Raw genomic sequence first — 229,555 nt, 5'->3', positions numbered from 1 at the left:
CGCCGACGAGCTGTTCCTCGGCACGGTCGTGCCCCGGCACCTGGCGTTCTGGGCGAAGTCGGAATACTTCAAGGGCACCGGCGTGAAGGGTGCCTTCTCCAAGTTCGTGCTCACCGGCCTGGGGGCGATCCCCGTCGAGCGGGCCGGCGGCCGGGCCGCGCTGTCCGCCTTCGACGCGGCGATCCCGGCCCTGCGGGGCGGCGACCTGGTCGCCGTCTACCCGGAGGGGACCCGCTCGCCCGACGGGCGGCTCTACCGGGGGCGCACCGGCGCCGCCCGGCTGGCCGTAGCGGCCGGCGTGCCGATCATCCCGGTCGGCATGATCGGCACCGACAAGGCCCAGCCGATCGGCGCCCGGGTGCCCCGGCCGGGCAAGTCGAAGATCATCGTCCGGTTCGGCAAGCCACTGGACTTCACCGGCCGCCCCGACGACCGGACGTCGCTGCGCGAGATGACCGACGAGCTGATGAGCGAGATCCAGAAGCTCACCGGCCAGGAGTACGTCCCGCGCTACGCCCCGCCGCGCGCCAACGCGCCGGTCGCCGGCGAGCCCCCGGCCGGGGCCTGACCCGCCCGAGCGCCCAGGTCGCGCCGTGCCTACGGGCCGTTCCCAAGGGGCGGGTCGTTTCTCCGGGGCGGATTGAGTCCACGGGGTAGGTTGTCACGGCGCGTCGTTGCCGCGGCGGCGTTCCTGCGCCACGACCCGGTCGACGTCCGCGAGGCGGTCCAGCTGCTTCATCGTGCGGGCCATCCGGGCGTTCGCCGGGATCCGGTCCCGGTTGCGGTCCAGGAATGCCCAGTACCCCGCCGTGTACGGGCACGCGTCCGCGCCGAGACGCTTCCGCGGGTCGTACCGGCAGCCGCCGCAGTAGTCGCTCATCCGGTTGACGTACGCGCCGCCGGAGACGTACGGCTTGGTGGTCATCCGGCCCAGGTCGGCGTACTGGCTCATGCCGACCACGTTGGCGGTCATCACCCACTCGTAGCCGTCCACGAAGCGGGTGTGGAACCACTCCACCAGCTCGGCCGGGCGCCAGCCGCGTTGCAGGGCGTAGTTGCCGAGCACCATCAACCGGGGGATGTGGTGCACCCAGCCGTGGTCGCGCACCCCGGCCAGCACGTCCGACAGGCAGTGCGCCTGCACCGCGTCGGCGTCCAGCTCCTGAAACCAGCCGGGCACCGGGCGGCGGGCCGCGAGCGCGTTGCTGCGCTGCCAGCCGGCGTCGAAGTGCCAGTACAGGTGCCAGACGAAGTCCCGCCAGCCCAGGACCTGCCGCACGAAGCCCTCCACGCTGGCCAGCGGCGCGCCCTGGCTCCGGTACGCCTTCTCCGCGCCCCGGACCGCGTCGAGGGGGTCGAGCAGGCCGAGGTTGAACGAGGAGGAGAGCATGCTGTGCGCCAGCCACGGGTCGGTGGAGAGCATCGCGTCCTCGTACGGGCCGAAGGCCGGCAGCCGGTGCCGCAGGAAGTGGCGCAGCCGGGCCTGGGCCTCCTTCGTGGTGGCCGGGAAGCGCCGTGGCCCGTCCCGGCCGACGAACCGGATGCCCTCCCGCTCCCAGCGGTCGAGGTCGGCGCGGACCTCGGCGTCGATGTCGTCCTCCTTCGGCACCGGCGCGGCGGGGACGGCGAGCTTGCCGTCCTTCGGCGGCGGCTCCCGGTTCTCGACGTCCAGGCTCCACCGGCCGCCGACCGGCTCGTCGCCGTCGACCAGCACCCGGTGGTGCTCGCGGGCGAACCGGTAGAACGCCTCCATCCGCAGCGCGCCGCGCCGCCCGTCGGCCCACTCGGCGAAGTCGTCCAGGCTGGTGACGAAGCCGCGCGGCGGCAGCACGGTCACCCCGTCCCGCCGCCGGACGAACTCCAGGGCCCGGCGCGAGGTGGGATGACACACCTCGACCGGCTCGCGGACCTTGCGTAGCCCCTCCGCGTACGTCTCGGTGCGCAGGTAGGTGGCCTGCGCGCCGAGTTCGGCCGCGCGGTGGCGCAGCGCGGAGAGGATCAGGTGCGCCTTCTGCCGGTGGTAGACGCGGCGGCGGAAGACCGCCTTCGACTCGATCAGCAGGACCGGCTGGCGGCGGTCGTCGAGGAAGTGCGGCCCCAGCTGATCGGCGAAGAGCCAACGCCGCGGCATGCCCCGATTGTGGCCCGGGTCGGCCGCCGTCCGGCCCGGAAGCCGGAAAATCCGAGCACCCGAGACCACCGGCGCGGACCCGCCGCCCGCCGTCCGCTGGTCCGCCTCCCGCCGGTCGCCGTCCGCCGTCCGTCGCCCGGGCGACGGACAGCGCAGGATCCTGGACAGTTCTCGTACGGAGCGGACGACAACTGTCCAGGAATCCGGGCGCCGGCCGGGCGGGGCGCGTCACGTCGCGCTGGAGCCCACCTGTTCCGGGGTGATGATCTGCTCGCGCATCTCGTCGAGCAGCCGGGCGCTGTCGTCCACGGAGAGCTGGGTGAAGATCCCGGTGGTGAGGCTGCCGTGGTCGACCGAGGTGCAGACCACGACGGCGGTGGCGTCGAGCGCGCCGACGGCGCAGCGGGCGAACCGCCCCCGGACGTCGGTGTCGACCACCTGCGGATCGCCGAGCTGGTATCGCGGCTTGAGCCGGGTCAGTTCGTCGTCCGCGTCGCTCTCGGGGGTCAACCGGAAGCCGGTGCCGCCGAACACGACGACGGGCTTGCCGGCCGACGAGGCGTACACGCCGGCGAAGGTGTCCTCGGCCAGCAGGTGCGCCTCGCGCGTCTCGGCCTCGAGCTGGTTCGCGGTGGCCTTGCTGCGGGCGTCCTCGCGTAGCGACAGGTCGGCGATCTGCGCAGGCAGCGCCGCCTTCGCCGGATACTGCTCCCACATCGGCTTCACCCAGTACGCCGGGCAGCCGCAGCAGCAGGCGATGCTCAGCAGCAGCACCCACGGCCAGCGCCGCCGGCGTCGGCGGGGGGCCTTCGGCGCGGGCGGGGGAGGGGCGGGCCGGCGTTGTTGCGGAGGCGGTGGGGGCGGTGCCACCGGGCGAGCCGCAGGCGGGGGTGACACCTGTCGGGCCGGCGGAGGCGACACCTGCCGGGGCGGCGACACCTGCCGGGCGGGTGCCGGCGGCAGCGGCCGGGCCATGGGCGGTGGGGCGGACCGGGGGGTCGGCGGTGGGCTGACGGGTCGGGCCGCGGGCGACACGGGCCGGGCCGGCTGCGGCGGGGTCACCGGGTGGGACGCCGCCGGGGTGCCGCGACCGACGACGGGCGCCGAGCCGGCCGCCGGCCCCGGGTACTGCCGGGTGGGTGGCGTCGCGGGGTACGGCGTGGTCGGCGGCAGCGGGGGCAGTTCAGCGGCGTGCAGGTCCCAACTGCCGGTGTCCACGCCGGCCCACGGGTCCACCGGAACCTGGCTCTCCGGGGGCGGCAGCGGCCCGTGCCCGACCGGTGCGGGCGGGGTCGGGGGCGGCGAGGAAGGAGGCGGAGCGGGAGAGGGCGGAGGGGGAGGCGGACTGAACTCGGCGGACTCGCCCCAGCTCCGCTTGCGCGGGGCCGGGGGCGGGACCGACGCGGAACCGCTCCAGCGGGGCGCGGGCGGCTCGGCGGCGGCGGGGTCGACGGTCGTCCGGTCCGGGCGCGGGTCCAGCTTCGTCGCGTCCGGGCGCGCGGCGGGTTTCGGCGCGTCCGGGCCGGCGTCCAGCCTCGTGGCGTCCGGGCGCGCGTCGATCTTCGTCGGGTCCGGGGTGGGGGTCGGCCTGGTGGCTTCGGCGCGGTCCGGGACGGAAGCCGGCGAGGCCACACCGGCCCGGCCGAGCGCGGGCTGTCGTGGCGTGGGCTCGACCCGGGTGGGGTCGAGGCCGGACCGGGGCGGAAGGCCGGACCGCGGCGGCGGAGCGGAGCCGACCGGTCGGGGTGGGGCCACCGGCGCGGGAGGTGCCTCGTTGCCCAGGGCAGTCTCGGCCCGGGTGGGCTCGACCCGGGTGGGCTCCGGCCCCGGTGACGACGCGGACTCCGGCAGGGCGTCCGCGACCGGGACGGTCGCGTCGGCGGCCCCGCCGTCGGGGAGCGCGGTGGTCCTGGTCGCGTCGGGGGCCTGGTCAGCCGTGACGCCGGTCGCCTCCGGGTGGCCTCCCGTCGAACGGTCGCCGGCCGTCGCGGCTCCGCCGGCCGACGTGTCTCCGCTGGCCGGCGCGCGGTCGGCGGCCGACGTGCCTCCGCCGGCCGTCGTGTCGTCGGCCGCCGTCGGCCTGGTCGCCGCCGTTTCCCTGGTCGCCGGCTCGGCGGTAGGGATCTGCGCGGCGTCGGCCGGCCCGGCAGGCGTGGTGGCGGCCCGCTCAGCGCCGGCAGGCCCGGCGTCGGCTGGCGCGGCGTCGGCCGGCCTGGGCTGCTCGGCGTCGGCCCGCTCGGCAGGCTCTGCCTCGACAGGCCCGGTGCCGGCCGGTGCGGCGTCTGCAGGCTCGGCGGGGCCGTGCGGGGCCGGTGCGACGGGCGATGGTACGGGGGAGGGGGCCGTCTCTCCGGCGACCGCCGGGCCCTGGTCCTGGTCGACGGCCGGGGTGCCCCCGTCGGCCGGTCGATCTGCTCCCGGCTGCGGGTGCGGCATCGCGGCAATCTCCTCTCGCGCCGGTCCGAGGTTAGTACCGGCGTGCCACCGGCGGCGATCCGCCCACGTCCGGGGCGACCGTAGCCAGGCTCGCGGCACGCTTGCCCACGCTGCGCCCCGGGAGATCCGGCAGCGGTGACCGGGCCGGCCTCGGGATCGGACGTTCTTCCGGCTGGGGCCGGGCGGGCGCGGTGGGCGCGACGCGGCGGCCGGCGGGCGGACGCGTACCCTTGGGCATCATGAGCGTTCCGTCCACCACGCCGCGTCCCGCCGTGGAGCCGTCGATCTGGCCCCGTCTGGAGCCGCTGCTGCCCCAGGTGACCAAGCCCATCCAGTACGTCGGTGGCGAGCTGGGCGCGGTGGTCAAGGGCTGGGACGCGGCGGCCGTGCGCTGGGCGCTGATGTATCCCGACGCGTACGAGGTGGGCCTGCCCAACCAGGGCGTGCAGATCCTCTACGAGGTGCTCAACGAGCTGCCGGACGTGCTGGCCGAGCGGACGTACGCGGTCTGGCCCGACCTGGAGAAGCTGATGCGCGCCCACGGCGTGCCGCAGTTCACCGTCGACGCCCACCGCTCGGTGCGCGACTTCGACGTGTTCGGCGTCTCGTTCTCCACCGAGCTGGGCTACACCAACCTGCTCACCGCGATCGACCTGGCGGGCATTCCGCTGCTGGCGGCCGACCGCACCGACGCCGACCCGGTCATCGTGGCCGGCGGGCACGCCGCGTTCAACCCGGAGCCGATCGCCGACTTCGTCGACGCCGCCGTGCTCGGCGACGGCGAGGAGGCGGTCCTGGAGATCACGGCGATCGTCCGGGAGTGGAAGGCCGAGGGCTCCCCGGGCGGCCGGGACGAGCTGCTGCTGCGGCTGGCCCGCACGGAGAGCGTCTACGTGCCGCGCTTCTACGACGTGGACTACCTGCCCGACGGCCGGATCCAGCGGGTGGTGCCGAACCGGGCGGACGTGCCGTTCCGGGTGCACAAGCGCACGACGATGGACCTGGACGCCTGGCCGTACCCGAAGAAGCCCCTGGTCCCGTTGGCCGAGACGGTCCACGAGCGGTACGCGGTGGAGATCTTCCGGGGGTGCACCCGGGGCTGCCGGTTCTGCCAGGCCGGCATGATCACCCGGCCGGTGCGGGAGCGGTCCATCACGACGGTGGGGCAGATGGTGCAGCAGGGGCTGGAGTTCTCCGGCTTCCACGAGGTGGGCCTGCTGTCGCTGTCGTCGGCCGACCACTCGGAGATCGGCGACATGTGCTCGGGCCTGGCCGAGCAGTACGCCGGCACCAACGTGTCGCTGTCGCTGCCGTCGACGCGGGTGGACGCGTTCAACATCGACCTGGCGCAGGAGCTGTCGCGCAACGGCCGGCGCACCGGTCTGACCTTCGCCCCCGAGGGCGGGTCGGAGCGGATCCGCAAGGTCATCAACAAGATGGTGTCGAAGGAAGACCTGATCCGCACCGTCGTCACCGCGTACACCAACGGCTGGCGGCAGGTGAAGCTCTACTTCATGTGCGGCCTGCCCACCGAGACCGACGCCGACGTCCTGGAGATCGCGGACATGGCGCACGAGGTGATCCGGGCGGGCCGGGCCGCCACCGGCAGCAAGGACATCCGCTGCACGGTCTCGATCGGCGGGTTCGTGCCGAAGCCGCACACCCCGTTCCAGTGGGCGGCGATGGAGCGACCGGAGGTCATCGACCACCGGCTGCGGCTGCTCAAGCAGGCGATCAACGCCGACCGGTCGCTCGGCCGGGCGATCGGCTTCCGCTACCACGACGGCGAGCCGTCGCTGATCGAGGGACTGCTCAGCCGGGGCGACCGCCGGGTCGGCGCGGTCATCCGGCGGGTGTGGGAGAACGGTGGCCGGTTCGACGGCTGGAGCGAGCACTTCTCGTACCAGCGGTGGGTGGACGCCGCGGCCGAGGTGCTGCCGGCCTTCGGCGTGGACCTCGACTGGTACACCACCCGCCAGCGCGACGAGCTGGAGGTCCTGCCCTGGGACCACCTGGACTCGGGCTTGGACAAGGACTGGCTCTGGCAGGACTGGCAGGACGCCCTGTCCGAGTACGAGCAGGACGACTGCCGATGGACCCCGTGCTTCGACTGCGGCGTCTGCCCGTCGATGGACACCGAGATCCAGATCGGCCCCACGGGCAGGAAGCTGCTCCCACTGACCCCGGTCAACGGTGCCGGGCTGCGGATTCCCGCCCCCACCCCGCAGTGATCCCCCCGCGCGGGATGATCAACCGATCCGAGGAGCACGACGATCAGTAGGAAACCACAGCCGGAGGGCGGGCAGGCGCCGGTCGTCCAGCGCGTCCGCATCCGGTACGCCAAGCGTGGGCCGTTGCGGTTCACCTCGCACCGCGACTTCGCCCGCGCGTTCGAGCGGGCGCTGCGGCGGGCCGGGGTGCCGATCGCCTTCTCCCAGGGCTTCACCCCGCACCCCAAGATCTCGTACGCCAGCGCGGCCCCGACCGGGGTGGCCAGCGAGGCGGAGTACCTGGAGATCGGGCTGCGGGAGCCGGTCGACCCGGGGCAGCTCCGGGCGGCGCTGGACGCCGCGCTCTCGCCCGGGCTCGACGTCCTCGACGCGGTCGTCGCCGCCGGGGGCAGCCTGGCCGACCGGATCGAGGCGTCGTACTGGCGGATCGAGCTGCCGGAGGTGGAGCCGGCCGTGCTGGAGCGCGCCGTGGCCGCTTTCACGGCGGCGGGGGAGGTTCAGGTCGAGCGGATGACGAAGCAGGGGCGGCGCACCTTCGACGCCCGCGCGGCAGTCATGAAGATCGATGTGATCCGGTCCGTCGAGACGCCTTCCGGGGCACCGGGCGTGTCGTGTGCGATACTCGAACTGGTCGTCCGGCAGGTCACCCCGTCCGTGCGACCCGATGACGTCCTTTCCGGCCTGCGCGCGGTGGCCGACCTGGAGCCGCCGGTCTCCCCGAGGGTGATCCGGCTGGCGCAGGGCACGTTGACCGCACAGGGCGAGATCGTCGATCCGTTGGACGCGGATCGCGACGGGGCAGCCATCGTGTGAGCGTTGACCGACGGTCAGCGTTCTGGCAGGCAGACTTCGGCGGTCGCGCAGCTCGCGCGCCCGGCGGAAACACTTTTGCGGCGACCCTGCGTGGCAGCGCTCACCCGCGCCCGGGGCAGCCAGAACTGGAGAACGTCCATGCTCGAGAACGAGCCCGAGGGCGGCGAACGGACCGGTTCCCAGCCGGCCGGCGACACCGCTGACCGCACCACCGACACCGGCCGCGCCGGCGGTGACACCGTCACCGGCACGGCGGATCTCACCGCGGGCGGCCCCACCGCAGAGGGGGCGGCCCCGGCCGGCGGGCCCACCGCCGCGCAGGGCGAGGCCGCCGGGGATGCCGCCGCCGAGGCGCCGGCCCCGCCGCCCCGCAAGCGGGCCACCCGTCGGCGGGCCACCCCGCTGAACCAGCCGGAGCAGACCGAGGCTCCGGTGGAGGCGTCCACCTCCGCCGGCTCGGCCAGCGGGGAGGCCCCCCAGGCCGAGGTCCTCGCCCCGGTCGCCGGTGAGCTGGAGGAGGCGCCGAAGACGCCGCGGCGACGCCGGAAGGCCACCACCGCGAAGGCGACGGCGGAGCCGATCGTCGCCGCCGCCGCGGAGGAGGCCGGCGCGGAGGTCGTACCCCCGGTCAAGGTCACCCGGACCCGCCGCCGCAAGGCCGCCGCGCCCCCGGCGGAGGCCCCGGCCGCCGAGCCGGCCGAGGCCGCCGCGCCGGGCGAGCAGCCGACGGAGGCCGCGCCGACGCCGGCCGTGGTCGAGCCGCCGGCAGCCCAGCCGCCGTCCGCTGCCGCAGCCCAGCCGGATGCTGCCGCTGCCGGCGGTGCCGTGGACCAGCCGGCAGCCGGCGCGACCGAGGCCAGCCAGCCGGCCGCTTCCGGCCGGGCCGCCGCCGGGCGTGGCCGCCGCCGGTCCAGCGGCGCCGAGAACCGTTCCGGGGAGGTGCCGCCCGGGGTGGCCGTCTCCGGTGCCGTCGAACTGCCGGCCGGCACCGCCGAGGCTGCCGAGATCATCGAGCTGGCCGAGCCCGCCCAGGCCGCCGAGCCCGCGCAGGCCAGCCAGCCCGTCGAGGCCGCCGAGCCCGCCACGCCCAGCGAGCCGGTCGAGGCCGCCGAGCCGAGGACCCGCCGGCGGCGGGCCGTCCTCTCCGCGCCGACCGTCCTCTTCATGGCCCCGCAGCCGGACGAGCCGCCGGTCGCCCGCGTCGTGGTGTCGACCCCCGTCGAGCCGGAGCCGGTCGAGGAGCAGCCCGAGCCGGCCCGCCGGCGTCGCCGCGCCCGGCGCGAGGTCGAGCCGGTCGAGCAGGCCGAGGCACCGGAGGTCGAGGAGGAGCCGGCCGCCGAGGCGGAGGAGCCCGAGGCCGCCGAGGACGAGGAAGACGAGGAGAGCGCCGCCCGTCGGCGTCGCCGCCGGGGACGCCGGGGCCGGGGCCGGGGCAAGGGCGGCGCGGACGAGGCCGACGACGACGAGGCCGAGGAGGCCGCCCAGGCCGAGGAGCCCGAGGCCGAGGGCGACGAGGACGAGGGCGAGGGCGAGACCGACGAGGGCGGGGACGGGCTGACCCGTCGTCGGCGGCGTCGCCGCCGCCGGGGCGCCGGGGACACCGACGGGGGCGCCGACGACGGCGTGCCGACGGTCGTCAAGATCCGGGAGCCGCGCAAGGCCGTCGACGAGGTGCAGGGCGTCTCCGGCTCGACCCGGCTGGAGGCCAAGCGGCAGCGCCGCCGGGACGGCCGGGAGCAGCGCCGGACCCGCCCGCCGATCCTGAGCGAGTCCGAGTTCCTGGCCCGCCGGGAGGCGGTCGACCGGGTGATGGCCGTCCGCCAGCGCGGTGACCGCACCCAGATCGCCGTCCTGGAGGACGGCGTGCTGGTCGAGCACTACGTCACCCGCAACTCCTCCGGCACCATGGCCGGCAACGTCTACCTCGGCAAGGTGCAGAACGTCCTGCCGAGCATGGAGGCGGCCTTCGTCGACATCGGGCGCGGCCGCAACGCCGTCCTGTACGCGGGCGAGGTCAACTGGGACACCACCGGCCTGGAGGGGCGGGCCCGGTCGATCGAGCAGGCCCTGCGCTCCGGCGACTCGGTGCTGGTGCAGGTCACCAAGGACCCGATCGGGCACAAGGGCGCCCGGCTGACCAGCCACATCGCGCTCTCCGGCCGGCACCTGGTCTACGTGCCGAACGGCAACGCCTCGGGCATCAGCCGCAAGCTGCCGGACACCGAGCGTAAGCGGCTGCGCGACGCGCTCAAGAAGCTGGTCCCGGACGGCGCGGGCGTGATCGTCCGGACCGCCGCCGAGGGGGCGAGCGAGGACGAGCTGGCCCGCGACGTCAAGCGCCTGCAGGCCCAGTGGGAGGACATCCAGGCCAAGGCCGCCTCCGGCGGCGCCCCGGTGCTGCTCTACGAGGAGCCGGACCTGGTCATCCGGGTCGTGCGGGACCTGTTCAACGAGGACTTCCGCGAGCTGGTGATCGAGGGCGACGAGTCGTACGGGATGGTCGAGTCGTACCTGTCGCACGTCTCGCCGGACCTGGTCGACCGGGTGCGCCGGCACGCCGGCACGACCGACGTGTTCGCCACGTACCGGATCGACGAGCAGATCCTCAAGGGCCTGGACCGGAAGGTCTTCCTGCCCTCCGGCGGCTCGCTGGTGATCGACCGCACCGAGGCGATGACCGTCATCGACGTCAACACCGGCAAGTACACCGGCTCCGGCGGCAACCTGGAGGAGACGGTCACCCGGAACAACCTGGAGGCGGCCGAGGAGATCGTCCGCCAGCTCCGGTTGCGCGACATCGGCGGCATCGTCGTGATCGACTTCATCGACATGGTGCTGGAGTCGAACCGTGAGCTGGTGCTGCGCCGGCTCACGGAGTGCCTCGGCCGGGACCGCACGAAGCACCAGGTCACCGAGATCACCTCGCTCGGCCTGGTGCAGATGACCCGCAAGCGGATCGGCGCGGGGCTGCTGGAGGCGTTCAGCGAGCCCTGCGAGTGCTGCAAGGGGCGGGGCCTGATCATCCACACCGAGCCGGTGCCGGAGAAGCCCCGTTCGGGCGGCGGCGCGGGGGAGAAGGTCAAGGCGGTCGCCTCGGCGGCCCCCGCCGCCGCACCGGCCCCGGCCGAGTCGGTCGGGGGGGCGGCGTCGCGGCGTCGGGCGCGCAAGAGCGCGGCCCCGGAGCGCACGGTGGTCGAGGTGGTCGAGGCGCCGGCCGACGCCGACACCGAGGCCGACTACCACGACACGATGGGCTACGACCTGTCCCGGTACGAGGCGGACACCGCCGCCGCGCCGGCCGTGGCGGACAGCCAGCAGGGCGAGTCCGCCCGGCTGGCGGGTGCCGACGACCCGGACGCGCTCGGCGACGACGAGGGCGACGGCGACGGCGGCGACACCGGTGGCAGCCGGCGGCGCTCCCGCCGGGGCGGCACCCGGCGGCGTACCCGCCCGTGACCGGCTGACCGGCCGCGCGTTTCGCAGGGCCCCTGCCCGGGTGACAGCACCGGGGCGGGGGTCCTGTCGCGTGCCGGACCCCGGTTAGGATCGGCCACCCCCGGTCAGGAGAAGAAGAATGCGTCGTCTGCTCGCCCTCACCGTCGCCGCGGTCGTCCTGTCCGCCACGGCGGCCTGCTCCGCCGAGCGCTCCGGCTCCGACCCCGCCGACGGGCCGGGCGGCTCCTCCCCGGCGGCGGCCGGCGGGGCCACCCCGGGCGGCGGGGGCGCGGCACCCGGCGCGTCGGGCGGGCCGCCCGCCGCGAGCGGCGCGGCCGGGGGGAACGCCCCGGAGGTCTGCGCCGCCGCCCAGCAGGCCAGCGGCGCGGCGGTCCGCACGTACGTGGCGGAGCTGGGCCGGATGATCGGTGCGGTCGGCGCGAGCGACAGCGCCACGGCGGAGGCTGCCCGCAAGCGGGCGGAGGCGGCGTTGACCGGCTGGCGCACGGCGCTGCGGGAGCAGTCGACCCGGGCGACCGACCCGCAGCTGCGGACGCTCCTGGCCGACCTCGCCACCGAGGTGGGGATGCTCGGCACCGACGTGGACGCGATCGACGAGGAGGAGCTGGACGAGCTCCAGCAGCGCCTCGACCAGCTCTGCGCCCGCTGACCGGCTCCCCGCCGGCAGGCGGGACGGCGCACCCCGGTTTGGGTGTCGCCCCGCCGATGGCGTACGCTATCTTGCGGCGCACTTTGGTGTGCCGTGTTCCCGCGTGCCCGCGCCGCCGCGCTTCTGCTACCCGGCGAGCCGCCGAGGGAACGACCGCCAGCAGCCTCAACGACAGGGAGTCCGCCTCCGATGTACGCGATCGTCAAGACCGGCGGCAAGCAGTACAAGGTCGCCGAGGGCGACGTGATCGAGGTCGAGAAGCTCGCCGGTGCCCCCGGCGACGCGGTGAAGCTCACCGCGGTGCTCCTCGTCGACGGTGACGACCTGGTGACCGACGCGGCGAAGCTTGCCGAGGTCGCGGTGTCCGGCGAGATCGCCGCGCACACCAAGGGCCCGAAGATCAAGATCCACAAGTTCAAGAACAAGACCGGCTACCACAAGCGCCAGGGTCACCGCCAGCCGCTGACCCAGGTCAAGGTGACCGGCATCTCCAGCGGGAAGTAGGTCGTCCTCAGATGGCTCACAAAAAGGGTGCGTCCAGCTCGCGTAACGGCCGTGACTCCGCGGCCCAGCGGCTCGGCGTGAAGCGCTTCGGTGGTCAGGTGGTCAGCGCGGGTGAGATCCTCATCCGGCAGCGTGGCACCAAGTTCCACCCCGGTGACCTGGTCGGCCGTGGCGGCGACGACACGCTTTTCGCGCTGGCTGCCGGCTCGGTCCTGTTCGGCACCAAGCGCGGTCGCAAGACCGTCAGCATCGTGCCGCAGCAGTAGTTTCGACGCGTCGCGGGCCGCGGACCGGTTGGTCCCGGCCCGCTTCGCTTTTCTCGTACGTGCGGGGCGTCTCCCGCTGGAAGGATTGACGACGTGACGATGTTCGTGGACCGGGTCGTCCTGCACCTGCAGGCCGGCGACGGCGGGCACGGCTGTGTCTCGATCCACCGGGAGAAGTTCAAGCCGTTCGGCGGCCCGGACGGCGGCAACGGCGGGCACGGCGGCAGCGTGACGCTGGTCGTCGACCCGCAGGTGCACACCCTGCTCGACTTCCACTTCCACCCGCACGTCAAGGGCGAGAACGGCAAGGGCGGCGCGGGCTCGAACCGGGACGGCGCGAACGGGCGCGGCCTGGTGCTGAAGGTGCCCAACGGCACCGTCGTGCAGACCCCCGGCGGCGAGGTGCTGGCCGACATGGTCGGCGCCGGCACCACGTTCGAGGTGGCCCGGGGCGGCCGGGGCGGCCGGGGCAACGCCTCGCTGGCCAACGCCCGGCGCAAGGCGCCCGGCTTCGCCGAGCTGGGTGAGCCCGGCGAGCAGCTCGACGTGGTGCTGGAGCTCAAGAGCGTCGCCGACGTGGGCCTGGTCGGCTTCCCGTCGGCCGGCAAGTCGTCGCTGATCTCGGTCATCTCCGCCGCCAAGCCGAAGATCGCCGACTACCCCTTCACCACCCTCGTGCCGAACCTGGGCGTGGTCCGGGTCGACAACCACACCTTCACCGTCGCCGACGTGCCCGGGCTCATTCCCGGCGCGGCCACCGGCAAGGGGCTCGGGCTGGAGTTCCTCCGGCACGTCGAGCGCTGCGCGGTGCTGGTGCACGTGATCGACACGGCGACGCTGGAGCCGGGCCGGGACCCGCTGGCCGACATCGACGCCATCGAGTCGGAGCTGAGCCAGTACGGCGGGCTGGCCGACCGGCCCCGCCTCGTCGCCCTCAACAAGATCGACGTGCCGGACGGCCGGGACCTCGCCGAGATCGTCCGCGCCGACCTGGAGGCCCGTGGCCTGCGGGTGTTCGAGGTCTCCGCGGCGACCCGCGAGGGCCTCAAGGAGCTGATGTTCGCCATGGCGGAGCTGGTCGAGAAGGCCCGCGCCGCCGCCCCGCCGGCCGAGCCGACCCGGATCGTCATCCGTCCGAGGGCGGTCGACGACACCGGCTTCACCATCACCGCCGAGCCGGACGGCTCGTTCACCGTCCGGGGCGACCGGCCGGAGCGCTGGGTGCGGCAGACGAACTTCGACAACGACGAGGCCGTCGGCTACCTGGCCGACCGGCTGGCCCGCCTCGGCGTCGAGGACAAGCTGGCCAAGGCCGGGGCGAACCCGGGCGACCTGGTGCGGATCGGCGAGCGCGAGTTCGACTGGCAGCCCACCCTCTACGCGGGCGTCGACTTCGTCCCCGGCAACCGGGGCACCGACGTGCGGCTGGAGGAGAAGTCGAGCCGCCCCTCGGCCGCCGAGCGGCTCGCCGCGCGCAAGGCCCGCCGGGTGCGGCCCGCCGACGAGCTGGGGGCCGACGTCACCGACGACGAGCCGACCGCCGCCGAAGACCTCGCCGACGACCTCGACGACGAGCAGTGGGCGAGCGACGAGAAGTAGGCGGCGTCGGGGAGCGGCCCGGCGACGCGACGACGACCGCTCGTGGGGCCTCCGCCGGCGGGTCGCCCGCCGGAAACCTGCCGGAAATCCGCCGCGCCTAGCTTGACGGGATGCTGATCGAATCGCGGCCCACGACCGACCCGGAGATCGCCACCCTGGTCGTGGCGCAGCAGCGTGAGCTGCGCGAGGCCGACGGCGGGCTGGACGGGCAGGTGACCGTCACCCACGACGACATCCGCTACCTCGCCGTCGTCGACGCCGGCCGGGCCGTCGCGTGCGGCGGCATCCAGGAACTCGACCCGCGCACCGGCGAGCTGAAGCGGATGTACGTCCGGCCCGCCTTCCGGGGCCGGGGGATCGCCCGCCAGCTGCTGGCCGCCCTGGAGGACCTGGCCTTCCAGCAGGGGTACGCCGAGCTGCGGCTGGAGACCGGCAGCTACCTGCCGGCGGCCATCGGCCTCTACACCTCCTGCGGGTACGCCCCCATCCCCGTGTACGGCGAGTACGTCGACAACCCGTACAGCCGCTGCTTCGCCAAGCGACTCCCGGTGGCCGCTTGACGGCGCGGGCGCGCGCCGGCCGGGCGGGGTGGCCCGGTCAGGGGCGGTCGATCGGGTCGTCCAGCCGACCGCCCGTGCCCACCCGGTTGGACAGCAGCAGGCCCAGGGCGAGCATGCCGAGGCCGAGCAGCAGGTGCAGGAAGTCGTCCGCGCCGTTGAGCGGGATGAAGTTGGCCGCGCCGTGCTCGTTGCCGGCGAACCTGACGAACAGCCCGTAGAGGCAGAGCCCGAGGTAGAGCGCGCCGCCCCCGGCCAGGAAGAGCCGGGCCCCGGCGACGCTGCGGGCCAGGGCCAGTCCGGCCAGCCCGAAGACCAGGTGCAGGGCGTTGTGCAGGACCGAGACCTGGAACAGCCCCAGCAGCTCGGCGCCCGAGTGGTGCCCGGCGAAGGTCAGGTCGTCGTACCCGGTGGTGATGCCGGGGACGAAGCCGAGCACCCCGAGCAGGAGGAAGAGCGCGGCCACCGCGACGGCGGCCACCTGCACCCGGGCCCGTGGGCGCTGCCGGTCACGCGCCATCGATGTCACCTCCGTGGATCAGCAGCCCCCGACGATCCTCCATTGTGTGTGCGCGGCGACACGTTCCGCAGAGAAACCGGGAATCAGGTGTGGGCCGGTGGAGCGAGGGTAGGTCAAAAGACGCCGGCGGGATGAACGCTGGCGAATCCCCTGAATTGACTACCGCGACGGCTTTCCGAGCGGAAGGGACATCATGACCTACGATCTCTCACCCACGACGTCCACGTACGGGCAGGAGTCCAGCAACGGCCACGGCGTACGCGATCAGGCCCGCCAGGTGGGCTCGGAGGCCGCGCACGCGGGCGGCGCGGTCGCGCAGACCGCCCGGGAGCAGGGCCGCGAGGTCGTCGGCGAGGCCGCGCGGCAGGCCCGCAACCTCTACGGCGAGGCCCGTGACCAGCTCGCCGGGCAGGCCGGGGAGCAGCAGCGCCGGGCGGCCGGCGGGCTGCGCTCGCTGGCCGACGAGATGCGCGCGATGGCGCAGCACAGCGGCCAGTCCGGCCCGGTGACCGAGCTGGCCCACCAGGCCGCCGAGCGCGTCAACGGCGTGGCCGGCTGGCTGGAGGAGCGGCAGCCCGGCGACATCCTCACCGAGGTCAAGGACTACGCCCGCCGCAACCCGGGCACCTTCCTCGTCGGCGCCGCCGTGCTCGGCGTGCTCGCCGGCCGGCTGACCCGGGGCCTGTCCGCGGCGTCCGACGGCACCGGCGGCGGCTCGACCGGGGCGTACGACCCGGAGCGCACCGCCGTCATCCCGACGCCGCCGGCCCAGCGTGCCGTGCCGGACCAGATCCCCCCGGGCGGCTACCTCGACCCGACCCCCGAGGTCGGCCACACCGGCCAGGGTGCGGCCTACCCCGACCCGGGCACCACCACCGGCTACGCCGACCCGGCGGACGGCACCGGAACGCCGCTGCCCCCGGTGACCCAGACCGACCCGCTGCCGGGCGTGCCGTCCAGCGGCGCTTCCCGCCCGTGAGCCGTCGAGCCAGCCGAAGGGAGGAGACGGCATGACCGCGCCGACGCAGGACCCGGGACTGGACTCCGGGTACCACCCCGCGGGTGCCCCGCACACCGCGGACGAGGTCAGGAGCAGCTCGATCGGTGAGCTGCTGCGCCAGGTGAGCACCGACCTGTCCACGCTGATGCGCCAGGAGGTGGAGCTGGCCAAGGCCGAGATCCGCCAGGAGGGCAGGAAGGCGGGCAGGGCCGCCGGACTGTTCGGCGGCGCCGGCTTCGGCGGGTACATGGTGGCGCTGTTCCTGTCGATCGCGCTCTGGGCCGGGCTGTCCAACGTGCTGGACGCCGGCTGGGCCGCGTTGATCGTCGCCGTGCTCTGGGGCGCGATCGCCGCCGTCCTCTACTCCATGGCCAAGAAGCACGCCCAGCGCGTACGCGGCCTCAGGCAGACCAACGACAGCGTGCAGCGCATTCCCGACGCGCTCAAGCCCCACCCGGAGGGAGTCACCCGATGAGCACCGATCCCGACCAGATCCGCCGGGAGATCGAGGCCACCCGCAACAGCCTCAGCACCGACGTGGACGCCCTGGCGTACAAGGCCAGTCCCGGCCGCATCGTCGACGACCGCAAGCAGCGGGCGCGCAACGCGCTGCAGAATGTGAGGGACAAGGTCATGGGCACCGCTTCCGACTACGGCCACAGCACCGGACACGCCGCCCACGCGGTGGCCGACCGGGCGTCGTCGGCCGCGTCCACGGTGAGCGACAAGGCGCACTCGGCGGCCTCCACCGTCGGCGACGCCGCCCAGCGGGCCCCGCAGGTGTTGCGGGAGAAGTCCGAGGGCAACCCGCTGGCCGCCGGCCTGATCGCCTTCGGCGTCGGCATGCTGGTCTCCTCCCTGATCCCGGCGAGCCGCCGCGAGCAGCAGGTGGCCGCCCAGGTCAGGGAGCGGGCCGGCGCGCACGCCGGCGCGGTGAAGGAGAAGCTCGGCGAGGTCGCCGGCGAGCTGAGGGAGGAGCTGCGCGAGCCGGCGCAGCATGCGGGCGAGTCGGTGAAGGCCACCGCCCAGGACGCCGTGCACGCCGTTCGCGACGACACCCGGTCGGCCGCCCACGACGTGAAGGACCACGCGCAGCAGTCCCGCGACCAGGTACGGTACTGACCGAGGAGATCCCGCCGCCGCATCCGTCGGCGGCCCGGCCGTCCGGTCAGGAAGGGCCCCCTGGCAACAGAACGCGTCGACAGGGGGCCCTTCCTCGCGTCTCCGTCAGGCGGTGCGGCGCACGTCGGCGATGACGAGGCCGCTCGGCGGCAGGGCGGGCATCCGCCGCAGGTCGATCGCGAGGTCCTGCGGCGGGACCTCGTAGCGCATGGTCGTGGTCAGGTTGGTGACGGCCCGCTTCAACAGCTCGATGGTGATCCACTCGCCGGCGCAGCGGTGGCCGGTCAGGTGCTCGCCGCCGCCCTGCGGCACCAGCGCGTACGGGTCGCCGCGCCAGCCGGCGAAGCGCTCCGGACGGAACCGTTCCGGCTCGGGCCAGAGCGCCTCGTGGTGGTTGGTGCCGTACAGGTCGAGCAGCACCCGCCGGCCCTGCGGGAAGTGGTGCCCCTGCCAGTCGAAGGAGCGCCGCACCCGGGCGGCGGCGACGGGGAAGAACGGGTAGTAGCGGCGTACCTCCTGCACGAAGCACTCGGTGGCGTCGTCGTCGCCGCGCACCTGGTCGCGCCACTGCGGGTGGTCGTGCAGGGCGAGCGCGGCGAAGACCACGAAGCGGTCGACGGCGACGGTGGGTCGCAGCACGTTGAGCAGCTCCACGGCGGCGATCCGGCGGGGCAGCAGCTGCCCCCGGCCGTCCCGGTGCTCGGCGATCGCCCCCAGCGCGCTGCCCGGCGGGGCCGGCAGGGCGCCCACCCGGGCGCGTTCGACGACCTCCCCGAGCCACCGCTCGCTGCGGCGGCGGCCGACCCGGCCCCGCCAGTGCCGGGGGCCGAGCGCGGTGGGCCCCTCGATCATCGACCGCATCACGGCGGTGCGCCGGGCCACCTCGGTGTCGGCCAGCGGCACGCCGGCCCAGGCGCAGACGGCCCGGGTGAGCAGCGGGGCCACCTCGTCGTGCAGCACCACCCGGCCGGCGCGCTCCCAGGCCGGCACCCGGGCCCGCCACTCGTCGTCGAAGAGCTGGCCGAGCTGCCGGACCGCCGACGGCGTCATGATCGACATGAACATGGCCTTGCGGTCGTGGTGGGCCGCCCCGTCGAGGCCCTGCACCCCGCCCACGCCGGTGAGGGTCCGCTGCATCCGCTTCGGTGCCGCGCCCGCCCGGACGAAGCGCTCGGGGTCGTAGAAGATCGCCGCCGCCGGTCGGCCGCGCAGGCAGATGGTCGGTTCGAGCAGCAGCCTGGTCTGGAAGATGTCGGTGCCGTACCGGTCGCAGCGGTCGCCGATGAACCGGTAGCCCTCCCGCAGCAGGGCCAGCGTGCTGTCCGGGCTGCGGTCGGCCGGCATGCTGGCCATCGGACCCCTCCTGACGTTCCCCGCCCGGTGGCACCGCGCGGTGGGGGTTCGTCTACCCACGTCGCGGCGGCCGAATCCCCGCCGCCCCGGTTGAACCCGGTCGAGGTCGACGGCGCGGCGTCGGCCCGCGTGGCGGGTGCCGGCTGGCCCCTCCCAGGGCGTCGGGAACCTGGTTGGCTGGAGCGCACGGGCCGGCGACCGGTCGGTCCGGGGCGCTCGGGCCGCCGGTGGCGGGAGCGTCCGGGCAGTCACGACGGGGAGGACACATGCGGGAGAACGCGTCGCGATACTGGCGACAGCGGCGGGCGGTCGACGCGCTGGGCGCGGGCCGGGCCGGCGGCGGGGAGCCGGTGGGCCCGCTGCTCGCCCGGCCCCGCCGGGAGCAGCGCCCACCGCGCTGGTTCACCGTGCATCTCGGCTTCGCCGCCGCCGGGCCCGACCTGGCCCGCGAGCTGGCCGTGACGTACGCCGAGGGGCTGAGCGTGCTCCGCCCCGAGCTGGCCCTCGGGGCCGCCGCGCTGTCCCCGGCCGACGCCTGGCACCGGGCCGAGCGGCTGTTCTGCGGGGCGATCGGCCCCGACGGGGAGCGTTGCGCCGACGTGGCCGGTCACCCCGGCTTCCATCACGCCCCGGGCCCCGGCGGCCTCGGCTGGGGCGACGGCGACTGACGGGCGTTTCGGGCGGTTCGCGCGGTTAGGGCGGTTCGGGGCCGGGCCGTGACCGGCTGCCGCTCCCGGGGACGCACGTCGGCGTGCCGTCCCCGCGGGCGACAGGCGGTCGCGGCCCGGCGGCCCGGTTCAGTCCAGGTCGAACTCGCCGTCCTGGGCGCCGGCGACGAACGCGTCCCACTCGGCCTGGGTGAAGACGAGCACCGGGCCGTCCGGCTCGGCGGAGTTGCGCATGCCGATCAGGTCGTCGACGAAGGCCACCTCGACCGCGCCTTCCGAGGTGTCCCCCTCGGCCCGCTGCCAGACCGCCCGGGACAGGTCAAAGTCGCCCTTGGGGTGCTGACCCATTGTTGCTTCCTCCATCGCATGCCGTGACGGGAAACGAGTGTGGTTCCCCATCGGGCAGGATAAGCGGATGCCGAGCCTGAGCCGTGTAGAGGCGACCGCGCGTGGCGCGTTGATTACCGTCGAGTCCTACCACGTGGACCTCGACCTGACCGCAGGCGAGGAGCGGTTCCGCTCGCACGCCACCATCCGCTTCCGGGCGACCCCCGGCGCGGAGACCTTCGTCGAGGTGCTGCCCGCGCAACTGCTGGGGGCACGCCTGAACGGGCGGCCCCTCGACCCGGCGACGCTCGCCGGCAACCGGCTGCCGCTGACCGGCCTCGCCGAGGCCAACACGTTGGTCGTCGAGGCCGAGATGGCCTACTCGAACACCGGCGAGGGGCTGCACCGGTTCGTCGACCCCGCCGACGGCGAGACCTACCTCTACGCCATGTCCTTCCTGGACAACGCGCAGCGCATCTTCGCCGCCTTCGACCAGCCCGACCTGAAGGCACCGGTCCGGCTCGCCGTCACCGCCCCGCCGCAGTGGACGGTCGCCGCCAACGGCGCGCTGGCCGCGACGCCCCGGCCGGGGCGCTGGGAGTTCGCCCCCACGGCCCCGCTGGCGCCGTACCTCGTCACGCTGATCGCCGGGCCGTGGCACGTGCGCCGCGCCGAGCACGACGGCGTCCCGCTGGGCGTCTGGTGCCGGCGGTCCCTCGCCGCCCACCTGGACGCCGACGTCGAGGAGATCCTCACCGTCACCCGGCAGTGCCTGGACCGGTTCCACGAGCTGTTCGCCGAGCGCTACCCCTTCGGCAAGTACGACCAGGCGTTCGTGCCGGAGTTCAACGCCGGCGCGATGGAGAACCCGGGCCTGGTCACCTTCCGCGACGACCTCGTGTTCCGCTCGGCGGTCACCGACACCCAGCGCGAGCTGCGGGCCACCACCATCGCCCACGAGATGGCCCACATGTGGTTCGGCGATCTGGTCACCATGCGCTGGTGGGACGACCTGTGGCTCAACGAGTCGTTCGCGGAGTACCTGGGCACCCGGGTCACCGCCGAGGCGACCCGGTTCGCCGGGGCGTGGACGACGTTCGCGCTGCGCCGCAAGGGCTGGGGGTACGCGGCGGACCAGCGCCCCTCCACCCACCCCGTCGCGCCGGAGGAGGTCGCCGACGCTGCCCTGGCGCTGCTCAACTTCGACGGCATCTCGTACGCCAAGGGCGCCAGCGTGCTGCGCCAGCTCGTCGCCTGGCTCGGCGACGACGCGTTCCTGGCCGGGCTGAACGCCCACTTCGCGGCGCACCGGTTCGGCAACGCCACCCTCGCCGACCTGCTCGGCGCGCTCTCCACCGCCGCCGGGCGGGACCTGTCGGGCTGGGCCGAGCGCTGGCTGCGCCGGGCCCAGGTCAACACCCTGCGGGTCGACGTGACGCTCGACGCCGACGGCCGGTACGCGGACGCGGCGATCGTGCAGACCGCCCCGGCCGGCCACCCGGTGCTGCGCCCGCACCGCGTCGGCGTCGCCCGGTATGCCGCCGACGGCACCGTCACCCGCGACGAGGTCGACCTCGACCCGGATTCCGACGGCGGCCGGACGGTCCTCGCCGGGCTGCGCGGGCAGCCGGCCGCCCAGCTGCTGTTGCCCAACGCCGGTGACCTCACCTTCGCCAAGATCCGCCTCGACCCCGCCTCCGTCGACGCGGTGCCGCTGGTGCTGCCGACCCTGGCCGACCCGCTGGCCCGGGCCCTGCTGTGGGGCGAGGCGCTGGACGCGGCCACCGACGGCGAGCGGCCCGTCGCCGCCCTGGTGGAGCTGGTCGCCGCGGCCCTCCCCGGCGAGACCGAGGTGATCATCGTGGAGGACGTGCTGCGCACCGTCCGGCCGCTGGTCGACCGCTATCTCGACCCCCTCGCCCGGGACGCGGCGCTGCTCCGGCTCGCCGGTGCCGGCCAGCGCCTGCTCGCCGCCGCCGAGCCGGGCGGGTCGCGGCAGCTCGCCGCCGCCCGGGCCCTGATCGGGGCCAGCACCGACGCCGACCTGCTCGCCGGCTGGCTGGCCGGCGACGGCGTCCCCGCCGGGCTGGCCGTTGACGCCGAGCTGCGCTGGGCGCTGCTGGGCCGGCTCGTGGTGCTCGGCGCGGCAGGGGAGGCCGAGATCGCCGCCGAAAGGGCGGCCGACCCGAGCGCCACTGGCGCCGAGCGGGCCGCCCGGTGCCGGGCCGCGCTGCCCGACCCGGCCGCGAAGGCGGCGGCGTGGGAGATCGTGGTGCGCAACACCGAGCTGTCCAACCGGCTGGTCGAGGCCGCCGCGCAGGGGTTCTGGCATCCCGAGCAGGCCGAGCTGACCGGGCCGTACGTCGAGCGGTACTTCGCCGACATGCCGGCGGCGGCGCGGAGGCGTACCCCCTGGGTGGCCGACCAGGTCGCGGCCGACGCCTACCCCCGCTACGCCGTGGCGCAGCCCACCCGGGAGCTGGCCGCGGCACTGCTGGCTTGCGACGACGTCACGCCCGGCCTGCGCCGGGTGGTCACCGACGCCGACGACGACCTGCGCCGTGCCCTGGTGGCCCGCACCGCCGTGGCCGCCGCCTCGGCCTGATCCGCCGCGGCCCGGGGCCCGGAACGCCCCGATCCGTCCCGCTTTCGGTCTTCCCTCGGCCCCGGCCGCGCCCGCGGCCCGGGTCGGGGGAGGGGCCGAGAACCGGGCCGGGGGCGCCGCCGCGCGCTGCCCGCATACGATCTGCGGGTGCGGGAAGACATCCGGCGGGTCGGGATCATGGGCGGCACGTTCGACCCGATCCACCACGGTCACCTGGTCGCGGCCAGCGAGGTGGCCGACCGGTTCGGGCTGGACGAGGTCGTCTTCGTGCCGACCGGGCAGCCGTGGCAGAAGGCGGACCAGCCGGTCACCCCGGCCGAGGACCGCTACCTGATGACCGTCATCGCCACCGCGTCCAACCCCCGGTTCCAGGTCAGCCGGGTCGACATCGACCGGGGCGGGCCGACGTACACCGTCGACACGCTGCGCGACCTGCACGCCGAGTACGGGCCGAAGGTGCAGCTCTACTTCATCACCGGCGCGGACGCGCTGGAGCGGATCCTGTCCTGGAAGGATCTCGACGAGATCTTCGCGCTGGCCCACTTCATCGGCGTCACCCGCCCCGGGTTCGAGCTGACCGACAAGCACGTGCCCGCCGACACGGTGAGCCTGGTGCAGGTGCCCGCGATGGCCATCTCGTCGACGGACTGCCGCGCCCGGGTGGCCCGGGGCGAACCGGTCTGGTATCTGGTGCCCGACGGTGTGGTGCAGTACATCGCGAAACGGCGCCTCTATCAGCAGTGATCGCGCCGGATATGCGGTCGTTCGTCCCCGAAACCGGCCAGAACCGACAGGTCGTCACGCGGACGCGTGTGAGACGCTTGGAGGGTCGCACGGTTGATCGAAGGAGAACGGTGACAGTTTCCGAACGCGCTCACGAGCTGGCGATGGCCGCCGCCCAGGCCGCGGCCGACAAGAAGGCGCAGGACATCGTCATCATCGACGTGGGTGACCAGCTCGCCATCACCGACGCGTTCCTGCTCGCCGCCGCCCCCAACGAGCGTCAGGTGCTGGCCATCGTCGACGCCATCGAGGAGCGGCTGCTGGAGCTGCCGGAGAAGGCCAAGCCGGTCCGGCGCGAGGGCGAGCGGGGCGGGCGCTGGGTGCTGCTCGACTACGTCGACATGGTGGTCCACGTCCAGCACACCGAGGAGCGCGAGTTCTACGCCCTCGACCGGCTCTGGAAGGACTGCCCGCAGATCCCGTTCGTCGACCGGGACCTGGTCGAGGCCGACGCCGCCGCCGGCACCGCACCGGCCGAATGACCCGACTGATCGTCTGGCGGCACGGCAACACCGACTGGAACGCCGCGAGCCGGGTGCAGGGCCAGACGGACGTGCCGCTCAACGACCTCGGCCGCGAGCAGGCCGCCGCCGCCGCGCCCCTGCTCGCGGCGCTGCGCCCCGACGCGATCGTGGCCAGCGACCTGCGCCGCGCCGCCGACACGGCCGCCGCTCTCGCCGCGCTCACCGGCCTGCCGGTGCGCGCCGACGCCCGGCTGCGCGAGCGGCACTTCGGGCGGTGGCAGGGGCTGGAGCTTACCGAGGCGGAGCAGCGCTACCCCGACGAGCACGCCCGCTGGCGGGCCGGCGACCCCGACCCGGGCGCCGACATCGAGAGCCTCGACGACCTCGGCAAACGGGTCGGCGCGGCCCTGCAGGACGCGGCCGACGCCGCGCCCGGCGGGACGATCGTGGTCGCCACCCACGGCGGCGCGGCCCGGCAGGGCTGCGGGCACCTGCTCGGCTGGGACCACGCGGTGCTGCGGGCGATCGGTTCCCTGCGCAACTGCCACTGGACCGAGCTGCGCGACAGCGGCACGCGGGGCTGGCACCTGCGGGCGCACAACGTCGGCGTGCTGACCACCACGGCGGCGGCCGAGGCGGTCTGACCCGGCGGCGGCCGGGCCAGGTGGCCCCGGCGGTCCGGGCCCGGATCGGCTACGGTGCCGGAATGCCCGTCGCGGTCGTCACCGACTCCACCGCCTACCTCCCGCCCGAGCTCGTGCGCCAGCGCGGGCTCACCGTCGTGCCGCTGACCGTGGTGCTCAACGGCGCGGAGGGGCTGGAGGGCGTCGAGACGTTCCCCGACGACGCCACCCGGGCGCTCGGCGGCCGGCGGGTCTCGGTCAGCACCTCCCGGCCGGCACCGGAGCAGTTCGCGCGGACGTACCGCGACCTGCTCGACGCCGGTGCCGACGCGGTGGTCTCGGTGCACCTGTCCGCCGAGCTGTCCGGCACCGTCGAGGCCGCCCGGCTGGCCGCCGCGCAGGTCGGCGGCGACCGGGTCGCGGTCGTCGACAGCCGCTCCACCGGCATGGGCCTCGGCTTCCCGGCGCTCGCGGCCGCCGAGGCCGCCGCCGAGGGCGCCGACCTTCCGGGGGTACGCCGCGCGGCGGCCGCCGCGATCGACCGCACCACGATCTACTTCTACGTCGACACCCTGGAGTTCCTGCGCCGGGGCGGCCGGATCGGGGCCGCCGAGGCGCTGCTCGGCACCGCCCTGTCGGTCAAGCCGATCATGCACATGCCGGACGGGGCGATCGTGCTCAAGGACAAGGTGCGCACCGCCAGCCGGGGCGTGGCCCGCCTGGTCGACCTCGCCGTCGAGGCGGCCGGCGACGCCGACGTCGACCTCGCCGTGCACCACCTCGCCGCCCCGCAACGCGCCGAGCAGCTCCTCGCCGCGCTCACCGAGCGACTCGGCGGCCGGGTCCGTTCGACGTACGTCACGGAGGCCGGCGCGGTGGTCGCCGCGCACGCCGGCCCGGGGCTGGCCTGCGTCGTCGTGCACCGCCGTCCCGGCCTGGGCGGGCGGGGATCCGGCTCGGGTCCGGCCAGCTCGGGTCCGGTCGGTGCGGGTTCGGTCGATTCGGGGCCGGTCGGCTCGGGGCCTGACGGAGAAGTGGAGGCGCGCTGATGGGTGGCTCCTTCGTGGTGACGGGCGGGGGCCGGGGGATCGGCCGGGCGATCGTCGAGCGGCTGCTCGCCCCCGGTGACACGGTGGTGGTGCTGGAACGCGACCCGGCGACGACGGAGTGGACCCGGACGCACCACGCCGGGGACCGGGTGCGCGCCGTCGTCGGCGACGCCGGTGACGCGGACGACGCCGCCCGCGCGGCGGACCTCGCCGAACGCGCCGCACCGCTGGCCGGCTGGGTCAACAACGCGGCGGTGTTCCGTGACGGCGCGGCCGACTCCACCGACCCCGCCGAGCTGTACGAGCTGATCGGGCTCAACGTGCGGCCGGCCGTGGTCGGCGCCGCGACGGCCGTCCGCCGGTTCCGGGCCGCCGGGCGGGGTGGGGCGATCGTCAACGTCTCCTCCCACCAGGCCCGCCGGGCAGTCCCCGGCGCACTGCCGTACTCCGTGGCGAAGGCCGCCCTGGAGGGGCTGACCCGGGCGCTGGCCGTCGACCACGGCCGGCACGGCATCCGGACCAACGCCGTCGCGCTGGGCTCGGTGGTGACTGAGCGGCACGAGACGTTCCTCGCCGGCCTTCCGCCGGCCGAGGCGGCGCGGGTCGAGGCGGAACTCGGCCGGCTGCACCCGGTGGGCCGCATCGGCCGCCCGGACGAGGTGGCGGAGGCGGTGGCGTACCTGCTCTCGCCGCAGGCGAGCTTCGTCAACGGCGTCACCCTGCCGGTCGACGGCGGTCGGGCCGCGCTCGGCCTGGACCCCGAGGCCCACTGACCGCAGATCCCGTCGCCGAGCGCTGTCGCCTGCCGTCCCGATGGTAGGTCCGGCCCCTGGCCCCGGACCAGGTGGCGGGACCGTCGGTGCCGGGTGCTCTCCCTGCTGCGTAGGGAGCTGAGTCGAATACGACATCACCGACCACCCCCGTTCCCCCCGACTCGTCGATCAAGAGAAAAGCGTCAGGATTGATCTCGACGGTGACGCAAACTTCTTGATCACCGGGTGGCTGGGCGCGGCCTGCGGGGGGCCTTAGCACATGGTGGGCATGATCAGGCGGTTGTCCACAAGGGCCTTCGTTGTCCACAGGCGGCGGTCGGTGGACCCCGGAGGGGCCTCGTGCCGGCCTAACCTCGCGCCGTGTCAGACGACGAGGAGACGGTCGTGCGGCGGCGACTGCGATGGCTGGCGGGCGACCCGTCGCCGGCTACACCCGCGGTACGCCCGGCCGTGCCGGCGGAGCCGGTCGCGCCACCGGCGGTCGGGCGGCCCGAGGCGACCGGACCGCCGCCGGCACCGGGACCGACGGGTGGGCCTGCTGTGGGGCGGGCCGTCGTGGTGCCGCCGGAGGACCGGTGGCCGCTCGCCGACGGGCCGATGATCGAGCGGCCGGTGCCCTGGCCGGGGGAACGGCACCCCGGCTCGGGCCGACGGATCGCCCGCGCGTCGTCTCCCGTCCGGGACCCGCTCGGGGGTGACGCTCTGGGCCGGTCCGGCTCGTTCGGGGGCGACGCTCTGGGTCGGGCCGGCTCGTTCGGGGACGGTGGTCTGGGCCTGTCCGGCTCGGCCGGAGACGACGGTCTGGGGCGCGCCGGTTCACCCGGGGGCGATGGTCTTGGGCGCGACGGCCTGCTCGGCGGCGACGATTCGGGGCGTTCCGGTGAGTCGACCCTCGGCCCCGACGGCGAGCTGGCGTCCGCGTCGTGGTCGTCGCGGCTGCCGGGGCCCGGCGCGTTCGACCCCGGCCGGCGGGGTGTGCGGGCGCTGGCGGCGGTCGCCGTCGCGGTGGTGCTCGCCGCCGGCTTCTGGGCGTGGCGCTCCCGCCCGCAGGCCGAACCGGTCCGGGCCGAGCCGTCCGCCGCCGCCGGCTTCGACGCGACACCGGGGGCGGAAGCGCCGGTCGCCGCCCCGACGCCGGGCAGTGAGCTGGTGGTGGCCGTCGCCGGCAAAGTACGCCGCCCCGGGCTGGTCCGGGTGCCGGCGGGCGCGCGGGTCGGCGACGCGGTGCAGGCCGCCGGCGGCGCGTTGCCCGGCGTCGACGTGGCATTGCTCAACCCGGCCCGCAAAGTCGCCGACGGCGAGCTGATCCTGGTCGGTGTCACCGCCCCGCCGGGTCAGCCGGGTGCCGCCCCGGCCGCACCTGGGCAGCCGGCCGCCGGGGGTGCGGCGGCCCCGGCCGGGTTGATCAACCTGAACACGGCCACCCTCGCCCAGCTCGACACGCTGCCCGGGGTGGGACCGGTGCTGGCCCAGCGCATCCTCGACCACCGCGACCGCACCGGCGGGTTCCGTTCGGTGGGCGACCTGCGCCAGGTGGAGGGCATCGGCGACTCCCGGTACGAGCAGCTCAAGGAACTGGTGACGGTGTGAGCGGGAGCGCGGGGTCGCCGGCGGCGGATGCGTCGGCAGGCCACGGCGGCGCGGTCGTCACCGCACCCGGGGCTCTGCTGGCCGGGGTCGGGACAGCGGGCGATCCGCCGGCCGAGCGGCCCGCCGGTGTCGGGGACGGGCCCGACCTGCGGCTGGCCGGGCTGGCCGTGGCCGCCTGGCTGGCCGCGCTGGCGAGCCTGCACCTGAGCGCCCGGTCGGCGGCGCTGCTCGCCGCCGGGGCGGCCGGGCTGGCCGTGCTCGTCGCGGCGCATCTGCTCGGCCGGTTGGGACGCCCGGCGGACCCCGTCCGGCGGCACGGGTGGATCGCCGTGGCCGTGCTGCTCGGCGTGGTGTGCGGGGCGACGGCGACGGCCGCCCGGCTCGGCGTCCGGGACGCCCCCGCCGTCCGTGCGCTCGTCGACGACCGGGCCACTGTCACCGCCGACCTGGTCGTACGGGCCGATCCGCGCCCGCTCCGGGGCGTCGCGGGCCGCCCCGCGACCCTGCTGGTCCTGGCCGAGTCGGTCGCCCTGACCGGCCCCGACGGCGTGCGGGTCGCCGCGTCCCTGCGGGTCCTGCTGCTCGCCACCGACCCGGCGTGGCGGGCGTTGCTGCCCGGGCAACGGCTGACCGCCGAGGGGCGACTCGGCGCGCCGCGCGGCGGCGACCTGACCGCCGCGGTGCTCACCGTGCGCGGCCCGCCGACGCCGCACGGACCGCCCCCGTGGTCGCAGCGGGCCGCCGGCACCCTCCGGGCGGGTCTGCAACGCGTCTGCGAGCCGCTGCCCGACGAGCAGGGCGGGCTGCTGCCCGGCCTCGTGGTCGGCGACACCAGTCGACTGCTGCCGGCGGTGGAGGAGGACTTCCGCACGACGGGCATGACCCACCTGAACGCCGTCTCGGGCTCCAACGTGGCGATCGTCGTCGGCGCGGTGCTCCTGTTGGCCCGGTGGGCCAGGGCCGGTCCACGGGTGGCCGCCGGGCTGTGCGTACTGGCCCTGGTCGGTTTCGTCATCCTGGTCCGCCCCTCGCCGAGCGTGGTGCGCGCCGCCACCATGGGCGCGATCGGGTTGGCGGCGCTGGCCGCCGGCCGGCCCCGGGCCGCCCTGCCGGCGCTGGCGGCGGCGGTGGCAGCGCTGGTGTTGTTCGACCCGGAACTGGCCGGCGACCCGGGGTTCGCCCTGTCCGTGCTGGCCACGGCCGGGCTGTTGCTGCTCGCCCCCGGGTGGCGCGACGGGCTGCGCCGGCGGGGTGTGCCGCCCGGGTTCGCCGAGGCGCTGGCCGTGCCGGCCGCCGCGCAGCTCGCCTGCGGCCCGGTGGTCGCCGGGATCTCCGGCACGGTGAGCCTGGTGGCGGTCCCGGCGAACCTGCTGGCCGTCCCGGCGATCGCGCCCGCCACGGTGCTCGGCGTCGCGGCGGCGGTGCTGTCCCCGGTCTGGTCCCCCGGTGCGGAGCTGGCGGCGTGGCTGGCGAGCTGGCCGGCCTGGTGGCTGGTCACGGTCGCCCGGTACGGTGCCCGGCTGCCCGCCGGCACGCTGCCCTGGCCGGACGGGGTGCCGGGCGCGCTGCTGCTGGCCGGGCTGACCGTGGCGCTGCTGGTCGCCACCCGGCGGCCGGTGGTGCGCCGGCTGGTGGCGGTGGTCGCCGTCGCGGTGGTCGCCGGCACCCTGCCGGTCCGCCTCGTCGCCGGCGGCTGGCCGCCCGACCGCTGGGTGGCGGTGGCGTGCGCGGTGGGCCAGGGCGACGCGCTGGTGCTGCCGGTGGCCGTCGGCCGGGCGGTGGTGGTCGACGCCGGTCCGGACCCGGCGGCGGTGGACGGCTGCCTGCGGCGGCTCGGCGTACGGGAGGTGCCGCTGCTGCTGTTCAGCCACTTCCACGTCGACCACACCGGCGGGGTCGCCGGGGTGTTCCGGGGGCGCCGGGTCGCGGCGGTACGCACCCCGCAGTGGCCCGAGCCCGCCGCCGGGCGGGACCTGGTGCGGGCCGCCGCGGCGGCGGGCGGGGCGGTGCTGGCTCCGGCCCCGGCCGGGTGGGCGTACCGGGCCGGCGGGGTGGAACTGGTCGTGCTCGGGCCGCCGTATCCGCTGCGGGGCACCCGGTCCGATCCGAACAACAACTCGCTGGTGCTGCGGGCCACGGTCGCCGGGGTGCGGATCCTGCTCGCCGGGGACGCCGAGACGGAGGAGCAGCGGGCGCTGCTGGACCGGATGCCGCCCGGCGGCGTACGGGCCGACGTGCTGAAGGTCGCCCACCACGGGTCGGCGTACCAGGACCCGGCGTTCCTGGACGCCGTCCGGCCGAGCGTCGCGCTGGTGCCGGTCGGCGCCGGCAACTCGTACGGGCACCCGAACGCCGCCGTTCTCGCCCGGCTGGTGCGCGGCGGTGCCCGGGTGCTGCGCACCGACACCGACGGGGACGTGGCGGTAGTCCGCAGTGGTGGCGGCATGGCCGTGGTGGTCAGGGGCGTGCCGCCCGGACAACGCCCGTGAAACCCCAGGGCATTGGCGGCATTGATGGTATAGAGAGGTGAATGTCTAGATTTGCGTTGAGTGCGGGGTCTGGCGTCACGGGGCTCGACGAGCAGGCACGCGCGGCGGAGGGGACGTGCGAACATGGGCGGCGTGACCGCGCCCGACCTCGCCCCCATTCTGCTGGTCCTCGGCGACGAGGAGTTGCTCGCCACGCGCGCGGTGACCGAAGCGGTGGCCCGGGTCCGCGCCGTCGATGCGGGCGTGGACGTCCGGGAATACCAGGCCGGAGCACTGGCCGTCGGCGAGATCGCCGAGATGCTCAGCCCGTCGCTGTTCGGCGGCCGGCGGGTGCTGGTCCTGCGCTCCGGTCAGGACGCCCGCAAGGACCTGGTCGCCGCCCTGCTGGCGTACGCGAAGAACCCCGACCCCGAGGTCCACCTGGTGGTGCTGCACCTCGGGGCGGCCAAGGGCAAGGCGTTCGCGGACGGGCTGCGGGCGGCCGGCGCGACCGTGGTGCCGGCGGCGAAGCTCAAGGGGCACCGCGAGCGGGTGGCCTTCGTCCGCGACGAGGTGCGCCGGGCCGGCGGCAAATGCACCGACGACGCGGCGGAGGCGCTCATCGCGGCGGTCGGCACCGACCTGCGCGAGCTGGCCGCCGCCTGCTCCCAACTGGTCGCCGACACCGACGGCCGGATCGGTGCCGACACCGTGGCCCGCTACTACAAGGGGCGGGTGGAGGTGACCGGCTTCACCGTCGCGGACGCCACCATGGTCGGCGACGTCCCGGCGGCGCTGGAGGCGCTGCGCTGGGCGCTGCACGTCGGTGTCGACCCGGTCCCGATCGCCGACGCGCTGGCCGACGGCGTACGCACCGTCGCCCGGGTCGCAGCGGCGGGGCGGGGCGACCCGTACCAGCTGGCCAGCAGCCTCGGCATGCCGGCGTGGAAGGTCAAGAGCGCCCAGCAGCGGGCCCGGGGCTGGACGCCGGAGGGACTGGTGCGGGCGATGCAGGCGGCCGCCGAGTGCAACGCGGCGGTCAAGGGCGGCTCGGACGACCGGGCGTACGCCCTGGAGCGGGCGGTCTTCTCGGTCGCGGCGGCCCGGCAGGGCGGCGCCCGGTGAACCGGCCGGTCCGGGCGTCGTGGGCGACCGTGCCTACCGAGGAGGAGCGGTACCGTCCCCTCTACGCCCGGGCCCTCGGCCTGCGGTTCGTCAACCCCGGCGGAGTGCTCTGCTTCCTCTTCTTCGAGGGGGCCGTCTCGCTGGCCGCCCTGCTCGCCTTGGCCGAGCTGGTGACCTGGTGGGCGGTGCTCGTCCTGCCCGCCGCCGTGGCCGTGATGGTCAAACTCAACGACATGGTGGCCGAGCTGGTGGTCCGGACGGCCGCCCTGGTGCCCGAGCAGGAGCGGGACCGCTTCCGCCGGCAGTTGGAGCCGGTCGTCGGCCGCGCCTCGGTGCGGAGTGCGGCCGCCCCGTTCGGCGGTGCCGGTGTCCCGTTCGGGAACCCTGCTGCCTCAGCCCGGAACGTCGGTGCCACTGTGCCCGGTGCCGGTGGCCACGCCGGCGCGGCTGGTGCGGCCGGTGCACGGGGCCGGGTCGCCATCAGCAGCGTGCGGTCTGGCGGACCGCCCGTGGCTCCGGGCGTGGGCCCCGACGCTCTCGTCGACTCCGAATCGGTCGGCCCCGAGATCGTCGATCCCCGGTTCGTGGGCTCCGAGTTCGCCGACCCTCGGTTCGTCGGCTCCGAGTTCGCCGGGTTCGGCCCGGCGCCCTGGGTGGAGGAGACCCGACCCGACCGGTGACCCGACTCCCGGCCCGGGAAGCGGGATCCTTCGGGACGGGGCGATCCTTCGGGACGGGGCGATCCTCGCGGGGCCGGTGGCGGACTGAGGTGATCGACTCCATGTCGCCGACATGGTGGTATCAGCTCCGCCGGAAGGCCCCATGTCGCCGACATGGCAGTGCCCGCGTCGCCCGAAGCCCCGCGTCGCCGCCTACATGACGGCACTCGCGTCGCCGACGTGGCAGCGCCTGCGTTGCCGGAAGGCCCCGCGCCGGGCGGGCAGGCACGCGGAAAGCCGGAAGCCCCGGTGGTCCCGGGGCTTCCGGCTCAGGTCTGTGTTCGCCGCGTCAGGCGGAGAGCGAGACCACGCGCTTGGCGATCGCCGACTTGCGGTTGGCCGCCTGGTTGGAGTGGATCACGCCCTTGCTGACCGCCTTGTCCAGCTTGCGCGAGGCGTCCCGCATGAGAACGGCGGCCTTCTCGGCGTCACCGGCCTCAGCGGCCTCGTGGAACTTCCGGATGGCGGTCTTCAGCGACGACTTGACCGACTTGTTACGCAGCCGGCGCTTCTCGTTCTGCCGGTTGCGCTTGATCTGGGACTTGATGTTCGCCACGCGACAGCCTCGTCTTGATAGCTCGGGTTGGTCTGCTTGTGCGCGCGACGAGCATGCGTCATCGCTGCGCGAAGAGCCAGGTTACCAGGTCCGCCGGGACGAGCCAAAACAGCCCTTCGCGCCCCGCCGGCCGGGCCTCCACCGGACCGGTCACCGCAGGCCGGGCGCGGTAGGCCCGGCACCGCAGGCCGGGCACCGCCGGGCGACGCGGCCCAGCCCCGTGCGGCACCGAGCCTCACGCGGTCAGGCACCGAGCCTCACGCGGTCGGGCGGCGAGCCTCACACGGTCAGGCACCGAGCCTCACGCGGTCGGGCGGCGAGCCTCACGCCGCCTGACAGCGAGCGAGCCCCACGGCGTCAGGCGGCGAGGTCCCAGCCCTGTCGGGCGGCGAGCCAACCGAGGGCCTGCTCACCGCTCCAGCGCTGGTGAGCCCGCAGGTGCGGGGACGCGTCCGTCGGGCCGGAGGCCGCCGAGGTGAGCAGGTACCCCGAGAGCGCAGCGAGCGTCACGTCGAGGGCGTCCGTGGGTGCCCCGGCGGTCGCCGGGTGCCCCGCGAAGAGCGCATCGGCGTCCAGGCCGCTGGCGTGGGCGGTGATCAGCAGGCTGACCAGGTCGAACCAGGCCGGCCCGTGGCAGAGCCAGTTCCAGTCGCAGAACCAGGCCCGTCCGGCCGGGTCGACGAGCACGTTGTCCAGGCGCAGGTCGCCGTGGGCGAGCCCGCCGCGCGCGGCGTAGCCGGGGAGGCGGGACTCCAGCGCGACCAGGTCGGGCAGCCGCCGCCGCGCCCCGGGCGGCAGGTCCGGGGCCGGCTCCCGGCCGGCGGCCACCTCGCACCACCAGAGGATGTCCTCCCGGGCCAGGTCTGCCAGCCGGGGAAGGCCGAGCGCGACCAGTTCGGGCGGCGGGTCGGCCAGGGCCGCCGCCACCTCGGCATATCCGGCCAGGGTGGCGTCGAGGTCGGCGCGGGCCCAGGGCAGCGTGGGCGTCCGGCCGTCGATGGCATCCAGGCCGAGGGCGTACCAGCCGGCCGCCGAGACCGTCCAGCGCGGGCGGGGGACCGGCAGGCCGGCGGGGAGCCGGTCGAGCACGGCGGCCTCCCGGGCGTACCAGTCGACGAGGTGACGCTGCTCGGTCAGCGACGCCGCCTTGACGAACACGCGCCGGCCGTCGGCGCCCGCCACCAGGGCGGCGAAGCCCCGGGTGAACCCGGCACGGGCCACCTTCACCACCGACACGGGCGCGCCCAGCCGGGCGGTCACCGCCGCCCGCAGCCCCGCCGGCAGTTCCGCCCAGGAGGGGCGGTGGGCGGTCGCGTCGTACGACACCGGGGGGAGCGCGATCGGGGTCATCCGCCCATGCTGCCCCACCCCGCCCACTCCCGCCGTACCGTGTCGCCCGCCGGCGTCGGACGGCTCTGCCAGACTGCCAGACCATGAGGACCGACGACTTCTGGCAGTTGATCGACCAGGCCCGGGCCGGCGGGGGCGGCGCGGCCGGCGCGGTCGCCGCCCGGGCGGTCGCGCTGCTGGCCGAGCGCGACGCCGCCGACATCATCGGGTACGCGCGGCACCAGCGCCGGGTGATGGCGGCGTCCTACCGGGCCGAGCTCTGGGGCGCGGCCTACCTGATCAACGGCGGCGCGTCGGACGACGGGTTCGAATACTTCCGGGGCTGGCTGATGACCCAGGGGCGGCAGGTCTTCGCCCGTGCCGTGGCCGACCCGGACTCGCTGGCCGAGCTGCCGAAGATCCGTCAGGCGGCGCTCACCGGCGAGGAGTTCGAGGCGGAGGCGATGCTGACGGTCGCGGAGGAGGCGTACCGGAAGGCGACCGCCGCCGAGCTGCCGCCGGTGGAGGAGGTCCCCTACCCGGAGCTGGGCGAGTTCTGGGACTTCGACGACGAGGAGGAGGCCCGCCGCCAGTTGCCGAAGCTCGCCGCGTTGTTCGTCGAGGCCCCGCAGGAGTGAGCCGTGCTGCGCAGGAGTGGGCCGCGCTGCGCAGGAGTGAGCCCTGCCCACGGGAGTGAGCCGGGGCCGGCGGGGGTGAGCCGGAGTGACGGGCCGGGGCGGGGCCGGCGGCCCGGTGGGACGCCAGGAGGAGTGATCCGACCGCCCCAAGGGCGACGTGGGAGCATAGAGGGGGCTGGCGTCCGCGCCGGCCCGCTCACGTCAGCCGACCAGAACGGACCGCTGTGCCACCGACGCTCGATTCCGGCGCGAACGCTCCTGGTGCCACCGACCCGGCGCGCATCCGGAACTTCTGCATCATCGCCCACATCGACCACGGGAAGTCGACCCTGGCCGACCGGATGTTGCAGCTCACCGGCGTGGTCGACCCCCGGCAGATGCGCGCGCAATATCTGGACCGGATGGACATCGAGCGCGAGCGCGGCATCACCATCAAGAGCCAGGCCGTGCGGATGCCGTGGACGATCCGGGAGGGCGACCGGGCCGGCGAGCAGGCCGTCCTCAACATGATCGACACTCCGGGGCACGTCGACTTCACGTACGAGGTGTCCCGGTCGCTGGCCGCCTGTGAGGGCGCGCTGTTGCTGGTCGACGCCGCCCAGGGCATCGAAGCGCAGACCCTGGCGAACCTCTACCTGGCGCTCGAGAACGACCTCAAGATCATCCCGGTGCTCAACAAGATCGACCTGCCGGCCGCCCAGCCCGAGAAGTACGCCGAGGAGCTGGCCCACCTGATCGGCGGCGACCCGGCGGACTGCATCAGGGTCTCCGGCAAGACCGGCGACGGCGTGCCGTACCTGCTCGACGAGATCGTCCGGCAGTTCGTCCCGCCGGTCGGCGACGCCGCCGCGCCCGCCCGCGCGATGATCTTCGACTCGGTGTACGACGTCTACCGGGGCGTGGTCACCTACGTCCGGGTGATCGACGGCCGGATCAGCGCCCGGGACCGGATCAAGATGATGTCCACCGGCGCGGTCCACGAGCTGCTGGAGATCGGCGTCATCTCCCCGGAGATGGTGAAGGCCGACGCGCTCGGCGTCGGCGAGGTGGGTTACCTGATCACCGGCGTGAAGGACGTCCGCCAGTCCCGGGTCGGTGACACCGTCACCATCAACAGCCGGCCCGCGACCCAGGCCCTGGGCGGCTACAAGGACCCGAAGCCGATGGTCTACTCCGGCCTCTACCCGATCGACGGGTCCGACTACCCCAACCTGCGCGAGGCGCTGGACAAGCTCAAGCTCAACGACGCCGCGCTGGACTACGAGCCGGAGACCTCGGGCGCGCTCGGGTTCGGTTTCCGCTGCGGCTTCCTCGGCCTGCTGCACCTGGAGATCATCCGGGAGCGGCTGGAGCGGGAGTACAACCTCGACCTGATCTCCACCGCCCCGAACGTGGTCTACCGGGCCATCACCGAGGACGGCCAGGAGCTGGTGGTGACCAACCCGAGCGAGTACCCCACCGGCAAGATCGCCGAGGTGTACGAGCCGGTGGTGCGGGCCACCGTCCTGACCCCGAACGACTACGTCGGCGCGGTCATGGAGCTGTGCCAGGGCCGCCGGGGCAGCCTGCTCGGCATGGACTACCTCTCGGCCGACCGCGTCGAGCTGCGGTACACCCTGCCCCTGGCCGAGATCATCTTCGACTTCTTCGACCAGCTCAAGAGCCGCACCAAGGGGTACGCCTCCCTGGACTACGAGCCCTCCGGCGAGCAGGCGTCCGACCTGGTGAAGGTGGACATCCTGCTGCACGGCGAGCCGGTGGACGCCTTCAGCGCCATCGTGCACAAGGACAAGGCGTACAACTACGGCGTCACCATCGCCGCGAAGCTGCGCAACCTGATCCCGCGCCAGCAGTTCGAGGTGCCGATCCAGGCGGCCATCGGCAGCCGGGTGATCGCCCGGGAGACCATCCGGGCGATCCGCAAGGACGTGCTCGCCAAGTGCTACGGCGGTGACATCAGCCGCAAGCGCAAGCTGCTGGAGAAGCAGAAGGAGGGCAAGAAGCGGATGAAGATGGTGGGCCGGGTCGAGGTCCCCCAGGAGGCCTTCATCGCGGCCCTCTCGTCCGACTCCGGCGACGGCAAGGCCGCCGGCAAGAAGTGAGGGTGTCGTCGGTGGCGTGACACCGACCCGGCCGGGGCGCGACGCCCCGGCCGGGTTTGGAATTTCGGGCCCTCGGGAACTTAGCGGTCACGACAGCTACAACACACCGTTGTGACACTTCTTGAGGAGGAGGGCGACCGTGGAGCTCACCGTTTGGGGCATCATCACCGCCATCGTCGTTGGTCTCATCGTCGGCGCTCTGGGCCGCCTGGTCGTCCCGGGTCGGCAGAACATGCCGATCTGGCTGCACATGCTGATCGGCATCGGCGCGGCCCTGCTCGGCACCGTGCTCGCCCGGGCCATGGGCATCGCCACCGAGACCGCCGGTGTCGACTGGGGCGAGCTGCTGGTCCAGGTCGTGCTGGCCGCCATCGCCGTGGCCCTGGTCGCCGGTGTGGGCCGCCGCCGGAGCGTCACCCACCGGTAACGACACATCGCTGGCTCGACGGGCGCCCGACCATTCCGGTCGGGCGCCCGTTCACATTCCATTCGGCCCCCTGGCCTGCGGAGACGTGTCTCGTTGGCACCTTCCTGAACGCATGTCGCGATGACGGGTTTGAATTTCCGGCGGCCCGGGAACTTGATGGTCGCGACAGTGAACAAGCCTTTTAAGCTTTCTGAGGAGAACGACCATGACCGTTGTCGGAATCATTACCGCGCTCATCGTCGGTCTGATCGTGGGCGCTCTGGGCCGCCTGGTCGTCCCCGGTCGGCAGAACATGCCGATCTGGCTGCACATGCTCGTCGGCGTGGGTGCCGCCCTGCTCGGCACCGTGCTCGCCCGGGCCATGGGCATCGCCACCGAGACCGCCGGTGTGGACTGGGGCGAGCTGCTGGTCCAGGTCGTGGTCGCCGCCATTGCGGTGGCGATCGTGGCCGGCGTGGGCGGTCGCCGCAGCGTCACCCACCGGTAAGCATCCCGCAGCGCACGAACGGGCGTCCGGCCTCTGCGGCCGGGCGCCCGTTCGCGCGCGTACGCCCGGTTTTGCCCCGATGTCGGACTGCCCCTGGGTCTCTCGCCTGCGGTACGGTCGCCTCGCCCCCGCCTGCCCCCTGTCGTAAAGGAATTTTTCCTACTAGGGTGCGGCAGAGAAGGTTAGTGCCAGGACGGCGCGAGGGAGATGTGGCGTGAACAGGTGGAAACGGCTGGCCCCGGTCACCGCCGTGGTGGCGTCGGCCGCGATGGTGCTCGCCGGCTGCGGCGGCTCGGGCGACGACGAGGCCGCCGACAACAGCAAGCTGACCGTCTGGATGATGGGCGAGGGCAGCGAGGCGCAGACGGCGTTCCTCGACGGCGTCGAGGCCGAGTTCAAGAAGAAGCACCCCGACACCGACGTCGTCGTCCAGTACATCCCCTGGCTCGAGGCGCCGAAGAAGTTCCAGGCGGCCCTCGCCGGCGGCGAAGGCCCCGACGTGACCGAGCTCGGCAACACCGAGACGCAGGGCTGGGCCGCCCAGGAGGCGCTCGCCGACGTCACCGCCAAGTTCGCCGCCTGGCCCGAGGGCAAGGACATCCTGCCCGACCTCGTCCGCAACGCCCAGCTCGACGGCAAGCAGTACGGCGTGCCGTGGTACGCCGGCGTGCGCGCCCTGTACTACCGCACCGACTGGTTCGCCGAGGCCGGCGTCAAGCCGCCGACGAACTGGGACGAGCTGGTCGCCGCCGCCAAGGCCGTGCAGGCCAAGAAGCCGGGCACCTACGGCATCGCGCTGCCGGGCAACTCGGAGCTGCCCTTCTACTCCTTCCTCTGGGGCGCGGGCGGCGAGATCGCCACCCAGCAGGGCGACACCTGGAAGTCCGGCTACACCAGCCCGCAGGCGCAGCAGGCGGTCAAGTTCTGGACCGACCTCGTCACCGTGCACAAGGTCGCCCCGCCCGCCGCCGCCGGGTGGAACGAGATCGACGCCCGCACCCAGTTCGCCACCGGCAAGGCGGCGATGGCCTTCGCCGGTAGCTGGCAGGCCGGCGCCATCAAGAAGGACAACCCCGAGATCGAGAAGGTCTGGGGCACCTTCCCCATCCCCGGCCCGGACGGCAAGCCGGCCCCGGCCTTCGCCGGCGGCTCGGACATCGCCCTGTGGCAGGACAGCAAGAAGCAGGACCTCGCCTGGGACTACCTGACCGTGCTGCTGAGCAAGCAGAAGGACAAGGAGTTCGCCAGCAGCCTCGGCTTCTTCCCGGTCTACTCCGACCTCGTCGGCGGTGGCGAGTACGCCAACGACAAGATCATGGCCGCGTTCGCCACCTCGTTGCAGAACACCAGGCTGACCCCGCTCACCCCGAAGTGGGTCGAGGTCAGCCGCACCAAGACGGTGACCCAGGCTATGAACAGCTCGGTCATCAAGGGTCAGAAGACGGTCGAGCAGGCCACCGCCGACGCGGCCGCCGAGATGGAAAGCATCCTCAACGCGAAGTGACCACGCTGACCCAGGCGCCGGAGACGCCCGCCGCACGGGAGACCCCCGCGCGGCGGCGTCGCCGGGTCGACCGCCTGCCCTACCTGCTGCTCCTGCCCTGCCTGGCGATCATCGGCGTGCTGCTGCTGTGGCCGCTCGGCCAGGTCGTGGCGATGTCCTTCTTCCGGCTCGACAACGTCCGGCAACTGCGCGGCGACCGGGACTGGCCGTGGGTCGGGCTCGGCAACTACGCCGAGATCCTCGGCGACCCGTTCTTCCGTACGGTGCTGCGCAACACCGTGCTCTTCGCCGCAGCCAACGTCGTCCTCACGATGATCCTCGGCACGCTGGTCGGGCTGCTGCTCAACCGGCTCGGCCGGCGGATGGCCACCTTCGTCGCCAGCTGCGTGATGCTGGCCTGGGCCACCCCGGCGCTGACCGGCACCATCGTGTGGAAGTGGCTGTTCGACGACACCTCGGGCCTGGTGACCTGGCTGTTCAACGCCCTGCCCGACGGGCTGTCGAACGCGTTGTTCGGCCGCGCCGACTGGACCGGGTACGGCTGGTTCAACTCGCCGCTGATGTTCTTCTCGATCCTCACCCTCGTGGTGGTCTGGCACTCGTTCCCGTTCATCGCGGTGAGCGTGCTGGCGGGGCTGAAGAGCGTGCCGAGCGAGCTGCACGAGGCAGCCCGGGTCGACGGGGCCGGCCCGTGGAAGGTCTTCTGGAAGATCACCTTCCCGCTGCTGCGGCCCGTCTTCGGCATCCTCGTGGTGCTCTCCACGATCTGGGACTTCAAGGTGTTCACCCAGCAGTTCGTGCTGGCCGGCGGCACCCAGGACCGGCCGACGTTCATGCTGTCGATCTACTCGTACGCCGAGGCGTTCTCCCCGCCCCCCAAGTACGGCCTGGGCGCGGCGATCGCCGTCATCCTCACGCTGATCCTGCTGGTGGTGACCGGCCTCTACGTGCGGATGGTGCTCAAGCAGGAGGAGGACGCGTGAAGCGCGGCGCGGTGGTGAAGCGGGTCGCCCTCAACGGGGCGGGCCTGCTGGTGGCGCTCTTCGCGGCGTTCCCCGTCTACTGGATGATCGCGACGTCGCTCAAGCCCAACCGGGAGATCTTCTCGGCCACGCCCCGGCCGGTGCCGACCGCGCCGACGCTGGAGCACTACCGGGAGATCCTCACCGGCAACCTCATCCCCGGCGTCACGTTCCTGGACTTCTTCCTCAACTCCGTGCTCGTGGCGGTGTCGACCGTGGTGCTCAGCGGCCTGGTCGCGCTGCTCGCCGCGACGGCGGTGGCCCGGTTCCGGTTCAAGCTGCGCACCAGCTTCCTGATCATGCTGCTGGTGGTGCAGATGATCCCGCTGGAGGCCCTGGTCATCCCGCTGTTCCTGATGATCCAGCGGCTGGGCCTCTACAACACGCTGCCCAGCCTGGTCCTGACGTACCTCGGCTTCTCGCTGCCGTTCGCGGTCTGGATGCTGCGCGGCTTCGTGGCCGCCGTGCCCAAGGAGCTGGAGGAGGCCGCGGCGATCGACGGCGCGAGCCGCGCCCAGACCTTCCGCCGCGTCCTGTTCCCGCTGGTCGCGCCGGGCCTGGTGGCCACGAGCATCTTCTCCTTCATCACCGCCTGGAACGAGTTGATCTTCGCGCTGACCTTCGTCAACGACCAGGACCGCTACACCCTGCCCGTGGCGATGACGTTCTTCTTCGGCCGCGACGACACCGCCTGGGGGCCGGTGATGGCCGCCTCGACGCTGTTCACGCTGCCGGTGATCGTCTTCTTCCTGCTGGTGCAGCGCCGGATGGTCTCCGGCCTGGTGGCGGGCGCCGTCAAGGGCTGAGGCGCGCGGAGGGGCGGCGCCGGGCGGGGCATCGGCGGGCCGCGATGCCGCCGTAGGCTGTCGCCATGACGGGCAGGCTGGTGACGGTGAACCTCGGCGTGGTGACCGAGGCGGAGTGGGCGGGCGACGCGAGCGGCCGCAGCGGGATCGACAAGCGGCCGGTGGACGGGCCGGTGCTGCTGCGCGTCGACGGGGTGGCCGGCGACTTCATCGGCGAACGGGCCCACCACGGGGGCCCCGACCAGATCGTCTACGCGTACGCCGAGGAGGACGCCGCGTGGTGGGCGGCCGAGCTGGGCCGCGACATCCGGCCGGGTGCCTTCGGCGAGAACCTGACCACGTACGCGGTGGACGTGACCGGGGCGGTCGTCGGCGAGCGGTGGCAGATCGGGTCGGCCCTGCTGGAGGTCACCAAGCCGCGCACGCCGTGCCGGACGTTCGCCGGGTTCTGGGGCGTGCCGGATCTGATCAAGCGGTTCACGGTGCGCGCCGCCCCGGGGGCGTACCTGCGGGTGCTGCGGGAGGGCGAGGTCGGCGCGGGCGACCCGGTGGAGGTGGTAGAGCGGCCGGCGCACGGCGTGACCGTCGGCGAGGTGTTCCGGGCGAGCACCCTCGAACCGGAGCTGCTGCCCCGGCTGCTCGACGTCCCCGAGCTGCCCGAGCCGCTGCGGCGGAAGGTCGCGCGCCGGCTCGCCACGCCCGACGCCTGAGGGCCCCGGCGGCCCCGCCGCCGATCGCCGTGCCCAGGTGTTAACAAGGGCCCCCTGCTATGCGGAATGCGTCAACAGGGGGCCCTTCCTTACACCGTCAGCGGAGCCAGGGGATGCTGCGGTCGAGCAGGCCGCGCTCCTTGAGCTCCTTGCGCAGCGGGATCTCGTCGTCGATGTACCCGTTCCAGTTGATGCCCCAGTAGTTGGCGGTGTGGGTGCCCTCGCCGCAGAGCTGGCGCTGCACCGGCGTGCGGTTGGCCCACCACTCGCCGTCGGTGTCGATGTGCAGCTCGTCCAGCGGCCGGATCCACCGGTACGTGTAGCCGACGAAGAGCATCTTGCGGGTGATGTTCGACAGGTTCGTCGACCGGGAGTGCCACTGGCGGCGGTCGAAGATGAACGCGTCGCCCGGGTTCGCGGTGATCTCCACCGTGCCCTCCGGGTCCGGGTTGTGCACCGTCAGGTCCGCCGGGCGGGGCAGCGAGTTCCACAGGTGGCTGCCCGGGATCACCTTGGTCGCGCCGCGGCCGGTCTCCGACAGGTCGGAGAGCACGTACGCCACCTTCAGCGAGAACATCGGCCGGGGCAGGTTCGGGTCCATCGTCTCCGGGTCGGAGTTCTGCCGGTACCCGTCCTGGTGCCACCCCCAGTACGGCTTCTCCGGCTCCAGCGCCGGCGGGGTGACGTCGAGGTGGTTGTGGTGGGTGTAGATGTTCCAGCCGGCCAGCCCCCACATGTACGGGAAGGCGATCGGGTGGGTCAGCAGCTGGCCGAAGAGCTCGTCGCGCTCCAGGAAGCCCAGCAGGTGCAGGGTGCCGTCCTTGGTGGTGTTGCCCTTGGCCTTCTCCTCCGCGTACACGCGGTCGACGGCCTCCTCCAGGGCGGCCCGGTGGTCCTCCGTCAGCACGTTCCGCAGCAGGAGGAAGCCCTGCTCGTGGAACTCCTTGCGGTCGGTGTCGCTGATCGGTTCGTAGCCGGTCCGGCCGTCGTAATCGAACACCGCGTCGTACCCCTCCCCATGAGGTGAAACCATTTCTGGCACAGGACGCCGATGCTACTGCGCCCGCGCGCTCGGGTGCGGAGCGCGCCCGACGGTGCGGGGGAGCGGCCGGACAGTTGGCACCCGTCTGGGTACGGAGGGTGAGATCAGGCGCTTCTTCGGCGGCTTTCGCCGGATATGGAGGATTGTGCGGTAACCGTCGGTGTGGAGAATCGAGGCCGCTCAGGCGTCGGCGAAGACCTCGGCGAGCACCTCGCCGTCGTTCGCCGGGGCGTCGCCCACCCGGCTCCAGGTGCCGGCCTTCGCGGTCCACTCCAGGCCGGCGAAGCGTACCCGCTTCACGCCGTGGTCGGAGGCGTGCGAGACCAGCCAGTGCGCGTACCGCCAGCCGTCGCGCCGGTCGTCGGCCGGCACCGCGAGGCCGGTCAGCTCGGCCGGGGACGCCGCCTCCGGCAGCCCCCAATCAAGGCTCAGGCCCCGGGTCAGCGCGGCGGCGGCGGCCGCGCCCCGCATCACCGGCGTCGCGCCGACCGTGCAGGCCACCGCGCCGGTCGCCTCGCCGAGCAGCGCCCGGGTCAGCACCTCCGACTCGTCCGCCCACTTCTGGTACGCCTCGGGGAACGCCGAGCGCTGCACCTTCTGCGCCGCGTCGGTGACCCGCATCTTCTCCCAGCCGCGCACCCGCTTGAGCGCGGCGTAGAACTTCCGGGTCGCGTACCGGGGGTCGGCGATCTGCGCCTCGGTGCCCCAGCCCTGGCTCGGCCGCTGCTGGAACAGGCCCAGCGAGTCCCGGTCGCCGTCGGGGAGGTTGCGCAGCCCGGACTCCTGGTAGGCCGTCGCGAGGGCGACCACCACGGCCCGCTCGGGCATCTTCCGCTGGACGCCGATGGCGGCGATCGTGGCGGCGTTGGCCATCTGGTCGGCGTCCAGGCGCACCTGGCCGTCGGCCTGCACCGTGCAGGTGCGGCTGGTCAGGGACAGCGGCAGGCGTAGCTGCCCGCCGGCCTGCCGGACGACGAGCCAGATCCCCACCACGGCGATCACGGCGACGACGACACCGGTCGCGACGACTGCCCGACTTCGCACCCGCACCCCCTGTTCGACGGCGTCCGCCAAGAGTACGTCCCCGCCGCCGTCCGGCCCGTCCGACCGATTCGCTCCGTTCCGTGGCGGGTCGGCCGCGATGCGTGTCCGCCTTCCCCGCGCCCCGGCCCGGAAACCGTCGGCCGACCGGGAACCGCTCGGCCGGCCCGCCGGTCGACCGGCCGGCCCGGGAACCGGTCAGTCCGTCGGCACCCAGCTCGCGTCGCGCTTCTCCCGGAACGCCAGCACGCCCTCGCGCCCCTCGTCGGACAGGAAGAACCCGGTCGACAGGGCGGCCAGCTCGGCGACCCCGGCCCGCAGGTCGGCCGCCGGCGGGCGGCGCAGCAGCTCCTTGGCCCCGGCCAGCGCGTTCGGCGCCCCCCGCACCAGCGAGGCGCAGGCCCGCGCCACCGCCGCGTCCAGCGCGTCCGCCGGCACCGCCGAGGTGACCAGCCCGATCTCGGCGGCCCGCCGCCCGTCGAAGGTGTCGCCGGTGAGGTACAGCTCGGCGGCGGCCCGGGGCGCCAGCCGGGGCAGCACGGTCGCCGAGATCACCGCCGGGATCACCCCGATCCGCACCTCCGTGAACGCGAACGTCGCCTCCTGCGCGCAGATCGCCAGGTCGGCCGCCGCGATCAGGCCCAGCCCGCCGGCCCGCGCGGGCCCGGCGACCCGGGCCACCACCGGCTTCGGGCACTCCCAGACCGCCGCGAGCACGTCGCCGAGCATCCCGGCCGGGACCGTGCCGCTGGCGTACGCGGCGGCGGTCTCCTTCAGGTCGGCGCCGGAGCAGAAGACGGGGCCGGTGTGGTCGAGCACCACCACCCGGACCGCGTCGTCGGCCACGGCGGCGGCCAGCCCGGCCAGCAGCTCGGTCATCAGCGGCGTGGAGAGCGCGTTGCGGTTGTGCGGGCTGTCCAGGGTGAGGGTGGTCACCCCACGGGCCGTGGCGACCCGCACGAGCGCGGCGGTGGAGGTCATGCCGGGCACACTAGTGGCCATGCCCGGCGTCCTTCCAGAAGGCGAGCCCGTCCCGGCCGACGGCTCGCTGCCCGCCACCGCGACCCGCGCCGTCGGCGCGCGCGGCTTCGGCGTGTACGTGCACGTGCCGTTCTGCGCCAGCCGCTGCGGCTACTGCGACTTCAACACCTACACCGCCGACGAGCTGGGCGGCGGGGCGAGCCGCGAGGGGTACGCCGACACGGTGCTCACCGAGCTGGCGCTGGCCGCCCGGGTGCTCGGCGACGCCCCGCCGCCGCGGGTCGACACCGTGTTCGTCGGCGGCGGCACCCCCACCCTGCTGCCCGCCGACGACCTGGCCCGCATCCTCGACGGCATCGACCGCGCCTGGGGGCTGGCGGCCGACGCGGAGGTGACCACCGAGGCCAACCCCGAGTCGGTGACCCCGGAGTCGCTGAAGACCCTGCGGGCCGCCGGGTACACCCGGATCTCGCTGGGCATGCAGTCGGCCGCGCCGGGGGTGCTGGCGATCCTCGACCGCCGGCACCGCGCCGGCCGGGCCACCGAGGCCGCCCGGGAGGCCCGCGACGCCGGGTTCGACCACGTCAACCTCGACCTGATCTACGGTACGCCGGGGGAGAGCGCCGACGACTTCGCCGCGTCCCTGGCGCAGGTGGTGGCCGCCGGGGTGGACCACGTCAGCGCGTACGCCCTGATCGTGGAGGACGGCACCCGGCTGGCCGCGCGGATGCGGCGCGGCGAGCTGCCGTACCCCTCCGACGACGTGGCGGCGGACCGTTACCTGGCCGCGGAGGCCGCCCTCGACGCGGCCGGTTTCTCCTGGTACGAGGTGTCCAACTGGGCCCGCACGCCGGCCGGTCGGTGCCGGCACAACCTGCTCTACTGGAACGGCGGCGACTGGTGGGGCCTCGGGCCGGGGGCGCACAGCCACGTCGGCGGTGTGCGCTGGTGGAACGTCAAGCACCCGGCCGCGTACGCGAAGCGCCTGGCGGCGGGGGAGTCGCCCGGCCTGGCCCGGGAGGTGCTCACGCCCGACGAGGCCCACACGGAGGACGTCATGCTGCGGCTGCGGCTCGCCTCGGGGCTGCCGCTGGCCGTGCTGGACGACGCGGGCCGCGCCGGGGCCCGGCGGGCCCTCGCCGACGGCCTGCTCGACCCGGCCGGCTACGCGGCGGGCCGGGCGGTGCTCACGCTGCGCGGCCGGCTGCTGGCCGACGCGGTCGTGCGCGACCTGCTGCCCTGACGGGGGTGGCCCCGACCGGCCGGGGGAGCGGCCGGTCGGGGGTCACTTGATCAGGTTGACGGTCATCGGGTAGCGGTAGGGGCTGCCCTCGTTCGCCTTGATGCCGGCGACGATGCCGAAGATGATGCCGACGATCATGGCGCCGAACCCGATCAGGAGCCCCACCAGGATGCAGGTGAGGATCCAGCCGATCAGGGCGATGACCGACCAGAGGAGCTGGAAGTTCAGCGCCGCAACCGCGTGGGCGCGGACCGTCGGCGACTGGTTGCCCCGGGCGAGCAGGGCGATCAGCGGCGCGAGCCAGCCGAGCACGCCACCGCCGAGGAACATCCCCGCCGCGCCGCCGAAGTGGGCGACCAGGACCCAGGTCTTGTCCTCGTTGTTGGCGTAGCCGCCGGAGGGCGGGCCGTACGCGCCGCCGGTCGGATATCCGCCACCGGGCGGGGGGAAGCCGCCACCGGGTGGCGGGTAGCCGGCCGACGGCGGCTGGTCACCGGTGGGCGGCGGATAGCCACCGGGCGGGGGATAGCCGCCCGCCCCGGGGGCCCCGGACAGTGGTGCGGTGGGGGGCTCGTGCCCCGGCGAGCCGTACGGTGCCGACGGGTTCGGCTCCGGCGGGTAGCCGCCGGGGTCGCCCGATCCGGGAGGGCGAGGTGGTTCAGTCATGCACGTCACGGTAGGGGTTGCGGGCAAGCGGGCACCAGAGCGACACCGCCGCGAAGCGGCGGATGTTCGGCCCGCGCACGCAGGCGACGGCCCGCACCGGGCGGCCGTCGACCGGTCGGCGCGCGCCCGGCCGTGCTCCCGCGCGGCGGTCGCCGCACCCGCGGTCCGTCGTTGATCTTACCCAGCACGGGGCAGCCGACGTAGACTGGCACTCGTTACAGTCGAGTGCCAGGCGGCGACGCACCGGCGGAGCGCCGACCTGCGGTGCCGCCGCGCCGCCGGCCCGACATGCGACAGGAGGTGGCAGGGTGGGTCTGGACGACCGCAAGCTCGCCGTGCTCCGCGCGATCGTCGAGGACTACGTCGCCACCCAGGAGCCGGTCGGCAGCAAGGCGCTGGTCGAGCGGCACCAGCTCGGCGTCTCCCCCGCGACGGTGCGCAACGACATGGCGGTGCTGGAGGAGGAAGGCTACATCCGGCAGCCGCACACCAGCGCCGGACGGGTCCCCACCGACCGGGGCTACCGCCTCTTCGTCGACCGGCTGTCCCGCGTCAAGCCGCTCAGCCCGGCCGAGCGCCGGGCGATCGAGCGCTTCCTGGTGGGCGCGGTCGACCTCGACGACGTGGTGCACCGCACGGTGCGGCTGCTGGCGCAGCTCACCCGGCAGGTCGCCGTGGTGCAATATCCTTCGCTCGCCCGCTCCTCGGTGCGGCACCTGGAGCTGGTGCCGATCTCCACCACCCGGCTGATGCTGGTGATGATCGCCGACACCGGCCGGGTCGAGCAGCGGCTGGTCGAGCTGCCCGCGCCGGTGAGCGCCGACGACGTCACCGACCTGCGCCGGCTGGTCAACGAGAAGCTCGTCGGCAGCCGGCTGTCGGAGACCCCGCCGCTGGTGCAGGCGCTGGTCGAGGAGTCGAGCCCGCACCTGCGCGGCACCATGACCACGCTCTCCACCGTGCTGCTGGAGACGCTGGTCGAGCGGCACGAGGAGCGCATCGCCCTGGCCGGCACCGCCAACCTGACCCGGGGCGGCCTGCTCGACTTCCAGGGGTCCCTGCGGCCCATCCTGGAGGCGCTGGAGGAGGAGGTGGTGATGCTCAAGCTGATCGGCGAGGCCGAGTCGACCACCACCCGCGTGCTGATCGGCGACGAGAACGAGATCGACAACCTGCGGGCCGCCTCGGTGGTGAGCACCGGCTACGGCCCGGGGGCGACCGCGCTCGGCGGACTGGGCGTGGTCGGCCCCACCCGGATGGACTACCCCGGCACCATCGCCACGGTGCGGGCCGTGGCACGCTACGTGGGCGAGCTGCTGGCCCAGAACTGACCAGTCAGGGCCGACGGCCGGCTCCGGCCGACGACCGGCGCAACGCGACAAGAACATGAGGACACGGGACGCAGTGGCCAGGGACTACTACGGCATCCTCGGCGTGAGCCGGGAGGCCTCCGACGACGAGATCAAGCGCGCCTACCGCAAGCTGGCGCGGCAGTTCCACCCGGACGTCAATCCGGACCCGGAGGCACAGGAGAAGTTCAAGGACATCAACGCCGCGTACGAGGTCCTCTCGGACGACCGGAAACGGCAGATCGTCGACCTCGGCGGCGACCCCCTCGCCCCCGGGGGCGGTGGCATGGGCGGCCCGGGCGGGCCCGGCGGGGCCGGCCCGTTCGTCGGCTTCCAGGACATCATGGACGCCTTCTTCGGCGGCGCGGCCGGCGGCTCCCGGGGCCCGCGCCCGCGCACCCGGCCCGGCGCGGACGCGATCCTGCGCCTGGAGCTGGACCTGAACGAGACGGCGTTCGGCGTCGAGGCCCCCATCACCGTCGACACGGCGGTGCTCTGCACCACCTGCTCCGGGGCGGGCACGGCGGCCGGCACCCACCTGGCCACCTGCGAGGCGTGCGGCGGCCGGGGCGAGGTCCAGTCGGTGCAGCGCACCTTCCTCGGCCAGGTGGTCTCCGCCCGGCCGTGCACGGTCTGCCAGGGCTACGGCACCACCATCCCGCACCCCTGCCCGACCTGCACCGGCGACGGGCGGGTGCGCACCCGCCGCTCGCTGACCGTCAAGATCCCCGCCGGGGTCGAGGACGGCATGCGCATCCGGCTCGCCCAGCAGGGCGAGGTCGGCCCGGGCGGCGGCACCGCCGGCGACCTCTACGTCGAGATCCACGAGCGCCCGCACGACGTCTACTCCCGCAAGGGCGACGACCTGCACTGCCGGGTCACCGTCCCGATGACCGCCGCCGCGCTCGGCACCCGGCTGACGATCAAGACCCTCGACAGCGAGGAGACGGTCGACGTCAAGGCCGGCACCCAGCCGGGCAGCACCCTGCGGCTGCGCGCCCGGGGCGTGCCGCACCTGCGCGGCACCGGCCGGGGCGACCTCTACGTCCACCTCGACGTGCGCACCCCGACCAAGCTCGACGCCGACCAGGAGAAGATGCTGCGCGACTTCGCCAAGACCCGGGGCGAGGAGGTCGCCGAGCTGAGCAAGCAGGGCGGCTTCTTCTCCCGGATGCGCGACGCCTTCAACGGGCACGCCTGAGGTGTCGGCGCCGCTGTTCCTGGTCGACGCGCTGCCCACCGGCGACTCGCTGACCCTCGGCGGCCCGGAGGGGCACCACGCGGCCACCGTCCAGCGGCTGCGCACCGGCGAGGAGCTGCTGCTGGCCGACGGCCGGGGCGGCACCGCCGCCGCCGTGGTCACCGCCGTCGGCAGGGGCACCCTCGACCTGCGGGTCACCTCCCGGGGATACGTCGACGCGCCCGTCCCCCGGCTCGTCGTGGTGCAGGGCATCGCCAAGGGCGACCGGGGCGAGCTGGCCGTGCAGGCGATGACCGAGGTCGGCGTCGACGAGATCGTGCCCTGGGCGGCGGCCCGCTCGGTGGCGCAGTGGCGCGGCGACCGGGGCGTACGGGCCCGGGAGAAGTGGGCGGCGACGGCCCGGGAGGCGGCGAAGCAGGCCCGCCGGGCGTGGCTGCCGGTGGTGGCCGGCGCCCCCGACGAGTCCACGGCCACGGTGGCCCGCCGGATCGCGGGGGCCGCCGCCGCGTTCGTCCTGCACGAGGAGGCGCAGGAGCCGCTGACCGCCGCCAAGCTGCCCGATGCGGGCGAGATCGTGCTGGTCGTCGGCCCGGAGGGCGGCATCACCGACGCGGAGGTGACCGCGTTCACCCAGGCCGGCGCCCGCCCGGTGCGCCTCGGCCCGCACGTGCTGCGCACCTCCACGGCGGGCGTCGCCGCCCTCTGCGTCCTGGCCACCCGCCTGTCCCGCTGGTGACCCGCCTGTCCTGCCGGTGACCTGCCGCTCCGGTCAGGTGCGCAGGTAGGACGCGCCGTTGAGGTCGACGATCGTGCCGGAGGCCCACTCCGCCTCCGCCGACGCCAGCCAGTGGACCGCCGCCGCGATCTCCTCCGGGCGGGCCACCCGGCCGAACGGGCTCTGCGCCCGGATCGCCGCGCCGCCCTCACCGGCCAGGTGCTCCGTGGTCATGTCGGTCTCCACGAAGCCGGGGGCCACCGTCGCGACCGCGATGCCGTACGGGGCCAGGGCCACCGCGAGGGACTGGCCGAGCGCGTTGAGCCCCGCCTTGCTCGCCCCGTACGCCGGCTGCTCCGGCTCGCCCCGGAACGCGCCCCGCGACGAGACGTTGACGATCCGCCCGCCCCGCCCGCGCATGTGCTGGGCCGCGCACCAGGTCACGTTGGCCGCCCCGGTCAGGTTGGTCTCCAGCACCTGCCGCCAGCGCCGCTGCCAGTCGGCGTAGGACGCGCCGAAGACCGGGTGCGGGGCGTTCCGCTCGCCGTACACTCCGGCGTTGTTGACCAGCACGTCCAGCCCGCCGAGGCGGGCCGCCGCGTCGTCGACCATCACCCGTACCGCCTCGGGGTCGGCCAGGTCCGCGCGGACCACGACGTGGCCGTCGCCCGGCAGCTCCGCGCGCAGCCGCTCGGCCAGCTCCCCGGAGCCCCTGTGGTGGATCGCCACCCGGTCCCCGCCCGCCGCGAACCGCGCCGCCACCGCGCGCCCGATGCCCCGCGAGGCCCCCGTCACCAGCACCGCCCGTGAAGTCACGCGGCCATCATGCCCCAGCCGTCCGGCACCACTTACCATGCCCCGATGGGATCCGACTGCCTGTTCTGCCGCATCGTCGCCGGGGAGATCCCGGCCACCGTCGTCCGGGAGACCGACACCACCCTCGCCTTCCGCGACATCGACCCGAAGGCCCCGGTGCACGTGCTGGTCATCCCCAAGGAGCACTACGCCGACGTGGCGACCCTCGGCCAGGGCGACCCGGCGCTCGCCGGTGAGCTGCTGGCCACGGCCGCCGCCGTGGCCGAGGACGAGGGGCTGCTCGGCGACGGCTTCCGGCTGATGTTCAACACCGGGGCGTACGGCGGCCAGGAGGTCTTCCACGTGCACGCGCACGTGCTCGGCGGCGCGCCGCTGGGCCCGATGCTCTGCCGCTGAGGGGGCGGGCGCGTCCCGCGCGGGCGTCCGTCGCGGGCGCGTCCCGCGCCGAGGTGTTAGGAAGGGGCCCTTCCTATACGGAATGCGTTAGCAAGGGGCCCCTCCTTACACTGCGGGCGTGAGTGGAATCGACGAACGGCTCGGGCGGATGGTGCGGCGGGTCCAGGCCGAGGGGCGGGTGCCGGCGGTCGCGGCGGCCCTGCACCGGGCGGACCGCCCGCTCTGGACCTGCGAGGCCGGCGGCACCGGCAACGACACGGCGCTCGGCCCGCAGACGCTGTTCCGGATCGGCTCGGTCACCAAGACGTTCACCGCCGTGCTGGTCATGCAGTGCCGCGACGCCGGCCTGCTCGACCTCGACGACCCCGTCGGCGCGCACCTCGACGTGCCCGCACACGGCGAGCTGACCGTACGCCGGCTGCTGTCGCACACCTCCGGCCTGCAACGGGAGCCGCACGGCGACGTCTGGGACACCCTGCTCGCCCCCGGGGCGGACGAGCTGCTGGCCGACCTGGCCCGCGCCGAGCGGGTGCTGCCGCCGGCCCGCCGCTTCCACTACTCCAACCTCGGCATGGCCGTGCTCGGCCAGCTCGTCGCCCGGCTGCGCGGCGGCACCTGGGCCGAGGTGCTCGCCGACCGGGTGCTCACCCCGCTCGGCCTGACCGCCACCACCGACCGGCCGGGCCCGGCGGCGGCCACCGGGTTCCTCGTCGACGCGTACTCCGACGAGGCGCACCCCGAGCCGCCCACCGACTTCGCCGCGGTCGGCCCGGCCGGGCAGCTGTGGAGCACCGCCACCGACATGGCCCGCTGGGCGGCGTTCCTGGCCGACCCGGCGGCGCTCGACCCCACCGGCGCGGTGCTCGCCCCGGCGACGCTCGACGAGATGCGCTGGCCGCTGACCGTCACCGACGAGACGGTCTGGGGGGCCGGCTTCGGGCTGGGGCTGATCCTGCTGCCGCAGGGGGAACGGGTCGTGCACGTCGGCCACGACGGGGCGATGCCCGGCTTCCTCGCCGCCGTCTACGGCCGCCGGGGCGGCGACGGCACCCCCGGGGCGATGGGCGCGGCGGTGCTCGGGTCGTCCGGGACCGGCGTGCAGGTCATGGAGCTGCCGCACCGGCTGCTCGCCGCCGCCGTCGAGCACGACCCGGCCGACGTCGAGCCGTGGCGGCCGGGCCCGCCGGCCCCGGAGCACCTGCGCGGGATGCTGGGCCGCTGGTGGGGCGAGGGCTTCGAGTCCGTCTTCAGCTGGCACGACGGCACGCTGCAGGCCCGCAGCGCGGGAGACCCGGCGGGGAAGCCCCCGGCGGTCTTCGCCCCGCTGCCGGACCGGCCGGACGTGTTCCGCACCGTCTCCGGGCGGGAGGCCGGCGAGCTGCTGCGGCTGACCCGGGACGCGACCGGGGCGGTGGTCCGGCTGCACTGGGCGACGTACCGCTTCACCCGGGGGCAGGAGACCTTCGACGGGTACGACTTCCGGCGCTGACGCCCCGGCCAGGCCGGCAGGCCGGCGGCCGGGGGAAATGGGCGAGGTGCCGCCGCGCGGGAAACGTTACGATGGGGGTAACGTCCGATCGCCGCGCCAGCAGGGCCCGGCGCCGAGATCGAGAGCAGGTGCGCAGGGCCCCTCGGCCCGACCCATGACCGGCACCCCACCTCCCGGCCCGCCCCGGGTGCAGACCAGGATCACCGTCCCCGACTCGAAGATCATGGTCAACCTGCTGGGCGCGGGCGACGAGATCCTGCGACTCGTCGAGCGTTCGGTCGACAGCGACGTGCACGTCCGCGGCAACGAGATCACCATCACCGGTGCCCCGGCGGACAACGCCATCGCCGAGCGCCTCTTCAGCGAGCTGCTCGAACTGATCGAGAAAGGCGAGACCCTGACCACTGACGCCGTGCGGCGCACCGTCGGGATGCTGGAACAGGGCGGCACCGAGCGGCCCGCCGAGGTCCTGACGCTCAACATCCTCTCCCGGCGCGGGCGCACCATCCGCCCCAAGACGCTCGGGCAGAAGAAGTACGTCGACGCGATCGACGCGCACACCATCGTCTTCGGCATCGGCCCCGCCGGCACCGGCAAGACCTACCTGGCGATGGCGAAGGCCGTCCAGGCCCTCCAGGCCAAGCAGGTCAACCGGATCATCCTGACCCGGCCGGCGGTCGAGGCGGGGGAGCGGCTGGGCTTCCTGCCCGGCACGCTCAACGAGAAGATCGACCCCTACCTGCGCCCGCTCTACGACGCGCTGCACGACATGCTCGACCCGGAGACGATCCCGAAGCTGATGGCGGCCGGGACGATCGAGGTCGCGCCCCTGGCATACATGAGGGGACGGGCGCAGCCGTACGACGCGCGGGTCCTGACCCCGGAGGGGTTCCGGCCGTTCGGGTCGCTGCGGGTCGGTGACCTGGTCATCGGCTCGAACGGCACGCCCACGCCGGTGATCGGCGTCTACCCGCAGGGGCCGAAGCAGGTCTACCGGGTCACCACCCAGGACGGCGCGTCCACCCTCGCCTGCGGCGAGCACCTCTGGACCGTCGCCACGCCCGACGACAAGCGGCGCGGGCGTCGGCGCACCCTCGAAACCCAGGAGATGATCGGCAAGGAGTGGCGGGGCCACACCCGCCGGTACGAGCTGCCGGTCGTCGCGCCCGTGCAACTGGCGCCGCAGGACGTTCCGCTCGACCCGTACGCGCTCGGGCTGCTCCTCGGCGACGGCTCGATCTCGTGCCGCACGACGCCGGCCTTCTCCACCGCGGACCCGGAGCTGGCCGTCGCGCTCGACGAGGCGCTGCCCGGCATCGCCCTCGTCCGCAAGAGCGAGTACGACTACGTGCTCCGGCACGTCGACGGCCACCGGGGCGGGGTCATCGTCGCCAACCCGGTGACGGCCGTGCTGCGTGAACTGGGCCTGGCCGGGGCGACCTCGGGCACCAAGTTCGTGCCCGAGGTCTACAGGAACAACAGCCTCGACGTCCGGCTGGCCGTGCTCCAAGGGCTGCTGGACACCGACGGCGGGCCGGTCGTCCAGGCGGGGCGCACCTGCCGGGTGCAATACGCGACGACGTCGCCGCGGCTGCGGGACGACGTGGTCTACCTGGCCCAGTCGCTCGGCGGGGTGGCCACCTGGCGGGTCCGGGAGGCCGAGGGGCGTAAGCCCGGCCTGGCCAACGGCCGCCCGGTTCCCTACCGCGCCGACGCCTACGTCGTGGAGATCAGGCTTCCTGCCGGCGTCGCGCCGTTCCGCCTGTCGCGCAAGCGTGCGCTGTACGACGAGCATGGCGGTGGCCGGCCGATGCGGTTCATCGACTCGATCATTCCTGCCGGGGTGCAGGAGACGATGTGCATCCAGGTCGCGGCGGAGGACTCGCTGTACGTGACCGACGACTTCCTGGTCACGCACAACACCCTCAACGACGCGTTCATCATCCTCGACGAGGCGCAGAACACCACGCCCGAGCAGATGAAGATGTTCCTCACCCGGCTCGGCTTCGGTTCCAAGATCGTGGTCACCGGCGACGTCACCCAGGTGGACCTTCCCGGCGGGACGACCAGCGGCCTGCGGGTGGTCCGGGAGATCCTGGAGAACGTGGAGGACGTGCACTTCGCGCAGTTGTCCAGCTCCGACGTGGTGCGCCACCGGTTGGTCGGGGAGATCGTCGACGCGTACGCCCGCTGGGACGCCGAGCGGGAGAACCAGCAGGCGCAGGGCGTGCACGCCGTGCCGGGGCGCACCGCCCAGGGCGGCCGGGCCGGCCGGCGCCGACAGACCTAGGGAACCCAGTTGTCCATCGAGATCGCCAACGAGTCCGGTGTCGACGTCGACACCGACGCCGTGCTCGCCGTCGCCCGGCACGCCCTCGACGAGATGGGGGTCAACCCCCTCGCCGAGCTGTCCGTGCTGCTGGTCGACATCGACTACATGACCGAGCTGAACCACCGCTGGATGGGCGGCGACGGCCCGACCGACGTGCTCGCCTTCCCCATGGACGAGGGCAGCGTCGACCACGGGCCGGGCGAGTCCAGCTCGGCCGGCGGGGAGCCGGCGCTGCTGGGCGACATCGTGCTCTGCCCGGAGGTGGCGGCCAAGCAGGCCGCGACGGCCGGCCACTCCTCGGCCGACGAGCTGCACCTGCTCACCGTGCACGGGGTGCTGCACCTGCTCGGCTACGACCACGCCGAGCCGGAGGAGGAGCGGGAGATGTTCGAGCTCCAGGCCCGGCTGCTGGCCAGCTGGCGGTCGACCCGGTCCGCGTGATGCCCGCACAGGTGTCGGCGGCCGGCGCGGCGGCGGGCCTGCCCGACCTGCAACTGCTCGTCTTCGCGGCCGGGCTGGTGGTGCTCGCCGGCCTGATCGCGATGACCGAGGCGGCGCTGGCCGCCGTGTCACCGGCCCGGGCGGCCGAGCTGGCCCGCGACGGGGCCCGGGGCGCGCGCACGCTCCAGGCCGTCGCCGGTGACGTCGTCCGCCACCTCAACCTGCTGCTGCTTCTGCGGCTGCTGGCCGAGCTGACCGCCACCACGCTGGTCGCGCTGGTGGCGGTCGACACGTTCGGCGCGGGCTGGCGGGCGGCGCTGGTCACCGCCGGCGCGATGACCGTGATCAGCTTCGTGGTGGTCGGGGTCGGCCCGCGTACCCTCGGCCGGCAGCACGCGTACGCGGTCGGCCGGGCCGTCGCGCCGCTGGTGCGCTGGCTGGGCCGGGCGCTCAACCCGCTGGCGTCGCTGCTGATCCTGATCGGCAACGCGGTGACCCCGGGGCGCGGCTTCCGGGAGGGTCCGTTCGCCACCCAGGTGGAGCTGCGCGAGCTGGTCGACCTGGCCGAGCAGCGGGGCGTCGTCGAGCACGGCGAGCGGCAGATGATCCACTCGGTGTTCGCGCTCGGCGACACCATCGCCCGCGAGGTGATGGTGCCGCGCACCGAGATGGTGTGGATCGAGGAGAGCAAGACCCTCTCCCAGGCCCTCGCCCTGTTCCTGCGCTCCGGCTTCTCCCGCATCCCGGTGATCGGGGAGAGCGTCGACGACGTGCTCGGCGTGCTCTACCTCAAGGACCTGATCCGCCGCACCCAGGGCGGCGACCCGGCGGCGTCCCGGCTGCCGGTGTCGGAGCTGATGCGCCCGGCGACGTTCGTCCCGGAGTCCAAGCCGGTCGACGACCTGCTGTCGGAGATGCAGGCCGCGCGCAACCACCTGGTCATCGTCGTCGACGAGTACGGCGGCACCGGCGGCCTCGTCACGATCGAGGACATCCTGGAGGAGATCGTCGGCGAGATCACCGACGAGTACGATGTCGAACGCCCGCCGGTCGAACGGCTGGCGGACGGCGCGGTGCGGGTCACCGCCCGGCTGCCCGTCGAGACCCTCGGCGAGCTGTTCGACGTCGAGCTGCCCGCCGACGAGGTCGAGACGGTCGGCGGTCTGCTCGCCCAGGCCCTGGGCCGGGTCCCGATCCCCGGCGCGGAGGCCGAGGTGGCCGGGCTGCGCCTGGTCGCCGAGGGCACCACCGGCCGGCGCAACCGGATCGACACCGTGCTGGTGAGCCGGGTCGAGCCGACCGACCATCCCGACACCACCCCCGGGCGCGGCGAGCCCGCCGAGTCCCGGGGCACCCAGAACCGAGCCGAGGAGAGGCAACCCGCCGATGCCTGAGTCACCCGCCGCGCCCGCCGCCCTGCCCACCCCGTCCGCGCCGGTCGAGCTGAGCGCCGAGGACGGCAAGCTGGTCATCCTCGCCCGGGGGGCCCGGGGCCGGGTGGGCGCCGTGGAGGGAGCCGCGGTGCGCGACCAGGACGGCCGGACGTACGCGGCGGCGAGCGTGTCGCTGCCCTCGCTGACCCTCACCGCCCTCCAGCTCGCGGTGGCCTCCGCCGTGGCGGCCGGGGCGACGCGGCTGGAGGCCGCCGTCGTGGTGACCGAGGCGTCGACCCTGGACGGGGCGGGGCACGCCGCCGTCCGTGACCTCGCCGCCGACGCGCCGATCCACGTGGCCGCGCCGGACGGCACCGTCCTCGGCACGGTGGTCGAGTGAGCGACGTGCGGGGTGGCCGGGCGGGCGACGTCGGCGGCGGGGGAGCGCGCCCGTACCGGGCGGGGTTCGCCTGCTTCGTGGGCCGGCCGAACGCCGGCAAGTCGACGCTGACCAACGCCATCGTCGGCACGAAGATCGCGATCACCTCGAACAAGCCGCAGACCACCCGGCACGTCATCCGGGCCGTGCTGCACCGGCCGGAGTCGCAGCTCGTCCTGGTCGACACCCCCGGGCTGCACCGCCCCCGCACGCTGCTCGGCGAGCGGCTCAACGACCTGGTCCGCTCCACCTGGAGCGAGGTCGACGTGATCGGCCTGTGCATCCCGGCCGACGAGCCGGTCGGCCGGGGCGACCGGTTCATCACCGGGGAGCTGGCCGAGCTGAAGGCCACCGTGCTGGCGGTGGTGACCAAGACCGACCTGGTGGACAAGAAGCGGCTGGCCGAGCAACTGCTCGCGGTCAGCGAGCTGGGCGAGTTCGCCGCCGTGGTGCCGGTCAGCGCGGTCTCCGGGCACCAGCTCGACACGCTGGTCGACGTGATGACCGGCTACCTGCCCGAGTCGCCGCAGCTCTACCCGGACGACATGCTCACCGACGACCCGGAGCAGGTGCTGGTCGCCGAGCTGATCCGGGAGGCGGCCCTGGAGGGGGTCCGCGACGAGCTGCCGCACTCCATCGCCGTGGTGGTGGAGGAGATGATCCCCGAGGGCAACCTCATGAAGATCTACGCCGACGTGTACGTCGAGCGACCCAGCCAGAAGGCCATCGTGATCGGCCACCGGGCCAGCCGGCTCAAGGAGGTCGGCACCACCGCCCGCCGGCAGATCGAGGAGCTGCTCGGCACCCGCGTCTACCTGGACCTGCACGTCCGCGTGGCCAAGGACTGGCAACGCGACCCCAAACAACTCCGCAAACTGGGCTTCTAACCCCCACCCCACGCCCCGCCCCACGTGCCGGATCGGTGGGCCGGGGCGGTGTGGGTGCGGGTGGGGGCGTTGCCGGTTTCTGGCGGAAGAATGGCGTTTCTCACTTTCGGGGCGGCTCCCTGGGCGTTTTGCGGCGGTGGGCCGGAGGGTAGGAAGCCGTTGCCCCCTCTGCTCCCGACCGGAAGCCGGCTGATGCGAAACCGGTACCTGGACCTGCTCCGTGCCCTGGCGATCGTCCGTGTCGTCGTCTACCACGTGACCGGATGGGCCACGCTGACCCTGGTCTTCCCGGCCATGTCGGTGATGTTCGCGCTCGCCGGTTCGCTGATGGCGGCGTCGCTGGACCGGTCCGGCCCGCCGGCCGTAGGCCGGCGGCTGCGCCGCCTGTTGCCCTCGCTGTGGGTGCTGGCCGCGGTCTTCGTCCCTGCCATGCTGCTCACCGGGCTGCCGCTGACACCCAAGGTGCTGCTGTGGGCGTTCCCGGTCGCCGACCCGCCGGCCAACTACTGGGGGGCGCTGGCGCTCAGCGTGATCTGGTATCTGCGCGACTACCTGTGGTTCGTGTTCGCCTCGCCCGTCGCCCTGTGGCTGTTCCGGCGGGCCCCGTGGCCCACCCTGCTCGCCCCGTACGCGCTGCTGGCCACCATCGAGTTCGGACTGTTCCCCGCCGCGCCCACCGTGCTGCGGGAGTTCGGCCTCTACTTCGGCGCGTGGCTGCTCGGCTTCGCCCACCACGACGGCCTGCTGCGGCGTACGGCCAATCGGGTGCTGGTCCCGGCGGCGCTGGCCCTCGGCGTCGCCGGGGCGGCCTGGATCGCCACCCATCCCGGGCCGCGCGGGTACGACCTGAACGACATCCCGCTGGGCAACGCGTTGTGGTCGGCCGCGTTCATCCTCGTGGCGATCGGCCGGGCCCCGGCGTCGGCGGCCTGGGTGGACCGGTCCGCCGTGGCGGGCCGGGCGGTGACGGTGCTGAACCGGCGGGCGCTCACCGTCTACCTGTGGCACATGCCGTTCGTGGTGGCGCTCACCCCGCTGGTCGACGTGGTCGGCTGGTCCCATCAGGACCCGGTGGGCCTGGCGATCCGGGTGGTGCTGGTCTTCGCGCTGGTCGGCGCGGTCACCGCGGCGGTCGGCTGGGTCGAGGACGTCGCCGCCCGCCGGCCCCCGGAGCTGTTCCCCGGCGGCGCTCGCCCCGAACCGCGCACCCGAACCGGGGCCGGAGCGGGAGCCGGAACCGGGGCCGCCGCCGGCCGCCCCGTGCCGGCCGGCGCCAGCCCTGTGCCCGTCAGTCCCGCCCCGGCCGGCTACGACCGGGCGGTGCTGCCCGCGCCCCGCGCCCCCGAGGAGCACACCCTCAAGCTCAGCGCGCGGTGACCGTCACGTTGCCGCTGTCGGCGGCCACGTCGAGCAGCAGCGACGCGCCCGGGTCGTCGACGATGCCCAGCTCGGCCTCGCCGGAGTCGACGTCCGAGCGCACCCGGTACCGGCCGGCGGGCACGATGAGCTGCACGTCGCCGCTGGCGGCGTGCGCCCGCACCGAGGCCGGGACGGCCAGCTCGACGGTGACGCCGCCGGATTCGGCCTCGGCGTCCACCTGGCCGCCCAGGCGGCTGCCCGTGATGTCGCCCGACGAGGTGCGCAGGGTCGCCGGGCCGCGTACGTCGTCGACCTCGACGTTGCCGGAGCTGGCCTCGGCGCGCACCGCCCCGGTCGCCCGGGTGATCTCCAGGTTCCCCGAGTCGAGCCGGAAGTCCACCTCGCCGACCCGGCTCAGCGTCACGTTGCCCGACCCGGTCGCGCCGCTCACGGCGACGCCCTCCGGGGCGTTTACCTCGTAGGAGATCGTGCAGCGGGAGCCACAGCCGGTGTCGAGCACCAGCTCGTCGCCCCGGATCTCGTACCGGGCCTCGGGCTGGTCGCCGTGGTAGCGCAGCACCCGCTTGATCCGTACCTGGCCGGCGGGGCCGCCGCCGACGACCGTCACGTCGCCCGAGCCGGGCAGCACGGTGACCCGGGCGATCCGCGTCGACTCGACGTCGTCGAAGTCCAGCCGGCGCAGCGACAGGTTGTCGCACCCGGCGAGGAGGATCAGGGCGGCGACGGCCCCGACCGCGACGGCGCGGGCGGGGACGCCGCGGGTGGGGCGGGTGGGGTGGGCGGTCGGGTGCGAGGCCATGGCCGGCACGCTACGGCCGGTCCGGCCCGCCGCGCATCGGGGATCACCCGCCGGGCACCCCGATTCGACCCTGATTCCGTGGGCCGGGGGAGAATGATCGGATGGCCGGGTATCGCCGACAGCTCTACCGCGACGACGCGGTGGTCCTGCGCGTGCAGAAGCTCGGCGAGTCCGACCGGATCATCACCCTGCTGACCCGCCGGCACGGGCGGCTGCGCGCGGTGGCCCGGGGGGTCCGCCGCACCACCAGCAAGTTCGGTGCCCGGCTGGAGCCGTTCGGTCACGTCGACGTGCAGCTCGCCGGCGACCCGAAGGGCAACACCGGCAGTTCGCTGCACAGCGTCAGCCAGGTCGAGGGGATCGACCTGTACGGCAAGCGGTTCCTCGGCGACTATCCGCGCTACACGGCGGCCAGCGCGATCGCCGAGACCGCCGAGCGGCTCACCCCGGTCGAGCGGGAGCCGTCGCTGCGGCTGTTCCAGCTCACCCTCGGCGCGCTCAAGTCGCTCGCCCGGGGCGAGCACGCCACCACGCTGGTGCTCGACGCGTACCTGCTGCGGGGGATGGCCCTGGCGGGCTGGGCGCCCGCGCTGACGGCCTGCGCGGTCTGCGGCACCCCGGGGCGGCACCGGGCGTTCTCCGTGCCGGCCGGCGGCGCGGTCTGCCCGGACTGCCGACCCCCCGGCGCGGCCCACCCCGCCCCGGCGACCGTCGACCTGATGTCCGCGCTCACCACCGGCGACTGGGTGCTCGCCGACGCCACCGAGACCGGCGTACGCCGGGAGTGCAGCGGTCTGGTCGCGGCGCACCTGCAGTGGCACCTGGAGCGCGCGCTACGCTCGCTGCCGCTGGTCGACCGGGGCGGCCCGACGGCCGGCGGTGCCGCCGCCGTGGACAGGGGGAAGACCGAGTGATCCGATCGATGAGGGCCGGCCGGCGTGAGCCGGTGCCGCCGACTCCGCACCCGTCGGGCGCCCGGCCCCCGGCGCTGCCGGCCGACGCGCTGCCGAAGCACGTCGCGATCGTCATGGACGGCAACGGCCGGTGGGCCAAGGAGCGGGGGCTGCCCCGCACGAAGGGCCACGAGCAGGGCGAGCACAGCCTCTTCGACACCATCGAGGGCGCGATCGAGCTGGGCATCCCCTACCTGTCGGCGTACGCGTTCTCCACGGAGAACTGGCGGCGCTCCCCGGACGAGGTCCGGTTCCTGATGGGCTTCAACCGGGACGTCATCCGCCGCCGCCGCGACCAGCTCGTCGACCTGGGCGTGCGGGTCGTCTGGTCGGGCCGCGCCGGCCGGCTGTGGAAGAGCGTCATCTCCGAGTTGCAGACGGCCGAGGAGATGTCCCGGGGCAACTCGACGCTGACGCTGCAGTTCTGCGTCAACTACGGCGGGCAGGCCGAGATCGCCGACGCCGCCGCCGCGATCGCCCGCGACGTGGCGGCCGGCCGGCTCGACCCGGAGCGGGTCACCGAGAAGACCGTGGCGAAGTACCTCTACCACCCGGAGGTCCCCGACGTGGACCTCTTCCTCCGCCCGTCCGGCGAGGAGCGGATCTCCAACTTCCTGCTGTGGCAGACCGCGTACGCGGAGCTGGTGTTCCTCGACACCCTCTGGCCCGACTTCGACCGCCGCCACCTGTGGTACGCGTGCGAGCTGTACGCCCAGCGGGACCGCCGGTTCGGCGGGGCGCTGCCCAACCCGGTCGCCCCGCCGCAGCCCTGACCGGTCCGCAGCCCTGACCGGCCCGTAGGGACGCTTACCGGCGCGGCCGGTGGGGTATCACCTCCGGCAACGGACCCGACGGCGGAGGTGAACCCACATGATTCAGAAGCGGATTGCCCAGTGGGCGGTCATGGCGGTCGCCGTGCCGCTGGCGGCGGCCGGCGCGCGCCGGCTCAGCCACACGCTGGAGGCCCGGCGCGGCCCGACCGGCGTGACCCGGATGCTGACCAGGGGCGCCGACCTGCTGCGCCCGCAGAAGGCGAAGCGCCGCCGGTTCTTCTGACCCGACCGGTTCTCCCCGACCCGACCGCGCCGGTGCCGCCCCCGAAGCTTCGGGGGCGGCACCGGCGCGGTTGCGGCTCAGGCCTCCACTTCGGAGCGGCCCTCGGTGGCCCACAGGGTGTGGAACGAGCCGTCCCGGTCCACCCGGCGGTAGGTGTGCGCGCCGAAGTTGTCCCGCAGCCCCTGCAGCAGCGCGGCGGGCAGCCGCTCGGCGCGCAGCCCGTCGAAGTACGCCAGCGACGAGGAGAACGCCGGCGTCGGCACCCCGGCCCGGGCCGCGTCGACGACGACCCGCCGCCAGCTCGGCACGCCCGCGCTGACCGCCTCGGCGAAGTACGGCGCGACCAGCAGCGACGGCAGCTCCGGCTCGGCGTCGTACGCCTCCTTGATCCGGTCCAGGAAGCGGGCCCGGATGATGCAGCCGCCCCGCCAGATCGTGGCGGTGCCGCCCAGGTCGATGTCCCAGTCGTACTCGCTGCTGCCGGCGCGGATGTGGTCGAAGCCCTGCGCGTACGCGACGATCTTGCTGGCCAGCAGCGCGCGCCGCACGTCCTCGACGAAGGTGTCGCGGTCCTCGACCTGCCACTTCTCCCCGGCGTCGCCGAAGGCGCGGCGGGCGGCCTCGCGCTGGCCGGCGTGCCCGGACAGCGACCGGGCGAACGTCGCCTCGGCGATGCCGGTGATCGGGATGCCCAGGTCGAGCGCGCTCTGCACCGTCCAGCGGCCGGTGCCCTTCTGCTCGGCCTGGTCGAGCACCACGTCCACGAAGGCCCGGCCGGTCGCCGCGTCGGTGTGCCCGAGGACCTCGGCGGTGATCTCGATGAGGAACGACTCCAGCTCGCCGGTGTTCCACTCCCGGAAGATCTCCGCGATCTCCGCCGGGCTCGCCGACAGCCCCGCCCGCAGCAGGTCGTACGCCTCGGCGATGAGCTGCATGTCGGCGTACTCGATGCCGTTGTGGACCATCTTGACGAAGTGGCCGGCGCCGTCGGGGCCGATGTGCCGGCAGCACGAGGTGCCGTCCACCTGCGCGGCGATCTTCTCGAACATCGGGCCGAGCTTCGCGTACGACTCGGCGGAGCCGCCCGGCATGATGCTCGGCCCGAGCAGCGCGCCCTCCTCGCCGCCGGACACGCCGGTGCCGGAGAAGTGCAGCCCCTTGGCGCGCAGCGCCTCCTCCCGCCGCCGAGTGTCGGCGAAGTGGGCGTTGCCGCAGTCGACGATGATGTCGCCCTCGTCGAGCAGCGGCACCAGCTCGTCGATCACCGCGTCGGTCGGTGCGCCCGCCTTGACCATGATGATCACGGCGCGGGGGCGTTCCAGCGAGCCGACGAAGTCCGCCAGGGACTCGGACGGCACGAACGTCCCCTCGTCACCGTGCTCGGCGACCAGGCTGCGGGTCCGCTCCGGCGACCGGTTGTGCACCGCCACCGTGAACCCGTTCCGGGCCAGGTTGCGGGCCAGGTTCCGGCCCATCACCGCCAGCCCCGTCACGCCGATCTGCGCCGTCGCCTGTTGCGTCATCCGTACCCGCCACCTCTCGCGTCGCCTGTAGTGCTGCGACGGTATCGCGCCGCCCGCCGGGCCGGGACCGGTGGTCGACGCGGTGTCACAGTGTGGTGGCGTCCGCCCCGCCGTCGCCGCGCTGACCTGCGGGTCAGCCGATCAGCGGGCGGAACGTGCCCAGGGCGACGCTGACCGCCAGCGCCGCCCCGGCCAGCGCCGCCGCCCCGGCGACCAGCAGCCCGTCGGCGGGGCCGAACCGCTGCCGCCGGGCGACCGTGCGCGGCGTGGCCGCGTCGAAGCCCCGGGCGTCCATCGCCACCGCCAGCCGGGTGCCCCGCCGGATCGCGCCGACCAGCAGCGCGAACGCGGTCGAGACGAACAGCCGCAGCCGGGCCACCGGGTTACGGCCGGCGTCCACCCCGCGCGCCCGCCGGGCCATGCTGATCATCTGCCACTCCTGGCCGAGCAGCGGCACCAGCCGGAACGCCGCCAGCGCGCCGATTGCGAAGCGGGCCGGGGCCCTCGCGTTCTGCACCAGCGCGTCGGCCAGGTCGGTCGGGTCGGTGGTGGCGAAGACGATCACGCCGGGCAGCGCCACCGCGAGCATGCGCAGGGCCAGCCCGAGCGCGGTCAGCAGCACCCCGCTGGTGATCGCCACCGGCCCCGCCTCGACCAGCGTCCGGCCAGTGCGCTCGGCGGCGAACAGGACCAGGGTCACCACGATGCCGGCGGCGCTGAGCAGCAGCGGGGCGGCCCGGCGGGCGAGCACCCCGTACCGGATGCCGAACAGCGGCAGCACGGCCAGCTCGACGCCGATGGCGACGGCCGGCGCCACCGGGTCGAGGGTGGCGAGCAGGGTGAACGAGAAGACCAGCGCGGCGGCGACCTTCGCCACGGGGTTGCGCCGGGCCAACGGGGCGCCGGGCACGGCCACCGGAGAGATGCTGATCACGCCGCCACCGCCCGTCTGCGGCCGGTGCCGGTCACGCCGCCACCGCCGCCGGGTCGCGGGCCAGGGTGAGCCGCCGGTCGGCCAGGGCCGCCACGAAGTCCGCGTCGTGGGTGACGGCGACGACGCCGTGCCCGCCGTCGCGCAGCTCGGCGAACAGGTCCACCAGCTCCAGCCAGGTGCGCCGGTCCTGGCCGAAGGTGGGCTCGTCGCAGACCAGCAGGCGGGGCGCGGTGGCCAGGGCCGTCGCCACGCTCAGCCGCCGCGCCTCCCCACCCGAGAGGGTGTACGGGTTCGCGCGCGCCAGCCGGGCCAGGCGCAGCCGGTCCAGCAGCCCGTCGACGGTGGCCCGGACGGCGGCCTCGCCGTGGCCGGTGCGGCGCGGGCCGAGGGCCAGCTCGTCGTAGACCGTGCCGGTGACGAACTGGTGCTCCGGGTCCTGGAAGACCGACCCGATCCGGCGGGCCAGGGCGGGTGCCCGCCAGCGGTGCGGCGCGGTGGCGGCGTCCCGCCCGGCCAGCTCCCGGGTCGCCGCGACCCGCCCGGCCCCGGGCCGCAGCAGGCCGCCGAGCAGCAGCGCCAGCGTCGACTTGCCCGCACCGTTCGGGCCGAGGACGGCGAGCGCCTCGCCGGCGCGTACCGCCAGGTCGGTCGGGGCGAGGCGGGGCGGCAGGGCGGCCCCGTCGGCGGTGAGCAGCGCCTCGCCGGGGGCGGCGGTGGCCCGCCGGGGCGGCACCGTCCGGCCGGGCACCCAGACCCCCTCGGCGGCGAGCGCGTCGCCGTGTGCGGCGAAGACGGCCTCCGGCGGCCCGTCGGCGCGCACGCCGCCGCCCGGCTCCAGCACCACCACCCGGTCGACTAGCGGCAGCGCCTCGGCGACCCGGTGCTCGACCAGGACCAGCGTGGTGTCGGCGGTGACGGCGTCGGCCACGGCCCGGCGGACCAGCGCCGCCCCGGCCGGGTCGAGGTTGGCGGTCGGCTCGTCGAGCAGCAGCAGCCCCGGCCGCGGGGCGAGCGCCCCGGCCAGCGCGAGCCGCTGCTGCTCGCCGCCGGAGAGGGCGGCGGTCGGACGGTCCCGGTCGTACGGGAAGCCGACCCGGCGCAGCGCCTCGTCCACCCGGGGCCAGATCTCACCGGCGGGCACGCCCCGGTTCTCCAGCCCGAACGCGACGTCGTCGCCGCAGCGGGCCATCACGAGCTGGCTCTCCGGGTCCTGGAAGACGATGCCGACCCGGTCCCGGTCGGCGCGGGGATCGACGCCGTCGACCTCGACGGTGCCCTCCTGCTCGCCCGAGTCGTCGGACAGCAGCCCGGCCAGCGCGGCCAGCAGCGTGCTCTTGCCGGCCCCGGAGGGCCCCAGCAGCAGCACCCGCTCGCCGGCCTCGACGCTCAGGTCCACCCCGCGCACCGCCCAGGCCCGCCGCCCGGCGTGCCGCCACCCGAACCCCCGCAACACCACCCGTGCCGTCACCCGTCCCCCTTCCCGGTCGGCCTGTGGACGCTCCCGCTAGATCGGGGTGCGGGCGCGGGCGGCGGGGAAGCGGTCCAGGGCGCCCGTGGTGAGCAGGGCGCGCAGGAGGGCCCACGCGCCCCCGCCCGCGATGATCGTGGCGCTGACCACGGTGAGCAGGGCGTACGGGAGGCGGTAGCCGGTCAGGTCGTACTCGGCGTTCCACACGAGGAAGTCGAACAGGGCGGCGCCGACGCCGGTGAGCGCCCCGGCGAGCAGCGCGGTCGGCAGCCGGAAAGAGCGGTAGCGGAACGCGGCGAACGCCAGCTCCGCGCCGAGGCCCTGGACCATGCCCTGCGGGATCACCGTGCCGGCCCACTGGCTGCCCAGCAGGGCGGACAGGACGGCGGCGACGGTCTCGCAGTACAGGGCCGCGCCCGGCTTGCGGATCACCAGGCCGCCGAGCACGGCCGGCATCAGCCAGACGCCGTAGAGCAGGGTCTGCGCGGGCGGGAAGAACGCGAACGCCCCCTCGGTGGCGCTCCAGACCAGGCCCCAGGCCCAGAAGATGACGCCGAAGGCGACGGCGATCACCGAGGCGACCACGATGTCGATCGTGCGCCAGCGGTTGCTGTCGGTGTGGTTCATGGTGGCTCCCAGTCCTTGACGAACCAGGAGAAGACGCACGCCGCGCCCGGTGGCACCGGACGTCGACGCGGCTGGAGGTCGACCGAACTCCCTGCGCTGGCATTACCCAGATCAGGTTCGAGGGTCTGCGGGCGGTGCCCGCACTCTCAGCGCTGTGCGCTCCCCTGTCGGATGTGAAGTTGTCTCCCCGACGCTAACACCCGGGAAGATCACCGGGCAAAGTGATCTTTCCGCAGCTCACCAGGGAGGATCCCGGAACCCGGTCACCGCCGTTTCGGCGTCGTTCATCGACCCGGCCCGCTGGGCGCGATAGTGTCGCGCCGCCGAACCTCACCCGCCTCCAGGGAGCAGACCGTGGCGTCGACGACCGACAGCTCCGCGCCGCCCGTCGGCCCCGACGGACGGGCCCCGGCGACGGGGCAGGGCGGCGGGGACGGGCCGGACGTACCCCAGGGGGAGGCGGCGTCGGGCGGGCCGCGACGGTCGGTCGGCGGCCGGATCGGCTCGGTCGAGGTGCTGGCCGCGCTGCTGGTCCTGCTGATCGTGTTCCGCGCGCCGCTGACCGACGCGCTGTCCGCGCCCCGGCTGCAGACCTGGACGACGGTCTTCGTCTCGGTGCTCGTGCAGGCCGTGCCCTTCCTGGTCTTCGGGGTGCTGCTCTCGGCGGTGATCGCGGTCTTCGTGCCGCGCTCGTTCTGGGCCCGGGCGCTGCCCCGGCACCCGGCCCTCGCGGTGCCGGTGGCCAGCGCCGCCGGCGTGGTGCTGCCCGGCTGCGAGTGCGGCTCCGTGCCGATCGCCGGGTCGCTGATCCGGCGCGGCGTCACCCCGGCGGCGGCCCTGGCGTTCCTGCTCGCCGCCCCGGCGGTCAACCCGGTCGTGCTCGCCGCCACCGCCGTCGCCTTCCCCGGCGCACCGGAGATGGTGCTCGGCCGGGCGGTGGCCAGCCTGGTCGTCGCCATGGTCATGGGGTGGCTCTGGCTGCGGCTCGGCCGCGCCGACTGGATCCGGCTGCCGCGCCGGCCCGAGCTGGACGGGGCGTCGCGCGGCGCTGCCTTCTGGGCGGCCGTGCGGCACGACGTCGTGCACGCCGGGGGCTTCCTGGTCGTCGGCGCGATGGCCGCCGCCAGCATCAACGTGCTGGTGCCGGAGCGCTGGCTGCAGACCCTCGCCGACTCCCCGGTGCTGTCGGTGCTGGCCCTGGCCGTGCTCGCCGTGCTGCTGTCCATCTGCTCGGAGGCCGACGCCTTCGTCGCGGCGTCGCTGTCGCAGTTCTCCCTCACCTCCCGTCTCGTCTTCCTGGTGGTCGGTCCGATGGTCGATCTCAAGCTGATCTCCATGCAGGCCGGCGTCTTCGGCCGCCGGTTCGCGGTCCGGTTCGCCCCGGCGACGTTCGTGGTCGCCGTCGGCGTGGCCGGCCTCGCCGGGGCGGTGCTGCTGTGAACCGGCAGGCGCAGGCCGTCGTCCTGCTGCTGCTCGGCGGCGCGGTGGTCCGGGCCAGCGTCACCGACCTCTACCTGCGCTACGTCAAGGAGGGGCTGCGGCCGTTCCTGATCGCCGCCGGGCTCGTGCTGATCGCCGCCGCGGTCATGACCCTGTGGTACGACCTGCGCCCCGCGCCGCGCGGCGACGCACCCGCGTCCGGCGGCGACGGGCCCGCGTCCGGCTCCGGCTCCGGCGGGCAGCCGGAGGACGACGACGGGCACGGGCACGGCCACCACGGGCCGCGCGTCGGCTGGCTGCTCCTGCTGCCGGTGCTCGGGCTGCTGCTGGTCGCCCCGCCGGCCCTCGGCTCCTACGCGGTGGGCCAGGCCGGCACCGCGCTCGCCGGCCAGCAGCAGTCGGACTACCCGCCGCTGCCGCCGGGCGACCCGGCCCCGGTCACCGTCCTCGACTACGCCTCCCGGGCCCTGTTCGAGCGGGGCGCGTCGATCGGCGAGCGGCGGGTCCGGCTCACCGGGTTCATCGCGCCCGGCCCCGACGGGCAGCCCATCCTGGCCCGCATGGTGCTCTCCTGCTGCGCCGCCGACGGCCGCCCCGTCAAGCTGGGCATGACCGGCGACGTGCCCCTGGGCCTGCCGCCCGACACCTGGGTCGAGGTCACCGGCCGCTACAGCGACCGGGTCGGGCGGGACCCGGTCAACGACGCCGAGATCCCCTACCTCGCCGTGGAGTCCTGGCGGGAGGTGCCCGCCCCGAGAAACCCGTACGAGTGACCGGCCCCGGCCTGGGTAGGCTGCCGATCATGCGGGTCGACGCGCGAGGGCTGACGTTCGAGGTGCGCACGGGCGGGCCGGCCGACGGCGAGCCGGTGCTGCTGCTGCACGGTTTCCCCCAGCACAGCGGCGAGTGGGACGAGGTCACGCCGGCGCTGCACGCCGCTGGGCTGCGCACGTACGCGCTCGACCAGCGCGGCTACTCGCCCGACGCCCGGCCGGCGGAGGTCGAGGCGTACCGCATTCCCGAACTGGTCGCCGACGCGGCGGCGGTGCTCGACGCGCTGGGCGTCGACGCGGCCCACGTGGTGGGGCACGACTGGGGCGCGATCGTCGCCTGGGGGCTGGCCGCCGCCCACCCCCACCGGGTGCGCACCCTCACCGCCGTGTCGGTCCCGCACCCCGCCGCGATGGCCCACGCGCTGGCCACCGACACCGAGCAGAAGGCCCGCTCGTCGTACATCGCCCTGTTCCGCAAGCCCGGCAAGGCCGAGAAGGTGCTGCTGGCGTTCCGGGCCGTCGCCCTGCGCCGGCTGCTCGGCGGCATCGGCGACGCCGCCCGGGTCGCCCGGTACGCCGACCCGATGCGCGCCCCGGGCGCGCTGACCGCCGCCCTGAACTGGTACCGCGCGATGTCCGGGAAGGACCTCGCGGCGGTCGGGCCGGTGTCGGTGCCCACCACGTACGTGTGGAGCGACCGGGACACGGCGGTCGGCCGGGTCGCCGCCCGGGCCTGCGCCGCCCACGTCACCGGCGACTACCGCCCCGTCACGCTGGCCGGGGTGTCGCACTGGATCCCCGACGAGGCGCCCGGCCCGCTGGCCGAGGCGATCCTGGCCCGCACGGCCACGGCCCGATGACGCCGGCACCGGCCGCCCGGCCGCACACCCGCGCCTCGCTCGCCGCGCAGCTCACCGACCTGGGGGTACGCCCCGGCGCGGTGGTCCTCGTACACGCCGGGCTGAAGGCGCTCGGGTTCGTCTGCGGCGGCGCGCAGGCGGTGGTCCTCGCCCTGCGCGACGCGCTCGGCGAGCGGGGCACGGTCGTGGTGCCCACCCACACGCCGGAGAACAGCGACCCGGCCGAATGGACGAACCCGCCGGTGCCGGCGCAGTGGTGGCCGGTGATCCGGGCCGAGACGCCCGGCTTCGACCCGGCGGTCACCCCGAGCCGGTTCATGGGGGCGCTGGCCGAGACCGTCCGGGGCTGGCCGGGTGCCCGGCGCAGCGACCACCCGCAGGTCTCCTTCGCCGCCCTCGGGCCCGCCGCCGGGCGGATCGTGGCCGGGCACCCGCTGGCCGGGATGCTCGGCGAGGACTCCCCGCTGGGCCGGCTCTACGACGCCGACGCCGACGTGCTGCTGCTCGGCGTCGGCCACGACTCGAACACGTCGCTGCACCTGGCCGAATACCGGCAGCCCGCCCCGCCGAGGCGACGGGAGGGCGCGGCGGTGCGGACCCCGGACGGCGGCCGGCGCTGGGCGGGGTGGGACGACATCGTGCTCGACGAGAGCGACTTCCCCCGGCTCGGGGCGGCGCTGGAGGCGACCGGCGCGGTGCGGGTCGGCCCGGTCGGCGACGGGACGGGGCGGTTGATGCGCCAGCGGGCCGCGGTCGACTTCGCGGCCGACTGGCTGGCCCGCCACCGGGCAACGGTGGCCGGCGGCCGGACAAGGACCGACGGGACCGGCGAGACGCCGGACGGCAGCCGGGGGACGGAGGACGACGCATGACGATCAGCGCCGAGGACTACCTGGCGGTGGTGACGGAGACGATCGGCCGGGTATCGGCCAGCCAGCGGGAGGCGGTGGGCCGGGCGGCCGACCTGATCGCCGACGCGCTGCGCGCCGACGGGGTCGTCCACGCGTTCGGCACGGGCCACTCCGAGGCCCTCGCCATGGAGATCGCCGGCCGGGCCGGCGGCCTGGTGCCGACCAACCGGATCGCGCTGCGCGACGTGGTGCTGCGCGGCGGGGCCCCGGCCGACGTCCTGGGCCCGCTGCTGGAGCGGGATCCGGCGGTGGCCCACCGCCTCTACGAGCTGGCCCCGGTCCACCCGTCCGACGTGTTCGTGGTGGCCTCCAACTCCGGGGTCAACGGGGCGATCGTGGAGTTCGCGGCGCTGGTGACCGGGCGGGGGCACCGGCTGGTCGCCATCACGTCGGCGCAGCACTCGGCGCGGATGGCGTCCCGGCACCCGTCGGGGCGCAAGCTGGCCGACTTCGCCGACGTGGTGCTGGACAACGGCGCACCGTACGGCGACGCGACCCTGCCGCTGCCCGGCGGCGGCGCGGTCGGCGCGGTCTCCTCGATCACGGCGGCCCTGCTCGCGCAGCAGGTCACCGTCGAGGTGGTGGCCCGGCTGCTCGCGGCGGGGGAGCCGCCCCCGGTCTACCTGTCGGCCAACATCGCCGGCGGCGACGCGCACAACGACGCCCTGGAGGCCCGGTACGCGGGCCGGATCCGCCGGGGGGCGTGACCGCTTCCGATCGGGCCCGGCCGCGCCCCGCCGCCCCGCGCGGGCGCGGGCGTGAATGGGTTTCGTCGTCGATCCGATCGGGCAATGGCGATGCTGCCGGCGGGCCGCACCCGCCGGCAGTACCGTCGCCCCCGGAGGTAACGCGTGTCCAAGGAAACCGAGCGGCAGCGCTGGCAGCGCAACTTCGCCGACCTGCTCCAGGAGTTGCGGGTCGCGCAGACCGGTGTGCAGATCCTCTTCGCGTTCCTGCTGACGCTGCCGTTCAGCAACGGTTTCACCAGGACCAGCGACTTCCAGAAGGACGTCTACATCGTCGCGCTGCTGTCGGCCGCCGCCGCCACCGCGATGATCATCTCCCCGGTGGCCTTCCACCGGGCGCTGTTCCGGCAGGGCCGCAAGCCGGAACTGGTCCGCTTCGCCCACCGGATGGCCAGCGGCGGGCTCGCGTTCATGCTGGTCTCGATGGTCAGCGCGGTCCTGCTGATCACCGACTTCGTGCTGGACCGGGGCATCGCGTTCGTGCTCACCGCGGTCACCGCCGTGTGGTTCCTGACCTTCTGGGTCTTCCTGCCGTTCGCCCGCCGCAACTGGGGCGAGGACGACATCGACGACGACGATGACGACCCGCAGCCGCTGACGGGCGACTGACCGCGCCCACTGCGACCAGCGGCGACGCTGTCGGAAATCCGAAGTGCACGCGACGCTACCCCTGGGTAACAACCGGGGGTAGCGTCGCTCGTGAGTCGAGCACGTCGACGCATCCGGACCGAGGTTCGAGGAGGCAGCCGTGACCACGACGCAGAACAGCCGACCCGCGCCCGACCCGGCGGAGGGAGCCACGCCGGACGCCGGCCCGCAGCCGGTGCGGGGGAGCGCGGCGGCGGACGACGCCGGCCCGACGCCGGCCCAGGGAAGCACCGGGCCGCTGCCGGCGGAGGCCGGGCAGGTGTCCGAGAAGGAGGCCCGGCAGGTCGCCGAGGCGGCCCGAGAGTCGGCCTGGGACCGGCCCAGCTTCGGCAAGGAGCTGTTCCTCGGGCGGTTCCGGCTCGACCTGATCCACCCGTGGCCGCGCACCGATCCGGCCGAGGACGCCCGCGCCGAGGAGTTCCTGGGGCGGCTGCGCGCGTACCTGGCCGCCGAGGTCGACGGCGCGGCGATCGAGCGGGACGCCCGCATCCCCGACGAGGTGTTCCGGGGCCTGGCCCGGCTCGGCGCGTTCGGCATGAAGATCGACCGGAAGTACGGCGGGCTAGGGCTGAGCAACCTGCACTACTGCCGGGCGCTGATGCTGGCCGGCTCGGTCAGCCCGGCGATCGGCGCGCTGCTGTCGGCGCACCAGTCGATCGGCGTGCCGCAGCCGCTGAAGATGTTCGGCACCGACGAGCAGAAGCAGCGCTTCCTGCCCCGGCTCGCCGCCGGCGAGGTGTCGGCGTTCCTGCTCACCGAGCCCGACGTCGGCTCCGACCCGGCGCGGCTGGCGACCACCGCCGAGCCGACCGCCGACGGCACCGGCTACCGGCTCAACGGGGTGAAGCTCTGGGCCACCAACGGCACCGTGGCCACGCTGCTGGTGGTGATGGCCCGGGTGCCGGCGACGCAGGGGCGGCGCGGCGGGATCACCGCGTTCGTCGTCGACGGCGACGCCGAGGGCATCACCGTGGAGCGGCGCAACGAGTTCACCGGTCTGCGCGGCCTGGAGAACAGCCTCACCCGGTTCCACGACGTGTTCGTGCCGGCCGAGAACGTCATCGGCGGCGAGGGCAAGGGTCTCAAGATCGCCCTGACCACCCTCAACACGGGGCGGCTCTCGCTGCCGGCGATGTGCGTCGGCGCGGGCAAGTGGTCGCTGAACGTGGCCCGGGAGTGGGCCGCCGACCGCGTCCAGTGGGGCCGGCCGGTGGGCGAGCACGAGGCGGTCGCCCAGAAGCTCGCCTTCGTCGCCGCCACCACGTACGGCATGGAGACGATGCTCGACCTGTGCTGCCTGCTCGCCGACGACGACCGCAACGACATCCGGATCGAGGCGGCGCTGGTCAAGCTGTACGCCAGCGAGATGGCCTGGAAGATCGGCGACGAGCTGATCCAGATCCGGGGCGGGCGCGGCTACGAGATCGCCGACTCCCTGGCCGCTCGGGGCGAGCGCCCGGCGGCGGTCGAGCAGCTGCTGCGGGACCTGCGGATCAACCGTATCTTCGAGGGCTCCACCGAGATCATGCACCTGCTGATCGCCCGCGAGGCCGTCGACGCCCACCTGTCCGTGGCCGGCGACATCATCGACCCGGACGCCGGGCTCGGCCGCAAGGCGAAGGCCGGCGCGCGGGCGGGCGCGTTCTACGCGCGGTGGCTGCCGACCCTCGCCGTCGGCCGGGGGCAAACCCCGACGGCGTACGCGGAGTTCGGCCCGCTCGCCGGGCACCTGCGGCAGGTCGAGCGGTACAGCCGCAAGCTGGCCCGGTCGACGTTCTACGCGATGTCCCGCTGGCAGGGCAAGATGGAGCGCAAGCAGGCGTTCCTCGGCCGGGTGGTGGACATCGGCGCGGAGCTGTTCGCGATGAGCGCGGTCTGCGTCCGGGCGTACGCGGAGAAGGACGCCCGCCCGGAGAACGTCGAACTGGCCGACCTGTTCTGCCGCCAGGCCCGGCTACGGGTCGACGCCCTGTTCACCGCCCTGTGGGCCAACACCGACCCGGTCGACGTGGCCGCGGCGCGGCGGATCCTCGCCGGCCGGTACGCCGCCCTGGAGGACGGGGTGATCACGCCGCCGGCCGACCTGCCCTGGGTGGCCCGCTGGACGCCGGGCCCGTCCACCGCCGACGACGTCCGTCGCCGCATCCCGCCGGAGTGAGCCGCATCCCGCCGGAGTCGAGGGGGCCGGTCAGCGGGAAGCGATCGCCCAGGCCAGCACGGCCGCCAGGATGAGCCCGTTGAGCAGCGCCAGCACCAGGTACGCCTGCGGCGGGATCTTGCGGCGCCGCTTGACGAAGCTCACCAGCACGGCGGCGTACGCCAGCAGCAGCACGGCGACGACGATCAGGAAGTAGAGCACCGCCCCACCCTAGACGAGCGGCTCGGCGGCCGGCCGGCGGTCGGCCGCCGAGCAGGGCCGGGCGGCGGGCACGGCCGGGTAGCATGCGCGTATGAATCGAATGTCATCAATCAATAGGTGGGGCGCGGCGTATCGGCGCGCCGCCGGGGTGGTCGCGATCGCGCTGGCGGTCCTGGCAGGCGGTGTGGCGGTCGCGGCCGGGGCCGCCACCGCGGCGGCCACCGGCTGCCGGGTCGACTACAAGGTCACCAGCGAGTGGCAGGGCGGCTTCGGCGCGGACGTCGCCATCACGAACCTCGGCGACCCGGTCTCCGGCTGGACGCTCACCTGGTCCTTCGCCACCGGGCAGCGGGTCACCCAGGCGTGGAACGCCACCGTCACCCAGAGCGGGTCGGCGGTCAGTGCGAGGGACGCCGGCTACAACGGCGCCATCGGCACCAACGCCAGCGTCAGCTTCGGCTTCAACGGCGCGTGGACCACCGCCAACCCGGTGCCGACGGCGTTCTCGCTCAACGGGGTGCCGTGCACCGGCGCGCCGACCGCCACGCCGTGCGCGCCGCCGTCCACCCCGTCGTCGCCGTCGGCCACCCCGTCCCGTACGCCGACCCCGACGCCCTCCACGCAGGCCCCCGTCACCGTCTGGCTGGCCGGCGACTCCACGGTCGCCAACCCGTCCTCCAGCGGCGCCTGCCCCGTCGGCTGGGGCAACCAGTTCGGCCAGTACCTCAACGCCAACGCGACCGTGGTGAACAGCGCGGTCGGCGGGCGCAGCATCCAGACCTGGCTGTACGACCCGAACGTCACCACCACGAAGAACTCGGCCGGCGAGTGCGTGGTCAGCCCGGAGACGTACTCGACCCGCTGGCAGGCCATGCTGAACTCCGGCACCGGGATGAAGGCCGGCGACTACCTGTTCATCCAGTTCGGCATCAACGACGGCGACCCCAACTGCAACCGGCACGTCGGCTCCGCGCGGTACAAGCAACTGCTCGGCGTGATGGCCAACGCCGCCAAGCAGCGCGGCGCGCGCCCGGTCTTCCTCACGCCGGCCGCCGCGATCACCTGCTCGGGCAGCACCGCCGTCGGCAACCGGGGCTTCCTCACCGAGACGTTCGACGCGGGCGCGGCCAACAACGTGCCGGTCATCGACCTGCACAGGCTGAGCTACACGCTGTACAACCGGCTCGGGCTGTGCCCGAACAACGGCGACTACGGCTCGGGTGCGGTGGGCGCGTTCTTCTGCAACGACCACACGCACTTCGAGGCGGCGGGTGCCCGGCAGATCGCCGGCGTGGTCGCCACCGCGCTGCGCGACCAGCAGATCGGCCTGGCGGCCTACCTGCGTTGACGACGGCGGTCAGGAGAGCGCGCAGGCGGCGCCGTTGAGGGTGAACGCGGTCGGCCGGGTGTTCGCGCCGGGGGCGTCGGCCAGGAAGCCGAAGCTCACCGTCGTGCCGGCCGCGATCGTGCCGTTCCAGCTGGCGTTGGTCGCCCGCACGGTGCCGCCGCTCTGCGCGTAGCTCGCGTTCCACGCCTGGCTGATCCGCTGGCCGTCGGCGAACGTCCACTGCACCGTCCAGCCGTCGACCGGCGCGGTCCCGGTGTTGCGGACGGTGACCTCGCCCTGGAAGCCGCCCTGCCACTGGCCGGTGACCGCGTACCCGACGGAGCAGCCGGTCGTGCCAGCCGGCGGGGTGGTGGCGGGCGGGGTGGTGGTGCCGGGCGTCGGGGTGGTGGTGCCCAGCTTCGCGGCGACGATCGGGGCGAGCCGCGCCGCGATCGCCCGGTGTCCGGCGTCGTTCGGGTGCACCGAGTCGCTCAGCCCGTCGGCCGGCAGCCACCCGGTGGTGTCCACGTAGAACACGTTGCGGTCGCCGCCGCCGGTCACCGTCGTGACGGCGGCGGCGGTCTCCGCGGCGTACCGGCCGCTGAAGGTACGCAGCGCGAAGATCGCCGCGCGCGGGTACTTCCCCCGCACGGTACGGATGAACGTGGCGTACTGGCTCTGGAAGTCCGCGCCGCTCACCCCGTGGCCGCGGTCGTTGGTGCCCAGGTTGATCACGACGGCGTCGGCCTGGTAGCGGCTGAAGTCCCAGTTCGGGCTGGTGGCCGCGTATCCGGTCTTGAGGAACTGCGCGGCCACGCTGACGCAGCCGTCGGCGGTGGCCACCAGGCAGCCCCCGCCGTAGCCGAGCTGGGTGTGCTCGGTGCCGAGCTGCTCGCCGGTCAGCCAGCCGTACGCGGTCAGCGCCACGCGCGACGACGTGGTGCCCAGCGTGATGGAGTCGCCGACGAACTCGATCAGCCGGGGCCGCACCGGGGTCGGCAGGGTGGTCGCGCCCGCGTCGAGGGTCAGCCCCTGGAACACCGCGTCCCCGGTGTACGAGCCGCCGACCACCCGGTACGACACCAGCAGCGTGTGGTTGCCGGCGCGCAGCGGGGTGGGGGTCAGGTTGACGGTCCCGCTGACGTTGGTCAGGTACGTGAAGTCGGCCCCGTCGATGCTGTAGTACAGGTCGATGGTGCGGCGTTGCCGCAGCTTGACCGTGGTGCCGGTGAACCCGGTCCTCAGGTAGGCCCCGGCCCAGTTCGGCACGTACGCGGTGCTGTTGCTCTTGTCCCAGCGGCCGACGAACGCGATGTTCGGGTCGGTGGGCGAGCCGTCACCGGTCGCCGCCCGTGCCGGCGGCAGCCCCAGGAGCGTGGCGGCGAGCATCGCCACCACGCCGACGGCACCGGCCGCGACGATCGACCGCCTGCGAGACACGGACATGGGTCGCTCCCTCCCGGCACCCCGGCACCCGGCGCAGGGCAGGCACCCGAGGCAAACGTATCGATGCTTATCTAATCCCCTTCCCGTGGTGCGCACAACCGCGGCGGACGCGACGGTCGTGGCGGCGCTGGCGGGCTGGCCCGCGTGGTGGTCGCCCTGCGTCACGATCGTGGCTCCTTCGAGGTCCCCGGTCGGTCTGACTCTGCGTCACGGCCTTGCCGCACCCGACACGTCTCCTCGCTCCCTTTGCTCTGCACCCATCCACGCAACACTCGGCTTGAGCAGCCGGGATGCAAGATCGCGGACCATGTCGAGGGGCGGCGTGCGGTTGCGCTGCGTGACTGCTGCGCATGTGGGTGCAGAGCAAAGGGGGCGGAGGGGGTGCCGGCGTCGGGGCGGCGAGTCACGCGGCGTCACGTGCCGCCGGGGCGTCGGTGCGGCGGGCCGACGCCCGCCGGTCCGCCCGGCAGGCACGCCGGTCCACCCGACAGGCCCGGCAGGCCGGCGGGCCGCCCGGCGGGCCGGCAGACCCGACGCTTGCCGGTCCGCCCGGCAGGCCCGGCAGCCCGGTCAGCGGCCCGTGCGCAGGCCGAGTCGGCGCAGCTCCAGCGCCGCGAGCGCGTCGACGGTGGCGTCGTCGCCGCGCCGCCACGCCTCGGCCACGTCCGGGGCGATCCGGGCCAGCTTCCCCAGCGGCTGTCCGGCCAGCGCCCGCAGGGCCAGCAGGTCCCGGCCGGCGGGGGCGGTGGCCAGCGCCTTCGCCGAGGCGGCCCGACGCATCCAGCGCAGCCGCAGCGGCAGCCAGCCGAACAGCACCAGGCCGAGCGGGAAGACCAGCACGGCGATGCTGAGCGCCAGCGCGAGCTGGCCGACCAGCTCCTGCTGGTCGCGGCCCGCCTCGGCGACGGCCCGCGCCGCGTCGGCGGCCTTCGTGAACGGGGCGGTCAGCTCGTCGCCGACCAGCGGCACCCGGCCGACCTTGCCGCCGGCCTCGGCCAGGTTGTCGGCCAGGCCGCCGCCGGCCCCCTCCAGCTTCTGCCCGGGTACGGCGAGCTTCTGCACCAGGTCGTGCACCCAGAGGGCGAAGCGGATCGCGGCGTACACCCAGGCGAGGACGAGCAGGTCGGTGAGCAACTGACGGGCGGCGGTCGGGAAGCGATCGGCGTAGATTTTCACGCCGCACAGCGTGCCACGGCCGCCCCGGCTCGGCACGGGTCGGAATTGTCAGCCGGTGCAGGCCGGGCAGGTGCCGAAGATCTCCAGGGTGTGGCTGACGTCGGCGTACCCGTGCTGCGCCGCCACCCGCTCCGCCCAGGCCTCCACGGTCGGCCCCGCGACCTCGACCGTGCGGCCGCAGACCCGGCAGACCAGGTGGTGGTGGTGGCCCTCGCTGCACCGCCGGTAGAGGTGCTCGCCGCCCGGCGGGCGCATCACGTCGATCTCGCCCGCGTCGGCCAGCCCCTGCAGCGTGCGGTAGACGGTGGTCAGCCCCACCCGCTCGCCGCGCTCGCGGAGCATGGCGTGCAGGTCCTGCGCGCTGTGGAAGCCCTCCACCTCGCCCAGCAGCGCGCTCACCGCGGAGCGTTGCCGGGTGTTCCGGACGGCGGTGCCCTCGCTCATGATGCCTCCCCGGCGTGACTGACCGCGTCGGCCACGATGTGCGCGACGTGCTCGTCGACCAACGCGTACGCGATCTCGCGGCCACGCCGGGAGCCCCGGACCACGCCGGCCCCGCGCAGCACCCGCAGGTGCTGGGAGACCAGCGGCTGGGCGGCTCCGAGCTTCTCCACCAGCTCGTGCACGCACCGTTCACCCTGCGCCAGCTCGCTCACGATCGCCAGTCGGATGGGGGCCGAGAGCGCGCGCAGCAGCTCACCGGCGCCCTCGTAGGCCTCGTACCCTGATCCGCTGGTCACTGGATAACGGTAACCAATCCCGCCGACACGCCGGGGCGCAGGATCAACGAAGTACCACCTCGTGGGGTTCCGAAGCCGGCGTGCTGGCCTCCGCGCGCCGGCGGCGCAGTGCCCGCCAGGCCGCCGCGACGACCGCCACCGCGAGGAAGGAGGCGATCGCCAGCAGCACCACGGACGCCCCGGGCGCGGTGTCGGCGTTGGCGGCCACCCACACGCCGGAGCCGGCGGCGAACAGCCCGAGCGCCATGGCCGCCGTCATCGTGGCGCGGAACCCCCGGGTGACCTGCTGGGCGGTGGCCACCGGGACCACCATCAGCGCGCTGATCAGCAGCACCCCCACGGCCCGCATGGCGATCGTCACGGTGACCGCGGTGCCGACCGCCAGCAGCAGGTTCAGCGCCCGCACCGGCAGGCCGGCGACCCGGGCGTACTCCTCGTCGTGGCAGACCGCGAACAGCGCCGGGCGCAGCGCCAGCATGGTGACCAGGATCGCCGCCCCGAGCACCACGATGGTGGTCAGGTCCTGCGGCGAGATGGTGGTCAGCGACCCGAACAGGTAGGCGTTGAGGTTGGCGCTGGTGGCGTCGGAGAGCCCCACCAGCATCACCCCGCCGGCGATGCCGCCGTAGAACAGCAGCGCCAGCGCGAGGTCGCCGGAGGTGCGGCCCCGGGCCCGGACCAGCTCGATGGCGACCGCGCCGAGCGTCGCCACGACCACCGCCACCAGCACGGGGGAGCGGTTGAGCAGCAGCCCCGCGCCGACCCCGGTCAGCGCCACGTGCCCCACCCCGTCGCCGATCAGCGCCAGCCGGCGCTGCACCAGGTAGATGCCGAGCGCCGGAGCGGCCAGGCCGATGACCAGCGCGCCGATCAGGGCCCGCTGCATGTACGGGTACTGGAAAAGCTCCATGCTCAACTGCTCCACAGCCCTGCGGGCTCGTCGGGTGCGTGCGGGTGCACGTGGTCGTGGTCGGGGTCGGCGTGGTGCCCGGCCGGTTCGGGGACCGCCCCGTCGTGCGCGATCCCGCCCTGGTGCACCACCACGGCGCGGCTGATCAGCGGGCGCAGCGGCCCCAGCTCGTGGGCGACCAGCAGCACCGTCCCGCCGCCGTCGAGGAAGCCGCGCAGCGCCCCCGCGAACGCCTCCTGGCTGGCCGCGTCGACCCCGGCGGTCGGCTCGTCGAGGACCAGCAGCTCCGGCTCGCCGGCCAGCGCCCGGGCGATCAGGGTGCGCTGCTGCTGCCCGCCGGAGAGGGTGGCCACCGGGTCGCCGGCCCGGTCGGCCAGGCCCACCGACGCCAGCGCGGCGTCGACCGCCGCCCGGTCGGCCCGCCCCGGCGGGCGCAGCACGCCCCGGCGGGCCAGCCGGCCGGAGGCGACCACCTCGCGGACCGTGGCGGGGACCCCGCCGCCCGCGCCGAGCCGCTGCGGGACGTACCCGATGCGTTTCCACTGCCGGAACCGCCGCAGCGGGGTGCCGAACAGCGAGACGGACCCGGAGTGCAGCGGGACCAGCCCGAGCACCGCGCGGATCAGGGTGGACTTGCCGGAGCCGTTGGCGCCGAGAATGGCGACGACCTCGCCGGTGTCGACGGCGAGGGAGACGTCCCGCAGCACGGGGCGGCCGTCGTAGCCGACCACCCCGTGTGCGACGGTGATGACAGGTTCGGTCACGAGCAGCTCAACGCCGTCCTCAGGGTCTGCAGGTTGGTGCGCATCACCGAAAGGTAGTCCTGCCCGCCGCCGTCGGCCGACAGCCCCTCCAGCGGGTCGAGCACCGCCGTCTTCGCGCCGACCTCGCGGGCGATGGTCTCGGCGACCTTCGGGCTGACCAGGGTCTCGAAGAAGATCGTGGTCGCGCCGTGCTCCCGGGCCTCCTTCGCCACCTCGGCGAGGCGCTGCGGGGCGGGCTCGGTCTCCGGGGTGAGCCCGGTGATGCCGACCTGTTCGAGCTGGTAGCGCTCGGCCAGGTAGCCGAACGCGGTGTGGCTCACCACGATCTCCCGCCGCTGGCAGGTCTTCAGCCCGGCGGCGAAGTCGGCGTCCAGCTTCTCCAACTCGGCGCGCAGAGTCTTCGCCCGCGCGGTGTAGTCGGCGGCGTGCTCCGGGTCGGCCTTGCCGAGCCGCTCGGCGAACTGGTCGGCGACGCCGGCCAGCCGGGTCGGGTCGAGCCACAGGTGGGGGTCCTTGCCACCGTTGCCCTCCTCGTCGGCGTGCTCCTCCTGGCCCGCGCCCTCGCCCTCGTGGTCGTGCCCGCCCGCGCTCGCGGCCAGCAGTGGCTGCACCCCGGCCACGTCGAAGGCCCGGTCGCCGCCGCTCTGCGTGATCGCCTCGTCCACGGCCGGCTGGAAGCCCTTGAGGTAGATGACCAGCTCGGCCTGGTTGACCTCGCCGACCTGGCTCGGGGTGAGCTCCAGGTCGTGCGGCTCGGCGCCGGGCTTGGTCAGGTTGGTGACCCGGACCGCGTCGCCGCCGACCCGCTCGGCGACGAACTGCAGCGGGTAGAAGGCGGCGGCCACGTCGACCCGCTGCGGGTCGGCGCCGGTCGTGCCGTCGTCGGAGCAGGCGGTGGCGGCACCGAGCGCGACCAGGGCGGTCGCGGCGGCCAGGACACGTACGGTGGGGCGGCGGAGCATCATGCCCCCAACTCTCCGCGATAACGAAATTGATTGTCAAAAACGCATGCTTGCATGCGAGTGGCTCTTCTGCTAGTGCCGACTCCGCTGTTGGCGGCTGGGCGGCTCAGAGCAGCTTCGCCAACGCCACGGCCACCAGCAGGGTCAGCATCACCAGCCGGATCACCCGGGTCGCCGGGGACTGCACCGGCCAGGTGGTGACCAGCAGCGCCACCAGCGCGGCGGCGAGCACCAGCAGCAGCGCCCCGCCGAGCACCCCCGGGGCGAACAGCCCCACCAGCACCAGCACCAGGGCCGCCAGGAAGACCGTCGTCGGGTTCGCCCGGGCCAGCCGGAGCGGCAGGGAGCGCTGCGTACGCTGCATCCCACAGACTCTACGAGGAGGATCCCGGGTGCTGGTCACCAACCGGTTCGTGATCGACGAGGACGTCGCCCCCGCCTTCACCGAACGCGCGCACGCCGCCCTCGCCGCGCTCGCCGCCCGCCCCGGCTACCTGCGCGGGGAGCTGCTGCGGGCCCTGGACGACCCCCGCCACTGGTGCCTCGTCACCGAGTGGGAGTCCGTCGGGACGTACCGGCGGGCGCTCGGCGGGTTCGACGTGAAGGTGCACGCCACGCCGCTGCTGGCCGAGTCGCTGGACGAGCCGTCCGCGTACGAGACGCTGGCCGGCGCGGCACCCGGCGGCGCCGTGGAGGTCAACCCCAGTGATCGGGCCGCTGATCCGCTGCGCTGAGCCGCCGGGCACTACCCTGCACCTATGACCGCACCCGGACCGTCCGGTCCACCCCCGTACCCCGTGGCGCCCGGGCCCGACGGCCCGCCGGCCCCCGGCGTGCCGCCGACGCCCCCGGAGCCGCAGGTCCCCGCGCCCCCGGCCGGCCCCGGGGTGGTCCCGCCGTTCGCGGCGCCCCCCACCGAGGGGCGCGGCGCCCGCCTGTGGCTCGGCCTCGGCGCGGGGGCGCTCGCGGTGCTGATCTGCTGCGGTGGGGGCGGCACGGCCGTGGTGGGCCTCGCGGTCAGCAACGTGCAGGCCGTACGCGAGCAGGGCCGGTCGGTCACCGACGACTACTACCGGGGGCTGGCCGAGCGCAAGTACGACCAGTCGTACGACGCGCTCTGCGACGACGCGCAGCGGCGCGAGTCCCGGCAGGAGTTCGAGCGGCGGGTCGCCGCCGAGCCGCAGATCGACTCGTACCGGGTGGGTGACGTCGACACGGTCAACCTCACCGTGCCCGTCTCGGTCACCTTCAGCGGCGGTGACCGGGGCGACCAGGAGGTCACCCTCGCCCCCGACGAGCAGACCGGCGCCATGGAGGTCTGCGGGGTGAGCTGACCGCCGCCCCCGGTATTCTGTTGGGCTCGGGGTCCCCGCGGTCGTACCGTGGGTCCCGAACCGACCGTTCCGTCCACCGCGCGCCCCCGCCGACCGCCAGCCGGCGTAGGAGGAAACAACATGCCAGCCGACCGTATCGACGCCGTCGTCAGCCTCGCCAAGCGCCGAGGCTTCGTCTTCCCCTCCAGCGAGATCTACGGGGGCACCCGGTCGGCGTGGGACTACGGCCCGCTCGGCGTGGAGCTGAAGGAGAACGTCCGCCGGCAGTGGTGGCGGACCATGGTCCAGCAGCGCGACGACGTCGTCGGCCTGGACTCGGCGGTCATCCTGGCCCGCAAGGTCTGGGAGGCCAGCGGCCACATCGCCGAGTTCGTCGACCCGCTCACCGAGTGCCAGTCCTGCCACAAGCGGTTCCGCGCCGACCACCTGGAGGAGGCGTACGAGGCCAAGCACGGCAAGCCGCTGACCTCGCTGACGGAGCTGAACTGCCCCAACTGCGGCAACAAGGGCACCTTCACCGAGCCGAAGATGTTCAACGGCCTGATGAAGACCTACCTCGGCCCGGTGGAGAGCGACGAGGGCCTGCACTACCTGCGCCCCGAGACCGCCCAGGGCATCTTCGTCAACTACAAGAACGTCGAGACGGTCGCCCGCAAGAAGCCGCCGTTCGGCATCGCGCAGACCGGCAAGTCGTTCCGCAACGAGATCACCCCGGGCAACTTCATCTTCCGCACCCGCGAGTTCGAGCAGATGGAGATGGAGTTCTTCGTCGAGCCGGGCACCGACGAGCAGTGGCACGAGTACTGGCTGCAGGAGCGCTGGAACTGGTACCTCGACCTCGGCCTGTCGGAGGAGAACCTGCGCTTCTACGAGCACCCCAAGGAGAAGCTCTCCCACTACTCGAAGCGCACCGTCGACATCGAGTACAAGTTCCAGTTCGGCGGCAGCGAGTTCGCCGAGCTGGAGGGCATCGCCAACCGCACCGACTTCGACCTGTCCACGCACAGCAAGCACTCCGGCGTCGACCTGTCGTACTTCGACCAGGCCAAGGGCGAGCGCTGGATCCCGTACGTGATCGAGCCGGCCGCCGGCCTCACCCGCGCGGTGCTCGCGTTCCTGCTGGAGGCGTACGACGAGGACGAGGCCCCGAACACCAAGGGCGGGGTGGACAAGCGCACCGTCATGCGCTTCGACCCGCGCCTGGCCCCGGTGAAGGTGGCCGTGCTGCCGCTGTCGCGCAACGAGGCCCTCTCGCCGAAGGCCAAGCAGCTCGCCGCCGACCTGCGCAAGCGCTGGGTGGTGGAGTTCGACGACTCGCAGGCCATCGGCCGCCGCTACCGCCGCCAGGACGAGATCGGCACCCCGTTCTGCGTGACGGTCGACTTCGACACCCTCGACGACAACGCGGTGACGGTACGCAACCGGGACACCATGGCCCAGGAGCGCATCGGCCTGGACCAGGTGGAGCGCTACCTGATCGAGCGCCTCCCCGGCTGCTGACGGTGTAGGAGGGGCCCCGGCCATGCGGAAGGCGTCGGCAGGGGCCCCTCTTACACTTGCCGGGTGAGTGTGAGCGGAAGGCAGGGGAGCGGGCCCGGCGGCGGGCTGCGCATCGGGCGGCACGAGGTGTGGCCGCCGGTGGTGCTCGCCCCGATGGCCGGGATCACCAACGTCGGGTTCCGCCGGCTGTGCCGGGAGCAGGGCGGCGGCATCTACGTCTGCGAGATGATCACCACGGTCGCGCTGGTCGAGCGGAACCCGAAGACGCTGCGCATGATCGCCTTCGGCGACGACGAGCGGCCGCGCAGCCTCCAGCTCTACGGCACCGACCCGGAGATCACCGCCGCCGCCGTGCGGATCGTGGTGGAGAAGGATCTCGCCGACCACATCGACCTCAACTTCGGCTGCCCCGTCCCGAAGGTCACCCGGCGCGGCGGCGGATCTGCCCTGCCCTGGCGGCGGCGACTGTTCGCCCGCCTCGTCCGGGCCGCCGTGGACGCCGCGTCGCCCGCCGGGGTGCCGGTCACCGTGAAGATGCGCAAGGGCATCGACGACGACCACCTGACGTACGTCGAGGCGGGGCTCGCCGCCCAGGACGCGGGCGTCGCGGCGGTGGCCCTGCACGGGCGTACGGCCGCGCAGCGCTACTCGGGCACCGCCGACTGGGACGCCATCGCCACCCTCAAGCAGGCGCTCGACGTGCCGGTCCTCGGCAACGGCGACATCTGGGAGGCCGACGACGCGCTGCGGATGGTCGCCCACACCGGCGTCGACGGCGTGGTGATCGGGCGCGGCTGCCTGGGTCGGCCGTGGCTCTTCGCCGACCTGGAGGCCGCCTTCGAGGGCCGGCCCGAGCGGCGGCTGCCCACCCTCGGCGAGGTGGCGGCGACCATGCGCCGGCACGCCGAGCTGCTGGTCGACCAGTTCACGGCGGGCGCGCGCAACCCGGGCCGGGGCGAGCGGGACGGCTGCACGGACTTCCGCAAGCACGTGGCCTGGTATCTCAAGGGCTTCCCGGTCGGCAGCGAGCTGCGTCGCGAGCTGGCCATGATCGAGAGCCTGGCCCAGCTCGACGACCTGCTCGGCAAGCTCGACCCGGCCGAGCCGTTCCCGGTGGCGACGCTGGGTCAGCCGCGCGGCCGGACGAACTCGCCGGGCAAGGTCTTCCTGCCCGACGGGTGGCTGGCCAGCCGGGACGACGACACCGTGCCGGAGGGCGCCGAGCTGGCCGACTCCGGCGGCTGACGTTTGCAGGGGCCCCTGTGCAACAGAGGCGTTGACAAGGGGCCCTTCCTTACGACGAAGGGCCCGACCCCTGCCGGGGTCGGGCCCTTACGTGTGGTGCGTCAGGAGGCGTAGCCGCGGCTGGCGATCCAGTGCGCCAGGGCGTCGACGTCGATGCGGTAGCTGGCCTGGTCCGGGTTGGCCGAGTCGGCGATCGTCACGGTCTTCCCGCCCTCGGAGTAGCCGACGACGCTGATGTAGTGGCCGCCCTCGAAGGAGTGGCTGACGCCGTCGGTGTCGGTGGCGGTGCCGGCGATGTTGGCCACCACGGCCCGGCCGTCGTCGACCGCGCGGACGATGTCGGCGCGCAGCTTCTCGACGCGCTTACCGTCGACCTTGTCGGCCGGCATCTCCGTGCTGTGGTACGCCTTGCGGCCGGTCTCCTTGTTGAGCACGGGGGTGATGTCGTTGATGGAGTTGGTGCCGGCCTCGGTGGTGCCCATCTCCTTGGCCATGGTGTCCACGTCGATGTTCTTGCCCTGCACGCTCAGCGCGTTGCGCGCCGCCGCCGGGCCACAGTAGAAGAAGTTCGGCTGCGCCTCGTAACGCACGTCCAGCTGACGCTCACCCGCCGGCCGACGCTCCGCCTGCACCGACGCGGCGGCCCGCTCCGCGGGAGCGGCCTGCGCGGCCAGCGCCGGACCCGCGATCCCACCAGCGGTCGCAGCGATACCAGCAACGGTCAGAGCGGTACGACGAATCAGATCGGTACGCATAACAGCGTGCTCCTCTGCTCGGGGGAAAGACACGGCGCCACGGGGGAACGGCGGCACCGCGAGAAGACTGGGGGGACACACACCCGGCGGCCGGGGGGCCTGCTCGGGGCGTCCGGGAGATGTAACCACCCCGGCCCGTCCGCCATTCCCCGACCCGGCATCCGGGCTCACGGGGCGGGGCCGACCAGGGAACCGACCAGGCGGCAGAGCCCCGGTCGCATGCCAGATACAACGCCCCCACCCCCACGCCGATTCCGCCACCGCGGTGACCCGGGCCACGGGACGCGATGGTGCAAACCGTGCATCCCTCGCGTCAGGGCAGGTCGGCCGTGGGTGCGGTCGGCTGCGGTGCCGGGCGGGGGCCGGGGAGCCCGGTGGGGACCGTGGTCGGCCAGGGAATCTCGGGGGCGGGGTGGAACGTGATGCCGGCGGTGCGCCAGCGGGGGCCGTGCCCGGCGAGGCGACGGCGGAAGGACGCCCAGTCGTGCGTACGGCGGGGCGACCAGCCCAGCTCAGCGAGGGCGGGCAGCCGGGGCAGCAGCATGAACTCGATCTCGGCCAGCGAGGTCACCGACTCGGTCCACAGCGGGGCCTCCACGCCCAGCACCGCCTCGGCGGGCACGCCGCCCAGGTGCGTGCCCGGATCCCAGTCGTACGCCCGTTCCACGTCGATGAGGCCCGCCCAGTCGTGCCCGATCGGGGTGTCCGGGGCGTACTTCATGTCCAGGTATGCGCGGTTGCCGGGGGAGAGGATCACCCGCGCGCCGCGCCGGACCGCCTCGGCCGTCACGGGGTCGTCGCCCCCGGTGCCCCACCACTGCAGCACCCGACCGTCGGCGTGCCCGGCCGGGGCGATCTGGTGCCAGCCGACCACGGTCTTGCCGGTGGCGGCGACGATGCCCTGCGTCCGCGCGACGAAGCGGGCGTACGCGTCGGCCGGGACCTTGAACGCCTCGTCCCCGCCGATGTGCAGCCACGGCCCGGGGGTGAGCGCGGCGACCTCGCCGAGCACGTCGGCGACGAAGGCGTACGTGCGCTCGTCGCCCGGGTCGAGGTAGCTGAAGCCGACCTCGGTGCCCGTGTACGGCGGCGGCGCGATCCCGTCCGGCGCGAGCTGCGGGTACGCGGTCAGCGCCGCGTTGGTGTGGCCGGGCAGGTCGATCTCCGGGACGACGGTGACGTGCCGGCGGGCGGCGTAGGAGACGATGCGCCGGTAGTCGGCCCGGGTGTACGCCCCGCCGGGGCCGCCGCCCACCTGGGTCGCCCCGCCGACGGCGGCCAACCTCGGCCAGCCGTCGACGGCGATCCGCCAGCCCTGGTCGTCGGTGAGGTGCAGGTGCAGGTGGTTGAGCTTGTAGCGGGCCAGGTGGTCGATCACCCGCAGGACGTCGGCGACGCCGAAGAAGTGCCGCGCCACGTCGAGCATCGCGCCCCGGTAGGCAAACCGGGGCCGGTCGACGATCACCCCGCCGGGCACCGCCCAGCGGGCGGCCACCGGGGTGGGGCTCTCGACGGCGGGCGGCAGGAGCTGGCGCAGGGTCTGCACGCCGTGCAGGAGGCCGGCCGGGGTGGCGGCGGTGATGCGTACCGCGTCGGGGGTCACGTCGAGCCGGTAGCCCTCCGCGCCGAGCGCGGCGACCGGGCCGGGCGCGTCGCCGGGCGTGCCGGAGAGCTGGAGGGTCAGGCCCTCGGCGGGCGGCGTGGCGTCGGTCACCGGGAGCGGGTATCCGGTGGCCGGCCGCAGCAGGGCCGCGAGTTGCTCGGCGACGTCCCGGGCGGCCGGGTCGGGGCTGACCCGGACGGCCGCGTCGGCGGGGAGCGTGAAGTCGGCGGCCGGGTCGGGCTCGACCCGTTCCGGGGCGGGGACCACGTCGCCCAGCCGGACGGGGGCCGGCGGCGCGAGCCGGTCGACGGCGGCGCGGGCGGCGGCGTGGGCCAGGTCGGCGGCGGCCGGCCCGGGTGCGGTCGGGTCGACGGCCGGGCCGGTCTGGTCGAGCGGTCTGCGGCCGGGCTCGGCGGGGCGGGGCGCGGTGGGCGGCACGGTGCGGACTCCGGGGGGTGTATTTGCGAGGGATATGGCAAAGGTGAAGTTCGGCAGAACCGGTGCGGTCAAGAGTACGAGGGGAGCCGAGAAATGCGTGATCGTGCTCGTGGAAACGTTCCCAAAAACCGGTACGGACGCGGATAGTCGTGACGGCTGTGCCGATTGTCACCAAGTAGTCCCAGGTCATGCGATGTTCGCTTAGCCTTCGCCCACCGATCGGCGACGGCACCGGATTAGCGGTGGTCAGCCCTGGGGTATCAGCAAACTGAACCTTCGTTAAGTGTCAGTCCGGCGCGCGTGGGAGGCTCTGGTGGCAGCGCAAGAGACGGTCGATCACAAGTACGTCTACGACTTCGCCGAGGGCAACAAGGACCTCAAGGACCTGCTCGGCGGCAAGGGGGCGAACCTCGCCGAGATGACGAATCTCGGCCTGCCGGTGCCGCCCGGCTTCACCATCACCACCGAGGCCTGCAAGGCGTACCTCGCCACCGGACGGGAGCCGGACGGGCTCGCCGGCCAGATCGAGGCGCACCTGGAGTCGCTGGAGCGGGGGATGGGCCGCCGCCTCGGCGACCCGCACGACCCGCTGCTGGTCTCCGTACGCTCCGGGGCGAAGTTCTCCATGCCGGGCATGATGGAGACCGTCCTCAACGTCGGCCTCAACGACCGCAGCGTCGTCGGGCTCGCCGCCCAGGCGGGTGGCAACGAACGGTTCGCCTGGGACTCCTACCGCCGGCTGATCCAGATGTTCGGCAAGACCGTCTGCGAGGTGCCGGGCGAGGAGTTCGAACACGCGCTCGACGAGGCCAAGCGCGCCCGGGGCACCACCAGCGACCTCGACCTGGACGCCGACGACCTGCGGGGGCTGGTCGACGCGTACAAGAAGATCTTCCTCAAGCACACCGGGCGCGACTTCCCGCAGGAGCCCCGCGAGCAGCTCGACCTGGCCATCCGCGCGGTCTTCGAGTCGTGGAACGCCGAGCGCGCGGTGCTCTACCGCCGGCAGGAGCGCATCCCCGCCGACCTCGGCACCGCCGTCAACGTGGTGGCCATGGTCTTCGGCAACCTCGGCCCGGACTCCGGCACCGGCGTCGCCTTCACCCGCGACCCCGCCAGCGGCGCGCAGGGCATCTACGGCGACTACCTGGCCAACGCCCAGGGCGAGGACGTCGTCGCCGGCATCCGCAACACCGTGCCGCTGCAGGACCTGGAGCGCCTCGACAAGCGGTCCTACGACGAGCTGCTCGGCATCATGGCCCGGCTGGAGGGGCACTACCGGGACCTGTGCGACATCGAGTTCACCATCGAACGCGGCAAGCTCTGGATGCTCCAGACCCGGGTCGGCAAGCGCACCGCCGCGGCGGCGTTCGTCATCGCCGGCCAGCTCGTCGACGAGGGCCTGATCGACCTCGACGAGGCGCTGCACCGGGTCAACGGCGCACAGCTCGCCCAGCTCATGTTCCCCCGGTTTCAGCTCGACCACGACTTCGAGTCGGTCGCCAAGGGCGTCGGGGCGTCGCCGGGCGCGGCGTCCGGCAAGGTGGTCTTCACCTCCGCCCGCGCCGTCGAGCTGGCCGCCGAGGGCGAGGCGGTCATCCTCGTCCGCCGGGAGACCAACCCTGACGACCTCAACGGCATGATCGCCGCAAAGGGCATTCTCACCTCCCGCGGCGGTAAGACCAGCCATGCCGCCGTGGTCGCCCGGGGCATGGGCAAGACCTGCGTGTCCGGCGCCGACGAGATCGACGTCAACGTGCCGGCGAAGCGGTTCAGCGTCGCCGGACAGACCGTGAGCGAGGGCGACGTCGTCTCGATCGACGGCACCACCGGCAAGGTCTACCTCGGCGAGGTGCCGGTCATGCCGTCGGAGGTGGTGCGCTACTTCGAGGGCACGCTCGACCCCGACGAGGCCGACGACGCGCTGGTCAGGGCCGTACACCGGATCATGACCCACGCCGACGCGGCCCGGCGGCTGGCGGTACGCGCGAACGCCGACACGGGCGAGGACGCCGCCCGGGCCCGGCGCTTCGGCGCGCAGGGCATCGGCCTGTGCCGCACCGAGCACATGTTCCTCGGCGACCGGCGTGAGCTGGTCGAACGGCTGATCCTGACCCGCACCGACACCGAGCGCTCCGACGCCCTCGCCGCGCTGCTGCCGTTGCAGCGCGACGACTTCGTGGAGATCTTCCGCGAGATGGACGGCCTGCCGGTCACGGTGCGGCTGATCGACCCGCCGCTGCACGAGTTCCTGCCCCCGCTGGAGCAGCTCGCGGTCGACGTCGCCGTCGCCCAGGAACGCGGCGAGGACGTGGCCAAGGAGGAGGCGCTGCTCGCCGCCGTCCGGCGGATGCACGAGGAGAACCCGATGCTGGGCCTGCGCGGCGTGCGGCTCGGCCTGGTCATCCCCGGCCTGTTCGCCATGCAGGTGCGGGCGATCGCCGAGGCCGCCGTGCGGGTCACCCGCGAGGGCGGGTCGGCCTGCCCGGAGATCATGGTCCCGCTGGTCGGGGCGGTCCAGGAGTTGGAGACGGTGCGCGCCGAGGCCGAGAAGATCATCGCCGAGGTGGTCGGGGACAGCGGCGTCGAGGTGCTGATCGGCACGATGATCGAGGTGCCCCGGGCGGCGCTGACCGCCGGCCAGATCGCCGAGGCGGCGCAGTTCTTCTCCTTCGGCACCAACGACCTGACCCAGATGGGCTGGGGCTTCTCCCGCGACGACGTGGAGGGGGCCTTCTTCTGGCGCTACCTGGAGCTGGGCATCTTCGGCATCTCGCCGTTCGAGTCGATCGACCGCGACGGCGTGGGCCGGCTGGTGCGGATCGCCGCCGAGGAGGGCCGGGCGGCGCGGCCGGAGCTGAAGCTCGGTGTCTGCGGCGAGCACGGTGGCGACCCGGAGTCCGTCCACTTCTTCCACTCCGTCGGCCTGGATTATGTCTCCTGCTCGCCGTTCCGGGTGCCGGTGGCCCGGCTGGAGGCCGGTCGCGCGGCGGTCGAGACGGTCGGCTCCGACAGCCGCTGAGCGACGGAGCCGTCGCACCGCCGGCGCGGCGGGGCCCGGCCGCACGACGGGCCGGCGGTCGCCGCGTCCGGCGCCGGCCCCGGTGGGGAAGCCGCACGCATCACCCACCGGGGCCGGCGGGCTCAGATCGGCGGACGCCGCCAGCCGGTGGCGCGGGACGCGTTCGGGGTGCGCCCCGGCAGGGTCGCCATCGGGGTCCGCATGGCCAGCGGCGCGTGCGGGTCGGGCGCGGGCATGCTGACGGGCGCGCTGCGCTCCTGGTCGAAGGCCGAGCCCGTCCGGGCGGCCACCTCCCGGGCCTCCCGGTGCAGGGTCTCCAGGTCGGTGCGGGCCCCGGTGACCAGGGTCAGCAGCGCGTGCCGGCCGGCCGGGTAGGTCACCACGCAGCCCCGGGCGGTGAACACGACCGACTCCTGGAACTCGCCGTGTCGGACAGTGTCGGCGACCCGGTGGCCGAGGCCGAAGCTGGCCGCGGCCAGGGCCGCCAGGTGGGTGGCGTCGGTGGTCGGCAGGTCGCTGGAGATGAGCAGGCCGTCGGTGCCGGCGAGCACGCCCCCGGCGACCTCCGGCCGGCGCTGGCGCAGCCCCCGTAGTTCCGTTTCCAGCACCGTGTCAGCGTCCACGAGCGTCACTTCCCGTCGTCCGATTCATCTGGTTCGGATCTGATTCAGGTGTGCGGATCATCGGTAACGTTCTGCTCTGGGAACGCTACCGGTCGCCATGGTGGACCGCGACCCGTCACGGTCGGCGATTAGCCGACAACTCTCGACTGATCGGCTGTTGCGCGCCGCCGGGCGGGGACTCGTCGCGCGGGAGTCGTCGCCGCGCCGTCGGCAGCCCTCAGGCGTAGCCTGGGGGCTCTCGCGAAGGATGTCGTATCGCGCCGGTGGAGGGTGGAACCGCATGACCAGCGTCTGGGAGAGTCTCACCGTGGACGCGCGGGATCCGGCCCGGCTCGCCCGCTGGTGGGCCGAGGCGCTGGGCTACCGGGTGGTGGCCGAGCGGCCCGACGAGGTGGAGATCCGGCAGTCCGCCGACCGGCTCCCGGGCATCGTCTTCCTGCCGGTCTCCGGCGACAAGCAGGGCCGCAACCGCCTCCACCTCGACCTGCGCCCGGCCGACCAGGAGGCCGAGGTCGAGCGGCTGGTCGACATGGGCGCCCGGCACGTCGACGTCGGCCAGGGCGACGCCGACCGGACGGTGCTCGCCGACCCCGAGGGCAACGAGTTCTGCGTGCTGCGGCAGCGGGGATAGCCGGTGCGCGGGTGAGCGACCAGCACTCCGCCGGCGCGCGCTGGGTCGACGAGCCGGCCAAGGACACCGGCGCGGGCCGCTCGCCGTACGAGCGGGACCGGGCGCGGGTGCTGCACTCGGCCGCGTTCCGCCGGCTCGCCGCGAAGACCCAGGTGCACACCGCCGGCACCGACGACTTCCTGCGTACCCGGCTGACCCACTCGCTGGAGGTGGCGCAGATCGCCCGGGAGATGGGCGCCCGGCTGGGCTGCGACCCCGACGTGGTGGACACCGCCGGGCTGGCCCACGACCTCGGTCACCCGCCGTTCGGGCACAACGGCGAGGCCGCCCTGGACCAGCTCGCCGCGTCGTGCGGCGGCTTCGAGGGCAACGCACAGACGCTGCGGGTGCTCACCCGGCTGGAGGCCAAGGTGCTAGCCCCGGGCGGCGGGTCCGCCGGGCTCAACCTGACCCGGGCGTCGCTCGACGCCACCGCGAAGTACCCGTGGCCGCGCCGGCCGGCGGGCGGCAAGTTCGGGGTGTACGCCGACGACCGGCCGGTCTTCGACTGGCTGCGCGCCGGCGCCCCGGCCGAGGGGCGGCGCTGCCTGGAGGCCCAGGTGATGGACTGGGCCGACGACGTGGCGTACTCGGTGCACGACGTCGAGGACGGCGTCCACGGCGGGTACGTGGGCCTCGGCCCGCTGCTGGCCGACCCCGACGAGCGGGCCGCGCTCTGCGCCGACGTGGCCGCCACCTACTCCGGGGAGTCCCCGGCGGACCTGGGCGTCGTGCTGGTCGAGCTGCTCGCCGACCCGGTGCTCGCCCCCCTCGCCGGCTACGACGGCAGCCACCGGGCCCAAGCCGCGCTGAAGGCGACCACCAGCGTGCTCACCGGCCGGTTCGTCTCGACCGTGGTGGCCGCCACCCGGGAGCGCTGCGGGCCCGGCCCGCTGCGCCGGTACGCGGCCGACCTGGTGGTGCCGCGCCGGGTCCGCGCCGAGTGCGCGCTGCTCAAGGGGCTGGCGCTGCGCTACGTGATGCGCCGCCCCGGCGCGCGGTGCCGGTACGAGCGGCAGCGGCAGATCCTCGCCGAGCTGGTCTCCGCCCTGACCCGACGGGCCCCCGAGGCGCTGGACCCGGTCTTCGCCCCGCTGTGGCGGGACGCCCCGGACGACGCCGCCCGGCTGCGCGTGGTGATCGACCAGGTCGCCTCGCTCACCGACCCGGCCGCCGTCGCCTGGCACGAGCGGCTGCGGGCCGACTGAACGCCGAGGCCAGGGCCGCGAACGGGCCGGTGGGCGGCGGCGGACGGCCGGTGGGCAGCCGAGCGGACTTAGGCTAGCCTAAGCGCATGACGGAGCGCCCGAAGAAGGTCACCACCGCCCGGGTCCTGCGGACCTGGCGGCCCACCCCGCACGTGATCCGGCTGGTGCTCGGCGGGGAGGAGCTGACCGGCCTCCCGGTGGGCGAGCACACCGACCACTACGTGAAGCTGGTCTTCCCGCCGGACGGGGTGACCTATCCGGAGCCGGTCGACCTCGCGGCGATCCGCCGCCTGCCCGCCGAGCAGTGGCCGCGGCTGCGCGCGTACACGGTGCGGTCCTTCGACGCGGCGGCCGGCGAGCTGACCATCGACGTGGTGCACCACGGCGACGAGGGGGTGGCCGGCCCCTGGGCGGCCCGGCTGCGCCCCGGCGACCCGGTGCGGTTCGTCGGCCCCGGCGGGGCGTACGCGCCGAGCCCGGACGCCGACTGGCACCTGCTGGTGGGCGACGAGAGCGCGCTGCCGGCGATCGCCGCCGCCCTGGAACGGCTCCCGGCGGGCGCACCGGCGCGGGTCTTCCTGGAGGTGGCCGACGCCGCCGAGGAGCAGCCGCTGCCCAGCAAGGGCGACGTCGAGCTGACCTGGCTGCACCGGGCCGACCGGCCGGTCGGCGAGGCGCTGGTGGCGGCGGTGCGGGCGCTGGACTTCCCGCCCGGCACGGTGCACGCGTTCGTGCACGGCGAGGCGACCTTCGTCCGCGAGCTGCGCCGGCTGCTGCGCGTCGAGCGCGGCGTGCCCCGGGAGTGGCTGTCGATCTCCGGCTACTGGCGGCGGGGCATGGACGACGAGGGCTGGCGCTCGACGAAGCCCGACTGGAACCGGCAGGTCGAGGCCGACGAGGCCACCGCGCCCGCCTGACGCGGTGATCGGGACGGCGGGGGCGCCTCCGCCCGCCGTCCCCCCGACGCCGTGTGGGTCACCCCGGCAGGGCAGGATGTAGGGCCGAGGGGGTGGCGAATGGCTGGGCGGATCCGCGACGAGGACATCGCGCTGGTCCGGGAGCGCACCTCGATCGCCGAGGTCATCTCGGACACGGTGACGCTCCGGTCGGCCGGCGGCGGCAACCTCAAGGGGCTGTGCCCGTTCCACGACGAGAAGAGCCCCTCGTTCAACGTCTCGCCGGCCCGCAACGTCTGGTACTGCTTCGGCTGCGGGGCCGGCGGCGACGCGATCAAGTTCCTGATGGACGCCGACCACCTCAGCTTCGTCGAGTCCGTCGAGCGGCTCGCCGCCCGCGCCGGCATCCAGCTGCGGTACGTCGAGAACGACCAGGCCGCCCCGCGCGCCGCCCGCCCCCAGCAGGGGCAGCGGCAGCGCCTGGTGGCCGCGCACGCCGCCGCCGTCGAGTTCTACCAGGCGCAGCTCGGCACGGCCGGCGCCCGTCCGGCGCGGGAGTTCCTCGCCCAGCGGGGCTTCGACCGGGCCGCCGCCCAGCGCTACGCCTGCGGCTTCGCCCCGGACGCCTGGGACCTGCTCACCAAGCACCTGCGCCAGCAGGGCTTCACCCACGACGAGCTGGTCACGGCCGGCCTGTCCCGCCCGTCGCGCTCCGGCACCCTGATCGACCGGTTCCGCCGCCGGCTGATGTGGCCGATCCGGGACATCACGGGCGACCCGATCGGCTTCGGCGCCCGCAAGCTGTTCGACGACGACGACGGCCCGAAATACCTGAACACCCCCGAGACGCCGATCTACAAGAAGTCGCACGTCCTCTACGGCATCGACCAGGCCAAGCGGGAGATCGCCAAGCAGGGCAAGGTGGTCGTCGTCGAGGGCTACACCGACGTGATGGCCTGCCACCTGGCCGACGTCCCGACGGCGGTGGCGACCTGCGGCACGGCGTTCGGCGCGGACCACATCTCGGTGCTGCGCCGGCTGCTGCTGGACACCGACGACGTGGCCGGCGAGATCATCTTCACCTTCGACGGCGACGCCGCCGGGCAGAAGGCGGCGCTGCGCGCGTTCGACGACGACCAGCGCTTCGTCGGGCGTACCTTCATCGCGGTCAGCCCCGACAACATGGACCCGTGCGACCTGCGCCTGGCAAAGGGCGACCTGGCGGTGCGCGACCTGGTCGCCCGCCGCGAGCCGCTTGTCGACTTCGCGCTGCGCCACGTCATCAACCGGTACGACCTGGACACCGTCGACGGCCGGGTGGAGGCGATGCGCCGGGCCGCGCCGATCGTCGCGAAGATCAAGGACCGGGAGAAGCGCCCCGAGTACGTCCGCAAGCTCGCCGGTGACCTCGGCATGGAGATCGAGCCGGTGCAGCGGGCCGTGCTCGCCGCCGCCTCCGGCCAGCCCGCCGGGGCCGCGGCGGCGGCACCGGCGCGCGCCGCCCGGCCCGCGCCCGGCGCGGACAGCCCGATGTCGCTGGTCGAGCGGGAGGCGCTGAAGCTCGCCCTCCAGGAGCCGGTGCTGGCCGGGCCGATGTTCGACGCGGTCGAGGCGGCGGAATACCAGCACCCGGTGCACGTGGCCGTGCGGGAGGCGATCGCGGCGGCCGGCGGGGCCGCCGCCGCCACGCAGGGCGCGGTCTGGGTCGAGGCGGTCCGCGACGCCTGCGCCGACCTCGCCGCCCAGGCCCTGGTGGGCGAGCTGGCCGTGGAGCCGCTGCGCATCGACGGGGAGCCCGACCCCCGGTACGTCTCGGTGACCATCGCCCGGTTGCAGTGGGGCTCGGTGACCGGCCGGATCCGGGACCTCAAGTCGAAGATCCAGCGGATCAACCCGGTCAGCAACAAGGACGAGTACTTCGCGCTCTTCGGGGAGCTGCTGTCGCTGGAGCAGCACGCACGGGCGCTGCGCGAGCAGGCCGCGGGAGGGCTGTGATGGGGCTGTTCAGTCGCAAGCCGAAGCTGCCTGCGGCGGCCCGCCCGCCGCTGGCCGACGCCGAGCGGGTGCTGGCCTGGGCCGGCTCTGGCTCCGGCTCCGGCTCCGGTGAGGCTGCTGCCGCGGGCGAGGCCGGCGGTCCGGGCGTCGGCGTGCTGGTCGCCACCAACCTGGGGCTCTGGCTGCCGGGGCGGGACGCCCGGCTGGGCTGGCACGACGTCCTCAAGGCCGTCTGGTCGGGACGGGAGCTGACCGTCACCCCGGCCGAGCGGCTCGCCGAACGCGCCGGGTACGTGCTGGTGGCCGACGGCCCCGCCGAGACGTACCTCCTGCTCGAACCGGGTGAGCTGCCGCACCAGGTGCGGGCGCGGGTGACCCGTTCGGTGGCGTACACCCAGCACCACCCCGTGCCCGGCGGCGCCGGCCGGATCGCCGCCCGCCGCGTGCCCGGGGCGGACGGTCTGACCTGGACGGTCCGCTACGACCCGGGCACTCCCGCCGACGACGAGGCGGTGGTCGCCGAGACCGGCCGCCTGGTCGCCGCCGCCCGCGCCGCCACGGCCCCCACCGACCTCTAGGGCCCCGCCGACGAGGCGGCGACGCTCGTTCGGCGCGTGACGCAGCGCTACCGCCCGCCCGACCCCCACCACCCTTCCCCGCCCCTTTGCTCTGCACCCACGGACGCAGCGGGTTACGCAGCGCTGTCCGGGGTCGGCCGGCCCGCCCTGACGGACGCCGCAGATGCGCTGCTCAGGCCAGTGTTGCGCGGGTGGGTGCAGAGCAAAGGGGACAGGGGGTCTCTGGCGGGGCGGGCAGGTCGACACGCAGCGTGAGGCCCCGGCGCGGTCCCCTCGCCACGCCCGTGTTCACCCACGGTGAGGCGGCAGGTGGCGGGCCGTGTCCCTTCGGCGGCTGGTCGGCGGCCGACTGACGGTTCCGTCTGCACCTTTCCCAGATCAACTACTTGCTTTTGTTCGAACGGACGAAAGTTGTGGTCAGATCGGCCGAAGCTCTGGACAGCAGCCGCAGAACGCTTCTACTGTGTCGCACACAACACGTCGCGATTTCGTCGATGTGAACGACTCCGATGCGGAGGTGAGTTGCCGGTGCGAACGGTGGAGCCCCTGCACCTGCGGCTGTTGCGATTGCTCCGCGACGAGGGAGCTGTCTCCCGGGCGGAGCTGGGCGACCGGCTGGAGATGCCGCGTCCCCGGCTGCTCGCCGAGCTGGAGCGGCTGGTGGACCTCGGCTACGTCGCCGAGGCTGGCCTCGCGGCGTCGCGGGGCGGGCGCCGGTCGACCCTGGTCGAGCTCAACCCGCAGCTGCGCTTCGCGGCGGTCGACCTCGGCGCGAGCTCGATCGACGTCGAGGTGGTCAACGGGCGGCTGGAGCCGGTCGCCGCGTACGCGGAGCCGGCCGACATCCGCAACGGTCCGAAGGTGACCCTCCAGCGGGTGAACGAGCTGCTGCACAAGTTCCGGGTCGACGGGGCGTACGAGCGGCTGCACGCCGTGGGCATCGGCGTCCCCGGGCCCGTGAGCTTCCGCGACGGGGTGCCGGTCTCGCCGCCGATCATGCCCGGCTGGGACCGCTTCCCCGTCCGCGAGCTGCTGACCCGCGAGCACGGCTGCCCCGCGGTGGTCGACAACGACGTCAACATCATGGCGATCGGCGAGCGGCACGGCGGCGTCGCCCACTCGGTGGACGACTTCCTGTTCGTCAAGATCGGCACCGGTATCGGGTGCGGGATCTACCTCAGCGGCGAGGTCTACCGGGGCACCGACGGCTGCGCCGGGGACATCGGCCACATCCAGGTCGACACGCACGGGCCGACCTGCTCCTGCGGCAACGCCGGCTGCCTGGAGGCGCTGTTCAGCGGGGCCGCCCTGGCCCGCGACGCGAACGCCGCCGCGCGCAACGGCTCCTCGCCGGCCCTGGCCGAGCGACTGTCCACCCGGGGCACCGTCACGGCGGAGGACGTCGCCGAGGGCGCCATCGAGGGCGACGTGGTCTGCATCCAGCTCATCCGCGACGGCGGCCGGCGGGTCGGCGGCGTGCTGGCCGGGCTGGTCAGCTTCACCAACCCGTCGATGATCGTGATCGGTGGTGGGCTGGCCAGGCTGGGCCACATCCTGCTCGCCGAGATCCGCAGCGTGGTCTACCGCCGGTCGCTGCCGCTGGCCACCGGCAACCTGCCGGTCGTCCTGTCCGAGCTGGGCCCGCGCGCCGGGGTGGCCGGCGCCGCCGTGCTCGCCAGCGATGTGGCCTTCGGGGAGGCGTCATGAGCCAGGACGACAACGCGGCCCCGCTGGTCGAGGCCCCCGCCGACACCGTGGCCGGTGAGGTGGTGCTGCGGCTGACCGACGTGGTGAAGACCTTCCCCGGCGTACGGGCGCTGGGCGGGGTGCAGCTCGAGGTGCGGGCCGGCGAGGTGCACTGCCTGCTCGGCCAGAACGGCGCCGGCAAGTCCACCCTGATCAAGGTCCTCGCCGGGGTGCACCGCCCCGACTCGGGCCAGGTGCAGTGGCGGGGCCAGCCGGTCGAGTTCGCCAACCCGCAGGCCGCCATGCGCGCCGGCATCGCCACGATCTACCAGGAACTCGACCTCGTCGACGACCTGTCGGTCGCCGAGAACGCGTTCCTCGGCCACGAGCCGCGCCGGAGCGGTTTCATCCGCCGCGGCCACATGGCCCGCCGGACCCGCGAGATCCTGGGCCGGCTCGGCCACGGCGAGATCCCGCCGGGCCGGATGGTGCGGGCGCTGCCGGCGGCCGGCAAGCAGATCGTCAGCATGGCCCGGGCGCTCTCCCACGAGGCCCGACTGATCATCATGGACGAGCCGAGCGCGGTGCTGGCCCACGACGAGGTGGGCAACCTGTTCCGGATCATCCGTGAGCTGACCGCGCAGGGCATCGCCGTCATCTACATCTCCCACCGCATGGAGGAGATCCGCGAGATCGGCGACCGGGTGACCGTACTCAAGGACGGCCGGACCACGGCGGCGAACCTGCCGGCGCGCGACACCCCGACCAGCGAGCTGGTCGCGAAGATGACCGGCCGCAACATCGAGTACGTCTTCCCGGACCGTCCCGCCGACACCGGCGCCGGCGCGGAACTGCTCCAGGTCGACGGGCTGACCCGGGCCGGGGAGTTCGCCGACGTGTCGCTGCGCGTGCGGGCCGGCGAGATCGTCGGCATCGCGGGGCTGGTCGGCTCCGGCCGCTCCGAGCTGATGGAGACCATCTACGGCGCCCGCCGCGCGGACGCCGGCACGGTCCGGATGGGCGGGCACGCGCTGCGCCCGGGCAGCGTCGGCGCGGCGGTACGGGCCGGCATGGGGATGGCCCCCGAGGAGCGCAAGAGCCAGGCGCTGCTGCTCGGCGAGCCGATCTTCCGCAACGTCACGCTGGCCACGTTCGGCCGGTTCGCCCGCCTCGGCTTCACCGACGCCGGGCGGGAACGGGCCGAGGCGGAGGGGGTCGCCGACTCCCTGGAGCTGCGCCCCCGCGACGTGCGCCGGCCGGTGCGCACCCTCTCCGGCGGCAACCAGCAGAAGGTCGTGGTCGGGCGCTGGCTGCTCGGCGGCACGAAGCTGCTGCTGCTCGACGAGCCCACCCGCGGCGTCGACGTCGGCGCCCGGGCGGAGCTGTACCAGGTGATCCGGGGGCTGGCCGCCCAGGGCGTCGGGGTGCTGCTGGTCTCCAGCGAGGTGCCCGAGGTGCTCGGCCTGGCCGATCGGGTGCTGGTGATGCGCGAGGGCCGGATGGTGCGCGAGGCGCCCGCCGGTGAACTGGACGAAGACACGGTGCTCGACCTCGTCATGGCGGGGTCGCTGATGGAAGGCGCACCAGCATGACCGATAGCACACCCACCGCCACACCGGAGCGGCCGGCGGAGCTGCCGGCCCAGTCCCCGCCCGTGGACCCCGCCGCGACGGCGGCGGCCGCCAAGAGCCCCGGTCACCACGGGGCCGCCCCGGCCGCCGGCCGGCTCTCCTTCTGGCGCGGCGACAGCGGCGAGGGCGCCCGGCGCAACCTCGGCCTGATCGGCGTCCTCGTCGTGCTGGTCGTGATCGGCATCGCCACCCGCCCCGACCTGTACGGCAACTCGAGCTGGGTGTGGGACAACATCCTCACCATCCTCAAGCTCGCGTCCGTGGTCGGCGTGGTCACCGTCGGCATGACGTTCGTGATCATCGGCGGCGGGATCGACCTGTCGGTCGGCGCGATCGTGGCGCTGGCCGGGGTGTGGGCCACCACGCTGGCCACCCAGAGCTACGGCGCGGGCGGCATGATCTTCACGGCGCTCGCCGTCGGGCTGGGCGTCGGCCTGGTCAACGGCCTGCTCGTGTCGTACGGGAAGCTGGTGCCGTTCATCGCCACCCTGGCCATGATGGTGGCCGCCCGGGGCCTGGCCGCGGAGATCTCCGACAAGCAGACCCAGGTGTCGGGCAACAGTGTGATCAACGGGATCGCCAGCACCAGCCCGCTCGGCATCCCCCTGCTGGTCTACATCCTCGCCGCCGTGGTGATCGCCGGCTGGGTGCTGCTCAACCGGACGACGTTCGGCCGGCGCACCGTCGCCGTCGGAGGCAACCCGGAGGCGGCCCGGCTCGCCGGCATCAACGTGCGGCGGCACACCGTGCTGCTCTACGCGCTGTCCGGCCTCTGCTGCGGCATCGCCGCGATCATGCTGACCGCGCAGGCCAACTCCGCCCAGGCGGCGATGGCGAACCTCTACGAGCTGGACGCGATCGCCGCCGCGATCATCGGCGGCACGCTGCTCAGCGGCGGGCGGGGGACCATCGTCGGCTCCCTGCTCGGGGTGATCATCTTCTCCACCATCACCAACCTCTTCGCCATCAACGGCCTCTCCACCGAGGCCCAGAACATGGTCAAGGGCGGGATCATCGTGGCCGCCGTCCTGATCCAGCAGTTCCAGTTCCGCAGCTTCACCCAGTTCCTCGGCCGCAACCGCCTCACCACCACCTGATCCACCCGCACCACCACCCGAGGCACCACACCGCCCAGCACATCCGGCGACCGTCGCACCGACGGTGGCTCGGCGCACCACACCCTTCTTCCGCCCACCACCCTCTTCCAGGAGGTCGTCATGACCCAGCACAGTCGGGACCTGTCCCGTCGGCGGCTGCTGTTCGGCGGGGCCGCGCTCGGCGCGGGCGCGCTGCTCACCGCGTGCACCAGCAACGAGGCGGCGCCCACGGCGGCGCAGACCAAGGTGGCCGAGGCCGCCGCCGGCGGCAACAGCACCCCGGGCAAGCAGGTGACCATCGGCTTCTCCGCCCCGGCCGCCGACCACGGCTGGATCGCCGCCATCACCAACAACGCCAAGGCGCAGGCCGGCGCGTACTCCGACGTGAAGTTCACGTCGGTCGAGGCCGGCGCGGACGCGGCGGCCCAGCGCGCGGCGCTGTCCACCCTGGTCGCCCAGAAGCCGGACGTCATCGTGCTGCTGCCGCACGACGGCAAGGAGCTCAACGCCTTCGGCCTGGAGGCCATGAAGGCCGGCATCCCGGTGGTCAACCTGGACCGGGCCTTCCCGGACGCCCGGGCCTACCGGCTCCAGATCAAGGGCGACAACTACGGCATGGGGGTGGCCGCGGCCACCTTCATCATCGACCAGCTCAAGGCCAAGGGCGTCAGCAACCCGATCATCGGCGAGATCCCCGGCATCGACTCGCTGGAGCTGACCCAGGAGCGCTCGAAGGGCTTCGCGGACACGCTCGCCGCGAGCGGCTTCAAGGTGGCCAACCGGCGTCCGGCGGAGTTCACGGCGGACTCCGGCCAGCAGGCCGCCACCGGCCTGTTCCAGGCGCTGCCGAAGATCGACGCGATCTGGAACCACGACGACGACCAGGGCATCGGGGTGCTCGCCGCCGTCAACCAGGCCAACCGCAAGGAATTCTTCATGGTCGGCGGCGCCGGCTCGAAGAAGGCGATGGAGGACATCCAGGCCGACAACACGGTCCTGAAGGCCACCGTCACCTACAGCCCGTCGATGGCGTCCTCCGCGATCTCGCTCGCCCGGCTCATCGGCCAGGGCAAGGGCATGTCCGACCTGGTGGAGCTCCAGGTGCCCAAGGAGATCGTGCTGGCTTCCGAGACGATCACCAAGGAGAACGCGAGCAACTACCTCAAGCTCGGGTTCTGACACACGGGGGGAGACCCACCTTGTCCACTCACCACAGTCAACTGCGGGTCGGCATGGTCGGCTACGCGTTCATGGGCGCCGCGCACTCACAGGCGTGGCGCACCGTGAACCGGGTGTACGACCTGCCGGCGCAGGTGCGGATGGCGCTGGTCTGCGGCCGGGACACCGGAAAGGTGGCCGAGGCCGCCGACCGGCTCGGCTGGGAGGCGCACACCACGGATTGGCGTCGCCTCGTCGAGTCCGACGAGATCGACGTGGTCGACATCTGCACACCGGGGGACAGCCACGCCGAGATCGCGCTGGCCGCGCTGGCCGCCGGCAAGCACGTGCTCTGCGAGAAGCCGCTGGCCAACACGGTCGCCGAGGCCCGCGAGATGGCCGCCGCGGCGGTCGCCGCGCAGGCGGCGGGGGTCCGGTCCATGTGCGGCTTCACCTACCGCCGGGTCCCGGCGGTCACCCTGATGCGTCAGATGGTCGCCGAGGGAAGACTGGGCACCATCCGCCACGTCCGGGCGGCGTACCTCCAGGACTGGATCGTCGACCCGCAGTTCCCGCTGGTCTGGCGGTTGCAGAAGGACAAGGCGGGCTCCGGCGCGCTGGGTGACATCGGTGCGCACATCATCGACATGACCCAGTACGTCACGGGCCAGCGGATCACCGGGGTCAGCGCGATCACCGAGACGTTCGTCAAGCAGCGTCCGTTGCCGGCGGAGTACAGCGGCCTGGCCGCGCAGGCCGCCGGCAACGGGGTGGCCGACGGGCAGGGCCCGGACATGGGACCGGTCACCGTGGACGACGCGGCGGTCTTCGTGGCCCGGCTCGACGACGGCGCGCTGGCCACGTACGAGGCGAGCCGCTTCGCCACCGGTCGCAAGAACGCGCTGCGGGTGGAGATCAACGGCTCGCTGGGCACCCTGGTCTTCGACCTGGAACGCCTCAACGAGCTGGAGTTCTACGACGCGACGCGACCCGCCGCCGAGCAGGGCTTCACCCGCATCCTGGTGACGGAGGCCGAGCACCCGTACATGTCGGCGTGGTGGCCGCCGGGCCACATCATCGGCTACGAGCACAGCTTCACCCACCAGGCGCGCGATCTCGTGGAGGCGATCGCCACCGGCGTCGACCCCGCGCCGTCGTTCGTCGACGGGTTGCAGGTCCAGCTCGTGCTGGACGCGGTGACCCGCTCGGCGGAGCTGGGCTCCACGTGGACCCACGTGGAGCCGGCGTTGGAGGCGGTCGCCGCCTGACCGGACGGCGGTGCGGCCCCGTGCCGCACCGCCCGACCAGAGGCTTTCCGGACCGGCCGGCGAGGGACCCGCCGCGGTTGCGCCCCGCGGCGGGGTCGGGGTCGGCTCCGGAAGGCGTGCGACGGCGGGCATCCGCCCGGCGCGCACGACAGCACGACGGCACCTCCGGTGCGGCCGGACCGGGATTCCCCGGTCGCGCCGGAGGGCCGGGCACCACGCACCATGCACTGCGGGGGAGACAGGGACGGGACGCCGACCGACCCTGCCTGCCAGCCTCGTCCGCCGCCCGATCCGGCGAACCCACCCGGCACCGTTGTCGCCGCTTTCGGCGCCGGACGTGGGGAGTCGGGTCGGGCGGCCGGGCGGGGCGCATAATATCGACGTTGATCTATGCTGGAGCCACTGGCGGAAGGAGCACCATGCGTACGGGTGTCTGGCTGGTGGGGGCGCGCGGCTCGGTCGCGACCACCAGCATCGTCGGGGCGCTCGCCCTGCGGGCCGGGTTGACCGGCCCGACCGGCTGCGTCACCGAGCTGTCCGAGCTGCGGGGCCCTGCGTGGCCCTCGTTCGCCGACCTCGTGTTCGGCGGTCACGACGTGGCCGCCACCCCGCTGGCCAAGCGGGCCGAGGCCCTGGCCGACGCCGGGGTCGTCCCGGCCCGACTGGTCGCCGCGCTCGGCGAGGAACTGGCCGCCGTCGACGACGACGTGCGCCCCGCCCCGGTGGACGGGACCCAGGCCGACCGAGCCGCCGCCGTCGTCGCCGACCTCGCCGCGTTCCGCGAGCGGCACGGGCTGGACCGGGTGGTGGTGGTCAACGTCTCGGCCACCGAGCCGGCCGCCCGCCCGCACCCCGCGCACGCCGACCCCGACGCCCTCGCCGCCGCGCTCGCCGCCGGCGAGGAGGTGCTGCCGCCCAGCTCGCTGTACGCGTACGCGGCGTTCACCGCCGGCTGCCCCTACGTGGACTTCACCCCGTCGACCGGGGCCCGGCTGCCGGCCCTCGCGGCGCTGGCCGCCCGGCACGCCGTGCCGTACGCGGGGCACGACGGCAAGACCGGGGAGACCCTGCTCAAGTCGGTGCTCGCCCCGATGTTCGCGATGCGGCACCTCGCGGTGCGCTCCTGGTCCGGCACGAACCTGCTCGGCGGTGGCGACGGCGCGACCCTGGCCCAGCCGGAGGCCAACGCCGCCAAGGTCGCCAGCAAGCAGCGCGTCCTCGGCGAGATCCTCGGGTACGTCCCGCAGGGCGACACCCGCATCGACTACGTCGAGGAGCTGGGCGACTTCAAGACCGCCTGGGATCTGATCACCTTCGCCGGCTTCCTCGGTACCGGCATGCGGCTGGAGTTCACCTGGCACGGCTGCGACTCCGCGCTGGCCGCCCCGCTCGTGCTCGACCTGGCCCGGATCACCGCCGCCGCGCACGCCGCCGGCCGGCACGGGCCCCTGACCGACCTCGCGTTCTTCTTCAAGGACCCGCTCGGCCCCGCCGACTCCGTGCCGGAGGCGGGTGCGATCGCCGACCGGACCCCCAGCCACGCGCTGGGCGAGCAGTGGGCCCGACTGGCCGCGTTCGCCGCAGACCTGCACGCCGGGGCCGGCACACCGCCGGCCGGCGGTGCCGCGTGAGCACCCTCGCCGACTTGGCCGAGCTGGTCCGCGCCCCGGCCGGGCTCTCCGTGCCGGGCGACGTGCTGGCCGGCGCGGCGGCGGCCGGCGCGCTCGGTCGGCGTACGCCCGGCCTGGCCGCCGCGTCGGTGCTGCTGTACTGGGCCGGCATGGCCGCCAACGACTGGGCCGACCGGGGGCTCGACGCGGTCGAGCGCCCGGAGCGCCCCATCCCCAGCGGCCGGGTCAGTCCGCCCGCCGCGCTCGGTGTCGCCGCCGGCCTCACCGCCGCCGGGGTGGCCCTGGCCGCCGCGGCGGGCGGCCGGCGCGCCGCCGCCGTCGCCGTGCCGCTGGCCGCCGCCGTCTGGGCGTACGACCTGGCGGCCAAGAACACCGCCGCCGGCCCCGCCGTCATGGCGGCCTGCCGGGGGCTGGACGTGCTGCTCGGCGCGACCGGCGGCCGGCTGTCCCGGGCCGTGCCGGCGGCGGCCACCGTCGCCGCGCACACCTGGACGGTCACCGCCCTGTCCCGCCGCGAGGTCGGCGGGACCGACCGGGCCCTGCCCGGCGCGACCCTCGCCGGCACGGCCCTCGTCGCGGCGGCCGCCGTGGGCCCCCGGCCCGCCGCCGCCCCGGCGGCGCTCGCCGCCGGCTACCTCGCCCGCTACGGCGGGGCGCAGGTCCGGGTGCTCGCCGACGGTTCGGCCGGCCGGGTCCGGGCCGCCGTCGGCGCGGGCATCACCGGGCTGCCCGCGTTGCAGGGCGCGCTGACCGCCCGGGCCGGCGCGGGGCTGCTCGGCCTCGCGGTCGCCGCCGCCGCGCCGCTGGGCCGGCTGCTGGCCCGGAAGGTGTCCCCGACGTGACCGCCGAACTGCCGGCCGGCCCCGCCGCCGACCGACCCGCCGCCGACCGACCCGCCCCCGCCGACCGTCCCGCCGTCCCGGCCGGGCCCGGCTCGCTGCGGTTCGGCTACGGCACGAACGGCTTCGCCAACCACCGGCTCGACGACGCGCTCGCCGTCATCGCCGACCTCGGCTACCGGGGGGTGGCGCTCACCCTCGACCACGACCACCTCGACCCGTTCGCCCCCGACCTGGCCCGCCGCACGGCCGCCGTGGCCCGCCGCCTCGACGCGCTCGGGCTCGCCGTGGTGGTCGAGACGGGGGCCCGGTTCCTGCTCGACCCGTGGCACAAGCACGCGCCGACCCTGCTGCACGACGACCCGGCCCGCCGCGTCGAGTTCCTCCGCCGGGCCGTCGCCGTCGGCGCCGACCTGGGCGCCGAGGCGGTCTCCTTCTGGGCCGGGGTGCGCCCCGCCGACGTCGCGCCGGCCGTCGCCTGGGACCGCCTCGTGGCTGGCTGCGCCACCGTCTGCGCGGCGGCCGACGCCGCCGGGGTGCGGCTCGGCTTCGAGCCGGAGCCCGGGATGCTCGTCGAGGACATCGCCGACTGGCGGCGGCTGCACGACGCCCTGGGCCGCCCGGCGGCGTTCGGCCTCACCCTCGACATCGGACACTGCCGCTGCCTGGAGCCGGTCGACGTGCCCGACTGCGTCCGGTCCGTCGGCGCGCACCTGGTCAACGTGCAGATCGACGACATGCGCCGGGGCGTGCACGAGCACCTGGAGTTCGGCACCGGCGAGATCGACTTCCCGCCGGTGCTCGCCGCGCTCGCCGAGGTCGGCTACGCCGGGCTGGTCGCCGTGGAGTTGCCCCGGCACTCGCACGCCGCCCCGCAGGTGGCCGCCCGGTCGCTCGACTTCCTGCGCGCCGCCGCCGAGCGCGCCGTCGCCGCCGAGCATGCGGTCGCCGCCGAGCGCGCCGTCGCGAGCCGTGCCGCCGCCGCGCCCGGCACACCGTCCGACCACCCCGGCGGCGGCTGAGCACGTCCGCACCAGCTCGGAAGGGAGACCGGGATGACACCCGAACGACTACGCGCCGCCCTGCGGGGCGTACCGGACCCGGAGTGGCTGGACGCGGCGATCGAGCGCGTCGCGGCCGAACCGGCGACGGTCCCGCGGTTCTTCGCCGCCGCCGCCCGCCGCTGCGGCCGGGACCCGCTGCCCGACGCCCCCGGCTGGACGGCCGACGAGGCGGCGCGGGCGCTGCTGCTGGCGGCGCTGCCCGCCGACCACGCCGGCCACGCCGCCGACGTCTACCGGCACGGCGACGCCGCCGAGAAGCGGGCCGTGCTGCGGGCCCTGCCGCTGCTGCCGATCGGCGCGGAGTGCGAGCCGCTGCTGCACGACGCGATCCGCACCAACGACACCCGGCTGATCGCCGCCGCCCTCGGCCCGTACTCCCGGCACCTCGACGCGGACGCCTGGCGGCACGCCGTGCTCAAGTGCGTCTTCACCGGCGTGCCGCTGGCCGTGGTGCACGACCTCGACGCCCGCGCCGACGCCGGGCTGGCCGCCATGCTGGGCGGGTTCGCCGTCGAGCGACGCGCCGCCGGCCGGGACGTGCCGGCCGACGCCGCCGCCCTGCTCGACCGGCTCACCGCCACCGCGAGCCCCGCCGCGAGCCCGGTCGCGGACCCCGCCGTACCGTCCGACGCCCGGAAGGCGTGACCATGCGCATCTTCGACCCGCACATCCACATGACCTCCCGCACCACGGACGACTACGAGCGGATGGCCGCCGCCGGGGTCCGGGCGGTGGTCGAGCCGGCGTTCTGGCTGGGCCAGCCGCGCACCAGCCCGGACAGCTTCGCCGACTACTTCGACTCGATCATCGGGTGGGAGCCGTTCCGGGCCTCGCAGTTCGGCGTCCGGCACCACGCCACCATCGCGCTGAACCCAAAGGAGGCCAACGACCCCCGCTGCCGGCCGGTGCTCGACCTGCTGCCCCGCTACCTGGAGAAGGACGGCGTGGTGGCGGTCGGCGAGATCGGGTACGACTCGATGACGCCCGCCGAGGACGAGGCGTTCGCCGCCCAGCTCGCCCTGGCCGTCGCGCACGACCTGCCGGCCATGGTGCACACCCCGCACCGGGACAAGGCCCGGGGCGTGGAGCGCAGCCTCGCGGTGGTCGCCGAGTCCGGCATCGACCCGGGCCGGGTGGTGCTCGACCACCTCAACGAGGTGACCGCCGGCCTGGTCCGGGACTCCGGCTGCTGGCTGGGCTTCTCGATCTATCCCGACACCAAGATGTCGCCGCCGAGGATGGTGGAGCTGCTGCGGCTGTACGGCACCGAGCGGATGCTGGTCAACTCGGCCGCGGACTGGGGCCGGTCCGACCCGCTGCTGACCCGGGCCACGGGCGAGGCGATGCTGCTGGCCGGGTTCACCGCCGACGACGTCGACCGGGTGCTGTGGCGCAACCCGGTCGAGTTCTACGCCCAGTCCGGCCGGCTCGACCTGACCGGCGTCGATGACGCCGACGCCCCGGGCGGGGCCGGCGGGCAGCCGGGGGCGGGCGGCGCCGGCGGCACGTTCGCCGGCAACTCGATCCTGCGCGGCGGCAGCTGATGCGACTGCGCCACGGCGGCGGCGAGACCGTGCACCTCGGCTACTGCACCAACGTGCACCCGGCCGAGGACCTCGCCGGCATCCTCGCCCAACTGGACACCTACGCCGTGCCGGTGCGCCGTGCCCTCGACTCCGACCGCCTCGGGCTGGGGCTGTGGCTGGCCGCACCGGTGGCCGCCGCGCTCGCCGCCGACGAGGGCCTGCGCCGCCGGCTGCGCGCCGAGCTGACCGCGCGTGGGCTGGAGGTGGTGACGCTCAACGGCTTCCCGTACGCGGCGTTCCAGGCCCCGGTGGTCAAGCACGCCGTCTACCACCCGGACTGGACGACGCCCGAGCGGCTCGCGTACACCCTGGACCTGGCCCGGGTGCTGGCCGACCTGCTGCCCGACGACGCGGCCCGGGGCTCGGTCTCCACCTTGCCGCTGGCCTGGCGCACCCCGTGGGACGCCGACCGGGCCGACGCGGCGCGGCGGCGGCTCGACGCCCTGGCCGCCGGGCTGGCCGGCATCGAGCGCGACACCGGCCGCACGGTGCGGGTCGGCTTCGAGCCGGAGCCGGGCTGCGTGGTGGAGTCCACCGGCCAGGCCGCCGCCCTGCTCGCCGGCACCGACCCGGCGCGGCTCGGCGTCTGCCTGGACCTGGCCCACCTGGCCTGCGCGTGGGAGGAGCCGGCCGCCGCCCTGGGCCGGCTCGCCGCCGCCGGGCTGCCGGTGGTGAAGGTGCAGGTGTCCGCCGCGATCGAGGCCCCGGCCGGCGCGGTGCAGGCGCTGCGCCCGTGGGTGGAGCCGCGCTTCCTGCACCAGACCCGCGCGGCCGGCTGCGGCCACGCCGCCGACCCGGCCGACCAGGCGTACGCCGCCGACGACCTCGACGCGGCCCTGGCCGCGGCGTTGCCCGGCGCGTGGCGGGTGCACTACCACGTGCCGCTGCACGCCCCGCCCGAGCCGCCGCTGACCGCGACCGTGCCGGTGCTGCGCGCCGCGCTGGCCGCGCTGTTCGCCGGCCCGGTCGCCGGGTGCGACCACCTCGACGTCGAGACGTACACCTGGGGGGTGCTGCCGGCGGCGCGGCGGCCCCGCGACGCGGCCGAGCTGGCCGCCGGGATCGCCGCCGAACTGGCCTTCGCCCGCGACGAGCTGGTCGCCGTGGGTCTCACATCACTTGGGACGGGGGTGCTGCGGTGAGCAAGCGACTGGTGGTGCTGGACGTGGTGGGCCTGACCCCACGCCTGCTGGCCCACATGCCCCGGCTGCGGTCGGTGGCCGACGGCGGCTTCACCGCCCCGCTCGGCACGGTGCTGCCGGCGGTCACCTGCGCGGTGCAGTCCACGTTCCTCACCGGCGAGCCGCCGGCCGGGCACGGCATCGTCGGCAACGGCTGGTACTTCCGGGAGCTGGGCGAGGTGCTGCTCTGGCGGCAGCACAACGCCCTGGTCGGCGGGGAGAAGCTGTGGCAGGCCGCCCGGAAGGTCGAGCCGGGCTACACGGTGGCCAACGTGTGCTGGTGGTACGCCATGGGCGCGGACGTGGACTGGACGGTCACCCCCCGCCCGGTCTACTACGCCGACGGCCGCAAGGAGCCCGACTGCTACACCGACCCGCCCGAGCTGCACGACGCGCTGACCGCGAAGCTGGGCACGTTCCCGCTGTTCACGTACTGGGGGCCGGGGGCCGGGCTGCCGTCGTCGGCGTGGATCTGCCGGGCGGCCGAGCAGATCCTCGCCGACCACGCCCCCGACCTGACCCTCGTCTACGTCCCGCACCTCGACTACGACCTGCAACGGTTCGGGCCGTCCTCGCCGCAGGCCGCCGCCGCGGCGGCGGAGCTGGACAAGGTGCTCGGCCCGCTGATCGACGCCGCCCGCGCCAAGGGCGCCACGGTGGTGGCCCTGTCCGAGTACGGCATCACCGACGTGGCCTGCCCGGTGGACGTCAACCGGCTGCTGCGCGCCGAGGGGCTGCTGCGGGTCTACACCCAGGACGGCATGGAGTACCTGGACCCGTGGACGTCGCGGGCGTTCGCCGTGGCCGACCACCAGATCGCCCACGTGTACGTCCGCGACCCGGCCGACGTGCCGGCGGTGGCGAAGCTCTGCGCGGGGCTGCCCGGGGTGGCCGAGGTGCTCGACGCCGACGGCCAGGCCGCGTACGGCCTGGCGCACCCGCGCAGCGGCGAGCTGGTGCTGGTGGCCGAGCCGGACGCCTGGTTCACGTACTACTACTGGCTCGACGACGCCCGCGCCCCCGACTTCGCCCGGCTCGTGGAGATCCACCGCAAGCCCGGGTACGACCCCGCCGAGTTGTTCTTCGACCCGGCCGCCCCGGGCGCGGCGAAGCGCCGGGCCGCGACCGCGCTGGCCCGTAAGAAGTTGGGTATGCGGTATCTGATGAGCGTGGTGGGGCTGGACGCCGGTGCGCGGGCGGTGCGCGGGTCGCACGGCCGGCTGCCGGCCGACCCGGCCGACGGTCCGGTGCTGCTCTGCTCCGACCCCGGCCCGGCCCGCGACGCGGTGGCGGCGACCGAGGTGAAGGCGCTGCTGCTGGAGCTGGCCGGCCTGACCCGTCACGGGTGAACCGGCCTCGCCACTGAACAGGGAGACACAACATGACGGTGACGGCCGCGCCCAGCGACGCGAGCGGCCTGCGCACCCGGGTCGACACCGAGCTGGCCGCCTTCCTCGAGCGGCAGGCTCCCGACTGGCCCGACGGCGCACCCCGGGGCATCTTCGCCGCCCTGCACCGGTTCGTCCTGGCCGGCGGCAAGCGGCTGCGCCCGCAGTTCTGCTACTGGGGCTGGCGGGGTGCCGGCGGGGAGGACGACGGTGGGGAAGGCACCCCGATCCTGGTCGCCTCGGCGGCGCTGGAGCTGTTCCACGCCTTCGCGCTGATCCACGACGACATCCTCGACCACAGCGACCGGCGGCGGGGCGCGCCGTCGGTGCACCGCATCTTCGCCGACCTGCACACCCGCTCCGCGTGGCGGGGCGACCCGGAGGCGTACGGGCGCAACACCGCCCTGCTCTGCGGCGACCTCTGCGCCGCCTGGGCGGACCAGATGTTCCACGAGTGCGGGCTGCGCCGCGACGAGCTGCTGCGCGGGTACGCGGTGTTCGCGCTGATGCGCACCGAGGTGATCGCGGGGGAGTACCTGGACCTGGTCTCCGGCGTGGGCGACGGCTCGGTGGCCAGCGCGCTCACCGTGATCCGGCTCAAGGCGGCGCGGTACACGGTGACCCGGCCGTTGCAGATCGGCGCGGCCCTGGCCGGCGGGTCGCCGGAGCTGGCGGAGGCGCTGGCCGAGTTCGGCGACCCGGTCGGCGACGCCTTCCAGCTCCGCGACGACGTGCTGGGCGTCTTCGGCGACCCACAGGTCACCGGCAAGTCCGTCCTGGACGATCTGCGTGAGGGCAAGCCGACGGTGATGATGGCGTTGGCCCGGCAGTCGGCGGACCGGGCGCAGAGCGCCCGGCTGCGGGAGCTGTTCGGCAACGCCGACCTGGACGACGAGGGTGCCGCCGAGCTGCGGGCCATCATCGAGGCCACGGGTGCCCGGGACGAGATCGAGCGGATGATCCGGATGCGGGCCAAGGCGGGCCTGCGTGCCCTGGCCGACGCGCCGCTCGCCCCCGCGGCCCGGGAGGCGCTCGCCGGGCTGGCCGCCCGGACCATCACCCGCACGGTCTGACGCCACCGCCGGCCCGGTGGTGCGGGCCCGGTGGTGCGGGCCCGGTGGTGCGGGACCCGCCCGCCGCCGGGCCGGCGGTGCTGCTCGGCAGCCCGTTCCTGCGGGCCGGCGGCGGGCGCACATTTTCGAAACATCCTCGACACAACCGCGCAGATCGATTAATGTGAATGTGCTGCGAATCGGTTCGACGAGGTGTCTCCAGTGGGCGCGGTGCCCTCGTCGTCGGCTGCCGGCCGCAATCTCCGTCCCCGCGTGCCGACGGTCTCGTCCCTGCCGACGAGCCCAGCCCGCCGAGGAACGTCCACCGGTGTGCCGAAGGGACGTCCGTCGCGGTATCCGGCGCGACGACGCGCCCCACCACCGGCCAGAGAGGGCACCCCTGCATGTATAGAAGACTTCGTCACCACCGCCGAGCCGCCGGTCACCACGGCCCGGCCCGGAGCTGGCAGGCGGCGGGCACCGCCCTGCTCACGGTGGTCGCCGCGGCCACCGCCGTCGCCGTGTCGGCGGCGCCGGCCGCCGCGCACACCATCAACGCCAGCGACTTCCAGCAGGTCGAGCTGGCCCGCGGCGTCTCCGAGATGGGCGAGCCGATGTCGCTGGCCGTGCTGCCGGACCGGTCGGTGCTGCACACCGCCCGCAACGGCACGGTGCGGCGCACCGACGCCTCCGGCACCACCAAGGTCATCGGCACCATCCCCGTCTACACGCACGACGAGGACGGGATGCAGAGCCTCGGGGTCGACCCGAACTTCGCCACCAACCGGCACATCTACCTCTACTACGCCCCGCCGCTGTCCACCCCCGGCGGCGACGCGCCCGCCACCGGCACCAACTGGTCCGCCTGGCAGGGCGTCAACCGGCTGTCCCGCTTCACCCTGAACTCCGACTTCACCATCAACATGTCCAGCAAGGTCGACATCCTCGACATCGGCACCGACCGGGGCATCTGCTGCCACGTCGGCAGCGACATGGACTTCGACGCCGCCGGCAACCTCTACCTGTCCACCGGCGACGACAGCAACCCGTTCGACTCCGCCGGCTACTCGCCCTTGGACGAGCGCACCAACCGCAACCCGGCGTACGACGCGCAGCGCAGTGCCGGCAACACCAACGACCTGCGGGGCAAGCTCCTGCGGATCAAGGTGAACGCCGACGGCACGTACTCGATCCCGGCCGGCAACCTCTTCGCCCCCGGCACCGCGAAGACCCGCCCCGAGATCTACGCGATGGGCTTCCGCAACCCGTTCCGGATCAGCGTCGACAAGGCCACCGGCATCGTCTACGTCGGCGACTACGGGCCGGACGCCGGCAGCACCAACTCCAACCGGGGCCCCTCCGGCCAGGTCGAGTTCAACCGGGTCACCGGCCCCGGCAACTACGGCTGGCCGTACTGCACCGGCACCAACACCACCGCCGAGACCTACAACGAGTGGGACTTCGCCAGCAACTCCACCGGCCCCAAGTTCAACTGCACCGGCGGGCCGACCAACAACTCGTTCCGCAACACCGGCCTGAGCACCCTCCCGCCGGCCAAACCCTCCTGGATCAAGTACGGCGGCGACTCCGGCAGCCCGCCCGCGTTCGGCAGCGGCTCCGAGTCGCCGGCGGCCGGCCCGGTCTACCGGTACGACCCCAACAACCCCTCGGCGACGAAGTTCCCGCAGTCCTTCGACGGGCAGTTCTTCGCCACCGAGTTCGGCCGTGGCTGGATCAAGCCGATCCACCTGAACACCGACGGGTCGCCCGGCACCATCGACAGCTTCCCCTGGGTCGGCAAGCAGGTGATGGACTCCGCGTTCGGCCCCGACGGGGCGTACTACGTGCTCGACTACGGCACCGGCTACTACAACGGCGACGCCAACTCGGCGCTGTACCGCTTCGACTACGTCGGCGTCGGCAACCGGGCGCCGGCCGCCCGCGCCAGCGCCGACCGGACCTCCGGGCCGGCCCCGCTGACCGTGAACTTCTCCTCGGCCGGGTCCGCCGACCCGGAAGGTGGGGCGCTGACCTACTCGTGGGCGTTCGGCGACGGCACCACCTCCACGGCGGCCAACCCGGCGAAGACGTACACCACGGACGGGTCGTACACCGCGACGCTGACCGTGCGCGACCCGCAGGGCGCGACCGGTTCCAGCAGCGTCACGGTCAACGTCGGCAACACCGCCCCGACGGTCACCATCACCGGGCCGGCCAACGGCAGCCTGTTCTCCTTCGGTGACACCGTGCCGTTCAGCATCACCGTGACCGACCCCGAGGACGGCTCGATCGACTGCACCAAGGTCAAGATGACCTACGTGCTCGGCCACGACCAGCACGGTCACCAGATCGCCTCGCAGAACGGCTGCTCCGGCACCATCACCATCCCCGTCGACGGCGAGCACGACGACGCGGCGAACATCTTCGCCGTCTTCGACGCCGAGTACACCGACGCCGGCGGCCTGACCACGCACACCCAGCACATCCTGCAGCCCCGGCACCGGCAGGCCGAGCACTTCAAGACCTCGTCCGGCATCAGCACCTACGACAAGGCCACCGCCGAGGGCGGCAAGACCGTGGGCGACATCCAGAACGGGGAGTGGATCGCCTTCGAGCCGTACCGGATCGCGAACGTCACCTCGTTCACCGCCCGGGTCTCCTCGGCCGGCGCGGGCGGCACGCTCCAGATCCGCACCGGCTCGCCGACCGGCACCGTGCTCGGCTCGGCAACCGTCCCGGTGACCGGGTCGTGGGAGACCTTCACCACCGTCACCGGGTCGATCTCCAACCCGCCGACCGGCACCACCACGCTCTACCTCACCTTCGCCGGTGGCTCCGGGACGCTGTACGACGTCGACGCGTTCACCCTGAACACCGGCACCGTGACGCCGCCGACCGGCACCGGGCGGATCGTCGGGTTGGCCGGCAAGTGCCTGGACGTGCGCAACGGCTCGTCGACCGACGGCACGCAGGTGCAGCTGTTCACCTGCAACGGCGCCGCCGGCCAGCAGTGGACGGTGGGCACGGACAGCACGATCCGGTCGCTGGGCAAGTGCCTGGACGTCAACGGGGGCGCCTCGGCCGACGGGACGAAGGTCCAGCTCTGGTCGTGCAACGGCGGCAACGCCCAGCGGTGGGCGGCGCAGTCCGACGGGAGCCTGCGCAACACCCCGACGGGCAAGTGCCTGGACGTCTCGGGCAACAACTCCGCCGACGGCACGGTCGTGCACCTGTGGACCTGCAACGGCGGGGCCAACCAGAAGTGGACCCTGCCCTAAGGCACCTCTGCGGTCTCCCTGCGGTCCCCCGCCCCAGGCGGGGGACCGCACCGCCACCACACCCAGGAGAACGACATGCGAAGACTCCTCCGTCCCCTCCTCGGGGCGGCCACCGCCGCCCTGGCCGTGCTCGCCTGCACCACCCCGGCCACCCCGGCGTCGGCCGCCGACGCCCCGTACGACGTGCTGGTCTTCTCCAAGACCGCCGGGTTCCGGCACGACTCCATCGCCGTGGGCACCCAGGCCATCCGCGAGCTCGGCGCGGCCAACAGCTTCACCGTCACCGCCACCGAGGACGCCGCCCAGTTCACCACCGCCAACCTGGCCCGCTTCGAGGCGGTGATCTTCCTCAACACCACCGGCGACGTGCTCAACGACAGCCAGCAGGCGGCGTTCGAGTCGTACATCGGCGCCGGCGGCGGCTACGTCGGCGTGCACTCCGCCGCCGACACCGAATACAACTGGCCGTTCTACGGCAACCTCGTCGGCGCGTGGTTCGCCTCCCACCCGGCCATCCAGCAGGCCCGGGTAAAGGTGGAGGACCGGGCGCACGCCGCCACCGCGCACCTCGGCCAGACCTGGACCCGCACCGACGAGTGGTACGACTTCCGCACCAACGCCCGCTCCACCGCGCACGTACTGGCCAGCCTCGACGAGTCGTCGTACTCCGGCGGGGCGATGGGCGGGGACCACCCGCACGCCTGGTGCAAGACCTACAGCGGCGGCCGGTCCTTCTACACCGGCGGCGGCCACAGCCAGTCGTCGTACTCCGAGGCGGCGTTCCGGTCCCACCTGCTCGGCGGCATCCGGTACGCGGCCGGGCGCACGAAGGCCGACTGCCGGCCCGAGACCGGCTACACCGCCCTCTACAACGGCGCCACGACCGGCTGGAGCCAGGCGGGGCCGGGCGGCTTCACCAACACCGACGCCACCCTCAGCTCCTCCGGCGGCCTCGGCCTGTACTGGTACAGCGCGAAGCAGTTCACCAACTACTCGCTCAAGCTGGACTGGCGGATCCCCGGGGACGACAACTCCGGGGTCTTCGTCGGCTTCCCCGCCTCCAGCGACCCGAACTCGGCGATGACCAACGGGTACGAAGTGCAGATCGACGCCACCGACTCCGACGACCGCACCACCGGCTCGATCTACGGGGTCAAGTCCGCCGACCTGGCCGCCCGCGACGCCGCGCTCAACCCGCCGGGGGAGTGGAACACCTACGAGCTGCTGGTCGAGGGGGAGCGGCTCCAGGTCCTGCTCAACGGCGTGAAGATCAACGACTTCACCAACACCGACCCGGCCCGCTCGCTCGCCGGCTACGTCGGCATCCAGAACCACGGCACCGGCGACGACGTGTCGTTCCGCAACATCCGGATCAAGGAGCTGGGCGGCACGAACCCGCCGACGACCCGCACCGGGCGGATCGTCGGGCTGGCCGGCAAGTGCCTGGACGTGCGCAACGGCTCCTCGGCCGACGGCACCCAGATCCAGCTGTTCACCTGCAACGGCGCCGCCGGTCAGCAGTGGACGGTGGGCACGGACAGCACGCTGCGGTCGCTGGGCAAGTGCCTGGACGTCAACGGCGGCTCCTCGGCCGACGGGGCGAAGGTGCAGCTCTGGTCGTGCAACGGCGGTGGCGCCCAGCGGTGGGCGGCGCAGTCCGACGGGAGCCTGCGCAACACGCAGTCGGGCAAGTGCCTGGACGTCTCGGGCAACAGCTCGGCCGACGGCGCGGTCGTGCACCAGTGGAGCTGCCACGGCGGCACCAACCAGAAGTGGACCCTGCCCAGCTAGCCGGAGGTAAGGAAGGGCCCCCTGTTAACGCATTCTGTTGCACAGGGGGCCCTTCCTAACCGCCGCAGGCGGCCATAGAGTGAGCGGCGGCGACCGTACGCGGTTGCCGGTGACCCGGCGGGAGGCGCAACCCGCTGGGCCCAGGCGCTGCTCCGCGCCCACCGGCACCCCGCCCGGTCCGCCGTGCACCAGCCCGGCCCAGCCCGGTCACCCTCGCCCCGGTCACGCACACGGAATCCCCCATCACCACCACAGGGGAGTAGGACTCATGGCGCGACCCATCACGCTCTTCACCGGCCAGTGGGCCGATCTTCCGTTCGACGAGGTCTGCCGGCTCGCCTCCGAGTGGGGCTACGACGGGCTGGAGATCGCCTGCTGGGGCGACCACTTCGAGGTCGACAAGGCTCTCGCCGACGACTCGTACGTCGAACGGAAGCTCGCGACCCTGGCGAAGCACAACCTGAAGGTCTTCACGATCTCCAACCACCTGGTCGGCCAGGCCGTCTGCGACCACCCGATCGACGAGCGGCACCAGGGGATCCTGCCCGCCCGGATCTGGGGCGACGGCGAGCCGGAAGGGGTCCGCCAGCGGGCCGCCGAGGAGATCAAGGACACCGCGCGGGCGGCGGCGAAGCTGGGCGTGGACACCGTCGTCGGGTTCACCGGCTCGTCGATCTGGCACACCCTGGCGATGTTCCCGCCGGTGCCGCCGGAGATGATCGAGCGCGGCTACCAGGACTTCGCCGACCGGTGGAACCCGATCCTCGACGTCTTCGACGAGGTGGGGGTGCGCTTCGCCCACGAGGTCCACCCCAGCGAGATCGCCTACGACTACTACACCACCAAGCGCACGCTGGAGGCGATCGGTCACCGGCCCGCGTTCGGGCTGAACTGGGACCCGTCGCACTTCGTGTGGCAGGAGCTGGACCCGGTGAACTTCATCTTCGACTTCGCCGACCGGATCTACCACGTCGACTGCAAGGACGCGAAGGTGCGCACCGGCGACGGCCGGCGCGGCCGGCTGGCGTCCCACCTGCCCTGGGCCGACCTGCGCCGGGGCTGGGACTTCGTCTCGACCGGCCACGGTGACGTGCCGTGGGAGGACTCCTTCCGGGCGCTGAACGCCATCGGCTACTCCGGCCCGATCTCCATCGAGTGGGAGGACGCCGGGATGGACCGCCTCGTGGGGGCCCCCGAGGCGTTGCAGTTCGTCCGGCGGCTCGCCTTCGACGCCCCGTCGGCGGCCTTCGACGCGGCGTTCAGCAGCAAGGACTGACGCTGGGCAGCACCGAGGACTGAGCCGGCCGTGCCGGTCGGGCCCGCCCGGGTCCGGCCGGCCGCGCCGGTCAGGATGCGGCGTGGACGGCGGGGCCGACCGAGCTGTTCACGACGCGGCGTAGACGTCGTCGCTGGCCAGGCGGGCCGCGCCCACCACCCCGGCGGTGTCGTCCAGGTCGGACAGCACGATCGGCAGGTTGCCGGTGGCCAGCGGCGGAGACCGCCGGTAGACCACCGACCGGATCTCGGCGAGCATGGTCGGCCCGAGGCCGACGGCCGTCCCGCCGATGATCACGATGCCCGGGTTGACGAAGTTGACCAGCCCGACCAGGACGCGGCCGAGCCGCCGGGCCGCGTCGCGGACCAGCGTCTGCGCGGCGGGGTCGCCGGCCACCGTCGCCCGGCCCACGTCCGCCACGGTGAGCGCGCCGGCCTCGGCGAGCCGGGCGGCGAGCACCGGCGACCGCCCGTCCTCGACCGCCGCGAGCGCCTCCCGGACCAGGGCCTCGTCCGAGCAGTACGCCTCCAGGCAGCCCGTCTCGCCGCAGGCGCAGGTCGGGCCGTCGTCGCTCTGCCGCAGGTGCGCGATGCCGCCCGCGCCGCTGGTGGCGCCCCGGTGCAGCGCGCCGCCGAGCACCAGGCCGCAGCCGATGGCGGTGCCCAGCTTGACGTAGAGGAAGTCGTCGAAGGCACGGCCGGTGCCGGCGTGCTGCTCGCCGAGCGCCATCACGTTGGCGTCGTTGTCGACCAGCACCGGGCAGCCCAGCTCCGCGGCGAGCGCGTCGCGCACGCCGTACCCGTGCCAGCCGGGCAGGGCCGGCGGGGAGACCGGCGCCCCCTCGCGGAACGCGACCGGGGCGGGCAGGGCCACCCCGACCCCGGTGAGCCGGCCCAGGCCGAGGTTCGCGCGGACCTTGCCGAGCAGTTCGAGCGTACGGGCGATGGTCGCCTCCGGGCCGAGGCGGACGTCGACGGGCTCGCGGCGCCGGGCCAGGACGGACAGTTCGCCGTCGGTGACCGCGACGTCGATCTCCCGGGGGCCGATGGTGATCCCGGCGAAGCGGACCGCGCCGGCGATGCGCAGCAGCGACGAGCGGCGACCGCCCCGGGACGCGGCCGGGCCGGCGGTCTCCACCAGGCCCAGGGCGACCAGGCGGTCGACCTCCGCGACGAGCCGCGCCCGGCTGAGCCCCGCGGCGTCGCCGAGCTCGACCCGGGAGCGCGGGCCGTCGTCGCGGAGCAACCGCAGCAGCCGGGCCTGGTCGGCGTTGTCCGGGCCGTCGTACGTCATGTCGTGACCACCTCCGTCCGGAATCCTCCCCCGTCGTCCCCCGGCCGCGCCCGTCGAGGGCGACAACGAGTGCCAGGTCACCCCGGACGCGGGGCGGGGCCGCGCCCGGTCACCCCGGACGCGGCCCCCTCGGGTCGGCTCGGCTCAGCCGCGCAGGCCCGACATGTGCTTGTAGCTGATCTGGGCGTACTGGAGCGACCGGCCCGGGTCGGCGGTGCCGCCGGGCGCGTTGTCCTGCTCCCACATCGGGTTGTGGTAGCCCTTCGCGCCCATGTTGGCGAAGAAGCCTCCGTAGTCGATGTCGCCCTGGCCGAGCGGCGCGAACTCGTACCCGTTGGTGACGTTGGGGTTGCGCTTGCCGTCCTTGGCGTGGAACAGCGGGAAGCGCATGGTCCGGGCCTGGACGGTGGCCAGCGGGTCGAAGATGTCCGTGCGGGCCACGCCGTCCGGGTCGGTGTAGGTGTGCCAGCGGTGCTGGGCCACGTGCGCCCAGTAGATGTCCATCTCGAAGAAGACCCACTCGGGGTTGGTCTGCGCGAAGAAGTACTCCAGCTTCCGGATGCCGGAGGACCGGGTCGGCCGGCCCAGGTCGTCCAGCGGGCCGCTGTCGAGCAGGAAGTTGTACGCCGCGTCGTGGTTGTGGGTGTACAGCTTCAGCCCGCGCGAGGCGGCCATTTCGCCGAGGATGTTCCACCGCTCGGCGGCGGCGTCCCAGTCGGCCTTGTAGTTGCTGTTGGTCGGGTCGGAGCCGGTGCCGATGTGGCTCATGCCGAGCGTCGCGGCGATGTCGAGCTGCGCCTCGAACGCGGCGAGCGTGGTCGGGGTGAGCGTGCTCGGGATCGAGGCGTGGGTGCCGTTGGCCCGCAGCCCGTTGTCGTCGAGGATCTTGCGGATCTCGGCGGGGGTGATCTGCCGGCCCAGGATGGCGGTGCTCTGGTTGTAGCCGGCGAACTCGATCTCCTTGTAGCCGATCTCGGCGAGCCGGCCGAGGACCCGCTCGAAGCCGTACGGGACGCCGGTGGCGTCGGGGGCGGCGCTGATCCGGTCCCGGACGGAGTAGAGGATGATGCCGCGCTTGCCGGGCGGGACGAGGACGCCGTTGGCGGCGCTGGCCGACGAGACGAATCCGGTCGCCCCGCCGATGGCCGCCGCGCCGGCCACGCCGGCGACGGCGCCGAGCATCCGGCGGCGGCTCATTCCGTGCTGGTTGTCGCTCATGTCTGTGTTGCCTTCCTGAGGTCTGGTGATGGCGGCGCCGGGGGCGGGGTGGGATCAGGGGGTGACGCCGATGCCCTGACCGTTGAACTCGACCCAGTTGAGGTTGCCGAAGCCGCTGGCCGGGCCGCCGGGGACGGCGGTGAAGACCAGGTACAGCCGGCGGGTGCCGCCGGGGTCGGTGAAGGGGACGGTGGTGCTGGTGAACACCGTGTTGCCGGTGGTCGCGTTGACCGTGGCGGTGGTCAGCAGCGGGCCGGTGGGGGAGTCGAGCCGGAACTCGACGCCGAACCGGGGCTGCCCGGCGGTGGCGGCGCTGCCGCCGGAGGTGCGCAGCGTGACCGACTGCATGTTGGTCAGGTTCACCGTGCCGTTGATCGCGATCCAGTCGCCCGGGTCGAGGCTGCCGCGGTGCTGCCCGGCGCCGACGTCGGCCGTGTTGGCGACGGTGGTGCCGGACTGGTCGGCGGCGAACTCGACGTCCTGCTTCTTGGCCTGGATCACCTGCTGGTCGACCGTGGTCAGCGCCGGCTGGCCGTTGGCCCCGCCGTCGGTGTACGACGCGCTGATCACCCCGTAGATGTAGCCGCCGTGGGAGGCGTCGTCGGGGTCGGTGGGCAGCACGCCGGAGCAGCCGAACGCGTTGGCCCCACCGTGGCCGTGCTGGTCGTGACCGAGGACGAAGGTGACCTCGACCTTGCTGCAGTCGACCGGCCCGTCCTCCGGGTCGGTGACGGTCACCGTGTAGGGGATCGAGTCGCCCCACTGGAAGAAGCCGCCCTCGACGGGGGTGTTGACGGTCACCGTGGGCGCGGTGTTGCCGACGGTGATGGTGGTGTTCGCCGAGGCGGTCTTGCCGCTGGAGTCGGTCACCGTCAGCCGCGCCGTGTACACGCCGTTGGCGGTGTACGTGTGCGACGGGTTCGGGTCGATCGAGTCCGTGGTGCCGTTGCCGTCGAAGTCCCAGGCGAACGAGATGGAGTCGGCCGGGTCCGGGTCCTTCGAGCCGGCGCTGGAGAACGCCACGGTCAGCGGCGCGATGCCGTTGGTCGGGGTGGCGGTGAGCGTCGCGATCGGCGCCCGCAGCCCCTTGACGTAGCTGAACTTCAGCATGGCGGCGTCGGGGTTGATGTTGAAGAACCCGTCGCCGTACGTGAGCAGGTAGAGGTTGCCGTCCGCGCCCCAGCGCATGTCCATCGGGTTGTCGCACAGGAAGGGCTGCGTGGGGGTGGTGGGCGCCTGCCCGCAGTTCAACATGTTGTTGATCTTCAGGATGTCGCCGTTGGAGTCGAGCCGCACCTCCTTGAGGGTGTCGCGGGTGAACTCACCGAACACGATGGCGCCGTCGTAGTACGCGGGGAACTTCGTCTCCGACCTCAGCTCCGGGTCGTAGTCGTACTTCGCCGCGCCGTGCGGACCGACGCCACCGGTGCCCAGTTCGGGGAACAGCACCGGGCAGGTCTGCGTCGGAGTCGACAGGTACGACTCCGGGCAGGGGGTGGGGGCCTGGAACGAGTACCACAGCTCCGACTTCTCGACCGCCGGCAGCTCGGTCAGGCCCGTGTTGTGCCGCGAGGTGTTCCGCGGCGCCGCGCAGTCGAACGGCGCGACCGGCGAGATCGGACTCGTCGTCCAGTTCATCTCGATGTACGGCAGGTTCGGCTGCACGCACAGCGGCCAGCCGTAGTTGGCGGGCTTGTCGATCACCATCATCCGGCCGGTGCCGGCCGGTCCCCGCCCCACCGCCGCCGTCGACGAGTCGGGGGAGTAGTCGGTGACGTACGCGACGTCGTTCTTGTCGACGGTGATGCGGAACGGGTTCCGCAGGCCCATCGCGTAGATCTCCGGCCGGGTCTTCGCCGTGCCGGCCGGGAACAGGTTGCCCGCCGGGACCGTGTACGACCCGTCCGCGCCCACCGTGATCCGCAGGACCTTGCCGCGCAGGTCGTCGGTGTTCGCGGAGCTGCGCCGGGCGTCGGCGAACGGCGCCTGGTAGACGCCGGCCGCGCTGACCGAGTCGTTGTGCGGGGAGAAGCCGCCGGAGCCGCCGGCGCCCGACGGGGTGTCGTCGCCGGTGACCAGCCACAGGTTGTTCTTCGAGTCGAAGGCGATGTCGCCGGCCACGTGGCAGCAGGCGCCCCGGTCCACCGGGACCTGGAGGATCTTCTGCTCGCTGGCCACGTCCAGCGACGGGGTCTCCCCGTCGACGAACTTGAAGCGGGAGAGCTGGAAGTAGCCCTTCCACCGGTCCCACGTGGTGGGGTCGGTGCTGGTGGTCGGCGCCGCGCCCGTGGGGGTGTCCAGCAGCGGGGCGTAGTAGAGGTACACCCACTTGTTGGTGGCGAAGTCGTTGTCGACCGCCGGGCCGTACATCCCGTCCTCGCTGTGGGTGTAGACCGGGATCTGGGCGAGCACGGTGGTCTCGTTGGTCTCCGTGTCGTGCAGGCGTACGCCGCCGCGCCGGTCGGTCTGGATGACCCGGCCGTCGGGGAGCACGTCGAAGCCGATCGGCTCGTTGACGTTGGGCTGCGCCCCGACCACCGTCATCTGGTAGTTGGCCAGCACGGTCGCCCCGCAGTCGCCGTCGGTCACCCCGGCGGCCCACTGGATCGCGCCGCCCAGGTGCGCGCGCAGGTCGGTGCTGCGGAAGCTCGCGGCCGTGGCCCCGAGCCCCGTGTAGAACGACCGGCCGCCCTGGTAGTCCTTGCACCAGGTGACGGGGTGGTCGTAGCCCATGCTGCCGCCGGCGTACGTCTTCTCGTCCACCGTGGCCAGCACGTGCGAGACGCCCCGGACGTTGGCCGCGTAGTTGTACCAGCGGTCGGTGTGCCGCCAGCGCTCCGGCAGCGCGGCGGAGGCGGGATGGACCCGGTCGGCGACGGTGACGGTCGCCGGTGCGACCTCGGCGGCCCCGGTGGCCCGGGTGCCGAGCACGTCGGTGAGGAACGACCAGTCGGGCTCGGCCTCGATGGCCGAGTGGACGCCGACGAAGCCGCCGCCGGCCCGGTAGTACTTCTCGAAGGCGGCCTGCTGGGCGTCGTTGAGCACCTCGCCGGCCGTGTTGAGGAAGACGACCGCCCGGAACTGCTTGAGGTGGGCGTCGTCGAACTTGCGGGCGTCGTCGGTCACCTCGACGGTGAACCGGCGGTCCTTGCCGAGCTGGCGGACGGCCTCCACCCCGGCGGCGGTGGCGGCGTGGCTGCCCCCGGCGGAGCGGGTGAAGACGAGGACCTTGTACTGGATGCCGTTGGGTGAGGAGGGTGCGGACAGGACGGTGGTCGGCGCGGCGAGCGCCGGGGTCGGCTGCTGCTGCGTCGTCGCGACGAGTGTCGCGCCGACGAGGGCTAACAGGCTGAGATGGGTGGCGGCCCTGCGGCCGGTGGTTCGGAGCATCGAACCTCGCTCTGGTCAGGCGGGTCCGCCTCAGCACCGGGACGTGGCTGAGGTGGTCGCTTGGGGAGGTGACGAGAGCCTGGCCAGGTTCTTACGCAGGACCGTAATTGCGTCGGGGAGGAAAGAGAAGAGGCCGAAGGAAGGAGTTTTCGTGGAAACGCTCCAACTTTTGCTTGGCGTCAGCAAAAGTGGGATGAGCTGGGCTTACGCCCCGGTCGCGGCCCAGCATGGCAAGGCGTGCCGGCACGGCAGGCGGGCGGCCCGGTGCGGCGGAGCGGGTCGCCCGGCACGGCAGACGGGCCGGCCACCCGAAGGTGGCCGGCCCGCCGCGAACCGTGAGTCAGAGAGTGCTGCCGTTGGTGCCCGTGCCGGACGGCTTCGTCCGGGCCGGGCCGGAGGCCGCCCCGCTCGTGGTCGACCCGGACGCGCCGGTGCCCGACGGGCCGCTGCCCGCCTTCGCGCCGACCGTCGCCGGGGTGCCCGCGAACGGCTTGTCGGCGGCGGTCAGCTCGTGCTTGCCGCTGTCGCCCCCGCTGCTGCCGTTGCTGCCCAGCTTCTCGCCGATCCGCGACTGGCTGAGCTTCTCCCTGCCCTCGCTGTAGAGCCGGTTGGCCTGGGCCTGCGCGACGCCGGCCGCCTCCTGGACGGTCGGGTGGTCGAGCACCTTGCGGCCCCGGACGACCAGCTCCTCGTACTTCTCCCGGCCGGCACGGGCGCCCAGGACGAATCCCGCAGCCAGCCCGCCAAGAAACATGATCTTTCCGCGCATGGCGGCTCCTTCCGTACCTGACGCGCCGTCGCCTCCCCGGGGCGGACCCCGCGGGCGACGAGCATCTCGCGCCTACGTCCTCTGTCGGCAGCTAACTACCCATCCTCCACCGCGCTCATACCTGGTTGTGCCCGGATGGCGAATTGTCCGCCCGCCGGGCGGTTCGGACGCCCCCGGTGCCGGTGCGCCCCGCGTCGGAACCCCCTGGACCAAACCCCGGGTGAATCCTGTACTCTTGTGCCGTCGCCGGGGGTGCCGGAGAGATCCGATCCGGGCGACGAGCGGTCCCCCGTAGCTCAATTGGCAGAGCAGCCGGCTGTTAACCGGCAGGTTTTTGGTTCGAGTCCAAACGGGGGAGCAAACAACGAGAAGGCCTGCCGGCCGCAGCCGGCGGGCCTTCTCGTATGCCCACCCCGCATGTCCAGAAGTGGGCCGGCGGGGGTAACGGGGCCGTTTCCGCCCGCCTGGGCGCGCTCGGCCGGCAGGATGGTCGATGTCGACTTAGACTCCCGCTGCGTCGATCGCTGCGTCGATTCAAGAGGTGGGTGGGTGGGATGGCCGGAAGACGGGGCGGCACCGCCACGCTGGTCGCGGCGCTGGTCGTGATCGGCTGGTTGGTCGTCGGCGGGGTGGCCGGGCCGTACGCGGGGAAGTTGGGGGAGGTCTCCACCAACGACAACGCCTCCTTCCTGCCCGCCGAGGCCGAGGCCACCCGGGCGCAGGACCTGGCCGCCGAGTTCGCCGACCGGCAGACCACCCCGGCGCTCGTCGTCTACGCGCGGGCCACCGGCATCACCGACGCCGACCGGCAGCGGGCCGCGGCCGACGCCGCCCGGTTCGCCCAGGTCCCCGGCGTCGTCACACCGATCCCGCCGCCCGTGCCCAGCCAGGACGGCCAGGCCCTCCAGGTGGTCGTCCCCATCGACGAGGCCGAGGGGGAGCGGATCGGGCAGGTCGTCGACGAACTGCGCGCCATCGCCGGCGACGACCGGGACGGGCTCACCGTGGACGTCGCCGGGCCCGCCGGGCTGCTCGCCGACCTCATCGAGGTCTTCGGCGCCATCGACGGCCCGCTGCTGCTGGTCACCCTCAGCGTGGTGCTGGTCATCCTGCTGGTCGTCTACCGCAGCCCGGTGCTGTGGATCTTCCCGCTGCTCGCCGCCGGCACGTCGTACGCCCTCGCGGCGGTCTTCGTCTATCTCCTCGCCGACCACGACGTGGTCAAGCTCAACGGGCAGGCCCAGGGCATCCTCACCGTCCTCGTCTTCGGCGCGGGCACCGACTACGCGCTGCTGCTCATCGCCCGCTACCGGGAGGAACTGCACCGGCACGGGCGCCCCTGGGACGCCATGCGGGCAGCCTGGCGCGGCGCCGCCCCGGCGATCATCGCCTCCGGCGGCACCGTCATCCTCAGCCTGCTCTGCCTGCTGCTGTCCAGCCTCAACTCCAACCGGGCGCTCGGCCCGATCGCCGCCATCGGCATCGCCGCCACCCTGCTGGTCATGCTGACCTTCCTGCCCGCCCTGCTCGTGCTCGGCGGGCGCTGGGCGTTCTGGCCGCGCCGGCCCGCCGTCGACCAGGCCGACCCGCAGACCGAGCACGGACTGTGGAGCCGCATCGCCGGCTTCGTCGCCCGCCGGGCCCGGGTCGTCTGGCTCGCCACCGCCGCGGTGCTGGCCCTGCTCACCATCGGCCTCACCCAGCTCGGCGTCACCACCCTCGGCCAGACCGACCTGTTCACCCAGCGCACCGACTCCGTCGCCGGCCAGGACGTGATCGCCGCCCACTACCCGGCCGGCACCGGCAGCCCGGCCACCATCTTCACCAACCAGGCCAGCGCCCAGCAGGTCGCCGAGGTGGCCCAGCGGGTGCCCGGCGTCGCCGCCGTCCGCCCCGTCACCCAGGGCAGCCAGGCCGGCCCGCCCGACCCGAACGCCCCGCCGAAGGTGGTCGACGGCCGCGTCGAGTTCGAGGCCACCCTCGCCGACCCGCCCGACAGCAACGGCGCGGAGCGCACCATCCGCGACCTGCGCGAGGCCGTGCACGGCGTACCCGGCTCGGACACGGTCGTCGGCGGGTTCACCGCGATCAACGTGGACACCTCCGACGCGTCCGCCCGCGACCGCAACGTGATCATCCCCGTGGTGCTGCTGGTGATCGCCGTCATCCTGGCCCTGCTGCTGCGCGCCCTGCTCGCCCCGCTGCTGCTCATCGCGACCGTGGTGCTGTCGTTCCTCGCCACCCTCGGGCTGTGCGCGCTGATCTTCCGGCACCTGCTCGACTTCCCCGGCGTCGACCAGTCGTTCCCGCTGTTCGCGTTCGTCTTCCTCGTCGCCCTCGGCATCGACTACAACATCTTCCTGATGAGCCGGGTCCGCGAGGAATCGGTCCACCGGGGCACCCGCCCCGGCGTGCTCGCCGGCCTCGCCGTCACCGGCGGCGTCATCACCTCCGCCGGCATCGTGCTCGCCGCGACGTTCTCCGCACTCGCCGTGCTGCCCCTGGTCGTCCTCGTCGAGCTGGGCGTCGCCGTCGCCGTCGGGGTCCTGCTCGACACCATCGTCGTCCGCTCGCTGCTGGTGCCCGCCCTGTCGTACGACATCGGGGCGCGGATCTGGTGGCCCGGCCGGCTGAACCGCACGGACCGGGAGGCGCGCCATGCCCGCTGAGCCCGACGTCGTCATCGTCGGCGGCGGCCTCGCCGGCCTCGCCGCGGCCCGCCGGCTGCACCGCGCCGGCGTGTCCTGGCGGCTGCTGGAGGCCGGCGACCGGCTCGGCGGCCGGGTCGCCACCGACACGATCGACGGGTACCTGATCGACCGGGGCTTCCAGGTGCTCAACACCGCGTACCCCCGGCTCGGCACGCTGCTGGACCTGGCCACCCTCGACCTCGGCTGGTTCACCCCCGGGGTGCTGGTCCGGCGCGGCGAGGCCGTCGCCCGGCTGGTCAACCCGCTGCGCGAGCCCGCCGGGGCGGCGGGCACCGCGCTGGCCGACGTCGGCTCGCTGCGCGACCGGCTCCGGTTCGCGGCGCTGGCCACCGGCTGCGCCACCCTGCCGCCCGGCCGGCTGCTCGACGCCCCCGAGACCACCGCCGAGGGGGCGCTGCGCCGCGCCGGCCTCTCCGACGCGATCATCGAGGAACTGCTGCGGCCCTTCCTGTCCGGCGTGCTCGTCGACCGGGCGCTGGAGACCTCCAGCCACGTGCTGGCGATGGTGCTGCGCTCGTTCGCCCGGGGCCGCGTCGGCGTGCCCGCGCAGGGGATGGGTGCGCTGCCCCGGGCGATCGCCGCGCCGCTGCCCGCCGACCTGGTCGAACTGCGCACGCCCGTCGCCGAGGTCGGCCCTCATCGGGTACGCACGCAGGCCGGCGAGCTGCGCTGCCGCGCCGCGCTCGTCGCCGTCGACCCGCCCACCGCCGGCACGCTGCTGCCGGCCCTCGGCCGGGTACGCATGCACGCCTACACCACCTACTACCACGCCACCGACACCCCGCCCCTGGACGAGCCGATCCTGCTCGTCGACGGCGACCGCCGGGAACTGGTCGCCAACACCGTCGTGCTGAGCCGGGCCGCGCCCACGTACGCGCCCGCCGGGCGGCACCTCGTCGCCACCTCCGTGGTCGGCCCGTCCGCCCCGCCCGAACCGGTCGTCCGCGCCGAACTGGCCCGCCTCTACGGCCACCCCACGGCGGACTGGGCGCACCTGACCACGGTCGACGTTCCCGCCGCGCTGCCCGCCGCGCCGCCGCCGCAGGGCCGGCTGCGCAAACCGGTGGCGCTCGGTGGTGGCCTCTTCGTCGCCGGGGACCACCGCGACAGCCCGTCCATCCAGGGCGCGCTGGCCAGCGGCTGGCGTGCCGCCGGGGCCGTGCTGGCCGAGCTGCGCGCCCAGGGCTGAGGCCGTCGCGGACGGCTGCGTGCTGTTATCCTCGCGTTGCCCATCGTGCTGGATCATCGATCGGTTGCCGGTGGGCTAGGCCGTTTCGTGCTGGCCGGTGATCGCCGGGCGGGTTACGATCCGGCGCGGTTGCGGGGCGGTAGCTCAGCGGGTTAGAGCAGGGGACTCATAATCCCTCGGTCACGGGTTCGAGTCCCGTCCGCCCCACCAGCCAAAACACTAGATCACCGATCTTCCCGTGGTGCTACTCGTGGTGCGAGCGCGCTACGGTCGGCCCCATGGCGACGGCGAACGGGCGCGCGAAGCGGCAGCGAGGCGAGATCGAGGAGCTGCCCAGCGGCTCACTCAGGGTGAAGGTCTACGCGGGGCTTGACCCCATCACGAAGAAGCGGCACTACCTGACCGAGACGGTTCCGCCCGGCCCAGCGGCCCGCAAGGAAGCCGAGAAGGCGCGTACGCGGTTCCTCGCCCAGGTGGACGAGCGGCGCAACCCACGGACGCGCGCCACCGTCGACCAGCTGCTTGATCGGTGGCTGGAAGTGCACGACGTCGATGCGTCGACCCGGCAGGGGTACGTCAAGAAGCTGAACAAGCACGTACGACCGCTGCTTGGCAAGCTGCCGGTGGGCCGGCTGGACGCCGAGACGCTGGAGTCGTTCTACGCCGTGCTGCGGAAGTGCCGGGACCACTGTGGAGGCGCGCGGAAGGCCATCGACCACCGGAAGGCAGGGCCGCACGACTGCACCGACAAGTGCCGCCCGCACGAGTGCAAGCCGCTCGCCCCGGCTTCGATCCGGCAGATTCACTGGATCCTGTCCGGCGCGCTGAACCGGGCCGTCCGGTGGCGCTGGATCTCGGTCAACCCGGCAGATCAAGCGGAGAAGCCCGGGATGCCTCAGCCCAACCCGCACCCGCCGACGGCGTCCGAAGCGGCGCGACTGGTCACCCAGGCATGGAAGGACCCTGACTGGGGCGCGTTCGTGTGGGTGGCCATGACGACCGGGGCGCGGCGTAGCGAGCTGTGCGCGCTGCGGTGGTCCGCCGTCGACCTGGACGCCGCCGTGCTGACGCTGCGAAGCGCGCTGTACGTAGACGACGCGGGGAAGCTGCGGGAGAAGGACACCAAGACGCACCAGCAGCGGCGCGTGGCCCTGGACGCGGAGACGGTAGAGGTGCTGCGCGACCAGCTGGCGCGCTGCGAGGAGCGCGCATCGGCCCTCGGGTTGTCGCTGCCCGGCGACGGCTACGTGTTCTCGCCGGACCCGGACGGCGGCACTCCGCTCGTGCCGGACACGGCCACCCAGCGGTTCAGCCGGATGGCCGCTCGGCTCGGCATCACAACGAACCTGCACGCCATGCGGCACTACTCGGCAACTGAGCTGATCGCGGCGGGTGTTGACGTTCGGACAGTTGCAGGCCGACTCGGTCACGGCGGGGGCGGGGCGACGACTTTGCGGGTGTATGCCGCGTGGCTCTCCGAGTCTGACCAACGTGCTGCTACCACGCTCATGGCACGGATGCCTACTCGGCCTCAGTCGGGAAAGTGATAACGCCTCATGATTCGCTTCATCCCGTGCTTGCACTACAATCCACCGAACCTGGGTGTGCGCTTTGCGGCAGTGAATCGGCGACTTCGATGGGGGAGGATGACTTGGCCAGCAAGATTGCCATGTTCAATCATAAGGGTGGCGTTAGCAAGACAACGACAGTATTTAACCTCGGTTGGATGCTTGCCGAGCAAGGACACCGAGTTCTTATGGTTGATTCGGACCCGCAATGCAACCTGACGGGGATGGTGCTGGGGTTTCGAGGGGCTGATGAGCTGGAAAAGTTTTATGAGGAGCAAGGTCAGAATACCCTGCGATCCGGACTTGTGCCCGCTTTTGAGTCTCAGCCGCGAGAGATTCAAGCAGTAACGCCGGTTCCGGTGGAGAGTAGGGATGGACTCTACCTGTTGGCAGGGGATCTCCGGATCTCTGAATACGAGGTAACGCTTGGTATAGCGCAAGAGCTTTCTGGGTCGATCCAAGCTCTGCAGAACCTGCCAGGAAGCTTGAACTTCCTTCTGGACAGGACTGCCGATAAAGTGCAAGCCGACTATGTGCTCATTGACATGAGCCCGGGTCTCGGTGCGATCAATCAGAACTTGGTTTGCACCAGTGATTTCCTGCTCCTTCCAACATCTCCCGACGTGTTCTCAGTAATGGCGATCGATTCGCTTTCTAGGGTGTTGCCCCGGTGGAAGATGTGGGCAGATCAGGCGAGTCGAGTGCCGGTGCTGCAACAGGCTGCCTACCCCTTCCCGAAGCCAGACTTGCGTTTGCTGGGAACGATCACCCAGAAATTTCGGCCGCGTGGTGGTCGGCCTGCCACCGCTTTCCAGAAGTGGATCGATGAGCTAGGTGAAGCGGTCACTGATCGCCTGCGACCGGCTTTGGCGGCTGTGGACATGCTCTTGCCGGAAGGCATCTATTCTACTGCCGGGTTGGACGAACGCCTTGCCCTAGCAGCGATTGCCGACTTCAATAGCCTAATTTCGCGGTCGCAGGAAGCGCGGACGCCTGTCTTTGCTCTAACGGCGGATCAAATGAAGGCGGCAGGTGACGTCTTGTCGAATTTCAAAGCCTCGCGAGACGCCTTCCATGAAGAGTTCTACGCGCTCGCTGGTTGCGTTGACCTGATGATCGCCGAGTGGAAGTCGCACAAGGGCAATGCCCTCTAATGAGCTAAGAGTTTTCGGCGAGAATCTGACGTTTGCCCGAGATCTCGTCGCTACGGCCAATGTTCTTGCGGCGCAAACGACGGCTGCTATTAAGACGGATGATCTGCTGCGTTCTGCGCTCGTTCAAGGTGTTAGCGCGTTCGACCATTACGTCCACGAAGAAGTGAAGGCGCGGATGTTGCTGACGCAGCAAGGTCTACATCCCCGCGCCGCAGGGTTCGATCGATTCCGAGTCAGTCTTTCCTCGGTTGACATTGCCTTGCGTTCGGCGACAACAGCTTGGCTTGAAGTTGAAATACGGGAGCAGCACGGCTACTTGGCATTTCAGCAGCCGGATAAGGTTGCTGACGCCTTTCGTTTGGTGACTGACGTTAAGTTGTGGCCTGCCGTCGCCGCGCACCTAAGTAGACCTGCGGACGAACTGAAACGCCAACTGAAGCTTGTAGTTGAACGTCGCAATACAATCGTGCACGAAGCCGATATGGACCCCACGCCGCCCCGGACGCGCTACCCTATCAACGGTGGCATGGTTACATTAAGCCTAGACTTCCTGGAAGAATTGGTGTTGGCGTTTAGCGTCGTCACCTAGCGAGTTCGGAGATTAGCGAGTGAACGAAGTAGGCCAAGCTAGCGAAGTGGCGGAGCGGCTTCTCTCGACTGCCTTGCCGGGGCGTTGGCGGCACGTAAGAGCTGTGGCGGCGAAGGCTGACCGGATTGGGGGCATTTTTCAAGCGCGCGAATCGGTGGTGCTTGTTTCGGCTGCCTGGTTGCATGACATTGGGTATGCACCAGGGGTGAGGGATACGGGCTTTCACGCCTTAGACGGGGCCCGGTGGCTGCGTCAGGAGTCGTTTGACGAACGCTTGGTATCGCTTGTTGCCTACCATTCTTGCGCCTTGTTTGAGGCCAGGGAACGTGGCATGGAGCGCGATTTGATGACAGCCTTTGCGGATGAAGAATCTGCCGTCAAGGACGCGCTGTGGTACTGCGATATGACCACCGGGCCGGACGGGCGAGACCTTAGCGTATCCGAGCGACTTGCAGAAGTGCGGTCTCGCTACGGCCCAGATCATTTAGTGACCCGGTTCTGGGTGCGAGCTGAGCCGGCGATTTTGGCGGCGGTGGAGCGCACTGAGGAGCGCTTGGCATCTGTCTGATCTTAGCCGATGTACGGGGTTAGCCGGTGCTCGTAACCATGGTTGATGCGGAGACGCATCGACGGATGAATAGGCAGATCATCCAGCCGGTCCCTGCCGACCCAATGTACCTCTGCGGACTCGGTGCTCGGTGTTGGCTCGCCGCCCAGGTAGCGAGCGCGAAAGCAGATCGAGAACTGCTGTCGAACTTCACCGTCGCTATAGGCCATGACGTGCTTCGGGTCGGTGTAAATGCCGACGATGCCTGTCACCTCGACGTCGATACCGGACTCCTCTTTGGTTTCGCGTACGGCGGTTTCCGCGATGTACTCGCCGAAATCCTGTGCGCCACCGGGGATTGCCCACAGCCCGTTGTCGGTCCGCCGGATGAGTAGCACCCGGTCGTGCGCGTCAAGAACGAACACCGTCACCGCTGGGACGATGCTGTTCGCCTTCGGTGCCTTCGGGTCGTCGTAGTACTCCGTCCTGGCCATGTCCTCAGCTTGCCACCGTCGGCTGCCACGCTGGCAATGAGGACTCCCACACTCGGTCGAAGCTGTCCGCGTACGTGTCGAACAGGTCGCCACCGGCGAGCCGCCGCAGGTGCATGACGGGCGTGTGGGCGGCCGGGAAGCCGAAGACGTGCGAGTTGACGAGCATCTCGTCATCGAACCGGAAGATCGAGTTGTAGAGCGTCGTCCGGTGGAAGTGCACGTTCACGCCCTGGACATCGCGAAGGCGCTGGTAGAAGGCGAGCACATTCCGCACCTTGCCGGCCATCGCGTCGCCGATGCCCTCGTCCGCCCCGCGTTGCGCCACCTCGGGGCTGTCCGGGTCGCCGAGCAGGATCTCAACCCGAGTACCGGTCGATGCCTTCGCCTTGAGCGTGGCCACCAGCTGCGGCTGCTGTTCGGGCAGGAACAGCCCTGCGTAGACCAGAATGCCGACGCGCTCCTGCGCTCCCGAAATTAGTCGTCGCCAGAGGTCGTCCGGCACGGCCGCACGTCGCGGGTAGACCTGCACCACCTCGGACTGCGCTACGCGGTTCGCACGTTCCTGCGGCACAGCGCCCGGCCACAGGTACGACTCGCTTTCCTTGACCAGCGCAGCGATCGCGTGCCGGTAGCGCGGGTACGGCGCTCGCCCCTGCGTGATCCAACGTTCGACGGTCTTTGGGTCTACCCCCAGCTGTTCGGCTACGGCCGATGGCGTGAAGCCGTTGCGGAGCATCGCGTCACGTAGCCGGTCGTTCGGCATTGGTGCCTCCAAAGTACGTCTAGGGACGACTTGAAGATAGCAAGGACGTCCCTAGTCGTCCAGTGTGGTGGTGAAGTCGTCACCCCTCGTGATCGGAACCTATGTGCACCCCGATCGATGAGGCGGAAGGACACCGATGAAGACCGATCGACCTGCTGGCCACCCCCAGCGGTTCTACACCGTCGCCGAAGCGGCCCAGTTGCTGCGTACCTGCGACATGACGCTCTACCGGTCGATCCGGGTGGGCGAGTTTCCGGCCATCCGCATTCGCGGCCGGTACGTCGTTCCCGCGAAGGCCATCGACGCGATGGAGGCGGGTGCCCTGGCCAACGGCCTGGTCGACGCCGCCGACTACGCCACCCGGAGCGTGGCGTGATGACGACGTTCGACTACGAGCCGAGTGCCGCTGACCTCGGCGCGATCGACCAGGAGTGGCCGTTGATCGCGGCCAGCCTGGACCTGCTCGACGCCGAGATCGCCATGCTCTACGCCGCCGACGACGGCGGACCGACCGCGCTGGACTGGCGCAGGCTGCGCCGGGCTGAGACCCGGGTTACCCGCGCCGCCGCCGAGGTGGCCGCCCGCCCCGCGCACGTCTGTCACGGTCACCTCCTTGCGGAGGTTGGCATGACCGGGTGCGGCTACGGCTGCAAGATCCTGCGCTGCCAGATGTGCGGGGCCGAGCAGGTGTCGCACCGGGCCGTCTACGGCTGCCCCGCCGGCCAGAGCGTGTCGCGGGTGGCCTGATGTCGCGGATCCGGGCCGCGTACTGGGATCCGGACGGCGACCGTTACGGCATCCCGACCTTCTGGTGGAGAGGTGCCCCGCCCGGCTACGCCACCCGCTGTCAGCTACGCGCCGCCGGTCTGCGCCCCGCTCATCCGGTCGCCGCTCAGGTGCTCTGGCGTGGCGTCGGCGGCACCCGCGCGGCGTACCTGTACCGGGTCGATCTGGCCCGGCCGAAGCGCGCCGCCACCCCCGCCCAGCTCCGCGCCGTCCGCGCCGCGCTGGCCGCGCGCCGTACCTGCCGCGTCTGCGGCGTGACCCGCTCGTACTACATCCCGCGCTCGCTTGGCGAGTGCCTGACCTGCGCCGACCCGGCCACGTTTCCTGAGGAGGAAGCAGCATGACCGCCCCGACCATCAACGGCACCCGCTACCCGCAGCCGGTAGAGACGCTGCTGCCGGCCGCCCGTGATCTGCCGCTGCCCGCCGGGCAGCAGTTCCCGTCGCGGAACCGGTTGATGCGGGAGTTCCGCATCGGCGCGGCGAAGGCTGACGACCTGCTCGCCCGCCTCAAGTCCGAGCACGCCGACCGCACCCGGGCCGAGACGCTGCGCACCGCGATGATCGTGCGCGGCGCGCTGCTGACCCCCGAGACGCCCACCGACGAACCCGCCGCGCCCCGGCTGGACTACCCCGAGCCGATCGGCCCGGACCCGGCCCCCGCCCCGATCGTGGCCGAGCAGACCACACCGACCACGCCGACCCCGGCCGTCGCCGTGGACAACGCGCCAGTCGAGCAGGTCGAGCAGGTCACGGTGGCCAGTCACCCGGGTACGAAGATCAGCCCCGACCGGCACGGCAAGCAGGCCCAGGGCCGGGGATGGGCCTACGTCGGGGTGATCCTCGGCGGGGTGGTGTCGATCGCGGCGAACGTGGCGCACACCTACCTTCCGAAGCCGCCCGACGGCGCACCGCTCGGGTGGGCCCCGGACCCGGGGTGGTCCCCGTCGCCCCTGGCCGTGGCGCTGTCGGTGTTCTGGCCGGTGGCCCTGTTCGTCGCGGTGGAGATCCTGACCCGCATCCCCTGGGGCGAAGGATTCAGTTCCGTGGTCGCCCGCGTCGCCGGGGTGCTGCCGGTCGCGGTAGTCGCCGCCGTGGTGTCCTACCGGCACCTGTCCGGACTGCTGGAGCACTTCGGCGAAGACCCGCTCACCATCGCCATCGGCCCCCTCGCCGTCGACGGCCTGATGGTCATGGCATCAGCCGCCCTGCTGGTCACCAACCGCCGTAGCCGCAGCTAGCTTCGCCCGGCGGCACAGCCCTCCGGCCTGGAAACCAGTGCTGTGCCGCCGGCCTCACCCCTCAGCCCGACAGACCTCAGGAGAGACCAACCATGTTCGCAGATTCGACCACGGTGCACGCGTTCAGTCGGCACTTCACCGCGTCGGCGGTCGTGTTTGACCCCGCCGCCGGGCGGGTGTTGCTGATCGACCACAAGGCTTCCGGGCTGCGGCAGTTCCCCGGTGGGCACGTCGACCCGGACGAGACCGGCGACGAAGCCGCGATCCGGGAGGTGCGCGAGGAAACCGGCGTGGCGGCCACGGTGTGGACCCCGGGTGGGTTCGTGGTGCCCGGTGCCCGCCGCACGCATCCGACGCCGTTCATGGTCGCCGAGTTCCCCGCCCCGCCCAAGCCACACAAGGGCGAACCCGCCCACCACCACATCGACCTGCTGTACCTGGCCACCGCCGACAGCACCGCCCCGATCACCACCCAACCCGCCGAGGTCGACGGCGCGGTATGGCTCCCCCTCGACGACCTCACCACCGCCAACGTCCGCGCGGACGTGCCGCCGGTCGCCGCCGCCGCCTGGCAGGCAATGACGGGGCAGGCGCGCTGATGCGGCTGCTCGGCAAAGCCATCGATGCCCTGACCCGCTGCACCGCGTGCAAGGGCACCGGGAGGATCCCGCACTACGTCCAGGGCTGCAACGAGGTCATCGACCGCCACGGGCGCACGGTCGCCCACACCGACTGCACCCGTATGAAGCACTGCGACCACTGCGGCGGACTGGGCCGCACCCGCTAACCCCCGCCCGGCGGCGCGGCCCCTCGGCCTGGAAACCGTGCCGCGCCGCCGGCCCTCCCCGAATCGTCAACGACCACGGAGGAACACCATCATGACGTCTCCCCACGATGACGACCGGTTCGACTGGCAGGCCGCAGAGGCCGATGTGACCGGCGGCCCCGACGCTGAGGTGGTCGACCTGGACGCGCGGCGGCGTAAGCCGGATGCGCGGTCGTTCGCGGTCGACCTGGACGATGAGGCTGACGACCTGGACGACGACGTGCCGCCGCCGGTGGACCCGCCCGCGGTTGCCGAGCCGTCCGGTATGGCGGCGGTGTTGGCGGGCCGGTCGGCGTTGCGCCGGCCGATCGTGCCGCCGTGGTTGCGTTCGCGCGCCGAGCTGGTCACCGCTGGCCGGTGGGCGTTGTCGCACGTCGCCCATGTGTCGGCGTATCACCTGACCCGGACGCCGAAGTACGCCGGGCGGCTGGCGTGGCGTGCGCCGTTCGGCGTCGCCCGTTTGCTCGGGGCGACGGTGCGGTGGGCGACTGATGCGGAGGGCATCCCGGTGCGTCTGGCCGCCGTGCGCCGCGAGGATGCTGAGCTGTATTTGAAGTTGTCGCGGCAGCGTGACGCGCGGGTGCGGTGGCGTGGCCTGGTTGTGGCGGCGGTGCTGCTGCTCGGCCTGCCCACCGTCGCCGTTCTCGCGGTGTTGGCGGGGTCGTGGCAGCGGTGGTTGATGCTCGCCGCCGCCGTGGCGGTGTTCGGGCTGGCCGGGTCGCCGAAGGACAAGCCGCTGTTGGACGTGGCAGCGGTGACCCCTCGGGCGCGGCGGTTGTCGGCGGACGTGGTGACGCGGGCGTTCCTGGCCGCCGGGCTGTGCAAGCCCGATGACCTGATCGCGTTCCCCATGCCGATCATGCGCGACGGTCCGGGGTGGCGGGCTGTGGTCGATCTGCCGTTCGGCGTGACGGCTGACAAGGCCGTGAAGCGGCGTACCGAGCTGGCCGCCGGCCTGGACCTGGACGAGGTGCAGGTGTGGCCGGAACGGGTGCGCGGCACCACCGGGTCGGCGCGGCGGCTGTCGTTGTGGGTCGCCGATGAGGACCCCTACGCCAAGCCGTCCGGCCTGTGGCCGCTGATCGAGCGGGGCACGGTCGACATCTTCGCGCCGTTCCCGTTCGGTCAGGATCAGCGTGGGCGGGTGGTGCCGCTGCTGCTGATGTTCACGTCGCTGCTCGTCGGTGCGATCCCGCGCATGGGCAAGACGTTCGCCGCCCGCCTGCCGGTGCTGGCCGCCGCGCTGGACGCAAGCGTTGAGCTGCACATCTACGACGGTAAGGGTGGTCAGGACTGGCGGGCGTTCGAGCGCATCGCCCACCGCGCCGGGTTCGGTGTGCGTGATGACGTGGTGCTCGGACTGGTCGAAGACCTGCGGGCGTTGGTGGTCGACATGAACCGTCGCTACGACACGATGGCGACCCTGCCGCCGGACCTGTGCCCGGAGTCGAAGGTGACGCGGGAGATTGCCGACAAGCGGGCGTTGAAGCTGTGGCCGGTGCTGGTGGCGATCGATGAGTTCCAGCGCTACAGCGGGCACCCGGAGTACGGCAAGGAGATCGTGGAGCTGTTGACCGAGCTGTGCAAGGTCGGCCCCTCGGTCGGCATCATCATCTTGCTCGCGACGCAGAAGCCGGATGGCAAGGCCGTGCCGACTGACCTGCGCGACAACATCGGCACCCGCTTCGCGCTCAAAACGATGACGTGGCAGTCGTCGGAGGCGGTGTTGGGGGCGGGGTCGTACCCGGCCGGCTACGACTCGTCGCGGTTCCAGCGCGCTCACAAGGGCGTGGGCATCCTGCTCGGCGCGGACGACTCCGGCGCGGTCGAAGAGGCCGTCACCGTGCGAACGAACTTCGCCAAGACCGCGCACGCAGAGCAGGTCATCGCCCGCGCTCACGCCCTGCGGGAAGCCGCCGGCACCCTCACCGGCCACGCCATCGGCCAGGCCCCCGAGGTGACCGGCGGCCCGGTAGACACGCTGCTTGACGACATCCTGACCGTGGTGCCTGCCGCCGAGCCGAAGGTGTGGTCGGAAACCGTCGTCGCGCGGTTGGCCGAGCTGCGGCCCGACGTCTACAGCGGGTGGGAGCCGGGGCAACTCGCGGCGGCGCTCAAGCCCTACCGGGTGCCGGTCGGCCGGCAGGTCTGGGGCACCGACCCGACCACCGGCAAGGGAGCCAACCGCAAGGGCATCCACCGCGACGACATCACCACCGCCATAACCGACCGTGACCGGCGGCGGAAGGCAAGCTAACCCGCCCGGGGCCGCTAGGTCTAGCCCCGCCACCCGCTAGACCTAGCGGCACCGCTAGCCCCACACATCAACCCCCATCAGGGCGCTAGCGATCTAGCGCCCCACCTGCCCTGCACCCTGAAACCCCCTGTGGAGGCACCCCGTGGACTCCCTCGCCATGCTCGCTAGCCTGCCCTGCACCGCCTTGATCCTCATCACCGTCGGTTACCTCACGGTGTGTGCGGTGTCCCCGTTCGGACGCTGCCGCGCCTGCCACACCACCGGCCGCACCCGCTCCCGACTCGGCGGCATCCGCCGCGACTGCCGACACTGCGCCGGCACCGGACTGCGCATCCGCTACGGCCGACACATCATCAACCACCTCCACGACGAGTACGAAGCCGGCAAGCGATGAACCGCCACACCGGCCACACCGGATGGTGCGGACGCGACCACCGCTGCAACCTCGGCGAACACCGCTCCGAAGAGATCGTGATCGACCTACCCGGCCACGGCCGCGCCGTCCTCGTTCGCGTGCGCACCGCAGCCGGCCGGGAGCACGCCGAGGTGCGCGTCAGGGTCGCCCTGGCCCCCGCCGAGCCGGCCGCCCGCCGGCAACTGGCCGGTCTGCTCGCTGACCTGCGCGACACCGTGACCCGGGCCGCCGTCGCGGCACGGCCTGCACCCCGGAGGGCCGCCTAGTGGAGGTGTGGTTGACCGGCACCCCGGCCGAACTCGACGCCGCTGTAGCTGTCCTGACCGCCGCCGCGTACGTCACCCAGGTCAGCGACCGGCACCCCCTCGCCGGAGCCGACGCCGGACGACACCGGGTGTTCCTGCGCCTGGCCCTCACCACCACCACCGCCACCGCCGACACCCCGGCGGCCCGCCGGCCCGGCCCGGCCGCCGCCGACCGGGGCGGCGCGCTGATCGACCTGGACACCGCCCGCGCTACCCGCCGACCCACCGCACGGAAGGAGAACCGTGGTGCCTGACCTGCTCGCCGCCGCGCTCGACTACGCCGCGCACGGCTGGCCCGTGTTCATGCTCGGCCGCTCCAAGCGCCCCGTAGCCAACTGCCCCACCTGCGCCACCGCCGACCGGGGCCACGATCCGGCCACCTGCGGTCACCTCACCTGCCACGGCTTCTATGCCGCGACCACCGACCCGGCCCGGGTCGCCGCGATCGTCGCGGCCGTCCCGCGCGGACAGCTCGCCCTGCGCACCGGCACTGCCGCCGGGGTGGTGGTGGTCGACGTCGACCCCGGCCACGGCGGCGCGGCCACCCTCACCCAGCTCATCGCCGGCCGGCTCACCCCGCCCACCGCCCGCGTACGCACCGGCTCGGGTGGCCTGCACCTGTACTACCGCCACCCCGGCCGCCCGGTGCCGTGCAGTCAGGGCAAGGCCGGTCAGGGACTCGGCCCCGGGATCGACGTGAAAGCCGATGGCGGCTACGTCGTGCTCCCGCCCTCTATCCACCCGCGCACCGGACGGCCCTACCAGTGGCTACCCGGCCACCCCATGAAGGAGATGCCCCCCGCCCTGCTCACCGCCTGCACCCCGCCCCCGGCGGCACCCACCCCGGCTGCCGCGACCGGTCCGACGCGGGTGCGTGAGGCGGGGGGCATCTCCCACCCCGACCGGCTCCTAGCCGTGCTGCTCGACCGGGTCACCACCGCCGCCGAAGGCACCCGCCGCACCACCCTCTACGGCGCAGCACGCGGCGTGGCTCGCATGGTCGCCGCCGGCGCCCTCGACCAGGCCGACGCCATCACCGCCCTGACCGACGCCGGCCGCGCCGCCGCGCAGACCGACCGCGACATTCGCGCCGCCATCCGGGGCGGCTTCCGAGACGAAGGAGTCACCGCATGACCCACACCGACCCGGCCGACGGAGCCGCCATCCTCGACGCCCTACACAACGTCCTGACCAAGTACGTCATCCTGCCCTCCGCGGAGGCGGTCGACGCCGTCGCGCTGTGGATCGCCGCCACCCACGCCCAAGCCGCCTGGGCGCACGCGCCGCGCCTCGTGATCCGGGCACCGGAGAAGCGGTGCGGGAAGTCCCGGCTGCTCGACGTGGTGGAAGGCTGCTGCCACAACCCGCTCATCACCGTGAACGCGTCCCCGGCCGCTGTCTACCGGGCCATCGGCACCGACAACCCGCCGACCCTGCTCGTCGACGAAGCCGACACCATCTTCGGCGGGAAGAACGCCGACGCCAACGAGGATCTACGCGGGCTGCTCAACGCCGGTCACCAGCGCAACCGGCCCGCGATCCGGTGGGACAACAACACCCAAAGCCTGGAGAAGATCCCCACCTTCGCCATGGCCGCCCTCGCCGGCATCGGCGCGATGCCCGACACCATCGAAGACCGCGCCGTCGTCATCCGCATGCGCCGCCGCGCCCCCGGCGAGCAGGTCGCCCCCTACCGACACCGCCGCGACGGCCCCGCCCTCCGCGCCGTCGCCCAACAACTGGCCGGATGGCTCCGCGCCAACCTCACCGCCCTCGAAGCCGCGGAACCGCCCATGCCGGTCGAAGACCGGGCCGCCGACACCTGGGAACCCCTCGTAGCCGTCGCCGACCTCGCCGGGGGCACCTGGCCCGCCCGCGCCCGCCAAGCCGTCACCGTCCTGACCGCCGAAGCCGACGAAGCCGGCAACGTCTCGACCCGGGTGCGGCTGCTCGCCGACGTGCGGACGGCGTTCACCGTGCTCGGCGACCCGCCCGCCGCCTCGACTCACGACCTGCTCACCGCGCTCAACGGCGACGACGAAGCACCGTGGGCAGGATTCGGGCCGACCGGCCTCACCGGCAAGCGACTCGGCGACCTGCTCCGCGAGTTCGGCATCACCTCGACCACGATCCGGTTCCCCGTCGGCCAGGCCAAGGGCTACACCCGAGACGCCTTCACCGACGCGTGGCAACGCTACTGCCCCGCCCCATCCGTACCATCCGTACCAACCTCGTTTCCGCAGGTCAGCCCCGGTACGGATTGCCCTGCTGGTACGGATCAATCCGTACCAACGACCACCCCCGGCCGCGCCCCTGGTACGGATCAATCCGTACCACGCACCCAATCCGTACCACACCTGAGCAGGCAAAACGAGCTTGGTACGGATGGTACGGATACCCCGGTGCGTACTGCTGCGAGCCTCAACCGGTAACCCTGCGGGTAAGTCGGGCCGCTAGAAAGTCGATACCCTAAGGGCTCGATTTTAGCGGTCCCGGTGTAGCCTCGTTCATGACAACATGGATGAGGTTGTGCGGCAGCGCAGCCTTGTCAGAGCACGAAAGCCCCCGCCTGAGTTGCTACGCCCGACGGGGGCGATCGCGCGGTTCAGCGGCTCATCTGGCCATCCGGTCAGGTGAGCCTGCTGCTTACCACGACCGCAGCACTAGCGATCGTGGCGAGCCAAGCCGTCACCTGGATGATCAGCATCGCCGCCTGCCGTGCCCTCCGCCGCCGGTTGGTGCTGTTCGGCGGCTCGGTGCCGGTCGAGCCGGTGGGCCCGCCCGTTTCACACATGAAATCACCTCCTCGATCGACGAGTCGACATGAGAGACGGTCGCCTCCCGACGTCGATGAAGACGACCGAGCGTCGATCCATCGATCACGAGGTGATTCACGCGGTGCAAGGAACACTGTAGAGCACGACCCACCCACTACCCACCCGCCCGACGCCGCGCACCGCCCAGGCCTCGGCGCGGTGACGCAGCCGGCCTCAACGAACCGGCTCATTCGTGGTGCGGTGTGTGGTGCGAAGCGAGGGAGCTGCAAGAGGTTCTAGTGCCGTGGAGTTGCCCCAACTGTGGCTGTAGTTGCAGCTAGGGGGCGCAGTCGCTGCTGCGAAAGCCACTCATAATCCCTCGGTCACGGGTTCGAGTCCCGTCCGCCCCACCGAAACGGAAGCCGCAGGCCATGGCCGTACTGTGTGCTCAGAGTGGGGGGCTCGTGGGTCAGTTCTGGCCGGGGCTCGCTACGGGCAGCCCTGCTTCCTTGGCGCATTCGAGCAGTCGCCGGTCGTAGGTGACGAAGGCGATGAGTGCCGTTCCGGACTCGTTGGTCAGAAGCTGGGCGGTGGCCAGATGGATGGCGTCGAGGCTGCGCAGGGTCGGCTCATTGAACGCGGCTGCGGTTGCGCGGATCGTGCTGTCGATCTCCAGTCGGAAGAGCCGTCCGACTGCCGCCGGCACGCCGATCAAGGCTTGCGGAGCCGACCGGCGTAACGCTCTGGGCACTTCCACCTCGACGAGCGCGGAGGAGACCAGCGGTACATCGTCGTGAGCGTTGAGCCAGGAGACAAGGTCAGCACTGCATGCCTCCTGCCGAACCAACTTGACGACGGCGGCGGAATCGAGGTAGATCACCAGCGCTCCTCGTCCCGCATCTCTGCGAGCGTGGCGGCTACGTCCACATCCTCGTCACCAAGCCTCGGCGGAAGCGGAACGGGACCGCCGCCGGTCGGGGCGACGGCCCGCCCCGCAGCTACCAGCCTGGCTAGCATCGACCGGTCGTTACCTACTGGGACAAGTCGGGCGATCGGGTGCCCGCGATCGGTGATCTCGACGGTTTCGCCGCCGCTCACCCGAGCCAGCACCTGGCTCGTGTTCTGGTTCAGGTCCCGGACACCGATGCGCTCCATGGGCAAAGTGTAGAACGAGATGTTCTACCCTTCCAGCTTTTGGGGGCGTCAGGGCTGTCTCGTTGCCGACCAGATGGGGTCGAAGCGGTCCAGGTCATGGCGACCGGCTGGCGGTTGGGCTGGTCGGGGTCGGGGTCATCGTGCCCGACCCGAGGTCCGTGAGCGGGGTAAGTCCAGTGGGAGGGGGACGTCGGAGATCGTGGCGGTGCGGTTCGTATGGTGGCGCCTCCGGCCCACCGAAACGGAAGCCGCAGGCCATGGCCAATGCCGTACTGCGTACCAAGAGTGGTGGACCGGTTGGGGGTTGGCCGCCCCCATGGTCCCTGCTGGTGGTCACAGGCACGATCCCCGGTCCTCGACGTCGCCGATGATCGCGAACAGCATGCGGCGGAGGGCCTGGACCTGGTCCTGGCCGAACCGGTCGAGCACCGAGGTCTCGACCGCGGCGCAGGCGTCGGCCACCTTCATGCACAGGGCCCGGCCGTCGTCGGTGATCACGGGGATGCGAAGGCGGCGGTCGCCCGGGGCGCCGTGGCGCTCCACGAGGGCTCTGCGTTCGAGGCGATCCAACTGGCTCATGAGGGTGGTCTTGTCCAGCCCCAGCGATTTGCCGAGTTCGCCCTGCGTGAGCCCGGGGGTCTTGACGAGGGCGCTCAGCACGATGTAGTCGCGCAGCCCGAGTCCGTGCGCCTCGGCCACGTCACCGGTCGCCGCGCGCATGCGCTGAGCCGCCCGGTGCAGAAGCCAGGTGATCTCGGAGTCGATGGAAGGGCTTGGACCGATGGGCTCGGGTGCCGGTGGTCGCGGGCTCTGCATGCGGAAACCGTACGTCGTCAGTGGGACCGCGCCGCGGCCTCGGGGGTCAGCAGCGGGATGCCGTCGTAGGAGCCGAGGTCGTGCGCGGGGACGATCCGCATCAGCCCGTCCAGGGCGATCATGCGGAGGAGGTCCTGGCGCAGCCGGCCGCGATCGCTGTCGGCGAGCCTGCTCAGCAGCCATGGCCGTTCGACCCGCCGGCGGATGCCGTCGATCTGCCAGGTCAGGTCGCCGATGAACGCGTAGCGGAGGCCGGACGGCAGGGTCACGAAGACGATCACGGAGCCGGTCGTGTGGCCGCCCGCGAGGACGACGACCACCGCGCCGTCGCCGTACACGTCGTGGCTCGAGCCGAATCCGAGGTACAGCTCGTCGGTGAACCCGTACTCGTGGATCGGATGGCCCCGGGAGACCTGACGGAAGACCTTTCCGTCCGGGGCGGCGGCGTACTGCCGCTCGTCGCGGTTCATCCAGATCGGCGTGCCCGGCAGGCCGTCGAGGCCGCTCGTGTGGTCCCAGTGCGAGTGGGTCAGCAGCACCCCCAGCAGGCGGCTGCGGTCGTAGCCGCTGTCGTCGAGTTGCTCGCGCACCGTGCGGCCCACCGCATAGGGGGCGCGCATGAAGCGGGGAAGCATCGCGATGTGCGCCGCGACGCCGGCACCGAAGCCCGCGTCGATCAGCAGGTCCCCTTTCGGGTGCCGTACGAGGACGGCGGACGCGGCGAAGTGGCGCTTGTCGCGGAACGATCCCCCTTTGACGGCGAGGGCGGCACGGGTGTCGTACGTGCCGGTCGGAAGGTGGTGGATGGTCATTTCCGCAGGTGGGCGTGCCTCGGGCAGCGGCTGGTTCCAGGTGGGGGGCTCGGGAAGTGGCGACATGCTGAGATCGTATGAGGCAGGATCGTCTGAGGCAAGACTTTCTGTCATGAGACTATCTTGCGTCAGATGATCTGGTTGGAGGTGGCGATCGTGGCGACGCAGACCATCCAGCGGGCGATCGTCGTCCCACTCCGCGCAACGGCTCGGCGCGGCGGATCGTTGGGGAATGATGTGGGCGCTGTCGTTCGAGAGGTCGTCGGCGTGGTGGCCGTGGCCGCGCTTGCAGCGTGCGGCGCGGTCCCCGGGCCGCCAGCCCACTCGGGGCCGGCTCCACCGGTGACCCGGGCAACCGGAACGCCGGCTGTCGAGTCAGGCTGGACCTCCTGCGCGGTCGACGCGCCCGAAGCTTTCGCTGGCCCATTGACCGAGGCTCTCACCCTGCCCCGCCTCGGCACCGGCTTCCCGGCCACGGCGGCGGTCCTCTGCCGACAGGAGCCGACCCGCCGCCCTGACGGCGGCACGGACCTGGTCCTCACCGAGGGGCGCTCCACCGAGCTGGCCGGCCTGCTCGCCGCCCTGCGCCTGCCTGACGGCGGGCCCACCACCGACGCCTGCACCCTGGAACTCCCGTCGGTGCCGAACCTGCTGCTGTTCGACGTGTCAGGCCGGTGGATCCGACCGGGGCTGCCGGTCGACGGCTGCGGCAAGCCCCTCCCCGAGGTCCAGCAGGCGGTCCGGAGCCTACGACTGAGCATCACGTTCCGGACCGTCGTGCGGGAGATCGAGTCGGCCGGGGCGGCCGCCTCGGGCTGCGGGCAGTCCTGGTCGGACATGGTCGCCACCGAAGCCGGCCAGCAGGGCAGCCGGCCGCCTGTCGGTCGGATCGTGCCGCCCTTCCCGCCGACCGCACCGCTGCGGCTGTGTGTGTTCCGCGTGCCGACAGGCCAGCAGGGCGGGAGCAAACCCGCCGGGTCGTTCGCGTACGGGCGACCCTTCCCGCCTTCGGAACGGGAGGCGCTACTGCCGGTGCTGGCCGCGCTGCCTCCGGCCGGACGGTGCGTGGGCGCTGCCGACAGGTTCGCTGTGCTGCGGGCCAGCGACGGCATGGGCGGCGAGCTGTACGTGGAACTCGACCACTGCCGACGTGTCCTGGTCAGCCCGTCGGTCGGCCCACCGACCCTTGCTCAGGCGGACGAACCGCTCCTCGAACTCCTCGCGAGGTAGCGTGCGGCCTGCCGGTGAACCCCGGCTCCCGGGTGTCGGCCGGCACGACGAGCGGCGCTCCGGTGACCGGGTCGGGGACGACCTGGTTCGGCATCCCGAAGACCTCGGTGACGAGCCCGGTGTCGACCGTCGAGGCGGGCGGGCCCTCGGCCACGATCCTGCCGTCGCGCATCGCCACGAGATGGGTCGCGTACCGGGCGGCGTGGTTGAGGTCGTGCAGCACGGCCACCACGGTGCGGCCCCGGGTGACCAGGCGGTGCAGCACGTTGAGCACGTCGATCTGGTGCGCCACGTCCAGGTAGGTGGTGGGCTCGTCGAGCAGGACGAGCGGCGTCTCCTGGGCCAGCACCATGGCGATCCAGGCCCGCTGCCGTTGCCCGCCGGAGAGCTCGTCGACCCGGCGGTCGGCCAGCTCGGTGGTGCCGGTCGCGGCCAGCGCCGACTCGACGGCCTCCTCGTCGGCGTGGGAGAAGCGGCGGAGCACCCGCTGGTGGGCGTAGCGGCCCCGGCCGACCAGTTCCCGCACCGTGATCCCCTCGGGCGCGGTCATGGTCTGCGGCAGCAACGCGAGCCGGCGGGCGCGTTCCTTCGCCGGCAGGCCGCCGAGATCCGACCCGTCGAGCAGGACCCGGCCCGCGGCGGGGCGGAGCAGCCCGGACAGCGCCCGCAGGAGCGTCGACTTGCCGCACGCGTTGGGCCCGATGAGCACCGTGAACGAGCCGTCCGGCACCGCGAACGACAGCTCCTCGCTGACGACCCGCTGGTCGTAGCGGAGGGTGACGTTCTCCGCCCGCAGCCGCGCGTTCAGCTGGTCGACCATCTGGTCCTCCTGATCTCGTGGACGAGCAGCCAGAGCAGGTACCCGCCGCCGAGGGTGACCGTGACCACCCCCACCGGCACGGTCAGCGGGATCACGTGCTGGGCGACCAGGTCGGCGCCGAGCAGCAGCACCGCCCCCACCCCGGCGGTGGCGGCGAGCGGCAGGCCCGGTGCCCGGACGAGCCGGTGGGCGATCTGCGGGGCGGCCAGGGCCACGAAGGAGATCGGGCCGGCGACGGTGGTGACGGCGCTGACCAGGGCGACCGCGATGAGGACGAGGATGGCGCGGCTCCGGTCGACCGCGACCCCGCTGGCGGCGGCGACGTCGTCGCCCAGTGCCAACTGGGCCAGGGCCGCCGCCCACAGCGGGGTGACCGCCAGCAGTGCCAGGACGACCCCGGCGGCGGGCCAGACCACCTCGGCGGTGGCGGTGTTGAGGGAACCGGCACCCCAGGCGGCGGCGAAGAGCGCCGTCTCCAGGTCGGCCCGGAGCAGCAGCCAGGTGTTGGTGGCGGCGAGCATCGAGGAGACGCCGACACCCACGACGATGAACCGGAATCCGGAGAGGCCGTCCCGGTAGGCGAGCAGGTAGATCGCCAGCGCGGCCAGCAGGCCGCCGAGGAGCGAGCCGAGCATCAGCAGGTGCCAGCCGCCTCCCATCAGCAGCAGGGCGACCAGCATTCCGGAGAACGAGCCGTTGGCCAGGCCGATGATGTCCGGGCTGGCCAACGGGTTGCGGGTGATGGTCTGGAAGATCGCCCCGGCGACGCCGAGCGCCGCGCCGAAGGCGACGGCGGCGGCGACGCGGGGCAGCCGCCACTCCAGCACGACGGTGCGGGTCAGCCCGCCGATCCGGCCGCCGAGCACGCCGAGCACCTCGTCGACGCGGAGCGGGAAGTCGCCCAGCCAGAGGCCGACCACCGCCAGCGTCGCGACGACGAGTGCGGCGGCGGCGCAGACGGCGGCCTCGCGTACGCCGACGGCCACGTGCCGGCGGTCGGTGCCGAGCACCAGCCGGCGGCCTCCGGCGGCGCGGCGGACCGGCCGGCTCCCGGCGCTCACAGCGCGGTCGCCCGTCGCCGTCGGGCCAGCGCGATCAGCACCGGTGCGCCCACGAACGCGGTGACGATGCCGACCGGCATCTCGCTGGGCAGCACGGCGATCCGGCCGACCACGTCGGCCAGCAGCACCAGGATCCCGCCGGCCAGCAGGGAGCCGGCGAGGATCCGGCGCTGGTCGGTGCCGACGCCCCAGCGCACCAGGTGCGGCACCACCAGCCCGACGAACGAGATGGGGCCGGCGATGGCGCTCGCCCCGCCCGCGAGCAGGGTCACCGCGCCCAGCACGAGCAGCCGGGTCCGGACGAGGCTGACGCCCTGCGCGGCGGCCAGGTCCGGGCCGAGCGCGAGCGCGTTCAGGCTGCGGGCCGCGAGCAGGCCGGCGAGCAGCCCGGCCACGATCAGCGGCAGCACCGGCAGCACCACGGCGGTGTCGCGTTCGAGCAGGCTGCCGGCGTTCCAGCCGCGCATCCGGTCGAAGGTGTCGGGGTGGGTGAGGGTGATCCCGGTGGTCAGGCCGGCCAGCACGGCACCGGTCGCCACCCCGGTCACCAGCAGCCGGGTCGGGGTGGCCCGCAGGTCCGCCGCGCCGCCGACGGCGTACACGGCGGTGGCGACCAGGAGCGCGCCGAGCAGGGCGAGCCACATGTAGCCGGCCGGCGAGGTGACCCCGAGGAAGGCGATGCCCGCGGCGACGAACGCGGCGGCTCCGGCGTTGACGCCGAGGATGCCCGGTTCGGCGAGCGCGTTGCGGGTGAACGCCTGCATCAGGGCGCCCGCCACCCCGAGCCCGGCGCCGACCAGCAGCCCGGCGAGGGTGCGCGGCAGGCGTTGTCCCCAGACGACGTACTGCGCGGTGTCGCTGCCCGCGCCCCGCAGCGCCGCCCAGACGTCCGCCGGGGGCACCGGGTTCGCGCCCACGAAGACCGACAACACCACCGACCCCAGGAGTACGGCGACCGCCCCGGCCAGCCAGCGCCAGACGGTACGGCGACGCGCGGCACGGCCGGTGGTCGGCGGTGCCGCGCGTGCGGGTGTGGTGGTGGTCAATTCGACGCGGCGAGGATGCGTTCGAGGTCGTCGAGGACGGCCTGTCCACCGACCGTGCCGACCCCGGTGATCCAGAAGGACTGGTCGACCAGGTGCAGGCGGGGGAAGGCGGCGGCGTTGGCGTCGACCGAGGCCGGGATGGTGCTGCGGTCGTTGACGTCGACGGTGGTGACGAAGACGTGGTCGGCCTTGGCCTCCAGCACCCGCTCGGGGGAGATGTCGACCGAGATGGAGTTCTCCCAGTCGCGCTGGGGGGTCTTGAAGCCGACGCACTCCAGCGTGCTGCCGGCGAACGAGGTGGGCCCGTACAGCGTGAGGACGCCGTCGCGCGGCCGGATGAGCTGTGCGGTCTTCCCGGCGGTGCCGAACTTCCCGGCGATCTCCGCGCACCGCTGCTGGTAGCCGGTGAGGAGCTTGTCGGCGGATTCCGCCCCGCCGAGCGTGGTGGCGGTGAACTTGACGTTGTCCTGCCACGGGTCGGCCTGGGACGCCATGAACACGGTCGGGGCGACGGCGGTGAGCTGGTCGTAGAGGGCGGAGTGCCGGGACTCGGTGCCGATGATCAGGTCGGGCTTGAGGGCCGCGATCTTCTGCACGTTGGGTTCCTGGACGGTGCCGACGGTGGTGATGCCGGCGGCCTTGTCGCCGAGGTACTTGGGCACGCCGGCGGCCTCGCTGAGCACGGCCGCGCCGACCGGGGTGATCTCCAGGGCGATGGCGGTGTCGAGCTGGACCGGTTCGAGGACGACGACCCGGGTCGGCTTGTTCGGCACGTCGGTCTTGCCGCGCGCGTGCTCGACGGTTCTGGTGTCACCGACGCCGCCCGCCGGGTCGGAGTCGGCGGAGCCGCAGGCGGCCACGACGAGCGCCGTCGTCGAGGCGACGGCGAGGGCGAGGAGGCGTCGGCGGGCTGTTCGAGGGGTTGTCGAGCGCATGGTGCAGGTTCCCGTCTGGTGACTTATGGTGATGCCAGGGCGGCGGGATTAGGTTAGCGTAACCTAATCTGCTGCCTCCTCGCGGGCCGGGCGATCATGCCAGTACCCCTGCGTGTGAACCCGATCCGGGTCGATGCGCGCCTCGGCGAAGAGGCGGCGCAGGTTCGCGATCCTGCTACTCTCCGTGGCCGCCCAGGCGTAGAAGTCGGTCCCCGCCCCGGCTGCCGCCGCACCGTGCTCGACCAGCCAGTCACCCACCATGGTGGTCAGCACCGTCCCGCCCCGGGCCCCGCTGCGCAGCCCGACCTGGACCGAGTGGTCGGCGGTCACGTCGTCGAGGGTGGCGGCGTCCGCCGCGACGCCGGCCTCCAGCAGGACCGTCGCCCGCACCCCCGGCCCGAGGCTGGGCAGGATGCCCCGCACCGCTGGGTACGCGGTCTCGTCCGCCGCGATCAGCACCCGCGTCGCCGGCCCCGGCTCCCACTGCACGCCGTACCCGGGCTGGCCGGACCGCACGTGCGGACCCGACAGCATCAGCCGGTCGCCCGGTCGGGCCCCCGCCGCCCAGCCGCTCGCCGGGCCGTGCGGCTGGTGCAGGTAGAAGTCCAGGTCCAACTCGCCCGCCGCCGGCCGGGTCCGGTACGCGGTGTAGCTGCGCAGCAACGGCCGCTCGCGGTCGGGCGTGGACCGCCACTCGCGTCGCCACCCGTGCTCGGGCAGCCCCGCCCGCAGCCCGGCCGGGTAGTCACCGGTGACCGGCAGCATGATCTTGATGCGCTGGTCGAGCTGGTGCGGGGCCAGCTCCCGCAGTCGTTCGTCGCCGAGCGTGACGCGGACGAACCCGGGCGACAGCCGCCGGGTCGCCGTCACGGTCGTCTCGAACAGGACGTTGGGCGAGTTGCGGAAGGTCGACATGCCGACAAAGGTTAGCCTAACCTGACCGGCTGCCATGGACTTGCCGGGCTGCGGCGACCCGCAGGTCGAGGTCGGGCCCATCGGCGGCAGCCGCGTCAGTGCTGCCTGCCCGGCTCCGCGCCGACCAGGTGACGACGGGCGAGGTCGCGGAAGTCGGCGACGAGCCGGCTGCGGTCGTCGGCGCGGACGGCGACCACGACGTGGCCGGGGGCGACGCCGTCGAGGCGGACGGTCGTCACGTCCGGGCGCAGCCCGCGCGCGCCCGCCGGGACGATCGCCACCGCCTGGCCCGAGGCGACCAGTTCGATCTTGTCCTCGGCGGCGTGGACCAGCGGGCCGTCGGGGGCCGGGCGTCCGTCCGGGCGCGGGTCGATCCGCCAGTACGCGTCCCAGGCGGGGTCCGCCACCCGGGGCAACGGCTCGTCGGCGATGTCGTCGAGGGCGACGGACTCCTTCCCGGCCAGCCGGTGATCGAGGGCCACGGCGAGCACCCGCGGCTCGGCGTAGAGGACCGTCACGGCCAGGCCCTCGGCGGCCAGGGGGAGGCGGCTCACCACGGCGTCGACGCGGCGGTCGAGCAGCGCCTCGCGGCACTGCCGCCAGTCCAGGTGCTGGGTGCTCACCTCACAGTCCGGGTGCCGGCGCCGCAACTGCCGCACCGCGGGGGTGACGAACAGGCCCGAGGTCCAGCCGACGACGATCCGCCGCGGGCGCGCGGCGGCCCGCGCCTCGGTGGTGGCCTGCGCCGCCGCCCGCAGCAGCTCCCTCGCCCGGGGCAGGAACGCCTCGCCGGCCCCGGTGAGCCGGCTGCCCTGCGGCGTGCGGTCCAACAGCCGTGCCCCGAGCTGCCGCTCCAGGCGGCGGATCTGCCGGCTCAGCGAGGGCTGGGTGAGGTGCAGCTCCTCGGCGGCCCGCCCGAACCGCTGGTGCGCGGCGACGACGGTGAAGTAGCGCACCAGGCGCAGGTCGAGGTCGGCGGCCGACGGTGGATCGGGCATGGCTCCACCGTAGGCCGGCACCGTTAGCTCCGGTGATGCCCGCCGCGTATGGCGTCGTACGAAACAGGCTTTGGACCTCCGCAGGTGTGGCCCGGCACCGTGGTGGGCGTCGGCCCGGCGGCGCGCCGGGCCCTGCCCCGAGGAGACCCCATGCGTGTGTTCGTCACCGGCGCGACCGGCTTCGTCGGTGCCGCCGTCGTCCGCGATCTGCTGGACGCCGGCCACCAGGTCGTCGGCCTGGCCCGCTCGGACTCCTCGGCCGCCGCCCTGGCCGCCGCCGGCGCGGAGGCGCACCGCGGCTCGCTGGAGGACCTGGCCGGCCTCCGGGCCGCCGCCAGCGCCGCCGACGGCGTCGTGCACACCGCGTTCGTCCACGACTTCACCGACTTCGCCGCCGCCGTGCGCACCGACCTGCGGGCCGTCGAGGCGTTGGGCGAGGCCCTGGTCGGCTCCGGCAGGCCGCTGGTCGTCACGTCCGGCACGACGCTGCTCACCCCCGGCCGGGTAAGCACCGAGGACGACGCCGCCGGCCCGGACTTCCCCCGGGGCCGCGCCGAGGAGGCCACGCTCGGGCTCGCCGGGCGGGGCGTGCGGGCGGTGGTGCTGCGGCTGCCGCCGAGCGTGCACGGCGCGGGCGACACGCGCGGCTTCCTGCCCCGGCTGGTCGGCATCGCCCGGGACAGGGGCTTCTCGGCGTACGTCGCCGACGGCGCGACCCGGTGGGCGGCGGTGCACCGGCTGGATGCCGCCCGCCTGTTCCGCCTCGCGCTGGAGGGCGCGCCGGCCGGCAGCCGGCTGCACGGGGTGGCCGACGAGGCGGTGCCCTTCCGCGCCATCGCCGAGGTCATCGGCCGCCAGCTCGACGTGCCCGTCACCTCGATCGCCGCCGGGCAGGCGGACGAGCACTTCGGCTTCCTCGGGGCCCTCGCCGGGAACGACACGGCGGCCACCAGCGCGCAGACCCGCACGCTGCTCGACTGGCAGCCGACGCATCCCACGCTGCTCGACGACCTCGACGCCGGGCACTACCTCACCTCCTGACGCCCGCCGGTGCACGCCGAGCCGGAACCCCCGACCGCCACGACACGAGACGAGCACGCCCATGGAGATCATCGACGCCCACCTGCACCTGCCCCGCACCCAGCGGCCCTGGGACCACGGCGACGAGTCGTTCCTGGACCTGCAGGGCGAGTTGCTGGTCGCCCAACTGGACGCCGCCGGGGTCGACGTGGCCGTTCTGGTCAGCCACCCGCTGTTCGCCCCGGGGGCGGGGTGTGAAGCGGCCGTGGTGCGGCATCCCGACCGGCTCGCCGCGGTGCTGCAGTTGGACGAGACCGCCCGGGACATCGCCGAGCAGGTGGCGCGGATCAGGACGAGGCCGGGGATCCTGGGCCTGCGGGTGACGATCACCTGGCCGCCCGGCAACAGCGGGCGTCTCCGCGCGGGCGCGTACGAGACCCTGCTGGCCGCCGCCGAACGCCACCGGGTCCCGGTGTGCCTGCTCGCCACCGGTGACCTTCCCGGCGTGGCGGTCATCGCGCGTGCCCACCCGGCACTGCCGCTGGTCGTCGACCACCTCGGGCTGGCGCAGCCGCCCTACCAGACGCCGGACGACCCGGCCTGGCGCGACCTCGCGCACCTGCTGGCGCTCGCCGAGTTCCCGAACGTCTCGGTCAAGCTCTCGGGCGCACCGACCCTCTCGGCCGCTCCCTACCCGTATCCGGACGTCTGGCCCCACCTGCGGCAGGTGCTCGACGCGTTCGGCGTCGATCGCTGCATGTGGGCCACCGACCAGCACCGCGTCTCCGGGCGCCTGCCGGGCCTCGATCCGCTGCCCAGGCACCCCGGCTACCACTCGTACGCCCAGGCCCTGCACTACCTGCTCGACCGGCTCGACCTCTCCCCGGCCGAACAGGCCGCGTTGTTCGGCGGCACGGCCCGCCGGGTCCTGGGCGTGCCCTGATCGCTCACGCGCGGCCCGGTAAAGGAAATGATGTTTGCGGTCACGATCCGCCCCGGGTAGCGTCACCGATCGTGAACACCGGACCGGCATCTCGCCACGCACGGATCGGCGATCCGGTGGAGGGCTGACCGCACGGCGGGTGCCGGCAGGGCACCCTCCAGGCTCGGCACGTGGACCTCCCGGCGGCCTGCGCACCGCAGGTCCCCATCCGTGTCGAGCACCACGAGGTCAGTCGCATGACAGTCACGTTCAACCACACCATCATCGCCGCCCGGGACCGCGAGGAGTCGGCGCGGTTCTTCCGCCAGTTGTTGGAACTGCCGGAAGCGCCGTCCTGGGGCGTGTTCACCAACATCCAGCTCACCGACGGCGTGCTGCTCCAGTTCGCCGAGCCGCCGGTGGAGATCCAGATGCAGCACTACGCGTTCCTGGTCGACGACGACCTGTTCGACCGGGCGTACCGACGGCTGTGCGAGCAGGGCATCGAGCACTGGGCCGATCCGCAGATGCGCCGCCCCGGCGAGACCAACACCGAGCACGGTGGCCGGGGGGTCTACTTCAAGGACCCGGCGGGCCACGCGATCGAGCTGATCACCCGCCCGTACCTGTAACGGACGGGGTCCCTGGCCGGGCGCCCGGAGCGCGGTGCCTGGCCAGGGCGCCAGGGCGGCGACGCCGCCGGATAGCCTACTAATCAGACCGGATATACCGGTGAAGTATGTTGCATGGGCCACTCTTGCTGGTCAGGGGCCTGTGGTCGCACGTAGGTTCCCCTCGTGACCGGCGCCGTCGTACCCCTGACGAGCTGCGCGTACGTCGACAACTGCGACGTCGCCAGCGCGCTGTGTCGCGGCCTGCGGCCCCGCCGCCGGGGCTGACCCGCCACCCGGGCCGGCCGGCCCCCACAGTCGAGGGCCCCGGCCCGCCCGGTCGACCCCCGCGGTCCCATCCGGCCCGCCCCGGTCGCCCCTCGCCACCGAAACGCCCCTGCGCGCCCGCGCGGAACCGGGGCGCGCACCCCTGACACCCCACCGGAGACGATCCACCATGCCCACGTTCCCCCGCCGCAGACTGCTGGCCCTGACGGCCGCCGCCGTCGTCGTAGCCGCCGCCGGCTGCGCCGACAGCGACAGCACCCCGACCTCGGCCGACCGTGCCCTTCGCAAGATCCAGGTCGCGCTCGACTGGACCCCGAACACCAACCACACCGGCTTGTACGTGGCCAAGGCCAAGGGCTTCTTCGCCGCGCACGGCCTCGACGTGGAGATCGTGCAGCCCGGCGACGCCGACGCCTCCTCGCTGGTCGCCGCCGACAAGATCCCGTTCGCCATCGGCTACCAGGAGGCGGTGACCCAGGCCCGCGCCCAGGGCGCGCCGCTGGTGTCGATCGCCGCGATCGTGCAACACAACACCTCCGGGTTCGCCTCGCCCAAGGACCGCGACCTCACCCGCCCCGCCCAGTACGTCGGCAAGACCTACGGCGGCTTCGGCGGCCCGCTCGAGGAGCCGCTGCTGCGTACCATCGTGGCGGCCGACGGCGGTGACCCGAGCCGGATCAAGACGGTCAACGTCGGCGACGCCGACTTCTTCGCGGCGACGAAGAAGGGCATCGACTTCGAGTGGATCTTCTACGGCTGGACCGGCATCGAGGCCGAGCTGCGCGGCGAACCGGTGAACATCCAGTACGTCCGCGACTACGATCCGGCACTGGACTTCTACACCCCGATCCTGATCACCAACGAGAAGCGGATCGCCGGTGACCCGGAACTGGTGAAGGCATTCACCGCCGGCGCCTCCGAGGGCTACACGTACGCGGCGAAGAACGCGGCCGAGTCCGCGCAGATCCTCCTCGACGCCGCCCCGGAACTCGACGCCGACCTGGTCAAGCGCAGCCAGGAGTGGCTCAGCCCGCGCTACCAGGACGACGCCCCCCGCTGGGGCGAGCAGAAGAAGGACGTCTGGACCAACTTCGCGGCCTGGCTGCTCGCACAGAAGGTGCTCGCCACCGAGGTCGACGCGACGAAGGCGTACACCAACGACTTCCTGCCGGCCGGATCATGACCGTGGCCCTGCGACGATGGGCGCCACCGGTGGCGACGCTGGTGGCGCTCGTCGGGGCCTGGCAGCTCTACACCACGCTCTCCGGCATCGACCCGTGGCTGCTGCCCAGCCCCGCCGACCTGTTCGCCGCCGCCGCCGAGCAGCGCACCGCGCTGACCGCGCACACCCTCGCCACCGCGCGGCTGACCCTGCTCGGCTTCGCCGCCGGGGCGGCCACCGGCCTGCTGGTCGCCGTGGTCCTGCACCTGGTGCCGGTGCTGCGGGCCGCGGTGTACCCCCTGCTGGTGGTCAGCCAGAACGTGCCGATCATCGCCATCGCGCCGCTGCTGGTGGTCTGGTTGGGCTTCGGCATCGCCCCGAAGCTCGTGGTGATCGTGCTGGTCTGCTTCTTCCCGGTCGCCGTGGCGACCCTCGACGGGCTGCGCCGGGGCGACCCGGTGATCGCCGACTACCTGCTGATGAGCGGGGCCAACCGGCGGCAGATGTTCACCGCCTTCCAATGGCCCGCCGCGCTGCCGACGATGTTCTCCGGGCTGAAGATCGCCGCCACGTACAGCGTCTTCGGCGCGGTCATCTCCGAGTGGATCGGCAGCGACCAGGGCATCGGCCGCTACATGATCGTGCAGAAGTCGGCGTTCCGCGCCGACCGGATGTTCGTCGCCATCGCCGTCGTCGTCGTCCTGGCGCTGCTCGTCTTCGGGCTGGTCGCGCTCGGCGAACGCCTCGCCGTCCGGGGCCGGCCGACTGCGGGGGAGCGGCCGTGACCGGGTACGCCCTGGAGATCACCGACCTGTCCCACCATTACGGCGACCTCTCCGTCCTGCGGGAGGTGAGCCTGCGGGTACGCCGCGGCGAGTTCGTCTCCGTCGTCGGCCCGTCCGGCAGCGGCAAGAGCACCCTGTTCCACCTGATCGGCGGCCTGGTCACCGCCGAGTCGGGGACGATCCGCGTCGATGGGCAGCCCACCGCCGGCCGGCGGGGACTGGTCGGCTACATGCCGCAGCAGCCCGCCCTGCTGCCCTGGCGCACCGTCGAGGACAACGTGGTGCTCGCCCGGGAACTCGCCGGGGCGTCCCGGCGGGCCACCCGCGCCGTCGCCCGCCGGTGGCTCGACCGGGTCGGCCTGGGCGGGTTCGCCCGCGCGTACCCGCACCAGCTCTCCGGCGGCATGCAGCAGCGGGTGGCGTTCCTGCGGGCGCTGCTCTCCGGGCACGACCTGATCTGTCTGGACGAGCCGTTCAGCGCGCTCGACGCGATGCTGCGCGCCGAGATGCACCGGTGGCTGCTCGACCTGTGGGAGACCGAGCGCCGCTCGATCCTCTTCGTCACCCACAGCATCGAGGAGGCGCTGCTGCTCTCCGACACCGTCTACGTGCTCACCCGCCGGCCGGCCACGGTCACCGCGCGGGTGGACGTGCCCTTCCCCCGGCCCCGCCGCGACGAGGTCGTCGACGACCCGGAGTTCGTGCGGCTGCGCCGCCGACTGACCGAACTGCTGCGAAAGGAGGCGTCATGACCCGCACCCGACAGGGCGGCGTGGCGACCCGCACCCACCTGCGCGTGATGTTGGAGTACTTCCACCCGTGGCCCAACGCCGCCGGCCTCTACGTGGCCAGCAACGCCGGCTGGTACCGGGAGGCGGGGCTCGATGTCGAGCTGACCGTCTTCGACGCGCTGCGCGGCGACACCCTGGAGCACCTGCGCCGGGGGGAGGTGCACCTCGGCGTCTTCCCCACCAACCGGCTGCTGGTCCGTCGCGCCGCCGGCCAACCGCTGCACGCCGTCGCCGCGATCAACCACCGGGGCATGGAGACCATCCAGACGGTCACCGGGCGCGGCATCGCCCGCCCCCGTGACCTGGTCGGCAAGCGGCTCGCGCTCAACCCGACCCCGCGCGGGGTGGCCATGGTCCGCCACCTCGTCGCCGCCGACGGCGGCGACCCGGACGGCGTCGAACTGGTCGACAGCGGATACCGCGAGCTGAGCGTCGACGACATCGCCGCCGGCCACGTCGACGCCACCTTCGGCGGCTACTGGGCGTGGGACGCGCTGATGGCGGACCTGCCCGGCGAGCGGCGCGTCGTCTGGCCGGTCGACGAGATCGGCGCGCCCCCGTACCACAGCTATCTGCTCGGCACCGGTCCCGCGCTGGACGGCCGCGACGACCTGCTCGCCACCTTCCTGGAGGTGACCGCGCGGGGCTACCGGGCGGCCACCGACGACCCGGAGCAGACCCTCGCGGTGCTCGACCGGGTGATCCCCTACTTTCCGCGCGCCCTGCTGGCCCGCTCCCTGGAGCTGATCGCGCCGACGTGGTGGCACGAGGGTCGCTGGGGGACGGTGCGCGCCGAGCTGATGGAGCCGTACACCGGCTGGTTGGCGGCCAACGGCATCCTGCCCGCCGGGTTCGACTGGCGCGACGCGTACCGGCCGGTGGGTCCGGTGGGGGTGCCGCGGTGAGCGTCCTGGTGTCGGCGGCGGAACTGCGGGAACGCCTGGCGACCCGACCCCGGCCGGTGGTGCTCGACGCCACCGTCGAGCTGCCCGCCGCCGCCCACGACGGTGACCACTGGGCCGCCTCCGGCCACGCCGGCTGGCTCCGGGAGCACCTTCCCGGCTCCCGGCACGCCGACCTGCTCGTCGAGCTGAGCGACCCGGCGGCGCCGTACCACTTCGCCCGGCCCACACCGGCGGCGCTGGCCGCCGCGCTGGCCCGGCTCGGCGTCGTCGACGGCGTACCGGTGGTGGTCTACGACACCGCAGGCGGCATCTGGGCGGCCCGGCTGTGGTGGCTGCTCGACTGGATCGGCGTGCCGGCACAGGTGCTCGACGGCGGCCTGGCGGCCTGGCGGGCCGCCGGCCATCCGGTGGCCACCGGCGCGGACGGGCCCGACGCCGGTGCCGCCGTCCCCGCCGCCGGGCGGCTCACGCCCCGGGTCCGGTCGGGCCGCTGGGTCGAGCGCGACGACCTGCGACGCTGGCTGGCCGGCGACGCCGACGCCACGGTGGTCTGCGCGCTCGGCGCGGACGCCTACCGGGGCGACGTGCCGACCCGCTACACCCGGCGCGGCCACCTCCCCGGCAGCGGCAACCTGCCGGCCCGCGCGCTGGTCGGCCCCGATGGCCGCTACCTGCCCGGACCCGAGCTGCGCGCCGCGCTCGGCGACCTGCTGGCCGACCCCCGGCCGGTCTGGCTCTACTGCGGCGGCGGCATCTCCGCCGCCGCCCTGGGCGTCGCGCTGGCGGCGGCCGGCCGCGCCGACGTCGCCCTCTACGACGGCTCCCTCGAAGAGTGGTCCGCCGACCCGGCCCTGCCGCTGACCCGGGGCGACGAGCCGGCCGCCCGGCTCGACCCGGACACCCGCGCGCTGCTCGACCGACCCGAGTTCGCGGTGCTGTCCACCACCGAACCGGACGGTCGCGCGCAGCTGTCCGTCATGTGGGTCGGCCGCGACGGCGACCACCTCGTCATGGCCACCAAGGACGGCCGGCGCAAGGTCCGCAACATCCGCCGCGATCCCCGGGTCACCGTCCTGGTCTACGACCGGGCCCGGCCCACCCGCTACGTCGAGATCCGGGGCCGCGCCACCGTCACCGACGAGGACGCCCACGCCCTCATCGACGAGCTGGCCCGCAGCTACACCGGTGCCGCCCACGTCACCGGCACGCCGGAGCAGGAAGCCGGCCGGGTGGTCCTGCGGATCACCCCCGACCGGGTACGGAGCCACTCGTGACCGCCGCCGACCAGGTCGCCGCCTGGGCCCGGGGCCGGTCGCCGCGCGCCGGACGCACCCGGGTGCTCGCCGTCGAGGGCCGATCCGGGGCGGGCAAGAGCGACCTCGCCACCGCCGTCGCCGACCGGCTCGGGGCCGAGCTGCTGCGGCTGGACGACCTCTACCCGGGCTGGGACGGGCTGCTCGCCGGCGTGACGGCGGCCCACGACTGGGTGTTGGAGCCGTTGTCGCGCGACGCGCCCGCCCGCTGGCGGCGCTGGGACTGGGCGACCGGCCGGTACGCCGAGTGGCACCCGGTCGGCGACCGGGACTGGCTGGTCGTCGACGGGGTGGGCAGCGGCGCGCGGCAGCTGGCCCCGTACCTGAGCGGGGTGGTCTGGGTCGACGCCCCCACCGCGCTGCGCCGGGCCCGCGCGCTGGCCCGCGATGGCGACACCTACGCCCCGCACTGGTCCCGCTGGGCGGCCCAGGAGGACGCCTACTACGCGGCCGACGACGTGCGCGGCCGGGCCGACCTCGTCGTCGACACCTCCCCGGGCCGGGTCGTCGACACCTCCCCGGGCTCCATCATCGGCACCTCGTGCGAAGGCTCCATCATCGGCACCTCGTCCGAAAGGGCATCAGCATGACCGAGCGACGGATCCGACTCAACGGGCTGCGCCAGTCCACGGTGGGCCACACCGCGATCGGGCTGTGGCGGCACCCGGACAGCCAGGCGCATCGCTACCGCGACCTCGACTACTGGCTCGACACCGCGCGGATCCTGGAGCGGGGGCGGTTCGACGCGCTCTTCGTCGCCGACGCGCTCGGCCCGCTCGACGTCTACCAGGGGCGGGTCGACGCGGCGCTGCGCGACGGCATCCAGACCCCCACCGACGACCCGCTGCTGGCGATCAGTGCGATGGCCGCCGTCACCCGGCACCTCGGCTTCGCGGTCACCGTCTCCACCACCTACGAGCAGCCGTACGCGTTCGCCCGGAAGATGACCACCCTCGACCACCTGACCGGCGGTCGGATCGGCTGGAACATCGTGACGTCCGCGCTGGACAGCGCCGCCCGCAACCTCGGCCTGGTCACCCAGCTGCCGCACGACGAGCGGTACGCGATGGCCGAGGAGTTCATGGAGGCGGTCTACCGGCTGTGGGAGTCGAGCTGGGCCGACGACGCGGTGGTCCGCGACGCCGCGTCGGGAATCTTCGTCGACCCGGCGAGGGTGCGCCCCGTCGGCCACGAGGGCACCTGGTACCGGGTGCCGGACATCGCCCTGGCCGAACCGGGCGTGCAGCGCACCCCCGTGCTCTACCAGGCGGGCACCTCCCCGGCGGGGCGGGCGTTCGCCGGGCGGCACGCCGAAGGGGTGTTCCTCTCGGCGTACCTGCCGTCGATGGCCCGGCGGCTGGTGTCCGGGGTGCGCGAGCAGGCCGTGGCGGCCGGCAGGGACCCGGCGTCGGTGCGGTTCTTCGCCATCGCCACCGTGATCGTCGCCGACACCGACGACGAGGCCCGCGCCAAGCTCGCCGACTACCAGCGGTACGCCAGCGTGGAGGGGGCGCTGGCGCGGTGGAGCGCGCTGATGCACATCGACCTGTCCGCGCTGGACCTGGACCGGCCCCTGGAGTACGTCGACACCGACGGCATCCGGGGCATGGTGGAGCTGTTCACCACCCTGGACCCGAGCCGCACCTGGACGCCCCGGGCGATCGCGGAGTTCGTCGGGGTGGGCGGCGGCGGCCCGGTCATCGTCGGCAGCCCGGCGACCGTCGCCGACGAGCTGGAACGCTGGATGGACGAGGCCGACATCGACGGTTTCAACATCGCCGACCCGGTCCCGCCGGTGACCTTCCGCGACTTCGTCGACCTGGTCGTGCCCGAGTTGCAGCGCCGGGGCAGGGTGTGGCGCGAGTACGCCGGCGACACCCTGCGGGAGAGCTTCCACGGCCCCGGGGTGACCCGGGTGCGCGACGACCATCCGGCGGCCACCCACCGCTGGACGACCGCCTGAGCCGTCCCGCCCCCTGCGCGGTTCCATGGCCTCTGCCGAACGGCTGAGCCGGCGGGGGATTCTCCGTCCCCGGAGGGAGGCGGTCGGCCGGGCGCCGGTGCGAGGGTGGCACCTGCCGGCGGACGCATCGGCTCCGCCGCCATCGTGACGACGAGGAGTGCCCCCGTGCGCCGTACCCTGTCCGCGAGCCCGTGGCGTGTCCTGCCCGGGAGCCTGCTGCTCGGTCCGGTCCTGCTGCTGGCCTCCGCCTGCGCGGACACCGGCCCGCTGGAGGTGCGGTACGAGCTGACCGGCGAGCCCGGCGTCACCGTCGGCCCCGTGATCGTGGTGCCGGCGGAGGGCGGCGACGGGACGGCGACCCAGCGGACCACCCAGGAGACCGGGCCGGTGCCGTGGCAGGCGACCCTGGTCGTCGAACGCGGCGAGACGACCCTGGAAGCGACGCCGTCGCGGGGCGCGCTGACCTGCCGCATCGTGGTCGAGGGGCGGGAGGCGGCCAGGGTGACCGGCGTCCCGGGCCAGCCGGTGACGTGCTCGGCGCCGGTCGGCGAATGACCGTGCCCGCCACGTGAGGTGGCACGTCGCCCCGACCGCCCCGCCGTCAGCCGACGAGGCGGCGTTCCCAGGCCCAGGCGGCGATCTCCACCCGGTTGCGGGCGTCCAGCTTCGCCTGCACGCTGCCGAGGTGCGTCTTGACCGTGCCGACGGAGATGAACAGCTTCGCGGCGATCTCCGCGTTGGTCGCGCCCCGCGCCACCAGCCGCACCACGTCCAGCTCCCGGGGTGACAGCCCCGCCGGGTCGGGGCGCGCGGGCTCCGGCGGATTGAGGTGCCGCAGCAGCCGTACGGTGATCGACGGGCTGATCAGGGCGTCGCCGGACACGGCGGCCCGGACCGCCTCCACCAGCAGGGCGGGGCCGGAGTCCTTGAGCAGGAACCCGCACGCGCCGTTGCGCAGCGCGGCGTGCACGTACTCGTCGAGGTCGAACGTGGTCACCACGACCACCCGCACCGGGTCCACGACGCCGGGGCCGGCGAGCCGGCGCAGCGCGTCCAGCCCGTTCAGCCTCGGCATGCGGATGTCCAGCAGCACGACGTCGGGGCGCAGCCGGCGGGTCAGCTCGACCGCCTCCACGCCGTCGCCGGCCTCGCCGACCAGCTCCATGTCCGGCTGCGCTCCGATGATCATCCCGAACCCGGTGCGCACCATCGCCTGGTCGTCGGCCACCAGCACCCGGATCACCGGCCGCCCTCCCCGCCCGCGAGCCCCCGAGCCGCCGGGCCGGAAAGGCCCCGCCCGGCAGAGGACCCGCCGACCAGCGGCAGCGCCGCGTCGACCACCCATCCTCCGTCGACGCCGGGGCCGGCCCGCAGCCGCCCGCCGAGCGCGCCCACCCGCTCGGTCAGCCCGGTCAGCCCGTATCCCGGCCGGCCGCCGCGCTGCCCCCGCCCGTCGTCGGCCACCCGCACCGACAACCACTGCGGCGTACGGCTGACCAGCACGTCCACCCGCCGCGCCCCGGTGGCGTGCCGCCGGACGTTCGTCAGCGCCTCCATCACCACCCGGTACGCCGACGTGGTCACCTCGACCGGCAGGTCCCCGAGCGGCCCGTCGGTGTGCAGGTGGGCCGGGACCGGGCCGGCGGCGGTGAACGCCGCGACCAGCTCCGCCAGGTCGACCACCCCGGCCAGGGGCGTCACCGGCGCGTCGGGCGGCCCGTCCTGGCCGCGCAGCACCCCGATCATGCGGCGCATCGCCGTCATGGTCTCCGCGCCGGCCCGCTCGATCTGCTCCAGCGCGGCGACGGCCCGCTGCGGGTCGCGCCCCGCGACGTACCGGGCGCCCTGGGCCTGCACCACGATCCCGGTGACGTGGTGGGCGACGAAGTCGTGCAGGTCCCGGGCGAACTCGGCGCGCTGCTCCGCGCGTACCGCCGCGACCCGGCGCTCCCGGGCGGTCTCCGCCAGCCGCAGGTACATGCCGGCGGCGGCGGCCCCCGCCGCGAGCAGCGCGTAGGCCATGCCGATGATCAGGTAGGTGCTGCCGGCCCCGGCGCGCAGCGGCAGCGCGGCGACGGCGAGGCCGGTCGCGGCCACGGCGGCCAGGGCCGGCAGCGGGGCGGCCCGCCGCGCCAGCACGAAGACCATCCCGAGCAGCCCCGCCGACTCCGCCAGCCCCCACAGGTGGTCCGCCCCCCGCACCGGCACCCGGCCGTCCAGGCCGCCGGTCTCGCGCAGGAGGGCGTACGCCGCCGTCGTCGCCAGCGACCAGGCCGCCACCGCGCCGCCGGCCGCCGCCAGCCGGCGCGAGCCCTGCCGGTGGGCGGGCAACCACACCGCCGCCGTGGCGACCGCCAGCGCGACCTGCGCCAGCGCGGCCGGCACGGCGAGCAGGCCGGCGACGGGGAAGATCCGGCCGCCGACGACGTCGACGAGGCCGAGCAGCGCCATGCCGGCCAGGGCGGCGGCCTGCCCGGCCCGCCGCCACCCGCCGCTGAGGGTTCCGGTCATCGCCCCCACCGTAGCCACCCGGCCGGCCCGCCGGATCTGCCGAAAGTCGGAGGCGGCGGGCGCGGACCCGACCCCGGACGGATGCGCCGACGGCCCGCGCGCCGGGAGGCTCTGCGGCGTCCCGGTGACCGGCACCGGAGGTGGAGGAGACATGACGACGCACCATCCCGACCCCACGGCGGCCGTCGCGGCGGTCGACCTGGTCAAGGTGTACGGCAGGGGAGCCACGGCGGTACGCGCCCTCGACGGCGTGACGGTGGGCTTCCGCCGCGCCGCGTTCACGGCGATCATGGGCCCGTCCGGCTCCGGCAAGTCCACCCTCATGCACTGCCTGGCCGGGCTCGACACGGCCACCTCCGGGCAGGTGCTGCTCGGCGGCACCGACCTCGGCCGGCAGTCCGACCGGGTGCTGACCCGGGTCCGCCGGGAGCGCATCGGGTTCGTCTTCCAGTCGTTCAACCTGCTGCCCCAGCTCACCGCCGCGCAGAACGTCACCCTGCCGCTGGACCTCGCCGGGCGCGGCGTCGACCGGGAGTTCCTCGACCACGTGGTGGACGCGCTCGGCATCGGCGACCGGCTGGCGCACCGCCCCAGCGAGCTGTCCGGGGGCCAGCAGCAGCGGGTCGCCCTCGCCCGGGCCCTGGTGTCCCGCCCCGAGGTCGTCTTCGCCGACGAGCCGACGGGCAACCTCGACTCCCGCGCCGGTGCCGAGGTGCTCGGCCTGCTGCGCGACTGCGTGCGTACCCTCGGGCAGACCGTCGTCATGGTGACCCACGACCCGGTCGCCGCCGCGTACGCCGACCGGGTGGTGCTGCTCGCGGACGGCCGGGTCGCCGGCGACCTGGCCGAGCCCGACCGGGGCGCGGTCACCGCCGCCCTGCACGGCCTGGCGGCGGCCCGGTGAGCCGGCGCGCCGTGCTGCTGCGCGCGCAGCTCGTCGAGGCGGCCCGCCGCCCCGCCCGGACGCTGCTGACGGGCCTGGCCGTGATCGTCGCGGCGTTCGTCGTGTTCGGCACCGTGCTGGCCTACCAGGTCACCGAGCGGACCGTGCTCGCCGGTTTCAGCGGGACCCCGGCGGCGGCCGACCTGGTCGTCACCGGCGGCGACGGCGTCTCCCTGCGGACGCTGGACGCGGCCCGCCGGCTGCCCGGCGTCGCCGAGGCGGTGGGCCGCACGGACGCCTTCCACGAGTTCGCCGACGACCCGGGCGCGGGCCTGTCCGTGTACGCCGACCCCGGCTCCGGGCCGCTCGCCACGGTCCGCGTCGTGCAGGGGCGGTACCCGGCCGCGGCGAGTGAACTGGCCGTCACCCGGCGCACCGTCGACCGGCTCGGGCTGGGCGTCGGCGAGACCCTGCGGCTGGCGGGCGCGGCGCCGGACCGGCCGGTCGCGGTGACCGTCGTCGGCGTGGTCGACGCCCCGGACGACCCGGGGGAGACCGGCTACACCACGGAGGCGTTCGCCGCCCGCCTCGGCGGCTCCGACCAGCTCCGGCAGGTCGAGGTGCGGCTCGCCCCCGGCGTCGACCCCGACGTCGTGTCCGCCGCGCTGGCCCGCGCCGCGTCGGCCCCCGGCCCGTCGGCTTCCGGCCCGTCGGCTCCCGGTGCGTCGGCCGCCCCGTCCGAGCGCGCCGGTGCCGGCCTCGTCGTCCGCGCCGGGTCGGAGGTCCGCCGCGCGGAGGCCGACCAGGTCAGCGAGCGCGTCCAGGACCTCTTCGCCCTCGTCACGATGTTCGTGGCGATCGCCGTCGTGGCGGCGGTGCTGGTCGCCACCTCCACGTTCCGGATCGTCTTCGCCCAGCGGATGCGGCAGCTCGCCCTGCTGCGCGCCGTCGGGGCGCCCCGCGCCGGGCTGTTCCGGGCGCTGGTCGTCGAGGGGGCCGGCACCGGCCTCGTCGCGGGCCTGGCCGGCGTGCTGGCCGCGTACGGCGTCGGGCACGGGCTGCCGCCGGTGCTGCGGGGGTTCGGCCTCGCCGTGGCCTCGCCCGGCCACCCGGTCGCGGCGGCGGTCGCCGTGGCGCTCGGCGCGGCCCTGGTCACGGCGCTGGCGGTGCTCGCCCCGGCGGTCACCGCCGCCCGGGTCGCCCCGCTGGAGGCGCTGCGCGCGGCCAGCACCACGGCCGGCCGGCGCGGCGTCGGCCGGCTGCGCGCTGCGGCGGGACTCCTGCTCGCCGTGGGCGCGGTGCTGGTGGCGCTGCTGGTGGCGAGCCGGCTGCCCGGCCCCGACACCGAGAACTACGATCCGGCGAACCCGCTGCTGACGATCGTGGCGTCCGGCGCGCTCGCGTACGCCGCGCTGGTGGCCCTCGGGCCGCTGCTCGTGCGCCCGGTGCTGGCGGTCGTCGGCTGGCCGCTGCGCCGCCTCGGCCCGCTCGGCCGGCTGGCCGTCGGCGGGGTCGGCGGGGCGCCCCGCCGGGCGGCGGCGGTCAGCGTCGTCGTCGCGCTCGGGGTCACCCTGGTCGCGGGCGCGCTCGTCGGCAGCGCCTCGCTCGGGACGCTGCTCAAGCGGGAACTCGCCGGCATGGCGCCGGCCGACGTCGCCGTCACCGCCCGGGGCGACGGGCCGCTGCCGGCCGGGCTCGTGCAGCGCGTCCGGGGCATCGGCGAGCTGGACCGGGTGGTGCCGTACCGCAGCAGCCCCGACGTGCGCGTCGCCGGCGCGGCGGTCGACGGGCTCGCCGCCACCGACCTGGACCTGCGCGCGCTGGCCACCTGGTCGGACTTCGGCGCGAGCGCCGGTCGACTCACCGACGCCGGCCCGGGGCGGGTGGTGCTGCTGCGGTTCCTCGCCGAACAGGCGGGCGTGCGGCCGGGCGACGAGGTGACCGTCACCCGGGGCGACCGGTCGGTGCGGCTGCGGGTGGCCGCGACCATGGCGAACACCCCGGTCGGCGCGGGCCTGCTGGTCGACCCGGCGGACCTGGACCGGCTCGGCGTGCCGGCCGGCCCGACCGGGCTGCTGGCCGACGTGGCGGGCGACGACGACCGGGCCCGGACGGCGGCGGTGCGGGCCCTGCGCGCGGCCGGCGGTCAGCAGGTGGGCATCGTGGTGACCGCCGACGACCGCGACGAACTGGACGGCCGGCTCGACGCGTTGCTGGGGGTGCTGCTGTCCCTGCTCGGCCTGACCGTGGTCGTCGCCGTGGTCGGCGTCGGCACCACCACGGCCCTGTCCGTGGTGGAACGCACCCGGGAGTCCGGCCTGCTGCGGGCCGTCGGGATGTCGCGTCGCCGCCTCGGGGCGATGCTGACGGTCGAGGCGGGCCTGTACGGCGTCCTCGGCGCGGCCCTCGGCCTGCTGCTGGCGTGGCCGTACTCGTGGCTGACCGTCGCGGCGCTCGGCCAGGACGCGCCCGTCGAGTTCCCGGCCGGGCAGCTCGCCGGGGTCGTGCTGGCCCTCACGGTGGCGACGGCGCTCGCCGGGCTGCTGCCGGCGCGCCGGGCGGCCCGGGTGAGCCCGGTGGTCGCCCTGGGCGCGGGCGACTGACCCCGCCCGGTCGGGCCGGGCGGTGGGCCATCGTCGCCGGCGCAACCCCGCCGTCAGTAGGCGAGCTCGACCGGGCGGCCGAGCAGTTGGCTGCCGTTGTTGCCCAGCCAGCCCTCGGCCGCCGCCGCGTGCTGCGAGAACGTGTGGATGTCCCGGAAGCGGCGCTGCACGGGCGAGGAGTCCCGCGCCGCGCCGCCCCCGGTCGCCCGGTAGCAGGCGTCCACGGCGGCGGCGGTGACCTCGGTGACCCAGGGCAGGCTGGCCGAGATGCGCGGCTGCAACGCGGCGAACGCGGCCGGCCCGCCGCCGTGCGCCGCCCGGAACAGGTCGTCGGCCAGCGACCGCAGCAGCGCCCGGGCCGCCCGGACGTGCAGGTCGGCCCGGCCCAGCCGCTCCCGGAAGGCCGGCGAGTCGGCCAGCGACTGCCGGGCGTAGAGCCGCCGCCGGCCCCCGTCGAGCAGGGTGACCGTGTCGTCCAGGGCGCCCTGGGCGATCCCGACGGCCACCGCGCCCAGGTGCAGGACGAACTGGGCCAGCGGCGCGACGAAACCCGGCCCCGGCACGCACGGGACGCCGGTGAACAGGTCGAAGCTCCGCTCGACCGGGCAGTAGACGGCGTCGACCCGCACGTCGTGGCTGCCGGTGCCGCGCAGCCCGAGGGCGTGCCAGGTGTCCTCCACGGTCACCTGTCCGGCCGGGAGCAGCATCGAGCGGACCTCCACCGGCTGGCCGGCCGGGCCGGGCAGCGGCTGACCGTCGCCGGTGAGCACGCAGTTGCCGAAGATCCAGTCGGCGTGCCGGGACCCGCTGGCGAACGCCCACCGCCCGGTCACCTGGAAACCGCCGTCGGCCAGCTCCGCCCGCCCCTGCGGGGCGAAGCCGCCGGCCACCACGACGTCTGGGCCGTGGGCGTACAGCTTGTCGAACTGGTCGCGGGGCAGCATCGCCAGCAGGTGCGGGGTCTCCGCGCCGATCATCACCGTCCAGCCCGTGGACCCGTCCGCGCGGGCCAGCGCCTCCAGCACCGCCAGGCCGGTGTGCGGGTCGGCGTCGTACCCGCCGTGGCTGCGCGGCACGAACATCCGGAAACAGCCGGCGGCCCGCAGCCGGTCGAGCAGGTCGACGGGCAGCCCCCGGGCCGCCTCGATCTCCTCCGCCCGCCGGGCCAGCTCCGGGGCCAGCTCCCGCACGGCGCCGATCAAGCGAATCCGGTCCTGGTCGTCCACTGCCGCCTCCTGGTCACACCTGGCACGCGACGTCCCTGCGACGCCACGGCACAGACGGTCCGTCGCCCGGCGTCCCGGCGGGAAGGGACAGCGGTACCGGCGGGCCGGGCCCGCGGCGCGCGGCGGAAGTTCCCGACCGACCGGGACGGCACGCACCAGGCGGCCGGGACACCGGGACCGGGATGCTCGACGGGCCGGGGCCGTCGCCCGCACCGCGACCCGCCGGCCCACGCCCACGAGCCGTCAGCCCGGAGGCCTCCGTGTCCGTCAGCGCCCACCCCGTCCCCGCCGGCCGGCGGGCGACTGTCGCGGGACCGACATCCGCCCTGGAGCAACGGGCCATCGGCAACCGACGACGCGGCTGACAGGATCACGTCATGCTGGCCGACCCGCCGCCGCGTGCCCGCCCCGTCCCGAGCACCGGCGACGACCACCGCCGCCCGGTCGCCGCCCGGGCCGTCGCCGTCGCCTGCGCACTGCTGTTCACCGGCACCGCGCTGTGTTGGGCGCTGGCCCACCGCCCGTGGGGGCTGACCCAGCTCTACTTCCTCGTCGACTTCACCGACTGCGCCGTCTACGGGACGGTGGCCTGGCTGGTCCTGCTGCGCCGGGGGCACCCGGTCGCCTGGCTGCTCGCCGTGACCGGGATCGGCGGTGGGGTCTCCGCCCTGGGCGCGCAGTACGCCGACCTGCTGCGGGTGCACCCCGGGCTGCCCGAGATCACCTGGCTCACCTCGGCCCGGCACTGGGGCTGGGCGCCGGGCATGCTGTCGCTGATCGTGGTGCTGCCGTGGCTGGTGCGGGAGGGGCGGCTGCCGGTGCCGGCGCGGGTGGCGGTGACGGCGGGCGCGGCGGTCGTGGCCGCCTTCGAGCTGTGCCAGCTCACCTGGCCGGGCCCGGGGGCCACCGGCTCCGACGTGCCGATGCCGATCCGCAGCGCCGGCTGGGCGACGCTGGTCGAGCTGGTCCTGCCCGTGCTCGCCGCCCTGGTGCCGGTGCTCGGGCTGATCGCCGCCGGTGGGCTGCTGTGGCGGCGGCGGGTCGCGTCGACCACCGAACGGGTCGGACTGGGCTGGCTCGCCGTGGGCACGGCGCTGCTCGCGGTGAGCTTCGCCCCGGTGGCGCTGCCCGCCGACCGGGCGCACCTGGTGCCGCCCTGGCTGCCCCCGACGGGCATGCTGGCCGCCCAGGCGTTCTTCCCGGCCGCCGTGCTGGCCGTCGTGCTGCGGCAGCGGCTGTGGGGGATCGAGATCGCCGTCCGCCGTACGCTGGTCTGGTTCCTGCTGACGTTCCTGCTGGTCGCCGCGTACGTCGTCGGGGTGACCACCCTGGACGCCCTGCTCCCGGCCAGCCGGGCGGTGCCCGGGGTGCTGGTCACGGCCCTCGTCGCCGCCGCCGTGCAGCCGGGCCGCTGGTGGGTGCAGCGGCGGGTGGACCGGCTCATCCACGGTGCCGCCGCCGAGCCGCTCGGGGTGGTCCGGGGCGTGGGGGACCGGATCAGCGCCAGCGAGGACCCGGCCGACGTGCTGACCGGGGTGGCGCGGAGCCTCACCGACTCGCTGCGGCTGGGCGCGTGCGGCATCGAGGTGGACGGCCCGGAGCCCTGCACCGCCCACTGCGCCTCGCCCGGGCCGGTGGGTGAGCCGCTGGTGCTGCCGCTGCGGCGGGGCGAACGGGAGGTCGGGCGGCTCATCGCGTGGGCGCGGGCCGGCGAGCGGCTCGACGGGCGTACCCGATCGGCGTTGGTCGACCTGGCCCCCGTGGTCGCCTCGGCGGCCAGCCTCGTCGCCACCAGCCGGGCACTGGTGGCCTCGCGGTCCCGGCTGGCCGAGGCCCGCGACTCGGAACGCCGCAAGCTGCGCCGGGACCTGCACGACGGCCTCGGCCCCACCCTCGCCGGGGTGGCGCTCGGCCTCCAGGCGGCCCGCAACCTGCTCGGCGTCGACCCGGCTGCCGCCGGCCGGCTGCTGGACCGGCTGCGCGACGAGACGGACCAGGGCGTCGAGCAGGTCCGTGACCTGGCCCGCGGCCTGCTGCCGCCGGTCCTCGGCGAGCGCGGGCTGGCCCCCGCCCTGCACGAGCTGGCCGGGCGGTACGACGGCTCGGGGCTGGTCGTGCAGGTGGACGCCCCGCCGCTGCCGCTGCCCGAGCCGGTGGCCACCGCCGTGTACGGCATCGTCGCCGAGGCCGTCCGCAACGCCCAACGGCACTCGGGCGCGTCGGTCTGCACGGTGCTGGTCGAGCGCGACGCCGACGGGCTCGCCGTGCGGGTCGCCGACGCCGGGCGGGGCATCGGGGCGGGCATCCCGGCCGGGGTCGGCATGCTCTCGATGCGGGAGCGGGCCGAGGGGATCGGCGGGGTGTGCGCGGTCGGGCCGGGGTCGGACGGCGGGACGGTCGTCAGCGTGCGCGTGCCCGCCGACCGGCTCCCGCCGCCCCCGCCGCTCCTGGCCGGGACCCCGGCCGACGGTGCCCGGCCGGTGGGTGCTGAGCGGCCGATGGGAGCTGCGGTGGACGCGGCGCTGCCGGTGGACGCGGCGCGTTTGGAGGGCGGTCTGCTGCCGGTGGGCGCTGCGCGCGTGGAGGGCGGTCTGCTGCCGGTCGGCGTTGTGCCGCCGGTGGGGGTCGCGTCGGGCGGGTCGGAGGTGACCGTTCGTGGGCGGTGACGAGGCGGCGATCCGGGTGGCGGTCGTCGACGACCATCCCGTGTTCCGGCTCGGCATGACGGCGCTGCTGGCGTCCACACCCGGGCTGGAGGTCGTCGGCGAGGCCGCGGACGCCGACGAGGCCGTCCGGGTCGCCGACCTCACCCGCCCGCAGGTGATCATCATGGATCTCCACCTCGGCGGCGGCCGGTCCGGGGTGGAGGCCACCCGCGAGATCGTCGGCCGGCACCCGGGGGTCGGGGTGCTGGTGGTGACGATGCTGGACGACGACGACTCCGTCTTCGCCGCGCTGCGCGCCGGAGCACGGGGCTACCTGCTCAAGGGCGCCGCGCCGGGCGAGGTGGACCGCGCCGTCCGGGCGGTGGCCAACGGGGAGGTGCTGCTCGGGCCGGTGGTGGCGAGCCGGGCGATCGGCTTCCTGGCCGGGGGGCGGGCGAGCGGCCCGGCGCCCTTCCCCGAGCTGACCGACCGGGAGCGCGAGGTGCTCGACCTGGTCGCCCAGGGGCTGAGCAACCTCGTCATCGCTCGCCGGCTGACCCTGAGCCCGAAGACCGTCCGCAACCACCTGTCCAACGTGCTCGGCAAGCTCCAGGTCGCCGACCGCAGCCAGGCCATCCGGCGGGCCCGCGAGGCCGGCCTCGGCCAGCCCTGACCCGCCCGCCCGGCGTGGGTGGCGCGGGCGGGCCCCTAGCGGGCGTCGCGGGGCGGGCAGCCCGGGGCGTGCGGAGGGTGCCCCTTCGCTACCGGAGGCATTGCCGAGGGGCCCTGCCCTGCACCTCCCTATGCTCGGGGAATGGAACTGCGGATCTTCACCGAACCCCAGCAGGGCGCCAGCTACGACCAGCTGCTCGCCGTGGCCCGCTGCGCCGAGGACGCCGGCTACGGCGCGTTCTTCCGTTCCGACCACTACCTGAAGATGGGCTCGGTCAGCGGCGACCCCGGCCCCACCGACGCCTGGACCACCCTCGCCGGGCTGGCCCGGGACACCTCCCGGATCCGGCTCGGCACGCTGATGACGGCCGCCACCTTCCGGTTCCCCGGGCCCCTCGCGATCACCGTCGCGCAGGTCGACCAGATGAGCGGCGGACGGGTGGAGCTGGGCATCGGCGCCGGCTGGTTCGCCGAGGAGCACAGCGCGTACGGCATCCCGTTCCCGCCGCTGGGGGAGCGGTTCGACCGGCTGGAGGAGCAGCTCGCCGTCATCACCGGGCTCTGGGAGACCCCGGCCGGTGAGACCTTCGACTTCGCCGGACGCTACTACCCGGTGCAGGGCTCGCCGGCCCTGCCCAAGCCGGTGCAGCAGCCGCGCCCGCCGATCCTGCTCGGCGGGAAGGGGCCGAAGCGTACGCCCCGCCTCGCGGCCCGCTACGCCGACGAGTTCAACCTGCCGTTCGTCTCGATCGAGGAGACGGCTGCGCAGTTCGAGCGGGTCCGCGCCGCGTGCGCGGAGATCGGCCGGGACCCGGCCGGGATGAACTGGTCCAACGCACTGGTGCTGTGCTGCGGGCGGGACGAGGCGGAGGTGCGCAGGCGGGCCGAGGCGATCGGGCGGGAGCCGGCCGAGCTGCGCGAGAACGGCCTCGCCGGCACCCCCGCCGAGGTCGTCGACAGGATCGGCCGGTACGCCGAGACCGGCAGCGGCCGGATCTACCTCCAGGTCCTCGACCTGGCCGACCTGGACCACGTCGAGCTGGTCGCCGCCGAGGTGATGCCCCAGCTCTGACGGCCGCCACCGGCCGCCACCGGCCACCGGGGCGGGAGGTCCAGCCATCCGGGGGCCCGCCGCCTGGGCGAGTTCGCCGGATTCGCTGACACCGGGGCCCCGCTGGTGGAACCTGCGAGGGGAGCTTCGGGCGGAGGTGGGGGCGCGTGGGCCGCAGGCAGGTCGGGCTGCTCGTCCTCACCGGCCTGTTCCCCACCGTCGAGGCCATCGTGCTGGTGGCGATGGGCTTCGTGGCGGCCGAAGGGCTCGCGCCGCAGACCGGCGCCGTCTGGCCGTACGACACCTACCACGACCTGCGGTGGATGTTCGTCTACCACCAGTCGTGGCCCGAGTTCCTGACGACGTTCTGGCTGGTGGTGCTGGCCCGCACCGGTTACCACGTCCTCATGGTGCGGCTGGCGTGGCCGGACGGGATGCCGATGCCGTCGGTGCGCCGGATGCTGCGGCGGGCGTTCATCCTCGCCGTGGTGGTCACGGTCGTCGTCTCGCCGTGGGCGGTGATCTCGGTGGCCGCGTCGGTGGTGGCGCTGTCCTGGGTGCTGCTCGCGTCCCTGCTGCCGATGTTCCTGATCGCCCCGTTCATGCAGCGGGCGGCCATGGTTGATCCGTGGTGGCGGGGCCTGCCGTCGATCAGGCTGTTCGGCTGGTCGCTGCTGAACCTCGTGGCGCTCACGGTGGCCGGCGCGGTGGCGTGGAGCGTGCCGACCTGGTGGACGGTGCCGGTGGCCGCCGTGGCGGGCGTGGTGAACGGGCTGCTGTGGATCCGGATCGTCCGGGCGGCCCTGCTCGCGCCGCCGCCCAGGCTGGCCCGGGTGCCGGTGGTGCCGCTGGTGGTGCTGGTCGCGTCCGCCGTGCCGGTGCTGATCCCGCTGGCGGCGGACGCGGTGCCGGCCAGCCTGCGGGCCGAGCAGGTGCTGCTCGACCAGCCGCTGCCACCGGAGATCACCCAGGCGGTGGTCGTGCTGGCGGGCTACGGCTCTGCGTACGGGGGCGAGCAGCCGCGCGACCCGAGGGTGCAGTGGTTCTCCTACCGGGGGCTGGGCCCCGACGGCGAGCCCCGGCCCTACGGGCCGACGGACACCACGATCTCGATGGCGGACAGCGTGCGGCTGCTCGCCGACCAGGTGGACCGGCTGCACCGGCAAACCGGCCGGAAGGTGGCCCTGGTCGGGGAGAGCGAGGGGGCGCTCGTGGCCCGCACCTACCTCGCCCAACGGCCCCACCCGGCGGTCGACGCGCTGGCCATGTTCAGCCCGCTGATCGGGGCCGGCCGGGCCTACTATCCGCCGCCCGGCGAGCGCCGGGGATGGGGGCTGGTCACCGGCTGGTACCTGCGGGCCCTCTACGAACCCGTCCGACTCAGCGGCGGGCCCGGCAACGGCCCGGACGAGCCGTTCATCCGCTCGCTGCTCGACGACGCGCCGTTCTACCGCAACCGGTTCATGTGCCCGGTGCCCGGCGTGCGGATGGTGGCCTTCCTGCCGTACACGACGGCCGCCGAGGCGCCGCCCGGCGACTACACCGGCATCCCGGTCTTCCAGACCATCGGCGTGCACGGTGGCCTGCTCGACCGGACGCAGGTCCGGGACAACCTGGTCGCCTTCCTCGCCGGCGAGCCGGTGCAGCGGACCCGGGCCGAGTACACGCTGATCCAGCGGCTCACCGCCGCCTGGCAGGCGCCGCCGCTGGACATCTCGGCCAATCCGGCGTGGGCAGACGTGCGGGAACCGGACCCGGCGTTCACCGGCCGGGTCTGCGTGCCCGGCCGCTGACCGACAGGAGCGCCGGGCGGGGCGGGCCGCCGCGGGTCCGCGCGGGTCACAGCGGCGGCGGGCCGCACACCTTCCAGCCGCCGTCCTGCTTCTTGAGGTGGAACTGCACCTCCCTGCTCGGGAGGCCCGGGTAGGTGATCTCGGCGGTCACGACGTACTGCGTGGGGGCATCGCTGCTCCGCTTGACGGCGAGGTCGGTGATGCGGAATCCGGTCGGGTCGACGATCGCGCTGGCGGTGGCGTCCCAGTCCGCCCGGGACCGCCCGCGCTGTTCGGCCGCGCAGAGCAGGTCGTATGCCGTGCCGTTGTCGCCCCGCACGGCGGCGCCAAGGTACGCCTCACCGGTGGCGCGCATGCCCGGCTCGTCCGCCTTGTCCTTGCGCTGGAGATAGAAGCCGCTGATCGGCGTGCCGCAGCAGACGAGCGCGACGACGACGAAGAGCGTGATCTCGAATCCCCGGGTGGACATGTTCGCCTTGTCGGCCATGCCGTGAGGGTAGGGACGGCCGGCAACGCCCCGGTGCCGGGCGGCGAAGGCGGCGGTGGCGCTGCCCCTCAGCCCGTCGGGCGCGGGTCGCGGACGACGGTGTCGAGGCGGCCGTCCCGGTCGCTGTCCAGGTAGGTGATGTCCGGCACGCCGTCGCCGTCGAGGTCGAACTGCACCACGTCGGCGATGCCGTCGCCGTCGAGGTCGGTGACCACCTCGGTCGAGCCGTCGAGGTGGTGGGTGACGATCGAGTGCGACTCGACCGGCGGGCGCGGGGCCGGCCCCGGCGACGGCGCGGGAACCGGCCCGGGTGCCGGCCTCGGCGCGGGCCCGGGTGCGGGCGACGGCCCGGGGTACGCCCCGAAGACCGGGCCGGCCTGCGGGTACGCCCCGAGCGGCGCGTCGTTCTGCGGGTCCGGGCCGACGCCGGTCGGGTCGATCTCCTCCTCGGACGGGTACACGTCGCCGCGCAGGGCGGGATCCGGGTAGCTGCTCATGGGCGTATGGTTCCCCGACGACGCCCCGGGCAACCAGTGCCCGGCCCGCCGGTGCCGCCCGGGTGTCGACCCGACGACGCCGAGTGACGGGAGAGGGCACGTGGACGCGACCGACGGGAAGCCAGGCGGGAGCGGGCCGGGCGCCGGCGTGCCGGAGCGCAACTGGGCCGGCAACGTCCGCTACGCGGCGGCGCGGCGGCACCGCCCGACCGGCCTGGACGAGCTGCGTCGGCTCGTCGCCGGCAGCGACCGGATCCGGGCGGTCGGCACGGGCCACTCGTTCAACCGGCTCGGCGACACCGCCGGCGACCTGGTCTCGCTGGCCGGGCTGCCGCAGACGGTCGAGGTCGACCGGGAACGGGCGACGGTCACCGTCGCCGCCGCCATGCGCTACGGCGATCTGGCCACCCGGCTGCACGCCGCCGGGTTCGCCCTGCCGACGATGGCGTCGCTGCCGCACATCTCGGTGGCCGGCGCGGTGGCCACCGCCACCCACGGCTCCGGCGACGGGATCGGCAACCTGGCCACCGCCGTCTCGGCGCTGGAGCTGGTCACGGCCGACGGGGAGCTGCTGACCGTACGCCGGGACGAAGGCGGCGACCGGTTCGCCGGGATGGTGGTGGCGCTCGGGGCGCTGGGCGTGGTCACCCGGCTCACCCTGGACGTGGTGCCCGCCTTCGAGGTGCGGCAGTACGTCCGGCTCGGCCTGCCGCGGGCGGCGCTGGACGAGGCGTTCGCGTCGGCGTACAGCGTCAGCCTCTTCACCGACTGGCGCGGCGGGGCCGACCCGCGCGGCGCGGCCGGCCGGATCGACCAGGTGTGGCGCAAGCAGCTCGCCGACGCCCCGCCGCCGCCGGCCGACTGGCTGGGTACCACGGCGGCGACCGGGCCCGTGCACCCGGTGCCGGGCATGCCGGCGCGCAACTGCACCGCCCAGCTCGGCGAGCCGGGGCCGTGGCACGAGCGGCTGCCGCACTTCCGGCTCGGCTTCACCCCGAGCAGCGGCGACGAGCTCCAGTCGGAATACCACCTGCCCCGGGCGGCGGCGGCCGGGGCGCTGGCCGCGCTGGACCCGCTGGCGGACCGGATCGCCGCCGTGCTCCAGATCTGCGAGCTGCGTACGGTCGCCGCCGACGAGCTGTGGCTGAGCCCGCAGTACGGGCGCGACAGCCTCGCCGTGCACTTCACCTGGATCGGCGACGGCGACGCGGTGGCCCCCGTGCTCGCCGAGGTGGAACGGGCGCTCGCCCCGTTCGCGCCCCGGCCGCACTGGGGCAAGGTGTTCACGCTCGACCCGGCGGCGGTCGCCGCCGCGTACCCCCGGTTCGCCGACTTCGCGGCGCTGGCGGGCGAGCTGGACCCGGCGGGGAAGTTCCGCACCGACCTGCTGGACCGCTACCTGCCCCGCTGACGGGCCGGCGGCCGGCGGGGCGGGCCCGGGCATAACCCCGTGACAGGAGCGCGACGGGATTGGCCCGGCCCGGCCGCTGCGGGAAAAAATGATGCATGTCGATTTATCCTGGCGTGCTGTCCGCCCCCCGTGTGCCCGGCCGCTCCCGGCCGGCAGCGCCCCGTCGCCCGTGGCGCGTGGTCGCCGCGCTGGCCACGACCCTCGCCCTGGCCGTCGCCGGCCCGACCCCCGCCCACGCCGCCAACCCCTACGAACGCGGCCCCGACCCCACGGTGGCGAGCATCGAGGCGACCACCGGCCCGTTCGCCACCGCCCAGCTCACCGTCGCCCGCTCCGCGGTGACCGGCTTCGGCGGCGCGACCGTGTGGTATCCGACGAGCACCGCCGAGGGCACCTTCGGCGCGGTCGCCATCGCGCCCGGCTTCACCAACACCCAGTCCGCCGTGGCCTGGCTCGGCCCCCGCCTCGCCTCCCAGGGCTTCGTCGTGGCCACCATCGACACCCTCTCGGTGTACGACCAGCCGGCGAGCCGGGGCACCCAGCTCCTCGCGGCCCTGGACTACCTGGTCGGCACCAGCGCCGTGCGCAGCCGCATCGACCGCAACCGGCTCGCCGTCATGGGCTACTCCATGGGCGGCGGGGGCACCCTCGCGGCGGCGAACACCCGGCCCTCCCTCCAGGCGGCGATCCCGCTGACCGGCTGGCACACCACCAAGAACTGGTCCGGCGTACGCGTGCCGACCCTCGTCGTCGGCGCCGAGAACGACACGACGGCCCCCGTCGCTTCGCACTCCGAGCCGTTCTACACCAGCCTGCCGGCCAGCCTCGACAAGGCGTACCTGGAGCTGAACGCCGCCACCCACTCCGCGCCCACCTCGCCGAACGTGACCATCGCGAAGTACAGCATCTCCTGGCTCAAGCGGTTCGTGGACGACGACACCCGCTACGAGCAGTTCCTCTGCCCCGCCCCGCGCGGCAGCGCGATCGAGGAGTACCGCGACACCTGCCCGCACTCCTGACCCGCCCCGCCCAGCGTGGCCGGTCGGCGGGGTGTCACCTCGGCGCCTGCGTCACCTGGACGTCTGCGCCTGCTGGTCGCGGAGGCTGCCGCGCTGCACCGCCCGGCTGATGTCGCTGGGCGAGACGATGCCGACCAGCCGCCCGCCGGCCACCACCAGCGCCCGGCCGTCGGCGCACTCGCTGAGCCGGGGCAGCAGGTCGGTGAGCTGCTCGTCCGGGTCGGCCAGCACGAGCTGGTCGGCCCGGCAGGCCACCTCGGCCAGCGTGGTCGCCGACCGGCGGTCGGCCGGGATGCCGCGTACCCGGTCGAGGGTGACCAGGCCGACCGGCCGACCCTCGTCGGTCAGCGGCAACGCCGAGTGCCGGTACGCGAAGAGGTAGTGGTCGACGAAGTCGGCCACGGTCATGTCGCCCGACGCGGTCTGCGGCTGCGGGGTCATCACGTCGGCGACCCGCACCCCGCGCAACGCGCTGCCCATCCGGGCCTGCCGCTCCTCCATCCCGGCCGCCCCGATCAGGAACCAGCCGATCAGCGCCAGCCACAGCCCGCCGACCCCGGCCCCGCGCAGGAACTGCCACAGGCCCAGCGCGATCAGCAGCGCGCCGAGGACCCAGCCCGCGCGGGCCGCCACCACCGACGCCCGCGTCCGGTCGCCGGTGGCCTTCCACACGGCGGCCCGCAGCAGCCGGCCCCCGTCCAGCGGGGCGGCGGGCAACACGTTGAAGACCGCCAGCAGAATGTTGATGCCGGCCAGCCAGGCCAGCGCGCCGAGCAGCAGCCCGTGCACCCCGGCCAGGGCGAGCAGCGCCGCGACCCCGCCGAAGACCACGCCGATGATCAGGCTGACGAGCGGCCCGACGCCGGCGATGCGCAGCTCCGCCCCCGGGTCGCGGGCCTCCCCGCGCAGCTCGGCCACCCCGCCGAACAGCCACAGGGTGATCCCGGAGACCTCCAGCCCGTTGCGCTTGGCGACCACGGCGTGCGACACCTCGTGGGCGAGCAGCCCGAGGAAGAAGACCACGGCCGCGCTCAGCCCCGCCAGCACGTACGCCCAGGTCGGCCGGTCCGGGTACGACCGGGGGAACTGGCTGCCCGCCAGCCCCCAGGCGATCAGCCCGAAGATGACCAGGACGCTCCAGTTGACCCCGACGGGTACGCCCGCGATCCGGCCGATCCGGAAACTCGCCCTCATCTGCCCGTCATACCCCGCGAAACGCGGCCCATGCCAGGGCCGATGGTCCCTCGGCGGGCCGCCGCCGGGGGTTGACCCGGCCGGGAATAGTGGCAAAGGTGACGAGGCTGATCGACGAGGATGACGACCCGTACCGCTGGCTGGAGGACCTGGACGGCCCGGACGCCGCCGGCTGGGCGCGCGACCGCAACGCCGAGACCATGGCCGCCCTCACCGGCGGCGACCGGTTCGCCGCCCTGCGGGCCGAGATCCGCGAGGTGCTCGACGCCGACGACCGCGTCCCCTACCCGACCTGGCGCGGCGACCACCTCTACTACAACTTCTGGATCGACGCGGCCCACCCCCGGGGGATCTGGCGCCGCACCACGCTCGACGAGTACCGCCGGCCCGAGCCGCAGTGGGACGTCCTGCTCGACATCGACGCGCTGGCCGCGCAGGAGGGCGAGAACTGGATCTGGCAGGGGGCGACGGTGCTGCGCCCCGGGCACGACCGCTGCCTGGTCAGCCTCTCCCGGGGCGGCTCCGACGCCACCGTCGTGCGCGAGTTCGACCTGGTCCGCCGGGCCTTCGTCGCCGACGGCTTCACCCTCGACGAGGCCAAGAGCGACGTCACCTGGGTCGACGCCGACCACATCCTCGTCGCCACCGACTTCGGGCCCGGCTCGCTGACCACCTCCGGCTACCCCCGCACGGTCCGCCGGTGGCGACGGGGCACGCCACTGCCGTCCGCCGAGGTCGTCTTCGCCGGCCAGGTCGACGACGTCTCCGCGTACGCCTCGCACGACCCCACGCCCGGGTTCGAGCGCACCTTCGTGGGCCGCCGCCTCGACTTCTTCCGCTCGGAGTCGTACCTGCTGACGCCCGCCGGGGAGCGGGTACGCATCGACGTGCCGTCCGACGCCCACTGGGACGCACACCGGGAGTGGCTGGTGATCGGCCTGCGCTCGCCGTGGACGGTCGACGGCGTGGCGGGTGTCGACGGCGGCGGGGGCGTCACCTTCCCTGCAGGCGCGCTGCTGGCGGCCCCGTTCGACGCGTTCCTCGCCGGTGCGCGGGAGCTGACGACGCTGTTCACCCCGGACGAGCGCACCGCGCTGAGCTACCACGGGTGGACCCGTGGCCACCTGATCCTGGCCACCCTCGCCGACGTGCGCAGCAGGCTGGAGGTGCTCACCCCCGGCGCGGTCGGTGCCGCCGGCTCGGCGGCTGGCGCTTCCGACTCGGCGGTCGGCGCTTCCGGTTCGGCGGGGGCGTGGCGGCGGGAGCCGCTCGCCGGTGTGCCGGAGTTCGAGCACACCCGGCTGGTGGACACCGACCCGGACGTCGGCGACGCGTACCTGCTGGCCTCTGAGGGGTTCCGGCAGCCGGCGACGCTGCGGCTCGGGCAGGTCGGCGGCCCGGTCGAGACGCTCAAGCGGGCACCGGCGTTCTTCGACGCCTCCCGCCTGACCGAACGCCAGCACTTCGCCACCTCCGCCGACGGGACCCGGGTGCCGTACTTCCTGGTCGGTGACCCCGACGCGGCCGGCGGGCCGACCCTGCTCACCGGGTACGGCGGCTTCGAGGTCCCCGAGCTGCCGCACTACAGCGGCATCGTCGGCCGGGGCTGGCTGGCCCGGGGCGGCAGCTACGTGGTGGCGAACATCCGGGGCGGCGGCGAATATGGGCCCGCGTGGCACCGGGCCGCGCTGCGGGAGAACCGACCGAGGGCGTACGAGGACTTCGCCGCCGTCGCCGCCGACCTGGTGGCGCGGGGCATCACCACCCCGGCGCGGCTCGGCATGGAGGGCGGCAGCAACGGCGGCCTGCTGGCGGGCGTGATGCTCACCCGCTACCCGGAGCTGTTCGGCGCGGTCGTCGCGCACGTGCCGCTGCTGGACATGCGCCGCTACCACAAGCTGCTCGCCGGGGCGTCCTGGATGGCCGAGTACGGCGACCCCGACGACCCCGCCGACTGGGCCTACCTGCGCGAATACTCGCCGTACCACAACGTCGACGCCGACCGGGCGTACCCGCCGACGCTGCTGGTCACCTCCACCCGCGACGACCGGGTGCACCCCGGGCACGCCCGCAAGATGGCCGCCCGGCTGCGCGAGCGCGGGCACGAGGTGGCGTACTACGAGAACGTGGAGGGCGGGCACGGCGCGGCGGCAAACAACGCGCAGCGGGCGTTCGTGTGGGCCCTGACCCTGGAGTTCCTCTGGCGGCATCTGGGCGGGCCGGCATAGCTTCGCCCTGCTTCTGCCCGGCCGGCTGGCGTCTTCGCTGTGGGGGTGCCGTCGGTTCAGCCATGATCGTCTGTCGTTTCCAGAGACGACACGCCGCCGCCCGTCTCCATAATCAGCAGACGATCATGACTGGGCGTGTCCCCGGTGTTGTGTGTCCTGGAACGGTGCGTCTTGCCGGCGGGAGAGGGAGGGCGGGCAGATGCGGCATCCGGAGGAGGCGATCCGGCCGGTGTCCCACCCCGTCCGGGGCAGGACACCACGCGCGGTTGTCGTCTAGCGGGCCTCGATGAAGATGTCGGTCACGTGGCTCGGGCTCTTGCAGGACGAGTAGGCGGTGTGGGTGCCGCCGTCGGACCAGCCGTACCAGCCCGAGTTGGTCGAACCGGCGTAGTAGCACCAGGTGACGACCCGCCACTCTCCCCGCCCGGTGCAGGTTCCCCACGCGGTGTTCGCGTTGTTGTAGCCCTTGGTGCACTTGGTCGGATCGACCGCCAAGGCGGGCGCGGCGAGAGCGAGCGCCCCCGTCAGCAGGCCCGCGAAGGCGGCTGTGGCGACGCGGACGTGTCCGCGCTTGGGGTTCAACATGCTGTCCTCCGGAGATCATCGACCGGGGCGGGTGCCGCGGTGATGCCATCTCCGCACGCCGCAGCGTTGTTCAGGCCCGACGACGGACTACCAGGGCCGGCGACGGTCTATCGGCGGCACCGCCGGCAGGCCGGGGCATCGGGTGCAGCCGTCCCGGCGAGAGCAGCAAGGGCAGCGAGATCAGCGGGGCGTGCAGATCGGCAGTCCCATGCCGCCCCGGTACCGTGCTTCGACGTACACCTCCGACAGGTATCCCGTCCGCCCGTCGTGCAGGACGACCTCGTACCAGATGTTGGAGGCCACCCCATTCGGGTTCGTCTCGATGCCCTCGCTGGTGAGATCCCGGTTGGTGATCTTGTCGCCGACGACCTGGCAGCGCGCCACCAGGACCGCGCCGCTCCAGACCTCGGTGCCGGGCACCTTGCAACCCCGCTTGGCGCAGAACGGCGCCGGCCTACCGGACAGGTAGGCCGGCGTGGTGTCCTCGGCGAGGCCGGATGGCCCGATCGCCACCTTGTTCTGTACGACGAGCGCGGCAGGAGCGCCGGCCGACGGCGCGGCCGGTGCCTGGTTGCCCCCTCCCTCGGAGCTGCGGGACCCGAGGGCCAACGGCACTGACAGCAGGAGTACGCCCAGCGGGACCACGGCAAGGAGGGCCCAGCGGAGCCGACGGCGGATCGCCGGCCGTCCGGCGACCAGGGGCGGCGCATCGTCAGGAAGATCGGCGACGGTAGCTGCCGCGCCACTGCGTGACGGCGGCTCTGCCGGCCGTATCGCCTCCTGCGCCGTCTCCCACCTCACCCGCCACTGACGGACATCGCCGCCGCATGCCCTGACGAACGCCTCGACCGTCTCCCAGGTGGGCAGATGATCGCCGCCGGCAGCTTCGGCCAGGGCGGTTCTGGACCGGCCCGACGCGCGCGACATCTGGAGGTACTTCGGCGAGCCTGCTCCTTCGCGGAGCTGTCGAAGCTCTGCGGCAAACGACTGGATGGGGCCCGCTTCAGGGTCTATCTGGCGTTCGGGACGAGGCACCATGACTCCAGGTCACTGCAACATCACGACCGGTGCGCGACTGCGCCGATCGATAGTAGTCGCTGACAGTCGCAGCGCGCCATCGCCCCGACTGACGTAGTGCGGCAGGTTCACACCTATAGGACACAGGGGCACCCCGCATACGCGCGGAGCAGGTCGTGGAGCTGAACCCGCACAACGGGCCGGGCAGGATCACCCCCGTATGCGCGGGGAGCAGCGTGCGGGCCAAGCCTCGGTGGTCGACAGCACGGGATCACCCCCGCGTGCGCGGGGAACAGTAGAACGTGTCCGGGCTGGACGGGTCCGCCGCGGGATCACCCCCGCGTGCGCGGGGAACAGGGGCCGGATCAATCTCGTCGTGGTCTACTACATGGATCACCCCCGCGTGCGCGGGGAACAGGCGAACCATCCACCCTGGCCGGTCGGGCGCTGGGGATCACCCCCGCGTGCGCGGGGAACAGACAGCTGACCAAGTGCCACGCCGGGGCGGGCTGGGATCACCCCCGCGTGCGCGGGGAACAGCACGGCCCGAGCGGCGTCGAGCTGCTCGCGCAGGGATCACCCCCGCGTGCGCGGGGAACAGAGGCTGTGCCGGATGTTCGGCCACGTCGACCAGGGATCACCCCCGCGTGCGCGGGGAACAGGCAGACCGACGAGCAGCTGCCGTCGCAGGCGAGGGATCACCCCCGCGTGCGCGGGGAACAGACCCTGTGGGTGGGGCTGCCGGTGCTGGTCGCGGGATCACCCCCGCGTGCGCGGGGAACAGCTCGTCGTCCTGGTCGACGTCGACCCCGGATCGGGATCACCCCCGCGTGCGCGGGGAACAGATGTCGATTCAGCATCCCGTCTTGTACGGGTACGGATCACCCCCGCGTGCGCGGGGAACAGGGGGTCACCGACGAGACGCCGACGGTGCGGACGGGATCACCCCCGCGTGCGCGGGGAACAGACCGTCTTGCTGGCCAGGGCCGCCGACGTGCCGGGATCACCCCCGCGTGCGCGGGGAACAGAGGGCAGCCGCGTATCCCTGCCCAACGCTCCGGGGATCACCCCCGCGTGCGCGGGGAACAGTCGTCGCCTACGTAGATGGTCAAGAGGCCGTCGGGATCACCCCCGCGTGCGCGGGGAACAGGGCGGCGCTGCCGGCGACGTGCGCGAGGGCGACGGATCACCCCCGCGTGCGCGGGGAACAGGCTTCCTGACCTGGGGCGCTATAGATCAACTAGGCGGATTTCATTCACTTTGCTGGCCAAGATCACATCCTGAGTGGTGGCTGGGCGTCCAGGCTAGGTGGTGAACAGCCTACGAGTTGACCGGCATCTTCGGTGGGCAGGAGAGGAACCGTGGCGCAGCCTCCTGCCAGTTTTAGCGGCCAGGTGGCTGGGCCTTGACGTCCTCGATGAAGGCGGCCCAGGACGACGGGGTGAAGGTCAGCACCGGCCCGGCCACGTCCTTGCTGTCGCGTAGCCCGACGACGCCCGGGAGGTTGTCGGCGACCTCGACGCAGTTGCCGCCGTTGTTGCTTCGGGTCGACTTGCGCCAGACGGCACCGGTCAGGTCAGGCATGGGAGTACTCCTCTGCGGCTTGCTGGATCAGGCTCTGGGATCGGGACTCGTTGAGGGCGCGGCTGGCCATGTCGGCCCAGATGGTGTTGTAGGCGGCTGTCTCGTGCGGCTTGTCGAGATAGATCGCTCCGGTTGCGGCTTCCAGGTAGGCCACCGGTGGTTCCACCTCCTTGCCATGCTCGTCCCGTGGAAACTCCAAGATCGAGAAAGCTCCGGACATTGCCCCGGCATGCAATCCGGCAGAAAAAGTAAGCACCTGCACGGTCACGTTGGGTAGCTGGGTGGCCTTCAGGATCTGATGGAGTTGTTCGGCCATGATCGTTGTGTTGCCGACCGGGCGGCGTAACACGGCCTCGTTGATTATCACGCTCAGTTGCGGCGGGGAGAACCGGGTGAGGAGGGTTTGGCGCTCGGTCCTGAGCTGGATGGCCCGCCGCTGCTCCTCAGTGGCCTCCGCATCGATCGCGCCACCGGGCATCCGGAAGACCTGCTCCGCGTAGGCGGGAGTCTGTAGCAGCCCGGGGACCAGCTCCGCCTCGTACTGCCGGATGTGCGAAGCCCCGGCCTCCAGTCCGATGTAGAGCTGGAACCAGCGCGGCAGGCCGGAACCGATGTAGTCGTGCCACCAGTTCTTGTTCTCCCGGGTGGCCGCCGTCATCGCGAGAAGCAGCTCACTGTCCTCGGCGGACGCGCCGTAGAGGTCGAGCATCTGTTGCACGTCGGCCTGCCGGAAGCGGACGTGCTCCGCACCGTTCTCGATCCGGTGCAGCGTCGCGCGTGCCCGGTCCAGGCGCTCGGCGGCCTGCTCCATCGTCAGCCCTGCCGCCTTGCGGAGCGACTCGAACTTGCGCCCGATCTGCCGCCGCAACATGGTCGATGCGGTCACCGCCTGTGACACTCTTCGCCTCCGCTGCTCGCGATCCGTCGACACCCGAGCGTCCAATTGAACCCGCCTCCTGCTCCTTTAGCAATAGACACGTCACAGCGAGTGCTGAGCTATAGAGAATTCACATCTCCGACTGCTCCGTTGAGACATTGCAATTGAGCAGACGCGGTGCTTCACTGCCTCTGCGGGCACTGTGGAGTTTCTGCTGCTCAGTGGCCATGGGTGGCCTGCTGTCGTACTCGCTGATCGAAGGCTGCGGTGGCAGGTGCCGGGCGGATCCGCCGGTGCGGTGCGGGCCGGCGGACCCGTCCCTCCACAGGCAATCTCGACGAGAGGCAGGTCTGTCATGCGCGTCTTCCTGTTCCGCCGGGGCCGGCCGCGTCGCCGGCCGCCGGTCCACGGCGCGGCCGGGCGTCAGCCGGCGGCGGGTCGCCGGCTGCTGCCCTGGCAGGTGCGGGAGCGGCGGTTCCGGTCGGCCCCGCTCGGCCGGCGCGGGTTCGACCCGCAGGAGGTGCGGGAGTTCCTGGAGCGGGTCGCCGTCGAGCTGGCCGCCGCGCACGAGGCGCTCGCGCAGAGCCGTCGGGAGGCCAGCGAGGTCAAGCTTGCGCTGTGCCGGTTGTGGTCCGAGGCGGCGCATGCCCGCAACGAGCGGGGGTGGGGCCGGTGAGCGAGCGGTTCGTGATCCACCTGCCGGTGGTCGCCAACGACCTGCTCTCCGCCCAGCGGTTGGCCCGGGTGGTGGCGCACTGGACGCACGTGCTGCCGCAGACCGAGCCCGGGGGCGCGACCGTGTCGCGGGAGGACGACCAGAACGTACGACACTGGGTCTTCTGCGACCGGATCATGGATGGTGGCCGGCGGTGCCTGCTGCGGCCCGACCACGACGGCGCGTGTTCCCGCCGGCCGAGGCGGCGGTGAGCGTGCGGCGGCGGCCGGCAGCCGTCGCGGCGTCGGATCAGGCTGTCGGAGGCGGGGTGGGCAGGGCGTCCACGACGAGCACGACGCTGCCCGGCCGCACCTCGTCGAGCAGCTGGCGCTGGCCGCTGCGGGTCAGCCGGATGCAGCCGTTGGTGACGTCCTCACCGAGGGTGTCGTCGTCCTGCCAGGCGTGCAGGCCGATGTGCGCGCCGGCCAGGCCCGGTGGGATGGCGTCCGGGTCGTCGGGGATCGCGCCGAGGGCGAAGACGTCGACGCCGCCGTACACGGGCTCGGGTGGGGGCGTGCGGCCGAGGACGAAGGTGCGGCCCAGCGGGGTCTCCTGGCCGCGCATGCCGAGGCTGACCGGCCACGATCGTTTGGCGTGCCCGTCGCGGTACCAGGTGAGCCGGTGCGGCCGGCGCTCCACGACGATCTGGTCGCGCAGCGGCACGGTGGCCCAGTCGCCGTCGGGTGGCAGCCAGGCGATCCGCCGGGTGGCCGAGGGGAGCAGCACGGCCGTCCAGCCGGTGCGGCGCTCGACGATCGGCACGGTCACCTCGACGCCGTTGATGGTGGGGGCGAGGAAGGCCAGCGGCCGGCCGCCGGGCGCGTCGTAGGCGGCGACCTTGCGGGTCGGCGTCAGCCCCTCGGTGAGCGGGGTGGGATCGGACGGGCGCGGGTCGGCGGGGAAGCCGGCGGGCGCCGGGTCGTAGGTGACGACCGGCAGGGTGGCCGGCGCGGGCGCGGCGGCGGGCACCGGCTCGCCGGTGGGCGTTGCCTCCGTGGCGGGCGCGGTGGGGGCGGCGTGCGGCGGGGCGACCCGCGCCGGCTCCGGGGTGAGCGCCCGGGCCGTGACCAGCCCGGTCGCCAACAACAGGGGTACGCCGAGCGCGGCGGCCAGCCAGCCCAGCCCCCACCGCGACACAATCCGGTCAAACAGCACAAAAGCACTGTAGGCGGTGGGTGGCCGGTGGCGGGGGTGATTGCAGGGGGCCCCTCCTATACAGAAAGCGTTAAGAAGGGGCCCTTCCTTGCACCTCAGCTCAGCTTGGCGGCGGTGTGGATGGCGATCGCGTCGTGGGCCGGGACGTTCGCCGTGAACCAGCCGTTCGCGTCCACCGTGATCACCGGGCCGCTGCACGTGCCGCCCGTGAAGTCGCCGTGGATCACGTCGCAGTACCGGCCGGCGGGCAGCCCGGTGTAGTACGAGCGCCCGGTGACCGCCCCGTCCTCGTCGTTCATCGTGAGGTAGCCCTTGCCGGCGCGGCTGAACGCGATGTGGTTGTTGCCGTTGTCGTACCAGTTGGTGACGCCCGCGCCCTGGGTGGCGTTGGCGAAGCCGACCATGTTGGCGACGACCCGCCAGCGGTGCTCGCACTCCCAGCCCGAGTAGCAGGTGGTGTTCAGGGTCTTGTTGTTGGCGTCGGAGGGCGGGCCGGCGTCCCGGTTGCTGAAGGTGTAGCTGGACATCACCGTGGGGGAGCCGTACGGCCAGGCCAGCATGAAGGCGTTGGCCAGCGCGTAGATGCCGCCGTCGCGGTAGGTGAGCACCCCGCCGACGTCGCGCTGGGTGTCGTGGTTGTCGACGAAGACCGCCGCCGAGCCGCTGGGCAGGTGGCCCCACCCCTCGCCGAAGTTCTTCAGGTACGCGAGCTTCTCGCTGCGGAACACCCGGGCGAGGTCCTTGCCGTACCGGAACTCGTGCACGTCGCCGTTGCCGGTGTACTCGGTCGGCTGGATCGGCTCGCCCGCGCCGTAGATGACCTCCTGCACGATGTACGCCGAGCGGGACAGCCTGCCCTTGATGGCGGCGATGTCGGCGGCCGGCATGTGCTTGCTGGCGTCGAGGCGGAACCCGTCGACGCCGAGGGAGAGCAGGTCGTTGAGGTACCCGGCGATCTTCGACCGGACGTAGTCGGACTCGGTGGCGAGGTCCGACAGGTTGACCAGCTCGCAGTTCTGCACCTCGTACCGGTCGTTGTAGTTGGCGATGTCGTCGCCGCCGTTGCGCCCGCAGTGGTGGAAGTCCTGGGTCTGGTAGATCCCGGGGTAGTCGTAGTGGCCGTAGGAGGAGCCGGCCCAGCCGGTGCCGCCGGCGTCCTGGCCGGACATGTGGTTGACGACGGCGTCGACGATCACCTTGACGCCGGCGGCGTGACAGGTGTTCACCATGGACTGGAACTGCGCCCGGGTGCCCTTGCGGGACTCGATGCGGTAGCTGACCGGCTGGTACGCCAGCCACCACTGGTTGCCCCGGACGTGTTCCTGGGGCGGGGAGACCTGCACGTAGCCGTAGCCCTTCGGGCCGAGCACGTTCGTGCACTCGCTGGCCACCGACGGCCAGTTCCACTCGAACAGGTTGGCGATGACCTTCTTCGTGCCGGACGGGGCGGCGGCGGCCGGGGGTGCCGCCACGGCGGTCGGTGCGAGCAGGCCGGCGATCACGCCCAGGGCGAGGACCGCCGAGCGGCATCGACGTCGATGCATCGGGGACTCCTGACGGGGGTCGGGGGAGGGGGTGGTCTGAACTGCTGCTTGCCGGCATCTTGCAGTCAGTGTTGAAATTTTCGGAAAGGTTACAAGCGCGTTGCAGTGGGTGTCAACGGATGGACGGGCGTCGCTGCGCGGGACGCCCTACACGCAGCCCACGCCGGGACGGTTCGACGGTGCCGCAGAAAAACCCGGGAAATTTCGCGACCGGGGCTGATCCGTTGAACCCGGTGCTCCGTACTCGATGGGGGAGCAGGGTCGGCCGGTGGGGGCGCCGCCGCTACACGATCGAGGAGCAGATGGCTCGGGCACAGCAGAACACCAAGGCCACGACCGTCCGTACCACGAGCAGCAGCCGCGGGGTGCGGACCAGGTCCAAGACCTCCATCGCACTGATGGCCGGGTCGGCGCTCGCGATCGTCTGGGCCGGCGTCGAGCTGGCCGGCGCCGGCACGGCGATGTACGCGTACGGCTTCTTCTTCACCGAGTTCTTCGCCGGCGTCGTCGCCCTGGTGTCGCTCAGCCTCACCGTGATGATGGGCCTGCTCGCCACCGACCGGCTCGTGCTGCGCATCCCGCACCGGGTGCTGTTGCAGTCGGCGCACCGGGCCACCGGCATCCTCGGCGTCGCCGGGCTGGTCTTCCACGTCATCACCAAGATCGCCATCGGCCGGGCCGGGCCGACCGACGCCCTCGTGCCGTTCATCGGGGGGCGGGGGCTCTACGTCGGGCTCGGCACGGTGGCGTCGTTCCTCATGGTCAGCGTGCTGTGGACCGGCATCATCCGGGCCCGGTTCGTCGGCGTCGGCCCCAAGTGGTTCTGGCGGGGGCTGCACTCGATGGCGTACCTGTCCTGGCCGTTCGCCCTGTTCCACGGCCTGAACGCGGGCCGGCCGGCGGCGTCCTGGGTGACCCTGAGCTACTTCGCCTGCGTGCTGCTCGTGGTGCTGGCGCTGATGGTCCGGCTCTCGGTGCACCTCGGCAAGCGCAGCCGCGAGCAGCACCAGGCCGCCGCCCTGAACAAGGCGATGGCCGGCAAGTCCACCGAGGACGGCAAGACGACCACGATGCTGCTCGGCAAGATCGGCCGCAAGCGCGACGACGCCGAGGAGAAGCGGGAGAGCCGCACCGGGCGTACCCGCGCCGCCGGCGGCTGGGCGGAGGCCACCGCCACCACCGGCTCCTGGGCGATGCCGACCGGCACCGCCCGCGGGCGACGCGATCCCGAGCGGTTCACCGTGCCGGTGGTGCCCGAGCCGGGCACCCTGCGCGAGCCGGTACGGGCCACCCGTCGCCGCGACGGGGAACTGGACGCCCCGGCCCGCCGCGGCGAGCGCGAGCTGACGTCGGCCGCCCGGCGTACCGCCGAGCCGGCCCCCGACCGGTCGAGCCGGCGGCGACGCGACGCGGACGCCCCCGTCTCCGCCCCCCGCCGCTCGCGCTCCGAGGAGGACGTCGCCCCGGTCTCCAGCCCCCGGCGCTCCCGGCGCGACGAGGACGTCGCCCCCGTCTCGGGGGGCCGCCGCGCCCGTTACGATGAGGACGTCGCCCCGGTCTCCGGCGGTCGCCGCGCCCGTTACGACGAGGACGTCGCCCCCGTCTCGGGCGGTCGCCGCGCCCGTTACGACGAGGACGTCGCCCCGGTCTCCAGCCCTCGCCGCTCCCGCCGCGACGAGGACGTCGCCCCCGTGTCGCCGGGCCGCCGCTCCCGCCGCGACGACGAGGACCTCGTCGCCCGCTACTCCTCGCCGCCGCGGCGCACCGACGAGCCCGAGGAGCCCTGGGACAGCCCGCGCCGCTGGGAGTCCTCGACGCCCGTCTCCGCCGAACCGATCTCCGCGGCCCCGCGCAGCGGGTCCGGCCGGCACAGCGTCGACGACGACGTCCCGGAGGAGCCCGACTACTGGCGGCCCCCGGCCCGGTTCGTCGCCGAGGACCTGCCGCCCATGGACGACACCCCGACCCTGGTCGACCTGGCCTCGCGGCGGGCGCTGCGAGCCGCCGGGGACGGCAAGCCCGGCCGACGCAAGCGGGACCGCGACCGGGACCGCGACCGCGACCGCGACCGGGCCAACGCCGACGCGATCGACGGCGCGTACTGGGCCGGGCTGCGGGGTGAGGCGAAGTGATGCGCACGACGGTGCCCCCCGTGGCGTGCGTGGGCGAGCCCCGGCTCACCGCCGGCTTCGCCGAGTTCGGCCGCCTCGACCTGATGGCCCACGAGGAGGTGCACGGCCCCATCGGGCCGATGGAACCGGCCAACCTGCTCCGGCTCGCCGAGGCCATCCAGCTCAAGGGCAAGGGCGGGGCGGGCTTCCCGTTCGCCCGCAAGCTGCGCGCCGTGCTGGAGTCCTGCGAGCGGCAGGACGCCTCCGCCATGGTCGTGGTCAACGCCACCGAGGGCGAGCCGGCCAGCTGGAAGGACAAGGTGCTGCTCACCCGGGCCCCGCACCTGATCCTCGACGGCGCGGCCCTGGTCGCGTACGCGCTGGACGCCGACGAGATCGTCATCGGCGTCGCCGACGACGACGTGGGTCGGCCGTCGCTGACCGAGGCGCTCCAGGAACGCCGGATGCCGGTGCCCACCAGCATCGTGACCGTGCCGCACCGGTTCATCTCCGGCGAGGGCGGCGCGCTCGTCAACGGCATCAACGGGCTGCCGCACATCCCGCCGGGCACCAAGAAGCGCTCCAGCGACTCCGGCGTCGGCGGCCTGCCCACCCTGCTGTCCAACGCCGAGACGTACGCGCAGCTCGCCGTCGCCGCCCGGCTCGGCCCGTACGAGTACGCGGCCCTGGGCACCGACGACGAACCCGGCACGGTCCTGCTCACGGTGACCGGCGCGGCCAAGCGGCCCGCCGTCGTCGAGTGCGCCGCCGGCACCCCCCTGCGCGACATCCTTGAACTGTGCGAGGTGCCCGACGGGCCGGGCATCCTCATGGGCGGGTACCACGGCAAGTGGATCACCGCCGAGGCCGCGCAGCGGGCCGAGGTGTCCCGCAAGGGCCTCACCGCCGTCGGCGGCACCCTCGGCGCGGGCATCATCGTGCCGCTGGCCCGCGACACCTGCCCCCTCGGCGAGGCCGCCCAGGTGGTCCGCTACCTGGCCGGCGAGTCCGCCGGGCAGTGCGGCCCCTGCAAGATGGGCCTGCCCGACCTGGCCCGCGCCGTCGACCTGGCCGTCTCCGGCAGCGCCCCGGTCGAGATCGTCCGCGCCGCGGCCGGCGACGTGAAGGGCCGCGGCGCGTGCAGCCACCCCGACGGCACCGCCCGGTTCGCCCTCTCCGCCATGGAGGTCTTCGCCGACGACCTGAAGCTGCACACCACGGGCGAGGGGTGCGGCAAGCGGACCAAGGGCGTCATGGGCCTGCCCGGTGCCCCCGACGCCGACCCGAGGAAGCTGACCCTGGACTGGTCCCGCTGCGACGGCCACGGGCTCTGCGCCCACGTCGTGCCCGACTTCATCCGGCTGGACGGCAACGGCTACCCCGCCTTCCCCACCACCCCCGTGCCGACCTGGCTGCGGGAGGGCGCCATGAAGGCCGTCAAGGTGTGCCCCGAGCTCGCGCTGCGGCTGGTCAAGGCCGAGTAGCGCACCCCGGGACCGTCGGACGCCGGAGCGCCGCCGTGGTGCCCCGCTCCGCGCGGCCCGCTACCGAAGGGAGACGCGGATGCGATCGTTCCGCCGGCCGTCGCGCCGCCGGATCGGCCCGGGTGGACGGTCGCCGCACCGACGGCGTGCCGGGACAGCCGCCCTGGTCGCTGCGCTGGCCACCGCCCTGCTGGGCGCGGCGTCCTGCGCCGTCGACCCCCCGGGACCGCCGGTCGACGCGGCCGCCGCCGCGCCCGCCGGCACCGGCGACCCCACGGCGACCCCGACCGGTACGCCCACCGGCGCGCCGCCGACGCCGGCCGCCCCGGCCCGGGTGCCGGACAGCCTCCGGTTCACCGGCACCACCCTCGACGGGAAGCCGTTCGCCGCCGCCGACCTGGCCGGCAGGCCGGTGGTGCTGTGGTTCTGGGCCCCCTGGTGCGCCACCTGCGCCAGCCAGGCGTGGACGGTCGCCGAGATCGCCCCGCAGTACCGCGACCGGGTGCCGATCGTCGGCGTCGCCGGCCTCGGACAGCGCACGGCGATGCGGGACTTCGTGACCGAGTTCGAGCTGGGCGGCACCCTCCAGCTCGACGACGCGGCCGGGAAGCTGTGGCGGCGCTTCGAGGTCGTCGAGCAGAGCACGTTCCTGATCATCGACCGCGACGGGAAGGTGATCCACCAGGGCTTCCTCGACGGGGAGGACCTCACCCGCCGGGTCGCCGCCCTGGCCGCCTGATGGACGCCCCGCTGCTGCTGGCGCTGACCGCCGGGATGCTCGGCGCGGTCAACCCGTGCGGGTTCGCGATGCTGCCCGCGTACCTGTCGATCCTGGTGGCCGGGCCCGGCGACGGACGTGGCGCCGTCGGCCGGGCGCTCACCGCCGCCGCCGGCCTCACCTGCGGGTACGTGCTGGTCTTCGGCGCGTTCGGGCTGGCCTTCGCGCCGCTGGCCGGCTGGCTGCGCCCCCGGCTGCCCTGGCTCACCGTCACCCTCGGCGTGGGGCTGGTGCTGCTCGGCTGCTGGCTGCTCGCCGGGCGGCGGCTGCCCACCCCGCGCCCGCTGGCCCGCGCGCCCCGGCTGACCCGCACGCTGCCGTCGATGGTGCTGTTCGGCGCGGCGTACGCGCTGGCGTCGCTGACCTGCTCCATCGCCCCGTTCCTGGCGATCGTGGCGACCAGCCTCCAGGCCGGCTCGACGCCGCGCGGGCTGGCGCTGTTCGTCGCGTACGCCCTCGGGATGGGTCTCGTGGTGGCCGTGGCCGCCCTCGGCGTGGCGCTGCTGCGCGACCGGGTGGTGGCCCGGCTGCGCGGGGCCGGCCGGTGGGTGCCCCGGCTCAGCGGCCTGGTGCTGCTGGCCGCCGGCGGCTACGTCGCCTGGTACGGCTGGTACGAGGTGCGGCTCGCCGAGGGCCGGCACGACGCGTTCGGCGACCCGGTCGTGGTCGCCGCGGCCCGCGTCCAGCAGGCCCTCGTCGGTGCGCTCGATGCGGCCGGCCCCGCCCTGCTGGCCGTCGCCCTGCTCGCCCTCGCCGCGCTCGGGGCGAGGAGACGGCGGGGGCCGGGTGACCCGACCCCCGCCGACGAGGCGACGGTCAGCGACCCGGCGTGAGCCGGTCCGTGCCGACCCGGTCGCGGAGCACCTCCGGCACCAGCACCGAGCCGTCGGGCTGCTGGAACTGCTCCAGGATCGCCGGGAACAGCCGGCTGGTGGCCAGCGCGGAGCCGTTCAACGTGTGCACGAAGCGGGTCTGCTTGCCGCCCGCCTCCCGGTATCGGATGGCGGCCCGCCGGGCCTGGTAGTCGCCGGCCCAGGACACCGACGACACCTCCTTGTACTTGCCGGTGCTCGGCATCCACACCTCGATGTCGAGGGTCTTCTTCATCGAGGCGCTGGCGTCGCCGGCCGACAGCAGGCTGGTCTGGTGGTGCAGGCCGAGCCGGGCGACCAGGCCCTCCACGTGGGCGACCATCTGCCCCAGCGCGGCGTCGGCCTGCTCGGGCAGCGTGAACTGGAAGATCTCCACCTTGTTGAACTGGTGACCCCGCACGGTGCCGCGCTCGTCGGAGTGCGAACCGGCCGCCTCCCGCCGGTAGCACGGGGTGTACGCGAACCGCTTCAGCGGCAGGGTCGCGGTGTCCAGGATCTCGTCCTGGTAGGCCCCCAGGATCGCCGTCTCCGCCGTGGGCAGCAGGAACTGCCCGCGCGGGGCGGACTCCCGGTCGAGGTGGTAGACGTCGTCGTAGAACTTGGGGAACTGGCCGGCGGCGAAGCCGGCGGTGTCCAGCAGCAGGTGCGGCGGGAGCAGGAAGTCGTAGCCGGCCGCGATGTTCTGGTCGATCAACCAGTTGAGCAGCGCCCACTCCAGCCGGGCCCCCAGGCCCGTGTACATCCAGAAGCCGGAGCCGCCGAGCTTGACGCCCCGCTCGTGGTCGACCAGGCCCAGCAGGCGGCTCAGCTCGACGTGGTCCCGGACCTTCTCGATCGCCGGCGGCTCGCCGAACGTCCGCACGACCCGGTTGGCCTCCTTGCCGCCGGGGACGACGTCGTCGGCGGGCAGGTTCGGCAGCTCGCTCATCCGCTCGCGCAGCCGGGACTGCACCTCGTCGAGCTGGGACTCCAGCTCGGCGAGCTGCTTGCGCTCGGCCTCCGGGGCGACGCTCTCCGGCGCGGCGCCGGCCCGCTTCGCCGCCGCGTACGCCCGCGCCTCGGCCTTGCGGCGCTGCCGCTCGGCGTCGATCTCCGTGATGAGGGCGCGGCGCTCCTGGTCGAGCCGCTGGATCTCGTCCAGCGCCCGGTTGACCTCGGCGGGATCCAGTCGCTTCGCCAGCGCGGTCGCCACCGCCTCGCGATCCTTCCGGATCAACTCCATGTCGAGCATGCGCTCCGTACGCCTCCGTCCGGGAATCTCAGGTGGGAACCCACCGATGCTACCGTCGCCGCCTCCCCCGCCCGGCCCCGGCCGTGAGCCCACCGGCCGGGACCGTCGCGCCGCGATGTGGTCTCGCCATGTCGGCGACATCGTGGGGTTCCCTGGGGCGGGAAGCCGCGATGTCGCCGACATGGCGCGCTGGCACCGGTGCGGCACCGGCGCGGGCGCGGCGCCAGCGCCGGCGCGGGCTCAGAGCCGGATCGGCATCAGGATCGAGTACGCGTCCGCGTCGTCCGGGCGGCGCACCGCCAGCGGGGCGATCGGCCCGTCCAGCTCCAGCAGGAGCTGCCCCCGGTCGCCCGCGTCCAGGGCGTCGAGCAGGTACCGCCCGTTGACGCCGAGCCGCACCGCGTCCGGCGCGGCGTCGGCCAGTGCCGCGTCGGCCAGCGCGGCGTCGTCGAGGACCCGCAGGCCGCCCGCGTCGTCCAGGCCCAGCACGGTCACCGGCACGTCGACGCCCTCGTGCCGCAGGACCCGCGCCGGCGGGCGGCCGGCGACCTGCGCGCGCAGCGCCGGCACGTCCACCGTGATCCGGTACGCCGGCACGCGCGTGCCCAGCAGCCGCTGGTAGTCGGGGAACTCGTCGGGCAGGGCGGCCCCGCCGACCTCCCGGCCGGCGACGGTGACGGTGAGGCCGTCCCCGTCCAGCCGCAGGTGGGCGTCGGCCCCGCCGTCGACGCCCGACAGCTCGCGGACGGCGTCGATGAGGTCCACCGGGGCGAGCAGCCGCCGGGTGGGCCCGTCGACCGCGCCGGGGACCCGGGCCACCGCCATCCGGTGCCGGTCGGTGGCCACCAGGCGTACGCCGTCGGCGGCCACGTCGAACAGGACGCCGGAGAGCACCGGCAGCTCCGGGTCGGTGCCGACCGCGAAGCGGACCGCGTCGATCGCGGCGGCGAGGTCGGCGCGGGACAGGACGAGACGGGTGGTCATGGGGTGCTCCTCGTGGTCGATCAGGGCTCGGACCCGGGAGAGCTCGCGGCGGGCGTCGGTGAGGCCGTCCTCCAGCCGGCGCAGGTGCGCGTCGAGCAGCCGGCCCACCACGGCCGGCTCGGCCCGGTGCCGCACGGCGGCGGCGATCTCCGCCAGCGGCATCCCGACCCGGCGCAGCCCGGCGACCAGCCGGGCCGGCAGGACCTGGTCGTCGGCGTACCAGCGGTAGCCGGTGACCGGGTCGACCAGCGCGGGCACCAGCACCCCGGAACGGTCGTAGAACCGCAGGGCGCTGACGGTCAGGCCGCTGGCGCGGGCCAGCTCGCCGATGCTGCGCAGTTCGCTCTCCACGCCGAGGATCCTGTGCCCTCCACCAGGTCGAGGGTCAAGCCGCCGCACCCTCCAGCGTGCGGAAGGCGATGCCGGCGGCGGTCAGGCGGCGCAGCAGCGCGTCGCCCATCGCGGTCACCGGGGTCACCTGGCCCACGACGGGCGGCAGGTCGTCGAGGGCCAGGCAGAGGGCGGACTCGGCGAGCATCTTCGCCGTCTCGTCGTACCCGGGGTCGCCGCCGGCCACCTCGGTCACCACCCGCCGGCCGCCGCCGGAGCCGACGAAGCGCACCCGGAACCACGACTTCGCCCGCTGCTCGGCGCTGGGCCCCTGCCCGGAGGCGAGCCGGCCGAGCAGCCAGCGCCGGGCCGGCGGCACCTTCACCAGCCCGGTCAGCCCGGCGAGCCCGACCGCGCCGAGGACGATCGTGGGCAGCCGCCGCACGGCGGCGAAGTGCCGGTAGCGGAAGTCCGGCCCGTACTCCGGCCGGGCCGCCGCCGACCGGCGGACCACCTGCGGGTCGATGGTCGGCAGCGGCACCGCCCACCCGCCCAGCTCCGCCGACCGGCCGACCCTGCCGGGCACGGCCCGGACCCGGCGGCCCGGCGGGCGCGGCTCGACGGCCCGCCGCTCCTTCGCCGCCCGGCCCGCCTCGGCGGCCCGGGACAACGCGGTGAGCGCCGAATGGTACGTGCCGGCGGAGAACCGGCCGCCCGCCCGGACGAACCCGTCCACGGTGACCGGCCCGTCGGCCGGCAGTTGCGTGACCGTGTACCAGACGCCCAGGTCGTGCGGGATCGAGTCGAAGCCGCAGGCGTGCACGAGGCGGGCCCCGGTGCGTACGGCCTCGGCGTGGTGCCGCACGTACATGGTGTCGACGAACTCCGGCTCGCCGGTGATGTCGAGGTAGTCGGTGCCGGCCCGCGCGCACGCGGCGACCAGCGGCTCCCCGTGGTGCACGTACGGCCCGACGGTGCTGGCCACGACGCGGGCGTCCGCGGCGACCCGGCGTAGCGACTCCGGGTCGGTGACGTCGGCGGTGAGCAGCGGCAGCCCGGCCAGGGCCGGTTCGATGCCGGCGAGCCGGTCCCGTACGGCCGCCAGCTTGGCCGGGTTGCGCCCGGCCAGCGCCCAGCGCAGCCCCGGCGGCGCGTGCCGGGCGAGGTACTCGGCGGTGAGCCCGCCGGTGAACCCGGTCGCCCCGAACAGCACGACGTCGTACGCCCGATCCTCACGCATCCCGCGAGTCTGCCACCGCCGGGCAGCACCGGCACCACGATGGGCGCTCAGGGCGTGAAGACCGCACGCAGGCAGCCGTCGGCGCGGGTGCGGAACAGGTCGTAGCCGAGCGCGCCCTGCTCCAGGGGCAGGTGGTGGGTCGCCAGGTGCCCTGTGTGGATCTCGCCGCGCGCCATCCGGTCCAGCAGCATCGGGATCCAGCGTTGCCCGTGCTGCCGGGCGGCGCGCACGGTCAGCCCCTTCTGCATGACCGCGCCCAGCGGGAACGTGTCGACGAACCCGGTGAACGTGCCGAGCACCACCACCGTGCCGCCCTTGCGGCAGGCGTGCACCGCCTCGCGTACCGCGATGGGCCGGTCGGGGGCGGCGCCGGGCAGCGCGGCGGCGGCGAACCGCTCGGCCAGCGACCGGGGCTCGGTGCCGTCCCAGGCCATGCCGACGGCCTCCACGCACACGTCGGGGCCCCGCCCGCCGCTGCGTTCGCGCAGCTCGGCCGGGACGTCGACGCTGAGGTAGTCGAGGGTCTCCGCGCCGACGTGCCGCTGCGCCAGGCCCAGCCGCTGCGGGTAGCGGTCGATCACCACCACCCGGTCCGCGCCGCGCAGCAGGGCCGCCTGCGCGGCCATCTGGCCCACCGCGCCCGCGCCCCAGACCGCCACCACGTCGCCCGGGGACACCTCGCCCAGCTCGGCGGCGAGCCAGCCGGCCGGCACCGCGTCCGAGGCGAAGACCGCCCGGTCGTCGTCCACCGGCTCCGGCACCGCGAACGCCCCGACGTCGGCGTACGGCACCCGGACGTACTCGGCGTGGCTGCCGGCGAAGCCCCCGGCCGACCGGGGATGGCCGTAGCAGCCGCCGGTCGGCTGCCCCCACGCCGCCTCGGCCGCCGCCGGCCCGGTGCTGCCGTTGTCGCAGCAGGCGTAGAGGCCCTGCCGGCAGTACCAGCAGTTGCCGCAGGCCACGGCGGCGCAGACCACCACCCGGTCGCCGACGCGGTGCCGCCGGACCCCGGGGCCGACCTCCACCACGTCGCCGAGGAACTCGTGCCCGAGCACGTCGCCGACGGAGAGCGCCGGGGCCCGCCCGGCGAGCAGCGGCAGGTCCGCCCCGCAGGTGGCGCTACGCCGCACCCGGACGATCGCGTCGGCGGAGTTGCGCAGCTCGGGATCGGGCACCTGCCGCACCGCGAGGCCGTCCGCGCCGAGCCAGCACAGGGCCCTCATCCGGGCACCGCCGGGCCGTCGCCGGGCCCGGCCGCCCCGGGCCACCCGGTCCCGGGCCCGGTCGGGGCGGCCCGCGCCGGTCGGGGGCCCTCCGGCGGGGAGCGGTCCGCGCGCAGCAGCTCACCGGTCTCGGCGAGCTGCTTGGCCTGGCGCAGCGCCTCGCGGACCAGCGGCGCGGGGTCGCCGCCGCCGACGAGGTGGGCGGCCATCCCGGTCACCGGCACGCCGCGCACGGGCCGGGCCGCCAGCTCGGTGCCGCGTCCGCCGGGCGCGGGCCCCTGCGCCACCTCCACCGCGCCGTCGAGCCGGCGCAGCGGCTCCGGCCACCGGCCGCCGGGCAGCACCCGCTCCGGCGGCCGGTCGATCGTGACCACCTGCCAGCCGTCGCGCGGGCCGCCCGTGCGCGGGCGGCCACCCCGGAAGGGGCCGCGCAGCACCCGCGCCACCGTCACCCCGGCGACCGCGCCGGCCACCACCCCGGCGGTACGGGCCAGCGCCCGACCGCCCCGCCTGCCCCGTCCCATCCGTCCCACCCGCCTCTCGTCGCCGATGCAGCCACTCGTCGCCGTGCAGCCGTCGGCGGGCCCGACGGCCGGTGCCCCCAGCGTCGGCGGCGGCCGGGTGAACCGGGATCCCCCCGAAGGGGTGAACCGGCCGGGGCCGGGTAACCGCCCGCCGCACGGGCCGGGGAGGGACGCGTGGCGTGGGGGTGCCGCATGACGCAGCACGAGGTGGCCGGGGTGACCGTGGCGGCCGGGGTCGACCCCGTTCCCGCCGCGGAGGACGCGGCGCCGCTGCTGGCGTCCCGGCTCGCGCCGGCCCCGCTGCCCGAGCCGGTGCTGGTCCGGCCCCGCCTGCTGCGCCGGCTGGACGAGGGCGCCGCCGGGGCGCTCACCCTGGTCACCGCGCCCGCCGGCTGGGGCAAGACCACGCTGCTCGGGTCGTGGGCCCGGACCGTCGAGCCGGCACCGGCGTGGGTGTCGGTCGAGGCGGGCGACACGGGGGCGCGGCTCTGGTCGTACCTGACGGCGGCCCTGCGCCCGCACGCGCCCGACGGGCCTTCCGCGGACCCGCCCCGGCCCGACCGGCTGGAACTGCTGGCCGCCGCGCTCGCCGCCCGGGAGCGCCCGGTGCTGCTGGTCCTCGACGACGTGCACCGGGTCGCCGACCCGGCGGCGCTGACCGGCCTGGAGTTCCTGCTCCGCCACACCGGGGGGCGGCTGCGGGTGGTGGCCGGGGCCCGCACCGACCTGCCGGCGGGGCTGCACCGGCTGCGGCTCGCCGGTGAGCTGACCACCGTGGGCCCCGGCGAGCTGGCCTGCACCGACGACGAGGTGGCCGACCTGCTCGTCGCGCACGGCGTGTTCCTGCCGGCCGCGGCGGTGCCCCGGCTGCGCGCGCGTACCGGCGGCTGGCCGGCCGGGCTGCGGCTGGCCGCGCTGGCCGCCCGGGACCGGCCGGACCCGGTGCGCTGGCTGGAGCAGTTCGGCGGCGACCAGCCGGACGTGGCCGGCTACCTGCGCGCGGAGGTGCTCGCCCCGCTCGACGACGCGGCCCGCGACGCGCTGCGCCGGGGCGCGGTGGCCGACGCCGTCAGCGCCGACCTGGTCGACGCGCTGACGGGCCGCTGCGACGCCGAGCGGGCGCTGACCGCGCTGGCCACGGCCGGCGGTTTCGTGGACCGCGACGACAGCCGGCCCCCCTGGTACCGCTGCCATCCGCTGCTGGCCGACCTGCTCCGCGCCGAGCTGGGCGAGCTGACCGCCGAGGAACGCCGGGACCTGCACCGGCGGGCGGCCGACTGGTACGCCGGGCACGCCCGCCCCGCCGAGGCGCTGCGGCACGCCCTCGTCGCCGGTCGCTGGGACGCGGCCACCGAGCTGCTGGTCACCGGCTGGCCGGAACTCGTGCCGTACGACGACGAAGGGGCGGGCGGGCCCGTCCCCGCCGCGCCACCGGAGGCCGAGGTCCGGCGGGACCCGGAGCTGGCGCTGGCCGCCGCCGCCGAGCGGGCCCACGCGGGCGACGCCGACGCCGCCGCCGCGCAGCTGCGCCGGGCCGCCGGGCACGGCCGGTCGCTGCCCGTGCCGCGCCGGGACCGGTTCCGCCGGCTGGCCGTCGCCGTGGAGGTCACCCTCGCCCGGTTGACCGGCGACCACGACGAGGTACGCCGGGCGGCGTCGCGCCTGCTCGCCACGCGTACCCCCGGGGGGCCGGCGGACGACCCGCGCGCCGGAGCCGCCGACGACGCCGACGTGGCGGCGGCGGCCGGGGCGGCCCTCGGCCTGGTCGCGCTCTCCGGCGGCGACCTGCGCGGCGCGGCGGCCGAGTTCGACGCCGCGCTCGCGGCGGCCCGGGCGGGCGGCCGGGCCCGCACCGAGCTGCTCTGCGTGAGCCGCGCCGCCCTGCTGCACGCGGCCCTCGGCGAGCTGCGGGCGGCCGAGCGGGCCGCCGGGGAGGCCCTGGCGATGCCGCCCTGTCAGGGCTGGTCCTGCCGCACCGACTGCGCGTACGCCCACCTGGCGCTGGCCGTCGTCGCGCTGCACCGGGACCTCCCCGACGACGCGGAGGCGCACCTGGCGCTGACCGGCCCGACCGCCGACGAGCCGGCGGTGGCGGCGCTCGCCGCGCTGTGCCGGGCGACGCTGCTGCGCGACCGCGGCGAACCGGCCACCGCCCTGCGGCTGCTGTCGGCGGCCCGGGACGCCCTCGCGCCGCTGGCGGCCGGCGACGGGCCCGCGCGGGCCGACGATGGCCCACCAGGGTCGGGTCGGGGCGTCGGCGCGGGGGAGCTGGCCGCCTGGCTGCTGGCCGCCGAGGCGGACCTGCGGGCCGCGCACGGCGACCCCGGTGCCGCCCGGGAGCTGCTGGCCGGCACGCCGGCCGGTGCGCCCGCCGTGGCCCTGGCCCGGGTCGAGCTGCACGCCGGTGACCCGGCCGCCGCCGCCCGCGCCCTGCCGCCCTGGGACGGCCCGGAGGCCGCCGCCTGGCCGCTGCCGGTACGCCTCGACGCCGGCCTGCTCGACGCGGTGCTCGCCGGGCGGGCCGGGGACGCCCGGCGGGCCGGGCGGACGCTGGAGCGGGTCCTGGAGCTGGCCGCCGCCGAGGGGTTCCGCCGCCCGTTCACCCGCGCCGAGCCCGGGGTGCGGGACCTGCTCGCCGCGCACCTGGACTCCGGCACGGCGCACTGGCCGACGGTGAGCGACCTGGTCCGGGTGGCGCAGGAGCCGCCCGCGCGGCCGGGTCCCGCGCCGGGCCGGGAGCTGGACGAGCCGCTGACCGAGCGGGAGCTGACCATCCTGCGCTACCTGCAGAGCATCCTGTCCAACGTGGAGATCGCCGCCGAGCTGTCCCTGTCGGTGAACACCGTCAAGACGCACGTGCGCAACATCTACCGCAAGCTGGACGCCACCCGCCGCCGGGAGGCCGTCCGCCGCGCCCGCGAGCTGCACCTGATCTGATGGCCCACCTGCGCCGCCCCCGGGCCGGGCGGTCAGGAAGGGGACCCTTCCCATGCGGAAAGCGTCAACAAGGCGCCCCTCCTTGCAGTGATGACGGTCGACAAGACGGCGCGCGGTCCGGCACGATCTGGGGCGGCGTTGACCGTCGGGAGCGGGGAGCAGGCGATGGGTGAGGTTGGCGAGGCGGCACCGGTCGACGTCGCCGGGCCGCCGGCGACCGCCGGTCGGGGGCGGGCGGTGGCCGACCGGCTCGCCCGGTTCGCCCGGCACGAGTGGACCCTCGCGGTGCTCGGGTCGCTGGTGCTGGCCGTGGTGCTGACCTGGCCGACGGTGCGCGACCTGACCGGCACCATCCCGCAGGACGTCGGCGACCCGACGTTGCAGGCGTGGCAGGTCGCCTGGGGCGGGCACGCGGTGCTCACCAACCCGACGCAGCTCTGGCACTCCAACACGTTCTGGCCGGAGCCGTACACGTACGCGTACTCGGACACGCTGCTCGGCTACGCCCCGTTCGGGCTCTTCGGCGACGGGCCGGTCGCCGCCGTGGCCCGTTACAACCTGCTGTACGTGCTGGTGCACGCGCTCGCCTTCGTCGGCGCGTACGCGCTGTCGCGGCAGCTCGGCGCGGGCTGGGCGGGCGCGGCGGTGGCCGGGGCGTCCTTCGCGTACGCGCCGTGGAAGCTGGCCCAGGCCGGGCACCTGCACGTGCTCAGCGTCGGCGGGATCGCCCTGGCGCTGGCCATGCTGGCCCGGGGCCACGGCTGGTCGCTGCGGCACGGCTACCGCCCCGAGCGGGTGCGCCCCGGCTGGGCGGGTGCCGGCTGGGCGGTCGCCGCCTGGCAGGTCAGCCTCGGCTTCGGCATCGGCCTGCCCTTCGCGTACGCGCTGGCGCTGCTCTGCCTCGGCGCGGCCGGCGGGTACGGCTGGTCGTGGTGGCGGCGTCGGCGGCGGCCGGCGTTCGGCCGCCGGCTGCTGGTGGCGGACCTGGCCGGCGGGGTGTTCTTCGCCGGGGTGACCCTGCTGATGGCCGCGCCCTACTTCGAGGTGGTGGCCCGGCACCCGGACGGCCGGCGCACGGTCGAGCAGATCGCGATGTTCTCCCCGCCGCTGCGCGGGTTCCTCACCGCGCCGCCGGAGTCGTGGCTGTGGGGGGAGCGGCACGAGACGGCGCGGGCCTCGCTGAGCTTCGCCGGGGAGATGACGCTGCTGCCCGGGATGGTGCTGATCGGGCTGGCCGCCGCCGGGCTGTTCGTGTCGGCGTGGCGGGTGCGGCACCGGGTGGCGCTGGCCGTCGGGGTGCTGGTGACCGTGGCGCTGGCCGCCGGCAGCACGCTGGGCGGGGACGGCGACCCGGGGTACGTCACGCTGGTGGAGCACGTGCCGGGCTGGGACGGCGTGCGCACCCCGGGCCGGCTGGTGCTGTGGACGACGCTGCTGCTGGGCGTCCTGGCCGCCGGGGCGCTGACGGTGGGCGACGCGGAGCAGCCGTCCCGCGAGCCGGGCCCGGACGCGGCGTCGGGCCCGGAGCCGGCGTCGGAGCCGGCGGGCGGGCCCGGCGGCGGGTGGCGGCGCTGGGGGCGGCTCGTGCTGGTGCTGCCGGTGCTGCTGGTGCTCGCCGAGGGCGTCAACCGGACCCCGCACGTGCCGGCCCCGGTCGCGCCGGCGGCGATGCACGGGCTGCGCGGCCCGGCGCTGGTGCTGCCCAGCGACGGCATCCGGGAGTTCCACGTGATGCTCTGGTCCACCGACGGCTTCCCGAAGATCGTCAACGGGCTGGCGTCGTTCGTCCCGGCCAAGCAGCAGGAGATCCGGGCGGCGAGCGCGGGCTTCCCGGACGCCGCGTCGGTGGCGTACCTGCGGGGGGTCGGGGTGCGCACGGTGGTGGTGCTGCCGGCCTACACGGCGGGCACGCCGTGGCAGGGCGCGGAGACCCGGCCGGTGGACGGGCTGGGCGTGCGGCGCGAGGCCGTCGGCGACGGGTACGTCTACCACCTCGACTGATCGGCCGCCGCCGGCCCGCCGGCCGGGCGAGTTTGTTGGGAGTGCTTCCTAACTCGGCCCGGGAGAGGTTACCGTGAATGCCTTCCTCGGCAGCGGGAGCCACGCGCGCCGGTGGGAAGCCAGGGCAGGCTTCCCGCGCCCCGACGTCGGGCCTGGGCACGGTCGTCCGTCGACCGCCGACGTCGTGCTCGTCCCACCACCACGGGCATCCCCGAGAGGAAACCGCAGATGCGGAGAGGTCTCGTCGGCGCGGTCACCACCGTGCTGGCCGCCGCCACGGCAGTCGTGGCCGTTCAGTTCACCGTCGCCCCGTCCACCGAGGCGGCCGCGGCCGCCTCGGAGCCGTACTCCTTCAAGAACGTACGGATCGACGGTGGCGGCTTCGTCCCCGGCATCGTCTACAACCCCACCGAGAAGAACCTGATCTACGCCCGCACCGACATCGGCGGACTGTACCGCTGGGAGCAGGCCAGCCAGTCCTGGACGCCGCTGCTGGACTGGGTCGGCGCGGACAAGTGGGGCTACAACGGCGTGGTCAGCGTCGCCACCGACCCGGTGCAGACCAACCGGGTGTACGCCGCCGTCGGCATGTACACCAACGACTGGGACCCGAACAAGGGCGCGATCCTGCGCTCGTCGGACAAGGGCGCGACCTGGCAGGTCACCGAGCTGCCGTTCAAGAACGGCGGCAACATGCCCGGCCGGGGCATGGGTGAGCGCCTCGCCGTCGACCCGAACAAGAACAGCACGATCTACTACGGCGCCGAGGGCGGCAACGGCCTGTGGCGCAGCACCGACTACGGCGCGACCTGGGCCAAGGTCGCCAACTTCCCCAACGTCGGCAACTACCAGGCCGACCCGAACGACACCACCGGCTACCAGAGCCAGAACCAGGGCCTGACCTGGGTGTCGTTCGACAAGAGCACGGGCACGGCCGGCAACACCACCCAGACGATCTACGTCGGTGTGGCCGACAAGGCCAACCCGGTCTACCGCAGCACCAACGGCGGCACCACCTGGGAGCGGATCCCCGGCCAGCCGACCGGCTACCTCGCCCACAAGGGCGTCGTGGACCCGGTGGGCGGCTACCTCTACATCGCCACCAGCGACACCGGCGGCCCGTACGACGGTGCCAAGGGCGACGTGTGGAAGTTCAACCGGGCCACCGGCGCGTGGACGCAGATCAGCCCGATCCCGTCGTCGAGCTCCGACGCGTACTTCGGCTACTCCGGCCTGACCATCGACCGGCAGAAGCCGAACACCCTGATGGTGGCCACCCAGATCTCCTGGTGGCCGGACGCGATCTTCTGGCGCAGCACCGACGGGGGCGCGACCTGGTCCCGGATCTGGGAGTTCACCAGCTACCCGGACCGCAGCAAGAAGTACACCATGGACATCTCCTCGGTGCCGTGGCTGACCTTCGGCACGAACCCGGCCCCGCCGGAGGAGACGCCGAAGCTGGGCTGGATGAACGAGTCGGTCGAGATCGACCCGCACGACTCCAACCGCTTCATGTACGGCACCGGCGCGACCATCTACGGCAGCACCGACCTGACCAAGTGGGACACCGGCGGCCAGCTCACCATCAAGCCGATGGTCAAGGGCCTGGAGGAGACCGCCGTGCTCGACCTGATCAGCCCGCCCACCGGGGCCCCGCTGGTCAGCGCGCTCGGTGACCTCGGCGGCTTCCGGCACACCGACCTCGACACGGTGCCGGCGAAGATCTTCAGCCAGCCGGTCTTCACCAGCACCACCAGCATCGACTACGCCGAGACCAACCCGGCCGTGATGGTGCGGGCCGGCAACTTCACCGACGCCGACCGCCCCAACGACAGCCACGTCGCGTTCTCCACCGACGGCGGGGCCAACTGGTTCCAGGGCAGCGAGCCGGGTGGGATCAACAACGGCGGCACCGTCGCCGCGTCCGCCGACGGCAGCCAGTTCGTCTGGTCGCCCGGCGACGCCGGCCAGCAGGTCGTCCGCTCGGTCGGCTTCGGCAACTCGTGGACCGCGGCGACCGGGATCCCGGCCAACGCCGTCGTCGAGTCCGACCGGGTCAACAAGAACAAGTTCTACGGCTTCTCCGGCGGCAAGTTCTACGTCAGCACCAACGGCGGGGCGAGCTTCACCGCGTCGGCGGCCACCGGGCTGCCGAGCACCGGGAACGTCAAGTTCAAGGCGCTGCCCGGCAAGGAGGGCGAGATCTGGCTGGCCGGCGAGGGCGGGCTGTGGCGCTCGACCGACTCCGGGGCCACCTTCGCCAAGCAGGCCGGCGTGTCGTCGGCGGTGAACGTGGGCTTCGGCAAGGCGGCCCCCGGGCAGACGTACCCGGCGCTGTTCGTCTTCGGCACCATCGACGGGCAGGCCGGCCTGTTCCGGTCGGACAACACCGGCGCGGCCTGGGTCCGGATCAACGACGACAAGCACCAGTACGGCAACGCGGGCGAGGCCCTGACCGGTGACCCGCGCGTCTACGGGCGGGCCTACCTGGGCACCAACGGGCGGGGCATCATCGTCGCCGACCGGCTCGGCGGCGCCACGACCCCGCCGGCCACGACGCCCCCGGCGACCACCCCGCCGGCGACCACCCCGCCGGCGACCACGCCGCCCGCGACGACGCCGCCGGCCACCACGCCTCCGGCGACCACGCCCCCGGCCACGACGCCGCCGGCCACCCCGACGGGTACGCCCGTGCCGGCCGGGGCCTGCTCGGCGACGTACAAGGTGACCACCTCCTGGTCCGGCGGCTTCCAGGGCGAGGTGACCGTGAAGAACAACAGCGGCTCGGCGAAGAGCTCCTGGAGCGTGGTCTGGAACTTCCCCGGCGGCCAGCAGATCACCCAGCTCTGGGGCGGCACCTACACCCAGACCGGCGCGCAGGTCGTGGTGCGGGACGCGGGCTGGAACGGGACGCTGCCCGTCGGCGGCAGCACCACCTTCGGCTTCGTGGCCAGCGGGACCGGAGCCAACTCGACCCCGGCGATCCTGACCTGCACGGCCAACTGACCGCACACTGACCGCCCCGCGCGGTCCCGAGACGTCGGGCCGGCCTCCCCGCACGGAGGCCGGCCCGGTTCGCGTCTCGAAGGGCCGGCGACGGCCGGCCGGGGATGCTCAGCCCTTCAGGGCCCAGCCGGCCGGCGGCTCAGCCGTCCAGGCCGACCGGGGAGTTGGGCCGGTCGACGTCGACGAACTCGATCTCCTCGACGTCGCGCTCGCCCCGACGCCCGGCGGCCCGCGCCGCCGAACCGGCGGCCCAGCCGATCGCCGCGCCGGCCAGGGCGGCCCCGATCAGCAGCGCCCAGGGCAGGGCGGGCCGGCGACCGGCGAGCGCGTCGAAGGCCAGCACCGCCCGGCGGCGCGCCTCGTCGGCCGCGGAGCCGACCAGGTCACCCGCCTCGTCGGCGAGGCCCGAGCCGCTGCGCCGGGCGGAGCGGGCGGTGTCGCGAACGCTGTCCCCGGCCGAGACGACGGCGGAGGCCAGGTGCTGCCACGCCTGGTCCGCGATCCGCTCGGGCTTGCTGCGGCGCTCCAGCAGGTTGGTTCCGAACATCGTGCTACCTCCTCGGGTGCCGAAGCTTGCGGCCACTTCGGACTGCGGCGTGGGTCCGGTGGGCGGACCGCGCCCGGGCGTTGCCCCGGCGCGGTCCGCCCACCGGGGCAGTGCCCCACCCGGCGCCGCCGCAAACCCCCCGGCGCGCGCCGGCCGTGCCCTCAGCGTACGGACACCACCGCCGCGCCCCGGGCGAAGTCGTCGTCGTCATCGTCATCGTCGTCCCCGGCGCCGCCGAAGCCGCAGGCCAGCATGAGTGCGAGCAGCGCGCCGACGCCGGCCAGGCCGGCCAGTCTCCGGATCATGGGGTGGTCCCTTCCGTGCTACGGGTGTGGACGCCGCCGATGCTAGGCGGGGCGGGCAACGGTGGCGTGTCCCGCCGGTGGCGGCCGGGTGGGCACACGCCCGGGGTGCGGGGTGCGCGCAAAGGTCGGAGGGGACCGCTACCCTGGGTCGGCGACACCGGCCCCCGGGCTGGTCGTCCGGCAAACAGGATCTGAAAAGTCCGGATAAGGGCAACGTGTTTTGCCCTGATCCACGAATTGCTCATCCCGAGGGGTGGCGACCGAGGCCATCGGAGGAATACTCTCGGTCGCGGCCCGCGTACTGATGAGGCGCCCGTCAACGGGCGAGTGGAGGTGCTCGCGTGAGCCTGTCGATCGTGAAGTCGGTTCTTTCCGGTGGTGTCATCGAGATCGCCCCGCGCGGTGAGATCGACGTCGACACCGCGTACGAGGTGCGTGAAGCCATCGCCGAGGTGCTCACCAAGGGGCGGCCCGCCCGCATCGAGCTGAACATGCGTCTCGTCACCTTCATCGACTCGGTCGGCATCAGCGCGATGGTGGCCGGCTTCCAGACCGCCGAGGTCAGCGGGGTGAAGCTGGTCGTCACCGAGCCGAGCCGCTTCGTGCACCGGCAGCTCTGGGTGACCGGCCTGCTCGGGCTCTTCGGTGCCCCGGAGCCCTACCTCGCGGGCACGGCCGCCCCCGAGGTGCTGCCGGGCGCCTGACGCGGCTGCCGGCGCTGGTCCACGTGCCGGGGCCTTCGACCCTTCCCCCACGCCCCCGGGTGGGGGACGATCGACGGATGCCCCGGCGCGACAGCTTCCAGTACTCGGTCCAGGCCCGCTGCTCGCGGGCGGAGGCGGTGGCGCTGCTCAGCGATCCCGCCCGGCAGACCGAGCTGCATCCGTTGATCACGCGGGTGCGCCGGCTGTCGCCCCGACCGGGCGCACTGGCCAGCTACGCGATCACCGACGAGCTCGCCGCCGGGCCGGTGCGCTTCGGCGTGACGTACCAGGCGGACGTGCTGGTGGTGACCGACGACGAGATCGTCACGGTGGCCCGGCAGCGGCCGGCCACGACGGTGCGTAACCACACGCGGCTGCGCGACGAGCCGGACGGCCTCGTCCGCGTCGATGTGGAGATCACCCTGGTCGCACCGACGCCGCTGTTCGCGTACGCCTTCCGGCAGGCCCGCTCGGCGCACCTCGGGCTGGCCCGCCGGCTCGGCGAGGTGCTCGGCCGGGCGGCGTAGCGCCCCGGCGACCGTCCCGTCGGGGGAGGGCCGCCGGGGCGGTCGCGGGTCAGATCACCGACAGGTGCACGTGGTTGGTGTGGTCGCTGGACGGGTCCCCGTTTCCGCCGCTGTACGCCTTCCAGCCGCTGCTGGGCAGCCAGATCTGCTTGAACCAGATCACGTACAGCACGGCGAGCCGGTCGGCGTTGCGCACGAAGTACGCGGCCAGGTTGTTGCCGTAGGTGCGGTCCCCGCCGCTGGCCACGCCGCCGAAGCCGCCCTTCTGCGCGGCGAAGTCGCAGGCCCGGCCCTTCGGGTGCTCGCCTGAGCCGCCGGGCCGGTAGCAGGAGACGTACCGGGTGAAGCCGGCGGCCTTGGCCTGGTTGAGCGCGTGCAGGGTGCGCGGGGTGATGCAGCCGTTGGCGGGGGTGGGGTCGTTGACGCTGCACGACTCCGCCGGCCAGGAGCCGTCGGAGTTGCGCTTCGCGGGGGTGGCGTTCGCGCTGGAGGTGCCGCCCGGGCTGGACCCGCCGCCGCTGCTGCTGGCCTTGTTGTTGGCCACGGTGAGGGCCCGCTCGGCCTGCTCCTTGCGCTTGCCCATCAGCGCGACCTGCTTGCGCTGCTCGCGGATCTCGCCGTCGAGGGCCTGCCGGGTCTTCGTCGCCTCGTCCCGGGTGGTCAGCAGCTCGCGCAGCGCCCGGTCCTCGTTCGCGGCGATCGTGTCGAGCGCGGCGGCCCGGTCCAGGAACCCCTCGGGGGAGCTGCTGTCGAGCAGCACCGAGGCGGCGGTGAGCCGGCCCTTCTTGTACGCCACCCCGGCGATCTCGCCGACCTTGGCGCCACGGGTGACCAGCTCGGCCTCGACCGTCTTGAGCTGGCCGCCGAGCTGCTGCTGCCGCTTCACCGACCGGTCGAGGGCGGTCTTGGCCTCCAGGTAGCCCTTGCTCGCCGCCTCGAGCTGGGCGCGCAGGGCGGGCGTGCCGCCCTCCTCGTCGTCGCCGGGTGCGGCGAGCAGGCCGACGGGCGGCGCGGCCCCGGCCGGCGTCACCGGCGCGACCCCGAGGCCGACGGCGAGCGTCAGCACCAGCGCCGCCGCCACCCGGGCGGCGAGCCTTCCTACAGGTGCCACTACTGGCATATGCGTGTCCTTCCGTCAGCCGCCGACCGGGTTAGCTGACGGGTTCGGGACGGAAGATCCCTACCGCTGGAGCGGATGCACCCCACAAACATGGTTCCCCGGCTCGCCCGCAGGCGATTAGGCGGCGGCCACCACAGGCGCCGGAGGGCGCCGCCCGGCGATGGCCGGGGCCGAGCCTACCGGTGCGCGTGGGACCAGCGCTGCTTCCGTGACGGAGGGTACGCGGATGAAACCTGTCAAGTCAGTCATTCGGCCACGAATGTCGCGAAAATTGATGAGCCTCGGTCTCACCAGCCGGCCGGCCCGCAGCCGTCGCGGGCGGCTCCCGGCTCGACCTGCAAGGTGGCGTGCTCGATGTGGAAGTCCTCGTGCAGGGCGGTGCGGGCGGCGGTCAGCACCGCGCCGACCTCCGCGCCGGGCGCCATGGTCAGGTGGGCCGAGGCGACCTCCATGCCGGAGGTCAGCGTCCAGACGTGCAGGTCGTGCACCTCGACCACGCCGGGCACGGCGGCCAGCCGGTCGTGCACGGCGGTCACCTGGAGGTGCTCCGGCGCGGCCTGCACCAGGATGCGCACCGCGGCCCGCCCGAGCCGCCAGGTGCGGGGCAGGATGAACACGCCGATCGCGACGGCCACCGCCGGGTCCGCCCACCACCAGCCGGTGGCCATGATCAGCGCCGCCGCGCCGATCACGCCGACCGACCCGAGCAGGTCGCCCAGCACCTCCAGGTACGCCCCGCGCAGGTTGATGCTCTCCTTCGCCCCGCTGCGCAGCAGGGCGAACGCGGCGACGTTGGCGAGCAGGCCCAGCACCGCCACCACGAGCATCGGGCCGGTGGTGACCTCGGGCGGGTCGCCGAAGCGGCGGACGGCCTCGACGAGGACGTAGACGGCGACGCCGCTGAGCAGCAGGGCGTTGCCGAGCGCGGCGAGCACCTCCAGCCGGTAGAGCCCGAACGTGCGCTGCGGGTCGGCGGTGGCCCGGCGGGTGGCGGTGATCGCGGCGAGCGCCATGCCGATGCCGAGCACGTCGGTGAACATGTGCCCGGCGTCGGAGAGCAGCGCCAGCGAGCCGGTGCCGAGCGCGGTCACCGCCTCGACGATCATCAGCGCGGCGAGCAGCGCGAACGCCGCCCAGAGTCGACCCGAGTGGCGGTCCGCCGCGTTCGCCGCCCCGTGGTGGTGGTCATGACCTGCGCCCACGCCCACACCCTCCGTCCGTGATCCCCGCCCGGCCCAATCTATGCTCACATCGCAATATGTGCAAGTGATCGACAGCGGTCCGGCCGGGGAACGGCCGGGCGCCGGATCAGCCCGTGGGTTCGACGGTGACGAGGCGCTGGGTCGCCCGGGACAGCGCCACGTACAGCGTCCGCACGCCCGACCCCGGGTCGGCCCGGATCTCGCCCGGGGCGACCAGCACCACCCCGTCGTACTCCATGCCCTTGGCCTGGAGGCTGGTCACCACCTGCAGGCGCGGCGCCGCCCGGCCCGCCAGCCAGCCCGCCACCTCGTCGCGGCGCGGCACCGGCGTGATCACCCCGACCGTGCCCTCCACCTCGCCGAGCAGGTCGCCGACCGCCGCGACGGTCGCCGCCGCCAGTTCGGCCGCCGGCACGGTCAGCTCGACCGGGGCCACGCCGGTGGACCGCACCGCGCGGGGCAGCGCCAGGTCCGGGTAGAGCCGGCGGATCTCCGCCGCCGCCACCGCGAAGATCTCCGCCGAGTTGCGGTAGTTGGTGGTCAGCTCGAACTGGTGCCGCCGGCGGCGGCCCAGCGCCGCGTCCCGGGCCCGGGTCAGCTCCTCCGGGTCCCCCGTCCACGCGGTCTGCGCCGGGTCGCCCACCACCGTCCAGGACGCCAACCGGCCACGCCGGCCGATCATCCGCCACTGCATCGGCGACACGTCCTGCGCCTCGTCGACCACCACGTGCGCGAAGTCGCGGTAGTCCTCGGGCCGCTCCCGGGCCGCCTCCCGCGCCGCGCGCTGCCGGTCGGCATGCGTGCTCAGCTCGCGTACGCCCCCGGCGAGCTGGAACGGGTCGCGCCTCGCCCGCTTCGGCTGCAGCGGCTTGCCCAGCAGCGCGTCCAGCTCGTCGAGCAGGGCGACGTCGGCGATCGTGAGCCCCTCGACGTCCAGCGCCCGGTACGCCTCGACGAGCAGGCCGACCTCCGCCCGGGACAGCACCCCGGCGGCGTACCGCCGCAGCCGGTCGGGGCGGGCCAGCCAGCCCAGCACGTGCCGGGGGTGCAGCCGCGGCCACCACGCCTTGAGGAACTCGCGGAACTCGGGCCGCTCGGCGATCTCGTCCTCGAACGCGCGCTGCTCCGGCAGCCGGCCGATGCCCAGCCGCCGGGCCTGCGCCCACAGCGCCGCGAACACCCCGTCGAAGCCCGCCCGGCGCGACTCGTTGCGGCGGGCCCCCCGGCCCAGCGCCCGGTCCCGGATGTCGTCGAGCTCCCGGCGGTCCAGCCGCAGCAGCTCACCCCGGTAGAGCAGGCGCAGCTCGCCCGGCCCGCCCGGCACCGCGTCCCGCACCGCCCGCTCCAGCACCCGGCGCATCCGCAGCGACCCCTTCACCGCCGCCACCTCCGGCGGGTCGGTGCGCGTCGCGCCCATCCCCGGGAACATCGACCCCAGCGAGCGCAACGTCGCCGTCTCCTCGCCCAGCGACGGCAGCACCGAGGCGATGTACTCCACGAACACCGCCGACGGGCCCACCACCAGGATGCCGCCGCCCGCGTAGCGGCTGCGGTCGGAATAGAGCAGGTACGCCGCCCGGTGCAGGGCCACCGCCGTCTTGCCCGTGCCCGGCCCGCCCGAGACGATCGTGACCCCGGAGGCGGGGGAGCGGATCGCCTCGTCCTGCTCGCGCTGGATGGTGGCCACGATGTCCCGCATCCCCCGGCCCGTGGCCCGGGACAGGGTCGCCAGCAGCCCGCCGTCGCCCACCACCGCCATGTCCGGCGGTGCCGCCGCCGGATCCAGCAGGTCGTCCTCGATCCGGGTCACCCGCTCCGCCGACGAGGAGATCGTGCGCCGCCGCACCACGCCCAGCGGCTGGGCGGGCGTCGCCTGGTAGAAGGCGGCGGCGGCCGGGGCCCGCCAGTCCACGACCAGGGTCTCGGCGTCCTCGCCGCGCACCCCGAGCCGCCCCACGTGCAGCACCTGCCCCTCGCGCAGGTCCAGCCGGCCGAAGACCAGCCCCTCGTGCTCGGCGTCGAGCACGTGCCGGCGCTGGGCGGCGTGGAAGACCATCGCGTCCCGCTCGACGAGCGCCCCGAAGTTGCCCACCCGGGCCAGGCGGTAGCCGTCCTTCTCGGCCTGCGCGGCGAAGCGGCGCAGCTCGGCGAGGCGGGCGTACACCCGGTCGAGGTGCCGCTGCTCGGCGGCGATCTCCTGCTCCAGGGTCGTGCGGTCGGTCAACGTACGGGCTCCTCGCAGACGGCGGCGTCGGCCGCGCCAGGGGCGCGGCGGCGCGCCGGGGTGACCGGGTGAGGGTACGGCCAGCAGCCGACGGCTTCGCGGGGCCATGCCGCCGCCGCGATCCACCCCACGTCCCGGGCGACCGGCGCGGGTCCCCCGGTCAGCGCCGCCGCGGCCCCGGTCAGGCCCCGTCGGGGCCCCGGTCAGCGCGGCGCGGACGCCTCCGGCGCGCCCGCCAGCACCCGGCCCAGCACCCCGGCCAGGGCGGCGTTCACCTGCTCGGGCCGCTCCATCATCAGCATGTGCCCGGCGCCCGGGCAGACCGTCAGCTCCGTCGCCGGCAGGGCCGCCGCGATCGACTCGGCGCACGGCGGCGGGGTGAGCCGGTCCCGGTCGCCGACCAGCGCCGCCGCCGGCAGGTGGGCCAGCGCCGCGAGGGTGTCCAGCCGGTGCTGGGCCCCGATCGACGCCCGGAACCCGCCGATCGAGCGCAGCGTGGCCCGGGCCACCGCCGAGGTGACCAGCCGGATGTCCGTCGGGTCGCAGCGGTCGCCGAAGAGCATCCAGCGGATGCTGGGCCGCAGGGCGCGCAGCAGCGCCCGGGGCGGACGCCACGCGCCGCAGCGGGCCAGCACCCCCGCGCCGGTGGTCTCGGCCAGCCGGATCAGCCGGGCGATGCGGGGGGAGAGGCCGTACACGGTGTGGGTGTGCCCCTCGGCAGTGGTCGAGACGAACACCAGCCCCGCCGTGCGGGCGGCGAAGTGGGCGGGGTGCCGGTGCGCGTACTCCATGATCGTCATGCCGCCCATCGAGTGCCCGACCAGCACCACCGGCCCGGCCGGCGCGACGGCGTCGAGCACGGCGGCCAGGTCGTCGCCGAGCTGGGCCAGGGTGGCGGTACGCAGCGCCATGCAGCCGGACCGGCCGTGCCCCCGGGCGTCGTACGTGACCACCCGGACCCGGTCGCCGAAGCGCTCGCGCAGCTCGGCGAGCTGCCGGTGCCAGCTGCGCCCGTCCAGCGTCCAGCCGTGCAGCAGGACGGCGGTGACGTCGGCGTCGGCCGGCCCGGACGTCTCGACGTGCAGGCGCACGTCGTCCGTGAGCCGCACCTCCACGTGTTCCGGCATCGCCGCCTCCCCTCGGGCCGCCACGGAAACTTCACCGCCGGGTGACCCGGCGGTAACACCGGCTACCCGCCATGACACCACGCCAACCCTGTGCAAGGAAGGGCCCCTTCTTGACGCCTGGGGTGAAGAAGGGTCCCCTGCTCACCTTCGACGGCCCGGAGCGGGGGCGGGGCGCAGACGGCGAACCGCCCGCCGGGTGGCCCGGCGGGCGGTTCGAGGTGGCGCAGGTGAAGCGGTCGAGCAGGTGTCGCGGGCGGGCTCAGCCGCCGAAGACACCGGCCTCGGCGAGGCGCTTCTCGGTGGCGTCCCAGCCGTGGTCGGGGTGGGCGGCCGCGAGGCTGTTCAGCTCGGCCCGGATCTTGGCAGCGTGGCCGGCGGCGGCCAGCGTCCGGATCTCCTCGACGAAGGCGTCGGAGTCGGTGCGCAGGTGCGCGGTCTTGCCGTTGGTCAGGTTCCGCACGTAGGCGTGCTTGCCGCCGTTGAGCGGGATCAGGTACTTGAACTCGCCCAGCACGCTGAGGGCCCCACCCTGGCCAGCCTGGCCGGCCCGGACTGACGCGCGCGCGGTCTTAGAGGTGTTGCTCGCCACGGAGGTACTCCTTGGAGACGTACGGGAGGACGGGGAACGTCCGGGGGCTGTGACGGGTGACGCCCGGGAAGAGCCTCGGCCCGCCGAAGATGTGCGCGGCACAAGCCGCCGAGAGAACTGTACACGACCACGATGCCTGGCTGGTCACCGCGACTGTCGTCAGGGCACAACCGAGGCCACCGGCCCGGCATTCCGTCCCCGTCCGGGGCGGCGAATTTTCCGATTCCCTGGCGCACCATCCGCCCCACCAGTCATCATGTGTTCCAACAGCCACTCGGGTGTCGAGGTCGTAGGGGAAGACGCACCTCGCTCTCCGGGAGGTCACCGTGCCAACGCGTGGCGTCGTATACGTCCACTCGACCCCGCTCGCCGTGTGCTCACACGTCGAGTGGGCGATCGCGCGCGTCCTTGCCGCGCCGGTCAACCTGCAGTGGACGGCCCAGCCCGTCGATCCCGGCGCCCGCCGGGCCGAGTGCGGGTGGACCGGTCGCCCGGGGACGGGCGCCGAGCTGGCTGCTGCCCTCCGGCAGTGGCCCATGATCCGTTTCGAGGTGACCGAGGAACCGAGCGCGGGCGTCGACGGCGAACGCTTCATGTACGTTCCGGGGCGGGGCCTGTTCCGGGCCACCGTCGGCGCGGCCGGCGACATCCAGCTCGGCGAGGACCGGCTGCGCGGCATCATGGCCGCCGCGCGGGCCCCCGAGGCCCTCGCGCACGCGCTCGACAAGGCGCTCGGCACCGCCTGGGACGCCGAGCTGGAGCCCTACCGCTACGCGGGCGACGGCGCCCCGGTGACGCTGCTCACCCGCGTCGGCTGAGCGCCGCCCCGGCCACCTCCCCACCCGGACGCGGCCGGCGACCCCCGGTCCCGGCGCGGCGGCTTGACCGGGCCGAGTTGCCCCGATAAGGGGTGAACTGGTGGGATGGACCGCGTGTCGAACTCCCCGCGACGTGCCGGCGTCGCGCTCGCCGCCCTGACCGCCGTGCTGCTCACCGGGTGCACGGGGGAGCCGGACCGGCCCCGCCCCGCCCCGTCGGCCAGCCCCGCCGCGGCCGACCCGACCCCGTCGGGCGCGCCGACCGCGACCGCCGACCCGGCCGCCCGCGCCGCCGCCCTGGTCGGCACCCTCGCCGACGAGGACCTGGTCGGCCAGGTCCTCATGCCCTACGCGTACGGCGACAACGCCACGAAGGTCTCCACCGGCTCCGCCGCCGGCAACCGGGCCCTCGCCGGGATGGACACCCCGGCCGAGATGGTGGCGAAGTACCGGCTGGGCGGGCTCATCCTGGTCGGCTTCAGCGCCGACGACCCGACCTCCGGCAACCAGGAGACCACCAACGTCGACAACCCGCAGCAGGTCCGCGAGCTGACCACCGGCCTGCGCGACGCGGCCGGGAAGCTGCCCGCCGGCGCGGCCCCGCTGCTGATCGGCACCGACCAGGAGTACGGGGTGGTCACCCGGATCACCGACGGGGTCACCCTGCTGCCCAGCCCGCTGGCCGCCGGAGCGGCCGGGGACCCGGCGCTGACCGAGGCCGCCTGGCGGGCCGCCGGCCAGGAGCTGGCCGCGATGGGGATCAACCTCGACTTCGCCCCCGTCGCCGACGTGCTGGTCACCCGCAGCACGGTGATCGGCTCCCGGTCGTTCGGCGCGGACCCGAAGCGCGCCTCGGCCCAGGTGGCCGGCGCGGTGCGCGGGTTGCAGGGCGCCGGGGTGGCGGCCAGCGTCAAGCACTTCCCGGGCCACGGCCTCAGCGCCGCCGACTCCCACGAGGAGCTGCCGGTGGTCGGCCAGAGCCGCAAGGTCCTCGACTCCACGGCGTTCCCGCCGTTCTCCGCCGGCATCGACGCCGGTGCCCTCGCCGTGATGTCCGCCCACCTCGACGTCACCGCCGTCGACCCGGGCACCCCGGCGACGTTCTCCCACAAGCTCCTCACCGGCGTGCTGCGCGGCCAGCTCGGCTTCAAGGGCGTGGTGATCACCGACGGCATGAACATGGCCCCCGCCAAGCGCTGGTCGCCGGGGGAGGCGGCGGTGCGGGCGCTCAAGGCCGGCAACGACCTGATCCTGATGCCGCCCAACGTCACCCAGGCGTACGACGGGCTGCTCGCCGCCCTGCGCGACGGCTCGCTGCCCCGGGCCCGGCTGGTCGAGGCGGTGACCCGGGTGCTGACCATGAAGTTCACCCTGGCCGGCACGCCCGCCCCGGCGATGTCCACGCTGAACGACCCGGAGCATCGCAGGGCCGCCGAGGCGCTCGCCGCCGGCGCGGTCACCGTGCTGCGCGGCTCCTGCACGAAGGGGGTCGCCGCCCCCGTCACGGTCACCTCCTCCGGCGGCCGGGAGAAGACCCGCGACCTGCTGACGCAGGCGCTCACCGCCGCCGGGGTGAAGGTGGTGCCGAGCGGCGGCACCCGGGTGCACCTCGTCGGGTACGGCGACGGAAGCGGCGACCTCGCCGCCGACGCGGCGGTGACCGTCGCGATGGACACCCCGTACGTGCTGGCGAAGGCGAAGTCGCCGACGCTGCTGGCGACGTACTCCTCCAGCGCCGCGTCGATGACCGCGCTGGCGAACGTGCTCGCGGGCCGGGCCCGCCCGACCGGCCGCTCCCCGGTGCCGGTGTCGGGGCTGCCCGCGACGACCTGCGGAAACTGACCCGGGCCGGCGGTCGCAGGTCGGCGCGCGCGGGCCTTGCGGGCCGGGCCCGGCTGGTAGCGTGCGGCTGTCCGAGCGCCGCAGACGAGACGGAGGCGAGCCCTGTGACGCCACCGGAGCCGGCGCTGTCGGTCGTGGTGCCGATGTTCAACGAGGAGAGCGTGCTGCCGCTGTTCGCCCCGCGGCTGCGGGCCGTCCTCGACGCCCTCGGCGAGCCGTACGAGGTGCTGGTGGTCGACGACGGCAGCACCGACGGCACCCCCGCCGGCCTGGCCGGGCTGCGCGCCCGCTGGCCGCAGCTGCGGGTGCTGCGGCTGCGCCGCAACAGCGGCCACCAGGCGGCCCTGGTCGCCGGGGTGCTGCGGGCCCGGGGCCGGTGGGTGGTCAGCCTCGACGCCGACCTCCAGGACCCGCCCGAGACCGTCGCCGAGATGCTGCGCCGGGCCCGCGCCGACGGCCTCGACATCGTGTACGGGGTGCGCGCCGACCGCAGCCGCGACACCCGCTTCAAGCGGTGGACGGCCGCCGGCTACTACCGGCTGATGCGTCGCCTGGTCGGCAAGCAGGTGCCCGCGCAGGCCGGCGACTTCCGACTGCTCAGCCGGGCGGCCGTGGAGGCCCTGCGCGAGCTGCCCGAGCGCAGCCCCGTGCTGCGGCTGGTGGTGCCCTGGCTCGGCTTCCCCAGCGGGGAGGTCACCTACCAGCGCGAGGAACGGGCCGCCGGCCGCACCAAGTACCCGCTGTCCCGGATGGCCGGGCTGGCCGCCGAGAGCGTCACCAGCTTCTCCGCCGCGCCGCTGCGCGTGGCCACCTGGCTGGGTCTGGTCGGGGTGGCCGTGTGCGGGGTGCTGGTGGTGGTCGCCGTCGCCGCCTGGCTGGCCGGCTCCACGGTCACCGGCTGGCCCTCGCTGTACGTGGCGGTCCTCTTCCTCGGCGCGGTGCAGCTGCTCTGCCTCGGCCTGCTCGGCGAGTACGTGGCCCGGATCTACACGGCCGTGCAGGGCCGCCCGGCGTACTTCGTGGCGAGCGACACCGCCGGGCCGGGCGCGGCCGACGCCGACGGGCCGGCGGCCGACGGCCCCGCCGAGCTGGCCGACAGCCTCCGGTGACCGCGCTCGCCACCGGCGGCGGCGACCCGGCCGGCCCCCGCCGCGACGCGACCGTCGACCGCGCGGCCGGCGGCGCGGCCGGCAGCGGGCCCGCCCGGCGTCCCGCCGCCCTGCGGTACGCCCCGGCCGTCGCCGGCTACGCCGTCGTCGTCGCCGCGCTGCTGGCCACCGGCACCCCCGCGCCCGACGTGGCCCGCTGGACCGGGTACGCGCTGCTGGCCGTGCTGCTGCCCGGCACGCTGGTGTTCCGCGCGCTGCGCCGCCGCCCGCACACCCTCGTCGAGGACGTGGCGTTCGGCGCGGCCGTCGGCCTGGTGTTGGAGCTGGCCGGGTGGGCGGCGTTCACCGCCGCCGGCCTGCCCCACCTGCTGTGGCTGTGGCCCCTGGCGGTGCTCGTGCCGTTCGCCGTCGTGCCCCGGCTGCGCCGGCACTGGCGGACCACCGGGCACGCCCCGGTGCCGACGGGCTGGGCCTGGGCCCTCGCGGGGGTCGTCGCCGGCTTCACCCTCTATCTCTACGAGTCGTTCCTGCGGGTCAACCCGGTGCTGCCCACCGACGAGGGGCAGGCGCAATACATCGACCTCGCGTTCCAGCTCTCCCTGGCCGGGGCGGCCACCCACCAGGTGCCGCTGGACGTGCCGCAGGTCGCCGGGGAGCCCCTGCACTACCACTGGTTCGGCTTCGCCCACTTCGCGGCGGCCAGCCTGGTCAGCGGCGTGGACCTGCCGACGGTGTTCTTCCGGCTGGGCGTGCCGACGCTCTGCGCGCTGGCGGCCGTGCTGGCGGCGGTGGTCGGCTGGCGGGTCACCGGCCGGCCGTACGCGGGGGTGGCCGCCGCCGCGCTGATGTTCACCGTCGGCGAGTTCGGCTACGAGAACGGGATCCGCCAGCTCTTCGGCACCCAGGCCACGTTCATCGTGTGGGGCAGCCCGTCGATGACGTACAGCTGGGTGTTGCTCCTGCCACTGGTGGCGGCGCTGGGCGAGCTGGTCGGGCGGGCCCGGGGCTCGACGGTGCCGGCGCTGGGGCGCGGCGCGTGGGTGCTCTCGGCGCTGTTCCTGGCCGCCTCGACCGGGGCGAAGGCCAGCTCGGTGCCGGTGGTGCTGGCCGCGCTGGCGTTCACCGCGGCGGTGTCGCTGGTGTTCCGGCGGACCCTGCCCCGGGCCGTGCTGGCGGCGGCCGGGCTGGCGCTGGCCGCGCAGCTGTTCGCCACCGCCGTGCTGTTCGCGTTCGAGAGCCACGGGGTGACCGTCGACCCGTTCTCGGGGCTGCGACCGTACGTCGGGACGGGCCGGCCGGCGGGGACGACCGCGTTGCTGTGGGTGGCGGTGTTCGTCGCGTTCCTGCTCAACCTCCAGCTCCGGCTGGCCGGGGTGGTGGCGCTGCTGCGGCTGCGCCGGTGGCGGCTGGAGCCGGTGCAGGTGTTCCTGCTCGGCGGGGCGCTCGCCGGCCCGGCGATCTACCTGCTGGTGGGGCATCCGGGCAGCAGCAACCAGTACTTCACCCGGGCCGGCTTCGCGTTCGGGGTGATCCTGTCGGCGTGGGGCTGGGCCGAGCTGGTCGACTCCGCCGCGCTGGGCGCGCGGGGCCGGGCGCTGCTCGGCGCGGGCGCGGCCGGGCTCGCCGTGCTGCTCACCGCCGTCCAGCTGTGGCGTCCGGCGGCGTCGCCGTCGACCCCGGCGTACGCGCCGGTGCTGCCGCTGCTGACCTGGGCGGCGGCGCTGGCGGCGGTGGCGCTGCTGGTCGGGCTGTGCTGGCCGGCGCTGGTCGGGCGCTGGCCGGGCCTCGCCGGCCGGGGCGGGGCGGTGCTGCTCACGGCCGCCCTGGTCGCGGGCGCGCCGGGGCTGGTGCTGGACGCCGCCGCCGCGCACCGGTTCCCCAACGGCGGGGCGTACCCGGTGGAGCGGATGCCGGCGTCCCGGGTGGCGGCGGCCCGTTACGTGCAGGAGCACAGCGCACCCGGCGACGTGGTGGCCACCAACGCGCACTGCCGGGCGGTGGTCAACGGCTGGTGCGACGCCCGGTCGTTCTGGGTCAGCGCCTACACGGAGCGCTCGGTGCTGGTGGAGGGGTGGGCGTTCGCGCCCCGGATGGTGGGCCTGCCCGGCGGCCCGTACGCCCCGTTCTGGGACGCCGAACGGCTGCGCGCCAACGACGCCGCGTTCACCGCCCCCACCGCCGCAGGGCTGGCCGACCTGCGCGACACGTACGGCGTGCGCTGGCTGGTGGTGGACCGGCGGGTCGCGCCGGAGTCCCCGGCCCTGGCCACGCTCGCCGACCTGCGCTACACGAACGCCCGGATGGCCGTCTACCGCCTCCGCTGAGCGCGCCCCGGTGGGCCCCGGTGTCAGGAGGGGCCCCTTGTACAACAGAATGCGTTGACAAGGGGCCCCTCCTTTCGGGAGGGTCAGCGCAGCGGGAGGCTGCGGGCCACGGCCGCGCCGTGCGACTCGTACGCGGCCAGCAGGGCGGTCGGCCGGCCCGAGGTGACCGGCACGACGACCGTCACCGACCGGTTCGCCTTCAGCTCGACGGTCCGGTCACCGAGGGCGGCGGAGCCGTCCCAGGCGTACAGGTAGGCCGTGCCGGACCGGTCGGCGCGCAGGGTGACCTTCACCCCGCCGGGGACCCGGCGCTGGTCGGTCAGCCGCAGCGCCTTCTCGGGCAGCCGCGCCACGGCGGCCGGAGCCACCCCGTCGACCGCCGACTGGGCGATGGTCTGCGGGCTGTGCACGCTGCGCGCGGCGGTGTCCGGGAAGACCGGGGCGCTGGGCTGCCGCGCCGCCGGGGTGTAGCCGGGCAGGGTCGCCAGGCCGTAGCGGTACGGGTCGGCCCGCACGCCGGTGAACGTGGACCAGCCCAGCCGGGACTGCGAGCTGAGGTCCTGGGTGTCCGAGTCGTAGACGAGGACGTTGAAGCCCATCCGGTTCGGGTCCACCGCGTCGGGCAGCACCGCGAACGGGATGCTGGCCTCGATGGTGTAGCCGGCGTACGGGCTGGTCACCTTGCTGACCACGGTCATGCCCGGCGCGGTCGTCGCCCCCGGGCCCTGCCGGTTGTCGGCGTCGCGCTGCCAGCACGGCGGGTCACCGTTGGCCGGGTCGTCGGTGACGGGGAAGATGCCGGCCTTGAACACCGTGGAGGTGTCGGTCGAGTTCCCCTTCGGGTCGACGATGATCTCGACGCTGTCGGTGCGCCGCTGCCGCTTGCAGTCCTGCGGCACGACCTTGCGGCCGAGCACGTCGTCGGTGACCTGGACGAACACCTTCAGGGCGTCGGCGGTCCAGGCGATGCGGCCCTTCGCCGAGGCGTCCTGCGGCGTGGTGGCCTGACCCTCCCAGATGCGGGAGAAGTCCAGCTCCTCGCCGGGGTACTCGCCGGCCGACGCCACCCCGTCGACGGCGTGGTCGTGGCCGGCCTGCGGGACCTCGGTGGTCGGCACGATCTCCAGCGCGCCGGTCTCCACGGTGCTGCCGGCGGCGCTGGTGGTGGTGATGGTGATGCCGTAGTCGCCGTCGGTGCCGCCCGCGTTGGCGGTGGGCAGGGTGGCGTCGGTGTTGGTGACGGTGAAGGTGACCGCCCCGGTCGCGCCGGGGGCCAGGCCGGTGTAGCTCTTCGTGGCCGCGTCGGCGGTGAAGCCGGCGGGCAGGCCGAGGGTGACGGTGCCGCTGCGGGTGGCCTCGCCGTGGTTGCGCAGGTCGACGCGGACCGACCGGCTCTGGCCGGAGCCGATGGTGAGCACCGGCTTGATCAGCGTGTCGAGCTGCGGGTATCCGCCCTCGCCGGCCCACTCGCGGAACAGCCCCACCTCGGGCAGCGGCTCCAGGGTGCCGCGCACGTCGGCGACGACCCGCACGGCCCGGTCGGCGCGCCCGACGCCCTGCCGGGTGGTCAGGGTCGCGCCGACGAGCTGCTGCTGGTTGGTGTCGGCGCCGGCGGGGACGGCGACGGTGAACGTCGCGGTCCGCTCCTTGCCCGCCGGCACGCTGCCCCGCAGCGCGCCGGAGCCCTTGGCGGTCCAGCCCTGCGGCAGCCGCAGGTCGATCCGCGGCGCGGCCAGTGCCCGGTCCCGGGGCGCTCGCACGTGCGCGGTGACCTTGACGGTCTCGCCGGGGGCGAGGTCGAACCGGTCGGTGGTGAGGTACAGCTCGGTGCCCCGGGGCAGCCCGCCGGCCGCGTTCGGCAGCACGGAGCCGCGCAGGATCGCCTCGGGGGAGGCGTCCGCCGGGTCGTACGGGACGCGGCTGTCGACCAGGGTGTAGAAGTCGCAGCGCATCTTCGTCGGGTCGGTGGGGGCGGCGGCGGTGCCGGCCCAGCCCTGGGTGACGTACTCCCGGCGGGCGTCGACCTCGATCTCGGCCCAGGTCTTGCCGCTGGCGCTCGGCGTGCCCTCCCAGACCCCGAAGACCTGGTCGGTGGGGACGGTCGGCACGAAGCTGGACGCGCACTCGGGCCCGGCGGCCGACGTGCCGGTGCCGCCCGTACGCAGGAACTTCGCGGCCCGGAACGGCTTGAGGCCCTCCTTGCGGAGCTGCTCGGGGAACGCCTTCGGGTCGGCGGCGGCGTGGAACGCCTCGGCGGCGAACCGGGCGGCCTGCTGGTGGTTGCCGTGGTTGCCCGGGGTCGGCGAGGGGTTCATGGTCATGACGATCTCGGGCCGGGTCTGCCGGATCACCCGGACGATCTGGCCGAGCGTGTCGTCGTGTCCCCAGATCCGCTCGGACAGCGGCGCGGACGCCGTGTACCAGAAGTCGACCCGGTCGAGGTTGTAGAGGTTCTCCACGCCGGCCCGGCCGATCGCGGTGCGCTCCTCGCGTTCGCGGATGATGCCGAGCGGCGGGCCCTCTTCGAGGCCGACGGCGTTGCCGCCGCCCTCGCCGCGGGTGATGGTGACGACGCCGGCCTTGGCGCCGTACTTCTCCTTCCACTGCCCGAGGGTGGCGAGGCTGCCGGCCTCGTCGTCGGGGTGGGCGCTGACGAAGAGGACGTCGAGGTCGACGGTGTCGCCCGCCCGGCCGCCGTGGCGGTCGGCGGCTGCGTCGGCGGGGGAGGCGAGGGCGGCGGCGGGCACCCCGGACAGGGCCAGGGCTAGCGCCGTGGGTAGCAGGAACGCCTTGATGCGCATGCGGATCCTTCCGGAACTCTCCCGGGTCCGGGCAGCGGCCATCGCCGTCGGACGCGCGGCGTCGACGCGGGGTCGCTGATCGGGCGGCGGGACGGTGGGGCGGAGCCGGTGGCCGCGGCGGTGCCGGGCCACCGGCTGGGCAGCGGCGGGAAACGCCGCGGTACGGCGACGGCGGGGGTGCCGTCACCGGCGGTACGGCAGCGGCGCGGACTCCGTCACCGGGTACAGCGGCGGCGTGGGTGTCCGTACACACTGGAAGGCCTTCGCCCGGTGACGCTAGGGACCGGCGCGGCGGCCCGTCAATGCTTTGCAAGGTCTTTCTTTCTTTGCAAAAGAAATAAATTCAGGCCGGTCCACCTCTCCAGGGTGCCGGCCCGGTCGCGCGCCCCCGATCCGACATCGGGGCCGAAGCGGGGCGTTTTCCCTGTTCGTGAGGGTTCCTCGGGTGGGCCGAGACGCTTTCGTTACTTGACTCGATAGTTCGTTCGCCGTAGGAAGGAAGTGTGACTGACGTGGTGACGCCACCAACGAGCCCGGTGAGCCGGGAGCGGTCGAAGGAGATCAAGCGGTTGTCCGTGATCTCCACCGCCCGCCAGGTGCGGGTGCTCTCCCGCGCCGAGCTGACCGAGCTCACCGGCCTGAGCCCCGCCACGCTCACCCCACTCGTGCGCGAGCTGATCGCCGAGGGCTACCTCATCGAGCGGGGGCCCGGGGCGTCCCGCGCCGGCCGCCCCCGGGCGATGCTGGAGTTCAACCCGCGCGCCGAGCTGGTCGCCGCCGTCTCCCTGGAGCCGTCCCGACTCAGCTGCGAGATCGCCGACAGCGACGGCACGGTCGTCGCCCACCGCACCGTCCGCCTCGCCGGCGACATCATCGACACCATCTGCCGCTCGGTGCCCGAGCTGGCCGGCGACGGCCTGCCGGCGCTGCGCGGGGTCGCCATCGCCGCGCCCGGCGTCTCCTCCGGCGGGGCCGTCCGGCTCGCCCCCTCGGTCGGCCTCGTGGAGGGTCGGCCGATAGGGGAGGCGGTGCAGCGGCACCTCGGCGTGCCGGTGGTGGTGGACAACGACGTCAACCTCATGGCGGCCGGCGAGCACGCGGCCGGCGCCGGCAGCGACGTCGCCGACCTGCTGCTGCTGCACGTCGCCGACGGCATCGGTGCGGGGCTGGTGCTCGACGGCCAGGTCCGCCGGGGCGCGGGCGGGGCGGCCGGCGAGGTCGGCTTCCTGCCGCTGGACCCGGCCGACCGGGGCCACGACGGGGTCGGCCCGTTCGAGGCCCGCTGGTCGGAGAACGCCGTCGCCGAGCGGGTGGTGGCCCTGGCCCCCGGCCGGCGGCCCGACGCCCCGGTGGCCGCCCTGGTCGAGCTGGCGCGCGCCGACGAGCGCGCCGCCGCGTACCTCGACGAGGTGCTGACCGCGTGGTCCCGGCTGATCGTGTCCTGCGTCTGCGTCATCGACCCCGGTCGGGTGCTGCTCAGCGGCGCCGCCGCCCAGCTCGACGACCCGGCCGTCGACCGGCTCCAGGCCCTGGTCGCCGCCGCCGCGCCGAGCACCACCGAGGTACGCCGGGCCGTGCTCGGCGACCGGGCCGTGCTGCACGGCGCGGTCAGCTACGCCCTCTCCGCGGCGGCCACCGGGCTGCCCACCCTGCTTCCCACCCCCTAGCTCCGCCCAACCCGAACCCCTCGGAGGTCCCCATGAGACGTCGCCTTCTCCTCGCCGGTGCGCTGGCCACAGTCCTCGCCGCAGGCACCGCCTGCGGCGGCGGTGGCGACGACGCGTCCGGCGACGCGGGCGCCGAGAAGCTCACCATCTACACGGCCCGCGACAAGAAGGTCTCCACGTTCGTGGTGGACCAGTTCACCGCCAAGTACCCCGAGTACAAGGGCAAGGTGGAGATCCTCAACCTGGGCGCGCAGGAGATCCTGGAGCGGGTCCGGGCCGAGAAGGCCAACCCGCAGGCCGACGTCTGGTGGGGCGGCACCCAGCAGGGGCTCTCCGCGGGCGCGTCCGAGGACCTGCTGACCGGCTGGCAGCCGGCGTTCGCCGCCAAGATGGACGCGAAGTACAAGGACGCCGAGGGCCGCTGGTTCGGGGAGATCCTGCTGCCCGAGGTCATCATGTACAACAACAAGGCGCTCACCCCGGAGCAGGCCCCGAAGGACTGGGACGACCTGCTGAAGCCGGAGTGGAAGGACAAGATCGTCATCCGCGACGTCGCCGCGTCCGGCACCATGCGGTCGATCTACGCGGCGATGATCATGCGGCAGTCCCCGGACGGCAGCAACCCGCAGCCCGGCTACGACTGGCTGAAGAAGCTGGACGCCAACACCGGCTCGTACGCGGCCAACCCCGCCGACCTCTACCTCAAGCTCTCCCGCCAGCAGGGCGTGCTCAGCGCCTGGAACCTCCAGGACATCCTGCTCCAGGCCAACCAGTCGAACATGCCGTTCGGCTACGTGATGCCGGCCTCCGGCGCCCCGGTGCTCGTCGACGGCATCGCCGCGGTCAAGGGCGGCAACACCACCGGCGCGCAGAAGTTCATGGAGTTCCTCTTCGACGACGCGCTCCGCGCCGACCTGGCCAAGGACTACTACCAGATCCCGGCCGTGGAGATCGCCGAGAAGCCGCAGTGGCTGGCCGAGCTCAACCTCAAGCCG

The 229,555-nt window shown here is 74.1% G+C and carries 202 protein-coding genes, 2 tRNA genes, 7 pseudogenes, 1 CRISPR repeat array and 2 riboswitches (2 of these 214 running past the window's edge); of the genes and pseudogenes, 141 read left to right on the top strand and 70 right to left on the bottom strand.

Annotation, left to right across the window (positions count from 1 at the left end):
• Positions 1–568: the 3' portion of a 1-acyl-sn-glycerol-3-phosphate acyltransferase gene (locus tag LPU61_RS15585; protein ID WP_043966714.1), read on the top strand. It extends 134 nt beyond the left edge of the window; the window shows 568 of its 702 coding nt (coding positions 135–702); its start codon lies beyond the left edge, outside the window; its stop codon occupies positions 566–568.
• Positions 569–661: 93 nt separating this feature from the next.
• On the opposite strand, the gene LPU61_RS15580 is transcribed toward LPU61_RS15585, so the two are convergent.
• Both LPU61_RS15580 and LPU61_RS15575 read right to left on the bottom strand, forming a co-directional pair.
• Positions 662–2,131, bottom strand: coding sequence for a cryptochrome/photolyase family protein (locus tag LPU61_RS15580; protein WP_043966716.1), 1,470 nt, complete (start codon positions 2,129–2,131; stop codon positions 662–664).
• A 228-nt stretch (positions 2,132–2,359) separates the two neighbouring features.
• Positions 2,360–4,567 carry a hypothetical protein gene (locus tag LPU61_RS15575; protein WP_229405312.1) on the bottom strand — a complete coding sequence of 736 codons (2,208 nt, stop codon included), beginning with the start codon at positions 4,565–4,567 and terminating at the stop codon, positions 2,360–2,362.
• 239 nt (positions 4,568–4,806) lie between these two features.
• Here LPU61_RS15575 and LPU61_RS15570 point away from each other — a divergent pair, with 239 nt between their 5' ends.
• The 8 genes from LPU61_RS15570 to LPU61_RS15535 all read left to right on the top strand — a co-directional run bounded on the left by LPU61_RS15570 (position 4,807) and on the right by LPU61_RS15535 (position 14,645).
• Entirely contained in the window at positions 4,807–6,798 is a 1,992-nt protein-coding gene (locus tag LPU61_RS15570) for a TIGR03960 family B12-binding radical SAM protein (protein WP_043969217.1), read from the top strand.
• A gap of 99 nt (positions 6,799–6,897) precedes the next feature.
• Positions 6,898–7,611, top strand: coding sequence for a TIGR03936 family radical SAM-associated protein (locus LPU61_RS15565; RefSeq protein WP_305071945.1), 714 nt, complete (start codon positions 6,898–6,900; stop codon positions 7,609–7,611).
• 138 nt (positions 7,612–7,749) lie between these two features.
• Positions 7,750–11,067: an Rne/Rng family ribonuclease gene (locus LPU61_RS15560; protein ID WP_229405265.1), complete on the top strand. Its 3,318-nt coding sequence runs from the start codon at positions 7,750–7,752 to the stop codon at positions 11,065–11,067.
• 118 nt (positions 11,068–11,185) lie between these two features.
• The gene (locus tag LPU61_RS15555; RefSeq protein ID WP_229405264.1) at positions 11,186–11,716 is read left to right on the top strand and encodes a hypothetical protein; all 531 of its coding nucleotides are present in this window, start codon (positions 11,186–11,188) and stop codon (positions 11,714–11,716) included.
• 189 nt (positions 11,717–11,905) lie between these two features.
• A complete protein-coding gene (gene rplU / locus LPU61_RS15550; RefSeq protein ID WP_007072512.1) occupies positions 11,906–12,220 on the top strand; it encodes a 50S ribosomal protein L21 in 315 nt (104 codons plus the stop codon).
• A gap of 11 nt (positions 12,221–12,231) precedes the next feature.
• Positions 12,232–12,486 carry a 50S ribosomal protein L27 gene (rpmA, locus tag LPU61_RS15545; protein ID WP_043966727.1) on the top strand — a complete coding sequence of 85 codons (255 nt, stop codon included), beginning with the start codon at positions 12,232–12,234 and terminating at the stop codon, positions 12,484–12,486.
• A 93-nt stretch (positions 12,487–12,579) separates the two neighbouring features.
• A complete protein-coding gene (gene obgE / locus LPU61_RS15540; RefSeq protein ID WP_229405263.1) occupies positions 12,580–14,085 on the top strand; it encodes a GTPase ObgE in 1,506 nt (501 codons plus the stop codon).
• Positions 14,086–14,195: 110 nt separating this feature from the next.
• Positions 14,196–14,645, top strand: a complete 450-nt coding sequence (locus tag LPU61_RS15535; protein ID WP_043966731.1) for a GNAT family N-acetyltransferase — start codon at positions 14,196–14,198, stop codon at positions 14,643–14,645.
• A 37-nt stretch (positions 14,646–14,682) separates the two neighbouring features.
• Here LPU61_RS15535 and LPU61_RS15530 read toward each other — a convergent pair whose 3' ends face one another.
• Positions 14,683–15,162 carry a DUF4383 domain-containing protein gene (locus LPU61_RS15530; RefSeq protein ID WP_043966733.1) on the bottom strand — a complete coding sequence of 160 codons (480 nt, stop codon included), beginning with the start codon at positions 15,160–15,162 and terminating at the stop codon, positions 14,683–14,685.
• Between the two features lie 193 nt (positions 15,163–15,355).
• On the opposite strand from LPU61_RS15530, the gene LPU61_RS15525 reads away from it, so the two are divergent.
• Genes LPU61_RS15525 through LPU61_RS15515 form a run of 3 tightly spaced genes read left to right on the top strand, consistent with a single transcriptional unit; the run spans position 15,356 to position 17,284 of the window.
• Positions 15,356–16,141, top strand: a complete 786-nt coding sequence (locus LPU61_RS15525) for a hypothetical protein (RefSeq protein ID WP_043966734.1) — start codon at positions 15,356–15,358, stop codon at positions 16,139–16,141.
• Positions 16,142–16,172: 31 nt separating this feature from the next.
• A complete protein-coding gene (locus LPU61_RS15520; protein ID WP_229405262.1) occupies positions 16,173–16,637 on the top strand; it encodes a phage holin family protein in 465 nt (154 codons plus the stop codon).
• On the top strand, positions 16,634–17,284 hold the full coding sequence (locus tag LPU61_RS15515; protein ID WP_229405261.1) for a DUF3618 domain-containing protein: 651 nt from the start codon (positions 16,634–16,636) through the stop codon (positions 17,282–17,284). Before LPU61_RS15520 ends, LPU61_RS15515 begins: the two co-directional genes overlap by 4 nt.
• 105 nt (positions 17,285–17,389) lie before the next feature.
• Here LPU61_RS15515 and LPU61_RS15510 read toward each other — a convergent pair whose 3' ends face one another.
• Positions 17,390–18,637 (bottom strand): cytochrome P450, encoded by a 1,248-nt coding sequence (locus LPU61_RS15510; RefSeq protein WP_229405260.1) that lies wholly within the window; start codon positions 18,635–18,637, stop codon positions 17,390–17,392.
• Between the two features lie 266 nt (positions 18,638–18,903).
• On the opposite strand from LPU61_RS15510, the gene LPU61_RS15505 reads away from it, so the two are divergent.
• Complete coding sequence (locus LPU61_RS15505) at positions 18,904–19,305, top strand: hypothetical protein (protein WP_077938726.1); 402 nt, start codon at positions 18,904–18,906, stop codon at positions 19,303–19,305.
• Between the two features lie 129 nt (positions 19,306–19,434).
• Here LPU61_RS15505 and LPU61_RS15500 read toward each other — a convergent pair whose 3' ends face one another.
• Positions 19,435–19,653: a DUF397 domain-containing protein gene (locus LPU61_RS15500; RefSeq protein ID WP_013287999.1), complete on the bottom strand. Its 219-nt coding sequence runs from the start codon at positions 19,651–19,653 to the stop codon at positions 19,435–19,437.
• Positions 19,654–19,720: 67 nt separating this feature from the next.
• Between LPU61_RS15500 and pepN the strand changes: the two genes are divergently transcribed.
• The 10 genes and pseudogenes from pepN to LPU61_RS15450 all read left to right on the top strand — a co-directional run.
• A complete protein-coding gene (gene pepN, locus LPU61_RS15495) occupies positions 19,721–22,237 on the top strand; it encodes an aminopeptidase N (protein ID WP_229405259.1) in 2,517 nt (838 codons plus the stop codon).
• Positions 22,238–22,384: 147 nt separating this feature from the next.
• Positions 22,385–22,981 (top strand): nicotinate-nucleotide adenylyltransferase, encoded by a 597-nt coding sequence (gene nadD, locus LPU61_RS15490; protein WP_043966745.1) that lies wholly within the window; start codon positions 22,385–22,387, stop codon positions 22,979–22,981.
• Between the two features lie 110 nt (positions 22,982–23,091).
• A complete protein-coding gene (gene rsfS / locus LPU61_RS15485) occupies positions 23,092–23,502 on the top strand; it encodes a ribosome silencing factor (RefSeq protein WP_043966746.1) in 411 nt (136 codons plus the stop codon).
• Positions 23,499–24,128 carry a histidine phosphatase family protein gene (locus LPU61_RS15480; protein ID WP_043966747.1) on the top strand — a complete coding sequence of 210 codons (630 nt, stop codon included), beginning with the start codon at positions 23,499–23,501 and terminating at the stop codon, positions 24,126–24,128. The genes rsfS and LPU61_RS15480 overlap by 4 nt, the downstream gene beginning before the upstream one ends.
• A 62-nt stretch (positions 24,129–24,190) precedes the next feature.
• Positions 24,191–25,051: pseudogene (locus LPU61_RS15475) on the top strand (DegV family protein); the annotation flags it as partial.
• Between the two features lie 104 nt (positions 25,052–25,155).
• Positions 25,156–25,929: an SDR family NAD(P)-dependent oxidoreductase gene (locus LPU61_RS15470; RefSeq protein WP_043966749.1), complete on the top strand. Its 774-nt coding sequence runs from the start codon at positions 25,156–25,158 to the stop codon at positions 25,927–25,929.
• Between the two features lie 801 nt (positions 25,930–26,730).
• Positions 26,731–27,519, top strand: coding sequence for a helix-hairpin-helix domain-containing protein (locus tag LPU61_RS15465; protein WP_374199683.1), 789 nt, complete (start codon positions 26,731–26,733; stop codon positions 27,517–27,519).
• Positions 27,520–27,593: 74 nt separating this feature from the next.
• On the top strand, positions 27,594–30,008 hold the full coding sequence (locus LPU61_RS15460; protein WP_229405308.1) for a ComEC/Rec2 family competence protein: 2,415 nt from the start codon (positions 27,594–27,596) through the stop codon (positions 30,006–30,008).
• Positions 30,009–30,131: 123 nt separating this feature from the next.
• Positions 30,132–31,112: a DNA polymerase III subunit delta gene (gene holA / locus LPU61_RS15455; protein WP_043966751.1), complete on the top strand. Its 981-nt coding sequence runs from the start codon at positions 30,132–30,134 to the stop codon at positions 31,110–31,112.
• Positions 31,109–31,448: pseudogene (locus LPU61_RS15450) on the top strand (hypothetical protein); the annotation flags it as partial. The gene holA and the pseudogene LPU61_RS15450, both read left to right, overlap by 4 nt.
• Before the next feature lie 672 nt (positions 31,449–32,120).
• Here LPU61_RS15450 and rpsT read toward each other — a convergent pair.
• Both rpsT and LPU61_RS15440 read right to left on the bottom strand, forming a co-directional pair.
• The gene (gene rpsT, locus LPU61_RS15445; protein WP_043966753.1) at positions 32,121–32,387 is read right to left on the bottom strand and encodes a 30S ribosomal protein S20; all 267 of its coding nucleotides are present in this window, start codon (positions 32,385–32,387) and stop codon (positions 32,121–32,123) included.
• Between the two features lie 357 nt (positions 32,388–32,744).
• Complete coding sequence (locus LPU61_RS15440) at positions 32,745–33,737, bottom strand: phosphotransferase family protein (RefSeq protein ID WP_229405258.1); 993 nt, start codon at positions 33,735–33,737, stop codon at positions 32,745–32,747.
• Positions 33,738–33,820: 83 nt separating this feature from the next.
• On the opposite strand from LPU61_RS15440, the gene LPU61_RS15435 reads away from it, so the two are divergent.
• From LPU61_RS15435 to LPU61_RS15400, 8 genes are all read left to right on the top strand, one after another.
• Positions 33,821–34,354 carry a DUF4240 domain-containing protein gene (locus LPU61_RS15435; protein WP_043966757.1) on the top strand — a complete coding sequence of 178 codons (534 nt, stop codon included), beginning with the start codon at positions 33,821–33,823 and terminating at the stop codon, positions 34,352–34,354.
• 224 nt (positions 34,355–34,578) lie between these two features.
• Complete coding sequence (gene lepA, locus LPU61_RS15430; RefSeq protein ID WP_229405257.1) at positions 34,579–36,456, top strand: translation elongation factor 4; 1,878 nt, start codon at positions 34,579–34,581, stop codon at positions 36,454–36,456.
• Between the two features lie 139 nt (positions 36,457–36,595).
• Positions 36,596–36,883 (top strand): GlsB/YeaQ/YmgE family stress response membrane protein, encoded by a 288-nt coding sequence (locus LPU61_RS15425; RefSeq protein ID WP_043966762.1) that lies wholly within the window; start codon positions 36,596–36,598, stop codon positions 36,881–36,883.
• Between the two features lie 205 nt (positions 36,884–37,088).
• Positions 37,089–37,370 carry a GlsB/YeaQ/YmgE family stress response membrane protein gene (locus LPU61_RS15420; protein ID WP_043966765.1) on the top strand — a complete coding sequence of 94 codons (282 nt, stop codon included), beginning with the start codon at positions 37,089–37,091 and terminating at the stop codon, positions 37,368–37,370.
• Between the two features lie 214 nt (positions 37,371–37,584).
• A complete protein-coding gene (locus tag LPU61_RS15415) occupies positions 37,585–38,874 on the top strand; it encodes a sugar ABC transporter substrate-binding protein (protein WP_043966767.1) in 1,290 nt (429 codons plus the stop codon).
• Positions 38,871–39,857, top strand: a complete 987-nt coding sequence (locus LPU61_RS15410) for a carbohydrate ABC transporter permease (RefSeq protein ID WP_043966769.1) — start codon at positions 38,871–38,873, stop codon at positions 39,855–39,857. The genes LPU61_RS15415 and LPU61_RS15410 overlap by 4 nt, the downstream gene beginning before the upstream one ends.
• An 11-nt stretch (positions 39,858–39,868) precedes the next feature.
• Complete coding sequence (locus LPU61_RS15405; protein WP_043969224.1) at positions 39,869–40,702, top strand: carbohydrate ABC transporter permease; 834 nt, start codon at positions 39,869–39,871, stop codon at positions 40,700–40,702.
• A gap of 65 nt (positions 40,703–40,767) precedes the next feature.
• Positions 40,768–41,412 carry an MOSC domain-containing protein gene (locus LPU61_RS15400; protein ID WP_229405256.1) on the top strand — a complete coding sequence of 215 codons (645 nt, stop codon included), beginning with the start codon at positions 40,768–40,770 and terminating at the stop codon, positions 41,410–41,412.
• Between the two features lie 97 nt (positions 41,413–41,509).
• Here LPU61_RS15400 and LPU61_RS15395 read toward each other — a convergent pair whose 3' ends face one another.
• The 3 genes from LPU61_RS15395 to LPU61_RS15385 all read right to left on the bottom strand — a co-directional run bounded on the left by LPU61_RS15395 (position 41,510) and on the right by LPU61_RS15385 (position 44,476).
• Complete coding sequence (locus LPU61_RS15395) at positions 41,510–42,412, bottom strand: phytanoyl-CoA dioxygenase family protein (protein WP_228986774.1); 903 nt, start codon at positions 42,410–42,412, stop codon at positions 41,510–41,512.
• Positions 42,413–42,634: 222 nt separating this feature from the next.
• Positions 42,635–43,504, bottom strand: a complete 870-nt coding sequence (locus LPU61_RS15390; RefSeq protein ID WP_043969225.1) for a hypothetical protein — start codon at positions 43,502–43,504, stop codon at positions 42,635–42,637.
• Positions 43,505–43,693: 189 nt separating this feature from the next.
• Positions 43,694–44,476 carry an enoyl-CoA hydratase-related protein gene (locus LPU61_RS15385; RefSeq protein WP_043966775.1) on the bottom strand — a complete coding sequence of 261 codons (783 nt, stop codon included), beginning with the start codon at positions 44,474–44,476 and terminating at the stop codon, positions 43,694–43,696.
• Positions 44,477–44,495: 19 nt separating this feature from the next.
• On the opposite strand from LPU61_RS15385, the gene hemW reads away from it, so the two are divergent.
• Positions 44,496–45,719, top strand: coding sequence for a radical SAM family heme chaperone HemW (hemW, locus tag LPU61_RS15380; RefSeq protein ID WP_229405255.1), 1,224 nt, complete (start codon positions 44,496–44,498; stop codon positions 45,717–45,719).
• Between the two features lie 42 nt (positions 45,720–45,761).
• Here the strand turns inward: hemW and LPU61_RS15375 are convergent, their stop codons facing one another.
• On the bottom strand, positions 45,762–46,385 hold the full coding sequence (locus LPU61_RS15375) for a DUF4870 domain-containing protein (RefSeq protein ID WP_043966777.1): 624 nt from the start codon (positions 46,383–46,385) through the stop codon (positions 45,762–45,764).
• 308 nt (positions 46,386–46,693) lie between these two features.
• Between LPU61_RS15375 and hrcA the strand changes: the two genes are divergently transcribed.
• The 3 genes from hrcA (at position 46,694) to LPU61_RS15360 (ending at position 49,671) form a co-directional block, all read left to right on the top strand.
• Positions 46,694–47,716 (top strand): heat-inducible transcriptional repressor HrcA, encoded by a 1,023-nt coding sequence (gene hrcA / locus LPU61_RS15370; RefSeq protein WP_043966779.1) that lies wholly within the window; start codon positions 46,694–46,696, stop codon positions 47,714–47,716.
• A gap of 73 nt (positions 47,717–47,789) precedes the next feature.
• On the top strand, positions 47,790–48,935 hold the full coding sequence (gene dnaJ, locus LPU61_RS15365) for a molecular chaperone DnaJ (protein ID WP_229405307.1): 1,146 nt from the start codon (positions 47,790–47,792) through the stop codon (positions 48,933–48,935).
• A 1-nt stretch (position 48,936) separates the two neighbouring features.
• A complete protein-coding gene (locus tag LPU61_RS15360) occupies positions 48,937–49,671 on the top strand; it encodes a 16S rRNA (uracil(1498)-N(3))-methyltransferase (protein ID WP_229405254.1) in 735 nt (244 codons plus the stop codon).
• A gap of 33 nt (positions 49,672–49,704) precedes the next feature.
• Here the strand turns inward: LPU61_RS15360 and LPU61_RS15355 are convergent, their stop codons facing one another.
• Positions 49,705–50,466 (bottom strand): SDR family NAD(P)-dependent oxidoreductase, encoded by a 762-nt coding sequence (locus LPU61_RS15355; RefSeq protein WP_229405253.1) that lies wholly within the window; start codon positions 50,464–50,466, stop codon positions 49,705–49,707.
• Between the two features lie 45 nt (positions 50,467–50,511).
• Between LPU61_RS15355 and LPU61_RS15350 the strand changes: the two genes are divergently transcribed.
• The 10 genes and pseudogenes from LPU61_RS15350 to LPU61_RS15305 all read left to right on the top strand — a co-directional run bounded on the left by LPU61_RS15350 (position 50,512) and on the right by LPU61_RS15305 (position 59,200).
• Positions 50,512–50,862 carry a histidine triad nucleotide-binding protein gene (locus LPU61_RS15350; RefSeq protein WP_077938743.1) on the top strand — a complete coding sequence of 117 codons (351 nt, stop codon included), beginning with the start codon at positions 50,512–50,514 and terminating at the stop codon, positions 50,860–50,862.
• Between the two features lie 148 nt (positions 50,863–51,010).
• Complete coding sequence (locus LPU61_RS15345; RefSeq protein WP_374199682.1) at positions 51,011–52,351, top strand: serine hydrolase domain-containing protein; 1,341 nt, start codon at positions 51,011–51,013, stop codon at positions 52,349–52,351.
• Positions 52,352–52,505: 154 nt separating this feature from the next.
• Positions 52,506–53,201: pseudogene (locus tag LPU61_RS15340) on the top strand (PhoH family protein); the annotation flags it as partial.
• Positions 53,190–54,008: pseudogene (locus tag LPU61_RS15335) on the top strand (LAGLIDADG family homing endonuclease); the annotation flags it as partial. The pseudogenes LPU61_RS15340 and LPU61_RS15335, both read left to right, overlap by 12 nt.
• 264 nt (positions 54,009–54,272) lie before the next feature.
• Positions 54,273–54,641 (top strand): annotated as a pseudogene (locus LPU61_RS15330) (PhoH family protein); the annotation flags it as partial.
• Between the two features lie 9 nt (positions 54,642–54,650).
• Positions 54,651–55,124 carry an rRNA maturation RNase YbeY gene (ybeY, locus tag LPU61_RS15325; protein WP_043966793.1) on the top strand — a complete coding sequence of 158 codons (474 nt, stop codon included), beginning with the start codon at positions 54,651–54,653 and terminating at the stop codon, positions 55,122–55,124.
• The gene (locus tag LPU61_RS15320) at positions 55,100–56,518 is read left to right on the top strand and encodes a hemolysin family protein (RefSeq protein ID WP_043969227.1); all 1,419 of its coding nucleotides are present in this window, start codon (positions 55,100–55,102) and stop codon (positions 56,516–56,518) included. Before ybeY ends, LPU61_RS15320 begins: the two co-directional genes overlap by 25 nt.
• Positions 56,511–56,897: a hypothetical protein gene (locus LPU61_RS15315; RefSeq protein WP_043966794.1), complete on the top strand. Its 387-nt coding sequence runs from the start codon at positions 56,511–56,513 to the stop codon at positions 56,895–56,897. The genes LPU61_RS15320 and LPU61_RS15315 overlap by 8 nt, the downstream gene beginning before the upstream one ends.
• Positions 56,898–56,902: 5 nt before the next feature.
• Positions 56,903–57,823: a GTPase Era gene (gene era, locus LPU61_RS15310; protein WP_043969228.1), complete on the top strand. Its 921-nt coding sequence runs from the start codon at positions 56,903–56,905 to the stop codon at positions 57,821–57,823.
• A gap of 192 nt (positions 57,824–58,015) precedes the next feature.
• The gene (locus tag LPU61_RS15305; RefSeq protein ID WP_229405251.1) at positions 58,016–59,200 is read left to right on the top strand and encodes an acyltransferase; all 1,185 of its coding nucleotides are present in this window, start codon (positions 58,016–58,018) and stop codon (positions 59,198–59,200) included.
• On the opposite strand, the gene LPU61_RS15300 is transcribed toward LPU61_RS15305, so the two are convergent.
• Entirely contained in the window at positions 59,187–60,002 is an 816-nt protein-coding gene (locus LPU61_RS15300) for a DUF4097 family beta strand repeat-containing protein (protein ID WP_229405250.1), read from the bottom strand. The two genes, LPU61_RS15305 and LPU61_RS15300, sit on opposite strands and share 14 nt — an antisense overlap.
• Before the next feature lie 101 nt (positions 60,003–60,103).
• Between LPU61_RS15300 and recO the strand changes: the two genes are divergently transcribed.
• The 3 genes from recO to LPU61_RS15285 all read left to right on the top strand — a co-directional run bounded on the left by recO (position 60,104) and on the right by LPU61_RS15285 (position 62,011).
• On the top strand, positions 60,104–60,916 hold the full coding sequence (recO, locus tag LPU61_RS15295) for a DNA repair protein RecO (RefSeq protein WP_043966796.1): 813 nt from the start codon (positions 60,104–60,106) through the stop codon (positions 60,914–60,916).
• An 8-nt stretch (positions 60,917–60,924) separates the two neighbouring features.
• Complete coding sequence (locus LPU61_RS15290; protein ID WP_144420451.1) at positions 60,925–61,728, top strand: isoprenyl transferase; 804 nt, start codon at positions 60,925–60,927, stop codon at positions 61,726–61,728.
• Positions 61,729–61,825: 97 nt separating this feature from the next.
• On the top strand, positions 61,826–62,011 hold the full coding sequence (locus tag LPU61_RS15285; RefSeq protein ID WP_077938759.1) for a hypothetical protein: 186 nt from the start codon (positions 61,826–61,828) through the stop codon (positions 62,009–62,011).
• A gap of 77 nt (positions 62,012–62,088) precedes the next feature.
• Here LPU61_RS15285 and gndA read toward each other — a convergent pair whose 3' ends face one another.
• From gndA to LPU61_RS15265, 4 genes are all read right to left on the bottom strand, one after another.
• Entirely contained in the window at positions 62,089–63,534 is a 1,446-nt protein-coding gene (gndA, locus tag LPU61_RS15280; RefSeq protein WP_077938760.1) for an NADP-dependent phosphogluconate dehydrogenase, read from the bottom strand.
• Positions 63,535–63,667: 133 nt separating this feature from the next.
• Complete coding sequence (locus LPU61_RS15275; protein ID WP_229405249.1) at positions 63,668–64,468, bottom strand: energy-coupling factor transporter transmembrane protein EcfT; 801 nt, start codon at positions 64,466–64,468, stop codon at positions 63,668–63,670.
• A 31-nt stretch (positions 64,469–64,499) separates the two neighbouring features.
• Positions 64,500–65,936, bottom strand: coding sequence for an ABC transporter ATP-binding protein (locus LPU61_RS15270; RefSeq protein ID WP_229405248.1), 1,437 nt, complete (start codon positions 65,934–65,936; stop codon positions 64,500–64,502).
• A gap of 36 nt (positions 65,937–65,972) precedes the next feature.
• The gene (locus LPU61_RS15265) at positions 65,973–66,563 is read right to left on the bottom strand and encodes an ECF transporter S component (RefSeq protein WP_229405247.1); all 591 of its coding nucleotides are present in this window, start codon (positions 66,561–66,563) and stop codon (positions 65,973–65,975) included.
• Positions 66,564–66,633: 70 nt separating this feature from the next.
• Positions 66,634–66,739, bottom strand: a riboswitch (TPP riboswitch).
• Between the two features lie 322 nt (positions 66,740–67,061).
• On the opposite strand from LPU61_RS15265, the gene LPU61_RS15260 reads away from it, so the two are divergent.
• From LPU61_RS15260 to LPU61_RS15230, 7 genes are all read left to right on the top strand, one after another.
• Positions 67,062–68,003, top strand: coding sequence for a permease (locus tag LPU61_RS15260; RefSeq protein ID WP_043969230.1), 942 nt, complete (start codon positions 67,062–67,064; stop codon positions 68,001–68,003).
• Positions 68,000–68,776: a TIGR03943 family protein gene (locus LPU61_RS15255; RefSeq protein WP_043966803.1), complete on the top strand. Its 777-nt coding sequence runs from the start codon at positions 68,000–68,002 to the stop codon at positions 68,774–68,776. The genes LPU61_RS15260 and LPU61_RS15255 overlap by 4 nt, the downstream gene beginning before the upstream one ends.
• Before the next feature lie 29 nt (positions 68,777–68,805).
• Positions 68,806–69,636: an alpha/beta fold hydrolase gene (locus LPU61_RS15250; protein WP_229405246.1), complete on the top strand. Its 831-nt coding sequence runs from the start codon at positions 68,806–68,808 to the stop codon at positions 69,634–69,636.
• Complete coding sequence (locus LPU61_RS15245) at positions 69,633–70,508, top strand: aminoglycoside N(3)-acetyltransferase (protein ID WP_229405245.1); 876 nt, start codon at positions 69,633–69,635, stop codon at positions 70,506–70,508. The genes LPU61_RS15250 and LPU61_RS15245 overlap by 4 nt, the downstream gene beginning before the upstream one ends.
• Positions 70,505–71,254, top strand: a complete 750-nt coding sequence (locus LPU61_RS15240) for a sugar isomerase domain-containing protein (protein ID WP_043966804.1) — start codon at positions 70,505–70,507, stop codon at positions 71,252–71,254. Before LPU61_RS15245 ends, LPU61_RS15240 begins: the two co-directional genes overlap by 4 nt.
• Positions 71,255–71,398: 144 nt before the next feature.
• Positions 71,399–71,902: a DUF6328 family protein gene (locus tag LPU61_RS15235; RefSeq protein WP_229405244.1), complete on the top strand. Its 504-nt coding sequence runs from the start codon at positions 71,399–71,401 to the stop codon at positions 71,900–71,902.
• A gap of 139 nt (positions 71,903–72,041) precedes the next feature.
• Entirely contained in the window at positions 72,042–74,099 is a 2,058-nt protein-coding gene (locus tag LPU61_RS15230) for an acyl-CoA dehydrogenase family protein (RefSeq protein WP_374199672.1), read from the top strand.
• Between the two features lie 30 nt (positions 74,100–74,129).
• On the opposite strand, the gene LPU61_RS15225 is transcribed toward LPU61_RS15230, so the two are convergent.
• On the bottom strand, positions 74,130–74,300 hold the full coding sequence (locus LPU61_RS15225) for a hypothetical protein (protein ID WP_229405243.1): 171 nt from the start codon (positions 74,298–74,300) through the stop codon (positions 74,130–74,132).
• A 100-nt stretch (positions 74,301–74,400) separates the two neighbouring features.
• Here LPU61_RS15225 and LPU61_RS15220 point away from each other — a divergent pair, with 100 nt between their 5' ends.
• Positions 74,401–75,648, top strand: a complete 1,248-nt coding sequence (locus LPU61_RS15220) for a cellulose binding domain-containing protein (protein ID WP_229405242.1) — start codon at positions 74,401–74,403, stop codon at positions 75,646–75,648.
• A gap of 9 nt (positions 75,649–75,657) precedes the next feature.
• On the opposite strand, the gene LPU61_RS15215 is transcribed toward LPU61_RS15220, so the two are convergent.
• The 8 genes from LPU61_RS15215 to LPU61_RS15180 all read right to left on the bottom strand — a co-directional run bounded on the left by LPU61_RS15215 (position 75,658) and on the right by LPU61_RS15180 (position 81,989).
• Entirely contained in the window at positions 75,658–77,073 is a 1,416-nt protein-coding gene (locus tag LPU61_RS15215; protein WP_229405241.1) for a cellulose binding domain-containing protein, read from the bottom strand.
• 570 nt (positions 77,074–77,643) lie between these two features.
• Positions 77,644–78,249, bottom strand: coding sequence for a hypothetical protein (locus LPU61_RS15210; RefSeq protein ID WP_043969236.1), 606 nt, complete (start codon positions 78,247–78,249; stop codon positions 77,644–77,646).
• Between the two features lie 48 nt (positions 78,250–78,297).
• On the bottom strand, positions 78,298–78,693 hold the full coding sequence (locus LPU61_RS15205) for a Fur family transcriptional regulator (RefSeq protein ID WP_043966806.1): 396 nt from the start codon (positions 78,691–78,693) through the stop codon (positions 78,298–78,300).
• Positions 78,690–78,989 (bottom strand): metalloregulator ArsR/SmtB family transcription factor, encoded by a 300-nt coding sequence (locus LPU61_RS15200; protein ID WP_043966807.1) that lies wholly within the window; start codon positions 78,987–78,989, stop codon positions 78,690–78,692. The genes LPU61_RS15205 and LPU61_RS15200 overlap by 4 nt, the downstream gene beginning before the upstream one ends.
• 43 nt (positions 78,990–79,032) lie before the next feature.
• Positions 79,033–79,899, bottom strand: a complete 867-nt coding sequence (locus tag LPU61_RS15195; RefSeq protein ID WP_229405240.1) for a metal ABC transporter permease — start codon at positions 79,897–79,899, stop codon at positions 79,033–79,035.
• Positions 79,900–79,901: 2 nt separating this feature from the next.
• A complete protein-coding gene (locus LPU61_RS15190) occupies positions 79,902–80,663 on the bottom strand; it encodes a metal ABC transporter ATP-binding protein (RefSeq protein WP_043966809.1) in 762 nt (253 codons plus the stop codon).
• Positions 80,660–81,625, bottom strand: coding sequence for a metal ABC transporter substrate-binding protein (locus tag LPU61_RS15185; RefSeq protein WP_374199681.1), 966 nt, complete (start codon positions 81,623–81,625; stop codon positions 80,660–80,662). The genes LPU61_RS15190 and LPU61_RS15185 overlap by 4 nt, the downstream gene beginning before the upstream one ends.
• 106 nt (positions 81,626–81,731) lie before the next feature.
• Positions 81,732–81,989 (bottom strand): DUF6703 family protein, encoded by a 258-nt coding sequence (locus tag LPU61_RS15180; protein WP_043966811.1) that lies wholly within the window; start codon positions 81,987–81,989, stop codon positions 81,732–81,734.
• 28 nt (positions 81,990–82,017) lie between these two features.
• Between LPU61_RS15180 and LPU61_RS15175 the strand changes: the two genes are divergently transcribed.
• The 4 genes from LPU61_RS15175 (at position 82,018) to dusB (ending at position 85,704) form a co-directional block, all read left to right on the top strand.
• Positions 82,018–82,359: an antibiotic biosynthesis monooxygenase gene (locus LPU61_RS15175; RefSeq protein ID WP_043966812.1), complete on the top strand. Its 342-nt coding sequence runs from the start codon at positions 82,018–82,020 to the stop codon at positions 82,357–82,359.
• 24 nt (positions 82,360–82,383) lie between these two features.
• A complete protein-coding gene (locus tag LPU61_RS15170; protein WP_229405238.1) occupies positions 82,384–82,959 on the top strand; it encodes a hypothetical protein in 576 nt (191 codons plus the stop codon).
• A 120-nt stretch (positions 82,960–83,079) separates the two neighbouring features.
• Entirely contained in the window at positions 83,080–84,459 is a 1,380-nt protein-coding gene (locus tag LPU61_RS15165) for a glycine--tRNA ligase (protein WP_043966813.1), read from the top strand.
• A 69-nt stretch (positions 84,460–84,528) separates the two neighbouring features.
• Positions 84,529–85,704, top strand: a complete 1,176-nt coding sequence (dusB, locus tag LPU61_RS15160) for a tRNA dihydrouridine synthase DusB (protein ID WP_043966814.1) — start codon at positions 84,529–84,531, stop codon at positions 85,702–85,704.
• A gap of 101 nt (positions 85,705–85,805) precedes the next feature.
• On the opposite strand, the gene LPU61_RS15155 is transcribed toward dusB, so the two are convergent.
• Positions 85,806–86,459, bottom strand: a complete 654-nt coding sequence (locus LPU61_RS15155) for a C39 family peptidase (protein WP_043966815.1) — start codon at positions 86,457–86,459, stop codon at positions 85,806–85,808.
• Positions 86,460–86,772: 313 nt separating this feature from the next.
• Positions 86,773–88,500 carry a beta-N-acetylhexosaminidase gene (locus tag LPU61_RS15150; protein WP_229405237.1) on the bottom strand — a complete coding sequence of 576 codons (1,728 nt, stop codon included), beginning with the start codon at positions 88,498–88,500 and terminating at the stop codon, positions 86,773–86,775.
• A gap of 313 nt (positions 88,501–88,813) precedes the next feature.
• Here LPU61_RS15150 and ppdK point away from each other — a divergent pair, with 313 nt between their 5' ends.
• Positions 88,814–91,522, top strand: a complete 2,709-nt coding sequence (gene ppdK, locus LPU61_RS15145; protein ID WP_229405236.1) for a pyruvate, phosphate dikinase — start codon at positions 88,814–88,816, stop codon at positions 91,520–91,522.
• A gap of 122 nt (positions 91,523–91,644) precedes the next feature.
• On the opposite strand, the gene LPU61_RS15140 is transcribed toward ppdK, so the two are convergent.
• A complete protein-coding gene (locus LPU61_RS15140) occupies positions 91,645–92,145 on the bottom strand; it encodes a roadblock/LC7 domain-containing protein (RefSeq protein WP_052504041.1) in 501 nt (166 codons plus the stop codon).
• A 280-nt stretch (positions 92,146–92,425) separates the two neighbouring features.
• On the opposite strand from LPU61_RS15140, the gene LPU61_RS15135 reads away from it, so the two are divergent.
• The 21 genes from LPU61_RS15135 to LPU61_RS15035 all read left to right on the top strand — a co-directional run bounded on the left by LPU61_RS15135 (position 92,426) and on the right by LPU61_RS15035 (position 119,418).
• On the top strand, positions 92,426–92,776 hold the full coding sequence (locus LPU61_RS15135; RefSeq protein WP_229405235.1) for a VOC family protein: 351 nt from the start codon (positions 92,426–92,428) through the stop codon (positions 92,774–92,776).
• Positions 92,777–92,787: 11 nt separating this feature from the next.
• Positions 92,788–94,023 carry a deoxyguanosinetriphosphate triphosphohydrolase gene (locus LPU61_RS15130; RefSeq protein ID WP_043966820.1) on the top strand — a complete coding sequence of 412 codons (1,236 nt, stop codon included), beginning with the start codon at positions 92,788–92,790 and terminating at the stop codon, positions 94,021–94,023.
• Positions 94,024–94,109: 86 nt separating this feature from the next.
• Complete coding sequence (locus LPU61_RS15125) at positions 94,110–94,940, top strand: siderophore-interacting protein (RefSeq protein WP_043966821.1); 831 nt, start codon at positions 94,110–94,112, stop codon at positions 94,938–94,940.
• A gap of 99 nt (positions 94,941–95,039) precedes the next feature.
• Positions 95,040–96,914: a DNA primase gene (gene dnaG / locus LPU61_RS15120; protein WP_229405234.1), complete on the top strand. Its 1,875-nt coding sequence runs from the start codon at positions 95,040–95,042 to the stop codon at positions 96,912–96,914.
• Positions 96,914–97,492 carry a hypothetical protein gene (locus LPU61_RS15115; protein WP_229405233.1) on the top strand — a complete coding sequence of 193 codons (579 nt, stop codon included), beginning with the start codon at positions 96,914–96,916 and terminating at the stop codon, positions 97,490–97,492. The genes dnaG and LPU61_RS15115 overlap by 1 nt, the downstream gene beginning before the upstream one ends.
• Before the next feature lie 528 nt (positions 97,493–98,020).
• Complete coding sequence (locus LPU61_RS15110; protein ID WP_043966824.1) at positions 98,021–99,199, top strand: ROK family protein; 1,179 nt, start codon at positions 98,021–98,023, stop codon at positions 99,197–99,199.
• On the top strand, positions 99,196–100,770 hold the full coding sequence (locus LPU61_RS15105) for a sugar ABC transporter ATP-binding protein (protein WP_229405232.1): 1,575 nt from the start codon (positions 99,196–99,198) through the stop codon (positions 100,768–100,770). The genes LPU61_RS15110 and LPU61_RS15105 overlap by 4 nt, the downstream gene beginning before the upstream one ends.
• Positions 100,767–101,906: an ABC transporter permease gene (locus tag LPU61_RS15100; protein WP_043966826.1), complete on the top strand. Its 1,140-nt coding sequence runs from the start codon at positions 100,767–100,769 to the stop codon at positions 101,904–101,906. Before LPU61_RS15105 ends, LPU61_RS15100 begins: the two co-directional genes overlap by 4 nt.
• A 120-nt stretch (positions 101,907–102,026) precedes the next feature.
• Positions 102,027–103,085: a substrate-binding domain-containing protein gene (locus LPU61_RS15095; RefSeq protein ID WP_043966827.1), complete on the top strand. Its 1,059-nt coding sequence runs from the start codon at positions 102,027–102,029 to the stop codon at positions 103,083–103,085.
• Between the two features lie 53 nt (positions 103,086–103,138).
• On the top strand, positions 103,139–104,332 hold the full coding sequence (locus tag LPU61_RS15090) for a Gfo/Idh/MocA family protein (RefSeq protein WP_374199680.1): 1,194 nt from the start codon (positions 103,139–103,141) through the stop codon (positions 104,330–104,332).
• Positions 104,333–104,751: 419 nt separating this feature from the next.
• On the top strand, positions 104,752–105,963 hold the full coding sequence (locus LPU61_RS15085; RefSeq protein ID WP_229405230.1) for an inositol-3-phosphate synthase: 1,212 nt from the start codon (positions 104,752–104,754) through the stop codon (positions 105,961–105,963).
• Positions 105,960–106,805 carry an SCO3242 family prenyltransferase gene (locus LPU61_RS15080; protein ID WP_043966830.1) on the top strand — a complete coding sequence of 282 codons (846 nt, stop codon included), beginning with the start codon at positions 105,960–105,962 and terminating at the stop codon, positions 106,803–106,805. The genes LPU61_RS15085 and LPU61_RS15080 overlap by 4 nt, the downstream gene beginning before the upstream one ends.
• Positions 106,802–107,824, top strand: a complete 1,023-nt coding sequence (locus tag LPU61_RS15075) for a sugar phosphate isomerase/epimerase (RefSeq protein WP_082106503.1) — start codon at positions 106,802–106,804, stop codon at positions 107,822–107,824. The genes LPU61_RS15080 and LPU61_RS15075 overlap by 4 nt, the downstream gene beginning before the upstream one ends.
• Before the next feature lie 33 nt (positions 107,825–107,857).
• Positions 107,858–108,511: an EboA domain-containing protein gene (locus tag LPU61_RS15070; RefSeq protein ID WP_043966831.1), complete on the top strand. Its 654-nt coding sequence runs from the start codon at positions 107,858–107,860 to the stop codon at positions 108,509–108,511.
• Between the two features lie 2 nt (positions 108,512–108,513).
• Positions 108,514–109,410 (top strand): TatD family hydrolase, encoded by an 897-nt coding sequence (locus LPU61_RS15065; RefSeq protein WP_043969239.1) that lies wholly within the window; start codon positions 108,514–108,516, stop codon positions 109,408–109,410.
• Entirely contained in the window at positions 109,410–110,594 is a 1,185-nt protein-coding gene (gene eboE / locus LPU61_RS15060) for a metabolite traffic protein EboE (protein ID WP_229405229.1), read from the top strand. The genes LPU61_RS15065 and eboE overlap by 1 nt, the downstream gene beginning before the upstream one ends.
• Positions 110,591–111,982, top strand: coding sequence for an alkaline phosphatase family protein (locus tag LPU61_RS15055; RefSeq protein ID WP_043966833.1), 1,392 nt, complete (start codon positions 110,591–110,593; stop codon positions 111,980–111,982). The genes eboE and LPU61_RS15055 overlap by 4 nt, the downstream gene beginning before the upstream one ends.
• Before the next feature lie 32 nt (positions 111,983–112,014).
• The gene (locus tag LPU61_RS15050) at positions 112,015–113,094 is read left to right on the top strand and encodes a polyprenyl synthetase family protein (protein ID WP_043966834.1); all 1,080 of its coding nucleotides are present in this window, start codon (positions 112,015–112,017) and stop codon (positions 113,092–113,094) included.
• Between the two features lie 383 nt (positions 113,095–113,477).
• On the top strand, positions 113,478–116,351 hold the full coding sequence (locus LPU61_RS15045) for a carbohydrate-binding protein (RefSeq protein ID WP_229405228.1): 2,874 nt from the start codon (positions 113,478–113,480) through the stop codon (positions 116,349–116,351).
• 75 nt (positions 116,352–116,426) lie between these two features.
• A complete protein-coding gene (locus LPU61_RS15040) occupies positions 116,427–118,142 on the top strand; it encodes a ThuA domain-containing protein (protein ID WP_229405227.1) in 1,716 nt (571 codons plus the stop codon).
• A gap of 268 nt (positions 118,143–118,410) precedes the next feature.
• Entirely contained in the window at positions 118,411–119,418 is a 1,008-nt protein-coding gene (locus tag LPU61_RS15035; RefSeq protein ID WP_043966839.1) for a sugar phosphate isomerase/epimerase, read from the top strand.
• Between the two features lie 108 nt (positions 119,419–119,526).
• Here the strand turns inward: LPU61_RS15035 and LPU61_RS15030 are convergent, their stop codons facing one another.
• From LPU61_RS15030 to LPU61_RS15015, 4 genes are all read right to left on the bottom strand, one after another.
• Positions 119,527–120,711, bottom strand: coding sequence for an ROK family transcriptional regulator (locus LPU61_RS15030; protein ID WP_229405226.1), 1,185 nt, complete (start codon positions 120,709–120,711; stop codon positions 119,527–119,529).
• A 144-nt stretch (positions 120,712–120,855) separates the two neighbouring features.
• Positions 120,856–121,929, bottom strand: a complete 1,074-nt coding sequence (locus LPU61_RS15025) for a sugar phosphate isomerase/epimerase (RefSeq protein WP_229405225.1) — start codon at positions 121,927–121,929, stop codon at positions 120,856–120,858.
• 54 nt (positions 121,930–121,983) lie between these two features.
• Positions 121,984–125,319: a ThuA domain-containing protein gene (locus tag LPU61_RS15020; RefSeq protein WP_229405224.1), complete on the bottom strand. Its 3,336-nt coding sequence runs from the start codon at positions 125,317–125,319 to the stop codon at positions 121,984–121,986.
• 340 nt (positions 125,320–125,659) lie between these two features.
• Positions 125,660–126,088, bottom strand: coding sequence for a hypothetical protein (locus tag LPU61_RS15015; RefSeq protein ID WP_229405223.1), 429 nt, complete (start codon positions 126,086–126,088; stop codon positions 125,660–125,662).
• Positions 126,089–126,373: 285 nt separating this feature from the next.
• Between LPU61_RS15015 and LPU61_RS15010 the strand changes: the two genes are divergently transcribed.
• From LPU61_RS15010 to LPU61_RS14970, 9 genes and pseudogenes are all read left to right on the top strand, one after another.
• Positions 126,374–126,446, top strand: a tRNA-Asn gene (locus LPU61_RS15010).
• Between the two features lie 196 nt (positions 126,447–126,642).
• The gene (locus LPU61_RS15005; protein ID WP_229405222.1) at positions 126,643–128,757 is read left to right on the top strand and encodes an MMPL family transporter; all 2,115 of its coding nucleotides are present in this window, start codon (positions 126,643–126,645) and stop codon (positions 128,755–128,757) included.
• Positions 128,747–129,988, top strand: a complete 1,242-nt coding sequence (locus tag LPU61_RS15000; RefSeq protein ID WP_229405221.1) for an NAD(P)/FAD-dependent oxidoreductase — start codon at positions 128,747–128,749, stop codon at positions 129,986–129,988. The genes LPU61_RS15005 and LPU61_RS15000 overlap by 11 nt, the downstream gene beginning before the upstream one ends.
• Before the next feature lie 133 nt (positions 129,989–130,121).
• Positions 130,122–130,198: transfer RNA gene (locus LPU61_RS14995), tRNA-Ile, on the top strand.
• 68 nt (positions 130,199–130,266) lie between these two features.
• Positions 130,267–131,535: a tyrosine-type recombinase/integrase gene (locus tag LPU61_RS14990; RefSeq protein WP_229405220.1), complete on the top strand. Its 1,269-nt coding sequence runs from the start codon at positions 130,267–130,269 to the stop codon at positions 131,533–131,535.
• 104 nt (positions 131,536–131,639) lie between these two features.
• Positions 131,640–132,710, top strand: a complete 1,071-nt coding sequence (locus LPU61_RS14985) for a ParA family protein (RefSeq protein ID WP_229405219.1) — start codon at positions 131,640–131,642, stop codon at positions 132,708–132,710.
• The gene (locus LPU61_RS14980) at positions 132,700–133,299 is read left to right on the top strand and encodes a hypothetical protein (protein ID WP_229405218.1); all 600 of its coding nucleotides are present in this window, start codon (positions 132,700–132,702) and stop codon (positions 133,297–133,299) included. Before LPU61_RS14985 ends, LPU61_RS14980 begins: the two co-directional genes overlap by 11 nt.
• A 19-nt stretch (positions 133,300–133,318) precedes the next feature.
• Positions 133,319–133,606: pseudogene (locus tag LPU61_RS31500) on the top strand (HD domain-containing protein); the annotation flags it as partial.
• Between the two features lie 24 nt (positions 133,607–133,630).
• Positions 133,631–133,867: a hypothetical protein gene (locus LPU61_RS14970; protein ID WP_229405311.1), complete on the top strand. Its 237-nt coding sequence runs from the start codon at positions 133,631–133,633 to the stop codon at positions 133,865–133,867.
• Positions 133,868–133,869: 2 nt separating this feature from the next.
• Here the strand turns inward: LPU61_RS14970 and LPU61_RS14965 are convergent, their stop codons facing one another.
• Positions 133,870–134,340: an NUDIX hydrolase gene (locus LPU61_RS14965; protein ID WP_229405217.1), complete on the bottom strand. Its 471-nt coding sequence runs from the start codon at positions 134,338–134,340 to the stop codon at positions 133,870–133,872.
• A 4-nt stretch (positions 134,341–134,344) separates the two neighbouring features.
• Positions 134,345–135,103 (bottom strand): XRE family transcriptional regulator, encoded by a 759-nt coding sequence (locus LPU61_RS14960; protein ID WP_229405216.1) that lies wholly within the window; start codon positions 135,101–135,103, stop codon positions 134,345–134,347.
• 136 nt (positions 135,104–135,239) lie between these two features.
• On the opposite strand from LPU61_RS14960, the gene LPU61_RS14955 reads away from it, so the two are divergent.
• From LPU61_RS14955 to LPU61_RS14900, 12 genes are all read left to right on the top strand, one after another.
• Complete coding sequence (locus tag LPU61_RS14955) at positions 135,240–135,479, top strand: helix-turn-helix domain-containing protein (RefSeq protein WP_229405215.1); 240 nt, start codon at positions 135,240–135,242, stop codon at positions 135,477–135,479.
• Entirely contained in the window at positions 135,479–135,850 is a 372-nt protein-coding gene (locus LPU61_RS14950; protein WP_229405214.1) for a DUF6284 family protein, read from the top strand. The genes LPU61_RS14955 and LPU61_RS14950 overlap by 1 nt, the downstream gene beginning before the upstream one ends.
• Complete coding sequence (locus LPU61_RS14945; protein WP_229405213.1) at positions 135,850–136,233, top strand: RRQRL motif-containing zinc-binding protein; 384 nt, start codon at positions 135,850–135,852, stop codon at positions 136,231–136,233. The genes LPU61_RS14950 and LPU61_RS14945 overlap by 1 nt, the downstream gene beginning before the upstream one ends.
• Positions 136,230–137,129: a DUF2637 domain-containing protein gene (locus LPU61_RS14940; RefSeq protein WP_229405212.1), complete on the top strand. Its 900-nt coding sequence runs from the start codon at positions 136,230–136,232 to the stop codon at positions 137,127–137,129. The genes LPU61_RS14945 and LPU61_RS14940 overlap by 4 nt, the downstream gene beginning before the upstream one ends.
• Before the next feature lie 92 nt (positions 137,130–137,221).
• Positions 137,222–137,728 (top strand): NUDIX hydrolase, encoded by a 507-nt coding sequence (locus LPU61_RS14935; RefSeq protein ID WP_229405211.1) that lies wholly within the window; start codon positions 137,222–137,224, stop codon positions 137,726–137,728.
• A complete protein-coding gene (locus tag LPU61_RS14930; RefSeq protein WP_229405210.1) occupies positions 137,728–137,916 on the top strand; it encodes a hypothetical protein in 189 nt (62 codons plus the stop codon). Before LPU61_RS14935 ends, LPU61_RS14930 begins: the two co-directional genes overlap by 1 nt.
• Positions 137,917–138,007: 91 nt before the next feature.
• Positions 138,008–140,212, top strand: coding sequence for a cell division protein FtsK (locus LPU61_RS14925; RefSeq protein ID WP_229405209.1), 2,205 nt, complete (start codon positions 138,008–138,010; stop codon positions 140,210–140,212).
• A 142-nt stretch (positions 140,213–140,354) separates the two neighbouring features.
• The gene (locus LPU61_RS14920) at positions 140,355–140,606 is read left to right on the top strand and encodes a hypothetical protein (RefSeq protein ID WP_229405208.1); all 252 of its coding nucleotides are present in this window, start codon (positions 140,355–140,357) and stop codon (positions 140,604–140,606) included.
• Positions 140,603–140,893, top strand: coding sequence for a hypothetical protein (locus tag LPU61_RS14915; protein ID WP_229405207.1), 291 nt, complete (start codon positions 140,603–140,605; stop codon positions 140,891–140,893). Before LPU61_RS14920 ends, LPU61_RS14915 begins: the two co-directional genes overlap by 4 nt.
• Before the next feature lie 5 nt (positions 140,894–140,898).
• Entirely contained in the window at positions 140,899–141,186 is a 288-nt protein-coding gene (locus LPU61_RS14910; protein ID WP_229405304.1) for a hypothetical protein, read from the top strand.
• Positions 141,179–142,066, top strand: a complete 888-nt coding sequence (locus LPU61_RS14905) for a bifunctional DNA primase/polymerase (RefSeq protein WP_229405206.1) — start codon at positions 141,179–141,181, stop codon at positions 142,064–142,066. The genes LPU61_RS14910 and LPU61_RS14905 overlap by 8 nt, the downstream gene beginning before the upstream one ends.
• A complete protein-coding gene (locus tag LPU61_RS14900) occupies positions 142,063–143,364 on the top strand; it encodes a DUF3631 domain-containing protein (protein WP_229405205.1) in 1,302 nt (433 codons plus the stop codon). The genes LPU61_RS14905 and LPU61_RS14900 overlap by 4 nt, the downstream gene beginning before the upstream one ends.
• Before the next feature lie 793 nt (positions 143,365–144,157).
• Here LPU61_RS14900 and LPU61_RS14895 read toward each other — a convergent pair.
• The 4 genes from LPU61_RS14895 to LPU61_RS14880 form a co-directional block, all read right to left on the bottom strand.
• Positions 144,158–144,568, bottom strand: a complete 411-nt coding sequence (locus LPU61_RS14895) for a type II toxin-antitoxin system VapC family toxin (RefSeq protein WP_043966852.1) — start codon at positions 144,566–144,568, stop codon at positions 144,158–144,160.
• Positions 144,565–144,843 carry a type II toxin-antitoxin system Phd/YefM family antitoxin gene (locus LPU61_RS14890; protein ID WP_229405204.1) on the bottom strand — a complete coding sequence of 93 codons (279 nt, stop codon included), beginning with the start codon at positions 144,841–144,843 and terminating at the stop codon, positions 144,565–144,567. Before LPU61_RS14890 ends, LPU61_RS14895 begins: the two co-directional genes overlap by 4 nt.
• A gap of 333 nt (positions 144,844–145,176) precedes the next feature.
• A complete protein-coding gene (locus LPU61_RS14885) occupies positions 145,177–145,659 on the bottom strand; it encodes a MarR family winged helix-turn-helix transcriptional regulator (RefSeq protein WP_229405203.1) in 483 nt (160 codons plus the stop codon).
• Between the two features lie 17 nt (positions 145,660–145,676).
• Positions 145,677–146,795 carry an MBL fold metallo-hydrolase gene (locus tag LPU61_RS14880; protein ID WP_229405202.1) on the bottom strand — a complete coding sequence of 373 codons (1,119 nt, stop codon included), beginning with the start codon at positions 146,793–146,795 and terminating at the stop codon, positions 145,677–145,679.
• A 102-nt stretch (positions 146,796–146,897) separates the two neighbouring features.
• Here LPU61_RS14880 and LPU61_RS14875 point away from each other — a divergent pair, with 102 nt between their 5' ends.
• A complete protein-coding gene (locus LPU61_RS14875) occupies positions 146,898–147,701 on the top strand; it encodes a hypothetical protein (RefSeq protein ID WP_229405201.1) in 804 nt (267 codons plus the stop codon).
• Here the strand turns inward: LPU61_RS14875 and LPU61_RS14870 are convergent.
• The 6 genes from LPU61_RS14870 to LPU61_RS14845 all read right to left on the bottom strand — a co-directional run bounded on the left by LPU61_RS14870 (position 147,631) and on the right by LPU61_RS14845 (position 153,476).
• A complete protein-coding gene (locus LPU61_RS14870) occupies positions 147,631–148,509 on the bottom strand; it encodes an ABC transporter ATP-binding protein (protein ID WP_199486189.1) in 879 nt (292 codons plus the stop codon). The two genes, LPU61_RS14875 and LPU61_RS14870, sit on opposite strands and share 71 nt — an antisense overlap.
• Positions 148,506–149,582 (bottom strand): iron chelate uptake ABC transporter family permease subunit, encoded by a 1,077-nt coding sequence (locus tag LPU61_RS14865; RefSeq protein WP_229405200.1) that lies wholly within the window; start codon positions 149,580–149,582, stop codon positions 148,506–148,508. The genes LPU61_RS14870 and LPU61_RS14865 overlap by 4 nt, the downstream gene beginning before the upstream one ends.
• Entirely contained in the window at positions 149,579–150,628 is a 1,050-nt protein-coding gene (locus LPU61_RS14860; protein ID WP_229405199.1) for an iron ABC transporter permease, read from the bottom strand. Before LPU61_RS14860 ends, LPU61_RS14865 begins: the two co-directional genes overlap by 4 nt.
• Positions 150,625–151,563, bottom strand: coding sequence for an ABC transporter substrate-binding protein (locus LPU61_RS14855; RefSeq protein WP_043966863.1), 939 nt, complete (start codon positions 151,561–151,563; stop codon positions 150,625–150,627). Before LPU61_RS14855 ends, LPU61_RS14860 begins: the two co-directional genes overlap by 4 nt.
• Positions 151,564–151,626: 63 nt before the next feature.
• Positions 151,627–152,478: a siderophore-interacting protein gene (locus LPU61_RS14850; protein ID WP_229405198.1), complete on the bottom strand. Its 852-nt coding sequence runs from the start codon at positions 152,476–152,478 to the stop codon at positions 151,627–151,629.
• A gap of 95 nt (positions 152,479–152,573) precedes the next feature.
• The gene (locus tag LPU61_RS14845; RefSeq protein ID WP_229405197.1) at positions 152,574–153,476 is read right to left on the bottom strand and encodes a LysR family transcriptional regulator; all 903 of its coding nucleotides are present in this window, start codon (positions 153,474–153,476) and stop codon (positions 152,574–152,576) included.
• A 150-nt stretch (positions 153,477–153,626) separates the two neighbouring features.
• On the opposite strand from LPU61_RS14845, the gene LPU61_RS14840 reads away from it, so the two are divergent.
• The 11 genes from LPU61_RS14840 (at position 153,627) to LPU61_RS14790 (ending at position 163,791) form a co-directional block, all read left to right on the top strand.
• Complete coding sequence (locus LPU61_RS14840) at positions 153,627–154,517, top strand: SDR family oxidoreductase (RefSeq protein ID WP_043966868.1); 891 nt, start codon at positions 153,627–153,629, stop codon at positions 154,515–154,517.
• Positions 154,518–154,578: 61 nt separating this feature from the next.
• On the top strand, positions 154,579–155,439 hold the full coding sequence (locus LPU61_RS14835) for an amidohydrolase (RefSeq protein WP_229405196.1): 861 nt from the start codon (positions 154,579–154,581) through the stop codon (positions 155,437–155,439).
• A 236-nt stretch (positions 155,440–155,675) separates the two neighbouring features.
• Positions 155,676–156,050, top strand: coding sequence for a VOC family protein (locus tag LPU61_RS14830; RefSeq protein WP_043966872.1), 375 nt, complete (start codon positions 155,676–155,678; stop codon positions 156,048–156,050).
• Positions 156,051–156,486: 436 nt separating this feature from the next.
• Positions 156,487–157,500 (top strand): ABC transporter substrate-binding protein, encoded by a 1,014-nt coding sequence (locus LPU61_RS14825; RefSeq protein ID WP_043966874.1) that lies wholly within the window; start codon positions 156,487–156,489, stop codon positions 157,498–157,500.
• A 2-nt stretch (positions 157,501–157,502) separates the two neighbouring features.
• A complete protein-coding gene (locus tag LPU61_RS14820) occupies positions 157,503–158,264 on the top strand; it encodes an ABC transporter permease (RefSeq protein ID WP_199486126.1) in 762 nt (253 codons plus the stop codon).
• Complete coding sequence (locus LPU61_RS14815; RefSeq protein ID WP_229405195.1) at positions 158,261–159,016, top strand: ABC transporter ATP-binding protein; 756 nt, start codon at positions 158,261–158,263, stop codon at positions 159,014–159,016. Before LPU61_RS14820 ends, LPU61_RS14815 begins: the two co-directional genes overlap by 4 nt.
• Positions 159,013–159,960: an ABC transporter substrate-binding protein gene (locus LPU61_RS14810; RefSeq protein ID WP_229405194.1), complete on the top strand. Its 948-nt coding sequence runs from the start codon at positions 159,013–159,015 to the stop codon at positions 159,958–159,960. The genes LPU61_RS14815 and LPU61_RS14810 overlap by 4 nt, the downstream gene beginning before the upstream one ends.
• Positions 159,957–161,234: a TIGR03618 family F420-dependent PPOX class oxidoreductase gene (locus tag LPU61_RS14805; RefSeq protein ID WP_229405193.1), complete on the top strand. Its 1,278-nt coding sequence runs from the start codon at positions 159,957–159,959 to the stop codon at positions 161,232–161,234. Before LPU61_RS14810 ends, LPU61_RS14805 begins: the two co-directional genes overlap by 4 nt.
• Positions 161,231–161,863 carry a dephospho-CoA kinase gene (locus LPU61_RS14800; protein ID WP_229405192.1) on the top strand — a complete coding sequence of 211 codons (633 nt, stop codon included), beginning with the start codon at positions 161,231–161,233 and terminating at the stop codon, positions 161,861–161,863. Before LPU61_RS14805 ends, LPU61_RS14800 begins: the two co-directional genes overlap by 4 nt.
• Entirely contained in the window at positions 161,860–163,236 is a 1,377-nt protein-coding gene (locus tag LPU61_RS14795; RefSeq protein WP_043966881.1) for an LLM class flavin-dependent oxidoreductase, read from the top strand. The genes LPU61_RS14800 and LPU61_RS14795 overlap by 4 nt, the downstream gene beginning before the upstream one ends.
• A gap of 165 nt (positions 163,237–163,401) precedes the next feature.
• Positions 163,402–163,791 (top strand): hypothetical protein, encoded by a 390-nt coding sequence (locus tag LPU61_RS14790; protein WP_043966883.1) that lies wholly within the window; start codon positions 163,402–163,404, stop codon positions 163,789–163,791.
• 46 nt (positions 163,792–163,837) lie between these two features.
• Here LPU61_RS14790 and LPU61_RS14785 read toward each other — a convergent pair whose 3' ends face one another.
• Together LPU61_RS14785 and LPU61_RS14780 are read right to left on the bottom strand one after the other, a co-directional pair.
• Positions 163,838–164,479, bottom strand: coding sequence for a response regulator transcription factor (locus LPU61_RS14785; protein ID WP_043966885.1), 642 nt, complete (start codon positions 164,477–164,479; stop codon positions 163,838–163,840).
• Entirely contained in the window at positions 164,476–165,747 is a 1,272-nt protein-coding gene (locus tag LPU61_RS14780; protein WP_082106820.1) for a sensor histidine kinase, read from the bottom strand. Before LPU61_RS14780 ends, LPU61_RS14785 begins: the two co-directional genes overlap by 4 nt.
• A gap of 151 nt (positions 165,748–165,898) precedes the next feature.
• Here LPU61_RS14780 and LPU61_RS14775 point away from each other — a divergent pair, with 151 nt between their 5' ends.
• Both LPU61_RS14775 and LPU61_RS14770 read left to right on the top strand, forming a co-directional pair.
• Entirely contained in the window at positions 165,899–166,651 is a 753-nt protein-coding gene (locus LPU61_RS14775; protein ID WP_229405191.1) for an ABC transporter ATP-binding protein, read from the top strand.
• Complete coding sequence (locus LPU61_RS14770; RefSeq protein ID WP_229405190.1) at positions 166,648–169,233, top strand: ABC transporter permease; 2,586 nt, start codon at positions 166,648–166,650, stop codon at positions 169,231–169,233. Before LPU61_RS14775 ends, LPU61_RS14770 begins: the two co-directional genes overlap by 4 nt.
• Positions 169,234–169,286: 53 nt before the next feature.
• Here the strand turns inward: LPU61_RS14770 and LPU61_RS14765 are convergent, their stop codons facing one another.
• Complete coding sequence (locus LPU61_RS14765; protein ID WP_043966891.1) at positions 169,287–170,459, bottom strand: acyl-CoA dehydrogenase family protein; 1,173 nt, start codon at positions 170,457–170,459, stop codon at positions 169,287–169,289.
• Between the two features lie 377 nt (positions 170,460–170,836).
• Here LPU61_RS14765 and LPU61_RS14760 point away from each other — a divergent pair, with 377 nt between their 5' ends.
• The 4 genes from LPU61_RS14760 to LPU61_RS14745 all read left to right on the top strand — a co-directional run bounded on the left by LPU61_RS14760 (position 170,837) and on the right by LPU61_RS14745 (position 176,620).
• Positions 170,837–173,125: a sensor histidine kinase gene (locus tag LPU61_RS14760; RefSeq protein WP_229405189.1), complete on the top strand. Its 2,289-nt coding sequence runs from the start codon at positions 170,837–170,839 to the stop codon at positions 173,123–173,125.
• Positions 173,115–173,777 (top strand): response regulator transcription factor, encoded by a 663-nt coding sequence (locus tag LPU61_RS14755; RefSeq protein WP_229405188.1) that lies wholly within the window; start codon positions 173,115–173,117, stop codon positions 173,775–173,777. Before LPU61_RS14760 ends, LPU61_RS14755 begins: the two co-directional genes overlap by 11 nt.
• Positions 173,778–173,918: 141 nt before the next feature.
• Positions 173,919–174,848: an LLM class F420-dependent oxidoreductase gene (locus LPU61_RS14750; protein ID WP_043966893.1), complete on the top strand. Its 930-nt coding sequence runs from the start codon at positions 173,919–173,921 to the stop codon at positions 174,846–174,848.
• A gap of 146 nt (positions 174,849–174,994) precedes the next feature.
• On the top strand, positions 174,995–176,620 hold the full coding sequence (locus tag LPU61_RS14745; protein WP_229405187.1) for a hypothetical protein: 1,626 nt from the start codon (positions 174,995–174,997) through the stop codon (positions 176,618–176,620).
• Between the two features lie 46 nt (positions 176,621–176,666).
• On the opposite strand, the gene LPU61_RS14740 is transcribed toward LPU61_RS14745, so the two are convergent.
• Complete coding sequence (locus tag LPU61_RS14740; RefSeq protein WP_229405186.1) at positions 176,667–177,107, bottom strand: hypothetical protein; 441 nt, start codon at positions 177,105–177,107, stop codon at positions 176,667–176,669.
• 68 nt (positions 177,108–177,175) lie between these two features.
• Positions 177,176–177,604 (bottom strand): hypothetical protein, encoded by a 429-nt coding sequence (locus LPU61_RS14735; protein ID WP_229405185.1) that lies wholly within the window; start codon positions 177,602–177,604, stop codon positions 177,176–177,178.
• 148 nt (positions 177,605–177,752) lie between these two features.
• On the opposite strand from LPU61_RS14735, the gene LPU61_RS14730 reads away from it, so the two are divergent.
• Positions 177,753–179,015, top strand: a complete 1,263-nt coding sequence (locus LPU61_RS14730; RefSeq protein WP_229405303.1) for a D-arabinono-1,4-lactone oxidase — start codon at positions 177,753–177,755, stop codon at positions 179,013–179,015.
• A 95-nt stretch (positions 179,016–179,110) separates the two neighbouring features.
• On the top strand, positions 179,111–180,034 hold the full coding sequence (locus LPU61_RS14725; RefSeq protein ID WP_043966901.1) for a dienelactone hydrolase family protein: 924 nt from the start codon (positions 179,111–179,113) through the stop codon (positions 180,032–180,034).
• Positions 180,035–180,085: 51 nt separating this feature from the next.
• On the opposite strand, the gene LPU61_RS14720 is transcribed toward LPU61_RS14725, so the two are convergent.
• On the bottom strand, positions 180,086–181,228 hold the full coding sequence (locus LPU61_RS14720) for a site-2 protease family protein (RefSeq protein ID WP_043966903.1): 1,143 nt from the start codon (positions 181,226–181,228) through the stop codon (positions 180,086–180,088).
• Positions 181,229–181,326: 98 nt separating this feature from the next.
• On the opposite strand from LPU61_RS14720, the gene LPU61_RS14715 reads away from it, so the two are divergent.
• Complete coding sequence (locus tag LPU61_RS14715) at positions 181,327–183,456, top strand: prolyl oligopeptidase family protein (protein WP_229405184.1); 2,130 nt, start codon at positions 181,327–181,329, stop codon at positions 183,454–183,456.
• 273 nt (positions 183,457–183,729) lie between these two features.
• On the opposite strand, the gene LPU61_RS14710 is transcribed toward LPU61_RS14715, so the two are convergent.
• The 4 genes from LPU61_RS14710 to LPU61_RS14695 all read right to left on the bottom strand — a co-directional run bounded on the left by LPU61_RS14710 (position 183,730) and on the right by LPU61_RS14695 (position 187,513).
• Positions 183,730–184,041, bottom strand: a complete 312-nt coding sequence (locus tag LPU61_RS14710; RefSeq protein WP_043966905.1) for a hypothetical protein — start codon at positions 184,039–184,041, stop codon at positions 183,730–183,732.
• Between the two features lie 180 nt (positions 184,042–184,221).
• Entirely contained in the window at positions 184,222–185,079 is an 858-nt protein-coding gene (locus LPU61_RS14705; protein WP_144420366.1) for a helix-turn-helix transcriptional regulator, read from the bottom strand.
• Between the two features lie 124 nt (positions 185,080–185,203).
• A CRISPR array of direct repeats spans positions 185,204–186,269; the repeat unit is 28 nt; unit sequence GGATCACCCCCGCGTGCGCGGGGAACAG.
• A gap of 172 nt (positions 186,270–186,441) precedes the next feature.
• A complete protein-coding gene (locus LPU61_RS14700) occupies positions 186,442–186,642 on the bottom strand; it encodes a DUF397 domain-containing protein (protein WP_043966909.1) in 201 nt (66 codons plus the stop codon).
• Positions 186,635–187,513 carry a helix-turn-helix transcriptional regulator gene (locus LPU61_RS14695; RefSeq protein ID WP_229405301.1) on the bottom strand — a complete coding sequence of 293 codons (879 nt, stop codon included), beginning with the start codon at positions 187,511–187,513 and terminating at the stop codon, positions 186,635–186,637. The genes LPU61_RS14700 and LPU61_RS14695 overlap by 8 nt, the downstream gene beginning before the upstream one ends.
• A gap of 361 nt (positions 187,514–187,874) precedes the next feature.
• Between LPU61_RS14695 and LPU61_RS14690 the strand changes: the two genes are divergently transcribed.
• Positions 187,875–188,195, top strand: a complete 321-nt coding sequence (locus tag LPU61_RS14690) for a DivIVA domain-containing protein (RefSeq protein WP_229405183.1) — start codon at positions 187,875–187,877, stop codon at positions 188,193–188,195.
• Positions 188,192–188,446, top strand: a complete 255-nt coding sequence (locus tag LPU61_RS14685; protein WP_074474937.1) for a hypothetical protein — start codon at positions 188,192–188,194, stop codon at positions 188,444–188,446. Before LPU61_RS14690 ends, LPU61_RS14685 begins: the two co-directional genes overlap by 4 nt.
• A 37-nt stretch (positions 188,447–188,483) precedes the next feature.
• Here LPU61_RS14685 and LPU61_RS14680 read toward each other — a convergent pair whose 3' ends face one another.
• Together LPU61_RS14680 and LPU61_RS14675 are read right to left on the bottom strand one after the other, a co-directional pair.
• Entirely contained in the window at positions 188,484–189,389 is a 906-nt protein-coding gene (locus LPU61_RS14680) for a L,D-transpeptidase (RefSeq protein WP_229405182.1), read from the bottom strand.
• A gap of 95 nt (positions 189,390–189,484) precedes the next feature.
• Entirely contained in the window at positions 189,485–190,933 is a 1,449-nt protein-coding gene (locus LPU61_RS14675) for an alpha-amylase family protein (protein WP_043966913.1), read from the bottom strand.
• A gap of 302 nt (positions 190,934–191,235) precedes the next feature.
• Here LPU61_RS14675 and LPU61_RS14670 point away from each other — a divergent pair, with 302 nt between their 5' ends.
• The 4 genes from LPU61_RS14670 (at position 191,236) to LPU61_RS14655 (ending at position 196,139) form a co-directional block, all read left to right on the top strand.
• Positions 191,236–193,065, top strand: coding sequence for a hypothetical protein (locus LPU61_RS14670; RefSeq protein WP_229405181.1), 1,830 nt, complete (start codon positions 191,236–191,238; stop codon positions 193,063–193,065).
• Positions 193,062–194,528 carry an NADH-quinone oxidoreductase subunit NuoF family protein gene (locus LPU61_RS14665; protein ID WP_043966916.1) on the top strand — a complete coding sequence of 489 codons (1,467 nt, stop codon included), beginning with the start codon at positions 193,062–193,064 and terminating at the stop codon, positions 194,526–194,528. The genes LPU61_RS14670 and LPU61_RS14665 overlap by 4 nt, the downstream gene beginning before the upstream one ends.
• A 79-nt stretch (positions 194,529–194,607) precedes the next feature.
• Positions 194,608–195,267, top strand: coding sequence for a redoxin domain-containing protein (locus LPU61_RS14660; protein ID WP_229405180.1), 660 nt, complete (start codon positions 194,608–194,610; stop codon positions 195,265–195,267).
• On the top strand, positions 195,267–196,139 hold the full coding sequence (locus LPU61_RS14655; RefSeq protein ID WP_052503882.1) for a cytochrome c biogenesis CcdA family protein: 873 nt from the start codon (positions 195,267–195,269) through the stop codon (positions 196,137–196,139). Before LPU61_RS14660 ends, LPU61_RS14655 begins: the two co-directional genes overlap by 1 nt.
• On the opposite strand, the gene serS is transcribed toward LPU61_RS14655, so the two are convergent.
• The 5 genes and pseudogenes from serS to LPU61_RS14630 form a co-directional block, all read right to left on the bottom strand.
• On the bottom strand, positions 196,123–197,409 hold the full coding sequence (gene serS, locus LPU61_RS14650; RefSeq protein WP_229405179.1) for a serine--tRNA ligase: 1,287 nt from the start codon (positions 197,407–197,409) through the stop codon (positions 196,123–196,125). The genes LPU61_RS14655 and serS overlap by 17 nt on opposite strands.
• Before the next feature lie 240 nt (positions 197,410–197,649).
• A complete protein-coding gene (locus LPU61_RS14645; RefSeq protein ID WP_229405300.1) occupies positions 197,650–198,732 on the bottom strand; it encodes a MerR family transcriptional regulator in 1,083 nt (360 codons plus the stop codon).
• 46 nt (positions 198,733–198,778) lie between these two features.
• A complete protein-coding gene (locus tag LPU61_RS14640) occupies positions 198,779–199,963 on the bottom strand; it encodes a trans-acting enoyl reductase family protein (RefSeq protein ID WP_229405178.1) in 1,185 nt (394 codons plus the stop codon).
• A gap of 47 nt (positions 199,964–200,010) precedes the next feature.
• Entirely contained in the window at positions 200,011–201,186 is a 1,176-nt protein-coding gene (locus LPU61_RS14635; RefSeq protein WP_043969254.1) for a zinc-dependent alcohol dehydrogenase, read from the bottom strand.
• A gap of 98 nt (positions 201,187–201,284) precedes the next feature.
• Positions 201,285–201,710, bottom strand: a pseudogene (locus LPU61_RS14630) (hypothetical protein); the annotation flags it as partial.
• A 192-nt stretch (positions 201,711–201,902) separates the two neighbouring features.
• On the opposite strand from LPU61_RS14630, the gene LPU61_RS14625 reads away from it, so the two are divergent.
• The 3 genes from LPU61_RS14625 (at position 201,903) to LPU61_RS14615 (ending at position 209,654) form a co-directional block, all read left to right on the top strand.
• Entirely contained in the window at positions 201,903–204,647 is a 2,745-nt protein-coding gene (locus LPU61_RS14625; protein WP_229405176.1) for a LuxR family transcriptional regulator, read from the top strand.
• 165 nt (positions 204,648–204,812) lie between these two features.
• Positions 204,813–206,648, top strand: coding sequence for a hypothetical protein (locus LPU61_RS14620; protein ID WP_229405175.1), 1,836 nt, complete (start codon positions 204,813–204,815; stop codon positions 206,646–206,648).
• A 228-nt stretch (positions 206,649–206,876) separates the two neighbouring features.
• Positions 206,877–209,654 (top strand): cellulose-binding domain-containing protein, encoded by a 2,778-nt coding sequence (locus LPU61_RS14615; RefSeq protein WP_229405174.1) that lies wholly within the window; start codon positions 206,877–206,879, stop codon positions 209,652–209,654.
• Positions 209,655–209,793: 139 nt separating this feature from the next.
• Here LPU61_RS14615 and LPU61_RS14610 read toward each other — a convergent pair whose 3' ends face one another.
• Positions 209,794–210,201, bottom strand: a complete 408-nt coding sequence (locus tag LPU61_RS14610; protein WP_043966922.1) for a hypothetical protein — start codon at positions 210,199–210,201, stop codon at positions 209,794–209,796.
• Positions 210,202–210,362: 161 nt separating this feature from the next.
• Positions 210,363–210,506, bottom strand: coding sequence for a hypothetical protein (locus LPU61_RS14605; RefSeq protein ID WP_158229444.1), 144 nt, complete (start codon positions 210,504–210,506; stop codon positions 210,363–210,365).
• Between the two features lie 341 nt (positions 210,507–210,847).
• Here LPU61_RS14605 and LPU61_RS14600 point away from each other — a divergent pair, with 341 nt between their 5' ends.
• Positions 210,848–211,210 (top strand): STAS domain-containing protein, encoded by a 363-nt coding sequence (locus LPU61_RS14600; RefSeq protein ID WP_229405173.1) that lies wholly within the window; start codon positions 210,848–210,850, stop codon positions 211,208–211,210.
• A 77-nt stretch (positions 211,211–211,287) separates the two neighbouring features.
• Positions 211,288–211,737, top strand: coding sequence for an SRPBCC family protein (locus LPU61_RS14595; protein WP_229405172.1), 450 nt, complete (start codon positions 211,288–211,290; stop codon positions 211,735–211,737).
• Positions 211,738–211,786: 49 nt separating this feature from the next.
• On the opposite strand, the gene LPU61_RS14590 is transcribed toward LPU61_RS14595, so the two are convergent.
• The 5 genes from LPU61_RS14590 to LPU61_RS14570 form a co-directional block, all read right to left on the bottom strand.
• Positions 211,787–212,857: a hypothetical protein gene (locus LPU61_RS14590; RefSeq protein WP_043966929.1), complete on the bottom strand. Its 1,071-nt coding sequence runs from the start codon at positions 212,855–212,857 to the stop codon at positions 211,787–211,789.
• 4 nt (positions 212,858–212,861) lie between these two features.
• A riboswitch (cyclic di-AMP (ydaO/yuaA leader) is annotated at positions 212,862–212,991 on the bottom strand.
• A gap of 153 nt (positions 212,992–213,144) precedes the next feature.
• Complete coding sequence (locus tag LPU61_RS14585) at positions 213,145–214,059, bottom strand: cation diffusion facilitator family transporter (RefSeq protein ID WP_043969258.1); 915 nt, start codon at positions 214,057–214,059, stop codon at positions 213,145–213,147.
• Between the two features lie 106 nt (positions 214,060–214,165).
• Positions 214,166–216,283, bottom strand: coding sequence for an AAA family ATPase (locus tag LPU61_RS14580; protein ID WP_229405171.1), 2,118 nt, complete (start codon positions 216,281–216,283; stop codon positions 214,166–214,168).
• A gap of 203 nt (positions 216,284–216,486) precedes the next feature.
• On the bottom strand, positions 216,487–217,410 hold the full coding sequence (locus tag LPU61_RS14575) for an alpha/beta fold hydrolase (RefSeq protein ID WP_229405170.1): 924 nt from the start codon (positions 217,408–217,410) through the stop codon (positions 216,487–216,489).
• A 259-nt stretch (positions 217,411–217,669) separates the two neighbouring features.
• A complete protein-coding gene (locus LPU61_RS14570; RefSeq protein ID WP_043966935.1) occupies positions 217,670–217,999 on the bottom strand; it encodes a hypothetical protein in 330 nt (109 codons plus the stop codon).
• A 326-nt stretch (positions 218,000–218,325) separates the two neighbouring features.
• On the opposite strand from LPU61_RS14570, the gene LPU61_RS14565 reads away from it, so the two are divergent.
• The 4 genes from LPU61_RS14565 to LPU61_RS14550 all read left to right on the top strand — a co-directional run bounded on the left by LPU61_RS14565 (position 218,326) and on the right by LPU61_RS14550 (position 224,092).
• Positions 218,326–218,817: a DUF3145 domain-containing protein gene (locus LPU61_RS14565; protein WP_043966937.1), complete on the top strand. Its 492-nt coding sequence runs from the start codon at positions 218,326–218,328 to the stop codon at positions 218,815–218,817.
• A 105-nt stretch (positions 218,818–218,922) separates the two neighbouring features.
• Positions 218,923–220,659, top strand: coding sequence for a glycoside hydrolase family 3 protein (locus LPU61_RS14560; protein WP_229405169.1), 1,737 nt, complete (start codon positions 218,923–218,925; stop codon positions 220,657–220,659).
• 104 nt (positions 220,660–220,763) lie between these two features.
• The gene (locus LPU61_RS14555) at positions 220,764–221,768 is read left to right on the top strand and encodes a glycosyltransferase family 2 protein (RefSeq protein ID WP_255700109.1); all 1,005 of its coding nucleotides are present in this window, start codon (positions 220,764–220,766) and stop codon (positions 221,766–221,768) included.
• A complete protein-coding gene (locus LPU61_RS14550; protein ID WP_229405168.1) occupies positions 221,765–224,092 on the top strand; it encodes a hypothetical protein in 2,328 nt (775 codons plus the stop codon). Before LPU61_RS14555 ends, LPU61_RS14550 begins: the two co-directional genes overlap by 4 nt.
• Before the next feature lie 83 nt (positions 224,093–224,175).
• Here LPU61_RS14550 and LPU61_RS31600 read toward each other — a convergent pair whose 3' ends face one another.
• Positions 224,176–226,893 carry a sugar-binding protein gene (locus LPU61_RS31600; protein WP_305071932.1) on the bottom strand — a complete coding sequence of 906 codons (2,718 nt, stop codon included), beginning with the start codon at positions 226,891–226,893 and terminating at the stop codon, positions 224,176–224,178.
• 503 nt (positions 226,894–227,396) lie between these two features.
• Here LPU61_RS31600 and LPU61_RS14535 point away from each other — a divergent pair.
• A complete protein-coding gene (locus LPU61_RS14535) occupies positions 227,397–228,560 on the top strand; it encodes an ROK family protein (RefSeq protein ID WP_043966947.1) in 1,164 nt (387 codons plus the stop codon).
• A gap of 32 nt (positions 228,561–228,592) precedes the next feature.
• On the top strand, positions 228,593–229,555 hold the 5' portion of the coding sequence (locus LPU61_RS14530) for an extracellular solute-binding protein (protein ID WP_043966949.1). 84 nt of this gene lie beyond the right edge of the window; the window shows 963 of its 1,047 coding nt (coding positions 1–963); its start codon is at positions 228,593–228,595; the stop codon falls past the right edge of the window.

Origin of the sequence: Micromonospora sp. NBRC 110038 (genome assembly GCF_020884815.1) — a bacterium.
Classification (GTDB): Bacteria; Actinomycetota; Actinomycetes; order Mycobacteriales; family Micromonosporaceae; genus Micromonospora; species Micromonospora haikouensis.
Note: the sequence above shows the minus strand (reverse complement) of the source record. Positions and strands in the feature narration are given on the sequence as shown.

Excerpts from the sequence above, each read along its gene's own strand:
- LPU61_RS14925 (WP_229405209.1), top strand. The coding sequence starts at position 138,008 with ATGACGTCTCCCCACGATGACGACCGGTTCGACTGGCAGGCCGCAGAG.
- LPU61_RS15085 (WP_229405230.1), top strand. The coding sequence starts at position 104,752 with ATGCGTACGGGTGTCTGGCTGGTGGGGGCGCGCGGCTCGGTCGCGACC.
- recO (WP_043966796.1), top strand. The coding sequence starts at position 60,104 with ATGGCCGGGTATCGCCGACAGCTCTACCGCGACGACGCGGTGGTCCTG.
- LPU61_RS15015 (WP_229405223.1), bottom strand. The coding sequence starts at position 126,088 with ATGCGCGGAAAGATCATGTTTCTTGGCGGGCTGGCTGCGGGATTCGTC.
- LPU61_RS15315 (WP_043966794.1), top strand. The coding sequence starts at position 56,511 with ATGCCTGAGTCACCCGCCGCGCCCGCCGCCCTGCCCACCCCGTCCGCG.
- LPU61_RS15520 (WP_229405262.1), top strand. The coding sequence starts at position 16,173 with ATGACCGCGCCGACGCAGGACCCGGGACTGGACTCCGGGTACCACCCC.
- LPU61_RS14670 (WP_229405181.1), top strand. The coding sequence starts at position 191,236 with ATGGCTCGGGCACAGCAGAACACCAAGGCCACGACCGTCCGTACCACG.
- LPU61_RS14615 (WP_229405174.1), top strand. The coding sequence starts at position 206,877 with ATGCGGAGAGGTCTCGTCGGCGCGGTCACCACCGTGCTGGCCGCCGCC.
- LPU61_RS14850 (WP_229405198.1), bottom strand. The coding sequence starts at position 152,478 with ATGTCGACCTTCCGCAACTCGCCCAACGTCCTGTTCGAGACGACCGTG.
- LPU61_RS14835 (WP_229405196.1), top strand. The coding sequence starts at position 154,579 with ATGGAGATCATCGACGCCCACCTGCACCTGCCCCGCACCCAGCGGCCC.
- LPU61_RS15030 (WP_229405226.1), bottom strand. The coding sequence starts at position 120,711 with ATGACGTACGACGGCCCGGACAACGCCGACCAGGCCCGGCTGCTGCGG.
- LPU61_RS14560 (WP_229405169.1), top strand. The coding sequence starts at position 218,923 with ATGGACCGCGTGTCGAACTCCCCGCGACGTGCCGGCGTCGCGCTCGCC.
- LPU61_RS15035 (WP_043966839.1), top strand. The coding sequence starts at position 118,411 with ATGGCGCGACCCATCACGCTCTTCACCGGCCAGTGGGCCGATCTTCCG.
- LPU61_RS15065 (WP_043969239.1), top strand. The coding sequence starts at position 108,514 with ATGCGCATCTTCGACCCGCACATCCACATGACCTCCCGCACCACGGAC.
- rpmA (WP_043966727.1), top strand. The coding sequence starts at position 12,232 with ATGGCTCACAAAAAGGGTGCGTCCAGCTCGCGTAACGGCCGTGACTCC.
- holA (WP_043966751.1), top strand. The coding sequence starts at position 30,132 with ATGGGCGGCGTGACCGCGCCCGACCTCGCCCCCATTCTGCTGGTCCTC.
- LPU61_RS14825 (WP_043966874.1), top strand. The coding sequence starts at position 156,487 with ATGCCCACGTTCCCCCGCCGCAGACTGCTGGCCCTGACGGCCGCCGCC.
- LPU61_RS14935 (WP_229405211.1), top strand. The coding sequence starts at position 137,222 with ATGTTCGCAGATTCGACCACGGTGCACGCGTTCAGTCGGCACTTCACC.
- LPU61_RS14885 (WP_229405203.1), bottom strand. The coding sequence starts at position 145,659 with ATGCAGAGCCCGCGACCACCGGCACCCGAGCCCATCGGTCCAAGCCCT.
- LPU61_RS14945 (WP_229405213.1), top strand. The coding sequence starts at position 135,850 with ATGTCGCGGATCCGGGCCGCGTACTGGGATCCGGACGGCGACCGTTAC.
- LPU61_RS14960 (WP_229405216.1), bottom strand. The coding sequence starts at position 135,103 with ATGCCGAACGACCGGCTACGTGACGCGATGCTCCGCAACGGCTTCACG.
- LPU61_RS14760 (WP_229405189.1), top strand. The coding sequence starts at position 170,837 with ATGCTGGCCGACCCGCCGCCGCGTGCCCGCCCCGTCCCGAGCACCGGC.
- LPU61_RS15025 (WP_229405225.1), bottom strand. The coding sequence starts at position 121,929 with ATGAGCGACAACCAGCACGGAATGAGCCGCCGCCGGATGCTCGGCGCC.
- LPU61_RS14970 (WP_229405311.1), top strand. The coding sequence starts at position 133,631 with ATGGAGCGCGATTTGATGACAGCCTTTGCGGATGAAGAATCTGCCGTC.
- LPU61_RS15285 (WP_077938759.1), top strand. The coding sequence starts at position 61,826 with ATGATTCAGAAGCGGATTGCCCAGTGGGCGGTCATGGCGGTCGCCGTG.
- LPU61_RS14855 (WP_043966863.1), bottom strand. The coding sequence starts at position 151,563 with ATGCGCTCGACAACCCCTCGAACAGCCCGCCGACGCCTCCTCGCCCTC.
- LPU61_RS15050 (WP_043966834.1), top strand. The coding sequence starts at position 112,015 with ATGACGGTGACGGCCGCGCCCAGCGACGCGAGCGGCCTGCGCACCCGG.
- LPU61_RS15045 (WP_229405228.1), top strand. The coding sequence starts at position 113,478 with ATGTATAGAAGACTTCGTCACCACCGCCGAGCCGCCGGTCACCACGGC.
- LPU61_RS15070 (WP_043966831.1), top strand. The coding sequence starts at position 107,858 with ATGACACCCGAACGACTACGCGCCGCCCTGCGGGGCGTACCGGACCCG.
- LPU61_RS15535 (WP_043966731.1), top strand. The coding sequence starts at position 14,196 with ATGCTGATCGAATCGCGGCCCACGACCGACCCGGAGATCGCCACCCTG.
- LPU61_RS15480 (WP_043966747.1), top strand. The coding sequence starts at position 23,499 with ATGACCCGACTGATCGTCTGGCGGCACGGCAACACCGACTGGAACGCC.
- LPU61_RS15420 (WP_043966765.1), top strand. The coding sequence starts at position 37,089 with ATGACCGTTGTCGGAATCATTACCGCGCTCATCGTCGGTCTGATCGTG.
- LPU61_RS15215 (WP_229405241.1), bottom strand. The coding sequence starts at position 77,073 with ATGTCCGTGTCTCGCAGGCGGTCGATCGTCGCGGCCGGTGCCGTCGGC.
- LPU61_RS14675 (WP_043966913.1), bottom strand. The coding sequence starts at position 190,933 with ATGCATCGACGTCGATGCCGCTCGGCGGTCCTCGCCCTGGGCGTGATC.
- LPU61_RS14930 (WP_229405210.1), top strand. The coding sequence starts at position 137,728 with ATGCGGCTGCTCGGCAAAGCCATCGATGCCCTGACCCGCTGCACCGCG.
- LPU61_RS14595 (WP_229405172.1), top strand. The coding sequence starts at position 211,288 with ATGCCCCGGCGCGACAGCTTCCAGTACTCGGTCCAGGCCCGCTGCTCG.
- LPU61_RS14795 (WP_043966881.1), top strand. The coding sequence starts at position 161,860 with ATGACCGAGCGACGGATCCGACTCAACGGGCTGCGCCAGTCCACGGTG.
- LPU61_RS14610 (WP_043966922.1), bottom strand. The coding sequence starts at position 210,201 with ATGTTCGGAACCAACCTGCTGGAGCGCCGCAGCAAGCCCGAGCGGATC.
- LPU61_RS14900 (WP_229405205.1), top strand. The coding sequence starts at position 142,063 with ATGACCCACACCGACCCGGCCGACGGAGCCGCCATCCTCGACGCCCTA.
- LPU61_RS15155 (WP_043966815.1), bottom strand. The coding sequence starts at position 86,459 with ATGCGTACCGATCTGATTCGTCGTACCGCTCTGACCGTTGCTGGTATC.
- gndA (WP_077938760.1), bottom strand. The coding sequence starts at position 63,534 with ATGACGCAACAGGCGACGGCGCAGATCGGCGTGACGGGGCTGGCGGTG.
- LPU61_RS14575 (WP_229405170.1), bottom strand. The coding sequence starts at position 217,410 with ATGCCGGAACACGTGGAGGTGCGGCTCACGGACGACGTGCGCCTGCAC.
- serS (WP_229405179.1), bottom strand. The coding sequence starts at position 197,409 with ATGCTCGACATGGAGTTGATCCGGAAGGATCGCGAGGCGGTGGCGACC.
- LPU61_RS15440 (WP_229405258.1), bottom strand. The coding sequence starts at position 33,737 with ATGACCCCGATCGCGCTCCCCCCGGTGTCGTACGACGCGACCGCCCAC.
- LPU61_RS15240 (WP_043966804.1), top strand. The coding sequence starts at position 70,505 with ATGACGATCAGCGCCGAGGACTACCTGGCGGTGGTGACGGAGACGATC.
- LPU61_RS14840 (WP_043966868.1), top strand. The coding sequence starts at position 153,627 with ATGCGTGTGTTCGTCACCGGCGCGACCGGCTTCGTCGGTGCCGCCGTC.
- LPU61_RS15095 (WP_043966827.1), top strand. The coding sequence starts at position 102,027 with ATGACCCAGCACAGTCGGGACCTGTCCCGTCGGCGGCTGCTGTTCGGC.
- LPU61_RS15435 (WP_043966757.1), top strand. The coding sequence starts at position 33,821 with ATGAGGACCGACGACTTCTGGCAGTTGATCGACCAGGCCCGGGCCGGC.
- LPU61_RS14775 (WP_229405191.1), top strand. The coding sequence starts at position 165,899 with ATGACGACGCACCATCCCGACCCCACGGCGGCCGTCGCGGCGGTCGAC.
- LPU61_RS15090 (WP_374199680.1), top strand. The coding sequence starts at position 103,139 with ATGGTCGGCTACGCGTTCATGGGCGCCGCGCACTCACAGGCGTGGCGC.
- LPU61_RS14830 (WP_043966872.1), top strand. The coding sequence starts at position 155,676 with ATGACAGTCACGTTCAACCACACCATCATCGCCGCCCGGGACCGCGAG.
- LPU61_RS14660 (WP_229405180.1), top strand. The coding sequence starts at position 194,608 with ATGCGATCGTTCCGCCGGCCGTCGCGCCGCCGGATCGGCCCGGGTGGA.
- LPU61_RS15525 (WP_043966734.1), top strand. The coding sequence starts at position 15,356 with ATGACCTACGATCTCTCACCCACGACGTCCACGTACGGGCAGGAGTCC.
- LPU61_RS31600 (WP_305071932.1), bottom strand. The coding sequence starts at position 226,893 with ATGCGCATCAAGGCGTTCCTGCTACCCACGGCGCTAGCCCTGGCCCTG.
- LPU61_RS15185 (WP_374199681.1), bottom strand. The coding sequence starts at position 81,625 with ATGCTCCGCCGCCCCACCGTACGTGTCCTGGCCGCCGCGACCGCCCTG.
- LPU61_RS14620 (WP_229405175.1), top strand. The coding sequence starts at position 204,813 with ATGGGTGAGGTTGGCGAGGCGGCACCGGTCGACGTCGCCGGGCCGCCG.
- LPU61_RS14740 (WP_229405186.1), bottom strand. The coding sequence starts at position 177,107 with ATGGCCGACAAGGCGAACATGTCCACCCGGGGATTCGAGATCACGCTC.
- LPU61_RS15305 (WP_229405251.1), top strand. The coding sequence starts at position 58,016 with ATGCGAAACCGGTACCTGGACCTGCTCCGTGCCCTGGCGATCGTCCGT.
- LPU61_RS15265 (WP_229405247.1), bottom strand. The coding sequence starts at position 66,563 with ATGAACCACACCGACAGCAACCGCTGGCGCACGATCGACATCGTGGTC.
- LPU61_RS15125 (WP_043966821.1), top strand. The coding sequence starts at position 94,110 with ATGACGGAGCGCCCGAAGAAGGTCACCACCGCCCGGGTCCTGCGGACC.
- LPU61_RS14750 (WP_043966893.1), top strand. The coding sequence starts at position 173,919 with ATGGAACTGCGGATCTTCACCGAACCCCAGCAGGGCGCCAGCTACGAC.
- LPU61_RS14710 (WP_043966905.1), bottom strand. The coding sequence starts at position 184,041 with ATGTTGAACCCCAAGCGCGGACACGTCCGCGTCGCCACAGCCGCCTTC.
- LPU61_RS15040 (WP_229405227.1), top strand. The coding sequence starts at position 116,427 with ATGCGAAGACTCCTCCGTCCCCTCCTCGGGGCGGCCACCGCCGCCCTG.
- LPU61_RS15375 (WP_043966777.1), bottom strand. The coding sequence starts at position 46,385 with ATGACTGAACCACCTCGCCCTCCCGGATCGGGCGACCCCGGCGGCTAC.
- LPU61_RS14990 (WP_229405220.1), top strand. The coding sequence starts at position 130,267 with ATGGCGACGGCGAACGGGCGCGCGAAGCGGCAGCGAGGCGAGATCGAG.
- LPU61_RS15170 (WP_229405238.1), top strand. The coding sequence starts at position 82,384 with ATGACCGCACCCGGACCGTCCGGTCCACCCCCGTACCCCGTGGCGCCC.
- LPU61_RS15290 (WP_144420451.1), top strand. The coding sequence starts at position 60,925 with ATGAGGGCCGGCCGGCGTGAGCCGGTGCCGCCGACTCCGCACCCGTCG.
- LPU61_RS14950 (WP_229405214.1), top strand. The coding sequence starts at position 135,479 with ATGACGACGTTCGACTACGAGCCGAGTGCCGCTGACCTCGGCGCGATC.
- LPU61_RS15345 (WP_374199682.1), top strand. The coding sequence starts at position 51,011 with ATGGTGCGGCGGGTCCAGGCCGAGGGGCGGGTGCCGGCGGTCGCGGCG.
- LPU61_RS15385 (WP_043966775.1), bottom strand. The coding sequence starts at position 44,476 with ATGACCTCCACCGCCGCGCTCGTGCGGGTCGCCACGGCCCGTGGGGTG.
- LPU61_RS14890 (WP_229405204.1), bottom strand. The coding sequence starts at position 144,843 with ATGGAGCGCATCGGTGTCCGGGACCTGAACCAGAACACGAGCCAGGTG.
- hemW (WP_229405255.1), top strand. The coding sequence starts at position 44,496 with ATGCCCGGCGTCCTTCCAGAAGGCGAGCCCGTCCCGGCCGACGGCTCG.
- LPU61_RS15470 (WP_043966749.1), top strand. The coding sequence starts at position 25,156 with ATGGGTGGCTCCTTCGTGGTGACGGGCGGGGGCCGGGGGATCGGCCGG.
- pepN (WP_229405259.1), top strand. The coding sequence starts at position 19,721 with ATGCCGAGCCTGAGCCGTGTAGAGGCGACCGCGCGTGGCGCGTTGATT.
- LPU61_RS14635 (WP_043969254.1), bottom strand. The coding sequence starts at position 201,186 with ATGAGGGCCCTGTGCTGGCTCGGCGCGGACGGCCTCGCGGTGCGGCAG.
- LPU61_RS15020 (WP_229405224.1), bottom strand. The coding sequence starts at position 125,319 with ATGCTCCGAACCACCGGCCGCAGGGCCGCCACCCATCTCAGCCTGTTA.
- LPU61_RS14845 (WP_229405197.1), bottom strand. The coding sequence starts at position 153,476 with ATGCCCGATCCACCGTCGGCCGCCGACCTCGACCTGCGCCTGGTGCGC.
- LPU61_RS15350 (WP_077938743.1), top strand. The coding sequence starts at position 50,512 with ATGGGATCCGACTGCCTGTTCTGCCGCATCGTCGCCGGGGAGATCCCG.
- LPU61_RS15100 (WP_043966826.1), top strand. The coding sequence starts at position 100,767 with ATGACCGATAGCACACCCACCGCCACACCGGAGCGGCCGGCGGAGCTG.
- LPU61_RS14965 (WP_229405217.1), bottom strand. The coding sequence starts at position 134,340 with ATGGCCAGGACGGAGTACTACGACGACCCGAAGGCACCGAAGGCGAAC.
- LPU61_RS15400 (WP_229405256.1), top strand. The coding sequence starts at position 40,768 with ATGACGGGCAGGCTGGTGACGGTGAACCTCGGCGTGGTGACCGAGGCG.
- LPU61_RS14695 (WP_229405301.1), bottom strand. The coding sequence starts at position 187,513 with ATGTTGCGGCGGCAGATCGGGCGCAAGTTCGAGTCGCTCCGCAAGGCG.
- LPU61_RS14640 (WP_229405178.1), bottom strand. The coding sequence starts at position 199,963 with ATGCGTGAGGATCGGGCGTACGACGTCGTGCTGTTCGGGGCGACCGGG.
- LPU61_RS15300 (WP_229405250.1), bottom strand. The coding sequence starts at position 60,002 with ATGGCCTCGCACCCGACCGCCCACCCCACCCGCCCCACCCGCGGCGTC.
- LPU61_RS15580 (WP_043966716.1), bottom strand. The coding sequence starts at position 2,131 with ATGCCGCGGCGTTGGCTCTTCGCCGATCAGCTGGGGCCGCACTTCCTC.
- LPU61_RS15005 (WP_229405222.1), top strand. The coding sequence starts at position 126,643 with ATGGCCGGAAGACGGGGCGGCACCGCCACGCTGGTCGCGGCGCTGGTC.
- LPU61_RS15000 (WP_229405221.1), top strand. The coding sequence starts at position 128,747 with ATGCCCGCTGAGCCCGACGTCGTCATCGTCGGCGGCGGCCTCGCCGGC.
- LPU61_RS15220 (WP_229405242.1), top strand. The coding sequence starts at position 74,401 with ATGTCATCAATCAATAGGTGGGGCGCGGCGTATCGGCGCGCCGCCGGG.
- LPU61_RS15180 (WP_043966811.1), bottom strand. The coding sequence starts at position 81,989 with ATGCAGCGTACGCAGCGCTCCCTGCCGCTCCGGCTGGCCCGGGCGAAC.
- LPU61_RS15205 (WP_043966806.1), bottom strand. The coding sequence starts at position 78,693 with ATGAGCGAGGGCACCGCCGTCCGGAACACCCGGCAACGCTCCGCGGTG.
- LPU61_RS15250 (WP_229405246.1), top strand. The coding sequence starts at position 68,806 with ATGCGGGTCGACGCGCGAGGGCTGACGTTCGAGGTGCGCACGGGCGGG.
- rplU (WP_007072512.1), top strand. The coding sequence starts at position 11,906 with ATGTACGCGATCGTCAAGACCGGCGGCAAGCAGTACAAGGTCGCCGAG.
- LPU61_RS14980 (WP_229405218.1), top strand. The coding sequence starts at position 132,700 with ATGCCCTCTAATGAGCTAAGAGTTTTCGGCGAGAATCTGACGTTTGCC.
- LPU61_RS15195 (WP_229405240.1), bottom strand. The coding sequence starts at position 79,899 with ATGGAGCTTTTCCAGTACCCGTACATGCAGCGGGCCCTGATCGGCGCG.
- LPU61_RS14810 (WP_229405194.1), top strand. The coding sequence starts at position 159,013 with ATGACCCGCACCCGACAGGGCGGCGTGGCGACCCGCACCCACCTGCGC.
- LPU61_RS14915 (WP_229405207.1), top strand. The coding sequence starts at position 140,603 with ATGAACCGCCACACCGGCCACACCGGATGGTGCGGACGCGACCACCGC.
- LPU61_RS15570 (WP_043969217.1), top strand. The coding sequence starts at position 4,807 with ATGAGCGTTCCGTCCACCACGCCGCGTCCCGCCGTGGAGCCGTCGATC.
- LPU61_RS15575 (WP_229405312.1), bottom strand. The coding sequence starts at position 4,567 with ATGCCGCACCCGCAGCCGGGAGCAGATCGACCGGCCGACGGGGGCACC.
- LPU61_RS15510 (WP_229405260.1), bottom strand. The coding sequence starts at position 18,637 with ATGGCCAGCATGCCGGCCGACCGCAGCCCGGACAGCACGCTGGCCCTG.
- LPU61_RS14705 (WP_144420366.1), bottom strand. The coding sequence starts at position 185,079 with ATGGTGCCTCGTCCCGAACGCCAGATAGACCCTGAAGCGGGCCCCATC.
- LPU61_RS14625 (WP_229405176.1), top strand. The coding sequence starts at position 201,903 with ATGACGCAGCACGAGGTGGCCGGGGTGACCGTGGCGGCCGGGGTCGAC.
- LPU61_RS15505 (WP_077938726.1), top strand. The coding sequence starts at position 18,904 with ATGCGGGAGAACGCGTCGCGATACTGGCGACAGCGGCGGGCGGTCGAC.
- LPU61_RS14605 (WP_158229444.1), bottom strand. The coding sequence starts at position 210,506 with ATGATCCGGAGACTGGCCGGCCTGGCCGGCGTCGGCGCGCTGCTCGCA.
- LPU61_RS14780 (WP_082106820.1), bottom strand. The coding sequence starts at position 165,747 with ATGACCGGAACCCTCAGCGGCGGGTGGCGGCGGGCCGGGCAGGCCGCC.
- LPU61_RS15135 (WP_229405235.1), top strand. The coding sequence starts at position 92,426 with ATGACCAGCGTCTGGGAGAGTCTCACCGTGGACGCGCGGGATCCGGCC.
- LPU61_RS15555 (WP_229405264.1), top strand. The coding sequence starts at position 11,186 with ATGCGTCGTCTGCTCGCCCTCACCGTCGCCGCGGTCGTCCTGTCCGCC.
- eboE (WP_229405229.1), top strand. The coding sequence starts at position 109,410 with ATGCGACTGCGCCACGGCGGCGGCGAGACCGTGCACCTCGGCTACTGC.
- LPU61_RS14720 (WP_043966903.1), bottom strand. The coding sequence starts at position 181,228 with ATGAGGGCGAGTTTCCGGATCGGCCGGATCGCGGGCGTACCCGTCGGG.
- dnaG (WP_229405234.1), top strand. The coding sequence starts at position 95,040 with ATGGCTGGGCGGATCCGCGACGAGGACATCGCGCTGGTCCGGGAGCGC.
- LPU61_RS14690 (WP_229405183.1), top strand. The coding sequence starts at position 187,875 with ATGCGCGTCTTCCTGTTCCGCCGGGGCCGGCCGCGTCGCCGGCCGCCG.
- LPU61_RS14700 (WP_043966909.1), bottom strand. The coding sequence starts at position 186,642 with ATGCCTGACCTGACCGGTGCCGTCTGGCGCAAGTCGACCCGAAGCAAC.
- LPU61_RS15115 (WP_229405233.1), top strand. The coding sequence starts at position 96,914 with ATGGGGCTGTTCAGTCGCAAGCCGAAGCTGCCTGCGGCGGCCCGCCCG.
- LPU61_RS15165 (WP_043966813.1), top strand. The coding sequence starts at position 83,080 with ATGCCAGCCGACCGTATCGACGCCGTCGTCAGCCTCGCCAAGCGCCGA.
- LPU61_RS14590 (WP_043966929.1), bottom strand. The coding sequence starts at position 212,857 with ATGCCAGTAGTGGCACCTGTAGGAAGGCTCGCCGCCCGGGTGGCGGCG.
- LPU61_RS14955 (WP_229405215.1), top strand. The coding sequence starts at position 135,240 with ATGAAGACCGATCGACCTGCTGGCCACCCCCAGCGGTTCTACACCGTC.
- LPU61_RS15105 (WP_229405232.1), top strand. The coding sequence starts at position 99,196 with ATGAGCCAGGACGACAACGCGGCCCCGCTGGTCGAGGCCCCCGCCGAC.
- LPU61_RS15560 (WP_229405265.1), top strand. The coding sequence starts at position 7,750 with ATGCTCGAGAACGAGCCCGAGGGCGGCGAACGGACCGGTTCCCAGCCG.
- LPU61_RS14940 (WP_229405212.1), top strand. The coding sequence starts at position 136,230 with ATGACCGCCCCGACCATCAACGGCACCCGCTACCCGCAGCCGGTAGAG.
- LPU61_RS14655 (WP_052503882.1), top strand. The coding sequence starts at position 195,267 with ATGGACGCCCCGCTGCTGCTGGCGCTGACCGCCGGGATGCTCGGCGCG.
- LPU61_RS15530 (WP_043966733.1), bottom strand. The coding sequence starts at position 15,162 with ATGGCGCGTGACCGGCAGCGCCCACGGGCCCGGGTGCAGGTGGCCGCC.
- LPU61_RS14735 (WP_229405185.1), bottom strand. The coding sequence starts at position 177,604 with ATGAGCAGCTACCCGGATCCCGCCCTGCGCGGCGACGTGTACCCGTCC.
- LPU61_RS15245 (WP_229405245.1), top strand. The coding sequence starts at position 69,633 with ATGACGCCGGCACCGGCCGCCCGGCCGCACACCCGCGCCTCGCTCGCC.
- LPU61_RS15515 (WP_229405261.1), top strand. The coding sequence starts at position 16,634 with ATGAGCACCGATCCCGACCAGATCCGCCGGGAGATCGAGGCCACCCGC.
- LPU61_RS14725 (WP_043966901.1), top strand. The coding sequence starts at position 179,111 with ATGTCGATTTATCCTGGCGTGCTGTCCGCCCCCCGTGTGCCCGGCCGC.
- LPU61_RS15500 (WP_013287999.1), bottom strand. The coding sequence starts at position 19,653 with ATGGGTCAGCACCCCAAGGGCGACTTTGACCTGTCCCGGGCGGTCTGG.